Origin of the sequence: Dyadobacter sp. UC 10 (assembly GCF_008369915.1) — a bacterium.
Classification (GTDB): Bacteria; Bacteroidota; Bacteroidia; order Cytophagales; family Spirosomataceae; genus Dyadobacter.
In genome coordinates this window covers 2,462,965-2,627,500 of record NZ_VSRN01000001.1, presented here as the reverse complement: position 1 = coordinate 2,627,500, position 164,536 = coordinate 2,462,965, and the positions used below count along the sequence as shown (strand labels likewise).

Sequence of the window (164,536 nt, the reverse complement as noted above, 5' to 3'; positions counted from 1 at the left end):
ACCGACACAGGTAGTCGAGAAGAATATTCTAAGGTGCTCGAGTGAATCACGGCTAAGGAACTCGGCAAATTAACCCTGTAACTTCGGGAGAAGGGGAGCCTCCTCTGCAAAGAGAGGCCGCAGAGAAATGGCCCAGGCGACTGTTTAGCAAAAACACAGGGCTCTGCCAAAACGAAAGTTGACGTATAGGGCCTGACACCTGCCCGGTGCTGGAAGGTTAAGAGGGGATGTCATCGCAAGAGAAGCATTGAATCGAAGCCCCAGTAAACGGCGGCCGTAACTATAACGGTCCTAAGGTAGCGAAATTCCTTGTCGGGTAAGTTCCGACCTGCACGAATGGTGTAACGATCTGGGCACTGTCTCGGCCGTGAGCTCGGTGAAATTGTAGTAGCGGTGAAGATGCCGCTTACCCGCCACGGGACGGAAAGACCCCGTGCACCTTTACTATAGCTTTGCATTGTTTTCGGGTCAGGGATGTGTAGGATAGGTGGGAGGCTGTGAGCCGGTGTCGCCAGGCATCGGGGAGCCAACGTTGAAATACCACCCTTCGCTGGCCTGGGATCTAACTGCTCTAAGAGCAGGACCGTGCATGGTGGGTAGTTTGACTGGGGTGGTCGCCTCCAAAAGTGTAACGGAGGCTTCCAAAGGTCTGCTCAACACGCTTGGTAACCGTGTGTGGAGTGCAATAGTACAAGCAGGCTTGACTGTGAGACCGACGGGTCGAGCAGGTGGGAAACCAGGGTATAGTGATCCGGTGGTTCTGTATGGAAGGGCCATCGCTCAAAGGATAAAAGGTACGCCGGGGATAACAGGCTGATCTCCCCCAAGAGCTCACATCGACGGGGAGGTTTGGCACCTCGATGTCGGCTCGTCACATCCTGGGGCTGGAGAAGGTCCCAAGGGTTCGGCTGTTCGCCGATTAAAGTGGCACGCGAGCTGGGTTCAGAACGTCGTGAGACAGTTCGGTCCCTATCTGTGGTGGGCGTAGGAAGATTGACGGGGGCTGCCTTTAGTACGAGAGGACCGAGGTGGACCCACCGCTGGTGAACCGGTTGTCCCGCCAGGGGCATGGCCGGGTAGCTATGTGGGGAATAGATAAGCGCTGAAAGCATCTAAGTGCGAAACTAGCCCGAAGATGAATCTTCCACATAAGGGTCGTTGTAGACTACGACGTTGATAGGCTGCAGGTATACGTGTAGAAATACATTCAGCCGAGCAGTACTAATTACCCAACAGCTTGCACATTTAACCTTCTTTTTTTACTCTTCTACTTCCAATATGACATGAAATTCAATGTTGAATGCCTCAATGAATGAATGAGTGAATATTATTCAGTCATTCACACATTCAATCATTCAAAATTGAAATACTCAAAGACCTTGTTGGTGACTATTGGTTGGGCTGGGGTCGCATTCGACTTCACTTCTTCCTTAGCACGGAATCAACAAAAGAGCTTGTTGGTGACTATTGGCCTGGTGTTCACCTCTTCCCATCCCGAACAGAGAAGTTAAGCCCAGGACCGCCGATGATACTTGGATCAAACCTGGTAAAGTAGGTAGTCGCCACAATACCATCAGAAAGACCATCTCAAAAGGATGGTCTTTTTTTGTGCCTGACCCCATCGTGTCCACCTCTCCGAATCCCGGCTACGCGTCCCCCAACAAAGAAGTTAAGCGGGGCTGCCTAAGCCGGGGGCGCCTGGCCCGGGACCGCCGATGGTACCGGCAGACGCCCTCTTGGCCCAACACCTGGTAAACCAGGCGGGACGCGTAGCCGGGTCGCCAAAATACTATCAGAAAGACCATCTCAAAAGGATGGCTTATATGCGTTCAAAGCTAATACCTCCGTTGACAACAACGGCTGCGAATCTCAACTCGGCCTTTGTTAAGGATTAACTTGGGTAAAAAACAGAAAAAGGGTACCTCCATCCGATACCCTCTCTCCATAATATCTACAAAACTTGGTTTAGTCAACAAGAGTAATTTTTGACCGAGAAGAACTATTCACCAAATCCTTTATTGAAATAGCAATTCCAGACGCATCCATTCCACATTCATGATATAATTCCTGCGGTTCCCCGTGTTCGATAATTGCATCTGGCACTCCAATTCGCTTGACAAGACTAGAATATTCATTGTCTACCATAAATTCAAGCACAGCGCTTCCAAAACCACCTTGCAGGCATCCATCCTCCAAAGTAACAATGCGATCATATGAAGCAAAAATATCGTGCAAAAGCGGCTCATCAAGTGGCTTTGCAAAACGCATGTCATAAAGTGCAACCGAAATTCCTTGCTGGTCTAATAAATCACATGCTTGACTTGCAAAATTTCCCAGCGGCCCAAATGACAATATAGCAACGTCTTTGCCTGGTCGTATCATTCTGCCACGCCCAATCTCAATTTCTTCAAATGTCGTTTTCCATTGGGGCATCACACCTATTCCTCTTGGATAGCGAATAGTCATAGCGTGCTTACCTGACTGAAAAGAGCTTAATTGAGCCGTATACATCATGTTACGAAGCTCTTGCTCGTTCATCGGCGATGCGACTATCATATTTGGTATACAACGCATGTAGGCAATGTCGTATACGCCATGATGCGTAGGTCCATCCGCCCCAACAAGCCCTGCCCTGTCAAGGCAAAATATCACAGGCAGTTCTTGGATACAAACATCATGGACCACCTGGTCGTAGGATCTTTGCATAAATGTGGAGTAGATATTACAAAATACAATTTCCCCCCGGGTAGCCATGCCAGCTGAAAATGTCACCGCATGCTGCTCAGCAATGCCAACGTCAAAAGCACGCTCAGGTATCTCGCTCATCATGATATTCAACGAAGAACCAGAGGGCATTGCCGGAGTTATTCCAACAATTTTTTTGTTTTCTTTGGCAAGCTCAACAATAGTATGTCCAAAAACATCCTGATACTTTGGCGCTTGCGGTGTGTCAAATGTTTTTTTCTTGATTTCCCCTGTTATCTTATCAAAAATCCCTGGTGCGTGCCATTTGGTCTGATCCTTTTCAGCTGGACCATAGCCCTTTCCTTTTACAGTAAGGCAATGTAAAAGTTTTGGACCGGGAATGCTTTTAAGATCGCTTAAAACCTCAGTTAAATGGCTAATGTCATTTCCGTCAATTGGACCGAAATACCGAAGACCAAGTGATTCGAAAAGATTACTCTGGCGCAGAATAGCAGTTTTCATCACAGTCTCTACTTTCGAGACTATTTCCTGCGCACTTTTGCCGAAATGGCTCATTTTGCCAAGCAGGTTCCAAACCTCGTCTCTAAACTTGTTGTACGTTTGAGAGGTAGTGATGTCTGTCAGATATTCTTTCAGAGCTCCCACATTCGGGTCTATGGCCATGCAATTATCATTTAAGATGATCAGCAGATTTGAGTCAGTGGAGCCTGCATGGTTCATTCCTTCGAATGCTAATCCGGCGGTCATAGCACCATCTCCAATAACGGCAATGTGCTGGCGCTCGTGATTATTTTCCAATTTAGACGCAACAGCCATGCCAAGGGCCGACGAGATCGATGTGGATGAATGCCCAACACCAAATGCATCGTAAATGCTTTCCTTTCTTTTCGGAAACCCGGCAAGTCCGCCGTAAGTCCTGTTGGAATGAAAGGTATCTCTTCTTCCGGTCAGAATTTTATGGCCGTATGCCTGATGTCCCACGTCCCAAACAATTTGATCGTCAGGAGTATTAAAAACGTAATGCAGGGCAACGCTCAATTCTACAACTCCAAGACTAGCTCCGAAATGACCTCCATATACAGAAACATTGTCAATAATGAATTGTCTTAGCTCACTGCATACATTGGGAAGCTGAGAAATGTCCAGTTTACGTAAGTCTTCCGGACTATCGATTTTAGCTAACAATTTGCCAGGAGTTATAAGCATATGGCGGTATTAAGATAAGATTTTCAGCAATTTTTGGTATCCAATTAATCAACGAAATTACAAAAATCGCTGCTAAATCTGACCACGTTATTTCTGCTGACTGGCTTTAAACAACTTTTGCTTCTCTTCCTTGGTTAGACTTTCATATCCCGATTTTGAGATTTTATCCAAAATCGTGTCAATTTCCATCTGGTCAGGCATTTCTATTGTACCCGATGACGATGATGAATATACACTCGTACTGCGATATACCTGCCTTTCACGATAAGTAACCTGCATTGCCGGGCGTTTCCTGAACAGTCTCGACCAGCCCGACATTATTGCATAAATGGGTTTGCCCAGATCGGTCCCACTTTGCAAAAGCTTGATAAACAAGTATCCTACAAATGCACCACCTAAATGAGCAAGGTTACCGCCAGCATTCGGTCCGACTGTCTGAGCAAGAGAAAGAATGATATAAAAAAGAGCTATAAATTTGATTCGTATCGGACCAAGAAATATCAGATTGAATGTGTAATTAGGCAGAAGCGTTGACGCGCCAACGGCAACTGAAAATGCTGCAGCGGAAGCCCCTAGCATCCTGGAACCTTCAACGTGGGCCTGAAAGTAAGGCAGGATATTATACAAAACCATATAAATCAGTCCGCCGGCAATTCCGCCGAGCATATACAAGGCTATGACACGTTTAGCACCCAGATATTCATCCACAAGCTTGCCAAACCAATACAGGAACAGCATATTGAAGAGAATATGGAAAATGTCATCGTGTGTAAAAAAGTAGGTAATAAGTGTCCAGGGCTTGTAAATGAATTCACTCGTGGCAGCAGGAAGCTGTACGGAATTGATAATCAGCTGGTATATACCTGAACTTTGAGAAAGGGTCAGAATAATTTTTGAAAGCAGTAATACAAGAAAAACTGCAGTGTTGATCAAAATTATTTTTACGAGTGCATTCTCAGATTTAGCGAATTCGCGTTTTATATCGTCAACAATATTGCTCATCTTCTGTCTTAATAGAAATTTGTTTTTTGCGTGCCCCAGTAACGCAGTAAAATATATGCAAATAGCATTCCTCCGATATGGGCGAAATGCGCTACGTTGTCCGATTGAGCATTCTGAATACCGGAATACAATTCATACAATCCGTAAAAGGTCACAAAATATTTGGCCTTTATAGGAAACGGTACAAACAACAGAAAGAGCTCAGTGTTTGGAAACAATAAACCAAACGCCATCAGAATGCCGAAAATTGCACCAGATGCCCCTACCATAGGCGTACTGATCAAACGCTCATAGTAGATATTAACAAAATTAATGCTATCCTGAATATAGCGGGAATCGGTCGGATTCTCTTCAAATTTATTTAAAAAATTAAGGGTCGATTCGTAAATGCCTTTCGCATGTTTGCTCATGAAATCCGCCAGGGCATCGGGTGTAGGATTTTGTGTAAATATCTCAACAGCCTGCCTTACCTGAGTGTTCTCAAAATAATCAATTCCTGAGAAAAGCAGTCCAGCACCTATTCCTGTAAAAAAGTAGAAAAACAAAAATCGCTTCGGTCCCCACATGCGCTCCAAAAGTGGCCCAAACATGAACAAACCAAACATATTGCTAAACAAATGCCCCAGGCTTCCATGTAGAAACATATATGTTACAAACTGATAGGGCATAAATTCGGGTGACAAAAGCGACCTCAGGGCGAAGTTGTTACTGAGATTGAGGAAGCTTGAATCAACCAGATAGAACAGGATATTCAGTATCAGTAAGTTTCTAACAGTGGGGGTTATGGATAACATATATATTTCTTATTCAAATTTTTATTTTTAGAACGGCTTCTGTCCGTTTTTTGGTTCCTAGCTTTTGAATATGCTCGTAAGCTTATCCATTGTAAGCAGTACAATGATAGCTTCTCCTCCGGGAGTCCGGTTAGGATCTGTCGATGCGAACAGCTGGTCAATAAGCGTGTGAATTTCTACAAAAGACAGTTTAACAGCATAGCGAACCGAAAACCGCCTCGCAAGTGACCGTGAAAGACTTTCCGGTTTATTGAGCTTCAGATCAGAATAACTCTGCTTTAATTGTTCAATCAGTTCCTCGAAAAGGTCTTGCTCACGCTCTTCCGGCAGATCAGCAGGAATGCCTCTGATAATTAGCTCATTTTGACCAAATTCATCGAATTCAAATCCGAGGCTATGTATTTCCTTTTTAGTTTCCTTCACAAGCTGCATGTCAGAATGTGTAAGCCTTATCCGCTTTGGGAAAAGTAGTTGCTGGCAGGCGCCACTTCTGTTGATCAGCATCTTACGATACCTTTCGTACAATATCCTTTCGTAAGCCGCTTTCTGATCAATGAGCATTATGCCATCTTTTACCTGAGAAAGGATGTACCGGTTATGTAGTTGAAAGAGAACGGCGTCGCTTTCAGGAGCTGCGATGACTTCCGATGCCATTCGGTTGACCTTGCTCGCCACTGTTTTGGATTCTTCCTGGTAAGCCGGGCGCGACACGGTTACCGGACTTACATCGAATGCGGCCAGTTCGCTGCCCCTATCTTCTGTATTCTGAAGCCCTTCAAACAATTTACTCCAACTGGTCAAGTTTGACTTGGAGGGCCCGTTTCCCGCTTTTTTGGACTGTGCAGCCCAGTCTGGCATGACCGTTCTCGGAATGAAACTCTGACCGGGATCAGATATACCCTGGTTGAAAAAGTTTACATTATCATCAAAATCGATTGACTGTGAGAAATTATACATGCCCACAGCCTTTTTGACAGCCGCCATCACAATTGCATATACCGATTTTTCGTCATCAAATTTTATCTCTGTCTTGGTAGGATGGATATTGATATCAATATGCGAAGGATCAATTTCAAGGAATAGTACGTAAAATGGATGGCTCCCGTCCGGGATCGTTCCGTCGAAAGCGCTTATTACGGCGTGATGGAGATAACTATGTTTAATGAAGCGGTCATTTACGAAAAAAAACTGTTCGCCGCGTGTTTTTCTGGCGAATTCCGGCTTGCCGATATATCCGCGCACACTTACATAGGATGTCTCTTCCTGACAGGAGGCCAATTGTTCCCGATAACTTTTCCCGTAAATGTCAACAATCCGGCGCACAAGCTTGGCCGGTGGCAGGTTAAATACCTCAGTATCGTTATGATGTAGCGTAAAACTGACCTCGGGATGTGCCAACGCCACGCGTTGAAATTCATCAAGCACGTGACGCATTTCAACCGAATTTGATTTGAGAAAATTTCTCCGCGCAGGTACGTTGAAAAAAAGGTTTTTAACCGAAAGACTGGTTCCCTTTACGGCCGCTACGCTTTCCTGGGTTTTGATTTCAGAACCATCGATACGAATCAGGGTTCCAAGCTCTTCGCCTTCCTGTCTGGTTCGCAATTCAACCTGTGCAACTGCTGCGATAGATGCAAGTGCTTCACCGCGAAAACCCATTGTCCGAATACGGAATAAATCCTCTGATTTCCGGATTTTTGATGTTGCGTGCCGCTCAAAAGACATTCTGGCATCGGTGATCGACATACCTGAACCATTGTCGATGATCTGTATCAAAGTTCTTCCGGCTTCTCTGAGTACCACCTGAATTACAGTAGCGTGCGCGTCGATTGCATTTTCAAGAAGTTCTTTAACCACGGATGCCGGTCTTTGCACAACCTCTCCAGCTGCAATTTGATTTGCGATAGAATCAGGTAACAGTTGTATAATGTCGGGAGACGGCATATGCGGGAAGAATTATTTATACTTAACAAATAAACAAAAATTTTCGCAACCGGTTCTTTCGAAATCTGCAGTTACAGGATTCACAGCAACGGTCGTAACATTATGATATTTGAGAATAATTATATATTTTGTTGAAATTTTGAACAATTTTAGAACGTTTCCTTGCTAAGACGTTGTTTAGTAGAAGTAATTTGTATAAATTGAGAAACTAAACTCTGAGGTATTAACCGATCCTGATATGAAAGCACCAATTTTCAAAAGATTCAATTTTACAATGGCGTTGCAATGGCTCATATTCCTGCCTGTAATTCTGCCGCTATGTATTGTATTTGGCGCTTTTCAGGGTATTATGACTATGGTAGAGAAAATGGCGCAAAGAATGTGGATGGATATGGAATTGTAGAATAGATTCGAGAATGTAGAAGTTCCCAATATAATTAAGGTATAAAAAAGAAGAGCCCGGATAACCGGGCTCTTCTTTTTTGCTATTGTTTGTATTAGAATTTCCACCTTACAAATGCTTCCATAGCTTCATATTCGGCAAGACCAAGAGAGTCGTACAAATGAGCGGTACCGCGGTTACGCTCTTCGGCTCTCTGCCAAAATTCTCTCGAATCTTCGCCCTGGAAAACTACGCCGTCTTTTTGTGACTGGTGTTTAAATATTCCCTGACGCTTCTTCAATACCTGATCAGGGCTCATCGGAACAGCCATTTCAATTTCATAGATATCCCATTCAGCCCAGGCGCCTCGATACAACCATACCCAACAATCTTTCATGAAATTCTTATGTTTCGAACGGTGCAATGCGGCTTCGATAGCGTCCCAGCAAACCTTATGCGTTCCGTGCGGATCGGCAAAATCGCCTGCTGCATAAATTTGGTGCGGTTTGATTTCTTCGATCAGATTTTCAATGATCTTGATATCTTCCTCTCCGATCGGTTTTTTCTGGACAGTACCCGTTTCGTAAAAAGGCATATCAAGGAAGTGTGCCTGACTGGTAGGGATCCCAACAAACCGGCACGTCGCCTTAGCCTCTCCTCTTCTCAACAGACCCTTTACCTTGCGTATTTCAGGTGTGTCGATCTCACTGTCTTTTGTGTGTTTAAGGAAATTTTTAGCGTCGAGGAACAGTTGGTTCGCATCCGGGCTGTCAATTCCAAACCCAGTGTTAAAATCTACAACGAAATCAATAAAACGGAGCGCTTCATCATCAGCCACTGCAATGTTTCCTGACGTTTGGTAAGCCACATGCACTTCATGGCCCTGATCCACAAGTCTTTGGAAAGTACCTCCCATTGAAATAATATCGTCATCCGGGTGCGGACTGAAAATCAGGACGCGCTTTTTCTTGGGCTGTGCACGCTCTGGCCGGTAAGTATCGTCTGCGTTTGGTTTTCCTCCCGGCCAGCCGGTAATGGTGTGCTGGAGCTGGTTAAAGACATTGATATTGATTTCGTAACCTGCGCCATATTGAGCGAGCAAATCACTCATACCATTATCATTATAATCTTTATCAGTTAGTTTTAGAATTGGCTTATTGAGGATTTTCGAAAGGTGGGTCACAGCTTTCTTAATCATTTTATTATCCCAGATAACCGAGTCAACGGCCCAGGGGGTTTTGATGCGGGTGAGCTCTGAGGCAGCACTTTCATCCAGCACGAAGGAAACGTCCGGGTGCGCCTGCAAATAAGATGCGGGGTTAAGTTCGGTAACCGGTCCTTCTACAGCGCCTCTGATCACAGAAGCTTTTCTTTCACCCCAGGCAAGCAATACTATACGACGCGCATTCAGGATCGGCGCAACACCGAGGGTGATTGCTTTACGGGGCACGTTGTGAAGCCCGCCAAATTCCATGCCCGCGGCTACCCTTGTCGAGTGGTCGAGCGTAATCAGCCGCGTGCGGGAGTTGATGAGCGAACCAGGCTCATTGAAACCAATATGCCCGTTTCCACCAATTCCAAGTAACTGAAAATCCAGCCCGCCTACGGCATGGATCTTATTTTCATAAGAAGTGCAGTAATCGCGTAATAAAGCGGCCGGCACGGTACCGTCGGGCAAAAAGTAATTTTCCTTAGCAATATCAACATGGTCAAAAAGCTGCTCTTTCATGAACCTGTGGTAACTATAAATAGAGTCGGGCTCCATTTGATAGTACTCGTCGAGGTTGAAAGAGATCACATTTTTAAAGCTAAGCCCTTCCTCCCTGTGCATCTTCACCAGCAATGCATATACCGTCTTAGGAGAAGATCCGGTTGCAAGTCCGAGGACACAAGGCTTCCCTTCTTTCTGCTTTTGACGGATCAGATCAGCGATTTCCTTTGCTACTGCGTAAGATGCCTCCTTTGAATCTGCAAAAATCTGGGTAGGGATTTTTTCATAGGTGATTGGCTGGCCTATCGTGCCATTTGTACCTTTTCCGTTGTTGGAAGCTTGCATCAGTATGGTCTGGGGGCTTACCGTTTGTTGGCTCATGTTTCCTTGTTTTATATTGTAAGAGTTTTAGAATAGATAGTGGAATTTACATCATTTTCGTGGAAGTGCACGACCACGCATCAATATTTGAGCACAAAACTACGATACAAAAACAATATTCTTAAAATAATTTAAAAACAACTTTTACATAAAAATACTGCTTTAAAGTAAATAGAGGCTAATCATAAATGCAGTAGGCTCAGCGAAAACATAAAGTAAGTCTTATTATTTCATTCCGAAAGAAATGATCGTATTTTTGCGGCATCTTTCAGTCCATATCATAAAAATACACTCATGTCTACCATCACCAGCGTTGAACGTGACACCACCATTTTCGATCTGATCAACAGAGAGAAATATCGTCAGGAATCCGGTATTGAGCTTATAGCTTCTGAAAACTTTACTTCCCGTCAGGTGATGGAGGCTTCCGGCAGCGTTTTGACCAACAAATATGCCGAAGGTCTGCCAGGCAAACGTTACTATGGTGGATGCGAAGTGGTAGACGAGATCGAGCAGATCGCGATCGATCGGCTGAAAGAGCTTTTTGGCGCTACCTGGGCAAATGTGCAGCCGCATTCCGGCGCACAGGCTAACACAGCGGTATTTCTTGCTTGTTTGAATCCGGGTGACAAAATTATGGGTTTCAATCTGGCGCACGGAGGTCACCTTACGCATGGTTCGCCAGTGAATATTTCAGGTAAATATTTCCAGCCGATTTTTTACGGTGTAGAAGCGGAAACCGGTTTGATCAACTGGGATAAAGTAGAGGAAACCGCTTTGAAGGAGCGCCCGAAACTTTTAATCTGCGGTGCTTCTGCGTACAGCCGCGACTGGGATTATGAGCGTCTGAGAAATATCGCTGACCAGATCGGCGCACTTTTAATGGCAGATATCGCACACCCTGCGGGCCTAATTGCAAAAGGGCTTTTGAAAGATCCGTTTGATCACTGCCACATTGTAACAACCACTACACACAAGACCCTGCGCGGACCAAGAGGCGGCGTGATCATGATGCGGAATGATTTTGAAAATCCATTTGGAATCAAGACGCCGAAAGGCCAACTGAGAACAATGTCCTCACTATTGGACTCAGGTGTTTTTCCTGGTACGCAGGGAGGTCCTTTGGAGCATATCATTGCAGCGAAAGCAGTTGCATTTGGTGAGGCGTTGAGCGAAGGATATTACAATTATGCAACGCAGGTCACGAAAAATGCGCAGGCAATGGCCAAGGCATTTGTTGAAAAGGGATACCGGATTATTTCCGGCGGAACGGACAATCACCTGATGCTGATCGATTTGCGGACCAAAAACGGAATCGAATCGGGGCTCACAGGTAAGCTGGCTGAGAATACATTGATTAAAGCGGATATTACCATTAATAAGAATATGGTGCCGTTTGATGACAAATCTCCGATGGTAACTTCGGGTATCCGTGTGGGAACGGCAGCAATGACTACCCGTGGTCTTGTTGAGTCGGATATGGAGCGCATTGTCGACCTTCTTGATACCGTATTGGTCAACCATGATAATGAACAAAAAATAGCAGCTGTAAAAGGCGAAGTGAACAACTGGATGAAGCAATTTCCTTTGTACAGCTAGTCATTAAATATTTAGGAGAGGGCGTGGAAGTATCCGTACTTTCACGCTTTTTTATTTTCGGTATAACCCGCTTTCTATAAATTCATTGTCATGTTTTGTGCGGGAAAGTTAGCGGGGAGCCGATAGATGCTATTTCCGGGCAGATCTAATGCAAAGAATTGTACAATAACTTGTTTTGACTTAACAAAGTTTTCATAACTTTGCACTCCAAAATTGAATTAATTAATATGAGCAAGAAAAACGCGGGTGAGGCTGGGCTGGAAATAATTGAAACTCCGGAAGCTTTAGCCGGCCAGATTAATAAGGCAGAGGCTTTTTTCATCAAAAACCGCAAAATCGTTTTAGGTATCGGTGGAGCAATATTGGTCGCAATCATCGGCTTTGCGGGATATCGTTTTTATATCGACGGTCAGGAAGGAACAGCCCAAAACGCGCTTGCAAGTGTTGTATATGATTTCGAAGCCGATTCTTTGCAAAAAGCATTGAACGGAAGTGGTGGAAACGAAGGCCTTCTGTCTATCGCTGACAGCTATAAAGGAACAGATGCGAGTAACCTTGCTAATTTTTATGCTGGTGTTGCATTGCTGAAGCAGGGAAAATATGACGATGCGATCAGTCACCTGCAATCTTTCAGTTCTTCAGATCTGCTGATCCATGCCCGTGCCCAGTCCCTGATTGGCGACGCCTACCTTGAAAAAAACCAGCCGGCTGATGCGATTTCTTTCTATCAAAAAGCTGCCGATTATGAAAAGAACGAGTACTTCACGCCAGTTTACCTGATGAAACTTGCACTTGCTCAGGAAAAGGCCAGTAAACCTGGTGATGCTGTGACCACATATAAACGTGTTATCGACGAATTCCCTCTTTCCTCGGAAGTAGTGAATGCCAAGAAATACATGGGATTATTAGAAGGACAGGTCGGCAAATAATGGTTAACCATTCTGTTCTGCAAAAGGATAAAGCCGACCTGGTTTTATCCTTTTTTTATTCATTTCAAACCAGATTTTCACGATAACGTCAAATAGCAATGTCAAGTGCAGATAAAAATTTAAGTGTTTTCAAGACAGAGGACCTTCCTGATATTTCAAACAAGCGTTTCGCTATCCTGGTGGCGGAATGGAATACAGAAGTAACCGAAAAGCTTTTCGAAGGTGCTTATCAGACTTTAGTGGCATATGGAGCCAAAGCTGAAAACATTGAAAGAGGAAATGTGCCGGGCAGTTTTGAGCTTACACTGGGATCCCAATGGTTCGCACAGCGCGACGATATTGATGCTGTGATAGCACTGGGCGTAGTGATCCAGGGAGAGACAAAACACAATGACTACATTAATCACGCAGTTTCACAAGGTATAACCAATGTGAGTCTTAAAACAAACAAACCTGTCATATTTGGTGTGCTAACGCCCAATACCATGGAGCAGGCAGTAGACAGAGCTGGCGGCATTCACGGAAACAAAGGCGACGAAGCTGCTATGACGGCCATTAAAATGCTTGGGTTATATTCGCAGATAGCGCAAGGCATAGCGTATGGCAAGTATTTTTAAGATTTGCAAGCCCACATTCACTCATTCACTCATTCACTCATTCAAAATTCACAATTCAATACTATGCAAGTCTGGAAATTTGGCGGTACTTCGGTTGGGAAACCTGAGCGCATGCACTCTATCAGAGAACTTCTTAACAGTGATCCTAATCGCAAAATAGTTGTTCTGTCGGCGTTGTCGGGATCAACCAATGCATTGATCGCAATTGGAGAAGCTGTGAAGGCATTTGACGATTCGAAAGCCGCGGCGCTTATCGAAGATTTGAGAACGCATTACAGCCTTTTTATCAAGGAGCTGTATTCGACGCCGGAGGGCTTGCAGCAAGGACAGGAGATTGTCGATACCGAATTTGGGTACATCAAATCGCTGGTTGGGATTAAGCCTTTTACCATAAAGCAGGACAAAGAACTGGTTGCAGAAGGCGAAATATTGAGTACTAAAATGTTCCAGGCTTACCTGGAAGAAAAAGGAGACAGTTCGGTATTGCTATCGGCGTTGGATTTTATGCGTATTGATGCAGACGGAGAGCCTGAGATGGCAACCATTGAAGATATGCTAGTAACGATTTTGAATCAGTACGGAGACAAGCAGACGATCGTTACCCAGGGTTTCATATGCCGGAATCCGCGCGAAGAGGTTGACAATTTAAAGAGAGGCGGGTCCGATTACACAGCTTCTCTTATCGGTGGCGCCATCCGCGCAGATGAGATCCAGATTTGGACAGATATTGACGGAATGCATAACAATGACCCAAGAATAGTAAAACGCACATTTCCGATCCGGGAACTTACATTTGAGGAAGCTGCGGAGCTGGCTTATTTCGGAGCGAAAATCCTGCATCCAAGTACGATTACGCCTGCTAAGCTGAGAGGGGTTCCGGTTCGGTTGAAAAATACAATGCAGCCGGAAGCGCCAGGAACGCTGATTGCAAATCAGACTTCGGACAGAGAGATTAAAGCAATTGCTGCAAAGGATAACATTACAGCCATTTATATTCATTCAACCCGTATGCTGAATGCTTACGGCTTCCTTCGTAGGGTGTTTGAGGTATTTGAGAAATACAAGACACCGGTAGATATGATCACCACTTCGGAGGTGTCTGTGTCTGTAACGATTGACAATTCGGAGCATCTTGACAAGATCAGCGCGGATTTGCGTGAGTTTGCGGATTTGGAAGAGCATGATCGTGACCAGAATATCATCTGCATTGTTGGAAATTTCAGCGCGGATAAAGAAGGAATCGCATTAAAAGTGCTTGACGCTCTCAAACATATTCCTATACGAATGATTTCGTACGGCGCTTCCGAACATAACCTTTCCTTGCTCATTCACTCCAAATACAAGGCTGAGGCGTTGAATGTGCTGAATGAGCGCTTGTTTTATTATGAGGATGCAATGAAAGATATTTTCACCGCTCCCTGATCCAAAAGTTCTAAATCACTAAAAGTTGTTAGCTAGCAGCAGACAACAACATACAGATGTTACAGACCAATTTTATTCGTGAAAACAGGGATCTGACAATCGCTGGATTGACCAAAAAGCATTTCAGGGAAGCAGCCCAGGCAGTCGACCGCATTATTGACCTGGATAAAAAAAGGCGTGAGTTACAGCAGGAGCTGGACGAAGTTCTGGCGGCTTCCAACAATAAGGCGAAAGAAATAGGCGGCCTGATGAAGGCAGGAAAGCAAGGCGAAGCGGAAGAAGCGAAAGCTGTAACAGCAACCTTAAAAGAGCGGTCCCGGACTTTGGATGAAGAGCATAAGGCTATGGAAGCGACACTGCTGGAAGAACTCGTTAAGTTGCCTAATTTGCCCCATGAAAGTGTTCCGGAAGGCAGGACTGCCGAGGATAATGTGAATGTCCTGGAAGAAGGTGCAAAGCCTGCATTGCACCAGGGCGCATTGCCGCATTGGGAACTGATCAAAAAGCTCGGTAAAAATCAGGCTCCCATTATTGATTTTGAATTAGGTAATAAAATTACAGGCGCTGGATTTCCGGTTTATAAAGGTAAGGCGGCAAGGTTGCAGCGCGCGATGATATCATTCTTTTTGGATGAGGCCGGAAAAGCGGGTTACACAGAAGTGCAGCCCCCGATTGTGGTCAATGCGGATTCAGGATTTGCGACCGGGCAGCTTCCGGATAAGGAAGGCCAGATGTACCACGACGCGCAGGATGACCTTTATCTGATTCCTACTGCCGAGGTACCCGTTACCAATCTGTACCGTGACGTGATCGTTGCGGAATCAGAATTGCCAGTCAAGAATGTCGCATTCACGCCTTGTTTCCGGCGGGAAGCTGGTAGCTGGGGGGCGCACGTGCGGGGGCTTAACCGGTTGCATCAGTTCGATAAAGTAGAGATTGTCCAGATCAACAAACCCGAGGAGTCTTATAATGCTTTAAACGAAATGGTAGAGCATGTTAAGAGCTTGCTTGGGAAACTGGGGTTACCCTATCGGATATTGAGACTTTGTGGCGGGGATATGGGCTTTACTTCCGCGTTGACCTACGATTTCGAAGTATGGTCTGCCGGGCAGGAACGCTGGCTGGAATGCAGCTCTGTTTCTAATTTTGAAACATATCAGGCAAACAGGTTGAAATTGCGCTATAAGGGTGCGGATAAAAAAACGCAGTTGCTTCATACATTAAATGGCTCTGCACTAGCACTACCGCGTATTCTGGCAGCTTTGCTGGAAAACAACCAGCAGCCGGATGGAACGGTTAAGATACCGGGAGTACTTGTGCCTTACTGTGGTTTCGACACAATCGAATAGTATAGTCAAACAAGCGAATGAAGGGCTCTCAAAGATTTGGGAGCCTTTTTGCTTTGGTGAAAATGGATGTTAGTCCAACCGAATTCATGATCAGGCTGCCCACTTTTTCGTACGCAATGCCTTCTGCGATTTGATATGAATTCTTAAACTGATCGTCAAGTACAGTAGTTTTAAAGCATTTATTCGTGGCATATTCGGAGGCAAGGAAGTTTTCCGCCAGTTCCAGCAGGTGCGTGGAAATGAGAAAGCAGGAGCCTGGATACTTACAAAATCCGTCCAATACTGTCTTGGAACAATAAAAAGCGTCTTCCTGGTTAGTCCCTCTGAAAATTTCATCTACCAGTACCATACATCTCTCACCCAGCTGTAAAGCCTCTGCTATTTTCTTTACCTGAATCATTTCATTGTAAAAATGGCTGTAACCGGAAGTAAGGTCGTCGGTCAGGTGAAGTGATGTGAATAGCCTGTCGAAAAAAGGTAAACTCATACTGCCGGCGGGGACGGGTAACCCCAAATGAGCCAGGTAAACTGCCAGTCCGCAAGTTTTCAAAAATGTAGTCTTTCCACTGGTATTGGCACCGGTGATGATGCAAACACTCCTATTCAAATCAATTTTAATGCTATTGGCGACGCTGTTAGAGATCAGTGGATGTCGGATAGCCTCTGCTTTAAATTCGTGGCTGGCTTCGCTGAAATCGGGGAAAGTGAGGGAATGTTGTTCAGTTGTTTTGGCAACGGAACGGTAGGCATCGAAGCGATAGAAAATGTGCAGCAATTGGCGTAATACCTTTTCATTTGATACCCGGAAATAATAGTCAATACTGAAAATCTTTGTTTTGGAAATATCATTTTCAGATTGCTTTAAAAAGGAACGTATCGTTGGCTGTGAAATGAAATTTTCAATGAAACGAAAATCATCCCGAATTTCTTCCGGTATTTCCGCGCCGCGGGAATCAGCGAGCATTTGCCGCATGGCAAGCAGCATCCTCAATGTCGCCATTAATCCACTTTGTATGCGGTAAAATTCCTCCGGGCTTTTGATGAAATAGACCAAAGTATCTAACCAATGCATTACGGCATCCTGTGACAGGGAATGCGCGACGCTCAGCGAAGAATAACCCTCCACCGCCATGATATAAGACCTGTGAATATCGATCAGGCAGGTCCTGGGATTTTTTAGAATAGCCTTAATGAGATTTTGAAATGACTGTACCCCGGCAAACGTAGATTTGGGTTTTGACAAAAGGGATCTTAAGCAATCGCTTCCACCTTGTGTTGAGGTTTTATCGAAAAACTGAAAAACACTGAATGCACCCTTACGCTCAGCGATTATCTGAAGTTCATAAAGGGTATGCTGGTCAACTTGTTGCATTTGAAGGTATTCAATTCTCCAAATGTAAAAATGGCCGTTGTTTTCAACGCGTTAAAGAAAGTTAAACTTGTTGTTTTCGGGGAAATGCGAGCCAGATAAAATAGCCGGTTAATAGGACGATTGCAACTTGCATGGAATAGTCCAGCAATAGTTGGGACGAGGCTGTTGTGTCACCAGGGGTCATGTAACAAGGCATGCCCAGTCGCCACCAGAAGGAAGGATGGATGACGCAAATCAGATTGTAAATGAAAAAAAGCGTAACCTGCCATTGGTTTTTCCAGTCGAGCGTATAAAAAATCAGTGGTAACAGGAAAAGGAATATGTAATTGCTGTAAGCACTTTGCTGAACGATCATCATGGTGGCGTAAAGGATCACCCAGACTCTTGAAAGCATGATGCGAAAGTCGGAATGCCGCATACGCCAGGCGGCCAGGGTAGCCAGGCCAACAGAACAAACCAGCCCGATCCAATTCCAGAATTTTTCGCCCACGCCGATTTTATTGTAAAACCAGGGATTGATAATGGAGGGAATATTCGGAGCGCGCAGGGTTTGCGCCTCATCGAGTGGCTGCGTGAATTCCCAGCCCACAAGCGGATACAAGATAGCCAGCGAAGCAATGCCTACCAGAACCATTGGAACAAGAAATCTCAGTTTCTCTTTCTCCAATAAAAAAAGGGGCACGAGTATCAACACAAATATCGCTTTTGTCATCAACAAACCGATCGCAAGAATAAACGCATACCATTCAACTCGCAGCGTGCGTTCGCGTACCAGGTAGGCAAGTATCACAAACAGCCACATCCAAACGTCTTCCTGCGCGCCGACAATGCATAATATCAGTGAACCGGGTAACAAAAGGTAAATGATCGCAAGAAACAGAAATGCGCCTTTGGCATAAAAAGGCCGAAAAAAATGATAGCTGAGTAGCAATGCAACCCCGTCCATCGCTGCCATTGTGAGCACGATCATTTTGGCATTGAACCAAAATTTAAGCCAGATACCCAGAAAGTAAGGATACAATGGAGAATAAGGCGACCAGAAATCCCGGTAAACAACCTGCCCGAGCGAAGCTTTGCTGGCCTCGTCCCAGAAGCCATTCACATCAGAAGTCGGTTCCATACCGGCTACGATATAAATCGCGATGAAAGGGAGTAGCCTGAGTAGTATCCAGCTTACGAAAAGCGTCTTTTCCGCTGACTTCTTTTCCAGCCAACTGATCAGCGTGTTTTTGAAGAAGAGCAGAAAAACGATTACAAAAAGGCAAAGCAGGCCAATGCCTAATTTGGCTAAAACGATACTCATGCCAATGCGAGGTTTTCAGAAGGTGCGACCTTGCGATAGGTTTCCCGCAAAATCCACAGGAAACAAAGCACATTCAATATTTCAAGAATGTATTCGAACAAAAACGAAAGGTTGCCGAACATACCGAGAGAAGTGTACGCGGGCTGTTTGATATAAACCCACACAAAAGGCTGCACAACTGTAAGCCAGTTGAGCACCAGCAATACGACTACGTGAAAGGTTTTCCGAAGATCTATGATTTCAAAAATTACAGCCATTAAATAAGCAATCACATAAGCGCCCATCGCGCTGGCCTGAAATACCATCATACACACAAAGCAGGCTATGAAAATACTCGGTAAAACCTGATTAATGTGCCTGTGGCGTGCTTTGAACGCCATAAATACGGGTATGAAAACGGTGAACAGCAAACCAAACCAGTTAAGCAGACCTGAATTCTTAGCATCGATTTTGACAAGCAGCTCAATAAATGGGCGGCCCACCGAAAATAAGTTTGGAGTCATTAACTGTTCTGTGTGCCTGATCGGCATTAAAAACAGATCCCCTATTTGCCAATATAGAAATCCAACCACCGGCAAACCGATTGCTGCCATAACGATCAACATTTTCAGCGGTTTTTTAACTAAAACCAGTACCGCGGGAAGCAGCAATATAAATGTCACCTTAATAGTCAACAAAGCAATTGCGTACAGGATACCCAGCCCAATTTCATAGTTAACGGTTTGTTTTAAAGTATACCGCCACATCAGCAGCGCCGCGCCCCAGAACCACACTTCCTCCTGACCATCTACTAAAATGTACATAAAACCGGCAGGAAGCAGGTAATAGATCACAGAAAGCTGTAATGCGCGGGAAGAGCGGGATTTATAAGTTTGATAAGTAAGCCACAAAATGCCCGATTCCATCAAAACCATAAATAGTACGATCGCGCGCGCGTTATGCCAGAGCCAAACTGGTAAACTTATAATATAAGCATACAAAGGAGCATGGTAAGACCAAAAGTCCCGGTAAACAAAACCGCCCGCCTTTGCAGCAGTTGCTTTATAAAAAAAGAAAGGAATATCACCCCGGGGTTCTTCGTTGACAATTAAGAAAATACCTATCCAGGGCACAAGTCGAAAGAGCAGGAAACTGACTCCCAAGACCAGTTTATCATTGCCAGACTGCCAGCGTGAAAATAAATCGGACCTGGTGATTGTCCAGATAATTCCCAGTGTCAATCCAAGATTAATGAGGAGCTTAATGTAAAAAACGGTAAGAACAGGCATCGGCAATCTGTCGTAATCAGGGCGCAAACTTAAAACAACTTTCCTGATAATGAGTAGCTAAAAGGAAAGTTTTAATGTAATGTAAAAAAGGTATGCTTGCCTACTATTTAGCAAAAATCTATTTTTGAATGAGATCAAATTTTGTAAACAGCGTTCAACATGGCATTTAGCGGACAATTAAACGGAATGGATTTTAACCTGAGCGAAGAACATTTGGCGGTTCGCGACGCTGCGCGCGATTTTGCTCAAAATGACTTGCTTCCGGAAGTGATAGAGAGAGACTCCGCCCAGAAATTTGATACGTCGCTGCTTGATAAAATGGGGGAGCTGGGATTTTTAGGAATGATGGTTGCGCCGGAGTACCATGGCAGCGGAATGGATACGCTTTCCTATGTGATTGCCATGGAAGAGATTTCAAAGATTGATGCATCTGCCGGTGTGATCATGTCTGTCAACAATTCGCTGGTTTGCTGGGGAATTGAAAAATATGGAACGGAAGCGATTAAACAAAAATACCTTACCCGGCTTGCCACAGGCGAAATGATCGGAGCGTTCTGCTTATCGGAGCCGGAAGCCGGTTCTGATGCGACGTCTCAGCATACCACAGCTGTCGATCGGGGAGATTATTATTTGTTGAATGGTACAAAAAACTGGATAACCAATGGAAATACTTCGGACGTTTGCGTTGTAATTGCTCAGACAGATCCGGAAAAAAGGCATAAAGGTATCAATGCATTCCTGGTAGAGAAAGGCTGGAAAGGTTTTGAAGTGGGTAGAAAAGAAGACAAAATGGGCATACGGGCGTCGGATACGCACACTTTGATGTTCTCCGATGTGAGGGTTCCAAAAGAGAACAGGATCGGCGAGGATGGTTTCGGTTTCAAGTTCGCGATGAACGTGCTGAATGGGGGAAGAATCGGTATTGCTGCGCAGGCGCTCGGCATTGCGACCGGTGCCTTTGAGCTGTCCTTAAAATATTCCAAAGAAAGAAAAACTTTCGGCAAGCCGATCAGTGATCATCAGGCAATTCAATTCAAGCTGTCTGAAATGGCGACAAAAATTGAGGCCGCGCGGTTACTTGTCTATAAATCAGCCCGTATGAAAGACGAGGGAAAGGATTATGTGCAAGCTGCGGCTATGGCAAAATTATATGCATCTGATGTTGCAATGTGGGTGACAACTGAGGCTGTGCAGGTGCACGGAGGCTATGGATACGTGAAAGAATATCACGTAGAGCGGCTCATGAGGGACGCAAAAATCACACAGATTTATGAAGGTACCTCCGAAATACAAAAACTCGTGATAGCCAGGGAACTACTTAAATAGTCTGATCCCGGAGATCGAATCCATTTTTATTCTAAATGTTGGATTAAAATCATATCAAAATATCATTTTTTTTTAGTTTTTTGTTAATCTATACTTGTATTAGTTTTGTACAATTTATTAGATTTGTACAAAAATTGAAAGTTACGGTCGAAAGGACCCTTAAACATATCAGGTATGGAAGATTATAATAAGATTATTGAATCTTTGGGGGTAAAATTCGTGAAAGCCCGTCATATACGGATTTTGCAACCTATTACAATTAAAAATTTCTACGACGTCCAGAATTCATTGACGATTTTGTACGACGGGGAAGTCTCCTTTGGGTCTGAGGAGTCGCAGAAAGTAGAGGAGGGAGATATGCTGTTTATCCCTGGCGGAAAGCATGCAACTGTGACTTACGGAAACACGCAGACTGCGAAGACCGTTTCGAATGAAGAATTCATGACCAACCGTGATAACTATATCGACGCTGGACATGATCCTGCGCTTATCGGTAAATTGCCTAATTCATTTGGACTCATTTCTTTTGAAGCGAAGGTTTTTGATACGGTTAACTTCTTCACCTCGCTCGATGTACCTCCGTTCCTGATTAAAAGAGACGATCAGATTGCGGCAACGATCAACCAGATTTTGACAGAAGATATGCTGGATACCCCAGGTAAGGGCCGCATTATCAAGATCAAAACGGAAGAAGTGGTGATTGAGATCATCCGTTATATTTTGAAAAATAAATTGTTCGTTGAGCAGCTGGTAACGAACAGTACTTACTTCAAAGATCCTCGCCTGATCGATATTTTCGCCTATATCAAAGACAACCTGGGCGGCGATCTTTCCAACAAGGTGCTTGCCAACGTAGCGAACGTTTCAGAGGATTATGTAGGCCAGTACTTCAAAATGCTGACAGGAATAAATCCACAGGATTATATCGAATACCAGCGTATGGAAAAAGCGGTTGATTTACTGCGTACTTCGAAGAAAAGCATCCGTGCGATTGGTTCTGACGTAGGCTATAAAGACACGGCTTACTTCTGCCGCCGATTTAAAATGATGTTCGGTATTCCGGCTGGTAAAATGCGCCGTCGTGAGTCACTGATGAATGTGTAAAAATATAGTAAGATAATACTGAGAGGAGCCCGAAAGGCTCCTTTTTGTTTTACCGACTATTGAACGGGGGTAAGCTGAACTGCCGACACCTGCCATTTCGCGCCATTTCTGGTGCATACCGCCATGAAGGAAAGATCTCCCTGAAAGCTATTATTTTGAAGGCGCGCCCGTATACTCCACAATCCTGTAACAATCGCTACATCGCGGTAATTACGGGTATTAATGCCGGATTGCATACCCGACTCGATCACAAGAAGTCGATCGCTTAATGACTGAATCAGTTGCTCCCGGTTAATCGTCTGCCCATTGAAGCTCACAACAGTGAAATCGGCTGCCAGAATATCTTCCAACGCATCCACATTTTTTTCCTGCAATGCATTAAAAAATTGCCTGGCACAGTCGGTTCCGTCGATAGGCTGCGCAAATTGTGCTTTCGCGGCAAAAGCAATTGAAAACTGGATCAAAAACAACAAAATGAATTTCATGTCAGGATAAGTATAAGTAGCTTCGCGCATGGATTTAAACTTAACGAAAGGAGTTTTTAAAATGAGATTTCCTGAGAAGATTTATACGCTGATATTGGTAGCATTTGTTTCGGCCTGTGGTTCGGCTCCAGACAAAATGGGAAATGTAGATTTAAATAAATGGCGTGGAGACAGGGGAGGCTGCAATAATGTGCGCTCCGGCCAGAAAGCCGATTTTAAGGCAATAGAAGAAGAATTAAAAGGAAAATTTGCAGATGATATCGGAAAGATACTTGGGAGGCCGGATATTCATCAGTTGGGAGAAAGAAACCAGAAGTTTTACGTGTATTTTTTACAAAAGGGTCCTCAATGCGAAGATATGAAGTCGAGATCGGAGGCGGAGAAAGTGATCCTGAAATTTAATGCGGTTGGGTTGCTCTCAGAAATTACCTACCAAACACGGCCTTTGTAGTTCAGAGATAGAATTTTTTAATCCTGATCAGCTGCTCCACTTGCTCCGGAACGAGGTATTTAATTGATATTCCGCTTTTGAGAGAAGAACGGATAAATGTAGCAGAAATATCCAGCAGAGGCGCTTCGACGAACTTTACAGCTTCGTGGTTGCCGAACAAATGCTTTTTCGAATTTGGTCTCGGGTAAACATACAGCCCTGTATATTCCAGAATCTGCTCGTAATTCTTCCAGTTTGGAAACTGCGCCAGATTATCTTCTCCCATAATGAGCTTGAACGCATGCTGCGGGAATTTTTCCTGAATGCGTATCAGCGTATCAATCGTATAGCTCGGCTTGGGCATATGAAATTCCATATCGCTGGCCCTGAAAGCCGGATTGTCAGCAATAGCACGCTCTACAAGGTCGAAACGGTCGAACTCATGCAGCAGGCCGCTATTTTTTTTAAATGGATTTTGAGGGCTGACGATGAACCAGATCTGTTCAAGATCGGTAGTCGCGTGCATCGTGTTGGCTATGATCAGGTGCCCGATGTGAATGGGGTTGAATGACCCAAAGAATAGACCAATTTTCATCGCTCAGTGAATTAAAATTCTAAAAATTCCTTCACGAGGAGCTCGGCACTTTCCAGCGCATTGTTCAGTTCATCGTTGATCAGGACTTCATCAAATTCATGCTCAAAACTTTGTTCATACCGTACTTTGGCCAAACGTGTGGCAAGTGTCTCGTCTGTTTCTGTTCCACGTCTGGATAACCGGCGTTTAATCTCATCCTCAGAGGTTACTTTCACAAAAACGCCCAGCGCTTTGTCTCCGTAAGCTTCTTTCAGTTTCAAGCCACCTTTGACATCCACGTCGAACACTACGTGCTTACCTTCATCCCAGAGCCGTTGAATTTCGGCTTTCAATGTACCGTAATAGTTTCCGGCATACACTTCTTCCCACTCAGCAAATTCCTGGTCGGCGATTTTTTGCCGGAAATCAGCGAGCGTTAAAAAATAATAATCCTTGCCGTCAATCTCGTGTTCGCGCTTGGCACGTGTGCAGGCGGATACAGAAAATGCAAGCTGATTATTAAACTTACTTAAAAGGTGTCTGACAATAGTGGTTTTTCCGGAGCCGGAAGGGGCAGAGAATATGATGAGCTTTCCTTTCACACGAACAGATTAACTGTTTATTTTAGACAGGATCGTATTGAGGATACTTTCGGGGCAGGGCTTCTTGACAATCTTGTGATTAAGTGAATCCTTGATGCATTTTTCCAGCCGGTAAGCTTCGATACAAGGAATGCATTTGTCCATATTGTCACGAAAATGTTCCTTCTCAGCGTCAGTCGCTTCATCATCCAGGATAGCCTGAATTACCTTCATACACTGAGCGTGATGTTCACACGTGTGCTTCATGACTTTGTCTTGCGCAGCTTCTGTCACAGAAGGCGTCGTTGGGGATGCATTCATTACTTAAAATGAAATAAGGAATAATGGAATAAGTTTCAGTTGTACCCTATAACCGAATAGGTTGCAAAAAAAGTTTCACAACCTACGAATCATATCCCATAGAGCTTGCATAGCTCTTCAGTTTTTCTTTCAAAAGGTTACGCGCGCGGTGTAGCCTCGACCTTACCGTTCCGATGGGAATATCAAGGATTTTGGCCATTTCCTCGTAAGTAAAACCCTCTATGTCACATAGAATGATCACAGTACGGAAGTCTACCGGCAAGGCGTTCAACGCATTGGCAACCTCGTCTCCGATCAGCTCCTGGACAGCATCAGCACGCAAATCAACCGTGTAAGTAGTATCAGATGCTTCCTCCGAGTTGTAAGTCGTTTCGACTTCCTGATAATCGACTTTCGAAGGCTCTTTACTTTTTTTACGGTAGTCGTTGATAAAGCTGTTTTTCAGGATTCTAAATAACCAGGCTTTGGCATTAGTACCCTGCTCGAAGGAAGAAATAAAACGAAAAGCTTTTAAATAGGTGTCTTGTACCAGGTCATTTGCATCGTCTTCATCCATAGTAAGGCGGAAGGCGAAGTTATACATGGAGTCTATATGAGGCATGAACTCGCGGTTAAATACTTCATAACGAAGATCATCCGTGTATTCATTAGTCGTGAGCGTTTCTGACATGGCAACTAACATAGGAATGCTGAATTTACAAAGATTAATAACAGCTCCAAACGGTGCAAATTTATTTTGACAAGTGGCTCGTTGAAGCTATATAACAGCCATTGCTTGACGATAAAATTATATAGGGTAGGAAAAAGACTGGTTTTCCGGTACTGTTAGTTCATCGTTAATTAATGTACCTACATCAAATTTCGAGCCAAAAAGGAACTTGCGCCAAAATGTCATATTATCGTTTGGAAAAAAGTTCCAGCAAAATGACAAGGAGAGTAGTTAATAAAGCGCTGGCACCAATTCGCATGAGGGTATAAAGGATCATTCCAAAGTGATTGATCTCCATAAAGAAAAGAACTGCGTGATGGATCAGGATCAGCGGGAAAATATAGGAAATGAAGGCCCCAAGCCCCTGCATCCGTATTCCGACCTCTGCACGCTCGGCTCCTTTGGACTTCATTTGAAAATGGATCAGGAAAGGCCGGAGGTATGCGATCAATACAGTGGCAGCAGCGTGCATGCCAAAAGTGTTTGAAAAAACATCGACCGTGAAACCGATCGCAAAAGCGATAAGTAACAAATACATCCTGTCAATGTCCGCAGGCATCAGTAATACACCTGCAATGTAGATAAAGCAAAAAGCATAATTGAACAATACAAGGTTCCGCATAAAGAAGATCTGCAGGAACAAATACAGCAGGACCATCAGCGAATATTGTATTGCTTCTCTTAAACTCATTTGGTTTCGATCGTACGCGTTTTTAAAGATTCCTGCTCCACAAGTTGTTGATTTTGTACCACATAAACGTAAGAGAGGTTTCGAAAGTCGGTGGAAAGGCGCAGTATAATGTTATAAAAAGTCTGGTTCGGGTGCACAGTTACGTTTTCAACTCTGCCTACCATAATGCCGGGAGGAAAGACAGAGTTTTGGTCGGACGTGACAGCCGAATCGCCTTTGAAGATTTTAGTGTATTTGGAGACGTCAATCAGGTCGATCAGATTAGGATCTTTTCCCGCCCATTTCGCATATCCGATTTCTTTGCTCCGGACAAGCTTCGTGGAAACCATAAATTGCGAATGCAGGATAGAGGTAATAACCGAATAATTTTCAGAACAAAACCTCACCTTACCCACTACGCCGGTCGCTGAAATTACACCCATACCAGGCTTGACACCGTCAGCAGTACCTTTGTCTATGGTTAAAACGTTGTTCTGCTTGTTTGTTTCATTATCCACCACCTTTGCCACCGTATAGGTAAATCTTGCTGTAAACGCTGAATCAGGGACATATCCTCCGGGAGCATCAACAGGGTTTCTCTGGCTTAATGTGGTTACCAGCGCGTGCAGCCTGGCATTTTCATTGGCCAGATCTGCATTCATTTCATCCAGCTTGGTATATTCTCTCGCCGAGTTGGAGAATGCGAGTGTTTTGGCAACGTAGTAATTGGAAGTATTAAAATAGGTCGCGCCCCAATAGGTATTACTGCGCACAATAAGCCACACACTGAGCACTTCCAGCAATACAAAAACCAAAAAGAAACGATTCCGGATGACGAAATCAACGAGTTGGAGCATGGGCTAAAATGTTCACGCGTAGTCCATCAATAGGCGCTCGATGCGCTGCGCAAAAATATAAATGATTTCGCAATTGATGAACTACGCGCGATCCGATCCTACGAAATCAATACAGGCTTGTATAGTTCCAGGTTTTTGAGAACTTCCCCGGTACCTTTTACAACAGCTTTTAATGGATCGTCAGCGATATGGACAGGAAGTTTCGTTTTTTGAGCAATTCGTTTATCGAGCCCGTGAATAAGCGCGCCACCACCGGTAAGGTAAATACCGTTTTTGAAAATATCCGCTGAAAGCTCAGGAGGAGAGATTTCCAGCGCCTTCATGACACCTTCCTCAATTTTCGAAATTGACTTGTCGAGAGAGTACGCTATTTCACTATACGTCACGCGGATTTCCTTAGGAATACCGGTCATCAGGTCACGTCCACGGATCTGATAATCGTCCAAAGGAACTTCCAATTCGGGTGAAGCAGAACCGATTGCCATTTTGATCAGCTCGGCAGAACGCTCACCAATCAGCAGGTTGTGCTCGCGGCGCATGTAATCGACTATATCTCTTGTGAAAACATCGCCCGCAATGCGTACAGACTGCTCACAAACAATACCTGATAAGGCGATAACCGCGATTTCGGTAGTGCCACCGCCGATATCAACGATCATTACACCATTAGGTTGAGTAATATCGATCCCAATACCAATAGCAGCTGCGATCGGCTCGTGCACCATGTATACCTCTTTGGCACCTGCGTGCTCACAAGAATCTTTTACAGCCCGCTTTTCAACCTCGGTAATACCGGAGGGAATGCAAACCACCATTCTGTGTGAAGGAGTAAAAAACCGGCTGCCCGTGTCGATCATTTTGATCATGCCACGGATCATCATTTCTGCTGCGGTGAAGTCCGCGATCACGCCGTCTTTAAGTGGACGGATTGTTTTTATATTTTCATTCGTTTTTTCATGCATTTGCATGGCCGTGTGGCCTATCGCCAGAACCTTGCCTGTGGTTTTATCCATGGCAATGATAGAGGGCTCGTCAACAACTACTGTATCTTTATGAATGATTAAAGTATTGGCAGTACCCAAATCAATCGCAATATCGCTAGTCAAAAAATCAAACAATCCCATATAATTTATTAAAATTTGCGCTCACTTTGATTTCAGGATGGCAAAATTACAGATTATTGTCCACAAACAAAGGCATTTAAAAAATTTAGGGTGTTGCCTCAAAGTGGGTAAAAAAACGCCATTTTTAGCTCCTTTGAAAGATATTACGAATCCTGCTTACCTTTGGTTTTACTATGGGAATTAAGGCAACTTTGAGTCGTCCGCTGGCGCGATATATTGTTCAGCAACAGCAGCAATGGATCTCCGAAAGCGTAGCAGTTCAGGAGAAGTGGAGACAGGAACTGGTAGCGAAGGCGGCACAAACAGAGTTTGGAAAAGATCACTTTTTTGGGGAAATTCATTCTTACGCCGATTTCAAGGAGGCTGTGCCGGTCGCGGACTATGAAGATCTGAAAGGATATATAGGTAAGATCAAAGAAGGAGCAGACAATATACTCTGGCCGGGCAAGCCTTTATACTTTGCCAAAACGTCAGGTACTACTTCCGGAACTAAGTACATTCCTATTTCCCGGGATTCGATCTCCAACCATATCGATTCGGCCCGGAATGCCATTTTGACGTATATTGATCAGACAGGAAAATCTGCCTTTTTAGACCAAAAACTAATATTTCTCTCCGGAAGTCCGATACTGACAGAGACAGGCGGGGTACTGACAGGGCGCCTGTCAGGTATTTCCAATCACCACGTGCCAGGCTATTTGCGCAAGAACCAGCTGCCAAGCTACGAAACCAATTGCATTGAAGACTGGGAAACCAAGCTGGACAGGATCATTGACGAGACGATAGCTCAGCGAATGTCCCTTATTTCCGGCATTCCTCCCTGGGTTCAGATGTATTTCGACCGGATTATTGAGCGAACCGGTAAGAAGATCAAAGACGTTTTTCCCGACTTTTCCCTCTTTATCTATGGCGGCGTTAATTTTGAACCTTACCGCGCCAAGCTTTTTGAATCAATAGGAAAACGTATCGATTCCATTGAGCTCTATCCTGCTTCGGAGGGTTTCTTCGCATACCAGGATTCGCAGGATGACGAGGGTTTGCTGCTGCTGCTCAATACCGGTATCTTTTACGAATTTATCCCTGCCGATCAGTTTTTTGAAGAAAATCCGCCGAGATATTCAATAGGTGAGGTGGAAGTCGGAAAAAACTATGCGATGATCGTGAATAATAATGCAGGTCTTTGGGGCTATTCGCTGGGAGATACGGTCCGTTTTGTGTCTACAAATCCATATAAAATCCTGGTTACTGGTCGCATTAAGCATTTCATATCGGCATTCGGCGAGCACGTGATCGGAGAGGAAATTGAAAAAGCATTGCGCTATGGAATGGAGCGTCATCCGGAAGTGGAGGTAGTGGAGTTCACGGTGGCTCCGATGGTAAATCCGGCAGGCGGCGGACTCCCCTATCATGAATGGCTGGTAGAGTTTGCAACTGCCCCTGATGATATGAACAAGTTTGTAGAAGATATTGACCGCCGGCTGACAGAACTGAATATTTATTACAAAGATCTTATAGAAGGAAGTATTTTAAGAAAATTAGAACTGGTACCATTGCCCAAAAATGCATTTATCGACTTTATGAGAGCCAGCGGAAAATTGGGTGGACAAAATAAGGTGCCCCGGCTTTCGAACGACCGGAAAATCGCAGATGAATTGGTAAAGCTTAAAACGGTTGAGCGACCTTAAATGAATAAATAATGAAAAAAAGAATTGCCATTTTAGGGTCAACCGGTTCAATTGGTACTCAGGCGCTTGAAGTGATAGAGGCGAATCCCGACATATTTTCGGTTTCCGTATTGACAGCGGGTGATAATGCTAATTTATTAATTGAACAAGCCGCAAAGTTTCTTCCTGCTGAGGTAGTTATCTGTAATGAAGAAAAATTTGAAAAAGTAAAATCTGCGCTTACCGGTCTTCCTGTGAAGGTTTATAAGGGCGCGGAGGCGCTGGTTTCGGTGGTTGAGTCAGATCAGATTGATATTGTGTTAACCGCGATGGTTGGTTATGCCGGACTTTTACCTACGATCCACGCGATCAAAGCAGGAAAAACCATCGCATTGGCCAATAAGGAAACATTGGTAGTAGCCGGCGAGCTGATCACCGCATTGGCAAAGCAATACCAGGTAGCAATCTATCCTGTTGACTCAGAGCATGCTGCGATTTTTCAATGTCTTGCAGGAGAAGAAAATAATCCCATTGAAAAAATTATCCTAACCGCGTCAGGCGGACCATTCCGGGGGAAAGACCGGACGTTTCTGGCTGAGGTCACGAAAGCGCAGGCGCTAAAACATCCCAACTGGAGTATGGGTGCCAAGATCACGATCGACTCGGCAACTTTGATGAACAAAGGATTGGAAGTAATCGAGGCAAAGTGGCTTTTTGATTTGAAAGCTTCTCAGATAGAGGTGATTGTGCACCCTCAGAGCATTGTGCATTCGCTGGTGCAATTCGAAGACGGCAGCATAAAAGCGCAAATGGGCTTGCCCGATATGAAACTTCCGATCCAGTATGCATTAAACTACCCCCTGCGACTGAAATCCGACTTCCCCAGATTCAGCTTCATGAATTATCCCTCACTTACATTTGAAAAGCCCGACCTCGAAACTTTCCGAAATTTGGCGATCGCTTATGAAGTTTTGGAAAAAGGCGGAAATGCAGCTTGTATTGCCAATGCAGCCAATGAAATCGCCGTTGAGGCATTCCTGCATGACAGGATAGGATTTCTGGATATTTCGGACGTAATTGTCGAAAGCCTGGCCAAAATAGCATACGTCGGGAATCCTTCATATACTGATTACGTTCAAACAAATGAAGCGACGAGGCGTTTTGCTTCTGAAATGATCAGGGTCAAAGTATAATGAAAACCATCTTTCTCAAATACCTGTCTGTCGCACTTGCCAGTACATTAAAGTTTTTCGGGGGCCCGATTACGGGCGTAATTTTAAAATTGACCTGGATTGAAACCGCTATTTGTTCCGCAATCGGAATGATGTTCACGGTTTTAGTACTTACGTATATAGGTAGTGGGATTCGGGAGTTAATTCAGAAGCGCAGGAAATCGAAACCCAAAAAATTCACCCGGATCAATCGTATTGCCGTGAATATCTGGAAACGTTTTGGCATTATCGGGATCGCATTCCTTACTCCTCCACTTTTCACGCCACTCTTCGGGCCGATATTAGCGGTGGCATTTCGTGTGCCGAAACACTCGATTTTTATGTGGATGACGCTGAGCGCGATTATCTGGGGCCTGGGGATCTCCTACATTGCCCACAAAGTGCATTTTATTCAGGATTGGATCAAATAGCCTGGCCGCTGTTCCTCAGCGGCTGACTTCCTTCTTCGGCGCAGTGGTCTTTTTCATAAAGTCCCCCTGCGAGAAGTATTTTTCAATGAGGCAGTACATCAGTATAAAAAAGTATCTGCTTCCCATTTCCTTGATTTTCAGCTTCGATTCACCGTATTTCCGGTTTGTCCAGCTATTGGGAACAACCGCGTAATTGAAGCCTCTTACCATTGCTTTCAGCGGAAGTTCAATGGTAAGGTTAAAATGAGGGGCTAAAAATGGTTTGATGCCTTCAATGGTTTCCCTTTTATAAAGTTTGAATGCATTGGTTGTATCATTGTATTTGATGCCCATCACGATCCGCACTATAAAATTAGCCACCCGGTTGATCACCTTTTTGAGCGCAGGGTAATCAATTACCCTTCCACCCTTTTCCCAGCGAGAACCGAATACGCAATCGTAATCGCCTTCGAGCATTTTGAAATAATATTTGGCCAAATCTTCGGGATCGTCCGACATATCTGCCATAAATACTGCCACACAGTCGCCCTTGAAGCGTTCCAGCCCGTATCTCACCGCATAGCCAAAACCATTGGGGCCCGGATTGGTGTAGTAGACAAGTGTAGGAATTTGAAGAGAAAGCTCGTCCAATACCCTCAGTGTTCCGTCTTTGGAGTTATCGTTTGTAACACAAATTTCGTGAGGGATATTGTACTTATTTAATGTGCTATGTAAAGAGGTAAGGGTGTGTGTTATCGATTCTTCTTCGTTATATGCTGGTATTACGACGCTTAGCTTCATAGATGTGAAATAGTATAAAACAGTACAAATTAAAGATTATTAATTCGAACTGCCAATTTTTTCGAGCCTGGAAAGCGCTTCTTCATAACGGGATATGGTGAGCTGTGCAGTGTTGTGATAGCTGTATTCCAACCATTTGTCGACGTTTTCAAACATTTCCTTCCGGTTTTTTAAAAACTTCAAATTGGTTTGAGAATGAACATTGCTCAGGCCGGCGCTATGTTTCCGATATACGCCCATCACATCTGGCAGATAACCGATTTTGCCCCGGGCAGCCAGCTGGATCATAATTGCCCAATCGCCGGCAGCGGCTTTTGAATGCCAATCCGCAAAGTCGTGATCCAGGAAGTAATTTCGGTACATCCAGCTTGCAGTCGCAAAAAACCATTTGTCTTCCAGAATATCCTCGATGGTGGAAACTGCTTTCTGATCAGGTTTATTGAATAAATGTTCCGGCGAACCGTCTTCGTATACGACCCGCATGTTGTGGTGACAGACACTGAAATCGGGGTTTTTGTCCAGGAAATCAACCTGCTTCTGCAGTTTAAGCGGGTCGGTCCAGTAATCGTCTCCTTCACACATTGCCACATATTCACCTTTGCAGGCTTTTACCAATTGCAGCACATTATTCCGCCCGGCAAATTCACGCGGCTCGCCAGGGCCCTGGTTTTCAGAGTGCAGAAAAGCCCGGATCATGCCCCGCGTGGATACGCCGGGCTTTTTCTGGTCATATTCTCTGATAATAGCTTGTGTGTTGTCCGTAGAAGCGTCGTCACCGATCACAATTTCAAATTCAAAATCGGTCTGCTGCATCAACGCCCCGTCGAGCATTTGCCCGATATATTGCTCATGATTATAAGCAGGAACGCAAATTGAAACTTTCATGTAATGCTAAATGGCGACCAATTCTTTAATAGTGTCGCCACTAATTTGCTGAAATGACAAACCATTCACATTTGTAAGCGTTGTGGCATGTTCAATAGTAAGACAAACGGGATTTCCATTAATGTCACGGTCAACCAGCATATTCTCATTCAGATCGTCGGTCGCAACTACCTCGTTCTGATTAAACACCAGCAAAAGTGTATCCGTATCTTGAAAATATCGAATGTCCATATCAATCCTCTGGCTTAAATGATCGGTCAAAAAACGCATTATGGACGGTTATTCCGTCGTCGAGCAGAACAATTCGCAAAAATTTTTGGTTCTCCTCGATTTTTGCCCAGCGACGTATCCGACCATCGTTCTGAATTTCTTCTTTAACAGGAAAATGGAATGCTTGTTCAATCCATTCTACCCTAATTTCTTTCCTGTCAGGTCGTTCTCTTGTGAATGTGAAGTAGTGTGTGAACTTCATTCAAAATTTTCAGTTTCAACTAAAAACCCCCTTCAACTGCTCCACGCTCGGAAAATCAGGTGTTACCAGCTCAGTTTCCGGTTTGTAAATGTACGCCATGGGGTAACCGCGATCGATAAATGTCGGCTCGTCGAGGTTATTGTAACGAAGCTGAACAGACCAGCGGATGTTATTGGTGGTATTATTACCTGATTGATGGATCAGAAACGCAGAAAAAACCAGGATATCACCCACTTTAAACTCCGTTTGAACGAAATCCTCATCTTTCAGCTCAGCAGTAATTCCACCCTGGTAACCAGAAGTAGAAGATTCCCTAAGACCAGTCGTATGGCTTCCAGGGATCACCTGCAATGCACCGATATCGGCACCGGCATCTACCATCGGGAACCAGATCACGGTGCTGTCCAGAGAACCCTGACCCGTGCGCCAGTCCTGGTGCGCGTCAAGTTTCCAGTGTTTGCTGCCGTCTTTCGATAAAAATCTGCTGTTGAACTGCATTGCCGCCCTTGCTCCGATAATAGGATTGGACAAACCAACATCTTTCAGGAGGTTTTCAATAACCGGATCAACCCCCAGCCGGTGCAACGAAAAAGTATGCTGGACAGTTTTGCCAGTATTGACAAATGCGTTGAAATCCTTTTCAAAAAACTCGAACATCGCATTTTCAAATGCATCGCGATCATCGATATCCACCGATCTGCCGGTTACCCGCTTGATCTGTGCAGCGAAAATTTTGCGTGCGTCTGTATATATCGTTTTGATAACGTCTTTATCGAGGTAATCTCTCAAAAGGACATATCCGTCTCTGTTGAACTGTTCCTGAAGTGTACTCATTGTATTAACCGTGTGACGTTTAAGTAATAATAATTAATCAAAACTATCATTCTTCCTGCAATGAAAGACTGATTCCCATCACTCTCTCAAAGGATATTAATCCTCCCAAACCGCATAGGCAAAGCCAGCTGCGCCAAAACCATTTCCGTTATACAGCAAATAACGCTTTCCGTTGTGCTGATAAAAATTGGCATAGTCAATCATCTGATAGTCGAAATCCTCCGGGTTGTCGGATTTCTCAATCCCTACCAAATGGTCTTTCCGTTCCCAATTTGTACCGTCTTTTGACTCTGCATAACCCAGCCGGTAGCTCTGATTGCGATCGGTCCGGTAATCGCGGGAGTGGCGGTAGGAATAATACATTTTGTAAATACCGTCTTCTTTAAAAACGCTCGGGCGACCCACTGCGTGTAGAAAATCGTCAAAATCGAGTGTCGGGATATCGCTGATCTCCCAGTGAATGCCGTCTTTTGAAGTGGCCGACTGTGCGCGGTAGTAAGGTTCGGGATAATCGTGGATCCATTCGCATTTGTGGCCCGAAATGTACCACATCCGCCAGGTACCATCCTCGTCGATCAATACAGAAGGCTGCGCTGCCCAAAGCGGGTTTTGAATGCTGCGGTCCATGATCGGGCCGACGAATTTTTTCTTGAATGTCAAACCGCCGTCGTGACTTTCTGCTAATCCCATCGAGAGCCGGTAGGAATTGTGCGTACGGTTCCAGCCGGTGTAATATAGCCAGATATCTCCGTTCGGCCGGTTTACAAACCAGGCAGGCATTGCGCCGGTTTCGTCATATTCCCCCGGGCCGCCCAGTTCCAAAACAGGTTTGTCGTGAACGTAGAGGATCTTTTTGGGATCGTCATAATCCACATCTATGAAAGTCGGGCGCGACTGGGTACTGGCGTCACGCGTCGAGAAGTAAATGCGCAAAAAATCTTTATGCTTGTATGCGTAGGGAACCTGCGCGTGGGAGAGGCTGTGCGGCATGCTCCCGTCAGGTTTGTAGATAACTCCTTTTTTAACCCACATGAAACGTTTTTCTCTTGATTGATGAATGTGAAAAGTGAATTGCAGTTAGTCAACCGCTTTTTCAGCACGCAGGCGCCAGTTGTCTACGAAATCCTTGCCCGGTATCGGCAGGTCGATGTCAATCTCAGGTGCGGCGGACGTAACTCTGAATTCCATCACGTAAAAAGCATTGCCGAATATGTAATGCAGCTTGAAGTTCTCAATATTGGCAGGCAAATCTTCCAAAGGTACCTCAGCCCGGAAAAGCGGATTTGCTTTAAGCAGCGTCGCATAAGTAGGTGTATTGCGAAGCCAGGGTGCCACACTTTCATCACCCACAACCACTTTTCCACCCGGACGAACTACGCGGGTTAGTTCGTCAAAGGCTTTTTTACGTTCTGAGAAAGTATTGATTCCGCCGAAATGAAAAACCGCGTCGAAAGTATCATCTGCAAAAGGCAGGTAAGAGCCGTTTCCAAGAAAGTAGTGGACATTTACATCTTCCGTCGATAATTTTTCCTGCGCTCTTTTGAGCATATTGGGAGAAAGATCGGACAAAACAGCAGTTCCGCCTGGTCTAACCCTGTCCAGAATGAGTGCTGAATCTTTACCTGTTCCGGCGCCTACTTCCAGTGCCTTCATGCCAGGTTTCAGTTCCATTAAATCGATAAAAAGTTTGCGGGTAGCAGCTTCATCGGAGTGATTAAGTGTTTCAAATACCCAGGAGACACCGCGGTCGTAACGCTCGAAAGCTTGATCGTACAGGTATTGCTCGCGGGCATCTTCGGGAAGTAATTCCTTTGGATACAGCATATTGACAATTCCTGTATCTCCTACTTCATACACGGTACCATCTTGGCTGGTCAGTGTTTTTTGATCTTCCGATAGTGCGAGCGAGGTTCCTGTGAGCGGACAAACCAACGATTCTAAAAACTCCTTATGATTCATTTTGTGCTTTGCTGATTAATTCATGTCTGGTCAAAATTACCTTTTTTCTTCATACAACATTCAATGTTAGGCGCCTTCTTAGCAAAAGGGGCGGTAAATACAGTTGGGCTGACAACCCTGCACGACAATCTATTTATCCTTAACTTTGGCAGGTTTGTAAGATAAAAATTGCCCATTTAGTAAGAATAACTTCCCTATGTCCCAGCTTCAGGAAAAAATCAAGGCATTGGCAAAAGGCCAGTCAGCAGATATCATCGCGCACCGCCGCCACCTTCATAGCAATCCCGAATTGTCATTTGAAGAATTTAAAACAGCAAAATATGTAGCAGCCGAGCTGACTGCGATTGGTTTGCAACCTGAAGAAGGCATCGCCGGGACAGGTGTAGTAGCGATTATTGAGGGAAAAAATCCGGGGAAAAAAGTAGTCGGTCTCCGTGCTGATATGGATGCATTGCCTATTCTGGAAGCCAACGATGTTCCTTACAAATCTACGGTTCCGGGCGTTATGCATGCTTGCGGCCATGATGTACATACATCGTCGCTGCTCGGAACGGCCAGGATATTGAACCAGGTAAGGGACGAATTTGAGGGCACGATTAAATTGGTATTTCAGCCGGCAGAAGAAAAGGCACCGGGCGGAGCTTCGTTGATGATCAGAGAAGGCGTACTTGAAAACCCGACGCCCGCCAGTATGGTAGGGCAGCACGTCGCACCGAACATTCCGGTCGGTAAAATTGGCTTCCGCGAGGGAATGTACATGGCGAGCACCGATGAGCTTTACCTGACTGTAAAAGGAAAAGGCGGCCACGCTGCGGCTCCGCACCAGTTGATCGACCCGGTTTTAATGGCTTCACATATCATCGTAGCATTGCAGCAGATCATCAGCCGAAACAGAAACCCGGCGAATCCCGCGGTACTTTCATTCGGAAGGTTTATTGCCGATGGTGTAACCAATGTAATCCCCAATGAGGTAACTATTCAGGGAACGTGGCGCTGCATGGACGAAGAATGGCGCGAGGATGGACTGCGCAGAATGAAGAAAATGGCGGAGAGCATTGCCGAGGCGATGGGCGGAAGTTGTGACTTTGATATTGTAAAAGGATACCCTTTCCTTAAAAATCATCCCGAACTGACCCGCCGCGTGCGCACAGCCGCTACCGGTTATGTGGGCGTCGAAAATGTGATCGACCTGGACCTTTGGATGGCGGGAGAAGATTTTGCATTCTATTCGCAGGTTGTAGATTCCTGCTTTTACCGCCTGGGCACAAGAAATGAAGCAAGGGGAATTATTTCGGGCGTGCATACCCCGACTTTTGATATCGATGAAGATGCATTGGAAATTTCAACCGGACTGATGAGCTGGCTCGCGATTTCGGAACTTAATGCTTGACGATATAGCGTTTGAAATAGCTGCTGATTTTGAGGTTGATCACCCCTAAAACAGCTTCTTTGAAAATCCCTCTGGACATTTTGGAAGCGCCTTTCGTACGATCTGTAAAAATGATGGGCACTTCCACGATATCAAAACCATATTTCCAGGAATTGAATTTCATTTCAATTTGAAAAGCATAGCCAATAAAACGGATATTGTCCAGATTGATCGCCCGCAGCACTTTCGCTGTATAGCAGATGAAACCGGCAGTAGGGTCCATGATCTTCATACCGGTAATCATTCTAACGTACGTCCCCGCAAAATAAGACATTAATACCCTGTTAATAGGCCAGTTGACGACATTTACGCCCGTGATATACCTTGATCCGATCGCCACATCGTGACCTTCGATTGCGCACGCTTTGTATAATTTGATAAGATCCTCCGGAGGGTGCGAAAAATCGGCATCCATTTCAAAAATGTATTCGTAACCCCTTTCCAGCGCCCATTTGAAACCGTGAATATATGCGGTACCCAATCCCAGCTTGCCTTTTCTTTCCGCGATATGCAGACCTGAAAATTCGGTCATCAGTGTTTTAACCACATTGGCGGTGCCATCGGGTGAACCATCATCTATGATCAGAACATCGAAAGGGTGAGCCAGGCTAAACACTTTACGGATGATCGCTTCAACATTTTCAATCTCGTTGTAGGTTGGGATAACTACAATACAATTATTCACAGGGCAGGGCTGGTTTTGGTTAAATGCTTGATGTTAAAGTTGATAAAAACTCAGAGCTTAATATCATTTTTTTTCTCCCGGACTTCAATTTTCTTATTGACTTCTTCATAAATGCGCGTCATGATCTGCGGATGCGACATATAGTAAGCATAACTTTTGTTATAAGCCAAAGTATCCACTTTATGCTTTTTCCAGATATCGGCCTTTAATTTACCGAATATCATTAATGACGAATCCAGTGAGCGCAGTTGAAGCCGGTTTACGCGCGACTCGGCCAGATGTATGTCTGCCAATATCGCAGCCATCTTGTGTTCCGGCAATGTATCGACGGGAGGTTTTTCCTCTTTGGAACAACCCGACAAAACCAGGCAAAAAATCAGGAAGGAAGCGATGCGCATAGGTATATTAGTGTCTAAAAGCAGCAACACTATCAAAATGCCTATCTTTGTTTAGATAGAACCGGTGACAAAGGTGATAATTTTTTCGCAAAACTTATGTTTGAACAATTTCTGGGAAAGCTGAGAAAATACGAAATACGTATGCGAAAAGCTGTAACCAGCGAGCGTCACGGCAATTTTCATTCGGTTTTCAAAGGCTCCGGACTGGAGTTCGATGATCTTCGGTTGTATCAATATGGCGACGACGTAAGAGCCATAGACTGGAATACTTCCGCCAAAGGACATGGTACTTTTATCAAGATTTTCAAGGAAGATAAGGAGCAGACCGCCTTCTTTATGCTGGATGTAAGTGCTTCTCAGCATGTCGGAGAGGTGAAAAGGCTGAAAATTGATATTGCAAAAGAGATTTGCGGGGTGTTGACGTTATCGGCGATCCAGGAAGCCAGCCGCGTCGGCCTCCTGTGTTTTTCTGACCGGAATGAGAGATATATTCGCCCGTCGGACGGAATGAAGCATGGTTACGGGGTAATTTCTGAGCTGTACAAGCTGGTACCTGAATCAACGAAGACAAATATTGCAGATGCAATTTTAGTCACTTTAAATGTTCTTAAGCGGCGCAGCCTGATATTCCTGATCTCCGATTTTATAGACAATAATTACCACCATAACCTGAAAGCGCTCGCAAGGAAACACGATTTGATCGTGATCCATTTATACGATTCACGCGAGATAAATCTGCCCGGACTCGGAATTATTCCCCTTTTCGACGCGGAAAAACAAAGTACGGTGTGGGTTAATACTTCATCAAAGCATTACCGGCAGGAAATGAGCAGCCGCTTCGATAACCGCAGTTCCGAACTTAAAAGGCTTTGCCACCAAAACAGGGCGGATTATATCGCTATTAATACTCAGGAAGATTACGTCCCTGCATTGATCCATTTATTCAAAGTCCGGCGTTATACGAAAAGCAGTGCAGCACAGTCATAAAATGGCAGGAAGTATTTTCCCCGATACACTTCGCAGCATTGCCGTTTTGACGGTCCTGGTGACTGTTCTGTGTTCCGCCACGTATGCGCAAAAAATGAAGCCATCGGGTGTTTTCCTCACCGATAGCATTGAAGTCGGTAAACCGGTTTATTTTTCACTCAGCGTGCGGCATAATCCCGGGACCGAGATTTTTTTTCCAGACACTACTTACAATTTTTCGCCGTTCGAAATCATTGCCAAAAGGAATTTTGTGTCTAATACCGACGATGACGGAACACTCGACAGTGCGGTTTATCAGTTGGTTTCATTCGATGTATCTCCCAAACAGTCACTACGTCTTCCTGTTTTTGTTTTTGGCAAAAAGGATTGCACGGCTGTGTATACAGCCCCTGATTCCGTATTCCTGGCCAGCAGTAATCTGGTCAGATCGGATTCGTTAACTACGTTAAGTCCTGAAACGAACCTTCTCCCATTGGGCAGGGAGTTCAACTTCTCTATTCTTATCGGTGCGATCGCCCTGATTATTGGCGTCGCTGGCAGTATATACTGGGTTTTCGGACATGATATTTACAAACAGTGGCAGTTAATCAAATTACAGCGGCGGCATCTCGAATATGTCAGATCTTTTAATCGCTTAATGCGTAATGCCCGGGATAGAAAGAATATCAAAGACGCAGAAAAGGCGATCATCGTCTGGAAAAATTACCTGGAACGTCTGGAAAAAAAGCCTTTCGCAACCTATACGACCCGCGAAATCATGGATAACATCGCGGACGACGAGCTGGCTGATGCTTTGCGGAATATGGATGGGATTGTATATGGACAAGGAGAATCGAAGAATATGCACGTATACCTGGAAGTTTTGAAAACCGGAGCGACCAGGCTTTACCGAAATAGGAGGAAATATATATTGGATAGTCCGGTCAGCTGATTGAAGTTATGGATGCATGGTTTTCACCAAGGTGGTTTTCGTATGATATGATCAGATCATATGAATGGGTGTATCCATACCTGTTGTATCTGATCCCTTTTGTTCCAATGCTCTTCTGGCTGCGTAATGCCCTCCACAGAAATCATAAGCAGCGGCTGGCAATCACTTACACACCTGGTGACAGCCCGCTTAATCTACTAACCCTGTTAAGGTTCGTTCAGCCTCTTTGCGTAGGCCTGGCTGTGATATTGATTGTCGTCGCGCTGGCCCGCCCGCAGGTTGTCACTGAGCGTACCGATCAGTTTTCAGAAGGGATCGACATTATGCTTTTGCTGGATATTTCTGATTCGATGACCGAGAAAGACCTGAGCCCTAACAGGCTGGAAGCCGCAAAAAGGGTAGCCAGGCAATTCATAAGAGGCAGGTTACAGGACAGGATCGGGCTGATTATTTTTGCCGGAGAAGCGGTATCACTTTGTCCATTAACTACTGATTATGAGCTGTTGTTTGGGTTTTTGGATGAAATAAACCCTAAAATGATCCCTACTGCGGGCACGGCAATCGGGAGCGCCCTGGCGGTAGCTGTAAACAGGATGCGCGAAATGCCCGGACAGAGTAAGGTGGCGATTTTAATCAGTGATGGTGATAATACTTCCGGGAACCTGGACCCGACCACTTCTGCGCAGCTCGCCAATGCATTCGGGGTGAAGGTTTACACCATTTCCGTAGGCAGGCCTAAGCGTATTTCACGCTCAGACAGTACTGCTTCAACGGCACTGATCGATGAAGGTCAGCTTCAAAATATTGCGGGTTTGGGTAATGGTAAGTATTTTCGTGCTACGGACAATAAGGGTTTGGAAGCTGTGTTCAAACAAATTGACCAGCTCGAAAAAGTGAAGTCTCGTGATATGCTGTCCCGCGACGTCAAAGATTTTTACCGGATTTATCTTTACTGGGCCATGCTTTTCCTGCTGATTGCGATTGGAACGAAAAGCACATTTATGGCCAACATCCTCGAAGATTAATGCTGAAACCTTTTTATAACATAGACGCTATAGAAGCGGGCCTCGATGAGGTTGGACGGGGTTGCCTGGCTGGCCCGGTAGTTGCGGCTGCGGTTATTTTGCCAAGAGATTACAAACATTCATTTCTGAATGATTCCAAACAATTGACAAAAGTACAGCGGCTGGAGCTGGAAAAGGAAATCGTGAGGGAAGCATTGGCCTGGGCGGTTGCAGAGGTTGATAATTTGGAGATTGACAAGATCAATATACTGAAAGCCAGTTTTCTGGCAATGCATCGCGCGGTAGATAAGCTGACTATGAAGCCAGAGCACCTGCTGGTGGACGGGAACCGGTTTACGCCTTACCCGATGATCCCGCATACCTGCATTATCAAAGGCGATGCGCATTACCTGTCTATCGCGGCTGCTTCTATACTTGCCAAGAACTACCGCGACGAACTGATGTCCAACCTGGCGGCGCAATTTCCTTTTTACGGCTGGGAGCATAATGTAGGATACCCGACGATCCACCACCGTAAAGCAATAGGATTGCACGGCCCATGTTCATATCACCGAATGACATTTAAGCTTTTGAAAGAAGAAGTCGATCAGTTGGTGGAGGAAGAAATAGAAGATTTGGGCCTTTTGTAAAGAGGAACAGTGCTGCAAGGCTCACCAAACATCAAACTCTGTACCACAGGTTTTAATAAACGGCTAATTTCCACATAAGCAGATATAGGCACTTCGACTTTGCTGCAACCTTTTACTACAACTCTTTTACCTGTAAAAGAAACAATGTCCAGCTTTTGGATTGCGCTTTTAAAAAGCTGGTCTTCCAATGCATTTAAGTCGCCGAAAATGACCGTTTTTGCATAAGGTTCCAGCTGGACGGCGAGTAACATATAAGCCCAGGTTGGAACAATAGCATCTTCGGAGCAGACTATCGCAATGTGTTTTCCTACATATTGGGCCCAATCATGCGATTTCAGGAATTCGCGAAAATCTTTCTCGCGCAATATCATCCCCTGCCATAAATTGTCTTTGATATCATAAAGAACGCGTTCTCCCGGCTGATAAAGTTCTTCCAGGTCAAGAGATACAATCCCACTTGTAGCGACACGGTTTACTATTTCCTCTGCTTCCATTTCCAGTTTTTATTTACTTAAAAACTAACAAGAGAATATTTGAGTTCGTTTTTAACTAGCCCACGCAATGCTAATCATGCCGAGGTTTTCGGCTTTTTTGGCGCAGGCGACATGAAATCTTTCAGGTAATACGGTTCGAAGGATGCAACATCTTCAAATTTTCCGGCATTAAATGCGTCAACTGCCAATAAGCCAACTGTTTTGGCGGAAGGATAAATTTCCTGGTTCGGGAATATCGCATTCGGGTTGTCGCCAATAAGTGATTTGAACTTGGTTGAACCATCGCCGAAGAAAACGACCTTATTAGTCAGGAGCAATTCTTCAAATGAATTTTCAGTAAGGATAATTGCCTGCGTAGCCCGTACAGTTTGATTTTTGTCATCAAAAACGGCAGCATATACTTCCATTCTTCGGGCATCAATCATCGGACAAAGCAAATGTCCGCTATAAAACCCAATCAATTGGAGCGCCATGCCCTCCAGGGTATTAATAGCAAGCAAAGGCTTGTCGAGCGCATAACACAACCCTTTTGCAGTGGATACACCCACGCGCAAGCCGGTATAGGAGCCTGGCCCCATCGCAACGGCAATTGCATCAAGCTCCGACAGGCTAAAACCTGCATGTTCCACACAATTCTGCATCAGCGTGGTGAGCATCGAGGAGGAGGAGCGATCCGTAAAAAGTTCGTAGCTGGAAATCAGCCCGGCATCACCGGCAAGCGACACGGAGCATCCCCGCGTAGAGGTATCAATACTTAAAATGAGCATAAAAATGAAAGCCCGTCGATTTCGACGGGCTGGGATACTTATTTCTTTTTCAAAATTTCATTGTAGCGTGCAGGCTCTTTAAATAGAGCCAGCGCCGCTTTCACCTCAGGATCTTCATTGAAAGAAGCTTCCCGCATTCCTTTTTCGAGGTAATAATGCTTGATGATTTCTTCCTGCAAAATCCCTTTTATTTCTGGCTTTAATATCTGCAAATCATTGTCCTTATTATGACCTAATTTCGATCTCAAAGCTTTCAGTTGATCCTCGATCACTTCCAGTGATTTTTCTTTTTTCGCCGATGCCTCCAATTCGCTCAATTCGCGTTCAACCTGCGTCGTATAATCGTATTCCTTGTCGCTAAGCCATTTCACAAAAGCTGCATAATCTGAATCAGAAAGCTGAAATTCCTTTGCCTGCTTTATGGTAGGGTGCTCAAAATGGTACTTCACGGCATAATCAAAAAACAGCCGGTTGCGGCCCAGCGACGTCGCAAGCGGCGAGTAAGTTTCTTTTTCTGTTAGAATATCCGGTAAAATTCCGCCACCATCAAAAACAGTCCGGCCATTTTTGGTTTTAAATTCGGTCATCAATGAATCCGGAATTTTACCTACACTGCCGTCGTCATTGCGGTGGCTGTAATCGATTGCCTGAATACACCTGCCACTTGGAATGTAGTATTTGGCGGTCGTGATCTTCATTTTGGTATTGAAAGAAAGGTCGCGCGTGGTCTGCACGAGGCCTTTTCCATAAGTTCTTTGTCCGATCAAAACACCTCTGTCGTAATCCTGAATAACGCCGGAAACGATTTCAGCAGCGGAGGCGCTTCTGTTATTTGTTAAAACGACAACCGGAATATCTGTATCAAGCGCCGGGTTATAGGCAGTATAGGTTTTATTCCAATCATTCACTTTTCCCTTTGTGGAAACGATCTCTTCGCCTTTGGCAATGAAAATATTTGAAATTTCAATGGCCATATTCAGCAAGCCACCAGGATTATCGCGTAAATCGAGTACGACATATTTCATTCCCTTTCCCTTTAATTCCTGAAATGCATTGCGCACTTCACGGGAAGCTGTCGCTGTGAAATCTTTTAGGTCAATGTAGCCTACATTTTCATTCAGCATACCGTAGTAAGGTACATTGGTAACCTTTACAATATCGCGGTTGAGGCTGATTTCCAGCGGCTTAGTAATGCCGTACCGTTTTACAGTGAGCGTAACGTTAGTCTGCGACTGGCCTTTTAATAATTTACCCGTATCAAAATCTTCACGCGTCGACAAATCAATTCCATTGATTTTCGTGATTTCATCTCCCAGTTGCAACCCCGCTTTCTGAGCCGGGGTATCTTCATAAACCATCATCACCGTATGCTTTCCTTCGCCGGAATTCACGATCGCCCCGATACCGTTATATTTCCCGGTCGTCATCGTCATGTAATCCTCAATATCATCTTCGGCATAATACACCGTATATGGATCGAGGGAGCGCAGCATATTGTCAATGCTTGTTTTGATCAGCTGGTTAGGATTGATCTCATCTACGTAATAGGCATTCAATTCCTTGAATAGCGTAGCATAAATGTCAAGGTTGCGCGCTATTTCGAACAGACGGTCGTCCTGCCGGAAGGAGAAAAAGGCCAGGCCGCCTAGAACAGGCAATGCCAGCAAGATGGAGCGAAGATACTTTTTCATCTGCGTTCAGGAATTAGGATGTGATTTTTGACGGCCGGCCGGCAACTTTTCCAGTTTGGCAAGCGATTGCTTTATAGCCGTTTCAATAACGTCGTAGGACACTATTTCTTTTGCAAGATATAAAAAAGCAATGTAGGAAGGTCTTGATTCGCCGGTTAATGTAATCAGGGATTCTTTGTTAAGCCGGTATGCTTCACGGCAGCGGCGACGGATCAGATTCCGGTCGACTGCCTTTTTGAAATTTCTTTTGGAAACTGAGAAAAGTACCTGGGGAAGGTCGGGGAGGGGATCATAAATATAGAGCACCCTAAAAGGAAAAAGGTAGAACGTGTGGACCTCCGAACTACCCTTTTTGAAAAGCCTGCCGATAATGCGGGGGCTGCTTAAACGCTCATTTTTACCAAATGTTTGTTTCAAGTCTTTATAGAAAAAAATGTCTGATAAGTTTGATCGGTCAAACTTATCAGACTATGAAAGACCAGGCACCCCTCAACTCAAACCAATCAAACCCTGATTATTGCTTGTGACGTTTTTCGTCAGAGACTGTTAGTTTCCAACGACCTTTTTTGCGGCGGCCGGCAACTACTTTACGCCCGTTTGGAGTGGACATTCTCTCACGGAATCCGTGCTTATTTCTCCTCTTGCGATTCGATGGTTGAAAGGTACGTTTCATCTCAGTATCAAATTATTGCGATATAAATCTCTGTCTGCCCGTAATTTGGGCTTGCAAAGGTAGACAAAAAATTAAATTATGTCAAAGTTTAAATTCTTTTTTGCAAAAGCCTGCTTACAAAGTCTTTAAATAAAAAAGTCGCTAAACTGGTTAGCGACTTTAAATCGAGTAGCGGGAGCTGGACTCGAACCAGCGACCTTTGGGTTATGAGCCCAACGAGCTACCAACTGCTCCATCCCGCGGCGTTGAATTGGAGTGCAAACATACGTCTAAAATTTTAATATGCCAGCTTTTTTGAGAAAAAATTTGTGATCAATTCATAATTCTATTCTTGAATACTAACCGTTCGATTGCGATTTGCTGCCGGGAAAACCGTAGTTTTGCACTTAAATTAGAATGAAGGCCCTAATTGTCAGGTATTTCTGAAAATGGCGGGCCTGCTTCTGATTATTGTTATGTACTTATAAAGGTTATGGAAGAAAATAAAGAAACTCCCCTGCGTAATCACCGGGCAGGTTTTGTCAGCATTATCGGGAAACCGAATGTTGGGAAATCCACACTGATGAATGTGCTGGTGGGAGAAAAAATGTCGATCATCACGTCAAAGGCGCAGACGACCAGGCATCGTATTCTCGGGATATTAAATGGAACGCATGAAGAGATTCCTTTCCAATTGGTGTATTCCGATACGCCGGGCGTGATCAAGCCGGCTTACAAGCTGCATGACTCGATGATGACATTTGTGAAAGGATCTCTGGAAGATGCTGATGTGGTTTTGTTTGTAGTGGAAGTGGGAGAAAAGGTAGCAGAACATGAAGTATTGCCGCTGCTGAACCGCACAGATTCGCCGGTTATCCTGGTTTTGAATAAAATTGATCTGTCGGACCAGGACCAGGTTAATGCAAAAATGGCGGAGTGGGAAAATGAAATCCATCCTTCGGCGATCGTTCCGATTTCTGCGCTGGAAAATGCCAATATCGGCACCCTGTTCGATGCTGTGATCACGAGACTACCATTCCACCCGCCGTATTTTCAGGAAGACGAACTAACCGACAAACCTGAGCGTTTCTTTGCTTCTGAAATGATCCGCGAGAAAATTTTTCTGAACTATCGCCAGGAAATTCCATACAGCTCCGAAGTAGTAATCACAGAATTCAAAGAAAAAGACGATATCATCGTGATCCGTGCCGAGATTTTAGTGGAACGAAAAAGTCAGAAAGGTATATTGATCGGCGAGAAAGGGGAAATGCTGAAAAGAGTGGGCTCCCAGGCGCGCCACGATCTGGAAGCGTTTTTCGGTAAAAAAGTATTTCTCGAACAACATGTAAAAGTAGAACCCGATTGGAGAAGCAAGGAAAATAAGCTGCGCCAGTTCGGGTATGAAGAATAATTAATATAAATGAATGAAGAACGGTAGCTACAACTATCGTTTGGACCAGATCAAACAAGTAAAATGGCAAATATTATTTCAATAGTGGGACGTCCGAATGTGGGGAAATCTACCTTGTTCAATCGTCTTACTGAAAGCCGAAAGGCTATTATGGACAACCAGAGCGGCGTCACACGCGACCGCCACTATGGTTACGGGGAGTGGACCGACCAGTATTTTACAGTAATCGATACCGGCGGATATGTAGTCGGTTCGGAAGATATTTTTGAAGGCGCGATCCGCGATCAGGTGGAGCTGGCTATTGAAGAATCGACCGTAGTGTTATTTATGGTGGATACGATGACCGGTTTGACCGACCTGGACAAAGATTTCGCGAATGTGCTGCGACGTTTTAATAAACCTGTTTATCTGGTTGCTAACAAAGCGGAAACACAAGAGCGTTACCAGTCGGCAGCAGAGTTTTACGAATTGGGTTTGGGAGACGAAATATTCGCTATTTCAGCGCAAACCGGTTTTGGAACGGGCGAGCTGCTCGACAAGGTGATCGAGCATTTTGAAACCAATGGAATTGAAAATCCGGAAGAAGGTATTCCCCGCATTGCGATCATGGGCCGCCCGAATGTAGGGAAATCATCATTCCTGAACGTTTTGACAGGAACCGACCGCAGTATCGTAACCGACATTGCAGGAACAACTCGAGACGCGATCCACACGCATTATAATGCATTCGGAATGGAATTTATCCTGACGGATACGGCCGGTATCAGGAGAAAGTCTCGTGTAAAAGAAGATATTGAATTTTATTCGACGCTTCGCTCAGTGAAAGCGATGGAGGAATCGGATGTTTGTATCGTTTTGCTCGATGCGACATTGGGATTGGAAGGTCAGGATATGAATATCATCGGCCAGGCTGACAAAGCAAAAAAGGGTATCGTGATCATGGTCAATAAGTGGGATTTAGTCGAGAAAGACTCGAAAACTGCTGACACATATAAAAAAGCGTTGCTGGAAAAGCTGGCCCCGATGAACTACATGCCAATTATTTTTGCGTCTGTGGTAGAAAAGCAGCGCATTCACCAGGTGATGGAGAAAGCGATGGAGGTATATAAAAACAAAACCAAGAAGATCACTACTTCAAAACTGAATGATGTGATGCAGGCTGAGATTGAGAAGTACCCGCCGCCGGCACACCGGGGAAAATATATTAACATTAAATATATGATCCAGCTGCCCACACCTTCACCGACCTTCGTGTTTTTCAGCAGTAACCCTAAGCACGTAAAAGAGCCCTATCTGAGGTATCTGGAAAACCGGATGAGAGAAAACTTCGATTTTTCGGGTGTACCAATCACTATTTTCTTCCGTGAAAAATAGAGGATTATTAGGTATTTGAAAAAAACGCCGGTTGCAGTTTGGACTGAACCCCAAAAGTTGGACGTTTTATAATTTAACGATTAGTGTGATGAGCCCGGTATTGTGCCGGGCTCATTCCATTTAAATTAAGCCTGATCCTGTCGTTGTTGTAGTAGTCGATATATTCCTTGATGTCTTCTTTCAGCTGGTCGGTGCTTTGGTATTTGTTCAGGTAGAACAACTCTGATTTAATGGTGCCAAAAAAGTTTTCAATAATCGCATTGTCCAGGCAGTTGCCTTTTCTGGACATGCTTTGGATAATACCCTTCGATTCAAGTATTTTTTGATATTTACTCATTTGGTATTGCCAGCCCTGGTCGGAATGCAGTACCAGATTTTCTGGCTTATTGATCTTTTTAAATGCCGTTTCGAGCATTTGTGTTACTTGCTTAAAATTAGCTGATTCGGACAGGTTGTAACTGATGATTTCTCCATTAAACAGGTCAATAATAGGAGACAGAAAAAGTTTTTTGTCTTTCACCCTGAACTCGGAGACATCCGTCGCCCATTTCTGTGATGGTTTTTCAGATTTAAAATCCCTGTTGAGAATATTGGGCGCAACCCTGCCTGTCTGGCCTTTGTAAGAGCGGTACCTTTTGAGACGGATCAACGATTTCAGGCCCATGGACTTCATCAGCTTTAAGACCGTTTTATGGTTGAGCTCGCTGCCCATCTTCCTGATCATCATTGTGATGCGACGGTAGCCGAACCTTCCCTTATGCCGATCGTAAACTTGCCTGATCTGCTTTTTCGCCTCCTTATACTTGCTGGCCTGAGCGCTATTTTTAATATGGTAGTAGAAATTGCTCCTGGGTATTTCAAAGAGCTCCAAAAGCAATTCAAGCGGATATTTCTGCCTTAACCCATGGATTGTCAACGCTTTTTCTTTTGCGCAGCTTCCTTCTGGCGGATTAAGGCATCCAACTTTTTTAGCAAGTCATTTTCTGCCCTCAGGCGCAGGTTTTCGTTTTCGAGCTGCTCTAACCGGGTCAATGGACCGTATGTTTTTATGATCTTGGGTTTGTTTTTCATAGACCTGGGCCTGCCACGGGCCGTGCTAAAACCATCTATACCAAACTGCTCATACTGCCGGACCCAAACATGTAAAGTACTTTTACTGGGTATTTTAAATTTGAAGCAGCACTCATTCAAAGATAAACCCTGTTTCTGATAAGCGAACACAACTTGTTGCTTAAATTCTATTGTGTAATCGCGCCCGTATTGCGGCAAAAGACTTGAACCGCCGCCTTGTTTATAGTGTCCCACCCATTTCTGTATACAGGACCTAGTAATCCCAAAGCGTCTGGCCAATTCATTAATACCACCTCCGCCTAAATAAGATTTTACAACCGCTAACCTCAACTCTGCACTGTGTTTTCTGTTTTTACCCATAAAAATACCCCCAAGAAGTGTCTAACTTTTGGGGGGCAGTGCAGTTTGCGCCGGCGTTTTTGTTTTATCCCTGGTACGCTACGGTTCAGGAGCTTAATCCCGCACTTCGTCTTTTTCGTTGTCATACATGCAACTTTCCAGGGTAACTTTACATCTGTAAATCGATTAGCAATTGTATGCTTAAACAGTACCCGAAAATTTTTCATAATTTTTGTTAAAAACAAGGTACTATGTATTGCAAGATACCTAACAAAACATATATATTTGTAGAGTCAATTAGTTACAACAAATTCTGTACGGATTTTTTCTGAAAGACTGAAACCAACAATGCCATGAAAACGATCAAACTTTTAATATTTCTAGCTCTTTTCAGCTTTCAGGCCGGAGCGACAGGATATGTTCACAACATGTTCGTTGCGCACAGAAAGTTGCAGTCCGGGAAAGAAGTGGTAAGCGAAAAGACAACCGCTAAAAAGGTCAAATCAACTGTTAAAATAATGAAGCCTGCCGGTCAGGTTAAACATAGCGCAAGTTTTTTCAATGCGAGTCTGACCACTCAACCTTCCGAGTCTGTTACATTAAATGAAAGGATTTTGGAAGAAGGACCTGCGTCTTTTTTTGACAGTGAAAAGAATGAAGACTCGGGCAAATCAATGGTCCATAAATTAATCGGGGCATTTCGCTGCATGCTGTATGCATTCGTAGGTCTCACTCCGTAGGCAATTCGTAGCCACAACTTCTATCATTAATGAGAAGAGCTGCCATCACTGGCAGCTCTTTCTTTTTATCCAACCACATTGGTCAATGTACCGATCGGCTTGATCGTAATGTGCACAATATCATCTTTTTGAAGTGTAAAATCTGAGGAAGGGACAATGCCGGTACCTGTCATCAGATAAGCCCCGTGTGGAAATGACATTTCAAGAAAGAGAAAATGCAGCAGTTCTTCGGGCTTCCGCTTCATTTGCGCCAATGTAACTTCGCCATTAAATACTTCCTCGCCTTCCCGCACAATCGATAAATCGATCACAGTGTCGTCTGTCAATGGATATTCGGGCACATATAGACACGGGCCCAGCGCAGCGCTTCCGGTGTAGGATTTTGCCTGCGGCAGATAAAGCGGATTTTCACCCTCGATACTTCTGGAACTCATGTCATTGCCAATCGTATACCCTACCAGTGTTCCGGAGGAAGATGCAAATAATGTTAGCTCTGGCTCAGGAACGTCCCACGTTGAATCGCGGCGAATTCTGACAGTTCCGTGATTTCCTACCACGCGCCAGGCAGTTGATTTAAAGAAGAGTTCAGGCCGCTCGGCTTCATAAACACGGTCATAAAAACTACCGCCGCCCGCTTTTTCAGATTCTTCCATCCGTGCAGTGCGGCTTTTGAAATAGGTCACACCCGAAGCCCAAACTTCCTGGGAACCAATAGGCGCCAGGATTTCCGGCATAGGAATATCTTCCGAAAAAGTGACCGGGATCAGTTGCTCTGTCTGAATCAGGAGCCAATCGTATAAATCATCGCGGTTGACAGCAACATCCCAGTCGGTTTCGTGCAAACGGTAAAAAGTGTCTTCTTTTTCGAGAATAATACCGTTTTCTGTTTTATATAATTTCATAGTTATAAAGCTATTTTTTGCCTCAATAAGGCTTTGGAACATCTTCTTTACTCTGAAATACGCTTTGAAAGTGGGTTTAGGCTATCAAAAAAGAAAATGCTTTCAAGCCTTTCAGATGCGGCGGTCAATAGGAATTCGTTCTTGAGAGATAAGTGCTACCTGTTCAAAAGAAGGGTGCTGCGGATGGATGATGATATTGAATGAGAATGGAACAATCACGGAAGGAAGGCCAACAGCAAGTGTATCCGGATTTGACAGCCACTGGTGCAGCCAGAATTGCGTGCGATCGTAATTTTTGTCCTGCCAGAAAGGCGGCATTTCATCTCTTGAAAAATATCGGATATCGTCAGGAATGCTGATGGAAGAAAGCCAGTAAACCGGTAAATCCTCGTACCTGATGCCCGGCGCATGTGCCAGGGTTTCTACGAGTCTTAGTTCAGGAGTAGTGGTAGTGTACAATACGCCGGTACCTTTGGGATTCCATCGCGCACCGTACAAGCGGCTGCCCTCCGTAGAAAGCGAACTATCTTTAAATTTTTCTCTAATGATCCGGTACACTACAGCCATAATCTTCCGTCAGGCTGGCAAACCGTAATCCAGGCGGGCCAATACATCATCTACCAGTCCAAATCCCGTAATTGTATCCATTAGTTGTAGCGGGGATTGATCATCCAATTCGGAAAGCGGCGTGCGCAACCAGTTTTTTACCGTATTGCTTTTACCTTCAAAAGTGTCCAATGCATGATTCAGCACATTTCTTAGTAGTAATAAACGCTCAGAAGCATCAGTACTCAGTTTTTTATCAGCCTGAATACGATGCAAATTACGTGGCGTCATGCCTAGTATATAAGCAATTTCGTTATCCGTCAATCCCACCAAGTCTGATACTTCATCAGCCGTGGCACGCGAAACGCCTTCGCGCGAGTTTCTGATCAATGTAAAATGAGAGGCTGGCCTTGTGCCTGACGAAGTATCCTTATGAAATACGCGTGCTGATGCCGGCATAACTACTTATTTAAGTGAATTATGTCTTAAATGTAAGTGACTTTTGTCAAGAAATCAAATCTTTTCCCGCAGAAAGTCAGCCGTATAGTTATTTTCCAACTTGACCATTTCTTCCGGGGTTCCGGCGAAGGTGAGCATTCCGCCGTCGTCGCCGCCTTCGGGACCGAGGTCGATGATCCAGTCGGCACTTTTAATCACTTCCATATTATGCTCGATAATGATTACAGTATCCCCCTGATCAACCAATGCGTTGATCGCTTTCAGCAGCTTTTTGATATCGTGAAAGTGAAGTCCGGTGGTCGGTTCGTCAAAAATGAAAAGCATTTTGCCTTTGCTGGAAGAACCTTTTCCTAAGAAGGAAGCCAGCTTAACCCGTTGAGCCTCACCGCCGGAAAGTGTATTGGAAGATTGTCCCAAACCAACATAACCCAGGCCCACTTCCTGCAATGGTAGCAGCCTGTCGACCAGCTTCGGTTCGGAGGTACGGAAAAACGCAATAGCCTCATCGACCGTCATATCCAGGATTTCGGCCACATCTTTATCCTGATATTTTACTTCCTGGATTTCCTGCTTGAACCTTTTACCATTACAACCCTCGCAGGTCAGGTAAATGTCCGCCATGAACTGCATTTCGATCTTCACCTGACCTTCACCCTGGCAAATCTCGCATCTTCCGCCATCGACATTGAATGAGAAATGGGAAGGTTTATAGCTTCTCGCCTTCGATAGCGGAAGATCGGCCATCATTTGCCGGATGTAATCGTAAGCTTTGATGTAAGTAACCGGATTGGACCGCGAAGATTTCCCAATCGGATTCTGGTCGATCATTTCAACCGCTTCAATACGATCTACGCTGCCAGTAAGCTCGTCAAAACGTCCTACTTCTTCACTGAATTCGCCTTTCATTCGCATTAATGCAGGATAAAGCAGCTTACGGATTAAGGTGGATTTCCCCGAGCCACTCACGCCGGTCACGACAGTCAGCACATTCAGCGGAATTTTTACGTCGAGTTCTTTGAGGTTATTTTCTCTCGCTCCCTTTATTTCAAGAAAGTGAAGTGCTTTTCTACGCACGGAAGGAACAGGAATAGAATCGTTTCCAAGCAAGAAATCAATGGTATACGACTTGGTAGCGGGATCATTATTATAGTCACCGCCGTTTGCTTTCAAAGCGGCAATATCCTCCTGCGTACCCTGAAAAACCAGGTTTCCGCCGCCAGTTCCAGCTTCCGGACCAATATCAATGATCTGGTCTGCTGCATGCATTACTTCTTCTTCATGCTCCACCACGATCAGCGTATTGCCCAGGTCCCGGAGGGATTCCAGTACGCCGACCAGCCTTTGCGTATCCCGGGGATGCAGCCCAATGCTCGGCTCATCCAGAATATACATGGAGCCCACCAATGCACTTCCGAGTGAAGTAGCGAGCTTAATGCGCTGAAATTCACCGCCTGACAATGTGCTGGTAAGCCGGTTTAGCGTCAGGTAACCCAGCCCGACGCGGTTCATATAGTCTAGCCTCGTTGTGATTTCAGTCAAAACGCGTCTCGCAATCTGCCGGTCGTGTTCGCCGATATTCAGGTTTTCAAAAAAGACTGCTACATCCTTAATAGGCATTAAAACCAGATCGGTAATGGAGGCACCGCCGATCTTGACGAAAGAAGCGTCTTTCCGCAAGCGCGATCCGCGGCAATCCGGGCAGATTGTCCGGCCACGGAATCGCGAAAGCATGACACGATACTGGATCTTATGCGTTTGAGATTCGAGTTCGGCTATAAAATCATTGATACCCTGAAAGTACTGATTACCAGTCCAGAGCAGTTCTTTCTCAGCGGGGGTCAGATCTTTGTAAGGCCGGTGAATAGGGTAGTCAAACTTAATCCCATTGCGAACCAGCGGTACGAGCCACTCGCTCATTTTCTCGGTACGCCAGGGCGCTATTGCACCTTCGTATACGGACAGGCTTTTGTCAGGAATTACCAGATCGGGATCAATCCCCAGTATTTTACCAAAACCCTCACAACGCTTGCAAGCGCCGAAAGGATTATTGAAACTGAATAAATTAACACTTGGCTCTTCGAAAGTAATCCCGTCGAGCTCGAACTTATCAGAGAAAACGCGCCGCTCTCCATTCACGACCTGCGTGATACAAACACCTTCTCCTTCAAAAAAGGCAGTTTGAACGGAATCCGAAAGCCGGTATTGGGTATCTTCATCGTCAGCTTTCACAGCAGCACGATCGATCAATATAAAAACCTGGTTACCCGCCTGGGAATAATCATCGGGGTTTTCAAGAATATCTTCAATAGAAAGTACCTCGTCATTCAGTACGATCCGGGTGTAGCCTTTTGAAAGTAAGATCGTAAGCTCCTCTATTTGCGTACGGCCCTCGCGGATGTGCAGGGGCGCAAGTACCATTACGCGGGTACCTTCTCCGTGAGAAAGCAGGTAATTGACCACGTCGGTCACAGAATCTTTACGGACCAGCTCGCCGGAAACCGGGGAATAAGTATGGCCAATCCGTGCAAAAAGCAATTTCAGATAATCGTAAATCTCAGTTGAAGTCCCGACGGTCGAGCGCGGATTACGCGTATTCACCTTTTGTTCAATGGCAATAGCAGGCGAAATACCTTTGATATATTCCACCTCCGGTTTTTCCATTCTACCTAAAAACTGCCGCGCATAACTGCTCAAACTCTCCACATACATCCGCTGGCCTTCCGCAAAAAGGGTATCAAATGCGAGGGAAGATTTGCCGGAGCCCGAAAGTCCTGTGATGACCACCAGCTTGTTACGCGGAATTGCAACATCAATATTTTTAAGATTATTAACCCGGGCACCTTTGATCAGAATGTACTCTCTCGGATCCAGATCGTCAAATTGGGAAGCTTCAATCCTGGCTGCGGTTACTTGCGTCATATAAAGGGAATATGAAAAATATCGGGTTCAAGTTTGTTAATGACCGATCTAAATTTAAACCAAAACCCGAGCTGTTTAGTTTGGCTTTTGCACAGGGAAATTGGGAACAAAAACTTAAAAACGAACGGATCCAGCCTTTAAAAAAGTCATTCCTTTTTCGGCAGCATCTTCAAATATCTGGTCGGCAAGATAGCCCCAGTTGGGAACGTCGGACATGGAATCCGACAGTACGATCACTTTTGGAATCAATTCAGGCGCGTATTTAATGATCTGATTGATACTCGTCGCGACGCAATGCGACCGCGCTTCTCCTGCAATCAATACTTGGTCAAAGGCAGCGAGTTGATCCAGAAATGCACGGTTTAAATCAGTTTCAGGAGCGTTTTCCACAGGTACCTGCGCTTTGAATACCCCGAAATGTTCCGTTAGCGGGTTAATACCTTTTGAAACGGCAACATAATCGCGGCCGGTCTGGTGCGTCCAGGCGAGGACAGCGGCGAGCAGAGTATCGTCGAGGGAAGCGCCCTTCGAGCCGATCAGACAATGTTCCGGCCAGATAAAATGTTTGAATTCTTCCTGCTGCTCTAATTTTTCCAGGTATTCAATCACATATTCTTTGTGATAGCGCGGAATCCATTTGCCCGCTTTCACTGCCTGGGAGGTAATTAATGTAAATGGTGCGACCGTATTTCCGTTCTGATCTTCCCAGAAAAGCGGGTGCGCAATATCCAGTACTTTATGCGTATCCAGTGTCACGAAAATGCTGTCGATTTTGTCACCGTCGAGCGAGATCAGGCGGGCGATCCTTTGCATATCTTCCTCGGCGCCCGGCACAAATAATGTCCCGTTCGGATTGCAAAAATCATACTGCGCGTCGATAATGAGTAAGGCCGTTTTTTTCATGGTCCGGGCATTAATAGTGATTTTTGGTCAGGCTATTCAACTTCCTGTGGCAGCTCCATTTGTCTTGCATACATCTTGGAACAAAGGCTGTAAACCAGTTTCAGCATCCGGTTCACGTCTTTGGTATAATCGGTACGATAGTCTTCGTCGAGCTTATTGAAACCATTCAGGATCACCTGCGCTTTTTTCGCGATGTATAATGCACAGGTATCGGCGCGCGAAGAATAGGTTTTCAGGATATCCTGATAATTTTCAAGAAACGTATTGAGTAAAAACAGGTTGAGCTCTGTTCCCCCGATCTTGTCTTTGGTCACCTTCACATGATAGGCGATATCACCGCTCAGGTTTCTCATATCCATTAAAATCCAGCCGGGTGTGTTTTGGTTAAATTTCGATGTCCGGACGATCGTAGCCATGATATCCTCGCGCCTTTCGGGTATGGTAGAACTGTCTTCGATCAATTCAAAATGGAGCCGGTCGGCAAGCGTTTTGTCCTTGGTGATGAGTCGGAGCAGCAGTTTATCCTTTTCTTTTGCAGGCATCTGGATAATTGCCTTTTTGAGCTGATCTGGTAAGGCCATTCAAATGCGATTGATAACTTTGAATAAAATCCGGGATTCCGGGGTAATTTTGGCCGTCATAAAGAACACGACGTTTTTGACAAAAATATCAGATATGCGTAAATATCTAGCCATTGCATTAAGTATCGCCATCTTTTTCATTTTCCTTTTTACGCTTTTCCAAAATGCGCTGAATGCTCCATCGTTTGATGATTACGACACCACGCTGAATTTTATCCGGCGGTTTTATTTTGATACCGAATCTTTCACAATGCGGAAAGATATCCTGCTCAGTCGCCACAATGAGCACCGGATCCTGTTTTCCAAATCCTGTGCGGCAATTTATTATTCGATCTTCGGCCAGCTGAATTTTCGGGACCTTGTCATTTTTCAAAACGTGTTTTTGCTCGCTTTCTTCGGTCTGTTATTTGTGATCATGCGGCAGAAAAAGTTGCTGACCGCCGAGACGCTGCTGATCGCCTGCCTGTTTTTGTTTAGTCTTGCATTCTGGCAGGTTACCTTTTACTATTGGGGAGGTATTCAACATTATACTGTATTTTTCTTCTCTTTTCTGACCCTTTTCGCAATTAACCAGGCGGAACGTCCGGTGAGCGGAAGTTTTTTTGTCGCACTTTCTGCGGCTGTACTCGCCGTACTATCTTTTGGAAACGGTTTCCTCTCACTTTTTCTGGCAGCGTTTATCTTGCTGATACAGAGGAAGTGGCTAATGTTCGGTATCTGGGCAATATTTGCGATCGCATTGCTGTCCCTCGCTTTTCTGCCCATTCCCGATGTCAAAACAGAGGCGGCCACGAATTTTAACGTAGAATGGATGGCGCGTTTATTGCTTACGTTTCTGGGAAGTTACTTATATATCAACCCCGCGACTGGCCAATCTGTGAATATTATTTTGTGCATGTTAATGGGTGTTACAGTGCTGGGTATTTGGTTTTGGCTTTTCTGGAAGGGATATGCAGCGAAAAACCCGTTTTTATATGCTTTGCTTTCTCTGCCCATATTAACAGGCATTATCGTATCCATTTCGAGGTTCGAGTCAAAAGCTGCCGGAGGCATTGCACCCCGCTACATGTTTTTTACCGCCACGATTCCGGTACTCCTCGTACTGATATTCCTTGACCTTAAAATCCTGAAACAGGCTCACTTAAAGTACATTGCCAGCCTGGGGCTGCTGATCTGGTGTGCAGGTTTTTATAATAACAGAATTGATTTGAAGAAAACCAACGACGAAGTAATAACCAGGATTCATGAATGGGAATCGGATCACAGTTTGCCGCTGATCTATTACAGGGACGCGGAAACATATTCGGAAATCTTATCCTGGGCAGTCACCGAAAAGGTTGTGGTTCTTCCCGCAAAAACAAATTGATTTACAAATGACGGTAAGTGAAAATCGCAAATCAAATTGCGTAAAGGAGTGTTTAAATGTTAAATTGCGGCATTTGTCGGCTAAATCTATATACACATTACCATGATTTCAGTAGCAATGTGCACCTACAACGGGGCGAAGTACTTGCCTGAGCAGTTGAGGAGCATCGCTGATCAAAATATGCAGGTTGACGAGCTCGTTGTGTGTGACGACGGCTCCAAGGATAATAGCATTGAAGTGATTAGGGAGTTCGCGCAAACAAGCAAGTTTCCGGTCCGGATTTATGTAAATGAAACCAATCTCGGCTCTACCAAAAACTTTGAAAAATGCCTGCTGCTTTGCGGAGGGGATATCATTTTTCTTTGTGATCAGGATGATCTCTGGCGGATCGATAAGGTGGAGGCACAGGTAACATATCTGAATCAGCATCCGGAGATTGATGCAGTTTTTTCCGACGCCGTAATGGTAGACGATGATTCGAAACCGATCGGACGCAATATCTGGGAGGAAATTGAATTCGATGCGCGCGGCCAGGCCAAATGGAAGAAAGGCAAGCCGCACGAAATTCTGTTCAATGGATTCGTAGTAACAGGCGCCACGCTCGCGATCCGAAAATCCTGCCTCGAAAGATTGATCCCATTTCCTACTCACGTACCCGATCTGATCCACGACGCGTGGATCGCAGTAGTATTGAGTTTGGAAAACAAAATTGATTTCATCGAAGAGCCGCTGATCAATTACCGGATGCACGCCAGCCAGCAGGTTGGGTTTGGAGGTAAAGTAGAAAAAGTGCATTTGAAGGATCGTTTTGTCAGAGACCGGAAGAAGAAATTAATTCCGCTGGAAGAAAAGGCCGACAAGCTGCACGAACTCTACAAGCTGCTGCGGGCTATTCCATTTGTGCCAAGGGAGAAGTTGATTAAATTATATTTGTCGCAAAGGCACTTTTATAGCCGCGCATCTCTGCCCGAAAACCGTGCAAAAAGATTTACGCCGATCGTTAATCAGCTCGTGAGAGGATATTACAGGTTTAGCAGTAAGGATTGGTGGCTGCCCGCTATCGGGGATTTATTAGAATAAGCAATTGGTTTCAAGCGTGGAAATTGGTCAGGAAGGTTCTTCTGTTGCAATTGTAGTCCCGGTTTACCGCCCGGACCTGAAACCGAACGAGCTTATTTCTTTAAGACAATGCATTCAGGTTTTGTCAAATCATCCGATTATTATCGTTAAACCTGAAAAAATGGAGCTGGGGAGCGATTTTGACGCGTTTCCATCCATCCGGCAAGTATCATTTCCCGACGAATACTTCAATGGAATCGATGCTTACAACAGGCTTCTTACTTCTGTAAGGTTTTATGAACGCTTTTTATCGTACCAGTATATATTGATCTACCAGCTCGACGCCTACGTTTTTCGTGACGAGCTGGTAGCCTGGTGTAAGAAAGGTTTCGACTATGTGGGAGCCCCGTCGCTTCACCAGCCGCAGTTTGACGCTCTTGGCTGGAATTCCGGGAGCCGGTTTGCCGATGCGTTGTCTACCAATAGAGTAGTCCTTAATGGCGGCCTTTCATTGAGGAAAGTTGCCAAATTCATCAGGTATTTGAAGATCTACAATTTCTTTTACCCAGAATGGAAAGGCAATGAAGATATGCTTTTCTCCCAGGAAGCGACGCGGTTGATCCCAATGAAATTATTCATGAAACTGCCTTCCTGGCAGGAAGCGCTTCATTTTGCATTTGAAAAAAGCCCCGCGGCTACTTACGAGCTGACCAGCCACCGGCTGCCTTTCGCCTGTCACGCCTGGGAGCGATATGACCCCGAATTCTGGTCCGCCTTCATTCCATCAAATCAATAGCGTTGTTACTTTAACAATTTTTAACAAACTATGAGACTGCTACATGCGTTCTTGCAGTTATTGAAAATTAATAGTTAATAACCATGAATTGCAGAACGTTTTTGGCATTTGCCTGCGCTATCACACTTTCGCTGAATTACGCACTGGGACAAGTTACCGAGAACCCGAAGGTCGACGAGCAATCTGCCCAGTATGTGAAGATCAAGCGCGTAGAGTTAACAGACCAGTTTACGATTATCTACCTTGAGTTTATCGAAAAGAAATCGGGAATGCCACAGGCGCCGCAGGGTTTCAACTTCCCATTCAAACCGGGGCAGGGACCTGTGCAGGGGGGAAATCAAATCTGGCTGGATCCCGAGACGAGATTGTATAAGCCGGGGGAGATCGAGAAAAAATTCAAGCTGATCAAAGCAGAAAATATTCCGACCAATTCTACAAAGAAAGTTACTGCTGGCGAAAAGGTTGATTTTGTTGCTTATTTCGAGAGACTTACTCCAGGAATAGAAGAGTTCGATTTTTACGAAGGCCGCAGCTCGCAGGGTACGCAGTCGTGGAATTTTTATGGAATCCACATTAAAAACCCGTCGAAAAAGCAGTCGCAAAACGCTTCAAAAAATACGGCGAAAACACAGCCTTCTGCAAAGAAACCAGTAGAGGAGGCGGTTATTCCGCAAAAGGAAATTGCTCCTGCCGAGAAAGTGTCGGCGGAAGAAAATGGAATAGCTGTGTTGAAAGGGAATATCTATAATGCAAAGACAAAACAACCTATTTCTGCGGAAATCAGATATGTCGAAAAAGGCGATTCGCTGCAAATAAAATCGTCTTCCGGCAAATACCGTTTAGGACTTGACCCTTCTGAGAAGTATGATTTCCGGGTCACAGCAAAGGGGTTTTATGGTACGACATTTAATCTGAGCCCCGCTGATTCGACGGAGAAAGCCGCATTTAATCAGGATTTTTATCTCAATCCGCTGGCAGTTGGTGAGACGATCACCATGCCGAACATTTATTTTGAAACGTCCAAATATGCCTTATTGCCTGAGTCCTATGCCGAGCTGGACCGGCTGGTAGACATGATGCGTGAAAATAAAAACATCCGGATCCGCATTGAAGGGCACACCGATAATGTGGGGGATTTTGATAAAAACCTAGAATTGTCCCGCCAAAGAGCCGAGTCGGTACAGACTTACCTGGTTGAAAAAGGAATTGAAAAAAGCAGGATCGAAGCAAAGGGATATGGCGGTACGCGCGCCATCACGAAAGGAACTCCGGAGGAAAGAGCTAAGAACAGACGAGTGGAGTTTGTGATTACGGAAGTATAGGGTTGAGGTATTGTCACTTATTGTCATTGGTAGTCGCTGATGGTCATTTGTAGTCAGTGTTGCATACTAGGAGCAACACCAGACCATAAATGACCATTAATAACTACCAGTGACAATAAATGACACGTCTTGCTTACCTCGCCTTAATAATATTCGTAAACTCCCTCGATTTCAAAGAAGCTCCGCCTACGAGGCCGCCGTCGATATCTGGTGCTGCGAATAATTCTGCTGCACTCGCTGCAGTTACGCTGCCACCGTACAGGATAGAAATTTCCTCTGCAACAGCCGGGCCATATTTGGAAGCGATGTGCTGGCGCAATGCTGCATGCATTTCCTGCGCCTGTTCAGCGCTGGCAGTAAGCCCGGTTCCGATCGCCCAGATTGGTTCGTAGGCAATTACGACCTTCAATAATTCTTCTTCAGAAAGGTGAAAAAGGCTTTCTGTGAGCTGGTTTTTTACAAAGCCGATGTAATCTTCATTTTGTCTTTGCTGCAAAGATTCGCCGCAGCAGAATATCGGGAAAACACCATTTGCAAGTGCGGTGTTTACTTTCTCTGCAAGAACTGCATTGGATTCATTAAAATATTGACGGCGCTCACTGTGACCGATCAGCACATATTCCACACCAATAGATTGCAGCATCTGCGCAGAAATTTCACCTGTAAATGCACCTGAGACTTTGTCAGAACAGTTCTGCGCAGCCAGGGAAAAATTCGGTGCATTTTCGATATATTTTTTAATAGTGGTCAGATAAATGGCAGGCGGGCAAAGGATAATTTTTGCATCATTCTGCACCTCATCTTTGGCCATATTTACTAATTCGGAAGTCAGCGCAACTGCCTCATCCAGAACCTTGTTCATCTTCCAGTTACCGGCAACAATTTTTTTTCGCATGAGAAAACTTTAATTGTGGAAAAACATCATTTGACGCAACAAAATTATCATATTTCTGTCATTTACATTATTAAAGATCACTCTTTAAAAAAATCGCAAAAAGTTTTTACATATAAAGATTTTTTTGTGTTTAATTGAGGTAAAAAAGGTTAAATTTACTCACTTGACAGTTTCGTGGAATTTGATACTTTGTGTACACAGAAGATAATAAAAGACAGAGTTAGGCCATTTATGATCAACGTGTTGTTAATGCTGACAGAAAACTTATAACCAGATTTAAAAGAAAGGAGGCCACGATGAAAACGTCTAAGTGGTTACTGATAGCGATCATACTTTTCATAAGCCGCAATACACTCGCTCATACCGAAGATATTCCCCCAGTTTCCGAGGAAAAATATGGTTATTTTTTAGAAAAAAACCATAAAACCGCCCGCATACCTTTTGAGTTGCATTCCAACCTGATCTTGCTTTACGTCAAGATCAACGATACTGATTCACTGCGTTTTATCCTGGATACCGGTGTCAGCTCGATCATCATTACCGACCCTTATGTGCTGAAACCCGACAAGTTGCGTTTGACCAGGAAAGTTAATCTTACCGGAGCAGGGGAGGGTAAGTCTATTTCGGCGCATGTAGCGATCGATAATAAGTTTTCGATGGGCAGGCTCAAAGCCAATCACCAGAATATCGTTGTGCTCGAACAGGACTTTTTAAGGCTCTCCGAGTACGTCGGGGTGCCGGTACATGGCATTTTCGGTTATGAGGTTTTCAATAATTTCGTCGTAACGATCGATTTTTCGAGAAAAGAGCTGATCCTGATGTACCCTGACAAGTACAAATACAAGCCTAAAAAAGGTGATAAGCACCCGCTGATCATTGAAGATACCAAACCGTTTACTGATGCGGTAACCCTGTTTGCCGACGGCCGTGAACATCCGATCCGCGTATTGATTGACACCGGCGCCGGGCATGCATTGTTACTTAATAACACCCGAAAAGAGACTTTCCGGCTCCCTGAAAAGGTAATCCGCGCCCAGCTGGGCAGGGGATTGAACGGGGTGATCAATGGAAATCTTGGCAGGATTGACAAAGTACGTTTGGGCAGATTTCAGATGGAAAATATCGTAGCTTCATTTCCGGATAGTGCAGGATTCGGGGCCAAAATAAAGATGGGCACCGAGCGCCAGGGGAATATTGGCTGTGAACTGCTGCGCCGGTTTAAAGTGACGATGAATTACCAGGAGCAATATATGGTCCTGAAACCTGTAAAAAGCCGCCTCCGCGAGAAATTTGAACACGATATGAGCGGAATGGAAATTCGGGCGGAAGGCCGGGATTTGCGCTCCTATATTGTAAATCATATTATAGATGATTCGCCTGCGTCAAAAGCGGGTTTGCTGGAAGGTGACCAGCTGCTCTTTATCGACGACCAATCTGCCTCCGACCTGAATGTGAGCGAAATTTATAAACTCATGCAGCGTGGCGATGGAAAGAACATCGACTTGCTGGTTAAACGTAACGGGGACATTTTCTTTACCCAGATTACCCTGCGTAGAATGATTTAATTATTTTTAAGCCAAACAAAACGCCTGGCTTAGTTGGAACGCCTATTAATTACAGAAGACGGTTCTCATTCCCTATATAGTTTACAGTTTGGCCAGCAGTACCATTCTTTGCAGGGAGCCCTCATGGAATCGGAGCACATTTACATTAATCTGGGCCTGCTTCCGTTACTGGCTGATTCAATTTCTCCTGTCCGTATTTTTGAAATGGGCTTTGGCACGGGCCTGAATGCATTCCTGACCTGGAAACTGGCAGACAGGCTTAAAAAACCTGTTTTTTACACAACAATTGAAGCGTACCCTGTTTCCGAAACGGAAGCTCAACTCCTTAACTACGAGCGAGAGACAGGCGAGAACGGCTTTATAAAATTACATCAGGCACCCTGGTCTTCGCCGACACAAGTATCCGACTATTTTTGTCTCACAAAAGAAAATAGGCGATTACAGGATTTCCGAAGTCAGGAAATCTTTGACCTGATATTTTTTGATGCATTTGATCCCCGCGCCCAGCCGGAATTGTGGACTGCCGAAATATTTTCGCAAATAGCAGCCCAAACGAGGCAAGGTGGCGTATTGGTAACATATTCTTCAAAAGGAATTGTGAAACGCGCGCTCAGAGCAGGCGGTTTTGAAGTACAAAGACACAAAGGACCGGGCCGAAAGACGCACGTTTTGAAAGCAATCAAAATTTAAAAACTTTATTTACAATGGATTATAAGAATATTGTTAGCCAGGAATTGAAAGAAGCGCAGGCTGTATTGGATCAGTTTCTGAATGATCCTGAACAAATAGAAAAAATAGAAAAAGGAGCCCGCTTAATGGCCGACTCAATTCTCGCGAACGGAAAAATTATCTCCTGCGGGAATGGCGGCTCGCATTGTGACGCGATGCATTTCGCCGAGGAACTTACCGGCAGGTACCGTGACAACCGGCGCGCACTACCAGCGATCGCGATTTCAGATGTCAGCCATTTGAGCTGTGTTAGCAATGATTTTGGCTACGAATTCGTATTCTCGCGATTTATCGAAGGTCTGGGGCAAGCTGGCGACGTGTTGTTTGGACTTAGTACCAGCGGCAATTCCGCCAACATAATCCGCGCAGCGGAGTCAGCGAAGGCGAAAGGAATGAAGGTGATTATTATGTCTGGAAAAGACGGGGGCAAGCTCGCCGCGCTGGCCGACGTTGAAATCAGGGTGCCGCACTTTGGCTACGCCGACCGGATCCAGGAAATACATATCAAGGTAATTCACATATTTATGCTTTTGATAGAGAAAATGGTACTGAAAAACTGATATTAATTTCTCAAACACTATATTACACCACTTCGTCACTGACTCCTATTCCTTCATGAACGTACGGCCATCTGCGATTATAATGCAGGGAAATTCGATTTTAACACTATGCTATTGCTACGGAGAAACTGAGGTATACGCATTGCCAGGCGGGAACCCTGACCCCGGAGAAAGTCTTTCCCAGGCACTTTCCCGTGAACTGGAAGAGGAACTCGGAATTAAAGCAGAAGTAGGGAAAATGATTTGTTGCGGCGAAGTGATCTGGCCTCAGATAAACAAGGAAACGCTGCATATGGTATTTGAAACCAATGTTTTGTCCGGTGAGCCGGTATTGAACCCGGCGCATACCACCGCGCTGCGGATCGCCTGGTTGCCAATTGATAACCTATCCGAAAATTTGCTGTACCCCAATGTAGGTGAAGAGATCACCTGTTTTTACAAAGACCAGCTTGCCTGCCCGCACATTGGGGTAATACGGCAACCCTATATCGCCAGCTGAAATTAAAGGGGTATATCTTTGTCTTCGTTTCTATAAAACCTAAACATCCCGTACTTTTGCGTTTTCACAAGGTAGCGGGTAAATGGAAAACGAAAAGAAGGAGAAATTATCTAACTTCTTGTTAAGGCGAACAGAGAAGGACGTATTGTCAAGGGGGCGTTCCATTTATAGCAGTGGCGGCTTAAAAGTATCAAAGCTGGAATACAACGGTCCGGGGAATGCGGAGTTCAAGGTCAAAAGCGACTATTCGATCCACTTCTACCAGATCAATATCCGGGATTTTCTTACTCCTCAAATCATTACCGAATGTACTTGTCCTGATAAAGCCGGGCTTTGTAAACACAGAGTCGCGGCGATCCTGTATATTCTTGACAAAATGCCGACAATCAAGCAGGTCGTTCATGATATGAGCGACTCGGTGATTGAACTGTCTGAACTCCGCGAATTTCAGCTTCGGAGCTTCGTTTTAGACGAAACCTGGCGGAATAAAGACAATATCACAGAGGTAGAGATCACTTCTGCAAAGGAAGGTGAGGCCGAATGTGCGGTAACTGATCAGGAAACAGTCTATCACGTAAAATTCAGCAGGGTACAACATACCAGGCAGATTCACACTTCCTGCACCTGCGGTCAAAAGCTTTGGGTTCCTTTGTGTGAACATAAACTGGCCGGCCTGCTCAAACTGCGCGAAGAATTGGGTGAAAAAGCCTTTGACGTGATGCGTGATCTGACGGCTGAAAAGAATGCCCTACTGGCAGAGTACGGATATTCACTACAAGATCAGTTTAAAGATAAATTTGATTTCAGACTGGACGAAGAAGGGGGGTTACAACTGACCAAACTCGATCCGGCAATTCAAAAAATTGGGGTATTTCAGAATTGGAAAGCCCTGAAAGAAAGGATATTACCACAGCAAAAGTTATCATTTACGGTAACTGCTTCGGAAAACGGACAAGATGACGAAGACCGGGCTTCGATTTTTGTATTTTGGCCAAAAGGTAAAAATCACTTGCTGGACATTGGTTTTGGGGTTTTTTCGGTCAAATACAGTACAAAATCTGAGAAGCTGACAAGCATTCGGAATATAGCAGGCGGCTCTAGTCACTATTATGCTGCCGATGAAATACCAGTACTCACCGAAGCAGACGCACGTCTGGTGCGGCTTGCCAAGAGCTGGGAGGAAGGCTTGCAGAAATTCATCCGCAAACAGGGTTGGGCATATAATGCCTATCTGCACTTCGACGATGTGAGTAATCATCAGCGAATAGAGGCCCGGACATACGTCGGGAAGCAGGTGAGCAGGGTATTCAACGATCTTGACCCGGAAAGGATCTACCTGGCTGATGGTGACTACGTTACCAGCAATAATCAGTTAACACAGCTGGAATTGCACCGTAACCCGGTTAAAATTTTCTTTGTACTCACCGAGGACAAAGAGTTTATTACCCTGAACCCTTATATTGAATTAAAGCCGGGAGTTCCGGTTGAACTTCATAAGGTCGTGTCTCTGGACAGCTACTGGCTGGGGCTTTATAACGACAAAACCCTGTTTCGCTGGGCCGGTGTAAATGAAGCTGAAATGGTGGCCTACCTGAGCCAAAACGGATTCAGGATCAGGGTGAAGAAGGAGTTCGCAGATACATTCCTTTCGGACTGGATCATTCCGGTAACCGAGCAGTTTGATGTCGTTTTTCAAACACGTCATCAGGTGAGTTCGCGTCCGCTCACGCTTCAGAAGCCGAACCTGTATCTCCGGGAAGATGACTCTAATCTGCTGATTGTTCCTTCGTATGTATATGAGTCGGAAGAAGGTACTACTGAATATTTCCACGACGAGCGGCGTACCAGCAGTAGTTTTAAGGACAATGAAATTACGATGCTGGAAAGGGATTCACCAGCCGAAAATGCAGTATGGCAATGGTTGAAATCGCTCCACCCCACTTTTGAGCAACAAGCCGGTCAGCCGTTTTTCTACATTCCATTTGATCTGGTAATGAAAGATGGTTGGCTTTTCAAATTTGTAGAGGGGGCCAAAAAGCAACACTATGACGTATTGGGCTTTAATGACCTCAAGAAAATGCGTTTTAATCCCAACCGGGGTTCTGTCAAAGTGAAAGCTTCGTCAGGGATCGATTGGTTTGATATGACAATCGAGATCACTTTTGGCGATCAAAGCGTCTCGCTTGCTGAGGTTAAAAAGGCATTTTTGAAGAAACAGAACTATGTGCAGCTCAGCGATGGATCGCTGGGTATGTTGCCCGAGGAATGGATCAGCAAGCTGGAACCGATCATGCAATTTGGCCGGGTAAACAATGACCAGATTCATTTGTCTAAAATCCATTTTTCTCTTATTGATGAGCTGGTTTCGGAGGTAGACAATGAGGAGGTTTTCAGGGAATTGCAGGAAAAGAAAGCGAAGCTCCTGAATTTTAAAGAAATACCTAATGTGCCGCTTCCGGCCAATGTTCAGGCTACGCTTCGGCAGTACCAGGAAGAAGGTTACAAATGGATTCATTTTCTTGATGAATTTGGTTGGGGAGGCTGTCTCGCAGATGATATGGGTTTGGGTAAAACACTGCAAATGCTGACGTTCCTGCAACAGCAAAAAAACAACAATCCAACTTATACGAATCTTGTCGTAGTTCCTACCACGCTGATTTTCAACTGGCAGGCTGAGGCTGAAAAATTCACACCAAACCTGAAACTGTACGTGCACCGGGGAATGGCAAGGAAAAAGGAGATCGATTTTTTCCAGGAATATGACATCATCCTTACTACTTACGGTACCATGCGAAGTGATGTGGAACTGTTGCGGAAGTTCGATTTCAATTACATCATTCTGGACGAAGCGCAGGCGATTAAAAATCCCGATTCGCTTACTTCAAAAGCTTCGCGGCTCCTCCGCGCGAAGAACCGCCTGACGATGACAGGAACGCCGGTGGAGAACAACACCTTCGACCTTTATTCCCAATTCGAGTTTCTGAACCCGGGAATGCTGGGCCACGCTGATTTTTTCAGAACCGAATATGCAACGCCGATCGATAAATACCAGGATAAGGAAAAGGCTGCGGAATTGCGCAAGCTGGTTTACCCTTTTATGCTGAAACGGACGAAAGAAGAAGTTGCAACAGACCTCCCCGACAAAACAGAAACCATTCTATTCTGCGAAATGGGGCAAAAACAGCGGAAAGTTTACGAAATATTCAGAGAAAGGTACCGTCAGGAAATAGCCGAAAAACTAGCGACAGAAGGGTTGAACAAAAGCAGCTTCCTGATTCTGGAAGCATTATTGAAGCTAAGACAAATTTGCGATTCACCGTCCATTCTTTCCGGCGATGAGGATTTTGGCAGCGAGTCTGCAAAGCTGGAAGAGATTACCCGTGAAATTGAAGAAAATGCTTCCAACCATAAGATATTGATTTTTAGCCAGTTTCTGGGCATGCTGGATCTAATCCGTCAGCATCTGGAAAAAGTGAAAATACCTTATGAATACCTGGACGGGCAAACCGTCGACAGAGCGGGACGGGTTAATCGTTTCCAGAGCGACCAAACCTGCCGGGTTTTCCTGATGAGTTTGAAAGCCGGCGGGGTTGGCTTGAACCTGACGGAAGCGGATTACGTATACCTCGTTGACCCCTGGTGGAACCCCGCGGTAGAGCGACAGGCCATCGACAGGACCCACCGGATTGGCCAGACGCGGAAGGTATTCGCCTATAAAATGATTTGTAAGGATACAATCGAAGAGAAAATCCTGTTGCTCCAGCAACGGAAGCAGGATCTCGCGGAAGATCTTGTGGGAGGTGAATCCGGCTTTATCAAGAAGCTAAGCCAGGAGGATATTATGGGGCTTTTCAGTTAATATATTTTAATAACTGGAAAGCTTCTCGGCAGAAGATATATTAAGCAGCTGCCCATCGGCCGATCTCAATGAATTGCTGTATATAGTATCGGCTGAAACAAGTTCGACCATTTGTGCAGGATTGTACAAAGATTTAGTTTCCCCAGGAGTTTTTAGCTCATTTTGAGAATATACTGGGACACTTGGTTCACTCCTTTCAGGAATATTGTACATTTTTTCCACAGTTACTCCGCGGACTGCTTTATATCGTGCTTGCTTCTCAAATACGCAAAGGATCAATAAAATAGAGGCAATGATTAAGGTACGTTGGTTTTTCATATTTAAACGTAATGTCTGGGATCTGAAAAAAGAGCCATATACGCTTGAAAGAGCAATTTTTGAGCCAGAAGGTTGTAACCGAAACAATCTTTCCGTTAATAATTGTTAAGAAGGTTTTTACGTGTCTTATTCCGCAGTTATTTTTCCTGAATATGCTAGAAAAAGCCTCCCTTTTTTTCAAGGATTGCCAGTGCAAGACGGATCTGTCCGTAATCGAACTTTTCATTTAATAACTCAAAAAGGGGTTTCAACGGATCGTTTTTCCGAACCTGGATTTCCTCCGCGGCTTTGATGATAGTCTGATAAGTTTGCTCATCTACGAGTGATTCGAGGTCTAGTTCGTGGCCTTCTTCTTCCAGTTTGATCAGGTGAGAAATGACAGTCGTGGTACTCAGGCCTCTTTGTTCAGCGATAGATTGGATTGAAGAGCCGGATTTAAAAAGATTGAGTGTTTCGATGAAAGTCATTCCGGCAACGGCCCTTGTACCGGGTTTGAAATTTTCGCGGGCAAAATCAAGGATTTCGTTTATAAAAGTTTCCCCATATCTTCTGAATTTCTCAGCCCCGACACCCGAAATAGATTTCATCTGCATTTCTGAAACAGGCTTTTGCTGCGCCATTTCTGAAATAGTTGCGTCACTGAAAACAACATAGGGCGGAACGCCAAGCGAGTCGGCTAGTTGCTTGCGCAGCGTACGCAGCCGGTCAAACAATGCATCCCGGATAATTTCCTTTTTAGGTTTTTCGCGCGGCGCAAGTTCTTCCTCTCTGGCCTTTCTTTCATTTAAAGGAATAAATTTGACGAGTTCCACTTTTCGTTCCCCTTTCAGGATCTGTCTGCTGACGGCATTAAGCTTGAAAGAATGGGCTTCATCATAGGCAATATCCATGGCACCGGAATTCAGAAGCTGACCGATATATTCCGTCCATTCCTCCCCCTTCAATTCGCTTCCTACTCCGAACGTTGGTAGCCTTTCATATCCGTGTTGTAAAACGTTCCGGTTTTTGCTTCCTCTCAAAATATCCACCAGCATACCCATCGCAACCTTCTGGTCGGTCCTGGCAATGCCTGATAAGGCTTTTTGGGCAAGTACGGTGGCATCGAAGCGGCTTCTCGGGTTTTTACACACATCGCAATTCCCGCAATCCCTGTCAAATGAATCGTTAAAATAGTTCAGCAATACACGGCGCCTGCAGATATCAGTTTCGGCGTACTGTTTCATCCGGTTCAGCTTTGCGTGCAGCAACTCCTTTTGTTCGCTCGATTGATCCGAATTATTGATCATATCCTGGCGTGTCATAATATCCATGTAGCTGTAAAACAGGACTGTATCCGAAGGGAGCCCGTCACGGCCGGCACGCCCTATTTCCTGATAAAAGCTTTCCACATTGGAAGGAAGGTTGTAATGGATTACCCAGCGAACGTTGGATTTATCAATCCCCATCCCAAATGCAATGGTTGCAACTATTATTTGCAGATCGTCCCTTAAAAACGCTTCCTGTACCTTCGAGCGCTTGTCGGCAGGCAGGCCCGCGTGGTAATACTCAGCTTTCAACCCCGCATTTTTCAAACTTCCCGCAACTGATTCCGTACTTTTTCTGCTCAGACAATAAATGATCCCCGACTGATTTTGTCGCTTGTTTATGAAATCCTGTATCTGCTGGAGGCGCTTCCTGCCAGGCAGAACGCTCAGGCTGAGATTGGGCCGGTCGAAACTGGTTAAAAAGGTCTGGGCGCCTTCGATCTTAAGCTGTTTTAGTATATCGCGGCGGGTTACCCTGTCGGCGGTCGCAGTCAGCGCGATGACGGGCACTTGTGGAAAGCGGATCTTTAATGAACTGAGCAACCGGTATTCCGGACGAAAATCATGGCCCCACGAAGAAATACAGTGCGATTCGTCAATGGCGAAAAAGCTCACATTCCACTCTTTCAACAATTCAAAAGTATTGCCCGAAAAGAGCCGCTCAGGAGCAATGTAGAGTAATTTCAGATCGCCAGTCTGCGCCCGCCTGATAATCTGGTCCTGCTCGGAGGCCGACAATGTCGAGTTAAGAAATGCAGCCGGCACTCCGTTTCCAGTCAATGCCTCCACCTGATCCTTCATCAAAGCGATCAACGGGGAAATCACGACGGTCAGGCCTTCTTTAAGAATGGCGGGGATCTGAAAACAGATCGATTTGCCACCGCCTGTGGGCATTAGTACGAAACAATCGTTACCGCGCATTACCGTGTCGATAATTTCGGCCTGATGCTCTCTGAAACTGTCGTATCCAAAATACTTTTTGAGTGCTTCTTTCTTATCGGAGGCCATTTCTGCGGTTTTCAATGCTGATGTTTTTTATAATATTGGTGTTTTTCAAAAATGATTCAAAGCTGATACATAAACTGCATCTTAATTTCGCTGCGTTTATTCCCCTTGATTTCATTGAGACCGGAACTGATCGTCTGCAAGTCCGAATACCTTGTTTGAGACCAGCGCGCCCATATTTTTATATTTTTTGAAACGGTGTAACGTAGCATCATATAATACCTGGTACCCGAATCGTAGTAGGCCGGAACAGAAAACGCGTACAGCATATCTTTTTCATATGCATACTGGCGGCTGTCGTAATCGTCGGTATTAAACCAGGCCAACCGGGTGCTAAGTTCGATTTTAGGAAAATGCCAGCTCAAATCCTGAAAAATAGTAATTCCTTTCGACCGGGCTGCCTTTTTCTCTCCGGTATCACCCAGCTGGCAGCGTGTTCGGATGGCGTAGCGCAGCGGCACTTCATATTCAAAATTAAGCATCGCCGTGCGACGAACGGTGGTCACGAGCTCATTCGGTTGCTGTTTATTTTCCGGGGCGTTCTTTTGTTTTTGCTTTTGATGAACTAATGCATACACATTCAGCCGCTTATCTGGCTTGAATAAAAGATGGAGGTAATAATCAGATCCTTTCGAAGGCGCGTCGACCTGGTACCGCAGCCAGGGAAACCAAAACCTGTCAAAATAGCCGCTGAACTGCCAGCGTTTGTGCGGCATGAACCGTAATCCGCCATACACCGCGTTTTCATTAGATGGCCGGGTGGCTTCGCTAATCGGGTTACCGTAAGTTGTGTGAAAATTTTTGGCATAATGTCTGAGCAAAAAGGTAGCGTCCCATTTCTTGCCAAAACTGGCAATAGCACCCGCAATCGCGCCGATTCCATTCCTGCCAGACAATGCGCCTTCTCCAAAAAAGTGAAAATTCCGCCACCTGTAATCGCCGTGAATGCCGGTGTTGAGATGTTGTTTACCCGAAAATTCGTACCGATTGTAGGGCTGGTCCCTTTTGCGTATCGGAAGTTCGTAGCTGGTATAAAGTGCAGTGATCCCTATTTGCCCATTTTGAGCAGAAAACCGATGCAGCAAATGTGCGCCTGCATTTTGTTCTGAAAAATTATGATGCTTGTCAATTTCACCGGGAGTCCGGTGATAGCCGGTCAGCGGTAATGATGTCGCAAACCGCCTTCCGTCTGCACTTTCGTCCAGTGTCGCATCCCTTTTTACATTTGAATACATCAACGAAATATCTGTTTTCTTCCCCAACCTCCACGTGAAAGCTATACCTCTAAAAAAATCTGCTTCTCCAGAGGAAGTGTAAGGCTTGAAGCCCAATGTACTGCGGTAAGCTGTTTTAATCACTTCTGAGCCTTTGCCCAGCGAAAAGCCCGCGCCCATTACCATTCCCTGGCCGGTTTGCATTCGGAAGTCCCCGATGATCAGATTTTTTAATCTTCCCCTATTTAATACCTGCGCATGAAAAGACGTGAAGTCCGTGCCTAAAATATGCCTTTTCGGCTCCCAGGCCCACCATTTTTCGCCGGCATCTTTTTCAAAAGTAATCCCGAAGCTGTAATAACCCGACCGTGCATTGCGGTATCTCAGAAATGTATTGTAAGGATTTCCCCGATACCGCGTCACCGCCTTGGAGGCCGAATCCAGTGGGGCAAAACCTTTTTGTGTTTCAAGAATGCGGCCCGAACGTAATATTAAAAAGTGCTGGTCAGGGTTGTGTATGGCATTTTTTAGTGAGGCAGATTTTGGGTTTAGAGCTATAAAAGGGAGTAATCTGTAAATCGTTTGAAGGTCGAAGCCGGGAATAGCCTGCAATTCATACAATGAGATGAACGGACCAAGCTGCTCGCGGTATTGCAGGAAGGCGCGGATCTGTAAATCAGTGAGGATCATCGCGCCGGACAGCTCGTCGGCAGTCACGATATTGATGTCGAGGGGATTGGTATAAAGCTGTAACAGCGACTCGAAAAGCTCGGCGTAATCAATATCTTCCGAAGGAACAGGGAAGAGACTGCCAATAAACTGGTTAATATCAACATCCTGCCGCGGGGGCTCTTGCGCGTGCAAGGTATTTGCGAAAATAATACTGAAAGCAAATATCAAAATGAGGGCACGGCGGAAGCCCCAAAGCCTTTCTTTGTAAAAAGCGTATGCAAAATGTCCTGTATGCTGCATACGCTTTCGGTATGTGGATAGAGGTTAAAAGGCTTTTAAACTTAAATCCAGGCTTCGCGCCTGGTGCGTCAATGCACCACTCGATATACCGTCCACGCCCGTCTCAGCAACTGCGCGTAACGTTTTTTCGGTGATATTACCGGAGGCTTCGGTCTCAAACCGATCACCGATCCTTTTCACGGCTTCACGCAGGTCTTCCAGTGGGAAGTTGTCTAGCATGATAATATCTACCTGGCCCACGCTCAGTACTTCGTCCACCTCAGCCAGATTCCTTGTCTCGATTTCGATTTTGAGGTCTTTGCCTGTTTCCGCCAGATACTTTCGCGCGCCCGTTATCGCTGCTGTAATCCCGCCTGCATAGTCGACGTGATTGTCTTTGAGCATAATCATATCGTACAGTCCCATCCTGTGATTGACTGCCCCGCCTATCTTCACTGCCATTTTCTCAAACAACCTGAAATTCGGTGTCGTTTTCCGGGTATCGAGCAGTTTAACGGGCAGGTCTTCGATCAATACAGCCATTTGTCGCGCATAAGTAGCAATGCCGCTCATGCGCTGCATGATATTCAATACCAGTCTTTCCGCTTTCAGGATCAGGCGCGCACTTCCTTCTACTATAAATGCGATATCTCCGCTTTTGACGTAGGTTCCGTCAAAAAGTAACACATCAATTTTCAAATGGGGATCATTATAATAGGTAGCGGTTTCGTCGAAGATGATTTGTGCTACCTCTACACCGGCCAGAACGCCGTCCTGTTTCACGAGCAGCTTCGCGCGTTTCACTGCATTTTCGGGTACACTCGACAGGGAAGAATGGTCCCCGTCGCCAATATCTTCCAGCAATGCAAGCCGGATCAGATTGCGAAGTTCATGCGGATTAGTTTCCATGATGGTATTGGTTCAGAACGTTTGCTGGCGATAAGCCATATTGTAGCGGATTGCGAATGTAAAAATGTTCGATTTGGAGGCCACTTTTACATCATCCGATTTTAGATTTCTGATCAGGTAACGACCGTCGAGAAACAGGTTATGCGCGAGTGAATAAGAAAGTCGCAGGTCGGTAAAAGTCGTGGAAGCTTTAATCCCCTGTCCGATCTTCTGGCCCAGTTCCCCATCTCGGTTCACACTGCGTTCCTCGTAGTTTTTCGAGATATCACCTCCAAAATTCATTTCCGGGCCGGTAGTTGGGTCTTTTCCCTGCATGGCCATCATAAATGTGCCATAAGCCGACAGCCGGGACGTCAGTTTATAACGGGCAATCGCAATGTATTCCCGGAAATTCGCCCCCAAAGGATGTGCAAGCGATTGTCCATAATGCATATAATTTCTTCCGCCGTCTTTATGCGAGTAGGTATACGGTCGTACCAAATTATATTCTGCCTGCAAATCCAGGTTCGGTACGCCGAATGCATCGACATATTTTCCTCCCAATTGCAGACTGTATTTGTTAGTCCAGGACTTGCTTCCGTTGAAAAGATATTTAGTTAAAAATTCATCCAGGACGAATTGACCATAAACAGACGCCTTATTCCCGACGAGCCAGCGAAAATCAAACCCCAGCAGCGCATTGTCCTGGCTTCCTATATAAGACTCTACATACCTGTAAAAAATGATCGGATTGAGGTAATTGAGATCATATCCACCGCCCACGGAATCCCGATTGAAGATTTCAGCCTCAAAAACCCCGAAATTAATGCGTTCGGTCAGGTTTACGCTGAGGTGGTGAATTGACGCGAATTTCTTGTTTCTCAAAAAACCTGTGAAAGAATTTTCACCTGCATTGATCATGCTGGTCCAAAGGTTGGTATAATGAAACCGGCCCAGCTGCGTATCAAGTCTTAAAAAAAGGTAGGGGCTGCTGTTATCTGAAAGGATCAGCGAACGGTAGCCACTGCCGAAAGTATTGTGATCGTGACCGAAACGTACATTAATGCTTTTCAACGGCCGGAATGTGATGTAGCCGCGCGCAGTCAGAAAATCCCTGCCATTATTACGCGTCGCTTTTGCCAGTCCTTCGCCGGGGAAACTGTATCGTGGTGAGAACTGATTTACATATGTGGGAAAGTGGCCCTGATTGTCAGCTACATAAGTATAAAAACCAAGCTTTTCATTGATCATACCGCGGATCTCGACACCGCGTGTGGTATACCACAAAGTAGTATCGAGGCCCGCGGTGCGATCGCTTCCTATTGAATTGGTAGTGGTAAAATTGAAATGCAGATCGAAATCCTTGTTGTGAATGCTGTAAAGGTCAGCCGTGCGACCAAAGAATCTTCTTCTTTTTCCCGGAGGCGGGAGCCTGAACCAATGCAGGCGGGCAAGCTGATCATATTTGGCCGAATCCGTTGCGACCATTCCTTTCGTCCATTCCCAGCTGTCTTCCCGCAGGTAATCGATCGTTTCCCAGTCGCGATCCGTGAGGTTGATCGTTCCTTCTTTTAGAATGGAGTCCGTCAATGCGACAACGGCTTTTCTCTCGAATGGTTTGGCATTGAAATGGAAACCTTCTGAGAACTTCCCCCGCTTGATTTCGAGGCGGTCTATCAAATGGTAATAATCGTCGTTGAAGGGAATGAAAGAACTCTGCGCGTGGCCGTAGAATGGCAGGGATACCAGTATGATTGACAAAGTTTTCAAATACCGGCGTATTCCTTGAACCATAGGCAAACAAAATCTACTGTTCACACAAATCGAGCTTTTGCGGAGAATTTTTAGAATAATACTTCCAAATTACGTCAATGAATTTGTATTATCTTGCATGAAGCAGCTGAAAACTAACGATCACATGTTTTTATTGACCCAAAAACCCTCCATTGCCGATCACTATCTGGCCGAATTACGTGACGTAAATATTCAAAAAGACCGATTGAGATTCAGGCGGAATATGGAGCGGATGGGAGAGTTGCTTGCTTATGAATTATCAAAAACGCTGACTTTCCGGCCCGGCAAAGTAGAGACACCGCTCGGGCTGGCGCCTTCGCGCTCTTTATTGCAGCCGGTAGTATTGGCGACGATCCTTCGTGCGGGCGTTCCCATGCATCAGGGCTTTCTGAACATGTTTGATAAAGCCGATAATGCATTTATCGGCGCTTACCGGGGACATCATATCAACGAGGAGGAAGAATTTGAAGTGGAAATGGATTACATCACCAGCCCGGACCTTACCGGTAAAATCTTGATCCTGATCGATCCGATGCTTGCTACGGGGAGGTCGATGGAAAAAGTATACCATGCATTACTGCGTTTTGGGATTCCCTCGCAAACCCATATCGCTTCTGTGATCGCAAGTCCGGAAGGCGTTGACTTCCTGCAAAGCCGGATACCGCAATGCAGGCTCTGGCTGGGAGCGATCGACGAGAAGCTGAACGAGCAGTATTATATAGTCCCCGGCCTTGGTGATGCCGGGGACCTTGCTTACGGGGAAAAGTAAACGTGCTAATTCAATAGCTCATCAAATGTGATACTTACATAGTAGGTAGATCCGATATTCGGGCTGCCATAAGCCTGGATATAAGATTTGCCCAATAGATTGGTTGCGCCCAGTTTAATGATCGACTTGATGGACGCTGCTTTCAAACTGATCTGGGCATCGAGGTTATTGATAGCCGGAACTTTTGTGTTGGAGAAAATGGGAACGTCGGTAGTGGTGGGAACGATAAAGCTTGATTCCCATACAAATGCCTGCTGGTACCGGTAAACCACATTAAATCCAAAGTTACTGCTGCTGGTTATCCTTTTTCCAAAGTTTAAATTGTACCGGTATTTCGGCGTATTGAACTGGGAATACTGCACTTCTGGTGATGGTTTAAAGTTCCGCAGCTCATTGTTGGCAATGTTGCCGCCAATGTTATAACCCTTTGACAATGAATAATTCAGTCCAAGTGCGAAGCCTGTCGTAGTGATCGTTTCCGTTGTATTCACTACCCGCGAATAGCCGTTAAAATTGCCTACCCCAATTCCTGATTCTATAGGCAGCCCCGGTGCTGCTGCTGCCGTTGGTACTACAATCACAGCCCCGCCGATCAGGTTCTTGTATCTGCTCACATAGTAATAGGCATCTATAAAAAGTTTTTTGGCAATAACACCTTTATAGCCGATTTCAAAGGAAGCGATCCTTTCGGGAGCCAATTTTCTTGGTTTGTATTTGGGTAATTTTTCAAGGGCGTAAGCCTGCGCGATCGTTGGAACCAGGGCCGGAACCTGCGCCGCGAGTATACCCGGAAGCTGTGAAGATAGCGCACCCGGCAGGGCCTGGTTTACCCCGTTTGAGATTGCGCTCTGAATAGTTGCCGGATCGTTCGGGATTTGTCCGGCTGCCACCGCCTGATTTACTGCATTGGTAACCTGGGTTGTGACCGCCTGGGTAATGGCAGTGGTGGCTTGCTGAGTCACCGCCGCCTTGGCATAAACGGTCGCTTTTTCGAGGATAGTCGGATCACTTTTTACGACTTGCATGACAGCTTCTTCTGACAGATTTTGCCGTAGTATTCCGCTGGTAAGGTTATATCGGGCATCAAATTCGGGTAATCCGCCAACCAATGTGCCCGCAGGCGTTCTCAGATCAATATACTGATTTTGGGTTGTAGGAATGCGAAAACCTGTTTGGTAAGATAGGCGGATATTGTGCTCACCAAAAGTTGTTACCGCCGACACCCTGGGTGTGAACTGGCCTGCGAAGTTTTCATTTTTATCGTAGCGGATCGAGCCGGTCAGTTTCAGGTGATTAGATAAAATACTTTTTCCTGCCTGCACAAATGCGCCCCATTCATTAATGGGAATCGTTCCTGAACGCCCTTCTTTCTGATCTGCAAACAAAGTACCTGCGGAGCGCAGCTGGTACTGACGGAAATTTGCACCAGCAAGCACTTCCACCACTTTCAACTGATTTTTAAAGTTATAAAATCCTTCCGCGTGGTAGAGATTGGTCTTGTCCGCAAAACCGCCTCCACCGTCTACAATTGGCATGTTTCGATATTTGTCCAGAAGCTGATCAAAGGCGGCTGTTCCCGGCTGAGGCATATTTGCGTCGGCAGTCTGGCGGGCGAGCAGGTGAGATGCTGCTTCACTGGTACCAGCCCCGCGGGCAGTCGCAAATGCGCCAACATACTGACCGAACCATACATTATTGGGTTTAAAGTCTGTTAGCATCGAAACCGCAGCGAGACCTGAAAGGTATGATTTTCCCGAGCGCTCCTGTGTCGTATACGCACGGACAGTAAAATTGTCCCCGCGCAATTCGAGTTTGGCCTGGGTAAGGTTAAAATCGCGGAGTGCGTACCTGCCTGTTGCTGTATACACCGTAGTTCCATATCCGTAATTAACCTGCGCTACTGCCTCCATTTTTTCATTAATGCGGTAGTGAATGGCTGCATTCGCTTTAAAACTTTTTGTATTGTAATCCACCAGGTCCTTTTCAAGATAACCGGTGCGGCTTACGAATGTGTTGGGAACGAGTGACACGGCCCCTGCGGGAATATTTCCGGCAGCGGCGAGTGACTGGGCCACTGCATTGATATTGGTCTGTATCTCGTCACCATATACATTCACCCCATCGTAATCCAGTGCTGTGCCTGCTCCACGACCGGGATCTGAATTCCCACCCAAATTGAGATTGGTGTAGTTGGTTGCCTCCCAGTCTTTTGCTCTTATAAAAGAAACATTTGCCTTGAATGCTATTTTGTTGTTGAATGCTTTTGCATAGCGAATGGTAGCATCTACGAAAGGTGTCGTAGCCTGCGACCTGTGCTTTTCATGCATCACACCGCCTTTCACACTGGCACTTAGCCCCTGGTATAAAAATGGACTTTTACTATTCATGAGTATCAAACCATTGACCGCATTCGGCCCGTATAAAGCGGAGGCTGCGCCGGGAAGCACTTCCACGCTTTCCACATCCAGCTCTGGAATACCGATGATATTGTCGAGTGGAAAATTGAGGCCAGGTGCCTGGTTGTCCATTCCATCGATCATTTGAACCGTTCGGGGGTTACCCGTGCTGCCGAAGCCGCGCATATTAATGGACTTGAAGAGGAATCCCTGCGTGGCCATATCGATGCCTTTCAGGTTATTGAGCGCATCGTAAAAGTTAGCGGAAGGAGTGTCGCGCATGTCCCGGAGATTCATTTTTTCGATGGCTACCGGAGATTTCATGACAGATTCTTCAACGCGGGAAGCCGAGACGACAATCTCTTCGCCAAGTGTGACCTGCTCGACCATTTTAATATCGAGATTAGTCTGTCCCGGGCTGACGTTTATTTCCTGAGTCTGAAATCCTACCGAAGAAATTGTAAGTGTAAGCGGCGGATTTGACGTCGTATATAATTTGAACCGCCCCTGATTGTCGGTAATTGTGCCGGTTACTTTGCCTTTGATCTGGATACTAATACCCGCCAGCGCCTCACCGTTTGCCGACTCGGACACTTTTCCCTGTAGCGTAGTTTGACCCAATGCATTGTAAGTCAGTGTGATGATTAAGAGAATACTTTGCAGAAGTGTAAGTTTTACTTTCATAGTGGAATGATTTTAAGTGCGCCTGATGCTTTTAGCAAAATGTACAAAATTTTCTTGAAATTTTGAAAGAATATTGAGGTGTAAATCTGTTGTTATTCAAAGACTGAGATTTATGAACCTGTTGGAATATAGGCTGCCAAAGCCAGCTAACACGCCTTCTGCTAAATTTGGTGACGTTTTTGGCGTTCCTAATTGAGCAGACTGGCTGTTTATCACTAGTTTTGACGAGCTTTACTTAACGCTTATACAAATCGCTTTTATAATGCAGGACACTTATGTAATTATTATGGCCGGTGGAGTTGGTACCAGATTCTGGCCTTTCAGCCGAACCGATTTTCCGAAGCAATTTCACGATGTGCTGGGCACGGGACAAACACTTTTACAGCAAACCGTTAATCGTTTCGATGGGGTGTGCCCGATCGAAAACATTTATATTGTTACAAGTCAGGAATATAAAGACCTGGTGAAAGAGCAGATACCGGAATTGACGGATGATCAGATACTGCTCGAACCCAACAGGCGCAATACTGCTCCTTGCATCGCTTATGCCTGTTACAAGATCGCCGCGCGCAATCCTAACGCCAATGTTGTAGTGGCACCGGCGGATCATATTATATTAAAAGAAGAAATTTTTAAAGATACCATCAAGGTAGCGCTGGGTGCGACCCGGAACGAGGATATCCTGGTGACGTTGGGCATTCAGCCGACCCGGCCAGATACCGGCTACGGATACATTCAGTACATTCCTGATAAGCTGACGGTCAAGAAAGTTAAATCTTTTACCGAAAAACCACATCTGGAACTTGCATTGCAATTTTTAGATAGCGGGGACTTTGTATGGAATGCGGGGATTTTTGTCTGGAATATCAATGCATTCAAGAAAGCACTGGCAGAATTCCAGCCTGAGATTGCGGATATTTTTAGCGGAGGAGATAATCATTATTACTTGGAAACCGAGGATTCTTTCGTTCAGCGGGCCTATGCGCATTGCGGCAGCATTTCAATAGACAATGCGGTTATGGAAAAAGCTGACAATGTGCATGTTGTGCTGAGTAACTTCGGCTGGTCGGATCTGGGAACCTGGAAGTCGCTTTATGAAGTTTCGGAAAAAGATGACAATGAAAATGTAACGGACGGAAATCTGTTGCTTTATAATACAACCAACTCAATCATTAAAACACCAAAAGACAAGCTGGTAGTAATCAGCGGATTAGATGGATATATCGTCGCTGAATATGACGGGGTTCTGATGATTTGCAAAAAGGACGAAGAGCAAAAAGTGAAAGAGTTCGTGGCGGAGGCGAAAGAGCTTAGTACTAAGTATGTGTAGTATGTAAGAAGTTACCGTTAGAAAAATGCCAGATATAAGGTCTGGCTTTTTTGTTTTTATACAGTAACTTTATAATACACTGTCAAAGCTAGGATATGTCAGCATCAGAACTTAGAGCGGAAGCGATTCGGATCGTTAAAGAAATTGACGACGACAGAATGGAAGATCTGTTGAAAATGCTCAATTGTTTAGTAGAACAGCAAAATGCGGAATCGATCGAAATAGATCCTGCCGAACTCAACCGGCTCTTAACAGAATCTTTAAAACAAGCTCAACAAGGAAATTTAATCCCGAATGAACAAGTACTTAAAGAAGGCAAAGAGTGGCTTACGAAATTAAATGGACGGCGGATGCAAGGAGAGACTATACCGAAATAATCTCCTATTTATATGACCAATGGGGATTTGAATCAGCGGATCAATTTACTGACAAACTCAAATTGCAGCTAGATTTGTTGAGAAAATACGCATTCATGGGTAAAAAACATCGAACGTTCAGTTCTGTTCATGAATTTGTTCTGGGAAAGCATCAAACGCTGTACTATACAGTTTTTGAAAATACGGTTCTATTGATAAATATCCGCGATAACAGGCGCTCTAAATAATTAGCCAGGCCTTACCTTCTCAATCTCAAAAAACCTCACATCGGCCTTCACATTTTCTAATATCTTCTGCGAGCGTTCCGGGCGGGCGTCAGTGATGAAAACCTGGCCGAGGAAGCCGGTATCGATCAATTCAATTAGTTTTTGAATGCGCCGGTCGTCAAGTTTATCGAAAATATCGTCCAGAAGCAGGATCGGCGTTTTTCCTTTTTCTTCTTTCAATAGTTCAAACTGCGCCAGTTTCAACGCGATCAAAAATGACTTTTGCTGTCCCTGGGAGCCGAATTTTTTGAGTGTAACTTCATCAATCTCAAACACATATTCGTCTTTGTGAATACCTTTTCCAGTGCGTTGCGCATGTAAGTCGCGGCTGCGGTTTCTCCGGAATTCAGTCGGGAAGTCGGGGCTGGCGACTTCGCTTTCGTAGATGACGTCGACCTGCTCTTTGCCGCTGCTCAGAAATGCATAATATTTTTGAAACAAAGGCAGAAAACGTTGCATGAATGCATTCCTGTGATCATAAATCCGCTGCGAGAGGATGATCAGCGGTTCATTGTAGGTTTCCAGCAGATCTTCGTCCAGATAATTTCGCTCAGCGAAAAGTTTTAGCAGCCCGTTCCGGTTGTTGAGGATCTTGTTGTATTTCAAAAAATCGTCGAGGTAACCCGGCGTCGCCTGCGCCAAAACCCCATCGAAAAAGCGGCGGCGCTCCTCGCTCCCCTCCCGGATCACGTCGGTATCATCCGGCGCAATCAATACCAGTGGGAAAAGCCCGATGTGGTCGCTCAGCCGCTCATAGTTCTTCTTGTCAGCCATAAAAACCTTACGCTGACCACGTTGGAAACTGCAGGTAATCTGGGTATGTCGCTGGCGGTCACTAAAAACACCGTCAATCACGAAAAAATCAAAGCTGTGCCGGATGCCAAGGGCATCCTGATTGTGGAAGGCACTTTTGGTAAGGGTCAGAAAATAGATCGCGTCAAGCAGATTCGTTTTGCCGCTGCCATTCTCTCCAACCAAACAGTTCACATGTTCACCGAATGTAAAGGCTTTCTCCTCATAGCTTTTAAAGTATGTAAGGTGGAGCTTTTCTAGCCACATGAACTTCTTTGTTATTTAGTTTATGCTTATTTTCGCAAATCATTGCGTGAGTACGGCAAACAACAGACTCTGTTCAAACCATAACATTAAGACAAAGTTCTGTCTTTATAAACGAGAACCAAATACATGGCCACCGTTACTGAAAAAAAGAAATCTTCTGCCCCAAAAAAATTACAGCATTCAAAAGAGCGTTATTTGTTCTGGTTCGAGAACATGCTTTTACAGCGTCGTTTTGAAGAAAAAGCGGGCCAGCTTTATGGTCAGCAAAAAATCCGTGGTTTTTGCCATTTGTATATCGGCCAGGAGGCTTGTTCTTCCGGTGCTGTAACCGCTCTTAAAGAGGGTGATAAATACATTACTGCTTACCGTGATCACGGTATTCCATTGGCGCTGGGCACTTCTCCCAATGCTATTATGGCCGAGCTTTATGGAAAGAAGACTGGAACAACCAAAGGGAAAGGCGGTTCTATGCACATTTTCGATAAAGAAAAAGGTTTTGTGGGCGGTCATGGGATCGTAGGTGCTCAGATTCCTCTGGGTGCAGGTATTGCTTTCGCCGAGAAATACAATAAAACCGACAACCTCTGTATCTGTTACTTCGGTGACGGTGCGATCCGCCAGGGAGCATTCCATGAGGCGCTGAATATGGCGATGAGCTGGAAGCTGCCGGTGATTTTCGTGGTAGAAAATAACGGATACGCGATGGGAACTTCGGTAGCGAGAAGTTCAAACGTGACAGAGCTTTATACACTGGGCGAAGCTTACGACATTCCTTCTGAACCCGTGGACGGAATGAGTGTAGAAGCGATCCACGAATCAGTTTCCCGTGCTGCCGAACGTGCACGTAAAGGCGAAGGACCAACATTCCTTGAATTCCGTACGTATCGTTATCGTGGACACTCCATGTCGGATCCTCAGAAATACCGGTCTAAAGAAGAGGTAGAAGAATACAAGCACAGAGACCCGATCGAGCAGATCCGTTCGGTGATCCTGAGTAATAAATTCGCTACCGAAGAAGAACTGGAAAATATTGACAAAAAAGTAAAAGAAATCGTAGCTGAATCTGTCCAGTTCGCTGAGGAATCAGAATTCCCTGATCCTAAGGAAGCTTACACAGATGTATATGTGGAGGCGGATTATCCATTTATCATGGACTGATCTGACCAGAAAAATTTGGTAGAAAAACCCGCCGGAATACTTCGACGGGTTTTTTAGGTAATTTTAAATTTCGCGGAAACAAGTTTGATCCTGTTTTTGCTTTTTTACGTAGATAGCATTTTAGTAATAGTTTAAAAATATGCCCTTGGATCAGGATTTTGATAAAGAAGAGGAAGAAGAAGGTAAAGAAATGTCCTTTATCGGGCATCTTGAAGAATTAAGATGGCACGTTATCCGGGCAGTAGGTTCTATTCTGGTTTTCGCTATAATAGCCTTTATTTACATCCAGGAAATTTACCATTATGTAATCATCGCCCCCTCACAGCCGGATTTCTGGACATACAGGATGCTCTGCAAGCTGGCAGATGTGGTCAAATATGACGAGCTCTGTGTTAAGGCGCTGAATTTCAAGCTTCAGTTGATTGGAATGGGCGACGCTTTTACGATGAGTATGACCTCCGCTGTGATCGCTGGTTTGATATTTGCGTTTCCTTATGCTTTTTGGGAAATATGGCGCTTCATCAAACCGGGCTTGAAGCCTTCGGAGCGCAGGTCTGCCCGTGGAGCCGTTTTTTATGTAACGTTTCTATTTTTCTCCGGTGTACTTTTTGGCTACTACATTGTAAGCCCACTGGCTATCAACTTTCTAGCTAACTACACATTGGATGAATCGATCATCAATGAGTTCAGCCTCGCTTCGTATATATCCCTTGTTGCAACGTTGACACTGGCTTGCGGAATTGCATTTCAGCTACCGATTGTCGTTTTTGTGCTGGCAAAGGTCGGGGTGCTGACTCCGGCGTTCATGCGCGAATACCGCAAGCATTCATTTATTGTGATCCTGATAGTTGCGGCGATCATTACACCTTCCCCTGACATTTACAGCCAGGTTTTGGTTGCTATACCACTGTTTTTACTATATGAAGTAAGTATTCTTGTTTCTGCGAAAGTGGAGCGGGAAAGATTGCGCGAAGAGCAACGCCTGGCGACTCTCGGCGGCAACCCGGATTTATAATAAAGGTTTAAAACGCTTACAGACCTCGGCTAAACAGTCGAGGTCTTTTTTTTGATGCGCGGCGCTGATCGCAATGCGGGTAACCGGCACGTCGGTGGACAGCGGGTAGGGAAAGCAGGAGCCCATGATGCCGTTTTTTAGTAGAAAATCAAACAATGCGGGATCAGTGGCGCAAAAAACAGGATAGTCCGGAATACGGATAAACTGATCGGCGGAATTTTGAAACTGCTGTGCGAAGTAATTGATATTGCCCAGCAAATTTGCGTGGGTAATCGTATAATTACCGTTTGTGAGCAGTCTTTTAAAAGCAGATATGTACACGGGAGCCGAGGGGGAAGCGCCGGCATATAGTGGCGATTGGCTTAGCAAGTCTATCACGTTCCTGTCACCCCAGATTATTCCCGCAGGTATTCCTAACGCCTTATTTAGAGAAGAGACGAAGGTAGTCCGGCCCAGTAGCGCCTGGCTAATTTGCCTTGCAATACCAAAACCACTTTCTCCCAAAACACCCAGGGAATGCGACTGATCAATAATCAACCGGCAGCTGTCAGGAGAATCTATTTGATCGAAAACCGAAAAATCAAACTGTTCGACCATCGGCGAACCTACTGCGTCAGAACAGATAATATGTAGCATTTCGGGGGTGCCGGCATTGATTTGATCGACTGTAAGCTGCGCCCACGTTTTCCAATCCAGCGTGTTGGAATAATAGCCGGTGCCCCGGATCGCCGGATGCACTTTTGGCGCGTAGTGAAAAAGAATGCGTCCGGGATTGTCAAGCTGCCGGATGATTTGGTCGGTTTGTGCTATCAGCAACTGGCCAGCCAACATCCCTGACGACACCAGCAATGCAGCTTCTGAGCACTGCCAGGCCGCAAAACTTTCCTCGGCTTCCTGATAAATAGCGAGCCTCAGGCTACCGTTTCGCGAACTTCCAAAGTGGGTTCCGTAATGCTCAAATCCTTCTCTTAAAAATGATTGGAAATCGGAGTTGTATGCCATTCCAAGGTAGTCAGTACCACTGAACCACAGATATTCGTTTCCTTCCAGCGTTTGTACAGTCCTGCCAGGAAGTTTATTTGTCTGGAATGCATTCACGAGTTTAATGAAAGGAGGTGTTGAGAACGGCGCCGCTTCCGTTGCGCAGCGGAAAAATGACCTTCCCGAAATCGAAGGTAACTCCACTGGCGGGATCATTTTTAATCAGTAAAGAACCGTCCATATCGACATAGTCAAGCAGCGGAAGCAGGTGCGCGATGGCAGAAATACCTACGCTGGTTTCGGTCATGCAACCTACCATTGTTTTCATTCCCAGTGCTTTGGCCTCGCTAATCATCCTTTTTGCCGTAGTAGGCCCGCCGCATTTCGTCAACTTGATATTCACGCCGTGAAACAAGCCGCTGCATTTTTTTACGTCACTTTCAACAATACAACTTTCATCAGCGATCACAGGCAGTACACATGCTGCAAAAACCTTTTTCATTCCCTCGGTATCATTGGCGGGAAGGGGCTGTTCCAGAAATTCTACACCTAGTTCTTTCAGTCTGGGGGCAATGAATATCGTTTGTTCCGGTGTCCAGGCACAATTGGCATCTACCCGGAAAATAGCGTCTGTGTTTTTTCTCAATTCCTGCACAATGCGCAGGTCGTCGCTGGTGCCAAGCTTTATTTTATAGATAGGCCAGGGTAGTTCCTTCATTTTTGAAACCATTTTTTCAACGGTGTCAATACCGATTGTGAAGTTGGTTAAAGGAATATTTTCCAGCGTCAGGCCCCAGTTTTGGTAAAGCTTTTTGTTATTTCTTTTGGCAAAATAATCATGAGCTGCCTCGTCCAATGCACATTGCGCAAATGGATTAGTTTTCAAAACAGGATGTGCAAGTTCCCAAAGTTGCTCTGCGGATTGATAGCTGCCATTTTCTACAATTTCCCGGACACTTTCCAGGGCCCCGATCATATTCTCAATCGTGATGCCGTAGTACGGATTCGCAGTAGCCTCTCCGAGGCCGCTATCATTTTCGTCCACCAGCTGCACGATCAGCGTTTGCTGAATGTCGCGCGAGTCGTGGGCAATGGTGAAAGTGTGTTTTAATTGCAGGTCAAAAGTGTGGTATAATAGCTTCATTGGAAGGTGTTGTAAATGTCAAGTCAATTCCGCATATCGAGTCCCCAGGAAAGTTTGCTTCTTAAGGTATTCAGAAAGCTGTCATCTTTCATCTTGATCAATTTGGCGGTAAAATCGGCCTTTTTAACGGTAAGCTGCGTGTTTTCATCCACTACTCTCGACCGGGCATCGAGTGAAACCAGAAAATTGTTACTCCGGCTCTTGACTTCCAGCCTGACCACCGCAGTATCTTCGACGATCAGGGGGCGCACATTGAGGTTATGCGGACTAATTGGCGTAATGATAAAGTTCTGGGAATGCGGCATTAAAACAGGGCCGCCGCAGCTAAGTGAATAGCCTGTGGAGCCAGTTGGCGTAGAGACGATCAGCCCGTCTGCCCAATACGAATTCAGGAATTCCTGGTTCAGATAGGTATGTACCGTGATCATCGAAGACGTGTCCGTTTTGGTGATCGTAAAATCATTAAGTCCAAAATTCAATCCGTCAAAAAGATCCAGGTTCGATTCTATCGCGACTAAAGTCCGTTCATCCACGCGGAACTGATTGTTTTCAAGAGCCGCGATCATGTCGGCGATCCGCTCAGGCGGAACCGTGGCTAGGAAGCCTAACCTGCCTGTATTGATACCGACTGCCGGAATAACCCTTCTTCCAACGTGGGAAATCGTTTCCAGCAGAGTCCCGTCTCCACCCATACTCACGATCAGCTTTGCGTCAAAAAGCTCCTCCGGCTTGTCGTAAGTCAGCTCAGAATGATGCTGGATACCAATCTGGTCAAGAAAGACGCGGAATTGTCCGGAAAGTTGAACTTCAATTTTCCGATGTTTCAGTTCATTGAACATATTTTCAATAAACGGGCGTGCGGACTCATTGAAGTTGCGTCCATGAATAGCTATTTTCATGAAGAAAATGATAATACAGATGGTTCCTTTCGAAAGATAAGCGACAAATATGCCGTTTCAAAAACGGCATTGTAATTAGGCGGGAAACGATTAAGTGGCCAGGTACCGTAAAAGCATATCAAGCCTTTCCTGATCGAAGCTCTCGATAGGGTCATTGGCGTGTGCTTCTTCAATATCATACCCGAAGCGTTCGAGCGTCGCGATGATGGGTGTAATGTGGGTACGATTAAGTTTGAGTGTCAGCCGTGCTTCGTGAGTTGGATCGTATACTTCGCCGGAAGAGTAGTAGCTGCTCAAAATTTTGGTTCCGTTGGATTCTATCAGGCGACTGATTTCGGACAAAGAATAGCTTCTTTCGGCGATTTTCAGGACAATTACTGCACCTTTCTCCTGGACGCCGAGTTCATTTACGAAATGTTCGATCAGGTCATTGGCGAGAATACTGCCGGCGAAGCTCCGGTCGTCATGCAAAACAGGAATGATCCGCAAACCGAACTGGTTCACCAGGCGCAGCAGTTCATAAGGATGCTGGTCTTCGGAAGCAAAAATGTCTTTATGCTGAATAATGATCCGCGCAAGGATTTCCGAGCTATCCTGGATATCAAAAAGAATATCTTCGGAAACTATGCCCTGATAAACCCCCATGTCGGCTACGATGAGCTGCTTGACGCCAAATTCATCCATCCAGTCCAATGCGGTGCCCACCGAGTCAGTCGGTTTTAGCACGGGAATCATCGGATTAATGAGAGAAATGGCAAGCATATATTCAGAACGTCGTTTTTCGAATCTATAAAAAAACTATATATCTATCAACTTTCGTACCTAAAGAAATTTTCAGCAACCGATGGTCAGGCAACCGGCACCGAAACCTGTTTCTCAAGAAAGCTTTCCAGTATAACATTAAATTCCTCGGGATGTTCCATCATAGGTGCGTGGCAGCATTTATCTATAAAATAAAGCTCCGAGTTGGCGATCAGACGGTTGAATTCATAACCTACGTGTGGCGGGGTAATGGTATCGTTCAATCCCCATACCAGAAGCGTTGGCACATTGATTTCATGCAGATCTTTTGCAAGATTATGCCGTTGTGCAGATTTGGCAATACCTACAATGCTCATACATTTGGGAATACTCGACGTGGTTTCAAAAACCTCATCAATAAGGTCCTTCGTTGCAACTGCAGGGTCATAAAAAGTATAAGCAACGCGCTCTCTGATGTAATCGTAGCTTCCACGTTTGGGGAAGGAGCCGCCCATAGAATTTTCAAAAAGCCCCGAGCTGCCCGTCAAAACCAGCTTATTTACATTCCCCTGATTTTTGAGCGTATAAAGAAGGCCGATATGCCCGCCCAGCGAATTACCGATGACAGTAACGTTGGTGAGATTTTTAAAAGCGACGAAATCTTCCAGGAACAGCAGTAAGGCATCCAATCCGGCCTCCCTGGGAGGTAATTCGTAAATAGGAAGTAGGGGAATAACAACCCGGTAGCGGTTGGAAAAATGATCGATAATACCGTCCCAGTTGCTTAATGCGCCGAAAAGACCATGCAAAAGCAGCAATGTTTCGCCTTTTCCTTCATCGATAAACTGAAACCTGCCTTCTGCATGTACTGAGTATTTCATTCTTTTTTGTGGATAGTCGATTATGAAATTGTAATGCAAAATCGATTGTGAGACCAATTATAACTTAAGAAAGAAAGTAATGAATGATTTGGTTACTTTACAAAACTAGTTATTTTTTCAATTCGTTCAGTCTGTAAAGTAATACTGTCGAATTGATTTTCTTGTAAATATTATATTAATATAATAATAACTCGTCATCTGGCATTGATAGATACAATTTCCCGCACAGAGTACCGCACATTTCATCTCGCTGGTACGGTAAATTCAAAGTTTTAGCGTCTTCAATTTGTAATTTCCCCGGACCTGATTCATTTCCCTGGTTGAGCAGGACGCTATCTCATCCGCATTAACCGAAAGTTACCTAGAAAATATCTTCACGGGCATTAGAAAAATATTAGAAAGACTATGGTTTGGATCTTAAACAAGCGCATGAAACCGATTAAAAGAAGCTTTTTGCTATCTCTGTTTTTTCTGTTCGTAGAAGTGACAATGGTAATCGGCCAAAAAGAAATGCCGCTTTACTCAGGTGCAGTGCCGAACGCTGTCAATGTCCCCGACAAGGAGACTTCCAGAGATTTTGTTATCAGGAATGTTTCCAGGCCCACGATCAAGGTCTTTTTGCCCGATCCCGCGATTGCGAATGGCACTGCCGTAATTGTGTGCCCGGGTGGCGGCTACGGCGTTCTGGTGATTGATCGTGAGGGTTATCAGGTAGCAAAGGAATTGAACAAAATAGGTATTGCTGCTATTGTTTTAAAATACCGGCTGCCTTCCGACGACATAATGAAGGACAAGTCTATCGGCCCGTTGCAGGATGCGCAGCAGGCGATTAAAACGGCAAGGGAAAATGCGACGGAATGGAAAATAGATCCCCAAAAAATCGGTATCATGGGCTTCTCAGCCGGAGGGCACCTCGCGGCAACAGCAGGGACACATTATGACAGCAGTTTTATCGATAATCCCAAAAAAACAAGCCTCAGGCCTGATTTTATGATCCTGGTCTACCCGGTGATCAGCTTTCTCGACAAAATTGGCCACAAGGGTTCTGCGGCCAACTTACTTGGTCAATCGCCGGCTATGGACAAGGTAAGGTACTTTTCAAACGAATTGCACGTCAAAAAAACGACCCCGCCCGCCTATCTCACCCACGCCGGTGACGATACGGTTGTTCCGGTATCAAACAGTATCAAATTTTACGAGGCGCTCAATGCCAACGGAATTCCTTCCGACCTTCATATTTATTCAAAAGGCGAGCATGGATATTTGAAAATTCCGTCTTTTGAAGAATGGTTTGGAAGATGCAGGCATTGGATGCAAGGCAATGGATTCTTAACTCAACGATAGTTTCAGGAGTCCTGGCTGGTAACGAAATTGGGTTTACCTGTCAAGCCCGACAGGTAAGGCAAAACTGTTTTGAGCGCAGCTACAATTTCCGAATCCTTGCCGTAATACATTATTTCTTCCAACAACATGATCGCTTCCTGAAAAGTGTGAGGGGGAATCGGATCACAAACAGCAATGCGTGTCTTGCAATAGCTACCCGGCTTAACGGTTTCGTTATCGTTTAACAAATCTTCGTGAAGCTTCTCTCCCGGGCGCAGACCGGTGAAAATCATCTCGATATCCTGGTGCGGAACTAGCCCGTATGCACTGATCATCAGTTCTGCGATGGACAGGATCGGAATACGGTCACCCATATCGAAAAACAGGATATCGCCATTTTTACCGGCTGCAAATGCATGCAGTACGAGCCGGCACGCTTCTGTGGAAGTCATGAAGTAGCGCGTTGCGAAGGGATGCGTAATCGTGACAGGCCCGCCTTTCTCGATCTGGTTTTGGAGGATATTGGTAAAGGACCCACTGGAGCCTAGGACGTTACCAAATCTGGTTGTGACAAAACGGGTCTTTTTCGGGGCAGCAAAGCAAATATTTTGAACGTACAGTTCGGCAAGTCGTTTGGTGGCGCCCATCACACTGGCTGGCCTTACCGCCTTATCGGTTGAAATTAGCAGAAAACAGCATACCGAATATTTAATTGCCAGGTCGGCTAAAATTTTGGTACCGAAAAAATTGGCTTTAAGTGCTTCGTAAGGGTGTTTTTCCATTACGGAAACATGTTTATACGCCGCGGCATGAAAGATAATTTCAGGCCGGATATGTGAAATGATTCGTTCCATCCGGGTTTTGTCGGTAATGTCAGCGATGTACGATTCGACAACTATTTGGGGAAACTGATTCGCGACAGCCATTTCCGTTTCAAAAAGGGAAGTCTCGCATTGATCGATGAGGACCAATAAGCCGGGGCAGGAAGCGCCGAGCTGCATGACGAGTTCACTTGCGATTGAGCCTGCCGCGCCCGTCACGAGTACACTTTTTCCGAAGATTTGATTGAGATCATTTTGATGGTCGGGCAGGATGGGCTGGCGTGGCAGCAGGTCAAGAAATCTTAAATAGGCAGATTGGCGGGAAGGGCTTTCTTCAAATATTTGCTGTGTCATCAACGATTTTTTAATTGAGGAGAAATATCATTGAGACGCGGCTACATAGAAAAAGTAACAAAAAAAGAGCCGCAAATCTTGCAGCTCTTTTTACTAAGTGATTTTTATAAATTTTCTGTCTTAAATAACCCCCTCGAAAATGCCGGGAGCGAGACCAAAAAGAATAGTAAGGAATGTGGCCAGCACCAAAATAACCTGATAAAACGGCGCAACGCGAATTTTAATTAAATCACCTTCTTTGAGGTAAGACGAAATAATCACCCTGAAATAGTAGTAAATACCAACGGTGGACATTAAAACAGCAATTACTGTGATCCAGATAATTCCTCTTTCGGCGGCGCTGGTAAAGATGAAAAATTTACCCCAGAAGCCGGCTGTTAACGGGATACCTGCCAGTGACAGCATTGAAACCGTGAGTACAAATGCCAGCAATGGATTTTGTTTTGCCAAACCGTTGAATGCATCATAATACTCGTTCGGCTGACCTTCTATTGTTTTTTCTTTTGAAACCAGCATTAAAACCCCAAATGCGCAGATCGTGGAAAGTGAGTAGGCAAGTGAATAGAAGATAATTGCGTTTTGCGATGGTTTACTTAATGCAGTTAATGCAATAAGCAGGTAACCTGCGTGCGAAATACCCGAGTAGGCAAGCATTCTTTTGAAGCTGTTCTGACTGGTTGCACCGATGTTTCCTACCAGCAAAGTAAGTACCGCGATCGCCGCAATAACAATCCACCAGAACCCGTACACGCCTGTAAAGGAGCCGCTTAACAGTCTGAACAAAGCTGCGAAACCTGCCGTTTTTACAACAGTCGACATAAACGTTGTAAAGATCGTAGGCGCACCTTCGTACACATCGGGCGTCCAGAAATGAAATGGCGCTGCTGATACTTTGAATAGCATTCCAATTAATAGCAAAAGCAAACCTGCGTAAAGAATATAAGACTCTGAGCCCACCTGCATATTCGAGGCAAATCCTTGAATTTGATCAAGTTTGAATGAGCCGGTCGCGCCGTAAAGCAGGGTAATTCCGAAAAGCATAAATCCCGTCGCAAACGCGCCCATCAGGAAATACTTCAATGCAGCTTCGTTAGAACGGAGGTTGCGCTTGTTACTTCCGGTAAGCACATACATGGCGACGGACAGGATTTCGACACCGATAAAAAGCATGATCAGATGCTGAAAACCGACCATCATCAATGCGCCGACGAGCGAGAATAGCATTAAACCATAGTACTCAGCAGGCTCTGAATCAGGATTATCCTGAAAACCGCCGGAAATGGCGAAGATCATGAAAGCCGATAATAGTATAATTCCGTTAAAGGCAAGTGTGACCTTATCCACCCGGAGCATATCGTAGAAGTACAGCAATGGTCCCTGGTTCCATTCCAGAAAGTTGCCTGCAAGAGCAATGATCAGGAAAAGCAGCGTAGCCGGGAGGAGAATATTCTTTGATTTCGAAAAGCCCAAAAAGAGCGTTACGACTCCAAAAAATGATAATAAAACAATGGGGTACATATTTATACTTAGTTATTTACCAGTTGTAAAAGTTGACTTACAGCAGGTTCGGTTAATTTCAGAAATGTACTTGGATAGATACCGATCCAGAAAACCATGATAATTAAAGGCAAAAGAACGGCGCGCTCACTTGCGGTAAGGTCCTGAAAACCTTCCACCCACTTCGATCTCGGTCCAAACATAGATTTTTGAAAAAGCCTCAGCATATACACAGAGCCTAAAATGATCGTGAGACCGGCAATCGCTCCGAGTATCGCATCATATTGAAAAACACTTGAAAGCAGCAGGAATTCGCCTACAAAACCATTAGTAAGCGGCAACGCGACACTACCGAGGAGCAAGATCATGAAATACACGCTCAAATGCGGCGAGGTCTGAGAAATACCGCCCAGCTGATCCAGATAGCGCGTTTTTGTTCTAGAATAAATGATATCTACAATAAAGAAAAGCCCTATTACATTGATCCCGTGCGCTAACATCTGTATTAATGCACCTTGCAAACCATTCAAAGAAGAAGAGAAAACACCTGCAGCCATTAACCCAACGTGGGCGAAAGACGAATAGGCGATAAGGCGCTTCATATCACTTTGCTGGATTGCGATGATAGAACCGTAAATAATCCCGATCACGGAAAGGATCATCGCCATTAAACCCCAGTTTTCCATTCCCAAAGGAACAATAGGAAGCAAAAAGCGGATCAGACCATAAACCCCCATTTTAAGCATTATACCAGACAATAGCATGGTAGCCGGAGTAGGCGATTCGGTGTAGGTATCAGGCTGCCAGGTATGGAATGGAAAAAGCGGCATTTTGATCGCGAAAGCGATGAAAAACGCCCAAAAGATAAAGCCTTGTACGCCTGGGGTAAGTTGCAGTCTGTAAAATTCAGTGATTTCCGAAGAGTGCGTGCCGGGAGTTTGGTAGTATAAATAAACCAGCGCCACAAGCATAAATAAGCTTCCGAAAATGGTGTAAATGAAAAACTTGAAAGTGACTTTCAAACGATTTTCTCCACCCCAGACTGCCGATAGAAAGTATACCGGGATCAATGCAGCTTCAAAGAACAGATAGAACAGGAATGCGTCAGTCGCCGTAAATACTCCGATCAATGCCGATTCCATAAACAGGATCAGCGAATAGAATGTGGCGGTGGATTTGTAGGTGTTTTTGAATGCGGAAAGAATGATGAGTGGTGTCAGAAAAGTGGTTAGCAACACCAGTAACAGACTAATACCGTCTATCCCTGCGGCGAAGGAAATGCCGCTTGCAGCCAACCAGGCATATTTAAATCCGAATTGCGTTCCTGCCATCGGATCAAATTGCAGCCACACAAATATTGCCAGACCCAGCGAAGCAAGCCCGCCGATCAGTGCGACCTGTTTGGCCAGACGCTCCCCTGATAAGAGAGTAATTATTCCTGCCGCAATCGGTAAAAGTATTAAAAGAAGAGTAAGCATATTTTAAGTCAACGGTCAGCAGTGAATGGTGAACGGATTTATAATGATCAAAGTAAAAGCTTCCAGAACAGGATCGCGACAATCCCCAGTACCATTGCAAACACATAGTCACCCGTCGAGCCGGTTTGCGTTTTTCTAAGCATTTTGGCTGAAAAACTGGTCAGCCTCACAGCTGCATTTACGAACAGGTCAATGAAAAATTCACCGAAACTGTACAGGATATTCGATAGCGTTTTGGTTGATTTTACAAAAACATTATCATACAATTCGTCCACGTAATATTTGTTGTAAACCAATCGCTGCAAGCCTGACTTTTCGGCCGAATCGGGAGCTGGTACCGAGGCTTTCTGAACATACATCACGTAAGCTACAACCGCTGAAATCAAGGCAACAGCCACTGAAACGCCCATTAAAAGATATTCTTCGGAATGTGACAAGGTAGTAGGAGCAAAGCCTGCCGGGTTGGCTTCGCGAGCTGCATCATACAATGGGCTCATGAATTCGGCCAAATGGTGGCTTCCGTGCAAAGCCTCTGGTACTCCGATGAATCCACCAATTGCTGAGAGTATCGCCAGAATAACAAGCGGAATGGTCATGGAAGCAGGCGACTCGTGCAAATGGTGCTCCTGCTCGTGTGTACCGCGGAAGTTTCCAAAGAAAGTAAGGAAAAGCAGGCGGAACATATAAAAGGAAGTCATCAACGAGCCGATCACACCGATCACCCATAGCAATTTGTTGTGTTCAAAAACATGGGCAAGGATTTCATCTTTGGAGAAAAACCCTGCAAATGGAGGAATACCTGCAATCGCAATTGTAGCGATCAGGAATGTGATAAAAGTGATCGGCAGCTTTTTGCGCAGCCCACCCATATTCCGGATATCCTGCTCGTCGGACATGGCGTGGATCACGCTTCCCGCGCCAAGGAAAAGTAATGCTTTGAAGAACGCGTGGGTAATTACGTGGAACATGGAAGCAGAGTAAGCCATTGCGCCCAATCCCATAAACATATAACCCAGCTGACTTACAGTTGAATAAGCGAGTACTTTCTTAATATCATTTTGTAAAAGACCGATTGACGCTGCAAAAATCGCTGTCAACCCTCCGATTACCCCAACAATTTCAAGCGCGGAAGGTGCGAGCGAATAAAGGACGTTGGAGCGGATCACCATGTAAATTCCAGCCGTAACCATCGTCGCTGCGTGGATCAATGCGGAAACCGGGGTTGGGCCAGCCATCGCGTCGGGCAGCCAGGTGTACAACGGAATCTGCGCCGATTTACCCATCGCACCAATAAACAGGAATAGGCAAATAGTAACAATAACAGGATCTTCCAGCGAAAAGCTGCTGGCCTGGGCAAATACTTCCGTGTATTCAACTGAACCGAAAGTTGCGATGATCGTGAAGATACCCAGCAGGAAGCCGAGGTCACCTACGCGGTTCATAATGAATGCTTTGCGGGCAGCGTTGTTGTAGTTTGTGTTTTTATTCCAAAATCCGATCAGCAGGTAAGAGCATAATCCAACACCTTCCCAGCCGATAAACATGATCACATAATTGGATCCTAGCACAAGCAGGAGCATGAAAAACAAAAACAGGTTGAGGTAAGCGAAAAACTTACCAAAACCTTCATCGTGATGCATATAGCCGATCGAGTAAATGTGGATCAGCGAGCCTACGCCCGTAATGATCATCAGCATTAAAAGCGATAGCTGGTCGATCTGGAATGAGAAAGGAATACGCAGGTCGCCTACGCTAATCCAGTCGAAAAGGGGGACTACCAGGGGCTGACTTCCTGATGCGAGAAAATCATTGAAGGTCATCACCGAAATGACAAAACTGGCCACAACAGCCAGCGTACCGATGATTCCGACAGCGCCTTTAGGTATTGTTTTAAATCCGATTCCATTGATCAGAAAGCCAATGAGCGGCAATAGCGGAATCAGGATGAGTAATGATGCAGACATAATTATTTGAACTTTGATCTCTGTTTCTCAGTGAGTTGGAATGGTCAAATGCAAAAAGCTACCATTTCAGTTTGTTGAGAAAACCAATATCTGTATTTCGGGTATTGCGGTAAATCATTACGATAATAGCGAGTCCAACTGCAACTTCCGCGGCGGCGACGGCCATGATAAAGAACACAAAAACCTGCCCGGAAGGATCTGATTTGTAAGAAGAAAAAGCGATCAGCAGCAGGTTGGCAGCATTCAGCATCAGTTCGACGGACATAAAAATGATGATCGCGTTCCTTCTGGTGAGAACACCGATAATGCCAATTACAAAAAGTAAAGTGCTGAGGATCAGATAATGTTGAAGAGGGATATTCTGAATAACCGATGGTATGCTAACCTCTGGAATATTAGGGTTTGGAATCATATCAGATTTACCTTATAGGATATTCTGTTAAATAATCAAAAATAGATTTCAGGCAAAAATAGGTATAAATACTACTTACTCAAACCAGTTCGAAAGTTTATATCAGCGCTGGGTTAGTCCCCTCAGTTTGATCTCTGTCAGTTTCCGCTTGGTGTCCAGCGGGAATTCACCTTTCATCATCCAGTCGAAGAAAGACGGTTCATTTTTGAGGATATCCGCTACTTTTTTCCCATTATGTTTTCCAAAGTTGAAAACCTCTTCGCCCTTGTCATTGAAGACCATTCTGCCCGCAAAATCGATAATCCGGGAAGCAGTCAAATCGTGGAGCGCACCGACGTCATTTTTAATAGGCTCGGTTTCCTTACCGTGACTGTCAGTGATGGTAACACCTGCATATTTGGCAATTTGTCCCTGCAATACTTCGAATGTCGCAATAGTATCCGCCTCGGCGCTGTGTGCGTTTTCAAGCGTTTTTCCGCAGTAAAATTTGTAGGCAGCCGCAAGGTTCCGTGGCTCCATCATATGAAAAATGCGTTGCGCGTCTACCATTTTCCGGTTTTTGACATCGAAATCGACGCCTACACGTAAAAATTCCTCCACGAGCATCGGAATATCAAACCGGTTGCTGTTGAAACCGGCCAGGTCGCAACCATCAAGAAATGTAGAGAGATTTTTGGCAATGCTCTTGAAAGTCGGCTCGTCCTTAATATCCTCGTCATAAATCCCGTGGATGAGGCTGCTTTCGAGCGGAATAGGCATTTCAGGATTGATTCTTCTGGTACGGATCTCGGTTTCTCCATTGACCAAAGCCTTGACCACTGAAATTTCCACAATCCGGTCGCGACAAATATTGACTCCTGTGGTCTCAAGATCAAAAAAAGCAAGGGGCTTTTTGAGATGGAGGGTATGCATAAGGCAACTCTAATTTATTTAGCGACCCGAAGTTACGCCATAAGCCCAGATAGCGCAAGAAAGGCAGTTGTTTGGAAAGATTATAAAAAGTCTGGAGTTATGGTTGGTGCGTGTTGGTTTTTGTTATTATTGTTCGGGGTGGGTCAGTGTTGTTTGGAGTAGATCGGGATTGTTTGATACAATTTACCCGATCGAACCAACTCGAACTATCCTGAACCTCAAATGACCATTACCCTTCCATCCAATCATAAGACTTCGTCACCGCCTTTTTCCAGCCCGAGTAGTACTTCTCGCGGATGACGTTTTCCATATCCGGATTCCACGTATGCGCGATGGCCCAGTTGTTTTTGAGTTCTTCGGTGTTTTTCCAGTATCCTACTGCAAGTCCGGCGGCGTAGGCGGCTCCCAATGCGGTGGTTTCGGCTACGGCGGGCGAAACTACCTGTGTATTAAGGATATCGGACTGAAATTGCATTAATAGTTGATTGGAAACCATGCCGCCGTCGACGCGTAAAGAAGCAAGTTTAATACCTGAATCCTGCTCCATCGCGCGCACTACATCGACGGTTTGGTAAGCAGTTGCCTCCAAAACGGCTCTCGCAATGTGGCCTTTATTGACATACCTTGTTAACCCGGCAATCACGCCGCGGGCATCGTTTCGCCAGTAAGGTGCATATAGTCCGGAGAATGCAGGTACGAAATAGGCGCCGCCGTTATCTTCTACTGTTTTTGCCAAAGTTTCAATATCACTGCTGTTTTTAATCAAACCCAAATTATCCCGCACCCACTGGACCAAAGCGCCCGTCACAGCTACACTTCCTTCCAATGCATATTGAACGGGCTGATTACCAAATTGATAAGATATAGTAGTAAGAAGCCCGTTTTCAGAAGTTTTAAGCTCGTTCCCCGTATTCATTACTAGAAAACAGCCAGTACCGTAAGTGTTTTTCGCCATGCCTGGCTCAAAGCAGGTTTGGCCGACTAAGGCTGCGTGCTGGTCGCCCAGGTCGCCCGCTACGGGTACACCGGGCAGGATTTCGTTGGTGACGTGCCCGTACACTTCGCTGCTGCTTTTGATCGCGGGCAGCATTTTTTCGGGGATCTGATAAGCTTCCAGCATATTGGCGTCCCACTGCAAAGTGCGCAGGTTCATGAGCTGCGTGCGGCTTGCATTGGATACGTCGGTGACGTGAATTCCGCTCTGGGTACTGCCTGTCAGATGCCAGATCAGGAAAGTATCGATATTCCCGAAAAGCGCCTCTCCTTTTTCAGCATCTTCCCGCAAGCCTTCCACGTTATCCAGCAGCCATTTTAATTTCAATCCGCTAAAATAGGTCGAAACCGGCAACCCGGTAATGTCCCGGAACTGGTTCAGCCCGCCCTCTCTTTCATATTTCGCAACAAGGTCCGTAGTCCTGGTATCCTGCCAAACCAGCGCATTGTAGTAAGGTTTTCCGGTTCTTTTATTCCAAACTACCGTCGTTTCACGCTGGTTGGTAATACCGATCGCCGCAATATCTGCCGCAGTGGCCGAAGCATTGATACGCGCGATCGCGATTACTTCCAGCGTATTTTTCCAGATCTCAACCGGATTATGTTCAACCCAGCCCGGCTGCGGGTAAATCTGCTCGTGCTCCTTTTGTCCTACGGAAACGATATTTCCACTGTGGTCAAAAAGAATACAGCGTGTGCTGGTAGTACCCTGGTCGATTGCGGCGATGTATTTGGACATAATGGTATTTTGATTGGCTTTATTTGAAGTAAAGTCAGTAAGTAGTGAAAATTAACTGATCAGGACAAAACAGAATCTAATTTTATCTTTGTCAGTCCTGTTCGTTTTTACACACCTCCTATATGAAAAGAGTACCATTCCGGAAATCGCTTGCAGCCATTTTGGTCACGATATTGCTTTTCCTGGTGCTTGATTTTGCCTTTCCTTTTTCCCCGAAAATCCACTACGCTACCCAGATCACCGATCACCGCGGAGCTGTAATTCATGCATTTTTAAGTAAAGATGATAAATGGCGGCTCCAAACCGCATTGCCCGAAATCACGCCGCTGCTCAGTAAAACCCTGCTATATAAGGAAGATCAATATTTCTATTACCACCCCGGCATTAATCCTTTCGCAGTAGCCAGGGCCGCATTTCGCAATATTTTTACCGGAAAAAGAACCTCAGGCGCTTCCACGATCACCATGCAGGTTGTACGCCTGACTCAGCCCCGCAAGCGCACTTATTTGAACAAGCTGATTGAAATGGCGCGCGCCTTGCAGCTGGAAATGCATTTTTCCAAAACGGAGATCCTTCAAATGTATGTAAACCTGATCCCGTACGGCGGGAATATCGAGGGGATCAAATCTGCTGCACTACTGTATTTTGGTAAACCGCCCCAGCTGCTCAGTCTTGCGGAAATTACTGCATTAACCATCATCCCTAACCGACCGTCCAGCCTGCGGCCTGGCACCAGGAACGAAGCATTGAAGCAGGCAAGAAATAAGTGGCTGACGCGATTTCAGGAGGAAGGTTTATTTGAAAAAAACATTATCGAAGATGCATTAAACGAGCCTTTGCAGGTGAGAAGATTACAGGCACCCCGCCACGCGCCGCATTTGTCGCTCCGGCTGAAACAGCAGTTTCCAGACCAGCCGATCATTTCAACTACCATTAAAATCCATGCACAAAAGCAGATCGAAGCGCAGGTATTGAATTTTATCAACCGCCGGAAAATGATGAATATCCACAATGCGGCTGTGCTGGTAGTCAATAACGAGACGATGGAAGTGGAGGCTTATGTGGGTTCGGCTGATTTCGACAATCCTTACGATGGCGGGCAGGTAGATGGGGTCAGGGCGGTTCGGTCGCCGGGGAGTACATTGAAGCCGCTTTTGTATGCGACGGCATTTGACAAAGGTACGATTACGCCCAAAACGGTATTGAATGATGTTCCGGGAAATTTCAGCGGCTACGAGCCGGAGAACTTCGACCGGCGGTTCAATGGTCCGGTTACCACCACTTTTGCACTGGCGAATTCACTGAATATCCCGGCAGTGCGGATCCTGAAAGATATCAGTACTCCTTTTTTTATCAATAAAATGAAGAAAGCAGGATTCAAAACCGTCGACAAGCAGGCAAAAGACCTGGGGTTATCGATGATTCTGGGCGGCTGCGGGGTTACTTTGGAAGAACTGACTCGCCTGTTTGCCGCATTTGCAAATAATGGAAAGTTGAATGCATTGAAATATACAAAATCCAAGTCGGCGCCGAATGGCGAGGAAATCGTTTCGGAAGAAGCGGCTTATCTGGTCACAGATATTCTCACCCAGATCACCCGGCCGGATCTGCCGACTAACTTTGACAATACTTACCATTTACCTAAAATCGCCTGGAAGACGGGAACTTCCTATGGAAAGCGCGATGCCTGGAGTATTGGTTATAATAAAAGGTATACAATAGGAGTGTGGGTAGGAAATTTTTCAGGCGAGGGAGTTCCCGAACTCAGTGGCGCTAATACGGCGACCCCATTGCTTTTCTCCATATTCAATTCTCTTGATTACAATTCCCCCAAAGGCTGGTACAAATCGCCGGCCGACATTTCAGTCCGGCAGGTGTGTCCTGCAACCGGCGATATTCCGTCAGAGTTTTGCCCGCACGCTATTCCCGACCAGTTTATAGTGGGCGTTTCCAATTATAAAAAGTGCCAGCACTTGCGCTGGGTATTTACGGATCCTGCTGGTAAAATTTCCTATTGCACGTATTGCCTGCCTGAAACGGGTTTTGAAAAAAAAGCTTATCCAAACCTGGCTCCTGAGCTGATCGCATTCCATGAGCAGCAAAAACTTCCCTATCAGAAAATCCCGCCCCATAACCCGAAATGCGAGCGCGTTTTTCACGAGGGCGCGCCCTTAATCGTAAGTCCGAATGAGGGTAGTGAGTATTTTATTCAAAAAGACGAACCGCAGCAATTACAGCTTGCTTGTCAGGCGGCGAATGATGTGGAGGAAGTTTTTTGGTATGTGAATGATAAGCTCACTAAAAAAGCCAAACCGCACGAAGGTATTTTCATCACTCCGCCGATGGGAAGGGTCAAGATCTCGTGCAGCGACGATAAGGGGAGGAATTCGGATATTTGGATTGTGGTGAGGAGGATGTAGGGGGTGGGGTTGTTCGGGGTGGATGGGAGGAGTTGGAGGTTGTTCGAGATTGTTATTGGGGGTCATTTGTGGTCATTTCTTGTCATTTTTTGTTTTGCTCGGTTCTACGTCAGAAGCAAACAATATCGAACCACCCCGAACCACCTCGAACCACCCCGAACTACCCCGAACAATTAACGACCACCAGTGACCACGAATGACGCTTTTACAACGCCTGCCCCGCTGCTTCCTGATACAGTACCTGCATCAATGTCTGGCCGACTGCTTTTAATGTATTCGGATCAATGTTTTCCATCGTATCGTGGCTGGTATGCCACTGTGGGAAAAACGTGAGTGTGAGGCTGTTTTGTTTGGTGTGGATGATATCGATCATTGGAATGCCGGCCACTTTGTTCACTGGCCAGTGATCATCGGTGATCGCAGTGCCGCGTTCGTCTATAAAATAGTTGTTGTATCCAATGCGGCTGGCGGTGGTCCATACCTGCCTCACCACATCTTCTGCAACCTGCATGGAATGCCCTTCTTTCAGGAAAGTGGCGCCTTTTGCACCGACCATATCCAATAAAATGCCGAAATAGGCAGTGTAATTGGGTACATGCTTATTCGCCGACCAATACCGTGAACCGAGGCAAAATCCGCTGTATTCCAGTTTAGTAGGTTCATCCGTGCTACCCCAGTCTTCGGCATCAAAGAAAATAATGTCTACTCCAATATCCGGTTTGGAAGCTTGCGACGATAATACCCGCGCTACTTCCAGCAATACACCTACGCCGCTCGCGCCGTCATTAGCCGCCAGTACAGGTTTATTTTTCACAACAGAATCCTGATCGGAAAAAGGGCGGGAATCCCAGTGTGCAGCCAATAGAATGCGTTTTGAAGCAGCTGGATTAAAACTGCCGATGATATTCCGGGCATTCAGTTTCGTTCCGTCGAATGTAGTTGGGGTAAAAGTTTGCTCGGTTACCTGCAAACCGTATTTCTTCAAAGTTGCTGCCAGGTAATCGCCGCAAAGCTGGTGTGGCCTGGAATTTGGGACACGGGCGCCGAAATCCACTTGTTTCTGAACAAATGCATAAGCAGAATCCGGATTGAATGCAGGACTGGTGACGAGTTTGGGAGCCTGTTCGCTGGTTTGCTCGGAGCTGGTATTGCTCTTGCATCCGTAAATGAGTATTGTAAAAGAAACAATGTAAATGAATCTCTTGAAAAATGGTCCCTTAGAAAGAAATGGCATCTCCTGTTTTAATATTGTTACGTTCACTGAATCCGGCATTAACTTCTACCACATACTGCGCATCCCCTAGTGAAGGAACCGCTTCATCGGAATAGGGTTCAGTATTGGCCGCAATGGAAATGATTTTTTTATGCTCGTCGACATAAATAATGTCGAGCGGAATGCTGGTGTTATGCATCCAGAAACTTTGCGGCTCAGGGTGATCAAAAATAAAAAGCATGCCCACCGAATCTGGAATAGAAGACCTGTACATTAATCCTTTCGCCCGCTCATTCTCGTTTTCCGCAATTTCGACATCGATTTTTATATGCGCTTTACCGGCTTTCAAAAAGGTAACTTCTCCTTCTTTTACAAAAGTAGGCGCGTCGGAAGGTACTGCAAGATTAATCGTACTAACCTTGCTTGTAGTGAGAAACGGGACGATATAATAGGCAGCTCCGCCGAGTAAAAAAACGCCTAACAGGATATAAGCGATGATCGATTGCCGGTTTTTCATATTTATTCTTCGTAAGCCCAGTCGACCCGAACTTTCGTGTCCCGAATCACCAGACCCTGATTTTTGAAATAAGAACGGATTTCGTCTACTTTTTCGTAGTTCTGCAACTTTTTAAATTCCCGGTACAGGTTCAGCATTCCATCCAGAACGGCATTCCCTTCTGCCAGTTCTTCTTTCAGACCGATTACGTCTTCGAAGAATACGATGAAGTTATCTTTCAAGAGATTAAAGGACTCTTCGCCGATCGCTGCCGGTTTCAATTGCCCCATATTGAGCATATTGATGTATTTGAGCAAATTAAAAAGATTAGCGAACGCGACTGCGGTATTCAGGTCGTCGTTCATCGCGGCATAAAAACCGTCGACCGATTTCTGAATATCTGTCTTTTTCGCTTCGTCAATAGTAACCCCTTCTTCCTCAGTATAAGTTAGCAGTTTTGCATTCCTTAATCCGTTAGCCAGCTTTTTATAGCCTTTATGCGCGGCTTTCAATGCATCATTTGAAAAATCCAGCGTACTGCGGTATTGACTTTGCAGCATAAAAAACCGCACGGTCATCGGGCTGTAAGCCTGGTCGAGCAATTCATGGTTTCCGGAAAAAAGTTCGGAAGGCAAAAATGAGTTACCGAGCGACTTGGACATTTTTTGTCCGTTCACAGTGAGCATATTGGTATGCATCCAGTAGCGGACTGGTTCTTCACCGGTGAGCGATTTTCCCTGCGCGATCTCGCATTCGTGATGCGGAAATTTCAGGTCCATACCACCGCCGTGAATATCAAACTGCTTGCCTAAGTACTTCTTACTCATGCAGGTACATTCCAAATGCCAGCCGGGGAAGCCCATTCCCCAGGGAGAATCCCACTGCATAATATGTTCCGGACTGGCTTTTTTCCACAATGCAAAATCGAGCGGGTTGCGTTTCTCTGCCTGTCCGTCGAGTTCGCGGGTTTCATTTAAAAGATCTTCAATAATGCGGCCGGAGAGCTTTCCATATTCATTTCCAGCACCCTGGTATTTATTAATGTCGAAATAAACAGAACCGTTTGATTCGTAGGCGGCCCCTTTTTCTATCAGCGTCTGCACGGCCTCTATCTGCTCGATCAAATGGCCGGTTGCAGTAGGTTCAATGCTGGGAGTTAGCAGGTTAAATATGGCGGTAACATCATGGAAATCATTGGTATACCGCTGCACAATTTCCATCGGTTCAAGCTTTTGCAGCTTGGCCATTTTACCGATCTTATCCTCACCCTCATCACCATCTCCCACAAGATGGCCCACATCTGTGATATTCCGCACATAGCGGACTTTATAACCGATGTGCGTGAGGTAGCGGTATAAAATATCGAATGCAAGAAACGTGCGGATATTTCCTAAATGCACATTATTATAGACCGTCGGACCGCAGACGTACATGCCAACATAGGGAGGGGCAATTGGTACAAATACATCTTTCTTGCGGGTAAGTGTATTGAATATCTTAAGGGGCTGGAAAGTTTGTTCGGTCATTGATCCGGTACTTACTGAAAAATTTATCTGAATTAATTACTCCTTTTCTCAAGACGCGTTTCTACCCAATCTATGATTTTTTCGGCTTCTTCGAGGCCAATGTTTGCAATTCTTACACTTTTGGAACCGTCATATCCCATTGATAAATGTAATAGCTCATAGGCGGTTGCAAAATTAGACATCACTTTCTTATCTAGAACGCTCAGCTCTTTCTGATACCATTCGACACCTTTTCTAGTTTTCTTTTTGGTGCCTGGTAAAAGTTCGTCCAAGGCTAGCAAAACACCGGTGTAAGCAGTATGTCCGGCGATCTTGACATATTTCCTGTCAAGATAAATGCCGTCCTGCTTCTTAGCATTGACGCTGAGAAAATTCTTCGCATTAGCGATGTGCCTTCTTGCTTCTGTAATTGATTCCATTTATTAAGTATGTGTTTATAGCGGAGAAATAAAATCTTAGTCAGCAAAAATAACAAATAACCAATGATAGATTCGCCGCCACTTAATATTGAGGTGGGCAGAAATATGCTATTCATCCGTTTTACTTATCTTCGCAGCGTTTTTTGGAATTAATACAAAGTTTGAAACTAACTTAAAATCAACACAGTAATTATTTATGAGCTTACTTACCGTAGGATCTGTTGCATTCGACGCGCTCGAAACGCCTTTTGGAAAAACAGATAAAATTATCGGAGGCGCCGCCACTTACATCACACTATCCGCGTCTTATTTCACAAGGGATAATAATCTGGTTGCCGTAGTAGGCGGCGATTTCCCGAAGGAAATGATCACGCTTTTGCAGGACCACGGCATTAGTACGGAAGGACTTGAAATTGTTCAGGACGGAAAAACCTTCTTCTGGTCGGGCAAGTACCACGAGGATATGAATACCCGCGATACGCTGGTTACCGAGCTGAATGTAATGGAGCATTTTGATCCGATTATACCTGATTCCTACCAGGGTACCGAGTTTCTGATGCTGGGCAATACGGTTCCGGCTACGCAGAAACTCGTGATTGAAAGAATGGCAAAGCGTCCGAAGCTGATCATGCTCGATACCATGAACCTGTGGATGAATATCGCGCTGGATGATTTGAAAGCTGTTTTAAAACTGGTCGACCTGATCACGATCAATGATGAAGAAGCGCGCCAGCTCTCAGGAGAATATTCACTGCGTAAGGCAGCGAAGAAGATCATGGAAATGGGGCCGAAAACTTTGATCATTAAAAAAGGAGAACATGGAGCGTTACTTTTCCAGGAAGACCGCATTTTCTTCGCGCCTGCATTGCCGCTGGAAGAAGTTTTTGACCCGACCGGTGCAGGTGACGTTTTTGCAGGCGGATTTATCGGCTACCTCGCCAGTACCAATGATATTTCATTCGAAAATATGAAGCGAGGCGTTATTTACGGTTCTGCAATGGCTTCTTTCTGTGTTGAAAAATTTGGTACGGAGCGTTTGGTCAATCTTTCGCGTGAGGAAATCAATGCGAGGGTGCAGGAATTTGTGAACCTGAGCAGTTTCGAAATACAATAGTTTATAGGTTAAAGTCGATGAGTCTATGAGTGCGGGAATCTTGCTGTACTTGTAGACTTTTATCTTTTATGGTTATGATTGTCAGAGGATTAGTAATTCTTTTCACGATTTTGGGGTTAAATGCGCTCGCGCAGCAGGTGAAATTGCCCCAGTGTAAAAACAAAACGGTAGTGATCGCCCATCGCGGGAATCACATCGCAGCTCCGGAAAACACGCTGGCTTCCTGCCGGGATGCGATCGAATGCGGCGCGGATTACGTTGAAGTTGATCTCCGGACTACGAAAGATGGAAAGCTGGTGGTGCTCCATGATGACAAAGTCGACCGCACTACGAATGGAAGCGGCCGCATTTCTGAAATGACGCTATCGGAGGTAAAGAAATTGCAGGTTTTTAACAGAAACAAAAAAACACACCGCATTCCCGAGTTTCGTGAAATGCTTGCATTGTGTAAGGACAAGATCAATATCTACCTGGATTGCAAGGAAGCCAATATCGAGGAAGCCTGGAAGCAGATCAAAGCTGCCGAAATGGACAATCAGATCATTGTTTATCTGAACGACGAGCGGCAATACCGGCAATGGAAGGAAGCTGCGCCGCATATTCCGTTGATGACCAGCCTGCCCAAAGATGTAGCCAATACAGAGCAATTATTGGGTTTTTTGAAAAAAACGCAGGTTCAGATCCTCGACAATGTGAAAGATCACGAACTGATCAAAGTGGCCAACGAACATGGCGTGGAAGTTTGGCTGGACGTACAAAGTCCGAGCGAAGGTCCGACTTCGTGGAAAGAGGCGCTTGACAAGGGTGTTCAGGGATTACAAACCGACCAGCCGGCGCATTTGCTTACCTATTTAAAAGGGCATTAAAACCAAATTCTCAGCCTGCCAGTCGCTCGATTTTCTGATAAATAGGGCATTCCGGCGAATGTGCGCCAGGTAAATAGCCGGTACTCATCAAAAATTCATTCACAATCTCGCCACCGGTAAATTTGAATGTTTTCTTAAAAAGCTTGATCCACTCGGGTTTTGTCAAAGGGTGATTGGCATTGATCCAGGCCTTGAAGGAGCCGTACTCTTTCCTCAATTCCAATATCTTCTGCGCATTCACAATTGCTGCATTGATTTTCAGCCGGTTTCTGACAATCCCGGGATCCTGCATTAGCCGCTCCCGGTCGTTTTCGTCAAAAGCTGCTACTTTTTCAATGGAAAAATTGGCATAAGCATCGCGGAAAAACGATTGTTTCCGCAACATTAAAGTCCAGCTCAGTCCGGCCTGGTTTATTTCCAGCAAAAGCCGACCGAAAAGCTCGTCATCGTCGTCGATTGGGTAGCCGTAGTGGTTATCGTGGTATTCTTTATTTAAAAGAAAATCAGTTGCCTCAGAACTGTTGTTGTTAATATAGTCGCAGTAGGACATTGTTTTGTTGATTGTAGATTTTCTAAAATTACAGAATCCCAACCTGTACTTCGGTAGTATTTCCTGCCGGGTTTTGAAAATCCATATTAATATAAATTTCGCGATTCTGGCCGGAAGGAGCGTGATTTCCTTCGCCCAATTGCGCAAAGATTCCGCCGTAAACATTGCCTAATCCGTTCCAATCTCCCTGTAATTCCTGAGAAATACATTGAAATGGTTCCAGGAATTTTTGCCTGAATTCGGAGCCGGAAACGGGCGATGCAGGGTTAACGGGCAATGCAATGGTCAATTTAAAAACAGTATCCGGGTTTTCGTCAGCGCCTTCATAGATCCAGTAAACAGGCCCGGTAATTTCAAGATCAGAAGCGATCGCATCGCGGTACAACCTGCGCGCAACCAGCCTTACATATTGAAAAATTTCGGTCAGCGTCGTTTCCGTTTCATAATACAGAACATGGATCGGAGCAATAGTTTTGACTTGCATAGGGCTGTTTGTTTTAAGTGATATGCAAATAAAATGGAGACGAATGACAGCCCTGTGTCAGCAGCTATTCCGGAACTGCTCTTTTTTTCTTTCGGGGAAATTTCTGTTTGAGCCAGGGATAGCTGATGTAAAAAACTTTGGTAGCGCCGATCCCGATTCCTGCGCCCATCAAGACGTCTGCCAGCCAGTGTTTATTATTTAAAATCCGCATAGCGCCTACTGCTGAGGCAGTTCCATAGCCTCCGATACTGTAAAACACACTTCTTTCACCATATTCCTGGTGCAATATCTCCGCATTTGCAAAAGCTGTGGTAGTGTGCCCGGAAGGAAAAGAATGGTTGTCTTCCCCATTGGGCCGCGGATATTTTGAAATGCGTTTTATACCCTGAGTAACCACCTGTGCGCCGATGTTCGAGAGTAATGCGAGGATTACCTGGTCGCCAAGCGAATGTTTGCCTTTGACTCCGGCTGAGGCCAATGTAAGGCTCACAACGCCAGGGGCATACGGAAGAAAATCATCCGCATTGGTATGAAATGAAGGATATTGCGACCGGACTTCCCGTTGCAGGCTGCGGCTGATTTTTCCCTGTACCACCAACCCGGCAACAGCCAGCGAAACAGGTGGAATTACGTCGCCCGCCCTTACTTTCCAAAGTGTCGAATCGCGCTGCGCATAGACCGACTGCGGGAGCAGGTTGCAGCAGATCAGTAATGCGAATAGCTGGTGACGGGCGATTTTTAAAATCATAGGATAGCCTCTCTAACCCGAACAAGCCTTTCCAGCAAACCTTCCAGCTGATCCAGCGGGAGCATATTCGCACCGTCGGATTTGGCTTCGGAAGGGTTGAAATGCGTTTCAATAAAAAGCCCGTCCGCACCAACTGCGATCGCTGCTTTCGCGATGGTTTCGATCAGTTTCGGCTTGCCTCCGGTAACTCCTGAGCTTTGGTTGGGCTGTTGAAGCGAGTGCGTGCAATCCATCACTACGGGCACATTAAATGCAGCCATTTCAGGCAGATTACGGTAGTCGACCACCAAATCGCCATAGCCGAAACTATTGCCACGATCGGTTAGAATAACCTGGCATTGAGGATTGACCTCGTAGACTTTGTCCGCAGCGAATTTCATGGAAGCGCCCGATAAAAACTGGCCCTTTTTGACGTTCACAGCTTTGCCGGTTTTTGCGGCGGCTGCCAGCAATTCAGTCTGCCTGCACAGGAAAGCGGGGATCTGCAAAACATCCACATACTCGGCCGCCATCGCCGCTTCGTGTGATTCATGAATGTCGGTTACCGTAGGTATACCAAAGGTTTGCGAGACCTCTTTGAGGATATTCAAAGCCTTTTCATCGCCGATCCCTGTAAATGAATCTATTTTGGTACGATTGGCCTTCCGGTAAGAACCTTTAAAAATATAAGGAATCCGGAGCCGGTCAGTAATAGCGACGATTTTCTCCGCTATCCTTAGCGCCATATCCCGGCCTTCAATCGCGCAGGGACCTGCCATCAGGAAGAACTGAGAAGAATCCGTATTTTGTAATTTTGGTATCGAAATCATGTTTAAATGATTGTTTTTTATAAAAATCTGGTGAATGTACACTTATCCGGCATGTTCTCCAGGCTATCGAAAGAATTCGAAAAACGTATACATGATAAGTATCTGATTTACTGTTTTTTTTATTTCGGAAGCAGACATTACAATAAAAACAGCTCAGTAAAAAAATTTTGAAAAAGTGAACTAGAATATCTTTCTTTGTTGCGATTTTAACCAAAAAGTGATTATAAAATGTCAGCAATTGCAGAAAGAGTTAAGCAAATTATCGTCGAGAAACTCGGCGTAGAAGAGTCGGAGGTTACACCGGAAGCAAACTTCCAGAACGACTTGGGAGCAGACTCTCTAGACACCGTTGAATTGATTATGGAATTTGAAAAAGAATTCAATCTATCTATTCCTGACGATCAGGCAGAGAACATTGGTACGGTTGGCCAAGCTGTTGCATACCTGGAAGAGAACGTGAAGTAATTCGGTTTTTATACCAGTATCATCTTCTATTTCTGTCCTTTTTTATGAGTTTTAAGCGAGTTGTGATTACAGGAATGGGCGCATTGACGCCCATCGGGAATGATGTTTCTACCTTTTGGACAAATCTGGTTGCGGGGGTAAGCGGCGCTGCGCCGATTACAAGGTTCGATGCTGAAAAGTTTCGGACCCGTTTCGCCTGTGAAGTCAAGGGATTGGACATCAACAATTACATCCCGCGACAGGAAGCGCGTAAAATGGACCCATTTACACAATACGCGGTAATTGCGGCAGACGAAGCCATGAAGGACGCCGGCTTTGACGTAGATAAGCTTGATCTCGACAAAGCCGGTGTAATTTGGGGCACCGGAATCGGTGGTTTGAAAACCTTTGAGGAAGAAGTCATGAACTTCTCCGAAAATGGAAAAACGCCCCGCTTCAATCCTTTCTTTATTCCTAAAATGATCGTGGACAGCGCATCGGGAGTGCTCTCGATCCGCTACGGCTTCAGAGGTCCGAATTTTATCACCGTATCTGCCTGCGCATCAGCTACCAACGCTTTAATAGACGCATTCAATTACATCAAACTGGGTATGATGAATGTGTGCATTTCCGGCGGCTCGGAAGCGGCTGTGACGATTGCGGGTGTGGGCGGATTTAATGCATTAAAGGCGCTTTCCGAAAGAAACGACAGCCCTGAAACAGCGTCCCGGCCTTATGATAAGGACCGCGATGGATTTGTACTGGGAGAAGGAGGGGCCGCACTGATCCTGGAAGAATACGAGCACGCAAAAGCCAGGGGAGCGAAAATTTATGCTGAAATGATCGGTGCGGGAATGTCTTCCGATGCCTACCACATTACAGCACCTCACCCCGATGGATTGGGTGCTTACATCGTCATGCGGAATGCCGTGGAGAATGCCGGGATCCAGGCTTCTGACATTGATTACATTAACACCCACGGTACGTCAACCCCAATCGGCGATCCGCAGGAAATCAAAGCCATCGAGAAATTTTTTGGAGAACACGCTTACAATCTTAGCATCAGTTCGACCAAGTCAATGACCGGCCACTTACTTGGCGGGGCAGGTGCTATCGAAGCGGCTGCCTGCATTATGGCAGTGAGAGATCAGATAATACCTCCGACCATCAATCATTTTACAGACGATCCGGAAATTAATCCAAGGCTAAACCTTACTTTTAACAAAGCAGAAAAACGAAAGGTGAATATAGCCTTGAGTAATACTTTTGGCTTTGGAGGTCATAATGCATCAGTCATTTTCAAAAGGTATGAAGACTGATAAACTTTCTACAATTGGCAAAGCGAATTCTTATACCGATACTTTCCCTTTTCAGAACCGGAAGCGCTGAGGATAAAAAATTTAAGGAGTCTATTGCACATGTAATAGGCGACCGTCCCTCTAACCTTGGTGTCTACCAACTCGCTTTTCGCCATACATCTGCCTCGAAGGAGACAGCCATTAAAGGATTTCGTGAATCAAACGAACGACTCGAATATCTTGGGGATGCAGTGCTTGGGATGGTCGTGGCAGAATTTCTTTTTACCAAATATCCCTACAAGGACGAAGGCTTTTTAACCGAGATTAGGTCAAGGATCGTTAACCGCGAATCGCTTAATCAGATCTCCCGGAAGCTAGGCCTCGATAGGCTCATCGAATATGATGGTAACCGTCGCGGGATGTCGCCAAGATCCTCCATGTACGGCGATGCGCTCGAAGCTTTTGTAGGTGCTATTTACCTGGACAAAGGCTTTCGCTTCACACGCACATTCATCATCAGTAAACTCATTACGCATTATGATCTGGATAGTATTATTCAGAATAATGCGAACTTCAAAAGTCTCATCATAGAATGGGCTCAGCGTGAGGGAAAGGAGATCCGCTTCGAAATTATTGAAGAGCGCGGTACCCGCCATCACCGCGAATTTATCTCTCAGATACTCGTTAACGACGAGCCCTTCGCAACCGGAAACGGCTTTACAAAAAAGAAAGCCGAACAATCTGCTTCTGAGCAGGCTTGCGCACTTCTGGAACTACGCTAATCTTACAATTTGCAGTTTGCTCTGACATCAAAAACTGTCAGCAGAGCAGTTTCATTTCCACGCTAAGTGCGTCATTTTGTCATTAAAATTGGACAATGGAGAATTTGTGCGCCATTTTGGCATATTATTTTGTAGTGTTTTTAGAGAGGAACAGGAATTGATATAATCCATTCATAACCGCAGAGGTTAAACTGAAACTAAAAACATAAAACATTTATAGCAATGAGCACATTAGTAAAACATTTTGCAACACCTTCTTATTTAAATGGTTTCCTGAGCAAAGACCTTTTTCCGGAATTCAATACCCCGGCATTCTCGGGTAGTGTACCAGCCGTGAATGTGGTTGAAAGTAAAGAAGGTTTCCGCATTGAAGTAGCGGCTCCTGGTTTGCAGAAGTCAGATTTCAAATTGAATCTTGAAAAAAATCAGCTGACGATTTCTGCTCAAAAAGAGCAAAAAACAGAGGAAAACGAGGAGAAATATACCCGGAGGGAATTCAAGTACAACTCTTTCCAACGCACGTTTACCTTGCCTAATTCAATAGACGGTGAGAAGATTGAGGCAAACTATTCAGAAGGTATCCTAAACATTGCATTGCCTAAGCGGGAGGAAGCCAAAGAAAAGCCTGCCCGCCAAATCGAGATCGCTTAACCGGTCGGATTAATCTGAAAGGCGTTATTTCAAAAATAGCGCCTTTTTTATGTGGCATAATTGCAAATCGGGAAGAATCTGGTGGCAGGATTATTTAGTAAAAACCGAAATCCAATACCTTTGTTAAAATATGTTAAATGAGCGTGCTACGGGAATAATTTGTTATTTGCTTTGCGTTATTCATTCACAAAATAAAACCCCAACATATGTCTATGAAAACAAATTGGAAAGGTTTAGTGTTGGTGGGGTTGATTTCCAGTGCGTCAACTCTCGCCGGCTTTAAACTGTTAGGTACAGATAATGATAAAGATGTAATTTTTAAGGAGGCGTCGGGTGAATCTATCGCACGCTTCACCTCAACCGGAACGCCGGTCGGTGCACCGGGGGATTTTGTATATGCTGCAGAAGCAACAACCCCAACGGTTGTGCACATAAAATCAACTTCCACCCGCCAGGCTTACCGCGGCGGCGGCCAGCAGATTCCTGATATTTTCAGAGATTTTTTCGGTGACGACTTCGGAGGCGGCTCGCGCGGCCCTCAGTCGCAGGAAGCATCAGGTTCTGGTGTAATTATCTCTGCGGACGGATATATTGTAACTAACAACCACGTTGTGGAAGGTGCGCAGGAGCTGGAAGTTACGCTGCATAATAAAGGAAAATACCGGGCGAAAGTAGTCGGAACCGACCCTTCTACCGATATCGCAGTGATTAAGGTGGAAGCAAAAAATCTTCCGGCAGTGACGCTTGGAAATTCTGATGCAGTGAAAGTAGGAGAGTGGGTAGTAGCAGTAGGTAACCCATTTAACCTTGAGTCTACGGTAACAGCAGGTATTGTTAGTGCCAAAGGCCGTGGTTTGGGTATAATCGGTCAGTCAAGCCGTCGTAATGGGGTAACGCCTGCGTCAGCAACTTCCGGAGATTCACCACTTGAATCGTTTATTCAGACTGATGCCGTAGTTAACCCCGGAAACAGCGGAGGTGCGTTGGTTAACCTCAAAGGTGAATTGATCGGCATAAATACGGCGATCGCCAGCCCGACCGGTAGCTTTGCAGGATATGCATTTGCGGTTCCTTCCAGCATTGTGAAGAAAGTATCGAGCGACCTGATCAAATTTGGTAATGTACAGAGAGGATACCTGGGAATTCAGCTGGATGATCTTGACAGCAGAAAAGCAGAAGAGTACGGCGTGAAAGTAAATGATGGTGTGTATGTTCGTGAATTCACGGAGAATAGCGCGGCCGAAGCAGGTGGTGTCAATAAGGGCGATGTTATCGTGAAAGTAGATGGAATGGATATTCATTCCGTACCTGAACTGCAGCAAGCGATCGGTCTTCACAAGCCTGGCGATAAAGTGAACCTGACGATTAATCGTGATGGAAAGGAAAAAGACGTAAATATCACACTTCGCAACCGGACCGGTGGTTCTGATATCATCAAGCGTGACGAAACAGCTGCAATCATGAGCGTACTCGGGGCGCAGTTTGGTAATTTGAGCGATCAGGAGAAGCAACGCTTGTCGAGATATAAAGTGGAAGGTGGTGTAAAAGTGCTGGCTATTGAAGGCGGTAAATTTGCACGTTCGCAAGTGGAAGAAGGTTTTATCATCACCAAAGTGAATGGAAAAGCGGTTCGTACTGTGAAGGAGTTTGAAGCTGCCATCGCAGGAAAAGAAGAATCAATGGTGACGTTCGAGGGTTTATACCCAGATGCTCCATATGATATATTCTCTTTTGGATTCAGATTGTAATAGATTTTAGTAAATAAAAAACCGGCTGCGAGTTTCGTAGCCGGTTTTTTTTGTTTACCTATGAATTCAAAGCATATACTTCAGTTTAACCACTTCTTTCTCGCTCAAAAAACGCCACTTCCCGCGTGGAAGGTCTTTCTTGTTAAGGCCGGCAAATACCGTACGATCCAGTTTCTGAACTTCGTAGCCCAAATGTTCAAACATGCGGCGAACGATCCTGTTACGGCCGCTGTGGATTTCAAGACCAACCACCATTGCATCAGGTGTAACAATACCCACTTCGTCGGGGTGGATAAATCCGTCTTCAAGTTCGACTCCGTGCTGCAGGCTTTCAAAATCCTCGGTAGTAATAGGTTTGTCCAGTTCTGCCTGATATATTTTTTTGATGCCGCTTGAAGGGTGGGTCAGTTTTTCTGCCAGCTCTCCGTCGTTGGTTAATAGAAGCAAGCCGGTAGTATTGCGGTCGAGGCGACCGACTGGGTAAACCCGCTCATTACAAGCTCCCCTGATGAGATCCAAAACTGTTTTTCTTTCTTCCGGATCGTCGGTGGTAGTGATATAATCCTTCGGTTTATTGATCAGAATGTAAACCATTTTCTCGGGATTAAGTGCCTTTTTGCCATATTTGACAACGTCGGTCATTTTCACCTTATACCCCATTTCCGTGATGGTTTTTCCATTAACGGAAATTTGGCCACCCGAAATCAGATCATCGGCTTCGCGGCGAGAGCAAATGCCTGCGTTCGCGATGTATCTGTTGAGCCTGATATCACTGGTTTCTTCTTTTTTTTTTGGAGCGTTCTTTTTCTCGTATTCTTTAAGATTATAGCGGGGAGCACTTTCAAAGCGACCTACTCTTCTGTCCAGGCCACTGCGATCTTCTGCTTCAGGGGATTTTTCCTCTCTCGCAAAATTCTCCCGGGGTTCTCTTGCAGGTTGGTCATCTCTCTCATTTCTCCGTCCGAATGCAGGTTTTCCAGTTGGTTTGAAATCTTTTTTGTCGAAACGTGGCCGCTCGCTTCTTTCCGTATCTCTTCCAAAAGCAGGTCTTTCGTTTCTATCGGTATTCCTGGCGGAGCCAGCTCTTTCGCCTCTGCTTGCGTTTCTATCAAATGCAGGTTTTTCGCCCCGTTCAAAACGCGGTTTTTCTCCTCTCTCGGAAAAAGGCTTTCTCTCAGAAGAGTCGTCCTGCGTGCGGGGCCTGAACGGCCGGGCGTCACCCGTTGAATCTGATTTGCGAAATGACCTTTTTTCGCCCTGGAAACCTTTATCTCTGAACGGGCGGTCGGATTTTTCAAACGGCTTATCCTTGCGAAAGCCTCTCTGATCGGGCCTGTCAAAACGCGGACGTTCGTCCCGTGGCTTCTCGTGGTCAAAACTTGGACGGGCTTTCGTGGGCCTGTTGTCGCCGCTGGCAACCCTCAGGCTGGATTTTTTGATGCTCGGTTTGCTAAAACGGCTCTCTGCTTCCGGTTTTGCTTTTCTGAATGAATTGCCTCCGCTGCTTTTGCGGAATGATTTGTCTCCGCTGTTGGAAGAGCCTGAGCCCGAAGGCTTCGAATTGTTTATTCTTTTTCTCATTGTAGGAATGCAGTATCACTACTGGGATTTATTTCCTCTTAACAAATTGCTTGTAACTGAAAGTGATTTTGCGGGTAATTTCTGATATTTAAAGTCGTCAAAATCAATCAGCCAGCGTCTCTGATCATCAGAAAGTATTGATAATATTTGGATTAGCCTGCAAAGGTACGTCAATTTTCTGACTAAATATTTCGAGTTTTGTTTATGTCAAAAGTGATAACACAACGTTTATTAGTACTATCAGCGAAAATCCTGCTATGAAGGGTTTTTGATCTAAATCTTCACCGTAATGAATTGAATATGTCAGCCGAGGTGCAAAATCAACCCTTGTGGAAACCAGGAAGGACATTGCTGGAACATTCCAATCTTAAAAAGTACATGGATTGGCTGTTCGTTAAAAAAGGGCTTTATTTTCGGTCCTATCACGACCTGTGGGAATGGTCGGTGACCGACCTCGAAGATTTTTGGGAGAGCCTCTGGAATTATTTCAATATCAAATCACATGACCTTTATCTGGAAGTGCTGCAACGCCCTCAAAGCGGCCTTATCGGAACAAAGTGGTTTACGCGCGCCAAGCTCAACTACGCCGAACATATTTTCAGAAATAAAAATAAAGACCGACCCGCTATTATCTTTCAGTCGGAGCAGGGTGGTCCCGCTGAAATATCCTGGGAAAGATTGGAGGACGAGGTGGCAGCAGTTGCTACCTGGCTCAGGCAAATCGGTGTGAAGCCAGGTGACCGGGTGGCTGCGGTACTGCCTAATATTCCTCAGGCGGTCATCGCATTTTTGGCTGCCAATTCAATCGGCGCGGTCTGGTCGTCCTGTTCTCCCGATTTTGGTAAAACTGCATTAACAGAGCGGTTTTTGCAGATCGAACCAAAAGTACTTTTCATTGTAGACGGATGCCAATACAATGGAAAAATATATGATCTGACCTCATTTGCGCAGGAACTTTCAATTTCACTGAATTCTGTCAAAGATATTGTTCTTATCAACCATATCGGTTCCGAAACAAAGCCCGACAGGTATACTTCCTGGGAAGATATTCTTCATTTGCAACACGCCGGCCTGGATTTCGAGCCGGTTTCATTTGATCATCCTATCTGGATTCTGTATTCATCCGGAACAACTGCCGCCCCGAAAGCGATTACGCATAGTGTAGGCGGGTGCCTGATCGAGCATATGAAAGCACTGGTACTTCATCAGAATGTCAAACCCGGCGACCGGTACTTCTGGTATTCCACGACGGGCTGGATGATGTGGAATTACGCCCTGAGTTCGCTATTGTGCGGGGCTACACTGGTAATTTACGACGGTGCCCCTACTTTTCCTTCTTCTCAGGTGCTCTGGACTTTCGCGGAGCAGGCGCGCATCACGCATTTCGGGAGCGGAGCCGCCTTTTATATCACTTCCATGAAGAATGGAGTGAGCATTACATCGGAGCGGCTTTCCAGTCTGGAAACAATCGGGTCGACTGGCTCACCATTGCCGCCGGAAGTGTTTGAGTGGGTTTATAAGCAGGTAAAGAAAGACGTTTGGCTGATTTCGTTGAGTGGAGGTACGGACGTTTGCAGTGCTTTTGTAGGCGGCTGTCCCATAACTCCGGTTTATGCAGGCGAAATTCAGTGCAGAATGCTGGGCTGCCGGATTGAAGCTTTTGACGAAGATGGTAAGCCGGTCCTTAATGAAATGGGGGAAATGGTGATTACGCAGCCTATGCCGTCTATGCCAATCTACTTTTGGAATGATGAAAACCAGGAAAAGTACCTGAGCAGCTATTTTGAAATGTATCCGAATGTCTGGCGGCACGGGGACTGGATTAAAATCACGGACCGCAAATCAGTGATTATCTACGGTCGCTCCGATGCTACCTTGAACCGGGGCGGTATCCGTATTGGTACTGCCGAAATTTACCGGGCTGTGGAAAGTATTCCTGCAGTGAAGGACAGCCTTGCAGTATATCTGGAAAAGTCAAATGGCGAAGGTACAATCTCTCTTTTTGTGGTTTTGGCAAATGGAATGAACCTGACCGACGAGCTGAAAGCTGAAATCAAAGACACACTTCGTACCCAATACAGCCCGCGGCATATCCCGGATACGATCGAGCAGGTCGACGATATTCCTTATACTATCAATGGTAAAAAAATGGAAGCACCGATGAAAAGGATTCTGATGGGGCAGGATCCGGAAAAATGTATTAACCCGGATACAATGCGAAATCCAGAATCTTTGAAGTCATTCGTGTAGTAGTTTTTCAAGTTAACCTGCTTGGAATAAGCAACCAAAATCGCTTATTTCACGTTAGCTAGAAGTCATACGCCGGGACAGATTTATCCCTTTTTTTAATTTCGACAGCATGAACCCAGAAAAATCTCAGACACCGATTAATAACCCGAAATCGGTCGTGCGGTTGCCGATCATTATCGGAATTACACTGGCCGCCGGCGTATTGTTGGGAAGTACTTTTTTTAGTGGCGGAAAAAAACTGTCTGACGTTGCAAAAGGGTTCAGCAAGTTCAGGGAGGTTCTTTCTTTGGTAGAAAACAATTACGTCGACTCAGTTAATACCGAGGAGCTTGTAGATTATTCTATTTCAAAAATGCTGGAAAAGCTCGATCCACACACCGCCTACTTTAATTCGGAGGAAGCTACCGCTGCAAGATCACAGCTTGAATCAGGATTTGACGGGATTGGTGTTGAATTCAATATTTATAACGATACGGTTTACGTGGTAACGCCGCTAAGTGGCGGGCCTTCTGAAACGGCAGGAATCCAAAGTGGTGACCGGATTATTTCAGTTAATAAGGAAAAGCTGTCTGGTCCCGGCGTCACCAATGCACAGGTATATAAATTGTTGCGCGGTAAAAGAGGAACTAAGGTAGATCTTGCTATCGAAAGGGTTGGGTTAAATGAAAAAATGAATTTCTCCGTTGTGCGCGACCGGATCCCGACATTCTCTGTGGATGCATCCTACATGGTTGATCAGGAAATCGGGTATATCAAAGTAAGCCGGTTCTCCGAATCCACTTTCGAAGAATTCAAATCTGCTTTGAAGACATTAAAAACCCAAGGTCTTACAAAGCTTATACTGGATTTACGGGGAAATCCGGGCGGATATATGGAACGGGCTACCAGTATGGCCGATGAATTCATAGCCGGGGATAAATTACTGGTTTATACAGAAGGAAAAGACAGCAGGTTTGACAGGAAAACCCGCTCGCATGTAGATGGTCTCTTTGAACAAGGCCCGCTGATCGTATTAGTTGATGAGGGAAGTGCCTCAGCCTCTGAAATCCTGGCGGGCGCTTTGCAGGATCACGACCGGGCACTGGTAGTAGGAAGGAGATCTTATGGTAAAGGATTAGTTCAAATGCCGATCAAGCTTTCCGACGGTTCCGAATTGCGCCTGACTATTTCGAGGTACTATACGCCAAGTGGACGAAGCATTCAAAAGCCTTACGAGCTTGGCAAGGGAGAGGATTATAGCCAGGATTTATCGCACCGCTACGAAAGCGGCGAGCTGTTTAATGTTGACAGTATTAAGTTTGATAAAAGTAAGGTTTACAAAACCGACGGCGGGCGCATTGTTTACGGCGGCGGCGGAATAACACCGGACATTTTTGTTCCCAAAGACACCTTAATGAATAGCAAATACCTGTTTGAGCTTTATTCAAAAAACATTATCAGGGAGTATGCATTGAAATACGCGAATGCAAATCAGAAAAAGCTCGAAAAACAAACTTTCGATGAGTTCGCCAAATCCTTCGAAGTTTCAGATGCAATGATCGCAGAAATGATAAAAGATGCTTCCAAGGCGGGGATTAAACAAAATCCGACAGAATTAAACCTCTCAAAACCATTGATCACTTCACAGACCAAAGCAATAATCGGCCGGTACGTCTGGGGCAGGAAGCAGAAAAGTGGGCTGAACAATGAGGTTTTCCAGATTCTTAACCCTACCGACAATGTATATCAGCAGGCTGTTCAAATGTTCAACCAGGCAGCACAGCTGGAAAAAGGTAAATTCAGCAGTTTGAATATTCCCAGAAAAGCGGAATAGCAGGCTCAGTAATATTTAAATCGACCCAATGTCCCGTATTGCATTGATTACCGGAGCAACTTCCGGAATAGGAAAAGCAACTGCCGAATTGTTTGCAGATGCAGGAATAGACCTGATTCTTTGTGGGCGGCGCCAGGAGAAACTGGATGAAATCGCCGAAAAATTATCTTCCAAAGTTGAGGTTACCACGCTGATTTTTGATGTGCGCGATAAAGGCGCCGTGGCAGCAATGATCAATTCGCTCTCTGATGATTGGAAAAATATCGATATCCTTATCAATAACGCAGGAAATGCACACGGGCTGGGCTCGCTGGACGAAGGTGACCCGGAAGACTGGGACGCGATGATCGACGGCAATGTGAAGGGGTTACTTTACGTTTCAAAGGCGGTTATTCCTTTGTTACTGGAGAGAGGAAAAGGGCATATTGTGAATATCAGTTCCATTGCCGGTAAGCAGACTTATCCTAACGGAGCAGTTTATTGTGCTTCGAAAGCAGCCGTGGAAGTGATCAGCGAAGGAATGCGCCTGGAATTGACGCAGCATGGCATTAAAGTCACCAATGTAGCTCCCGGCGCCGTCGAAACGGATTTCTCGCTTGTTCGTTTCAAAGGGGACGAAGCTCGCGCAGAAAAGGTGTACCAGGGTTTCGATCCTTTGCAGGCCGGCGATATTGCCGATTCAATCTTGTATGCCGTGAATGCGCCCGACCGTGTTACCATTGCGGATTTCACTATTTTAGCCAGCGCACAATCCACTGCGACCACGATTCATCGCAAGTAGAATTTGTATTGTTAAGCATTCTCCGGAATCCGCAATATCAGATTAGGGTCCGGGCATAGTGACAGGTAATGCAGTTTGTCCTGAATACTGCTCACACCTGGAAAATCGCCTTGATAATTTCCCATATCCGCAATAATCTGGAAGTGAAGGTGTGGCGGCCAGTCGCCGTTCTCCGGATAGTTTCCGATAAAAGCGAAATGCTCGCCCGCCTCGATGCTTTTTCCAGCAATCATTCCTTCAAGTGAAGAGAGGGAAAGGTGGCCGTAGAGGGTATAAAACTTAATATCCGCTAGCTCGTGCGCCAGAACGATCGTCGGGCCGTAATCTCCGTAATTATCGTTGAATGCGAAGCTGTGGACCTTTCCGGCAAGGGGGGCGAAAACGGCTTCTCCGGCGTCAATCCAAATGTCCGTTCCCAGGTGAATGCTTCTTGCATTAACAGAATCGCCACCGAAATGCTTTCTGTGGCGGTAAATGATACGATCTTCTCCATACCCGCCAATACCTGTATAAGCGTTTTTCTGCAAAAGTTCATCAAACACAAAACTGGAAAATTCGCCGGTTTCCGACAGGTCCCTATTCACAAGTGCTTTATTGGCTGCCGAGAAATCAAGCTTTTTATAGGGTTTACCAGTTTGAATAATTTTTGCAAAATCTGGAAATGCGGAAAGTGCAAGTTGAAGATCTGACATATTATCTCTTGTACATTTAAAAACAAAATGCCTGACGCGTGGCCAGGCATTTTACAATTCTATTTTGGATCCAGATTTTGCTTAATCCGCTGCAAAACGTCCTGTAAGTGATATTTCGAGATCTTGTCAGTCGTTTTTGGCAGCGCCGAGGTAATGCTCGTTTTGATCGATTCCAAATGCGCTCTCGCGATGGAAGGTAAGTCTGTCTTTTCAAGCTCGACCACCCGCGTAGAAAACCCGTAAGTAATACCGACCGGGATCGACTGCACATTTGCTTTGCCGGGTTTGAGCAAGTCGATCAGCTTTTCTGCGTAAACCTTTTGAAGGTTTCTTCGATACAGATCAATGTTTTTGCCAGTTTTAACTTCCGACCAGATGCCGCTTTCCAGGTCAGTGAAAAGCTCGTCCAGCGTGTAGTTTTTAGAGGTCAAACCTGTTTCCATTAATCTCACTGCCCGATCTCCTGCAAAAAGCGTGGTAATCGCATATTCATGCAATGCTTTGATCGCCTCCACGCCGGTTTCAGGCTTGATCTTGTTCATGATATTCTGGTCCAAAAGCCAGGCAGGCGTTTTGAATAATTGTGCATTCAGGAAGTTGACTGCTTCTTTTTGTATCTCTTTTGAAACAGGAGTGAAAGTCTGGCCTTCCATATCGTAGGTGATCGGATCGTCATAAATCCCGCCAATATTCTTGATTACGTGGCCGAGGTACCTGCGATACTGCGCAGTCACGTTGCTGTATATTTCGTCCAGCTCTTTGTAACTCTCGCCATCTTCTTTACTCCATTCAATCAGGTTTGGGACAATTCTTTTCAGGTTTTTGATACCGTATTCCGAAGCTTTCATTGCATTATCTCCCAAATCCTCGGTTTGGTAACGTGGGTCGTACGGGCTTATTTCTGTTCCAAAATGCAGGCGCGAATCTTCGTAAGCCTCTTTCGTCAGCGTATTCAGCAATGCTTTCTCCGCCTTCGGATCATCCACATCAGGGAAATAGCTGTAACCCCATTGAATCGCCCATTTATCATAATCCCCGATTCTTGGAAAAAGATCGGTAATGCCGTCTTCCGGCTGAGCCACGTAGTTAAACCGAGCATAATCCATGATGGAAGCAGTGTGCCCATGTTCTTTGATCCACTCTTTATCCCGCAATTTTTCAACCGGCGTAGCCGAGCTCGCGCCCATATTATGCCGCAGGCCAAGGGTATGTCCTATTTCGTGGGAGGAAACGAAACGTACCAGCTCTCCCATTAACTCATCGTCAAACTTCTTTGTTCTTGCTTTCGGATCAACAGCACCGGCCTGAATGATATACCAGTTGCGCAGCAAACGCATGACATTATGGTACCAGCCAATGTGGCTTTCCAAAATCTCGCCGCTCCTCGGATCGTGTACATTTGGTCCGTAAGCATTCTGAATATCAGCCGCGAAATAGCGGATCACCGAATAGCGGGCGTCTTCCAGGCTCATCGTCGTATCCTTTTCCGGCCAGTACTCGCCCCGGATTGCGTTTTTCCAGCCGGCTTTTTCAAATGCAACCTGCCAGTCGTCAACACCGGCTTTCAGGTACTTGCGCCATTTTTCAGGAGTAGCAGGATCAATATAGTAGACGATTGGTTTTTTGGGTTCAATCAATTCACCGTTTTTCTGCTTCGCAGCATCATCCGCATTTTTCGGTTCCAGGCGCCATCTTACTGCAAATACCTCTGTATCCGAGCGGTGCGATTCTTCTCCAAAAACGGCATATTGATTTGCAAAATAGCCGACCCGGCTGTCAAAAAATCTTTTTTGCATGGGTTTTGCGGGAAGTAATATCAGCGAGGTGTTCATTTCAAAGGTCACCACGCCCGCATCAAGGCCCGAGGGAAGGTATTGCCCGATAGAAGGGGTAGGCGAGGTACTGAGCATTTGCGGCGTTACCGAAAAAGTCTTAACCGTGCGTATTTCCGTGTTGATCGGATAAGTGCGGATTTTTTCGATAAACGATGCTTCCTTTTTGAACGTGGTCAGTTTGAGCAATTGTTTGTTTACCGAGCTTAGCGAAAAAACCTGATTATCCGCATTGAAAAAATCAGTTACCTCAATGACCGAAGATTTACCTTCCGGCTCCTTTTTTGCTGCTTTGATATCAAAAACCCCGATAATCGGATCTGAATTTGAATTCTTCACCGCCTGAAAAATAGGTTTGGTACTGTCAGGACTTGTCAATACCACTGTTACCGAGCGTAGCAACAGGTTATCGTCCATTCCTCTTTCCCAGCGGATCATCTGCCTGTTCACTTCCTCGCCGCCAAAAATCCCGCCGCCCGCTGCTGTTTTGGAATAACGTGTAACAGCCATGATATCCCGGTTCAGCAATGAGTCAGGTATTTCGAAATACCATTTGTCATCCTTTTTGTGCACTGAAATCATGCCTTTCTGGCTTACTGCACTTGTGTCGATCAGTTCCTTAAAGGGTTTCGGGCCCTTTTTTTGCTTTTCGTCTTTTAGCTTGTCTTTAACCGCGCTGGCCATCGCGTCTACAGCCTTTTCGATTTTTACATCTTCCTTCTTTTCCTCTTTCTTCTTTTTCTTTTGTGCATTAGCATCTGTCAGATACACGAGGGCTAGACCTGTCAGTAGGAGGCAGCGAATTAATTTCATAGGGTTTGTTTACTGAATTATTAAGTGATAGCAGAAAAAAGGCTCAACATCAGGCGGCTAATAACTGGGCTAAAACGCCCTCTTTGAGCGCATAACTTGATACCTGGATTTGTTGAATTCCATAAGTTTTCAAAACATAGTCGACCAGGCACACTGCCACTACGATCATATCAACCCGCAGCTCGATCATACCCGGAATTTGCATTCGCTCGTCATGGTTTCCAGATAGTATCAGACTATACGCCCTGTAAAACTCCTGAACTGTCAAATCAAAGTCGGTTTGCCCGGACGGGGGTGCCTTCTTTGTGCGGTATTGAAAATCAATATCCACCAGTGTATCGAAGGTTCCCGAGGAGCCGATCAGTTTTTCGGGCGCATATTGGTGTACTGCATTCGCCAACGGGATGAGGTGCTCTTCAAAATAATTGTAGATATTTTTCTTGTCGGCAACAGAAAGCGGATCGTTTCGCATGAATTTCTCCATAAGCCGCTGGCCGCCGATTTCAAAACTCTGTTTCCAGAAAATCTGAGCGTGGTTACCTATAATAAACTCAACGCTTCCGCCGCCGATATCCATGATCAGCGCGGGCGCATCGCCAATATTGGTCCCAAACCGCACGCCATTATAAATGTATTCAGCTTCCTTATTTCCATCGATAACAGTAATGCGGATTCCGGTTTTAGCCGATACTGCATCGCAAAATTCCGCCTGATTTTCAGCATTGCGAATCGCACTGGTACCAAATGCGAAAGTATTTTCCGGCTTTATATCAAAATGATCAAGCTTTTCCTGAAAGTATTGCAGTACATTGAGAGCCCGGTCCGTAGCCTCCGCAGTAATTATTTTTTTGTTGATCCCTCCTAAACCTATACGCGCAGGTTTGCTGTCATGAAAAATAGTTGAAAACCGGTTTTCTTCCTTTTCGACAATTAAGAGATGAAAAGTGTTTGTTCCTAAATCAATAATACTGAGTCTGGCGCTCATATGTGGCTGCGTAATAATGGCGTTGCTTTCTTACCCTGACAATGATTGCAAAAATAACCTAATTTTTAATGAGTTATTTCTTGATTTTCTGTCGAATATAAGTTTTCTTTGCAGTCCGATTTCAGAAACCAATTCAAAAAACATTACATTAAGAAGCATGCTGATTATCAACATTAAAGACAACGAATCGATTGACCGCGCTCTTAAGCGTTACAAGAAGAAATTTGAAAGGACCGGTACAATGCGTCAGCTCCGTGCCCGTACAGCTTTCGAAAAACCATCTGTTAGACGTCGTTTCGAAGTTTTGCGTGCCGTTTATAAAGAGAAAACTTACGGTCATTTAGAAGACTAGTCCATAAGGAAAGGTTTCTGAATGAAATTTATAGGATCAGTGTATCCATACAAAAAAGAGCTGTCTGATTTCAGATAGCTCTTTTTTGTATATTGTCCGCTATGATAGCCTCATTTCTGGAATTCCTGACATTTGAGAAACGTGCCAGCGCGCATACGGTGAAATCTTACCAGACAGATCTGGATCAGTTTCAAAAGTATCTGTTGTTTCAATATGACTGCGATACTCCGGAATCCGCCCAGCCGGCCATGCTTCGCTCATGGATAGTCAGTTTGATGGAGGAAGGATTGAATCCAACTTCTGTAAACCGGAAAATAGCTTCTCTCCGAAGTTATTATGGTTTTTTACGACGAAAGCAGCTGATTCCAAAAGATCCGACCAAGGTATTGTCTGCATTAAAAACCCGGAAAAAACTTCCTGCTTTTGTAGAGGAAAAAGCTATGGAAATGCTTTTTCAGGAGGATTTTTTTACTGACGATTTCACAGGTAGGCGCGACAGGGTGGTACTAGAATTGTTATACGGAAGTGGTATTCGTCTGGCTGAATTGCTTGACCTTGAAGTGAAACATCTCAACCTGCCGGCGCGAACGATCCGTGTTTTTGGAAAAAGGTCCAAAGAGCGTATTGTACCTGTCGGTGCCTCGCTTGTCAAACTTTTATCTGATTATCTTGTGCAAAGAGCGGATATTGCGGAAACGGATAGTCTGATCATAACAGATTCAGGAAAAGCGGGTTATCCGGTTTTCGTTCAAAGATTGGTGAAAAAGCATTTGTCCGCCGTAACTACACTTACTCAGAAAAGCCCTCACGTGCTGCGTCACACTTACGCGACGCACCTGCTGAACCGGGGCGCCGACCTGAATGCGATCAAGGAATTACTCGGGCACGCTAATCTTGCTGCAACTCAGATTTATACGCACAACTCCATCGAAAAGCTGAAAAAAACACATCAGCAAGCCCATCCGAAAGCCTGAAAGCCATTTTTTAAGATTATATTTGACCTTGATAGAGGGTTTCAGAATATAATTTGGTAACAACATTATGAATAACAGTTTTCAGGACGCAGTTGTAACGAAGTATAATATTTTCAACAGCCTTTTTCTGAGTTTGCCTTACAGGGGTATTTTTCAGACGGGCTCGTTACTTCCAATACTGACCCAGCAGAGTGAAACAGGTTTTCAGGAAGGAAAATCGCCCAAAGAAATCATTGAGCACTTTTTCTCGGAATTACTAGAAACCGCAACGCCAAAAGAAAGAACAGATCTGCTCTTTTTATTTATACAGTATATTGAAAGACAGGTAGTTCTGTTCGATTCTGTTGAAGACGCCGCTTTTGATCAGACGCACGACCTGACTGGCAAAGGCTCCGTCACTTATTTGACAGAGCGACTCGAGAGCGACGAACTGAAAAAGAAGCTGCTCGCAAAACTCGAAGATTTTAGTGTCCGAATTGTCTTAACTGCACATCCGACGCAATTTTATTCAGGAAAGGTACTTGGAATCATCAACGACCTGGAAGATGCAATAAAGAAAAATGATTTCACGGAGGTAAATCAGCTGCTTTTGCAACTTGGAAAAACAGCATTTATCAATCATGAAAAACCCAGCCCGTTTGATGAGGCGGTTAGCCTTTGCTGGTTTTTGGAAAATGTATATTATGACGCAATTCCCTCCATTCTAGAAAAACTGATCAATGGATTGGGCATGAGTGTGCATGACTGGCCCTATCCAAATGTTTTCAGGCTCGGCTTCTGGCCAGGCGGCGACCGGGACGGAAATCCATTCGTTAACCCTGAAACTACTTTGCAGGTGGCTGAAAGACTGCGGGAAACACTTTTACGCAGTTATTACCGCGATCTACGCACATTGAAGAGAAGACTCACTTTTAAGGGAGTTGATGAAGCGGTGTCGCTGGCGGAAAGAAAAATGAACAGTACGATCTTCGGTCCTTTTGATCAGGGATATGCGAATGCGCAGGAGCTGATCGATGAACTGTTATCTGCACGCGAAGTGCTGGTAACCAAGCATCAGGGGCTTTTCGTAGAGTTGCTGGATAATTTTATACTGAAACTTAATCTGTTCGGATTTTTCTTCGCAAGTCTTGATGTTCGTCAGGACAGCAGAAAGCACGGGAAAGCGTGGGAGGATATTCTCAAGAGACTCGAAAAGAAAATCCCGCTATTGAAATACAGCGACTTTGAAGGCTGGGACGAGGAGAAGAAAATTGAAATGCTGCTGTCGCTCAATATTCCGTTACGCGACGAAGATTACGAAGATCCGCTCACAAAAGATATACTTGGCTCAATCCGGGCGATCAAAACGATCCAGGAAAAAAATGGCGAAAAAGGTGCTCACCGCTATGTGATCAGCAATAACACATCTGCATTGAATGTAATGCAGGTAGTTGCATTAGCGAAGAACCTTATCGCAGATGTAAACGGCAAACTGGCGCTCGACGTGGTGCCACTGTTTGAGACAGTGGACGATCTTGCGAATGCGCCGGAAATTATGACCAGGCTCTATCGGAACGAATTTTACCGCAATCATCTGCAAAATCGTGAGAATCACCAGACTATTATGGTCGGTTTTTCTGACGGAACAAAAGACGGAGGGTATCTTCGAGCCAACTGGTCGATCTACCGTGCGAAAGAAGAATTAACAAAAGTGTCGCGCGAATTTGGAATCAAAGTCACATTTTTCGACGGAAGAGGCGGACCTCCGGCAAGGGGCGGAGGTAACAACCACAACTTCTACTCGTCTCTCGGATCGGATATCGAAGATAAGGAAATTCAGTTAACAGTTCAGGGCCAGACGATTAGCTCCAATTATGGAACAGTTACTACAGCCATGTATAATCTGGAAAGATTGTTTACGGCAGGGCTGGAAAATCATTTGTTCCGTGGAAACCGGGCTGAGGATGAACTGAGCAGCGAAGACAAAACATTGATCGAGGAAATGGCGGTCGCCGCATACGAGTCGTACCTGGAACTCAAAAACCACCCGATGTTTGTAAAGTATCTGGATAAAAAGACGCCATTGCGCTTCTATGGCCAGACAAATATCGGCAGCCGCCCAACAAAGCGTGGAAATGACGATGAGGGGTTGAAATTTGAAGATTTGCGGGCTATTCCGTTTGTCGGCTCCTGGGCGCAAATGAAACAGAATGTACCCGGTTTCTATGGTTTTGGATCTGCAATCCGCCAGATGGAGGGTGAAAACAAGGTTGAGGATATTAAGCAGCTTTATAAGAAGTCGCTGTTTTTCCGGACACTCATAGAAAATTCAATGCAGTCGCTTTCAAAGGCATTTTTCCCTGCTACCAAATATCTTCGTGATGAAGAGGAGTACCGGGAGTTTTGGGACAAGATGTACGATGAATTTATCCTGACGCGAGATTTGCTGCTGGATGTTTCCGGTCAAAAGGAGCTATTGGACAGCAATAACGTTACAAAAGTTTCTATTAAAACGCGCGAACGAATTGTGTTGCCACTGATCACAATTCAGCAATACGCACTTCAAATGCTCGCCAGCGACCCCAAAGATTTGACGGCAGATGTAGAAACTTACAACCAGCTGATTATGCGCGCGATGTTTGGTATTATCAATGCGGCGCGGAATTCGGCTTAGCGGATTAATTAGATAATGAAAACGCTTCTGATCGCACTGTTCAGGAGCGTTTTCGTTTTATTAGTGTGTCCTCAGCAGAGCCAGGTATAATCCCGGGAGGCTTTTTGGAAATACTGTAATGCGTGTGCTTGTCAGTAGAAAATGTATGTAAGGTTTATAGAATAATCTTGTCCGAAACCCTTCATTGTTTCAAGGAATAAAGAATTACTTCTATGCGATATCAGGGTGGTATTTATTGGCAGGCAATAAGTCGAGGACCAATGGTAAGAATGATTGATTTTTTGCTGCAATAATTAGTAGACGAATTGTTAGCTGGACTTATAAACTCTGGTATATACTCAATAGCTAAACTTCAACTTTCCACATGACACATCATTCGGATCATCGGGCCTATTTTTTTAAAATAGACACGACTATCAAAAAGATTCGTAACGCCTTACAGAAACAATTAACAGAAGCAGGTTTTGATCTGACAGTAGATCAGTGGGTATTGATTGACCATATATTTCGAAAACAGGGAATCAGTCAGAACGAACTGGCTGAAATGACTTTTAAAGATCCGCCGACTGTAACGCGGATCATCGATCTGCTGGAAAAAAAGGGGCTTGTGGAACGCGGACCTGCCGCCGGTGACCGCAGAAAATTTAACCTCTTTCTTACCAAAAATGGTGAGTCCTGTTACAACAAGGCATTTCCGATCGTAGCTGATATTCGCAGAAAAGGCTGGGGCAGTCTTAATGATTCTGACTATCAACATTTTGTGCGTATTATGGACTCGATTTACCAGAATTTTACCTGAGCTGCGCCCGCGTGATTTTGTAAGTGGAAGACCAATGTAGCATATTGTCTTCCATTTTTTATTGTTAAGAATTGCAAACGGCCTTAAACCTTCGCTTGTGCTTTTGCATCTAACCTTCGTTGAAACGTTTAGCTGCTTCGTCACGTTAAATAGCTCAACACAGTTTTTTCCAATCATTTTTCTTTAATAAAGCCATGAAAAAAGCATTTTTTTCAAGTTTTCTTTTCGCCGCTGCAGCATTGTCTCCGGCATTTTCACAGGTTAAATCCGAACAACTTATGCAGGTTCCGAATATAGAAGTAGCCGGCTTTGCAGAGATGGAAGTTGTGCCCGACGAGATATATTTCAGCATCTCACTTCGGGAGTATTATACGGACGAAAAAAATCAGAAGGATAAGGTCAATATCAGTACGTTGGAAAAACAACTGATCAAGGCTGTGGCCGACGCCGGCCTGCCGAAAGAAAGCCTGTCGATCAGCGGAGTGGGTGGTTATCAGAATTACGTTGATAAAAAGAAAAAACCCGCGACTTTCCTTGAAAACAAACAGTATGAGCTGAAAGTGGCGAGCCCCGAAAAGCTTGACGGAATTTTGTCCAAAGTGGAAAGCCGTGGTGTACAATATGCCAATGTCGCCCGCGTAGACCATTCTAAAAAGGAGGAGTTTAAGAAACAGGTAAAAATCGACGCGCTGAAAGCAGCCAAAACCAAAGCTGAATATCTGGTTGCGTCACTGGATCAAAAGCTGGGCAAAGTGCTTGAAATAAAAGAACTGGACGAAAACCTGTATTTTCCGCAGCCTGTCTTCGCAAAGGCAAACGTCCGCGCATTTGCGGCCGAGTCGGCCGATGCCGTGACAGATAGCGAGGTGCAATACCAGAAGATCAAGATAAGCTACCGGATGCAGGCGGCTTTTGAAATTAAATAGAGATATATCCATGCCCGCATCGATGCGGGCATAATTTTTTGATATAAAACGCATCGATAGGGCAAGCCTCTTGGGATTAAAGGAATGGTTGTTTAAATTCAAGCTAAACTAAGTAACTGGAAATCATGGGCATCAATTCAAAACATCTGGCCACATTCATTCTGGGCGCCGCGGCGGGAGTCGCTGCTCACAAGTATCTTCAGACGGAAGAAGGAGAGAAGCTTCTGGAAGATCTGAAGACAAAAGCGAATAGCCTGAAAGCGGAGGCCGAAGGCGCATTTGATAAAGCTCCTGAATACTTCGAAGAGCTGAAAACTAAAGGCTCAGAAACATTGAAAGGCAATTTCCCGGACGTGGAAACCTTTTTGAAGGATCTGTACGAAAAGTTTGTTGGTAACAAGGGAACAGGTTCCTCAACTACGGAAGTAACGCCAACACCAGATCCTATTTCCTAGGTTTTTTGAAAATGATATGAGCAGATTGTCGGTCAGAATTGATCTTCAGTCTGCTTTTCTTTTATCAGATGATGTATTTGCGCGTATTGCAATAGCATGATCGTTTTAGCGTCCCGTATTTCCCCGCGTGCCAGCATTGCCTGAGCTTCGGTGAATGGAATTTCCATCACTTCAATATTTTCCTGCTCGGTATCGCAGCCGCCGCCGTTACTTACCTTCATATCGTCGGAGTATTCCGCGACAAAGAAATAGAGAATCTCTGTCACGGAGCCCGGAGACATGTATGCTTCGAAGATTTTTTTGACAGACGTAAGTTTATAGCCGGTTTCTTCCTCTGTTTCTCTTCGTATGCAATCTTCCGCATTGTCGCGGTCGAGGAGTCCGGCGCATGCTTCAATCAGCATTCCATTTGTATTTCCATTGGTGTAAGTAGGCAGTCTAAACTGTCTTGTTAATACAACCGTCTGCTTTTCAGTATTATACAGTAATATAGTCGCCCCATTCCCTCTATCGTAAGCTTCCCGGCTCTGGCGTTCCCACTGCCCATCGGCGCGCTGGTAGTCGAAAGTATATTTTCTAAGCGTGTACCAGTTATCTGATAATATCTCTTCGTTTACAATTTTTACGTTGCTATTCATAATGATTATTTTTGATCATTTAAGATTAAATTTGATCAAATGTACGAAAATGCGGCAGTTGCTTATAATATCTTTCATAAAAGTTTATTTATCGGAGATCAGCCTTAAATTGAAATCTAATTTGCAGCTATGAAACCAGCGAAGTATTGGATTGACAAGTACGGATTGCTGCCTCATCCCGAGGGAGGGTATTACGCAGAGACTTATAGGGCTGCGGAAACGATTGATCCGCAGGGTTTGCCCATCCGTTTTAACGGCGCCCGCTCTTTTTCAACTGGCATTTATTTTCTGTTGGAAAGCCATCATTTTTCTGCATTTCACAGGATCCAATCGGATGAAATGTGGCATTTCTATGCAGGAGAAGCGCTTGAAATTTTTGTAATTGATCCAGAAACGAGGGAGCTTGAAATTATCAGATTAGGCAATAATCCTGATAAAGGCGAGGCTTTTCAGGCGGTTGTACCTGCTGGAAAGTGGTTTGGCTCGCGACCTGCGAAAGGAAGTAGCTATGCCTTGGTTGGCTGTACCGTGGCGCCGGGTTTCGATTTCCAGGATTTTGAAATGGCCGAAAGAGAAGCATTAAAAGCAGAATTCCCCGAATTCAGCGGGCTGATCGGGGAATTGACAAGAATAAGCTAGCTATATTATTTTACTTTCAGCTTCGACCAGTAAGGCTGCGTTTCGAAGCGATTGGTATAAATGCCTGTAACTGCATATTCGCCTGCTGGAAGGTCTGCCGGAATTGTGTACTGTCCGAGGGCAAAACTTCTTCCAGCGACTGCCCAGTCATAAACGACCAGTTTAGGAGCCAGGTCTACTGTTTTGCCCGGCGATCTCAGTCGCAGCCGCGGTAATCTGTTTACATCAAAGTTCGTATCCGCCGATCCGAATGTGAGCGGCAGTGATTTTGCGTAAAAAACATCGCCCTTGCTAAAAGACAAGGGTTCTACATTCCGGTCAAGTGCCTTATTTACATCACCTTTCCAGATTGTTTCCAGACAATCGGTTTCAAAATTGGAAATTTGTATACTGATCTTGCCCAGCAGGGTCTCTTTTTCATAAAAGGAAGCCAAGTAAGAACCCTGGGGTAAGTTGGCCGGAATTTTGTCAAGCGTCAGCATTTGTGCATCTTCAACCTTAGCTGCGACGCTAACAGGTGCGGCGAGGAAGTCACTGGAAATTTTAACGGTATATTTTTCCTGAGGCAGAAAATAGCCACCTGCAGCTTTGAGTGTGTCTTTGTAACTATACTGGAATTTATATGAGGGCGTGGCGTATAAGTTAGGAACTCCACGCGTGAACTTGATTCCTTCAAATACAACAGGGGTTTGATTGAAAAACTTAAACTCCATAGTCAGCGGATCGTTCGTGATCAGTTCCTCCGTTGCACCCAGATACAGCGGCGTTGTCAGGGAGTAGTAGCTGCTTTCCATGAAAAATCCCGTTTTTTTGTTGGAGATCTTTACTATAGGCCCCAGTTGCTCAACAGAAGAAGGAATGCTGCCGACTTTCGCAGTAAAACGAAGCGGTAAATTGGCCCCGGATGCATTGATTGGAATCTCTTTTTGCAAAAGCTCTATCTGAGGCGTTCCGGAAAAATTGAAGTATACATTAAAATAAAACCATTTCTTGTCGCTTTTGTCCCTCAGTTGGAAACGCAGTGGCGGAGTGCCTTTGTATGCATGTAAAATAACATTTCCATTGATAGGTTTGTCCAAACTGTCGACCAGCACGATATCCTGCTGCATTGACAATATCACCTCGGCTTCCTCCGCATTGTAGGTATCGGGCAGGTTAACGTAAAAACTGTTACTGACAGAATCAAAGCTTACCTCTTCAACGCCCGTGACACGCAGGGATTTCAGAAATTCAGCAGCCTTGGCGTCTCCCGTAGATCCCGGCTCAGGCACAACATCCAGCTTGTCACGTTCTTTTTTACAAGCAGCAAGGGATGTGATGAGTAATAGAAATATATAAACAAACTTTTTCATGGCGGATGGGGGCATTTACAAACGGTTACTTGCCCACTCGAAGTTAAGTTCTTTTACAGGAAAAATACAAATAGTTGTATCTTAAATCTCAGCAACCCGGGCCAATTTCAATACCCGACTGCTGTGTCGTCTCCCCTGGGATCTGAGCCGCCTTCCAGTGTTCCGTCGGGCAATACCAGAATGCAATCCATCCGCCCGATCGTATTGCGCTGCTGTTCCAGCCTGTAGCCTTTATCCTGCAGTTTCTTGATAGAGGCAGCCGAGAATGCGTTTGCTTCAAAGGTGGTTACATCCGGCAGCCATTGATGATGAAATTTCAATGCATTCACTGACTGTTGCATGGTCATTCCATGTTCCAATACATTTAATATGGTCTGATAAACCGATGTAATGATCGTCGAGCCGCCGGGTGTACCCACGACCATCAGCAGCTTCCCATCTTTTTCAATAATAGTGGGCGTCATGGAAGAAAGCATTCTTTTACCCGGCGCAATGGCATTGGCTTTATTACCAATCAGTCCGTACATATTTGGTGCACCGGCTTTGATACTGAAATCATCCATTTCATTATTCATGAAAAAGCCTCCGCCTTTGATAACCACCCGGCTTCCGTAGCCGCCGTTCAATGTGGTAGTGAGGGATACTGCATTTCCTTCTTTATCGACGACTGAAAAGTGAGTTGTTTCCAGGCTCTCATAACCCGGCAATGTGCCTCCGCCGACATTCTTACTGTCAGTAGCTTTGCTCCAGTCAAAATCCGTCCATCTTTTCGCGAGATAATCCCTGCTCATGAGTGTTTCCTGCGGGACTTTTACAAAGTCAGGATCGCCGAGAAATTTGGCACGGTCGGCGTATACCCTGCGTTCCGCTTCGATCATCACCTGTATCGTCGAGTCGCTATGCCACCCCCATTTTCGGAGCGGGTAAGATTCGGTGAGCCGCATAAGCTGGATCAATGCTATACCGCCGCTGGAAGGAGGCGCCATGGTAATTATTTTGTAATCCTTATAATTCTCAGAAATGGCCTCACGCCATTGAGCGTGATAGTCGGCGAGGTCGTTTTTGCTGATGATACCTTCTCCATTTTGATTAATATCCTTTACAATAAGCCTGGCGACTTTCCCTTTATAAAATCCGTCCCGCCCCTTTTTCTGGATTCTTTTCAAAACCTTCCCCAGATCCTTTTGTATTAAAATATCACCCTCGGCCCAATCTTTACCAGACGGGTTGAGAAAGTATTTGGTGCCAGGATTCAATCTTTCGACATCTTTTTTTACCGCATTCAATCCTCTCGCCTCACGCTGCGTTTGCACTACTCCCTTCATGGCCAGGTCTATCGCAGGCTGCAATAGCTGCTTCCATGGCAGCTTTCCATATTTCGCATGCGCTTCCGCCATTCCTGCTACTGATCCGGGAACACCCGACGCCAGCCGGCCTAGTGTACTTGCATTGGGGATAATGTTTTTTTCCTTGTCGAGATACATATCCGCGTGGCCCTTTTCTGGGGCTTTTTCCCGGAAATCAATACTGAAACTCTTTCCGGTTTTGTCGCGTAATACCAAAAATCCGCCGCCACCCAGGTTACCCGCCGAAGGATGCACCACAGCCAGCGCAAATTGAACCGCCACCGCAGCGTCTACGGCATTTCCACCAGCTTTCAGAATTTCTACACCCACTTTCGAAGCTTCGGGATGCGCCGATGCAACCATGCCATTCTGAGCGATTACTCCTTTCCGGTCGCTGAAAAATGATTTTTGATTGGGGTCATCGGACAAAAACTGGTAAAAGCCGGTCGTTTCCTGAACAGGTTTCTGGGCTGAAACAAGGCTTGGAAGATATAAGCAACAGATGGAAAGCAGGTAGCGTAAATGCATATAGGTGTGGTAAGGTTAGATTGTAATTTATTAAATCAAGCCGTTTTTCTTACCTTTTGTACCAATTTATTTCAACGCCAGCGACCTAACTGCTAACTTTTGATCTGAATTTGTCCCCATCGTGATTATGAAATTTTTACGACAAGTATTAGAGAGTTTCAGATTTGCCTGGCAGGCTTTAAAATCAAATATCACAAGAACGATTCTGTCTTTACTTGGTGTTACCGTCGGCATTTTCGCAATCGTCGCGGTTTTCACCATTGTGGATTCACTCGAAAGGAGCATTAAGGACAGCCTCAGCTTCATAGGTGACAAAGTAATCTATGTGCAAAAATGGCCGTGGGGTTTTGGCGGGGAATATCAGTGGTGGAAATATTTCCAGTGGCCAGAGCCTACTTATGCGGAATATAAATATCTGTATGAAAACCTGGAAAGCGCAAGTGCCGTGGCTGTAATGGATTTCAAAGGAAATACGACACTCAAAAACGGCTCAAACAGTATTACAGCGCAGATCCAGGGCGTCTCTTACGAATACAATCAAATCTCTGATATCCCGATCGAAACCGGTCGCTACTTTATCCCGCTGGAAACCAATAATGCGCGAAATGTGGCGGTCGTGGGAGCGGATATTGCTTCCGCGCTTTATCCAGGGCAGGATCCTGTTGGTAAACCATTCAAATTGGCCGGCAATAAATTCACCATAGTAGGTGTGCAGGTCAAAAAAGGAGAGAGTCTCGTCGACTTTGGCGGAAGTCCTGATAAAAATTGCATTATCCCCTTTGCGTCCTTTTCCAAACTGTTTCAATCGGGAAGACGTAGCGCGGACATTGTTGTGAAAGGATTTCCCGAAGATGAAGGAATGCAGGAAGTGGAGGCAGAGATTACCGGTTTGATGCGCACAAAAAGGGGAATAAAGCCCAGGGACGGGAATAACTTTTCACTCAATCGCCCCGAAGCTGCGGCGCAGGCAATCGCAGGGTTATTCGCTGTGCTCACGATCGCGGGCTGGGTGATAGGTAGCTTTTCGATATTGGTAGGAGGTTTTGGAATCGCCAATATCATGTTTGTGTCGGTTAAAGAACGGACAAACCTGATCGGAATTCAGAAATCTCTTGGCGCCAAAAACTATTCGATCCTTTTCCAATTCCTGTTTGAAGCGGTAATGCTAAGTCTGGTTGGCGGGATGGTGGGTATTTTCCTGGTATACCTTTTGTCATTTATGCCGATGGGGTCGCTAGAAATTTTGCTGACACCCGGTAATATCCTGCTCGGGCTGGCTGTATCCAGTATTATCGGCGTTTTATCAGGAATTATCCCGGCAATGCTCGCAGCGAGGATGGACCCTGTTATTGCAATCAGGGCAAAATAGTAGGAAAAATGAAACGCTTTTCCGAAGTTAGCTCACAACATAAACACTGAATTTCACAGCTATGCGTAAATGGGTCATATTTGCCATCTTTCTGGCTATCGTTTTTGGAATACTCTATTATCTTACATTTGGCTATTACAGCGAGGGCAAACGGGGCGGCTTTATTACCAAGCTCAGCAATAAAGGATATTTGTTCAAAACTTATGAAGGCGAATTAAGAATGGGCGGTCTTTACGAAGGCGACGGCACCATGAATTCCTCAGAATGGGTTTTTTCTGTGAGCGGAAAAAATAAAGACGCAATCAGCAAGCTGGAAGAAGCGATCAAGAACGGGCAAAGGGTTTCTCTAACCTATGAAGAGAAATTCTTCACGTTGCCCTGGAATGGCGATACCAAATATTTCGTCACCAACGTGGAAGTCCTCGAAAACATGCGGCAGCCACTGAATCAGGCTCCTGCTGCTCCGCTGCCAGCCCCAACCGAAATTGATACCAACGAAGTACTTTAAGCCGGACTAACCTCCGGCTTTTTTTGCTTTATAGTTTTTGCTGGTCAGCCACGTAATTACTTTGTCGCGGTGGTCACCCTGGATCTGTACTTCATGATCTTTTACAGTCCCACCACTCCCGCAAAGGTTTTTAAGCAATTTGCCCAATACTTCCAGATCCGAATTTTTGCCCACAAAACCTTTAATAACGGTACTCACCTTACCACCGCCTTTGCGTTCCAGCCATACACGCAGGTCCTGCTGCTGAGGAGGCAAAGTCTCCGCTTCATCATCGGAATCGCTAAACTCGAAATCGGGATTGGTCGAGTAAATGATCCCGGAACGGTCTTTCTTTGACATTTGATATGAATTTCTTGGTTAACGACGTGAATTTAAACAATCACCCTCAGACTTTCCGGTTTGATCTTTACTTCGATCCGGGTAGTGATCAGTTGTAATGGTTCGCCATCATAATGGATCATCGGTGGAAAATCCGTATCGATCACGGCCGATTCTGCACTTTGGTAATCAATAAAACGGGAGACTTTCATTTGTTTGGTAAAAAGCTGATACGCGAGCGAAGTGCCATACCATTTCGGAAAGGGCCTGATCGTGCAGATATCGAGTTTTCCGTCTTGCAGACTGGCCTGTGGGGCTACCCAGGCATTATTCCCAAACTGTCCTGCATTGGCGAATGAGATGGAAAATGCATCTGTTTTAACGCCGTTAAGCCTGAATGTCTGCGGTTTGTAAGCCCAGTACGACCGAAACGATACATTCACGTAGGAGGCAAGTCCGCGGATTTTCTGTTTGCTGAAAAGATGGCCAACATAGGCATCAAAACCCATTCCGGCGGTACAGAAAAAAGGAATATCATTGAGCGTGGCGCTATCGATGGTGATCGGGGAGCCTGTGAAAAGGGTAATAAGGGATTTGTCAAGTGCAATAGGAATGCCCAAATGTCTCGCCAGGCCGTTTCCCGAACCAAGCGGGATAATGCCGACAGGCGTATCCGTACCTACAAGTGGTTGCGCGATTTCATTGATCGTCCCGTCCCCGCCCACGGCTACAACCGCTTTCCAGTCTTTCCTTCCAAGATTTTCAGTTACAAGTTGAGTCGCATGTCCGCGTTCCTGCGTGAACAGGATTTCGGTATCACAGCCATACTTTTCAGCGGTTGCGCAAATTCTGTCGACAATATAGCCGGTCCTTTTTCCGGTGGAGGTTCCCGAATTGGGATTTAATATAAAAAGGTAAGATCCAGGCACTGGTCAGGCGAAGAAAAGGAATAAAACGAGGAGGAAAACGACAATGAAGAGGTAGTAAAGCCCATCGATGAATGGATACTTCTGCCGGTCCATTTTTTTGAACAAGTCATCAAACTTTCCCATTTTTTGCTGGCTCATTGATTTGATACGCAGTAAGGTCTTTGGCCGATCAAATCTTTCATTATATTGAATATCCGAAGAACCGTTTTACAAAAATCCGCAAAAAATATGAGAAACTGGCTTTTTACTCTATTCCTCGTGACTGCTTCCATCCTCGTTCAAGCCCAATCGGGAAAAGATAAGGAGGAGATTTTCGCCATTCTCGACCGCCAGGTTTCCGACTGGAACCAGGGCGATATTAAATCTTTCATGAATGGATACTGGGAATCGGATTCGCTGATGTTTGTGGGTAAAAGCGGGATTACCTACGGTTATAAACCCACTTATGAAGGCTACCTGAAACGCTACCCCGATCGTGCGACAATGGGCAAACTGAAATTTACATATCTCAATTTTTCATTCCCCGGCCCGGGCGTCGCGTTTGTGGTCGGTAAATTTCACCTGACCCGGCCAGAGAAGGGCGATCTCGAGGGGCACTATACATTGCTTTGGAAGAAAATCAATGGAAAATGGGTGGTGGTTTGCGACCATACCAGCGGATAAAAAAACAGCCGGACAAGTTGCCCGGCTGTGAGAACGCTTTGTTCAAAAGATTAGATGCGCTTGAGATATAATACTGCATTCACCGGTGGCTTAGTAGCATCAAGTTCGGTATTGACTACCACGTTAAGGTCTGTCGCATTCTGAGTGATTTTCAGATCCTGGCTCCTATTTTTATCCGATAAAGTTAGTTTGTCACCACTAACCTTCCATTTGGCCTCTGCTCCAACTGGTACAATTGACTCGATCGCAGCTACAGCAATCGGGCAATCAGCCGTGGAAATGGTATTGTTAGCATTGAAAGTCAATTTTAGATTATAAATGCAATCGACAAATGATATAACCTTTTCCAAATCGGGAATGGGAGTTCCGACTGTTTCCGGCTTGATTTCTTTCAATTGCCAGGTGCCGACGATCGGATTGTTATCAACAGGTTCGGGATCGGGTTCCTTTTCGTCTTTACAAGCTGCGGCAAAGACCGTCAGGGATACGATTGCAAAATAAAGAAGCCGGGTAAGGTAGTGAGGGATTTTCATCAGATGATAGTAAAAAGTTGAGCTTGTTTTTGTTATACGTGAATACGAACGTTCAAACGTAGTTCAAAAATGCATTTACCACAAATTTTCAGGATACATCTGGGATAATTTATATTTTGAAAAGCATGTTCAGCAGTATCTGCGCTGCCTCTGCCGGTAGCATCTTACCTTCACCTACTTTCGCTTCCACATTAGGCAGCAGTTTTCTTACTTCCTTATTTTGGTAAAACAAGTCATTCAAATTTTGCCGGATGAGCTCGTGCATCCAGTCTACCTGCTGCGCTGCGCGGTTTTGAGTGAAAAATCCGTTCGCCACGGTATTTTTAAAATAGTCCTGCACAACTTCCCAAACTTCCCGAATACCCTTATTTTCAAGTGCCGAGCAGGCAAGTACCTGCACCAATGTGCCTGATGGATCTCCCGGAGCCAGATGTAATGCATTTTGAAAGGTAGCTACCGCTTGTGCGGCTTCCTCTGCAAAAAGCCCGTCGGCTTTGTTGACAACGACCGCATTGGCCATTTCGACGATCCCCTTTTTAATCCCCTGAAGTTCGTCCCCTGCACGTGGAAGTGCCAGCAGCAGAAAAAAGTCGGTCATTCCTTTCACTATTATTTCCGACTGGCCCACACCCACCGTTTCAATCAGTATCACCTCATAACCGGCGGCTTCGCATAACAACATTGCCTCGCGCGTGTTACGGGCGACCCCGCCCAGTGAAAGCCCGGTCGCGGAGGGTCTGATAAATGCGATTGGGCTTTTAACCAGCTCCTCCATGCGCGTTTTATCCCCAAGAATGCTACCGGCTGACTTACTGCTTGTCGGGTCCACCGCAAGTACCGCTACTTTTTTGTTGATACCTGTGAGGTACATTCCCAAAGCTTCGATAAAAGTGCTTTTTCCCACACCCGGGATACCGGTGATACCAATTCTGAGCGAATTCCCGGAATGCGGCAGGATACCATTCAAAATGGCCTGCGCAAGCTGCTTGTCCTCCGCAAGCCTGCTTTCTATCACGGTAATCGCCCGACTAAGGACCACCCTGTCGCCTGCCAGGATTCCATCAATATAAGTATCAGAAGAAAGGCGCTCGCGCATAATTTTTGATTGAAAACCGGCCGGATTTTGTGCCGGGTTTAGTCCCGTAAAAATCAAACTTTTTATCCGTAAAAAGGCTAAAAGATGTATATTGCTCGTTTACAATCCTATATTTTCCAATTTAATTATCAGAATGAAAATTTCGATGTATCGTTTGGGCTTGCTGGCAATATGCAGCCTGGGCTTTTTTAATACGATTGCGCAAGAGGCTGGAAAGGGGGCGTATGATGCGCATGTGCTGTTTCACCCGCTATTCAATTTTCAGCCCGGAAACGAATACCGCACCGGCAGTGGTGCTCCGGGGCCAAAATATTGGCAGAATAAAGCCGATTACAAGATCAATGTAGCGCTCGACGAGGCCAAAGGGATCGTATCAGGCGATATTGAACTCACCTACAAAAATAACAGCCCGGAAAGTCTGAGTTTTATCTGGCTTCAACTGGATCAGAATGCATTCGGCAGTCATTCAAGAGGTGCGAAAACGACACCAGTAACTGGCGGCAGGTTTGGTAATGCCGGGTTTGACGGGGGCGATTCAATTACAACAGTTTCCGTTCAGCAAGGAAAAGACAAGTTTGTAGAAGCCGATTACAAGATCACCGATACCCGCATGCAGATCCGCCTGGCTAACCCTGTGAAGCCGAATGGTGATGTAATTAAAATCAAAATTGCCTATTCTTTCAAAATTCCGGAATACGGTTCTGATCGCATGGGAACGTTGGAAACTAAGAACGGGATCGTTTATGAAATGGCCCAGTGGTACCCAAGGGTGGCTGTTTTCGATGATATCGAAGGCTGGAACCTGTTGCCTTACCTGGGCGCTGGCGAGTTTTACCTCGAATACGGTGACTTTGAATATAATGTAACTGTTCCCTGGGACCATATCGTAGTGGGATCGGGGGAGTTGCTTAACCCGGGCGATGTATTGACTGCGGAGCAAAGACAGAGGCTGGCCAATGCAGCAAAAAGCGACCAGACCGTGATGATCCGCTCAGCGGAAGAGGTTGCAAACCCCAACTCGCGTCCAAAACAATCTGGTACATTAACCTGGCGTTTCCGTTGCCAGCAGGCGCGCGATATCGCGTGGGCTACATCAAAAGCGTTTGTGTGGGATGCCGCCAAAATGAATTTGCCAAAAGGAAAAACTGCTCTGGCCCAGTCGGTATACCCGGCTGAGGATGGCGGACTGGAAGGTTGGGGACGGTCTACCGAATATGTGAAGGGGTGTATCGAGTTTTATTCAAATTACATCCATGAATATACTTACCCGGTGGCCACCAACGTGGCGGGTATTGTGGGTGGAATGGAATATCCGGGGATCGTGTTTTGCAGCAGCAAAAGCCGCAAGGATGATCTCTGGGGGGTAACGGACCACGAATTCGGGCATAATTGGTTCCCGATGATCGTAGGTAACAACGAGCGGAAATATGCGTGGATGGATGAAGGTTTCAATACTTTTATCAACTTCCTGTCTGCGGATAATTTCAATAACGGAGAATACAAAACGACCCAGATGAATGATATGCACAGGCTCGCACCAATCATTTTCAGGCCCAAAGCAGACCCGATTATGACAACGCCGGACGTGATACAGGCAACAAACCTGGGTTGGGAAGCATATTATAAGCCTGCCCTGGGATTAAAAATGCTGCGCGAGCAGGTATTGGGTAAAGAGCGGTTTGATTATGCATTCCATCAGTATGTCCAGCGCTGGGCATTCAAGCACCCGACGCCCTATGATTTTTTCCGGACGATGGAAGATGCAGCAGGCGAGGATCTGGGCTGGTTCTGGAAAGGCTGGTTTTTTGAAAACTATAAACTGGACCAGGCCGTGAAGGATGTCAAATATGTAGAGCAAAACCCGCAAAAGGGTTCATTCATCACAATTGAAAACCTGAATCAATGGGCAATGCCCGTGAAAGTAGATATCGAAGAAGTAAGCGGCAAAAAAACGAGGGTAGAGCTGCCGGTTGAGATCTGGCAGAGAGGCGGAAGCTGGACTTTTAAAGCCGCTACCGACCAGCCTATCCGGTCGGTTACGATAGATCCGGAGCGCGGTTTGCCGGATATGAATCCTTCCAATAATGTTTGGAAACCAGTGATGTATACGGAACCGGAGGTAAACTAATATCAAGAGTGTAATAAAAAAGCTTCCGGCTGGACAGGTTGTCCGGCCGGAAGCTTTTTTATTTAATAACTCAAATGGTCACAAGCATTGCGCCGTAAGAGTAGCCACCTCCAAATACGGTAATTACAATGTTCTCTCCTTTTTTAAATTTATCTTTATTCTCCGAAAGCGCGATCGCACAGCCTGCGCAGCCCGTATTGCCAAGGTATTGAATATTGGAAATCAACTTTTCAACAGGAATGCCGAGTGTATTGATCACATTCAGGCTGATCCTGTGGTTGGCCTGGTGCGGGATCAGATAATCCAGGTCGTCGATAGAAAGTCCGCATGCATGCAGTACCTGCTGGCTCACTTTGGGCATATATACGCAGGCATTCTGAAAAACGTCCCGCCCGAAAGGCATGATGACACCCCGGTCATTGGGCCTCAAAACCACAGCCTCGATCGCCTTACCGCTTGTTGCGGCTCCTCCCGTGATGATTTTCTTAATCTGCATGTCAGAGTCTGTCTGCCTTTCTTTTGAGATTAGAAGGGCAGAAGCGCCGTCACCCCAAAGGTGGCCCGACACCGTATCCATTTCATTGTAGTAGGCAGTATTGTGATCAGAGACCACAACCAACGCTTTGGAAGCTTTGCCGAGCGCGAAATAGCCTTCAACGATCTCGATCGCATTCAAAAGGGAAGAACAGGCAGAGGAGATACTTACAACAGGAATATCAGGAATCTGAAGCTGATGCTGTACCGCATGTGCGAGCGTAACTATGGTGTCGTATGGTGTGTAAGTAGCCCCGACGATAAGATCTATCTCATTTTTGCTGTAAGGGATACTTTCAAGTAAGGATTCAACCGCGCTTATTGCCATGGTGGAAGTATTTTCTTCCGGGGATGCCTTACGTCTTTCTGAAATTCCGGTGCGTTCTACAATCCACTCGTGGGACAGATTGTTAATATTTGTAAAATATTCATTACCAATAACTTCGCTTGGCAAATAATGACTAACTGTATTAATATACATGATTGAGAAGTTGACTCCGCAAACTACAATTCTTTTTAATTCCGAAAGTTAAATATTTCATAGAAATCGTAGCACTAAATATTTGAACAATTCAATAATAAATTTATAAAATTATAATAGACAGGGTACTTACTAAATTACATTCACTGGGGATACAATTGACGCATAAAAAGCCAGTAATTTTTCGCACTCAGTCTGCCAGTTATAATAGTTTTCCACGCACGCACGCCCCCGCTTCCCCATTTCCGATCGCTCTTTTTCATTTTCAATCAGGAAAACCAGCTTTTCGAGCAATAGTTTACTGTTGTATGGACAAATACAAAAACCGGATTGAGAAGGTTCTACAATTTCCCGGTAGGAAGGGAAATCTGAGGTAATAACAGGCAATTTTAATGCCATGTATTCAAATAGCTTGGTGGTATAGGAATCCGGATAATCTCCTACAGGTTTCAGCAGCGCTATCCCGGCTATGCAGCCGGAAGCATTTCGAAATGCAATGCGCTGGTCGCTGTAACCATAAAATGTCAGATTTTCGCGGATGTGGTTGAAACCTGGCAAGGTTGAAATGATTTTGTCGCTGATCCTGACCGGCCCGAAGAGATGGAGGTGAAAATACGGATATCTGATTTTGAGCTCAGAAAATGCGGCTACCATCACATCGAAGGACCTTTCGATTGATATGACCCCGGTATAAAAAAACTCCGGCACCATCATTTTTTTAGGGGTATCTGTAAAGCTGTCTATCAGCTGAAGTTTTGCGAAATTTTGAATAATTGAAAATGGATATTTCATCTCGCTATATTCATTCAAATATGCTTTTTCAGTAAAAATAAGCCTGAATTTCTGCCGGGCAAGATCATCGAAATACCGAAAAAGCTTTTTGAAAAGCGCTCCGTTATTGTAGGTTTTGATACTGAATTTCTTGTAAAGGTTTTCCTGCACTTCATAAACAATCTTTATTCCAAAACATTGGAGCACGAGCGCAACAGGAATAAGTTCGGGGACGAAAATATGCACCATGTCAGGTCTTAGAACCAGGCATTTCCAAAGTACCGCAGGGTGAGAAACCAATATGCGGGGAAGCAGTTTTTTGAAGAACGGAACCGGATAACTTTTGAAAGTATTCCCGGAGATTTTTGGGGCACCGGGCGTCACACAAATCACCTCATATTTTTCGGCTAATGCCGGTGCAATTTTGTAAAAAATCCGTGGGTCGGTAGGCGGATGTACAGTGCTCAGCAGCAGGATACGCTTCATATGATGCCCAGAATGGCGGGACCCTGCGAGGTTCCGATCCGCTCGGCACCAGCTTCAATCATCGCTTTTGCCTGTGCGGCAGTCTTAATACCCCCCGAGGCTTTGATTTTAACATGCGGAGGCAAAATTTCCCGCATGACCTTCACAATTCCTGCATCGGCTCCAGCGGTAGCAAATCCAGTAGACGTTTTTACAAAATCGGCGCTGGCTTCCGCGCAGATTTCACAGGCTGTGTATAATTCGAAAGTATCGAGATATGCGGTTTCTATGATGACCTTAATTAACGCGCCCGAGCTGTGGGCAATTTGCGTGAGCTGTTGTATCTCCTCGCGCACGCTCAGGTATGCCATCGATTTGAAGCGGGAAAGGTTCATGACCACGTCCAGTTCAGTGGCACCGTCTTTCAATGCGGTTTCTGCTTCGGAGATCTTGGTAGAAGTAACCGAGTATCCAAGCGGAAAGCCGATCACGGTAGCGATTTCAATCTTTACCGGACAAAACTCCATCATTTCCACTACATAAGGAACATAGGAAGGCGCTATGCAAATGGCTTTAAACTGCATTTTCCAGGCCTCTTCGCAAATCTTCCTGATGTCCGTTTCGCTGGCAACGGGGCTCAACAACGTGTGGTCGATATAGGTGGAAAGTGCGTTCATGGGTTGGCGCGGTAAAAAAAGAAAACCCCGCCGTTGTGACAGGGTTCTCCATGTGATTTTGCCTGATCAGGCTTTGCTTTTCTCTTTTTTAGCAGGTTTTTTTTCTGCTGCTTCTGCTTCCTCTTTCACCTCTTCTACCGCAGCTTCTGGCTCTTTTTCAGAAACGACAAAAAGCTCGGGCAGGTATTTGGAAAGTAAGTTATACCAGGTTATAATTTTCTTGATATCAGATACATACACTTTCGACCGATCAAAATCAGGCAGGATTTTAGCCAGGAATTCGATCAACTCTTTATCCGAAGAAGTTTTCACAGGCAGCGCTACCTGCTCGCCATGCGCCTCGCGTATATTGGTAAAAACTTCCTCTAGTGGCACCGACTCCTGCTCGCCTTCTGTAAAAATAGAAACGTCTTTCAGAACAGAAACCCGGGCAGTGGGGCCGATCAGCGTTTTTTCACGTTTTTCATCCAGGCTTTCAACAATTACCCCGGCACGACTGGGTTTGAGAATACGGAACAGTCCGCCCTTACCTGAAACATTTGCTATTTCCTTCAACAGCTCCATTCCTGTAGACTCTACTTTTTCACTCATCCTTTTTTCTATTTGATATTTCTGATTTGAATATGGCGTACTCAGACTTACTATTTTCCGGCAAAATAACGCAAAGATACCTCGCGAAACAACCTCAGCTTTTTTGTGAATTCTGAAACGCCTTATTGTAAGCCTCTATTGTTTGTAAAATGGGATCCCTTCCCTCATTTTTTTCTGCTGAGGTGACGAACATCGGCGGAATTTCTTCCCAAATATCTGCAAGTTTCTTTTTGTAAGCTTCTACCTGTGTGATGACCTGGCCTGGCTTAAGCTTGTCTGCTTTGGTAAAAATGATATGAAATGGAATACCTGCTTCTCCCAGCTGCGCCATAAATTCCAGGTCGACGGCCAGCGCACTATGCCTCACGTCGATTAAAACAAACGTACAGATCAGGTTAGGCCGGTTGTACAGGTAATCATTGATCATTTTCTCCCATTTTTCCCGCTCGGTTTTGGCGACTTTGGCATAGCCATAACCCGGTAAATCGACAAGGTACCAGATTTCATTGACGATAAAATGATTGATCAGCTGCGTCTTGCCTGGCTGCTGGGAGGTTTTGGCCAAAGCTTTTTTGCCTGTCAGCATATTGATCAGCGACGATTTGCCCACATTGGACCGGCCAATGAATGCATACTCAGGCAAAACAGGATCAGGGCATTTCATATAATCCGAATTGCTCATCACATACCTTGCATCCTGAACTTTCATACGATTTCTATGTTAATGAAGCTGCAAAGGTACTTTTTTTAGAGTCAAAACATTATGTATGAAAATGTGACCTGTTGTGCATGTAATTTTGTAAAATAAGTGGGGCGCGTATTTTCGTTATTAGATACTATAAAAGTAAACACATTAAAAAGAATGAGAAATCTTAAAAAACTAGGTTTGCTACTCACTGTTCTGGCATTGACATACTCGGTCGCCCGCGCCGAAAATGGAGAGAAGGACGGGAAAGCAGAAAAGGGGATCCAATTTACAGAGGCGTCCTGGGCTGCCATACTGAAAAAGGCCAAGGCGGAAAATAAGATGATTTTCTTTGACGCTTACACAACCTGGTGCGGACCATGCAAACTGCTCCAGAAGAATGTATTTACGCGCGACGATGTCGCCGAGGTTTTTAACCAAAAATTTATCAATGTAAAATTTGATATGGAAAGCGGCGAGGGACCTGCACTGGCTGAAAAATATAAACTTGAAGTCTATCCTACTTTGTTCTTTATCGATCCGAAAGGGAAAGTTGTGAGAACTGTTAAGGGCTATACCAAACCGGAAGATCTGATTAAAATCGGTAAATCGATTGGCAAGCCTGGTAAGGCGGTCATTTAAATGATGTAAAATAGATAAAAGAAGGCCCGGAAGCAATCAGCTGCCGGGCCTTCTTATTTGGGTCAAACGTATTCTTATTCGTAATAGTTTGGAACACGGTGGCCGCTGCTTTCCAGCAATCTGTCCTTTTTGAACAGTGTCAAATCGGCAGTTACCATGTCATTTACCAATGCTTTCAGGTCATATTTCGGTTTCCAGCCCAGCTTGGTCATCGATTTGGTCGGATCTCCAATCAGCAGCTCTACTTCCGTCGGGCGGAAATAGCGTGGGTCAACAGCAACTACTTCTCTGCCCGCTTCGATCTGGAAGTCCGGATTGTTGCATTTTACGACCTTCGCAGTTTCACCAGCGCCTTCGCCTGAGAATTCTACTTCAATTCCTACTTCCTCAAATGCCATTCTGACAAAATCGCGGATGCGGGTAGTAATACCGGTCGCGATCACGAAGTCTTCGGGGGTATCCTGTTGCAGGATCAGCCACATTGCTTCTACGAAATCTTTGGCGTGGCCCCAGTCGCGCTGCGCGTCCAGGTTACCCAGGTATACCTTATCCTGCAAGCCCAATGCGATACGTGCTACTGCGCGGGTGATTTTTCTGGTCACGAAAGTCTCCCCTCTCAAGGGCGATTCGTGGTTGAAAAGGATACCATTTACAGCAAACATATCGTAAGCTTCGCGGTAATTCACCGTGATCCAGTAACCGTATAATTTAGCTACTGCATAAGGTGAACGCGGGTAAAATGGTGTTGTTTCAGACTGCGGAACGGCCTGTACCAATCCGTAAAGCTCTGAAGTAGATGCCTGGTAGATCTTTGTTTTTTTGGTCAATCCCAGCAGACGAACTGCTTCGAGAATTCGCAAAGTACCGATTCCGTCCACATTGGCAGTATATTCCGGTTCTTCAAAGCTTACCTGCACGTGCGACATCGCGCCCAGGTTATATATTTCGTCAGGCTGTACTTCCTGGATGATCCGGATGATGTTCGTTGAGTCGCTGAGGTCACCGTAATGCAGGTGGAAACGCACGTTTTTTTCGTGCGGGTCTTCATAAATATGGTCGATCCGCTGAGTATTGAACAAAGAGCTGCGGCGTTTGATACCATGCACCTCATATCCTTTGCTCAAAAGGAGCTCAGCAAGATAGGCTCCATCCTGACCGGTAATCCCGGTAATTAATGCTTTTTTCATTAGGCCTTACTAAAATGAATAAATGGACAAAAAATCCGGGTTAAAAATAAAATGGCTTAGTTTCTCTCAGCAGTTGGATTTACCATCAAACTTCTTTTGATGTCGACGCGGTCCGCAAGGATTACTGCTGATGCATATTGTTCTCTGATCAAATCAAGATAATGCTCTGCGTCACTTCTGTACATGAAATCGCCAACCTTTACGCGATAGGTCGGCTGAGAATAAGAAACGTATGGATTGAGGTCGGGGAATGTCTGGTAAATAAAGGTTTTGGCGCCGTCAGCTTCCTGCCGCACATTGCCCACATAAATCTGTATCCTGAAACCATTAATGTAACGGACCGACTTGTTATGTTTTGATATGGTGTCCAATGCCGCTTCCAGTTTTTTGTTGACATAAAGCGGCTTGTCTACGTCTGCTTTTGGAGTGGTAATTGTCTTGGGAGACGCTTCTGTTTCCGGTTTGTCAAACACAGGCTCTACATATTCATAGCGTGGCCGGACTGCTGACAGATCCTCCCTGTACTCCGCATTGGTTGAGCTGACGACTGTCTTTTTAGCACAGCCGGAAACAACCAGGATGCCGAGTTGCAATATCAATAAGCAATTCTTTTTCAGCTTCATATAGCCAATAATGGTTACTGAACCTGCAAACTTAAGCAAAAAAGGATGAATCGCCATACCACTTAGTTTTGAATGTAATACCTAACTTTACCTTCGTTATTCACATTATCAATGCAAATTCAAGCCAATTACCCGCTTCGCAATTACAATACTTTCGGCCTCGAGTCGACGGCGAGCTATTTTGCGGAGGTTACCTCTTTAACGGAATTAAAGTCAATTCTGACTGACCCGGAGTGGAAACAAAAGCCAAAATTTATTCTCGGCGGCGGCAGTAATATTTTATTTACCCAAAATATAGACGCACTGGTAATTCACCCGCAGCTAACAGGAATTGAGAAGATAAGCGAAGATGAAACCTATATCCGGCTGAAAGTCGGCGGCGGCGAAAGCTGGCATGCATTCGTGATGTACTGTGTGGATCACGGATACGCGGGCGTGGAAAATCTCTCCCTGATTCCGGGAAGCGTAGGCGCCGCGCCTATGCAAAATATTGGCGCTTATGGTGTTGAGGTAAAAAATGTCATTGAATCTGTTGAAGCGGTATCAATAGAATCTGGAGAAACGCGGTTATTTTCGAAAGAAGAATGCCGCTTTGGGTACCGGGAGAGCATTTTTAAAAAGGAAGCAAAAGGCCAATATATTATCACGGGCGTCACTTTCATTTTATCTAAAAAGCCAGGTCTTAACGTAGGATACGGCGATGTGCAGAAAACGCTGCTCGAAATGAATGTGACGGATCCGACCATCCGCGATGTGAGTGAGGCGATCATGCAGATCCGGCGAAGCAAACTTCCCGATCCGGCAAAAATCGGCAATGCCGGCAGTTTTTTCAAAAACCCGGAAATTTCGGCTGCAGTGTTTGAAAAATTGAAAAAGAGTTATTCCCAACTCCCTGGTTATCCCGTTAACGATGAAGTTATGAAGGTACCGGCGGGCTGGCTGATCGAGCAGGCAGGCTGGAAAGGGTACCGGCAGGGAAATGTTGGTGTCCACGAAAAGCAGGCGCTGGTACTGGTCAATTACGGAGGTGGGACCGGTCACGAAATCAAAGCATTGTCTGAGCGTATTCAAGACTCTGTAAAGACTAAATTTGGGATCGCCTTAAACGCGGAGGTTAATTTCATTTGATCTATGAATTCAAGAAAACTGTACGTTTCAATATTTCTAGCTTTAGTTTTTGTCGCGGTTTTTTTTATAAAGGATAGGTTTACAATGGGCTTGTATCAGGACGAGTTCCACTATCTGCCAGCCGCCATTCTTTTCAGCACCGAGCCGCTCCCTTCTATTGAACTTCTTAAAAGTTATAACGAGCTTAATACGCCCATTCCCTTCATTCTGGGTGGCTGGGTGGTTAAGTTATTTGGTGAAAATATCCAGGTACTGCGTCTGCTGACTGCATTTACAAGTTTTGCATTGCTTATGCTTTTTGTGTGGAACAGCCCCGGGCGGAGCAGGCGTTTCTGGCTTTGTCTCGCGGGCTTGCTGCTGTTTCCCAATTATTACCTCGTGAGCATCTACTATTACACCGACATTTTCGCCATGTTTTTCGTGTTGGCAGGGATCGTGGCTTATCTGAAACGCGAGCATTGGGCAGGGATGTTGTTGTTCGCGGCAGCTGTATGCTGCCGACAATATATGCTGGCCTTTCCGGCAGCAGTGGCAGCTTACGAACTTTTTGAGCACTTGAAAAGAACTTCCGGCATTGGTTTGTTTTTCAAACGGATTTTTTCTGAAAGAAGCTGGATCTTTTATGCAATTGCTGTTTTGAGTATTGTACCGTGGATTCTGTTATGGAAAGGCCCGGCGCCCGCGGCGGTTATGGCCGAGCAGCATTATGATTCCGACAAACTGGTGCAATACAATCCTGGCTATTTGCTCTATGCGTCAGTGGTAATAGCAGTTTACTATGTAATCCCCGAAATGCTGATCACCGGCAAGCTGCGTTACCTGGTCAGCTTTCCGAGGCTTTTTCCTAAATCATTTATCGGCTTTGTAATCCTGGTTGGGTTAATTGTTTTTTTCTTTCCCGCAAAGCAAGCATATAATCCATATTTCACGTGGCCTTACTTGGGTTATATCGATCAGGCTTTCATGACACTCGGTATAAGCGGTTTGTTGAAGCAAATTTGCTTCGGACTTCTGGCGCTGATCACCCTGATGCGGTTCTTTTCTCCGCGGTTCAATCTGGCGAGCTGGATGGTAGCCTTCAATGTTTTGCTGCTGGGTAAAGCGCAATTGTCATGGGATAAATATTCCCTGCCGGTAATCATGGCTTTATGGTTCCTGGCAATGTTTGACGAGCATTGGGCACTTTCCAGGCCCGATGCGGCCAGCGAACCTGCCATGGATACAAAACAATAACAATATATTTATTCGTTAAGAATACATTTTAGAATCGTAAAAGTTTTTGAATGAAATGAAGTTTACGCGTAAGCATTCTCTTTATTTGCTGATCCTGATCTCATTACTATGCGGCAAGACAGCATACAGTCAGCGGTTTTTTGCAGTCGCATTTAATAAGCTTCCCAAGGATATGCAGCTCTATGCCAGGGAAGACGATAACACGGCCGAAGTTCAGATTGCGGGTCGGATTGAAGCAAAAGGCTGGGAATATATGTCTGTCGTCACTTTCCGAAACACGAAACGATTCGCATATCTCAAGGATACGCTGGACTACGGTGAACAAAGCTTTGCCAACTTTGAGATGACACCTAAGATCAAAGCTGAAATGGCTGACTATGATTTTGAGGTTTATGCCTGCAAATCAGGTGATTCGGTACTGGTCGTAAAACGAACGAATGTGGTGGCCGGGGATTTTTATGTGATCAGCGGACAATCCAATGCTGCCGCAACACACTTCGGGAATTGGACCAACAAGTATGCGCGCACAATTGCCCGTATTCCAGATACAGACCCGTCGGTTGGAATTGGCGATACTTTGTGGATTGCCTCTTCGTGGTCATGGCCTTACGCAGGCGCGTGGGGAGTGGAGCTTCAAAGACGAATACTTGAAAAGGACAGTATTCCGACCTGTGTGATCAATGGCGCCTTACCCGGTTCTTATATTTCGTACCACGTCGACAGGAATGAACAGGATCCTGCTTCGGCTACCTTATACGGGTTACTTTATCGCAGAATCAAATCTGCAAGGCCTAAGAGGATCCGGGCGTTTTTCTGGTATCAGGGCGAGCAAGAGGCACTTGAGGATATCCGGAACTATGAGCAGCAGTATGACAAGCTTTTCAAATACTGGCAAACGGATTATCCTGAGGTTGAGAACTATATTGTTGTACAAATTCCTGTATTGTTCAATCCATTTTATGTAGCGGGCACAATCCGTGAATTTCAGAGGAAGACCAAATATATTTATCCTAAAACCGATCACTTCAATGTGAATGGTCTGCCGGGATTTGACGGGATCCATTATAGTTTAGCCGGATATCAGGAGCTTGGCAGAAGGTTTTTTCAATTTATACAGCCTATGTTCTATGGCTCTGCCGATACCAGCAATGTAGCATGTCCGGATGTACAAAAGGTGTTTTATACTTCCGACAAAAAGGATGAAATCAAGCTTTATTTTGAAGCTGGACAACGTTTGTTCTGGCCGAAGGACACGCTTGTAGAAGAAGTCGGCGGAAAGAAATTCCTGAAGGGTCTTAAAGAAGTCTTTTTCTTTGATGGCGATGAAACCAAGCCAGCGGACCTTGCTTCCGGTACAGCCAGCGGGAACATTGTCACCTTGAAGCTGAGCAAAACTTCGGAGGCGAAAAAGCTGACCTATTTGCCGGCTTACAAAGGTGAAAAAGTAGATACCTATCACGGCCCTTTCCTGAAAAACAGCAGGGGACTGGGCGCATTTTCGTTCCAGGAAATCGCCATTGCGGATGCATTGACATTCCCGGTTTTTGAAGCAAAAGAATCGGATGTGGCAACTGTGCTGGTTTCGTGGCAGTCGGCTGGGGCGGAGACCTTCATTCTGGAACGGAAAGGGCCGGAAGATACCGACTTTGAGCTGGTTGAAGATTACGATGGAAAAGCGCTCTCTTACGAAGATAAAAGCGTGGCGCCAGATGAGACGTACAGTTATCGGATTCAGGCTTTTAGTACAAAATCGCAGTCAAATGCGAAGGTTACGTCCGTAAAAATGCTTCCTTTACTATCCGTTGAACCTTCCGGAAAGGCGCTGTTCTGGAAGGTGTACCCGAATCCGGTTTCCGATTTTTTAAGTGTAGAATTCAAAAATCCAGTGAGCGGGACAGTGTCGCTCTCGAATGCCGCAGGACAAATTATAACTTCAGCTGTATTGAAATCTGAAAAGCAATACCAGGTTCGCGTATCGTTTCTACCTGCGGGACTATACGTTTTGTCAGTAAAACAGACTGACGGCAATGTGATCAGCCAGCAAATTGTTAAACAATAAAATTCAGTTACGTATAGTAGCCTTCGTCATTCAGGTAGCTCCGGGTTTTCCGGGGCTATTTTTTTTTGATAAAAGGACTGTATATCGCCCATATATTGTCTTGCTTCCAATTCAGACCATCTGTCGACTAACACATCGTGAATATTTTTATATTGGTCATACGGTAGTGGTGCAAATTTGATTCTGTCCGGAAATAATGTTGCAGTAATTTGATTATAATGTAATGCTCTTCCTATCCTGCTGATGCCAAATATGGAAGTGATAGAAAATAGAACAATCACCAAGGCCAACAAATGCCCTGTTTTCGATCGTTCTATATTTAAATATTTTCGATTTACGGAAAGCGGAAAAAGTAAATGAATTCCTGCAACGATAAATACCGGCATCATTCCACGCGTCAATATATCGTTTGCTTTGCCGAGCCTGTACAAAGCGGAAATTACAATAATGAGCAGTGCAATCAGAAATGTAAAAGAAGATAATTTTGGACGATTCAATTTGATTAGAGTCAAATATGTAAATATGAAGATGGCGGTATTGAGTAATATATTGGATATGTATTCAATAGCATAATCAATTCCCGAATCGCTGAATTTCCATAAGTACCCCGAAACAGGCGTGGATTTGTGTGATGAGAAGAACAGGATCATCAAAAGCATATACAGTCCCGGCAAATACACATTCTTTAAGTATGAAAATGAAAATACCTTTCCTAAAAGATTATTTGATTTTTTAATGGTTATAAATGCCAGGAATATACATCCAAAAAAAGTAGGGAAAACCGCCCACCAGAATGTTAGCGATAACGGAAAATATAATCTTTCAATCTCATGCTTATTACGGATGCTATGCATGATCATTCCCCCAATGATCAACGCGGGAATCACCTGGTTGGGTGCCCAGAAAATATTTTCAAGAACCGACCAATGCTCTACTCCAAAGTCGCCAAACTCGTATAGCCTGATATGGAAGAAGCTTAAAAAGCAACGGAGCACTCTGGGAAAATCACCTACGCATAATGTAAGGAATACCAACAGCAATTTTTTGTTCAGCACAAGGTAGATCCATGCCATGCCTATCGCAAAACCTGCCGCAGTCCATATTACCATGACACCGACCTGGATATGTCCGGTCAATTTGAAAAATAGCGCTGGAACAACATAGTAGCCAAAATAATAGGAAATGACAGGTCCGTTGGCAGGACTATGTAGTGGCCAGGGACTGGTAAACAACTCGAATAGTTTCACATTGTGGCCCCAATGGTCATCGGTTTGATAACAGAGTCCACCAATTCCGGAAAGGACTGACAATGCAAGTGCCATAGTGCAAATTTTTATGATATCGCACATAAAAAGCCAATCAGTACCAGGATATTCTTTGCAATTGGTAAAGGTCAGAAAAAGTAAGGCTGGCATGAACAGGAATGCAATGGAGGGTTTTACCCAGTATATCAAAAACAACAGGTTCGGTAGTAATAGATATACCAATGTTAGTTTGCGCAGATTTCCGGAAGTCATTTTGAATAGTGTGTGAAAAAATTGTAAATACCAGCAAATTTTTACCAGCTGGTTTGAAAAAAATAGATTGGATAGCTGTAATCAGGGTTGCAGCATTTGATGTATTTTATTTAAATGTTCTTTATTGGAAAAGCTAAAAACGAACAATGAATTCTGGCCGGTTAGCTTTAATTTCATTCTTATCCTGCCTTTGTAATTTGCAATACTCTTTGGTTCGACGAATAAATGCTCAGCGATTTCGCTTGTCGTTAAACCATCGCCAATCAGAAGCAATACGCTCCATTCGCGCATTGTTAATTTGAAAAGCCTATGATAGAAAATCGGGTAGGTTGGTTCCGATATAAAATCGGAACTGATGGGAGCAGGGTCAGAATTTAAGATCATAAATAGTAATGTGTAAAGTATTAGTACTGATGATATAAAGTTGTGTAATATTCGGTTAAGGTTATGTCAGCGATATCAACTCATTTTCCTGTAAATCTATTTGTATATTATTAATTCACAATACCTCAGAAAATGAGGTATTAATACCCTTTATTTTGAGGTAAGGATTTACATTTAATACAAATCGGATGAAAGTAATTTTACGGCTCTTCATCTAAATATGTGCTAAAATGAAAATCACCACTATCAGTAAAACATTACAATGGGTTACGAATCTGTTTGTATTCTTAATGACATTAAGTGCTGCACAAGCTGCCTCTCACGACAACACCGGTGAAGCGGATATTGACCCGGTTTCTTTTTCTATATCTGTTGACAAAGCGGCAGTGTCAATAGGGGAGGAATTTGAAATAACGATTAAATGTGTCCTCAGGCCAATACCCGCTGCGTCACTTGCAACTACACTTTTAGACGCAAATTTTAATATAAGGCTCGCATGTCCTGAAAATTTTGAGCAAACAGGAGGCAATTACCATGATTATATAGGCGAAAAACTCGATAGGAAGCGAACGGAGGCACATTATGTGCTGAGAGGAAAGTTTAAGAATTTTTCGGACGAGGCAAATTTTATTTTGTTAAGAGGTACAAAATATTCTTCGGAAACTGGCAGGTTCCTGTATCGGGGGAGCTTGAAAATGAAGTTAATAACGGATTTCAATGAAAGTCGGGTAGCTGCGATTTCAGGATACAGTCAATGTTTCGAGTCCGAATCCATGCAGGGTGCAACCGGAATGATAACCGATGACCCAACGGCTTCCAATGGGAAAACAAGGGGTACCGAAAACGCAACCAATCATTATGTCGACTATGTATTATCAGGAGTGCCCAGCTCAGGCACTTACAAGGTAACGCTCCGGTACTATTCATCCTCGCCACCGAATATTAATGTCAAAGTCAACGGTGCCAATGAGCAAAATCTTAACCTGCCCAATTCCGGGGCCTGGAATATTGTTTTCGCCGAACAGGCCTTCACTGTCGCACTCGCGGCAGGCAATAATACGATCCGGATTGCCGGTACCGGCGGAGGAAGTTGCAGGCAGGATAGGATCTGTGTGGTTGAACAACAGACCGTCGAAAATCCGGTAACCTGTTCGGGGTACAATTTTTCCGAAGGGCAGATCATTGGGTCATCCGGGGCAAATCAGGTTAAAATTCGGCTTGAATCCGGGTGTGCGGTAGCTTGCTGGCCGGACGGGAATAGAGTACATCAGGACTGGATACCTTTGTTAACCGGCAAATCTGTCCCCGACAATATCCTGAAAAGTTGCGTGAAATGGGAGGGGCAAGCCGTCAACTGTACCGGTTGTATATCGCCTCCTGCCCCGGGTATCAGCAAAACTTCGGGTACTACTGTTTGTCCATCGTCCAATCAATCTGTGACGTTGGCGGCCACCGGCTGTACGGGAAATGTTATCTGGTTCAAGGATGGAGTGCAAGTTGGTACGGGCAGCACGATCACAAGAAATGATGCCGGAAGTTATACTGCCACTTGCACCCTAAACGGTTGCACAAGCCCGGTGTCGGCTGCAATTGTTATTGCACAGACCAACAATTGTGGAAATGGGAATGATGTAATATGCTCTGGCTACACTTTCGCTGAGGGGCAGGTTATAGGCTCTTCCCCCTCTAATCAGGTTGTGGTGCACCTGGAATCAGGATGTGCGGTGGCTTACTGGAAAAATGGAAACAGAACACATGGGGACTGGCTGCCGCTTCTTTCAGGAAAAACGATTCCTGACCAGATTTTAAAGAGTTGTGTGAAATGGGAAGGCGAGGCTCTGAATTGCACGAATTGCAGTAGTCCGCCGGTACCCACCGTTAGCAAAACATCCGGAAATACCGTTTGCCCGGCCACGAATCAAAGTGTCACTTTAACTGCGTCCAACTTTTCGGGAACTATTACGTGGTTCCGAAATGAAGTTCAGGTCGGATCGGGCACCACTTATCTCACAAGCCAACCCGGAAGCTACTATGCCACAGTCACTCTTAATGGCTGCGTCAGTGGAAAATCGGCATTGGTCAATGTCTCTCAAACGGGAGGCTGTGCAGGAATGGCCGTTTCGCCTAAGATAGCATCGTCAGGATTTCCAGAGGTACTGAACTTATCCATCGTGCCCGATCCTGCCAATCCAGGGTGTTGGCTGATCAGCGACAATGGGACCGTAAGCCTGGCGGCAGGTTATGAATGGTCCTACTTTGTTGGTAATAAATGGATAAAAAGGGCAACTAATTTGTCGAATGAACCCTGGCAGACCAATAGCCCGGGTCGGGTAGTTAAGATGGCGACCAAGATAGGGCTGGATACCTTGAACCGGTGGCCCTGCCCAGGCGACGGTTGCGGATACTACTATCAGTCAGACGCTGTTCAGCAATTGGTTTCAGGTGCGAGAGGCGGTTTAACCACATTCATATTCAATTAGCCATGAAAAGATTTCTAATATTTTTCCTGCTGCTCCGCAGCGTAACGGTTTTTTCACAAAACCAGGCAGTCACTTTTGTAAATACGATTCCTGCCAATTATGATCCGACCACCCTTCTTCCGGGGTTTATGGAAGTAAGCCCTCAAATTTCTATGCCTCCCGGACACGTGTTTGTTCAGCCACCGACGAAGCAAACCTACTCATGGGCGCAGACGATGCAAAAGGGAAGCACACATTATAACCGTAACAACCTGATGAATGAAGGTTCGATCGCTTCCTTCAAAGCGAATTATCCGGGCAGGGACTATAATGGCGTGCCTACTATACCTGCTATTTTCGGTTTGCCATGTAATGGAGAAGAGCTTTGGGTAGATGGTTACAATAAGAAATGCTGGCCCAATGGTCCGTTCACAGATGCGCAAGCAAGGGCGAAAGCGCACGAAACCTGGAACGCTGGTAATGCTACCAACCTCTGGATCGGTGAAACAATGGAGAACTTCCCTTTTATGCCGGCGGATAAGCCTATGTGGAATTCGTTTTATGACGAACTCGCCAAGTTGTACGAGGCAAAAAAAGGTCAGGACCAAAAGCCTTTTTATTTGTGTCATAATTACTATTCCGCAAGTCCTTACAACTTAAACCATACCGGAACATCCCGTGCGCAGTGGGAAGCCATGTATTCACAGGAACCAAGCCAGTGGAGCCTGAAATCCCTTTATCATGCCGGCGGGTCACTTTCGCGAACAAACACGGTAATGGAAGCCATTTATTACGGCCCATTTGATTTAAATCCGGGATCGACTCTAAATACTCTGTTTCTGATGGAAATCTGGAAAAAGCTGGGGAAGAACACAGGTATGTTCCTGTTTAATCAAAATGAATGGGCGCCGGAGTCATTTACGGTGGGAACGCCTTACGCCGAGGGGACACTTTTCAGATCGGACAAGCCACTGCATAGTCCGTCTTTTCAGATTCTGATGGGGTTTCTTGCGCACGAGTACGGTAATATTTTTGTTGACTGGGGGACAATTTTGAAGCAGCCGGAAAGTAAAAAGCCAGTCAGTTTTTATCAACCTATTAATCAAAGTATGGATTACTGGCGGCCGGCTCCTGGCGGGCCCGCAAGTTTTCCATTCTATTATTTATTAGGTGTCGGATTGCCTGCACAAGACTTTTACATTCCACTTGGCGGGAGTGGCGACTATACTTATTTCGGAAATCTCTTGTGGATGCAAACAGGCGGGCAGGTCGCTGGAGGATCACCGGTGTATTGCAGCTATCGACTTGATGGCGGCAGTTGGGTCGAACGAAAAGCAAATGGGAGTGACATTATCAGCGCCTATTTTGATAAAAGAGGGCTTGCGCGATGCCGGATCTCTGGTAACAAAATGATGATCTATTATTTCAATGTATTTGCAGATAATCTGAAACATGCGATTGAAATTAAACATCCTTCAAACCCATCAAAAACCTATACAGGAACTGTGGCAGGAAGTGGCATTCATGCAGTTGTTGTGGATTTATAGATTATCCGAGGCTCTTAAAGGAATTTGCGCTTCACAACAAACTTTAATCTAAAAATGAAAAAAGCCGGGATCTGATCAGGATTCCGGCTTTCTCCTGTCATTTAATATATGTCAGGCAAATATATACGAAGGATATTAACTACCTAAGCCATACCTTACAATGCAGTAAAGTGCGCGAAAACCGTCTTTCCAGTTAATTTTCTTTCCCTCTTCGTAAGTGCGGCCATAGTATGACACGCCCACTTCGTAAATCCTGATTTTCGGGATTTTAGATATTTTGGCAGTTACCTCGGGCTCGAAGCCAAATCGTTTTTCCTGGAGTGAAAGGTTTTTAAGTAAATCTGACCTAAAAAGCTTGTAGCAAGTTTCCATATCCGTCAGATTGAGGTTCGTGAACATATTGCTCAGGAATGTAAGGAACTTGTTTCCGATCGTGTGCCAGAAAAACAGGATCCGGTGCGGGCGTCCTCCCATGAAACGAGAGCCGTAAACCACATCAGCGTAACCATCAACCACCGGTTTTAAAAGAATATTGAACTCTTGCGGATCGTATTCGAGATCTGCGTCCTGCACGATAATATAATCTCCGGTGGCGCGGCGAAAGCCCGTATGCAGTGCAGCACCTTTTCCCTGGTTAAATTCGTGCCGGAAATAGCTGATTTCCAGTTGTGGATTTTCTGCCATAAACCGCTTTGCGACACCCTCCGTATTGTCGGAAGAGCAATCGTTCACGATCACGATCTCCTTTTGAAAGCTATTTATTAATTCAACGGATTTAAGCTTATCCAGTACTTTCCAGATGGTTTTTTCTTCGTTGTATGCAGGAACTATTACTGATAATTTCATCCGAAACTATAACGTGTAGAATTATTTATTTTATTTTAAATGGCTTTGATTTTTAATCGAAACATAACGAAGCGGCTCCAAGCAAACCTGCGTCATTCGCTAATGTGGCACGTTTCACCGTAATGGTTTTCAGATAGTAAGGCGTTAACCAGTATTTGAAACGATCGTTAATCGCAGGCAAAATAAATTCAAACGAAGCAGAAATACCACCTCCGATCAAAATTGTTGTAATGTCAAGGATGCGTACCATCGAAACAAGGCCTTCGCCAAGCAAATAGCCCATTTCGTAGAAAATCTGCTTCGCCAGTTCATCACCGCCCGAAGCTGCTGCTACTAACCCGGTTGTTGAAATTGTACCGTCCGCTGGCAGTTGCGTTGAGCCCTCATAGTTTGCCCGCATGGAATGGGCCAACTCAAGCAGTTCCTTTTTGCCAATATTTCTTTCCAGTACCTTTCCATTTTTAGAAGGCACGTGGCCGGGCTCCATGGCATTACCGCCACCGCCTTTGAAAACTTTCTTATCAATAATGGCCG

General features: G+C 45.2%; 152 protein-coding genes, 1 tRNA gene and 2 rRNA genes (2 of these 155 running past the window's edge). 66 read left to right on the top strand and 89 right to left on the bottom strand.

Annotation, left to right across the window (positions count from 1 at the left end; all coding sequences use genetic code 11):
* Positions 1 to 1,245, top strand: a 23S ribosomal RNA gene (locus tag FXO21_RS10890) (it extends 1,576 nt beyond the left edge of the window).
* A 211-nt stretch (positions 1,246 to 1,456) separates the two neighbouring features.
* Positions 1,457 to 1,568: ribosomal RNA gene (rrf, locus tag FXO21_RS10885) — 5S ribosomal RNA — on the top strand.
* Positions 1,569 to 1,965: 397 nt separating this feature from the next.
* Here the strand turns inward: rrf and dxs are convergent.
* The 4 genes from dxs to mutL form a co-directional block, all read right to left on the bottom strand.
* Positions 1,966 to 3,912, bottom strand: a complete 1,947-nt coding sequence (gene dxs / locus FXO21_RS10880) for a 1-deoxy-D-xylulose-5-phosphate synthase (RefSeq protein ID WP_149640105.1) — start codon at positions 3,910 to 3,912, stop codon at positions 1,966 to 1,968.
* An 87-nt stretch (positions 3,913 to 3,999) separates the two neighbouring features.
* The gene (locus tag FXO21_RS10875; RefSeq protein ID WP_149640104.1) at positions 4,000 to 4,914 is read right to left on the bottom strand and encodes a rhomboid family intramembrane serine protease; all 915 of its coding nucleotides are present in this window, start codon (positions 4,912 to 4,914) and stop codon (positions 4,000 to 4,002) included.
* 8 nt (positions 4,915 to 4,922) lie between these two features.
* Positions 4,923 to 5,708 (bottom strand): rhomboid family intramembrane serine protease, encoded by a 786-nt coding sequence (locus FXO21_RS10870; RefSeq protein WP_149640103.1) that lies wholly within the window; start codon positions 5,706 to 5,708, stop codon positions 4,923 to 4,925.
* Between the two features lie 57 nt (positions 5,709 to 5,765).
* Positions 5,766 to 7,652, bottom strand: coding sequence for a DNA mismatch repair endonuclease MutL (mutL, locus tag FXO21_RS10865; protein ID WP_149640102.1), 1,887 nt, complete (start codon positions 7,650 to 7,652; stop codon positions 5,766 to 5,768).
* Between the two features lie 238 nt (positions 7,653 to 7,890).
* On the opposite strand from mutL, the gene FXO21_RS28750 reads away from it, so the two are divergent.
* On the top strand, positions 7,891 to 8,055 hold the full coding sequence (locus tag FXO21_RS28750) for a hypothetical protein (RefSeq protein WP_192579203.1): 165 nt from the start codon (positions 7,891 to 7,893) through the stop codon (positions 8,053 to 8,055).
* Between the two features lie 94 nt (positions 8,056 to 8,149).
* Here the strand turns inward: FXO21_RS28750 and nagB are convergent, their stop codons facing one another.
* Positions 8,150 to 10,090: a glucosamine-6-phosphate deaminase gene (nagB, locus tag FXO21_RS10860; RefSeq protein WP_149643453.1), complete on the bottom strand. Its 1,941-nt coding sequence runs from the start codon at positions 10,088 to 10,090 to the stop codon at positions 8,150 to 8,152.
* Between the two features lie 330 nt (positions 10,091 to 10,420).
* Between nagB and glyA the strand changes: the two genes are divergently transcribed.
* The 5 genes from glyA to serS all read left to right on the top strand — a co-directional run bounded on the left by glyA (position 10,421) and on the right by serS (position 16,042).
* On the top strand, positions 10,421 to 11,725 hold the full coding sequence (gene glyA / locus FXO21_RS10855) for a serine hydroxymethyltransferase (RefSeq protein ID WP_149640101.1): 1,305 nt from the start codon (positions 10,421 to 10,423) through the stop codon (positions 11,723 to 11,725).
* Positions 11,726 to 11,952: 227 nt separating this feature from the next.
* On the top strand, positions 11,953 to 12,654 hold the full coding sequence (locus tag FXO21_RS10850; protein ID WP_149640100.1) for a tetratricopeptide repeat protein: 702 nt from the start codon (positions 11,953 to 11,955) through the stop codon (positions 12,652 to 12,654).
* A 98-nt stretch (positions 12,655 to 12,752) separates the two neighbouring features.
* On the top strand, positions 12,753 to 13,271 hold the full coding sequence (gene ribH / locus FXO21_RS10845; RefSeq protein ID WP_149640099.1) for a 6,7-dimethyl-8-ribityllumazine synthase: 519 nt from the start codon (positions 12,753 to 12,755) through the stop codon (positions 13,269 to 13,271).
* Positions 13,272 to 13,334: 63 nt separating this feature from the next.
* Entirely contained in the window at positions 13,335 to 14,693 is a 1,359-nt protein-coding gene (locus FXO21_RS10840) for an aspartate kinase (protein WP_149640098.1), read from the top strand.
* Positions 14,694 to 14,749: 56 nt separating this feature from the next.
* Entirely contained in the window at positions 14,750 to 16,042 is a 1,293-nt protein-coding gene (gene serS, locus FXO21_RS10835; protein ID WP_149640097.1) for a serine--tRNA ligase, read from the top strand.
* Positions 16,043 to 16,070: 28 nt separating this feature from the next.
* Here the strand turns inward: serS and FXO21_RS10830 are convergent, their stop codons facing one another.
* From FXO21_RS10830 to FXO21_RS10820, 3 genes are all read right to left on the bottom strand, one after another.
* On the bottom strand, positions 16,071 to 17,414 hold the full coding sequence (locus FXO21_RS10830) for a MutS-related protein (RefSeq protein WP_149640096.1): 1,344 nt from the start codon (positions 17,412 to 17,414) through the stop codon (positions 16,071 to 16,073).
* Positions 17,415 to 17,475: 61 nt separating this feature from the next.
* Positions 17,476 to 18,717, bottom strand: a complete 1,242-nt coding sequence (locus FXO21_RS10825) for a hypothetical protein (protein ID WP_149640095.1) — start codon at positions 18,715 to 18,717, stop codon at positions 17,476 to 17,478.
* Positions 18,714 to 19,985: a hypothetical protein gene (locus FXO21_RS10820; RefSeq protein ID WP_149640094.1), complete on the bottom strand. Its 1,272-nt coding sequence runs from the start codon at positions 19,983 to 19,985 to the stop codon at positions 18,714 to 18,716. Before FXO21_RS10820 ends, FXO21_RS10825 begins: the two co-directional genes overlap by 4 nt.
* Positions 19,986 to 20,171: 186 nt before the next feature.
* Here FXO21_RS10820 and FXO21_RS10815 point away from each other — a divergent pair, with 186 nt between their 5' ends.
* Positions 20,172 to 21,311, top strand: a complete 1,140-nt coding sequence (locus FXO21_RS10815; protein WP_149643452.1) for an acyl-CoA dehydrogenase — start codon at positions 20,172 to 20,174, stop codon at positions 21,309 to 21,311.
* A gap of 174 nt (positions 21,312 to 21,485) precedes the next feature.
* Positions 21,486 to 22,415, top strand: a complete 930-nt coding sequence (locus tag FXO21_RS10810) for a helix-turn-helix domain-containing protein (protein ID WP_031529699.1) — start codon at positions 21,486 to 21,488, stop codon at positions 22,413 to 22,415.
* 56 nt (positions 22,416 to 22,471) lie between these two features.
* Here the strand turns inward: FXO21_RS10810 and FXO21_RS10805 are convergent, their stop codons facing one another.
* The gene (locus FXO21_RS10805; RefSeq protein ID WP_149640093.1) at positions 22,472 to 22,930 is read right to left on the bottom strand and encodes a nuclear transport factor 2 family protein; all 459 of its coding nucleotides are present in this window, start codon (positions 22,928 to 22,930) and stop codon (positions 22,472 to 22,474) included.
* On the opposite strand from FXO21_RS10805, the gene FXO21_RS10800 reads away from it, so the two are divergent.
* Positions 22,929 to 23,351 (top strand): hypothetical protein, encoded by a 423-nt coding sequence (locus FXO21_RS10800; RefSeq protein ID WP_225865647.1) that lies wholly within the window; start codon positions 22,929 to 22,931, stop codon positions 23,349 to 23,351. The two genes, FXO21_RS10805 and FXO21_RS10800, sit on opposite strands and share 2 nt — an antisense overlap.
* Position 23,352: 1 nt before the next feature.
* Here FXO21_RS10800 and nadD read toward each other — a convergent pair whose 3' ends face one another.
* From nadD to FXO21_RS10765, 7 genes are all read right to left on the bottom strand, one after another.
* Complete coding sequence (gene nadD / locus FXO21_RS10795) at positions 23,353 to 23,925, bottom strand: nicotinate (nicotinamide) nucleotide adenylyltransferase (protein WP_149640092.1); 573 nt, start codon at positions 23,923 to 23,925, stop codon at positions 23,353 to 23,355.
* An 11-nt stretch (positions 23,926 to 23,936) separates the two neighbouring features.
* On the bottom strand, positions 23,937 to 24,506 hold the full coding sequence (gene gmk / locus FXO21_RS10790; RefSeq protein WP_149640091.1) for a guanylate kinase: 570 nt from the start codon (positions 24,504 to 24,506) through the stop codon (positions 23,937 to 23,939).
* Positions 24,507 to 24,515: 9 nt separating this feature from the next.
* Entirely contained in the window at positions 24,516 to 24,806 is a 291-nt protein-coding gene (locus FXO21_RS10785; protein ID WP_225865646.1) for a phosphohydrolase, read from the bottom strand.
* An 82-nt stretch (positions 24,807 to 24,888) separates the two neighbouring features.
* Positions 24,889 to 25,488, bottom strand: a complete 600-nt coding sequence (locus FXO21_RS10780) for a sigma-70 family RNA polymerase sigma factor (RefSeq protein WP_035360656.1) — start codon at positions 25,486 to 25,488, stop codon at positions 24,889 to 24,891.
* Positions 25,489 to 25,702: 214 nt separating this feature from the next.
* A complete protein-coding gene (locus tag FXO21_RS10775; protein WP_149640090.1) occupies positions 25,703 to 26,206 on the bottom strand; it encodes a hypothetical protein in 504 nt (167 codons plus the stop codon).
* Positions 26,203 to 27,042, bottom strand: coding sequence for a rod shape-determining protein MreC (gene mreC / locus FXO21_RS10770; protein WP_149640089.1), 840 nt, complete (start codon positions 27,040 to 27,042; stop codon positions 26,203 to 26,205). Before mreC ends, FXO21_RS10775 begins: the two co-directional genes overlap by 4 nt.
* Positions 27,043 to 27,140: 98 nt before the next feature.
* Positions 27,141 to 28,166, bottom strand: coding sequence for a rod shape-determining protein (locus tag FXO21_RS10765; RefSeq protein WP_149640088.1), 1,026 nt, complete (start codon positions 28,164 to 28,166; stop codon positions 27,141 to 27,143).
* Between the two features lie 173 nt (positions 28,167 to 28,339).
* On the opposite strand from FXO21_RS10765, the gene FXO21_RS10760 reads away from it, so the two are divergent.
* From FXO21_RS10760 to FXO21_RS10750, 3 genes are read left to right on the top strand one after another with little or no spacing between them, the layout of a single operon-like run.
* A complete protein-coding gene (locus tag FXO21_RS10760; protein WP_149640087.1) occupies positions 28,340 to 29,851 on the top strand; it encodes a GH3 auxin-responsive promoter family protein in 1,512 nt (503 codons plus the stop codon).
* Between the two features lie 11 nt (positions 29,852 to 29,862).
* Positions 29,863 to 31,023, top strand: coding sequence for a 1-deoxy-D-xylulose-5-phosphate reductoisomerase (locus FXO21_RS10755; protein WP_149640086.1), 1,161 nt, complete (start codon positions 29,863 to 29,865; stop codon positions 31,021 to 31,023).
* Positions 31,023 to 31,472, top strand: a complete 450-nt coding sequence (locus FXO21_RS10750) for a hypothetical protein (RefSeq protein WP_149640085.1) — start codon at positions 31,023 to 31,025, stop codon at positions 31,470 to 31,472. Before FXO21_RS10755 ends, FXO21_RS10750 begins: the two co-directional genes overlap by 1 nt.
* 15 nt (positions 31,473 to 31,487) lie before the next feature.
* On the opposite strand, the gene FXO21_RS10745 is transcribed toward FXO21_RS10750, so the two are convergent.
* The 7 genes from FXO21_RS10745 to FXO21_RS10715 form a co-directional block, all read right to left on the bottom strand.
* Positions 31,488 to 32,252, bottom strand: coding sequence for a glycosyltransferase family 2 protein (locus tag FXO21_RS10745; RefSeq protein ID WP_149640084.1), 765 nt, complete (start codon positions 32,250 to 32,252; stop codon positions 31,488 to 31,490).
* A gap of 39 nt (positions 32,253 to 32,291) precedes the next feature.
* The gene (locus tag FXO21_RS10740; RefSeq protein WP_149640083.1) at positions 32,292 to 33,137 is read right to left on the bottom strand and encodes a glycosyltransferase; all 846 of its coding nucleotides are present in this window, start codon (positions 33,135 to 33,137) and stop codon (positions 32,292 to 32,294) included.
* Positions 33,138 to 33,143: 6 nt separating this feature from the next.
* Positions 33,144 to 33,368, bottom strand: coding sequence for a DUF2283 domain-containing protein (locus FXO21_RS10735; protein WP_149640082.1), 225 nt, complete (start codon positions 33,366 to 33,368; stop codon positions 33,144 to 33,146).
* Position 33,369: 1 nt separating this feature from the next.
* Complete coding sequence (locus tag FXO21_RS10730) at positions 33,370 to 33,609, bottom strand: hypothetical protein (RefSeq protein ID WP_149640081.1); 240 nt, start codon at positions 33,607 to 33,609, stop codon at positions 33,370 to 33,372.
* A 15-nt stretch (positions 33,610 to 33,624) separates the two neighbouring features.
* Positions 33,625 to 34,443, bottom strand: a complete 819-nt coding sequence (locus FXO21_RS10725; RefSeq protein WP_149640080.1) for a phytanoyl-CoA dioxygenase family protein — start codon at positions 34,441 to 34,443, stop codon at positions 33,625 to 33,627.
* A gap of 96 nt (positions 34,444 to 34,539) precedes the next feature.
* Positions 34,540 to 35,475, bottom strand: a complete 936-nt coding sequence (locus tag FXO21_RS10720) for a glycoside hydrolase family protein (protein WP_149640079.1) — start codon at positions 35,473 to 35,475, stop codon at positions 34,540 to 34,542.
* 45 nt (positions 35,476 to 35,520) lie between these two features.
* A complete protein-coding gene (locus FXO21_RS10715; RefSeq protein ID WP_149640078.1) occupies positions 35,521 to 36,402 on the bottom strand; it encodes a class I SAM-dependent methyltransferase in 882 nt (293 codons plus the stop codon).
* 196 nt (positions 36,403 to 36,598) lie between these two features.
* Here FXO21_RS10715 and FXO21_RS10710 point away from each other — a divergent pair, with 196 nt between their 5' ends.
* The gene (locus FXO21_RS10710; protein ID WP_149640077.1) at positions 36,599 to 37,792 is read left to right on the top strand and encodes a M20 metallopeptidase family protein; all 1,194 of its coding nucleotides are present in this window, start codon (positions 36,599 to 36,601) and stop codon (positions 37,790 to 37,792) included.
* On the opposite strand, the gene FXO21_RS10705 is transcribed toward FXO21_RS10710, so the two are convergent.
* The gene (locus tag FXO21_RS10705) at positions 37,782 to 38,516 is read right to left on the bottom strand and encodes a polyprenol monophosphomannose synthase (protein ID WP_149640076.1); all 735 of its coding nucleotides are present in this window, start codon (positions 38,514 to 38,516) and stop codon (positions 37,782 to 37,784) included. The genes FXO21_RS10710 and FXO21_RS10705 overlap by 11 nt on opposite strands.
* A gap of 50 nt (positions 38,517 to 38,566) precedes the next feature.
* Positions 38,567 to 38,914 (bottom strand): DUF4296 domain-containing protein, encoded by a 348-nt coding sequence (locus FXO21_RS10700; RefSeq protein WP_149640075.1) that lies wholly within the window; start codon positions 38,912 to 38,914, stop codon positions 38,567 to 38,569.
* Between the two features lie 96 nt (positions 38,915 to 39,010).
* Between FXO21_RS10700 and FXO21_RS10695 the strand changes: the two genes are divergently transcribed.
* Genes FXO21_RS10695 through FXO21_RS10680 form a run of 4 tightly spaced genes read left to right on the top strand, consistent with a single transcriptional unit; the run spans position 39,011 to position 42,486 of the window.
* Entirely contained in the window at positions 39,011 to 39,901 is an 891-nt protein-coding gene (locus tag FXO21_RS10695) for a DUF58 domain-containing protein (RefSeq protein ID WP_149640074.1), read from the top strand.
* A gap of 1 nt (position 39,902) precedes the next feature.
* Positions 39,903 to 40,832, top strand: a complete 930-nt coding sequence (locus FXO21_RS10690) for a hypothetical protein (protein WP_225865645.1) — start codon at positions 39,903 to 39,905, stop codon at positions 40,830 to 40,832.
* Positions 40,833 to 40,840: 8 nt separating this feature from the next.
* A complete protein-coding gene (locus FXO21_RS10685; RefSeq protein ID WP_149640073.1) occupies positions 40,841 to 41,857 on the top strand; it encodes a VWA domain-containing protein in 1,017 nt (338 codons plus the stop codon).
* Complete coding sequence (locus FXO21_RS10680) at positions 41,857 to 42,486, top strand: ribonuclease HII (RefSeq protein ID WP_149640072.1); 630 nt, start codon at positions 41,857 to 41,859, stop codon at positions 42,484 to 42,486. Before FXO21_RS10685 ends, FXO21_RS10680 begins: the two co-directional genes overlap by 1 nt.
* Here FXO21_RS10680 and FXO21_RS10675 read toward each other — a convergent pair.
* The 6 genes from FXO21_RS10675 to FXO21_RS10650 form a co-directional block, all read right to left on the bottom strand.
* Positions 42,444 to 42,980: a DUF2480 family protein gene (locus FXO21_RS10675; RefSeq protein WP_149640071.1), complete on the bottom strand. Its 537-nt coding sequence runs from the start codon at positions 42,978 to 42,980 to the stop codon at positions 42,444 to 42,446. The genes FXO21_RS10680 and FXO21_RS10675 overlap by 43 nt on opposite strands.
* A gap of 74 nt (positions 42,981 to 43,054) precedes the next feature.
* Positions 43,055 to 43,747, bottom strand: coding sequence for a tRNA (adenosine(37)-N6)-threonylcarbamoyltransferase complex dimerization subunit type 1 TsaB (gene tsaB / locus FXO21_RS10670; protein WP_149640070.1), 693 nt, complete (start codon positions 43,745 to 43,747; stop codon positions 43,055 to 43,057).
* 38 nt (positions 43,748 to 43,785) lie between these two features.
* A complete protein-coding gene (locus FXO21_RS10665) occupies positions 43,786 to 45,438 on the bottom strand; it encodes a S41 family peptidase (protein ID WP_149640069.1) in 1,653 nt (550 codons plus the stop codon).
* A gap of 6 nt (positions 45,439 to 45,444) precedes the next feature.
* A complete protein-coding gene (locus tag FXO21_RS10660; protein WP_149640068.1) occupies positions 45,445 to 45,855 on the bottom strand; it encodes a ribonuclease P protein component in 411 nt (136 codons plus the stop codon).
* A gap of 97 nt (positions 45,856 to 45,952) precedes the next feature.
* A complete protein-coding gene (gene rpmH, locus FXO21_RS10655; protein ID WP_149640067.1) occupies positions 45,953 to 46,111 on the bottom strand; it encodes a 50S ribosomal protein L34 in 159 nt (52 codons plus the stop codon).
* A gap of 169 nt (positions 46,112 to 46,280) precedes the next feature.
* Positions 46,281 to 46,353, bottom strand: a tRNA-Met gene (locus FXO21_RS10650).
* A gap of 230 nt (positions 46,354 to 46,583) precedes the next feature.
* Between FXO21_RS10650 and era the strand changes: the two genes are divergently transcribed.
* Entirely contained in the window at positions 46,584 to 47,501 is a 918-nt protein-coding gene (gene era, locus FXO21_RS10645; RefSeq protein WP_149640066.1) for a GTPase Era, read from the top strand.
* Positions 47,502 to 47,564: 63 nt separating this feature from the next.
* Positions 47,565 to 48,875 carry a ribosome biogenesis GTPase Der gene (gene der, locus FXO21_RS10640; RefSeq protein WP_149640065.1) on the top strand — a complete coding sequence of 437 codons (1,311 nt, stop codon included), beginning with the start codon at positions 47,565 to 47,567 and terminating at the stop codon, positions 48,873 to 48,875.
* 73 nt (positions 48,876 to 48,948) lie between these two features.
* On the opposite strand, the gene FXO21_RS10635 is transcribed toward der, so the two are convergent.
* Together FXO21_RS10635 and FXO21_RS10630 are read right to left on the bottom strand one after the other, a co-directional pair.
* On the bottom strand, positions 48,949 to 49,746 hold the full coding sequence (locus FXO21_RS10635) for an IS3 family transposase (RefSeq protein ID WP_229245209.1): 798 nt from the start codon (positions 49,744 to 49,746) through the stop codon (positions 48,949 to 48,951).
* Between the two features lie 41 nt (positions 49,747 to 49,787).
* Complete coding sequence (locus FXO21_RS10630) at positions 49,788 to 50,306, bottom strand: helix-turn-helix domain-containing protein (RefSeq protein ID WP_149638667.1); 519 nt, start codon at positions 50,304 to 50,306, stop codon at positions 49,788 to 49,790.
* Between the two features lie 332 nt (positions 50,307 to 50,638).
* Between FXO21_RS10630 and FXO21_RS10625 the strand changes: the two genes are divergently transcribed.
* Positions 50,639 to 51,025 (top strand): hypothetical protein, encoded by a 387-nt coding sequence (locus FXO21_RS10625; RefSeq protein ID WP_149640064.1) that lies wholly within the window; start codon positions 50,639 to 50,641, stop codon positions 51,023 to 51,025.
* Positions 51,026 to 51,090: 65 nt separating this feature from the next.
* Here the strand turns inward: FXO21_RS10625 and FXO21_RS10620 are convergent, their stop codons facing one another.
* The 6 genes from FXO21_RS10620 to FXO21_RS10595 form a co-directional block, all read right to left on the bottom strand.
* A complete protein-coding gene (locus FXO21_RS10620; protein WP_149640063.1) occupies positions 51,091 to 51,927 on the bottom strand; it encodes a fumarylacetoacetate hydrolase family protein in 837 nt (278 codons plus the stop codon).
* 111 nt (positions 51,928 to 52,038) lie between these two features.
* Positions 52,039 to 52,494, bottom strand: a complete 456-nt coding sequence (locus tag FXO21_RS10615; protein WP_149640062.1) for an RES family NAD+ phosphorylase — start codon at positions 52,492 to 52,494, stop codon at positions 52,039 to 52,041.
* Positions 52,495 to 52,503: 9 nt separating this feature from the next.
* A complete protein-coding gene (gene parS, locus FXO21_RS10610; RefSeq protein ID WP_149640061.1) occupies positions 52,504 to 52,932 on the bottom strand; it encodes a type II RES/Xre toxin-antitoxin system antitoxin in 429 nt (142 codons plus the stop codon).
* A 54-nt stretch (positions 52,933 to 52,986) separates the two neighbouring features.
* Positions 52,987 to 55,851, bottom strand: a complete 2,865-nt coding sequence (uvrA, locus tag FXO21_RS10605; RefSeq protein ID WP_149640060.1) for an excinuclease ABC subunit UvrA — start codon at positions 55,849 to 55,851, stop codon at positions 52,987 to 52,989.
* Positions 55,852 to 55,965: 114 nt separating this feature from the next.
* Positions 55,966 to 56,754, bottom strand: a complete 789-nt coding sequence (locus FXO21_RS10600) for a cysteine hydrolase family protein (protein ID WP_149640059.1) — start codon at positions 56,752 to 56,754, stop codon at positions 55,966 to 55,968.
* Between the two features lie 32 nt (positions 56,755 to 56,786).
* Positions 56,787 to 57,335 (bottom strand): hypothetical protein, encoded by a 549-nt coding sequence (locus FXO21_RS10595; RefSeq protein WP_149640058.1) that lies wholly within the window; start codon positions 57,333 to 57,335, stop codon positions 56,787 to 56,789.
* Positions 57,336 to 57,429: 94 nt separating this feature from the next.
* On the opposite strand from FXO21_RS10595, the gene FXO21_RS10590 reads away from it, so the two are divergent.
* The 4 genes from FXO21_RS10590 to FXO21_RS10575 all read left to right on the top strand — a co-directional run bounded on the left by FXO21_RS10590 (position 57,430) and on the right by FXO21_RS10575 (position 61,878).
* Positions 57,430 to 58,701, top strand: coding sequence for a hypothetical protein (locus FXO21_RS10590; protein ID WP_149640057.1), 1,272 nt, complete (start codon positions 57,430 to 57,432; stop codon positions 58,699 to 58,701).
* A gap of 102 nt (positions 58,702 to 58,803) precedes the next feature.
* A complete protein-coding gene (locus tag FXO21_RS10585) occupies positions 58,804 to 59,781 on the top strand; it encodes a glycosyltransferase family 2 protein (RefSeq protein WP_149640056.1) in 978 nt (325 codons plus the stop codon).
* Between the two features lie 16 nt (positions 59,782 to 59,797).
* A complete protein-coding gene (locus tag FXO21_RS10580) occupies positions 59,798 to 60,556 on the top strand; it encodes a DUF5672 family protein (protein ID WP_225865644.1) in 759 nt (252 codons plus the stop codon).
* 83 nt (positions 60,557 to 60,639) lie between these two features.
* Positions 60,640 to 61,878 (top strand): OmpA family protein, encoded by a 1,239-nt coding sequence (locus FXO21_RS10575; RefSeq protein WP_149640055.1) that lies wholly within the window; start codon positions 60,640 to 60,642, stop codon positions 61,876 to 61,878.
* 133 nt (positions 61,879 to 62,011) lie between these two features.
* Here FXO21_RS10575 and tpiA read toward each other — a convergent pair whose 3' ends face one another.
* Positions 62,012 to 62,773 (bottom strand): triose-phosphate isomerase, encoded by a 762-nt coding sequence (gene tpiA, locus FXO21_RS10570; protein WP_149640054.1) that lies wholly within the window; start codon positions 62,771 to 62,773, stop codon positions 62,012 to 62,014.
* A gap of 296 nt (positions 62,774 to 63,069) precedes the next feature.
* On the opposite strand from tpiA, the gene FXO21_RS10565 reads away from it, so the two are divergent.
* The 5 genes from FXO21_RS10565 (at position 63,070) to FXO21_RS10545 (ending at position 69,985) form a co-directional block, all read left to right on the top strand.
* Positions 63,070 to 64,338 carry an aspartyl protease family protein gene (locus FXO21_RS10565; protein WP_149640053.1) on the top strand — a complete coding sequence of 423 codons (1,269 nt, stop codon included), beginning with the start codon at positions 63,070 to 63,072 and terminating at the stop codon, positions 64,336 to 64,338.
* Positions 64,339 to 64,371: 33 nt separating this feature from the next.
* Positions 64,372 to 65,028: a tRNA (5-methylaminomethyl-2-thiouridine)(34)-methyltransferase MnmD gene (gene mnmD / locus FXO21_RS10560; RefSeq protein WP_149640052.1), complete on the top strand. Its 657-nt coding sequence runs from the start codon at positions 64,372 to 64,374 to the stop codon at positions 65,026 to 65,028.
* 14 nt (positions 65,029 to 65,042) lie between these two features.
* The gene (gene lpcA / locus FXO21_RS10555) at positions 65,043 to 65,627 is read left to right on the top strand and encodes a D-sedoheptulose 7-phosphate isomerase (RefSeq protein WP_149640051.1); all 585 of its coding nucleotides are present in this window, start codon (positions 65,043 to 65,045) and stop codon (positions 65,625 to 65,627) included.
* A 55-nt stretch (positions 65,628 to 65,682) separates the two neighbouring features.
* Positions 65,683 to 66,126, top strand: coding sequence for an NUDIX domain-containing protein (locus FXO21_RS10550; RefSeq protein WP_149640050.1), 444 nt, complete (start codon positions 65,683 to 65,685; stop codon positions 66,124 to 66,126).
* 82 nt (positions 66,127 to 66,208) lie between these two features.
* A complete protein-coding gene (locus tag FXO21_RS10545) occupies positions 66,209 to 69,985 on the top strand; it encodes an SNF2-related protein (protein WP_149640049.1) in 3,777 nt (1,258 codons plus the stop codon).
* A gap of 6 nt (positions 69,986 to 69,991) precedes the next feature.
* Here FXO21_RS10545 and FXO21_RS10540 read toward each other — a convergent pair whose 3' ends face one another.
* The 5 genes from FXO21_RS10540 to FXO21_RS10520 form a co-directional block, all read right to left on the bottom strand.
* On the bottom strand, positions 69,992 to 70,303 hold the full coding sequence (locus FXO21_RS10540; RefSeq protein WP_149640048.1) for a hypothetical protein: 312 nt from the start codon (positions 70,301 to 70,303) through the stop codon (positions 69,992 to 69,994).
* A 155-nt stretch (positions 70,304 to 70,458) separates the two neighbouring features.
* The gene (gene recQ, locus FXO21_RS10535; protein WP_149643447.1) at positions 70,459 to 72,615 is read right to left on the bottom strand and encodes a DNA helicase RecQ; all 2,157 of its coding nucleotides are present in this window, start codon (positions 72,613 to 72,615) and stop codon (positions 70,459 to 70,461) included.
* Between the two features lie 56 nt (positions 72,616 to 72,671).
* On the bottom strand, positions 72,672 to 74,798 hold the full coding sequence (locus FXO21_RS10530) for a ComEA family DNA-binding protein (protein WP_149640047.1): 2,127 nt from the start codon (positions 74,796 to 74,798) through the stop codon (positions 72,672 to 72,674).
* A 24-nt stretch (positions 74,799 to 74,822) separates the two neighbouring features.
* A complete protein-coding gene (gene nadC, locus FXO21_RS10525; RefSeq protein ID WP_149640046.1) occupies positions 74,823 to 75,686 on the bottom strand; it encodes a carboxylating nicotinate-nucleotide diphosphorylase in 864 nt (287 codons plus the stop codon).
* A 12-nt stretch (positions 75,687 to 75,698) separates the two neighbouring features.
* Complete coding sequence (locus FXO21_RS10520) at positions 75,699 to 77,426, bottom strand: capsule assembly Wzi family protein (protein ID WP_225865643.1); 1,728 nt, start codon at positions 77,424 to 77,426, stop codon at positions 75,699 to 75,701.
* A gap of 157 nt (positions 77,427 to 77,583) precedes the next feature.
* Here FXO21_RS10520 and upp point away from each other — a divergent pair, with 157 nt between their 5' ends.
* Positions 77,584 to 78,228, top strand: a complete 645-nt coding sequence (gene upp, locus FXO21_RS10515; protein ID WP_149643446.1) for a uracil phosphoribosyltransferase — start codon at positions 77,584 to 77,586, stop codon at positions 78,226 to 78,228.
* A 5-nt stretch (positions 78,229 to 78,233) separates the two neighbouring features.
* On the opposite strand, the gene FXO21_RS10510 is transcribed toward upp, so the two are convergent.
* A complete protein-coding gene (locus FXO21_RS10510) occupies positions 78,234 to 81,308 on the bottom strand; it encodes a carboxypeptidase-like regulatory domain-containing protein (protein WP_149640044.1) in 3,075 nt (1,024 codons plus the stop codon).
* 262 nt (positions 81,309 to 81,570) lie between these two features.
* Here FXO21_RS10510 and FXO21_RS10505 point away from each other — a divergent pair, with 262 nt between their 5' ends.
* From FXO21_RS10505 to FXO21_RS29200, 3 genes are all read left to right on the top strand, one after another.
* The gene (locus FXO21_RS10505) at positions 81,571 to 82,638 is read left to right on the top strand and encodes a mannose-1-phosphate guanylyltransferase (RefSeq protein WP_149640043.1); all 1,068 of its coding nucleotides are present in this window, start codon (positions 81,571 to 81,573) and stop codon (positions 82,636 to 82,638) included.
* A 95-nt stretch (positions 82,639 to 82,733) separates the two neighbouring features.
* Positions 82,734 to 83,015, top strand: coding sequence for a hypothetical protein (locus tag FXO21_RS10500; protein WP_031529436.1), 282 nt, complete (start codon positions 82,734 to 82,736; stop codon positions 83,013 to 83,015).
* Positions 82,961 to 83,242: a type II toxin-antitoxin system RelE/ParE family toxin gene (locus FXO21_RS29200; protein WP_149640042.1), complete on the top strand. Its 282-nt coding sequence runs from the start codon at positions 82,961 to 82,963 to the stop codon at positions 83,240 to 83,242. Before FXO21_RS10500 ends, FXO21_RS29200 begins: the two co-directional genes overlap by 55 nt.
* Here the strand turns inward: FXO21_RS29200 and recF are convergent, their stop codons facing one another.
* On the bottom strand, positions 83,243 to 84,340 hold the full coding sequence (gene recF, locus FXO21_RS10490; protein ID WP_149640041.1) for a DNA replication/repair protein RecF: 1,098 nt from the start codon (positions 84,338 to 84,340) through the stop codon (positions 83,243 to 83,245).
* A gap of 126 nt (positions 84,341 to 84,466) precedes the next feature.
* On the opposite strand from recF, the gene pdhA reads away from it, so the two are divergent.
* Together pdhA and tatC are read left to right on the top strand one after the other, a co-directional pair.
* On the top strand, positions 84,467 to 85,498 hold the full coding sequence (gene pdhA, locus FXO21_RS10485) for a pyruvate dehydrogenase (acetyl-transferring) E1 component subunit alpha (RefSeq protein ID WP_149640040.1): 1,032 nt from the start codon (positions 84,467 to 84,469) through the stop codon (positions 85,496 to 85,498).
* 139 nt (positions 85,499 to 85,637) lie between these two features.
* Positions 85,638 to 86,513, top strand: coding sequence for a twin-arginine translocase subunit TatC (gene tatC / locus FXO21_RS10480; protein ID WP_149640039.1), 876 nt, complete (start codon positions 85,638 to 85,640; stop codon positions 86,511 to 86,513).
* On the opposite strand, the gene FXO21_RS10475 is transcribed toward tatC, so the two are convergent.
* The 5 genes from FXO21_RS10475 to FXO21_RS10455 form a co-directional block, all read right to left on the bottom strand.
* On the bottom strand, positions 86,508 to 87,710 hold the full coding sequence (locus tag FXO21_RS10475) for a PLP-dependent aminotransferase family protein (protein WP_225865642.1): 1,203 nt from the start codon (positions 87,708 to 87,710) through the stop codon (positions 86,508 to 86,510). The two genes, tatC and FXO21_RS10475, sit on opposite strands and share 6 nt — an antisense overlap.
* A complete protein-coding gene (locus tag FXO21_RS10470) occupies positions 87,616 to 88,638 on the bottom strand; it encodes a dipeptide epimerase (RefSeq protein WP_149640038.1) in 1,023 nt (340 codons plus the stop codon). Before FXO21_RS10470 ends, FXO21_RS10475 begins: the two co-directional genes overlap by 95 nt.
* A 23-nt stretch (positions 88,639 to 88,661) precedes the next feature.
* On the bottom strand, positions 88,662 to 89,537 hold the full coding sequence (locus tag FXO21_RS10465; RefSeq protein ID WP_149640037.1) for an NAD kinase: 876 nt from the start codon (positions 89,535 to 89,537) through the stop codon (positions 88,662 to 88,664).
* Between the two features lie 90 nt (positions 89,538 to 89,627).
* Complete coding sequence (locus FXO21_RS10460) at positions 89,628 to 90,299, bottom strand: CBS domain-containing protein (protein ID WP_149640036.1); 672 nt, start codon at positions 90,297 to 90,299, stop codon at positions 89,628 to 89,630.
* Positions 90,300 to 90,385: 86 nt separating this feature from the next.
* Positions 90,386 to 91,159 (bottom strand): alpha/beta fold hydrolase, encoded by a 774-nt coding sequence (locus FXO21_RS10455; RefSeq protein ID WP_149640035.1) that lies wholly within the window; start codon positions 91,157 to 91,159, stop codon positions 90,386 to 90,388.
* A 429-nt stretch (positions 91,160 to 91,588) separates the two neighbouring features.
* Between FXO21_RS10455 and FXO21_RS10450 the strand changes: the two genes are divergently transcribed.
* The gene (locus tag FXO21_RS10450) at positions 91,589 to 92,503 is read left to right on the top strand and encodes an alpha/beta hydrolase (protein ID WP_149640034.1); all 915 of its coding nucleotides are present in this window, start codon (positions 91,589 to 91,591) and stop codon (positions 92,501 to 92,503) included.
* Positions 92,504 to 92,505: 2 nt separating this feature from the next.
* On the opposite strand, the gene FXO21_RS10445 is transcribed toward FXO21_RS10450, so the two are convergent.
* The 7 genes from FXO21_RS10445 to glpK form a co-directional block, all read right to left on the bottom strand.
* The gene (locus tag FXO21_RS10445) at positions 92,506 to 93,657 is read right to left on the bottom strand and encodes a polysaccharide biosynthesis protein (protein ID WP_149640033.1); all 1,152 of its coding nucleotides are present in this window, start codon (positions 93,655 to 93,657) and stop codon (positions 92,506 to 92,508) included.
* A 120-nt stretch (positions 93,658 to 93,777) separates the two neighbouring features.
* Entirely contained in the window at positions 93,778 to 95,175 is a 1,398-nt protein-coding gene (locus FXO21_RS10440) for an NADH-quinone oxidoreductase subunit N (protein WP_149640032.1), read from the bottom strand.
* An 8-nt stretch (positions 95,176 to 95,183) separates the two neighbouring features.
* Complete coding sequence (locus FXO21_RS10435) at positions 95,184 to 96,632, bottom strand: complex I subunit 4 family protein (RefSeq protein ID WP_149640031.1); 1,449 nt, start codon at positions 96,630 to 96,632, stop codon at positions 95,184 to 95,186.
* Positions 96,633 to 96,679: 47 nt separating this feature from the next.
* Complete coding sequence (gene nuoL / locus FXO21_RS10430; RefSeq protein ID WP_149640030.1) at positions 96,680 to 98,596, bottom strand: NADH-quinone oxidoreductase subunit L; 1,917 nt, start codon at positions 98,594 to 98,596, stop codon at positions 96,680 to 96,682.
* A 58-nt stretch (positions 98,597 to 98,654) separates the two neighbouring features.
* Positions 98,655 to 99,008 (bottom strand): NADH-quinone oxidoreductase subunit NuoK, encoded by a 354-nt coding sequence (gene nuoK / locus FXO21_RS10425; RefSeq protein WP_149640029.1) that lies wholly within the window; start codon positions 99,006 to 99,008, stop codon positions 98,655 to 98,657.
* A 102-nt stretch (positions 99,009 to 99,110) separates the two neighbouring features.
* Positions 99,111 to 99,920, bottom strand: a complete 810-nt coding sequence (locus FXO21_RS10420; protein ID WP_149640028.1) for a 3'-5' exonuclease — start codon at positions 99,918 to 99,920, stop codon at positions 99,111 to 99,113.
* A 229-nt stretch (positions 99,921 to 100,149) separates the two neighbouring features.
* Positions 100,150 to 101,652 carry a glycerol kinase GlpK gene (gene glpK, locus FXO21_RS10415; protein ID WP_149640027.1) on the bottom strand — a complete coding sequence of 501 codons (1,503 nt, stop codon included), beginning with the start codon at positions 101,650 to 101,652 and terminating at the stop codon, positions 100,150 to 100,152.
* A 122-nt stretch (positions 101,653 to 101,774) separates the two neighbouring features.
* Here glpK and pbpC point away from each other — a divergent pair, with 122 nt between their 5' ends.
* Complete coding sequence (gene pbpC / locus FXO21_RS10410; RefSeq protein ID WP_149640026.1) at positions 101,775 to 104,072, top strand: penicillin-binding protein 1C; 2,298 nt, start codon at positions 101,775 to 101,777, stop codon at positions 104,070 to 104,072.
* A gap of 205 nt (positions 104,073 to 104,277) precedes the next feature.
* On the opposite strand, the gene FXO21_RS10405 is transcribed toward pbpC, so the two are convergent.
* From FXO21_RS10405 to FXO21_RS10390, 4 genes are read right to left on the bottom strand one after another with little or no spacing between them, the layout of a single operon-like run.
* Complete coding sequence (locus FXO21_RS10405) at positions 104,278 to 105,306, bottom strand: M28 family peptidase (RefSeq protein WP_149640025.1); 1,029 nt, start codon at positions 105,304 to 105,306, stop codon at positions 104,278 to 104,280.
* A complete protein-coding gene (locus tag FXO21_RS10400; protein ID WP_149640024.1) occupies positions 105,290 to 105,802 on the bottom strand; it encodes a DUF192 domain-containing protein in 513 nt (170 codons plus the stop codon). Before FXO21_RS10400 ends, FXO21_RS10405 begins: the two co-directional genes overlap by 17 nt.
* Positions 105,803 to 105,804: 2 nt before the next feature.
* Complete coding sequence (cysS, locus tag FXO21_RS10395) at positions 105,805 to 107,307, bottom strand: cysteine--tRNA ligase (protein ID WP_149640023.1); 1,503 nt, start codon at positions 107,305 to 107,307, stop codon at positions 105,805 to 105,807.
* A gap of 32 nt (positions 107,308 to 107,339) precedes the next feature.
* Positions 107,340 to 107,726, bottom strand: a complete 387-nt coding sequence (locus tag FXO21_RS10390; RefSeq protein WP_149640022.1) for a DUF5618 family protein — start codon at positions 107,724 to 107,726, stop codon at positions 107,340 to 107,342.
* 196 nt (positions 107,727 to 107,922) lie between these two features.
* On the opposite strand from FXO21_RS10390, the gene FXO21_RS10385 reads away from it, so the two are divergent.
* The gene (locus FXO21_RS10385) at positions 107,923 to 108,840 is read left to right on the top strand and encodes a PfkB family carbohydrate kinase (RefSeq protein ID WP_149640021.1); all 918 of its coding nucleotides are present in this window, start codon (positions 107,923 to 107,925) and stop codon (positions 108,838 to 108,840) included.
* A gap of 74 nt (positions 108,841 to 108,914) precedes the next feature.
* Positions 108,915 to 109,706: a glycerophosphodiester phosphodiesterase family protein gene (locus FXO21_RS10380; protein WP_225865641.1), complete on the top strand. Its 792-nt coding sequence runs from the start codon at positions 108,915 to 108,917 to the stop codon at positions 109,704 to 109,706.
* Between the two features lie 10 nt (positions 109,707 to 109,716).
* Here the strand turns inward: FXO21_RS10380 and FXO21_RS10375 are convergent, their stop codons facing one another.
* From FXO21_RS10375 to kdsA, 4 genes are all read right to left on the bottom strand, one after another.
* A complete protein-coding gene (locus FXO21_RS10375; protein WP_149640019.1) occupies positions 109,717 to 110,256 on the bottom strand; it encodes a DNA-3-methyladenine glycosylase I in 540 nt (179 codons plus the stop codon).
* A 28-nt stretch (positions 110,257 to 110,284) separates the two neighbouring features.
* Positions 110,285 to 110,740 (bottom strand): hypothetical protein, encoded by a 456-nt coding sequence (locus FXO21_RS10370; protein ID WP_149640018.1) that lies wholly within the window; start codon positions 110,738 to 110,740, stop codon positions 110,285 to 110,287.
* 64 nt (positions 110,741 to 110,804) lie between these two features.
* Complete coding sequence (locus FXO21_RS10365) at positions 110,805 to 111,488, bottom strand: phosphatase PAP2 family protein (RefSeq protein WP_149640017.1); 684 nt, start codon at positions 111,486 to 111,488, stop codon at positions 110,805 to 110,807.
* Positions 111,485 to 112,297, bottom strand: coding sequence for a 3-deoxy-8-phosphooctulonate synthase (gene kdsA / locus FXO21_RS10360; RefSeq protein ID WP_149640016.1), 813 nt, complete (start codon positions 112,295 to 112,297; stop codon positions 111,485 to 111,487). Before kdsA ends, FXO21_RS10365 begins: the two co-directional genes overlap by 4 nt.
* A gap of 228 nt (positions 112,298 to 112,525) precedes the next feature.
* Here kdsA and FXO21_RS10355 point away from each other — a divergent pair, with 228 nt between their 5' ends.
* The 5 genes from FXO21_RS10355 to FXO21_RS10335 all read left to right on the top strand — a co-directional run bounded on the left by FXO21_RS10355 (position 112,526) and on the right by FXO21_RS10335 (position 117,220).
* Positions 112,526 to 112,762: an acyl carrier protein gene (locus tag FXO21_RS10355; RefSeq protein WP_015813362.1), complete on the top strand. Its 237-nt coding sequence runs from the start codon at positions 112,526 to 112,528 to the stop codon at positions 112,760 to 112,762.
* A 44-nt stretch (positions 112,763 to 112,806) separates the two neighbouring features.
* The gene (gene fabF / locus FXO21_RS10350; protein WP_149640015.1) at positions 112,807 to 114,060 is read left to right on the top strand and encodes a beta-ketoacyl-ACP synthase II; all 1,254 of its coding nucleotides are present in this window, start codon (positions 112,807 to 112,809) and stop codon (positions 114,058 to 114,060) included.
* A gap of 14 nt (positions 114,061 to 114,074) precedes the next feature.
* Positions 114,075 to 114,821 carry a ribonuclease III gene (gene rnc, locus FXO21_RS10345; RefSeq protein ID WP_149640014.1) on the top strand — a complete coding sequence of 249 codons (747 nt, stop codon included), beginning with the start codon at positions 114,075 to 114,077 and terminating at the stop codon, positions 114,819 to 114,821.
* A gap of 222 nt (positions 114,822 to 115,043) precedes the next feature.
* Positions 115,044 to 115,472, top strand: a complete 429-nt coding sequence (locus FXO21_RS10340; RefSeq protein ID WP_149640013.1) for an Hsp20/alpha crystallin family protein — start codon at positions 115,044 to 115,046, stop codon at positions 115,470 to 115,472.
* 212 nt (positions 115,473 to 115,684) lie between these two features.
* On the top strand, positions 115,685 to 117,220 hold the full coding sequence (locus FXO21_RS10335; protein ID WP_149640012.1) for a Do family serine endopeptidase: 1,536 nt from the start codon (positions 115,685 to 115,687) through the stop codon (positions 117,218 to 117,220).
* A gap of 66 nt (positions 117,221 to 117,286) precedes the next feature.
* On the opposite strand, the gene FXO21_RS10330 is transcribed toward FXO21_RS10335, so the two are convergent.
* Positions 117,287 to 118,801 carry a pseudouridine synthase gene (locus FXO21_RS10330; RefSeq protein ID WP_149640011.1) on the bottom strand — a complete coding sequence of 505 codons (1,515 nt, stop codon included), beginning with the start codon at positions 118,799 to 118,801 and terminating at the stop codon, positions 117,287 to 117,289.
* A 300-nt stretch (positions 118,802 to 119,101) separates the two neighbouring features.
* On the opposite strand from FXO21_RS10330, the gene FXO21_RS10325 reads away from it, so the two are divergent.
* The 3 genes from FXO21_RS10325 to FXO21_RS10315 all read left to right on the top strand — a co-directional run bounded on the left by FXO21_RS10325 (position 119,102) and on the right by FXO21_RS10315 (position 123,645).
* Positions 119,102 to 121,051, top strand: a complete 1,950-nt coding sequence (locus FXO21_RS10325) for an acetoacetate--CoA ligase (protein ID WP_149640010.1) — start codon at positions 119,102 to 119,104, stop codon at positions 121,049 to 121,051.
* A gap of 109 nt (positions 121,052 to 121,160) precedes the next feature.
* Positions 121,161 to 122,864, top strand: a complete 1,704-nt coding sequence (locus FXO21_RS10320) for a S41 family peptidase (RefSeq protein ID WP_149640009.1) — start codon at positions 121,161 to 121,163, stop codon at positions 122,862 to 122,864.
* Positions 122,865 to 122,892: 28 nt separating this feature from the next.
* On the top strand, positions 122,893 to 123,645 hold the full coding sequence (locus tag FXO21_RS10315; protein ID WP_149640008.1) for an SDR family NAD(P)-dependent oxidoreductase: 753 nt from the start codon (positions 122,893 to 122,895) through the stop codon (positions 123,643 to 123,645).
* An 11-nt stretch (positions 123,646 to 123,656) separates the two neighbouring features.
* On the opposite strand, the gene FXO21_RS10310 is transcribed toward FXO21_RS10315, so the two are convergent.
* Genes FXO21_RS10310 through FXO21_RS10300 form a run of 3 tightly spaced genes read right to left on the bottom strand, consistent with a single transcriptional unit; the run spans position 123,657 to position 127,967 of the window.
* The gene (locus FXO21_RS10310) at positions 123,657 to 124,337 is read right to left on the bottom strand and encodes a peptidoglycan DD-metalloendopeptidase family protein (RefSeq protein ID WP_149640007.1); all 681 of its coding nucleotides are present in this window, start codon (positions 124,335 to 124,337) and stop codon (positions 123,657 to 123,659) included.
* Positions 124,338 to 124,396: 59 nt separating this feature from the next.
* Positions 124,397 to 126,982, bottom strand: a complete 2,586-nt coding sequence (locus FXO21_RS10305) for a zinc-dependent metalloprotease (protein ID WP_149640006.1) — start codon at positions 126,980 to 126,982, stop codon at positions 124,397 to 124,399.
* Positions 126,983 to 127,031: 49 nt separating this feature from the next.
* Positions 127,032 to 127,967 carry a Ppx/GppA phosphatase family protein gene (locus FXO21_RS10300; RefSeq protein WP_149640005.1) on the bottom strand — a complete coding sequence of 312 codons (936 nt, stop codon included), beginning with the start codon at positions 127,965 to 127,967 and terminating at the stop codon, positions 127,032 to 127,034.
* A 157-nt stretch (positions 127,968 to 128,124) separates the two neighbouring features.
* On the opposite strand from FXO21_RS10300, the gene rpsU reads away from it, so the two are divergent.
* The 6 genes from rpsU to FXO21_RS10270 all read left to right on the top strand — a co-directional run bounded on the left by rpsU (position 128,125) and on the right by FXO21_RS10270 (position 134,126).
* On the top strand, positions 128,125 to 128,319 hold the full coding sequence (gene rpsU, locus FXO21_RS10295; protein WP_026629542.1) for a 30S ribosomal protein S21: 195 nt from the start codon (positions 128,125 to 128,127) through the stop codon (positions 128,317 to 128,319).
* Positions 128,320 to 128,420: 101 nt separating this feature from the next.
* Complete coding sequence (locus FXO21_RS10290) at positions 128,421 to 129,293, top strand: tyrosine-type recombinase/integrase (protein WP_149640004.1); 873 nt, start codon at positions 128,421 to 128,423, stop codon at positions 129,291 to 129,293.
* Positions 129,294 to 129,360: 67 nt separating this feature from the next.
* The gene (locus tag FXO21_RS10285) at positions 129,361 to 131,946 is read left to right on the top strand and encodes a phosphoenolpyruvate carboxylase (RefSeq protein WP_149640003.1); all 2,586 of its coding nucleotides are present in this window, start codon (positions 129,361 to 129,363) and stop codon (positions 131,944 to 131,946) included.
* 364 nt (positions 131,947 to 132,310) lie between these two features.
* On the top strand, positions 132,311 to 132,745 hold the full coding sequence (locus FXO21_RS10280; protein ID WP_149640002.1) for a MarR family winged helix-turn-helix transcriptional regulator: 435 nt from the start codon (positions 132,311 to 132,313) through the stop codon (positions 132,743 to 132,745).
* Positions 132,746 to 132,939: 194 nt separating this feature from the next.
* Entirely contained in the window at positions 132,940 to 133,671 is a 732-nt protein-coding gene (locus tag FXO21_RS10275; protein ID WP_149640001.1) for an SIMPL domain-containing protein, read from the top strand.
* 125 nt (positions 133,672 to 133,796) lie between these two features.
* Positions 133,797 to 134,126, top strand: coding sequence for a YtxH domain-containing protein (locus FXO21_RS10270; protein ID WP_149640000.1), 330 nt, complete (start codon positions 133,797 to 133,799; stop codon positions 134,124 to 134,126).
* A gap of 32 nt (positions 134,127 to 134,158) precedes the next feature.
* On the opposite strand, the gene nudK is transcribed toward FXO21_RS10270, so the two are convergent.
* Positions 134,159 to 134,764 carry a GDP-mannose pyrophosphatase NudK gene (gene nudK / locus FXO21_RS10265; RefSeq protein ID WP_149639999.1) on the bottom strand — a complete coding sequence of 202 codons (606 nt, stop codon included), beginning with the start codon at positions 134,762 to 134,764 and terminating at the stop codon, positions 134,159 to 134,161.
* 129 nt (positions 134,765 to 134,893) lie between these two features.
* Between nudK and FXO21_RS10260 the strand changes: the two genes are divergently transcribed.
* The gene (locus FXO21_RS10260) at positions 134,894 to 135,403 is read left to right on the top strand and encodes a cupin domain-containing protein (RefSeq protein WP_149639998.1); all 510 of its coding nucleotides are present in this window, start codon (positions 134,894 to 134,896) and stop codon (positions 135,401 to 135,403) included.
* Between the two features lie 5 nt (positions 135,404 to 135,408).
* Here FXO21_RS10260 and FXO21_RS10255 read toward each other — a convergent pair whose 3' ends face one another.
* Both FXO21_RS10255 and ggt read right to left on the bottom strand, forming a co-directional pair.
* A complete protein-coding gene (locus FXO21_RS10255) occupies positions 135,409 to 136,755 on the bottom strand; it encodes a hypothetical protein (protein WP_149639997.1) in 1,347 nt (448 codons plus the stop codon).
* Positions 136,756 to 136,862: 107 nt separating this feature from the next.
* Complete coding sequence (gene ggt / locus FXO21_RS10250) at positions 136,863 to 138,629, bottom strand: gamma-glutamyltransferase (protein ID WP_149639996.1); 1,767 nt, start codon at positions 138,627 to 138,629, stop codon at positions 136,863 to 136,865.
* Positions 138,630 to 138,756: 127 nt separating this feature from the next.
* Between ggt and FXO21_RS10245 the strand changes: the two genes are divergently transcribed.
* Positions 138,757 to 139,998: an ABC transporter permease gene (locus FXO21_RS10245; RefSeq protein WP_192579202.1), complete on the top strand. Its 1,242-nt coding sequence runs from the start codon at positions 138,757 to 138,759 to the stop codon at positions 139,996 to 139,998.
* A 61-nt stretch (positions 139,999 to 140,059) separates the two neighbouring features.
* A complete protein-coding gene (locus tag FXO21_RS10240; protein WP_149639995.1) occupies positions 140,060 to 140,506 on the top strand; it encodes a hypothetical protein in 447 nt (148 codons plus the stop codon).
* 6 nt (positions 140,507 to 140,512) lie between these two features.
* Here FXO21_RS10240 and FXO21_RS10235 read toward each other — a convergent pair whose 3' ends face one another.
* Positions 140,513 to 140,845, bottom strand: a complete 333-nt coding sequence (locus FXO21_RS10235) for a translation initiation factor (RefSeq protein WP_149639994.1) — start codon at positions 140,843 to 140,845, stop codon at positions 140,513 to 140,515.
* Positions 140,846 to 140,877: 32 nt separating this feature from the next.
* Positions 140,878 to 141,753, bottom strand: coding sequence for a diacylglycerol/lipid kinase family protein (locus tag FXO21_RS10230; RefSeq protein ID WP_149639993.1), 876 nt, complete (start codon positions 141,751 to 141,753; stop codon positions 140,878 to 140,880).
* Positions 141,754 to 141,981: 228 nt separating this feature from the next.
* On the opposite strand from FXO21_RS10230, the gene FXO21_RS10225 reads away from it, so the two are divergent.
* Positions 141,982 to 142,416 carry a YybH family protein gene (locus FXO21_RS10225; RefSeq protein WP_149639992.1) on the top strand — a complete coding sequence of 145 codons (435 nt, stop codon included), beginning with the start codon at positions 141,982 to 141,984 and terminating at the stop codon, positions 142,414 to 142,416.
* A 50-nt stretch (positions 142,417 to 142,466) separates the two neighbouring features.
* Here FXO21_RS10225 and FXO21_RS10220 read toward each other — a convergent pair whose 3' ends face one another.
* A complete protein-coding gene (locus tag FXO21_RS10220) occupies positions 142,467 to 142,949 on the bottom strand; it encodes a lipocalin-like domain-containing protein (RefSeq protein WP_149639991.1) in 483 nt (160 codons plus the stop codon).
* A gap of 109 nt (positions 142,950 to 143,058) precedes the next feature.
* Positions 143,059 to 144,045: a methylmalonyl Co-A mutase-associated GTPase MeaB gene (gene meaB, locus FXO21_RS10215; protein WP_149639990.1), complete on the bottom strand. Its 987-nt coding sequence runs from the start codon at positions 144,043 to 144,045 to the stop codon at positions 143,059 to 143,061.
* 133 nt (positions 144,046 to 144,178) lie between these two features.
* Between meaB and FXO21_RS10210 the strand changes: the two genes are divergently transcribed.
* Entirely contained in the window at positions 144,179 to 146,173 is a 1,995-nt protein-coding gene (locus tag FXO21_RS10210; RefSeq protein WP_149639989.1) for a M1 family metallopeptidase, read from the top strand.
* A gap of 70 nt (positions 146,174 to 146,243) precedes the next feature.
* On the opposite strand, the gene FXO21_RS10205 is transcribed toward FXO21_RS10210, so the two are convergent.
* The 5 genes from FXO21_RS10205 to yihA form a co-directional block, all read right to left on the bottom strand.
* On the bottom strand, positions 146,244 to 147,188 hold the full coding sequence (locus tag FXO21_RS10205) for a 3-oxoacyl-ACP synthase III family protein (protein ID WP_149639988.1): 945 nt from the start codon (positions 147,186 to 147,188) through the stop codon (positions 146,244 to 146,246).
* A gap of 132 nt (positions 147,189 to 147,320) precedes the next feature.
* Positions 147,321 to 148,445, bottom strand: a complete 1,125-nt coding sequence (locus tag FXO21_RS10200; protein WP_149639987.1) for a glycosyltransferase — start codon at positions 148,443 to 148,445, stop codon at positions 147,321 to 147,323.
* A complete protein-coding gene (gene deoC, locus FXO21_RS10195; RefSeq protein WP_149639986.1) occupies positions 148,442 to 149,101 on the bottom strand; it encodes a deoxyribose-phosphate aldolase in 660 nt (219 codons plus the stop codon). The genes FXO21_RS10200 and deoC overlap by 4 nt, the downstream gene beginning before the upstream one ends.
* A 66-nt stretch (positions 149,102 to 149,167) precedes the next feature.
* Entirely contained in the window at positions 149,168 to 149,692 is a 525-nt protein-coding gene (locus FXO21_RS10190; protein WP_149639985.1) for a DUF5606 family protein, read from the bottom strand.
* A gap of 94 nt (positions 149,693 to 149,786) precedes the next feature.
* Positions 149,787 to 150,401, bottom strand: a complete 615-nt coding sequence (gene yihA / locus FXO21_RS10185; protein ID WP_149639984.1) for a ribosome biogenesis GTP-binding protein YihA/YsxC — start codon at positions 150,399 to 150,401, stop codon at positions 149,787 to 149,789.
* Positions 150,402 to 150,554: 153 nt separating this feature from the next.
* On the opposite strand from yihA, the gene FXO21_RS10180 reads away from it, so the two are divergent.
* A complete protein-coding gene (locus tag FXO21_RS10180; RefSeq protein WP_149639983.1) occupies positions 150,555 to 151,019 on the top strand; it encodes a thioredoxin family protein in 465 nt (154 codons plus the stop codon).
* 74 nt (positions 151,020 to 151,093) lie between these two features.
* On the opposite strand, the gene gmd is transcribed toward FXO21_RS10180, so the two are convergent.
* Positions 151,094 to 152,206 carry a GDP-mannose 4,6-dehydratase gene (gene gmd, locus FXO21_RS10175; RefSeq protein ID WP_149639982.1) on the bottom strand — a complete coding sequence of 371 codons (1,113 nt, stop codon included), beginning with the start codon at positions 152,204 to 152,206 and terminating at the stop codon, positions 151,094 to 151,096.
* Between the two features lie 56 nt (positions 152,207 to 152,262).
* Complete coding sequence (locus tag FXO21_RS10170) at positions 152,263 to 152,886, bottom strand: SPOR domain-containing protein (RefSeq protein WP_149639981.1); 624 nt, start codon at positions 152,884 to 152,886, stop codon at positions 152,263 to 152,265.
* A gap of 54 nt (positions 152,887 to 152,940) precedes the next feature.
* Here FXO21_RS10170 and murB point away from each other — a divergent pair, with 54 nt between their 5' ends.
* The 3 genes from murB to FXO21_RS10155 all read left to right on the top strand — a co-directional run bounded on the left by murB (position 152,941) and on the right by FXO21_RS10155 (position 157,249).
* Positions 152,941 to 153,957 (top strand): UDP-N-acetylmuramate dehydrogenase, encoded by a 1,017-nt coding sequence (murB, locus tag FXO21_RS10165; protein ID WP_149639980.1) that lies wholly within the window; start codon positions 152,941 to 152,943, stop codon positions 153,955 to 153,957.
* Positions 153,958 to 154,041: 84 nt separating this feature from the next.
* On the top strand, positions 154,042 to 155,190 hold the full coding sequence (locus FXO21_RS10160) for a Dol-P-Glc:Glc(2)Man(9)GlcNAc(2)-PP-Dol alpha-1,2-glucosyltransferase (RefSeq protein WP_225865640.1): 1,149 nt from the start codon (positions 154,042 to 154,044) through the stop codon (positions 155,188 to 155,190).
* A gap of 55 nt (positions 155,191 to 155,245) precedes the next feature.
* Positions 155,246 to 157,249 (top strand): T9SS type A sorting domain-containing protein, encoded by a 2,004-nt coding sequence (locus FXO21_RS10155; protein WP_149639978.1) that lies wholly within the window; start codon positions 155,246 to 155,248, stop codon positions 157,247 to 157,249.
* A gap of 26 nt (positions 157,250 to 157,275) precedes the next feature.
* On the opposite strand, the gene FXO21_RS28745 is transcribed toward FXO21_RS10155, so the two are convergent.
* Together FXO21_RS28745 and FXO21_RS29195 are read right to left on the bottom strand one after the other, a co-directional pair.
* Entirely contained in the window at positions 157,276 to 158,664 is a 1,389-nt protein-coding gene (locus FXO21_RS28745; RefSeq protein WP_192579201.1) for a hypothetical protein, read from the bottom strand.
* Positions 158,665 to 158,847: 183 nt separating this feature from the next.
* Entirely contained in the window at positions 158,848 to 159,057 is a 210-nt protein-coding gene (locus FXO21_RS29195; protein WP_225865909.1) for a helix-turn-helix domain-containing protein, read from the bottom strand.
* A 323-nt stretch (positions 159,058 to 159,380) separates the two neighbouring features.
* Here FXO21_RS29195 and FXO21_RS10140 point away from each other — a divergent pair, with 323 nt between their 5' ends.
* The gene (locus tag FXO21_RS10140) at positions 159,381 to 161,630 is read left to right on the top strand and encodes a carbohydrate-binding protein (RefSeq protein ID WP_149639975.1); all 2,250 of its coding nucleotides are present in this window, start codon (positions 159,381 to 159,383) and stop codon (positions 161,628 to 161,630) included.
* A gap of 2 nt (positions 161,631 to 161,632) precedes the next feature.
* The gene (locus tag FXO21_RS10135) at positions 161,633 to 163,156 is read left to right on the top strand and encodes a hypothetical protein (RefSeq protein ID WP_149639974.1); all 1,524 of its coding nucleotides are present in this window, start codon (positions 161,633 to 161,635) and stop codon (positions 163,154 to 163,156) included.
* A gap of 135 nt (positions 163,157 to 163,291) precedes the next feature.
* Here the strand turns inward: FXO21_RS10135 and FXO21_RS10130 are convergent, their stop codons facing one another.
* Positions 163,292 to 164,002: a glycosyltransferase family 2 protein gene (locus FXO21_RS10130; protein WP_149639973.1), complete on the bottom strand. Its 711-nt coding sequence runs from the start codon at positions 164,000 to 164,002 to the stop codon at positions 163,292 to 163,294.
* Positions 164,003 to 164,054: 52 nt separating this feature from the next.
* Positions 164,055 to 164,536, bottom strand: the 3' portion of a protein-coding gene (locus tag FXO21_RS10125) for an ROK family protein (protein ID WP_149639972.1). It continues 427 nt past the right edge of the window; the window shows 482 of its 909 coding nt (coding positions 428–909); its start codon lies off the right edge, out of view; the stop codon is at positions 164,055 to 164,057.

Excerpts from the sequence above, each read along its gene's own strand:
- nuoL (WP_149640030.1), bottom strand. The coding sequence starts at position 98,596 with ATGTCTGCATCATTACTCATCCTGATTCCGCTATTGCCGCTCATTGGC.
- gmd (WP_149639982.1), bottom strand. The coding sequence starts at position 152,206 with ATGAAAAAAGCATTAATTACCGGGATTACCGGTCAGGATGGAGCCTAT.
- FXO21_RS10620 (WP_149640063.1), bottom strand. The coding sequence starts at position 51,927 with ATGAAATTATATAAAACAGAAAACGGTATTATTCTCGAAAAAGAAGAC.
- tatC (WP_149640039.1), top strand. The coding sequence starts at position 85,638 with ATGCCCTTGGATCAGGATTTTGATAAAGAAGAGGAAGAAGAAGGTAAA.
- FXO21_RS10760 (WP_149640087.1), top strand. The coding sequence starts at position 28,340 with ATGGGAATTAAGGCAACTTTGAGTCGTCCGCTGGCGCGATATATTGTT.
- FXO21_RS10675 (WP_149640071.1), bottom strand. The coding sequence starts at position 42,980 with ATGGAAGCAGAGGAAATAGTAAACCGTGTCGCTACAAGTGGGATTGTA.
- FXO21_RS10625 (WP_149640064.1), top strand. The coding sequence starts at position 50,639 with ATGAAAACGATCAAACTTTTAATATTTCTAGCTCTTTTCAGCTTTCAG.
- nuoK (WP_149640029.1), bottom strand. The coding sequence starts at position 99,008 with ATGATTCCAAACCCTAATATTCCAGAGGTTAGCATACCATCGGTTATT.
- deoC (WP_149639986.1), bottom strand. The coding sequence starts at position 149,101 with ATGAACGCACTTTCCACCTATATCGACCACACGTTGTTGAGCCCCGTT.
- FXO21_RS10370 (WP_149640018.1), bottom strand. The coding sequence starts at position 110,740 with ATGCAAGTCAAAACTATTGCTCCGATCCATGTTCTGTATTATGAAACG.
- FXO21_RS10160 (WP_225865640.1), top strand. The coding sequence starts at position 154,042 with ATGGGCTTGTATCAGGACGAGTTCCACTATCTGCCAGCCGCCATTCTT.
- FXO21_RS10820 (WP_149640094.1), bottom strand. The coding sequence starts at position 19,985 with ATGCCTGTTCTTACCGTTTTTTACATTAAGCTCCTCATTAATCTTGGA.
- ribH (WP_149640099.1), top strand. The coding sequence starts at position 12,753 with ATGTCAAGTGCAGATAAAAATTTAAGTGTTTTCAAGACAGAGGACCTT.
- FXO21_RS10600 (WP_149640059.1), bottom strand. The coding sequence starts at position 56,754 with ATGAAAAAAACGGCCTTACTCATTATCGACGCGCAGTATGATTTTTGC.
- FXO21_RS10180 (WP_149639983.1), top strand. The coding sequence starts at position 150,555 with ATGAGAAATCTTAAAAAACTAGGTTTGCTACTCACTGTTCTGGCATTG.
- rpsU (WP_026629542.1), top strand. The coding sequence starts at position 128,125 with ATGCTGATTATCAACATTAAAGACAACGAATCGATTGACCGCGCTCTT.
- FXO21_RS10505 (WP_149640043.1), top strand. The coding sequence starts at position 81,571 with ATGCAGGACACTTATGTAATTATTATGGCCGGTGGAGTTGGTACCAGA.
- FXO21_RS10460 (WP_149640036.1), bottom strand. The coding sequence starts at position 90,299 with ATGCTTGCCATTTCTCTCATTAATCCGATGATTCCCGTGCTAAAACCG.
- FXO21_RS10810 (WP_031529699.1), top strand. The coding sequence starts at position 21,486 with ATGGAAGATTATAATAAGATTATTGAATCTTTGGGGGTAAAATTCGTG.
- FXO21_RS10540 (WP_149640048.1), bottom strand. The coding sequence starts at position 70,303 with ATGAAAAACCAACGTACCTTAATCATTGCCTCTATTTTATTGATCCTT.
- FXO21_RS10335 (WP_149640012.1), top strand. The coding sequence starts at position 115,685 with ATGAAAACAAATTGGAAAGGTTTAGTGTTGGTGGGGTTGATTTCCAGT.
- FXO21_RS10300 (WP_149640005.1), bottom strand. The coding sequence starts at position 127,967 with ATGAGCGCCAGACTCAGTATTATTGATTTAGGAACAAACACTTTTCAT.
- FXO21_RS10290 (WP_149640004.1), top strand. The coding sequence starts at position 128,421 with ATGATAGCCTCATTTCTGGAATTCCTGACATTTGAGAAACGTGCCAGC.
- FXO21_RS10245 (WP_192579202.1), top strand. The coding sequence starts at position 138,757 with ATGAAATTTTTACGACAAGTATTAGAGAGTTTCAGATTTGCCTGGCAG.
- FXO21_RS10815 (WP_149643452.1), top strand. The coding sequence starts at position 20,172 with ATGGATTTTAACCTGAGCGAAGAACATTTGGCGGTTCGCGACGCTGCG.
- FXO21_RS10725 (WP_149640080.1), bottom strand. The coding sequence starts at position 34,443 with ATGAGTACACTTCAGGAACAGTTCAACAGAGACGGATATGTCCTTTTG.
- FXO21_RS10720 (WP_149640079.1), bottom strand. The coding sequence starts at position 35,475 with ATGTGGGTTAAAAAAGGAGTTATCTACAAACCTGACGGGAGCATGCCG.
- era (WP_149640066.1), top strand. The coding sequence starts at position 46,584 with ATGGAAGAAAATAAAGAAACTCCCCTGCGTAATCACCGGGCAGGTTTT.
- recF (WP_149640041.1), bottom strand. The coding sequence starts at position 84,340 with ATGTGGCTAGAAAAGCTCCACCTTACATACTTTAAAAGCTATGAGGAG.
- dxs (WP_149640105.1), bottom strand. The coding sequence starts at position 3,912 with ATGCTTATAACTCCTGGCAAATTGTTAGCTAAAATCGATAGTCCGGAA.
- FXO21_RS10825 (WP_149640095.1), bottom strand. The coding sequence starts at position 18,717 with ATGAGTATCGTTTTAGCCAAATTAGGCATTGGCCTGCTTTGCCTTTTT.
- der (WP_149640065.1), top strand. The coding sequence starts at position 47,565 with ATGGCAAATATTATTTCAATAGTGGGACGTCCGAATGTGGGGAAATCT.
- FXO21_RS10470 (WP_149640038.1), bottom strand. The coding sequence starts at position 88,638 with ATGAAGCTATTATACCACACTTTTGACCTGCAATTAAAACACACTTTC.
- rpmH (WP_149640067.1), bottom strand. The coding sequence starts at position 46,111 with ATGAAACGTACCTTTCAACCATCGAATCGCAAGAGGAGAAATAAGCAC.
- FXO21_RS10590 (WP_149640057.1), top strand. The coding sequence starts at position 57,430 with ATGCGTAAATATCTAGCCATTGCATTAAGTATCGCCATCTTTTTCATT.
- FXO21_RS10630 (WP_149638667.1), bottom strand. The coding sequence starts at position 50,306 with ATGGGTAAAAACAGAAAACACAGTGCAGAGTTGAGGTTAGCGGTTGTA.
- FXO21_RS10155 (WP_149639978.1), top strand. The coding sequence starts at position 155,246 with ATGAAGTTTACGCGTAAGCATTCTCTTTATTTGCTGATCCTGATCTCA.
- FXO21_RS10365 (WP_149640017.1), bottom strand. The coding sequence starts at position 111,488 with ATGATTTTAAAAATCGCCCGTCACCAGCTATTCGCATTACTGATCTGC.
- FXO21_RS10355 (WP_015813362.1), top strand. The coding sequence starts at position 112,526 with ATGTCAGCAATTGCAGAAAGAGTTAAGCAAATTATCGTCGAGAAACTC.
- FXO21_RS10575 (WP_149640055.1), top strand. The coding sequence starts at position 60,640 with ATGAATTGCAGAACGTTTTTGGCATTTGCCTGCGCTATCACACTTTCG.
- lpcA (WP_149640051.1), top strand. The coding sequence starts at position 65,043 with ATGGATTATAAGAATATTGTTAGCCAGGAATTGAAAGAAGCGCAGGCT.
- FXO21_RS28750 (WP_192579203.1), top strand. The coding sequence starts at position 7,891 with ATGAAAGCACCAATTTTCAAAAGATTCAATTTTACAATGGCGTTGCAA.
- FXO21_RS10170 (WP_149639981.1), bottom strand. The coding sequence starts at position 152,886 with ATGGCGATTCATCCTTTTTTGCTTAAGTTTGCAGGTTCAGTAACCATT.
- nadC (WP_149640046.1), bottom strand. The coding sequence starts at position 75,686 with ATGGAAACTAATCCGCATGAACTTCGCAATCTGATCCGGCTTGCATTG.
- FXO21_RS10225 (WP_149639992.1), top strand. The coding sequence starts at position 141,982 with ATGAGAAACTGGCTTTTTACTCTATTCCTCGTGACTGCTTCCATCCTC.
- FXO21_RS10220 (WP_149639991.1), bottom strand. The coding sequence starts at position 142,949 with ATGAAAATCCCTCACTACCTTACCCGGCTTCTTTATTTTGCAATCGTA.
- tpiA (WP_149640054.1), bottom strand. The coding sequence starts at position 62,773 with ATGCGAAAAAAAATTGTTGCCGGTAACTGGAAGATGAACAAGGTTCTG.
- FXO21_RS10800 (WP_225865647.1), top strand. The coding sequence starts at position 22,929 with ATGGATTTAAACTTAACGAAAGGAGTTTTTAAAATGAGATTTCCTGAG.
- FXO21_RS10830 (WP_149640096.1), bottom strand. The coding sequence starts at position 17,414 with ATGCAACAAGTTGACCAGCATACCCTTTATGAACTTCAGATAATCGCT.
- FXO21_RS10305 (WP_149640006.1), bottom strand. The coding sequence starts at position 126,982 with ATGAAATTAATTCGCTGCCTCCTACTGACAGGTCTAGCCCTCGTGTAT.
- FXO21_RS10870 (WP_149640103.1), bottom strand. The coding sequence starts at position 5,708 with ATGTTATCCATAACCCCCACTGTTAGAAACTTACTGATACTGAATATC.
- FXO21_RS10715 (WP_149640078.1), bottom strand. The coding sequence starts at position 36,402 with ATGAATCATAAGGAGTTTTTAGAATCGTTGGTTTGTCCGCTCACAGGA.
- FXO21_RS10595 (WP_149640058.1), bottom strand. The coding sequence starts at position 57,335 with ATGGCCTTACCAGATCAGCTCAAAAAGGCAATTATCCAGATGCCTGCA.
- glyA (WP_149640101.1), top strand. The coding sequence starts at position 10,421 with ATGTCTACCATCACCAGCGTTGAACGTGACACCACCATTTTCGATCTG.
- FXO21_RS10340 (WP_149640013.1), top strand. The coding sequence starts at position 115,044 with ATGAGCACATTAGTAAAACATTTTGCAACACCTTCTTATTTAAATGGT.
- FXO21_RS10765 (WP_149640088.1), bottom strand. The coding sequence starts at position 28,166 with ATGGGATTGTTTGATTTTTTGACTAGCGATATTGCGATTGATTTGGGT.
- FXO21_RS10690 (WP_225865645.1), top strand. The coding sequence starts at position 39,903 with ATGGCAGGAAGTATTTTCCCCGATACACTTCGCAGCATTGCCGTTTTG.
- FXO21_RS10435 (WP_149640031.1), bottom strand. The coding sequence starts at position 96,632 with ATGCTTACTCTTCTTTTAATACTTTTACCGATTGCGGCAGGAATAATT.
- FXO21_RS10465 (WP_149640037.1), bottom strand. The coding sequence starts at position 89,537 with ATGAAAATAGCTATTCATGGACGCAACTTCAATGAGTCCGCACGCCCG.
- murB (WP_149639980.1), top strand. The coding sequence starts at position 152,941 with ATGCAAATTCAAGCCAATTACCCGCTTCGCAATTACAATACTTTCGGC.
- FXO21_RS10205 (WP_149639988.1), bottom strand. The coding sequence starts at position 147,188 with ATGTATATTAATACAGTTAGTCATTATTTGCCAAGCGAAGTTATTGGT.
- FXO21_RS10200 (WP_149639987.1), bottom strand. The coding sequence starts at position 148,445 with ATGAAGCGTATCCTGCTGCTGAGCACTGTACATCCGCCTACCGACCCA.
- FXO21_RS10875 (WP_149640104.1), bottom strand. The coding sequence starts at position 4,914 with ATGAGCAATATTGTTGACGATATAAAACGCGAATTCGCTAAATCTGAG.
- recQ (WP_149643447.1), bottom strand. The coding sequence starts at position 72,615 with ATGGCCTCCGATAAGAAAGAAGCACTCAAAAAGTATTTTGGATACGAC.
- FXO21_RS10780 (WP_035360656.1), bottom strand. The coding sequence starts at position 25,488 with ATGTTAGTTGCCATGTCAGAAACGCTCACGACTAATGAATACACGGAT.
- parS (WP_149640061.1), bottom strand. The coding sequence starts at position 52,932 with ATGCCGGCATCAGCACGCGTATTTCATAAGGATACTTCGTCAGGCACA.
- FXO21_RS10545 (WP_149640049.1), top strand. The coding sequence starts at position 66,209 with ATGGAAAACGAAAAGAAGGAGAAATTATCTAACTTCTTGTTAAGGCGA.
- FXO21_RS10550 (WP_149640050.1), top strand. The coding sequence starts at position 65,683 with ATGAACGTACGGCCATCTGCGATTATAATGCAGGGAAATTCGATTTTA.
- FXO21_RS10260 (WP_149639998.1), top strand. The coding sequence starts at position 134,894 with ATGAAACCAGCGAAGTATTGGATTGACAAGTACGGATTGCTGCCTCAT.
- FXO21_RS10585 (WP_149640056.1), top strand. The coding sequence starts at position 58,804 with ATGATTTCAGTAGCAATGTGCACCTACAACGGGGCGAAGTACTTGCCT.
- FXO21_RS10440 (WP_149640032.1), bottom strand. The coding sequence starts at position 95,175 with ATGTACCCCATTGTTTTATTATCATTTTTTGGAGTCGTAACGCTCTTT.
- FXO21_RS10190 (WP_149639985.1), bottom strand. The coding sequence starts at position 149,692 with ATGAGTGAAAAAGTAGAGTCTACAGGAATGGAGCTGTTGAAGGAAATA.
- FXO21_RS10240 (WP_149639995.1), top strand. The coding sequence starts at position 140,060 with ATGCGTAAATGGGTCATATTTGCCATCTTTCTGGCTATCGTTTTTGGA.
- FXO21_RS10615 (WP_149640062.1), bottom strand. The coding sequence starts at position 52,494 with ATGGCTGTAGTGTACCGGATCATTAGAGAAAAATTTAAAGATAGTTCG.
- FXO21_RS10385 (WP_149640021.1), top strand. The coding sequence starts at position 107,923 with ATGAGCTTACTTACCGTAGGATCTGTTGCATTCGACGCGCTCGAAACG.
- FXO21_RS10400 (WP_149640024.1), bottom strand. The coding sequence starts at position 105,802 with ATGAAAAACCGGCAATCGATCATCGCTTATATCCTGTTAGGCGTTTTT.
- nadD (WP_149640092.1), bottom strand. The coding sequence starts at position 23,925 with ATGAAAATTGGTCTATTCTTTGGGTCATTCAACCCCATTCACATCGGG.
- FXO21_RS10710 (WP_149640077.1), top strand. The coding sequence starts at position 36,599 with ATGTCCCAGCTTCAGGAAAAAATCAAGGCATTGGCAAAAGGCCAGTCA.
- cysS (WP_149640023.1), bottom strand. The coding sequence starts at position 107,307 with ATGACCGAACAAACTTTCCAGCCCCTTAAGATATTCAATACACTTACC.
- pdhA (WP_149640040.1), top strand. The coding sequence starts at position 84,467 with ATGGCCACCGTTACTGAAAAAAAGAAATCTTCTGCCCCAAAAAAATTA.
- FXO21_RS10665 (WP_149640069.1), bottom strand. The coding sequence starts at position 45,438 with ATGAAAAAGTATCTTCGCTCCATCTTGCTGGCATTGCCTGTTCTAGGC.
- FXO21_RS10405 (WP_149640025.1), bottom strand. The coding sequence starts at position 105,306 with ATGCCATTTCTTTCTAAGGGACCATTTTTCAAGAGATTCATTTACATT.
- FXO21_RS10455 (WP_149640035.1), bottom strand. The coding sequence starts at position 91,159 with ATGAAATACTCAGTACATGCAGAAGGCAGGTTTCAGTTTATCGATGAA.
- FXO21_RS10750 (WP_149640085.1), top strand. The coding sequence starts at position 31,023 with ATGAAAACCATCTTTCTCAAATACCTGTCTGTCGCACTTGCCAGTACA.
- FXO21_RS10310 (WP_149640007.1), bottom strand. The coding sequence starts at position 124,337 with ATGTCAGATCTTCAACTTGCACTTTCCGCATTTCCAGATTTTGCAAAA.
- FXO21_RS10375 (WP_149640019.1), bottom strand. The coding sequence starts at position 110,256 with ATGTCCTACTGCGACTATATTAACAACAACAGTTCTGAGGCAACTGAT.
- FXO21_RS10850 (WP_149640100.1), top strand. The coding sequence starts at position 11,953 with ATGAGCAAGAAAAACGCGGGTGAGGCTGGGCTGGAAATAATTGAAACT.
- yihA (WP_149639984.1), bottom strand. The coding sequence starts at position 150,401 with ATGAAAGTTCAGGATGCAAGGTATGTGATGAGCAATTCGGATTATATG.
- nagB (WP_149643453.1), bottom strand. The coding sequence starts at position 10,090 with ATGCAAGCTTCCAACAACGGAAAAGGTACAAATGGCACGATAGGCCAG.
- FXO21_RS10740 (WP_149640083.1), bottom strand. The coding sequence starts at position 33,137 with ATGAAAGTTTCAATTTGCGTTCCTGCTTATAATCATGAGCAATATATC.
- mreC (WP_149640089.1), bottom strand. The coding sequence starts at position 27,042 with ATGCTCCAACTCGTTGATTTCGTCATCCGGAATCGTTTCTTTTTGGTT.
- pbpC (WP_149640026.1), top strand. The coding sequence starts at position 101,775 with ATGAAAAGAGTACCATTCCGGAAATCGCTTGCAGCCATTTTGGTCACG.
- FXO21_RS29195 (WP_225865909.1), bottom strand. The coding sequence starts at position 159,057 with ATGCGCGAATGGAGCGTATTGCTTCTGATTGGCGATGGTTTAACGACA.
- FXO21_RS10500 (WP_031529436.1), top strand. The coding sequence starts at position 82,734 with ATGTCAGCATCAGAACTTAGAGCGGAAGCGATTCGGATCGTTAAAGAA.
- FXO21_RS10840 (WP_149640098.1), top strand. The coding sequence starts at position 13,335 with ATGCAAGTCTGGAAATTTGGCGGTACTTCGGTTGGGAAACCTGAGCGC.
- FXO21_RS10680 (WP_149640072.1), top strand. The coding sequence starts at position 41,857 with ATGCTGAAACCTTTTTATAACATAGACGCTATAGAAGCGGGCCTCGAT.
- fabF (WP_149640015.1), top strand. The coding sequence starts at position 112,807 with ATGAGTTTTAAGCGAGTTGTGATTACAGGAATGGGCGCATTGACGCCC.
- FXO21_RS10785 (WP_225865646.1), bottom strand. The coding sequence starts at position 24,806 with ATGAATGCATCCCCAACGACGCCTTCTGTGACAGAAGCTGCGCAAGAC.
- FXO21_RS10210 (WP_149639989.1), top strand. The coding sequence starts at position 144,179 with ATGAAAATTTCGATGTATCGTTTGGGCTTGCTGGCAATATGCAGCCTG.
- meaB (WP_149639990.1), bottom strand. The coding sequence starts at position 144,045 with ATGCGCGAGCGCCTTTCTTCTGATACTTATATTGATGGAATCCTGGCA.
- FXO21_RS10530 (WP_149640047.1), bottom strand. The coding sequence starts at position 74,798 with ATGCAGCATACAGGACATTTTGCATACGCTTTTTACAAAGAAAGGCTT.
- FXO21_RS10285 (WP_149640003.1), top strand. The coding sequence starts at position 129,361 with ATGAATAACAGTTTTCAGGACGCAGTTGTAACGAAGTATAATATTTTC.
- mutL (WP_149640102.1), bottom strand. The coding sequence starts at position 7,652 with ATGCCGTCTCCCGACATTATACAACTGTTACCTGATTCTATCGCAAAT.
- FXO21_RS10330 (WP_149640011.1), bottom strand. The coding sequence starts at position 118,801 with ATGAGAAAAAGAATAAACAATTCGAAGCCTTCGGGCTCAGGCTCTTCC.
- FXO21_RS10735 (WP_149640082.1), bottom strand. The coding sequence starts at position 33,368 with ATGGACATTCGATATTTTCAAGATACGGATACACTTTTGCTGGTGTTT.
- FXO21_RS28745 (WP_192579201.1), bottom strand. The coding sequence starts at position 158,664 with ATGCCAGCCTTACTTTTTCTGACCTTTACCAATTGCAAAGAATATCCT.
- uvrA (WP_149640060.1), bottom strand. The coding sequence starts at position 55,851 with ATGACGCAAGTAACCGCAGCCAGGATTGAAGCTTCCCAATTTGACGAT.
- FXO21_RS10695 (WP_149640074.1), top strand. The coding sequence starts at position 39,011 with ATGTTTGAACAATTTCTGGGAAAGCTGAGAAAATACGAAATACGTATG.
- FXO21_RS10445 (WP_149640033.1), bottom strand. The coding sequence starts at position 93,657 with ATGACACAGCAAATATTTGAAGAAAGCCCTTCCCGCCAATCTGCCTAT.
- FXO21_RS10475 (WP_225865642.1), bottom strand. The coding sequence starts at position 87,710 with ATGATCCCGCCAGTGGAGTTACCTTCGATTTCGGGAAGGTCATTTTTC.
- tsaB (WP_149640070.1), bottom strand. The coding sequence starts at position 43,747 with ATGCTCATTTTAAGTATTGATACCTCTACGCGGGGATGCTCCGTGTCG.
- FXO21_RS10450 (WP_149640034.1), top strand. The coding sequence starts at position 91,589 with ATGAAACCGATTAAAAGAAGCTTTTTGCTATCTCTGTTTTTTCTGTTC.
- FXO21_RS10390 (WP_149640022.1), bottom strand. The coding sequence starts at position 107,726 with ATGGAATCAATTACAGAAGCAAGAAGGCACATCGCTAATGCGAAGAAT.
- ggt (WP_149639996.1), bottom strand. The coding sequence starts at position 138,629 with ATGCATTTACGCTACCTGCTTTCCATCTGTTGCTTATATCTTCCAAGC.
- FXO21_RS10325 (WP_149640010.1), top strand. The coding sequence starts at position 119,102 with ATGTCAGCCGAGGTGCAAAATCAACCCTTGTGGAAACCAGGAAGGACA.
- FXO21_RS10775 (WP_149640090.1), bottom strand. The coding sequence starts at position 26,206 with ATGAGTTTAAGAGAAGCAATACAATATTCGCTGATGGTCCTGCTGTAT.
- FXO21_RS10805 (WP_149640093.1), bottom strand. The coding sequence starts at position 22,930 with ATGCGCGAAGCTACTTATACTTATCCTGACATGAAATTCATTTTGTTG.
- FXO21_RS10745 (WP_149640084.1), bottom strand. The coding sequence starts at position 32,252 with ATGAAGCTAAGCGTCGTAATACCAGCATATAACGAAGAAGAATCGATA.
- nudK (WP_149639999.1), bottom strand. The coding sequence starts at position 134,764 with ATGAATAGCAACGTAAAAATTGTAAACGAAGAGATATTATCAGATAAC.
- FXO21_RS10135 (WP_149639974.1), top strand. The coding sequence starts at position 161,633 with ATGAAAAGATTTCTAATATTTTTCCTGCTGCTCCGCAGCGTAACGGTT.
- FXO21_RS10315 (WP_149640008.1), top strand. The coding sequence starts at position 122,893 with ATGTCCCGTATTGCATTGATTACCGGAGCAACTTCCGGAATAGGAAAA.
- serS (WP_149640097.1), top strand. The coding sequence starts at position 14,750 with ATGTTACAGACCAATTTTATTCGTGAAAACAGGGATCTGACAATCGCT.
- FXO21_RS10235 (WP_149639994.1), bottom strand. The coding sequence starts at position 140,845 with ATGTCAAAGAAAGACCGTTCCGGGATCATTTACTCGACCAATCCCGAT.
- FXO21_RS10255 (WP_149639997.1), bottom strand. The coding sequence starts at position 136,755 with ATGAAAAAGTTTGTTTATATATTTCTATTACTCATCACATCCCTTGCT.
- FXO21_RS10565 (WP_149640053.1), top strand. The coding sequence starts at position 63,070 with ATGAAAACGTCTAAGTGGTTACTGATAGCGATCATACTTTTCATAAGC.
- FXO21_RS10420 (WP_149640028.1), bottom strand. The coding sequence starts at position 99,920 with ATGCATACCCTCCATCTCAAAAAGCCCCTTGCTTTTTTTGATCTTGAG.
- FXO21_RS10320 (WP_149640009.1), top strand. The coding sequence starts at position 121,161 with ATGAACCCAGAAAAATCTCAGACACCGATTAATAACCCGAAATCGGTC.
- FXO21_RS10130 (WP_149639973.1), bottom strand. The coding sequence starts at position 164,002 with ATGAAATTATCAGTAATAGTTCCTGCATACAACGAAGAAAAAACCATC.
- FXO21_RS10685 (WP_149640073.1), top strand. The coding sequence starts at position 40,841 with ATGGATGCATGGTTTTCACCAAGGTGGTTTTCGTATGATATGATCAGA.
- FXO21_RS10730 (WP_149640081.1), bottom strand. The coding sequence starts at position 33,609 with ATGAAGTTCACACACTACTTCACATTCACAAGAGAACGACCTGACAGG.
- FXO21_RS10270 (WP_149640000.1), top strand. The coding sequence starts at position 133,797 with ATGGGCATCAATTCAAAACATCTGGCCACATTCATTCTGGGCGCCGCG.
- FXO21_RS10755 (WP_149640086.1), top strand. The coding sequence starts at position 29,863 with ATGAAAAAAAGAATTGCCATTTTAGGGTCAACCGGTTCAATTGGTACT.
- kdsA (WP_149640016.1), bottom strand. The coding sequence starts at position 112,297 with ATGATTTCGATACCAAAATTACAAAATACGGATTCTTCTCAGTTCTTC.
- FXO21_RS10280 (WP_149640002.1), top strand. The coding sequence starts at position 132,311 with ATGACACATCATTCGGATCATCGGGCCTATTTTTTTAAAATAGACACG.
- FXO21_RS10380 (WP_225865641.1), top strand. The coding sequence starts at position 108,915 with ATGATTGTCAGAGGATTAGTAATTCTTTTCACGATTTTGGGGTTAAAT.
- upp (WP_149643446.1), top strand. The coding sequence starts at position 77,584 with ATGTTTTTATTGACCCAAAAACCCTCCATTGCCGATCACTATCTGGCC.
- FXO21_RS10275 (WP_149640001.1), top strand. The coding sequence starts at position 132,940 with ATGAAAAAAGCATTTTTTTCAAGTTTTCTTTTCGCCGCTGCAGCATTG.
- FXO21_RS10140 (WP_149639975.1), top strand. The coding sequence starts at position 159,381 with ATGAAAATCACCACTATCAGTAAAACATTACAATGGGTTACGAATCTG.
- FXO21_RS10510 (WP_149640044.1), bottom strand. The coding sequence starts at position 81,308 with ATGAAAGTAAAACTTACACTTCTGCAAAGTATTCTCTTAATCATCACA.
- FXO21_RS10700 (WP_149640075.1), bottom strand. The coding sequence starts at position 38,914 with ATGCGCATCGCTTCCTTCCTGATTTTTTGCCTGGTTTTGTCGGGTTGT.
- glpK (WP_149640027.1), bottom strand. The coding sequence starts at position 101,652 with ATGTCCAAATACATCGCCGCAATCGACCAGGGTACTACCAGCACACGC.